The following is a 194,314-nucleotide window of genomic DNA, read 5'->3' as shown; positions in this document are numbered from 1 at the left end:
CCTTTACTATGTCTATACCCGCATCGAATCTATTAGAACTGCCAACGAATAAAAAGCTAGACATAAACGGGAATTGAGCATGGATAACGAAAAAGACGCCCGAAGGCGTCCGATAATCGATAAAAGCTTCAAAAATGCTAGTATAACTCCCTGCGACCTTCCAATGCCTTGGAGATCGTCACTTCGTCCGCGTATTCCAAGTCTCCGCCGACCGGCAATCCGTGGGCGATACGGGTCACCTTAATGCCAAAAGGCTTTACCAATCGCGACAGATACATCGCCGTAGCTTCGCCTTCAATATTCGGATTAGTAGCCAGAATCAGCTCTTGAACCGTATCGTCGCCGAGACGCCGCACCAGTTCGGCGATTCGGATGTCATCCGGTCCCAAGCCGTCCATCGGGGAGATCGCGCCGTTCAACACGTGGTAATGCCCGTGGAATTCGCGGGTTCTCTCCATCGCGACGAGATCCTTCGGCTCTTGAACTACGCAAATCACGGATACGTCCCTCGACTTATCGGAACAAATCCGGCAAGGGTCGGTATCGGTGATGTTGCAGCATACGGAACAATAGGTCAAGTTACGCTTGACGTTCACGAGCGCCTTGGCGAAATCAATCACGTCTTCTTCCTTCATTCGCAAGACGTAAAAGGCCAATCTGGCAGCCGTCTTAGGCCCAATGCCGGGAAGGCGGGAGAAGGAGTCGATCAGCTTGGCAATCGGTTCTGGATAAAACAAAGGCTCCCGTCTCCTCTAATCATCGTTTCTCGGATTAGAACAATCCGGGGATTTTCATGCCTCCGGTATACTTGCCCATATCTTGGTTCGCCAACTCGTCGGCTTTCGTTAAAGCGTCGTTAACCGCAGTCAGAACGAGATCTTGCAGCATTTCGACGTCTTCCGGATCAACCGCTTCCGGCTTGATCTTAATGTCGAGCAATTTTTTGTGGCCGTTCACGGAAACCGTGACTACGCCGCCGCCCGCCGTTCCTTCGATCGTCTTGGTTCCCAATTCTTCTTGCGCCTTCATCATTTGCTCCTGCATCTTCTTAACTTGCTTCATCATTTGATTCATGTTGTTCATTGTTATTGCCTCCCTTTATCCTAATCGTCTTTAATCGTTACTAACTGCTCCCCGAACAAACGAACGGCCTCGTCAACCCAAGGTTCATTCTTTGCCCCGGCTTCATCCTCGGGAACGAGAAGCAACTCCTCGCCCAATTCGGATCCCTTCGGCTTGCCCGTGCTTTCGGCTACGGCATCCTGCCATTCCTTCTGCATAACGGTAACCAGCTGAGTCGGACTGCCGAGAATAGAGCTTAGAACCCCTTCGATGACGCCCCTGTTAGCGGGCCTCTCCGTCGTTTCGCGGTGAATCGTGTTTCGGAATGCGACCAAGAACGCGTCTCCTTCGAAAGAGACGGGTTCCCCATCGACCAGCCAAGCATGAACGGTCACCCGCTCCTCCTTGACTCTCTGGAGAATTTGCGGCCACTTAGCCAAGGATTGCCCCGCCGACTCCCGGGCTTCCACGAACGCATTCAGCTTGGCGCGAGGAACGGCGGAAGGTCTAGGCGAACTTGGCGCCGATCCGCCGCCCGAGCCTCCTCGGGAATTAGCGTTGCCGCCGCCTGACGGAGAAGTCCCCGTCGGAGAGGCCGCTAAACCGCTGCTTGCTAATGCTCCCAGCTTCTTCTCCAAAGCGGCGACTTGCTGCTTCAGTTGCGCCAACTCTCCTCGGCCGACTCCCGCTTCCGCTGAACCCTTATTCGCATTAGATGCCGATTCGGCCGCGAACGATACGCCCCGATCTTCCGAGCAAAGCTTTAGCAGAGCAATCTCGAACATCGTTTGCGGGTGAGCCGCATATTTCATTTCGCTCTGATAGCGGTTTAACAAATCAATGATAGCAAATAACCGCTCTCGAGAAAATCCGCCCGACATTTCTTTAAGCTCGGTCGGATTGGCTATGCGCCCGGAGGAGTCTCCCGCATCCGGCGCCAACTGCGCAAGCAACAAATCTCTGAAGTAGTGCATCAGTTGCTCCAAACATTTGTCGGCGCTCTTACCCGATCTCATCATCTCGTCGATTTCAAGCAAAACTTTAGTCGCGTCGTTCTCCCGAATGGCGATCGCAAGTCTCGCGAATTGCTCCGAAGGCAGCCCCCCGGTCGCTTCGACCGCATGCTCCAGGCTAACTTGACCGCCCGTGAACGACGAAATCTGATCCAGCAGACTTAACGCGTCGCGCATCCCGCCATCGGATAACCTCGCGATATATCTCAGAGCCTCGTCTTCAGCGGTGATCCGCTCTTCCGTGCAAATCTCTCGAAGGCGACCCGCTTGTTCCTCTAAGGAAACACGGCGAAAATCAAAACGCTGACACCGCGAGATGATCGTGGGGGGAAGCTTATGAGGCTCGGTCGTCGCCAATATGAACATGACATGCCCGGGCGGTTCCTCCAACGTCTTCAGCAAAGCATTAAACGCTTCTGTTGTCAGCATGTGCACTTCATCGATAATATACACTTTACGCCGCACTTCCGTCGGCGAATATTTTACTTTGTCGCGAATATCGCGAATCTCCTCAACCCCGCGGTTGGATGCCGCATCGATCTCGACCACGTCCATTACGGAGCCGCTTGTAATCCGCTCGCACTGCGAGCATTCATTACAAGGCTCGGGTGCAGGGCCGTGCTCGCAGTTAACGGCTTTCGCCAATATTTTCGCCGCGCTTGTTTTCCCGGTTCCTCTCGGACCGCTGAACAAATACGCGTGGGATAGGCGATTCTCGCGAATTGCGTTCTGCAGGGTCTGTACGATATGTTGCTGCCCGACCATGTCCTTGAACGTCTGGGGACGCCAGGCCCGGTACAAAGCAAGGTGTGCCATTGCTTGTCGCTCCCGTCAGCTTGCCGTTTCACCCATTATACATCATCGGAAGATCGCGCTCCACCGCCTACAACTTTTTCCTTAAGAAGCAGTTCAAAAAGTCATCCTTTGATCACGGAGTAAACAGGTGACTTTTTGAACCCGCTAAACTTACTGACCCGCGGCATAAGGCATCCATACGGTGAATTGACTTCCCGCTTCATCGGAAACGACCTCGATCCTGCCCCCCAAATCATGAACGATTCTCTGGCAAACGGACAGCCCCAGCCCCGTCCCCTGAGGTTTCGTCGTGAAGAACGGATCAAACACCTTCTCGAGAACGTCTGCGGCGATCCCAGGTCCTGTATCCGATATTTCCACGGCGATTTTGTCGGATTCATGGGGATAAATGCACTCGCGAATTATTAATGTCCCTCCCCCGTCCATAGCCTCAATCGCATTTTTCCCCAAATTCAGGAATACTTGCTTCAATAGTTCCTTATCCGCCAAGATTGGAGGAAGCTCCGGTTTCGGATAGTAAAGAACGGTCACCTTGTGAAGAAGCGCTTCGTTTCGGATCATTGGAAGAATTTCTTGCAACACCCTCCCTATCCTCATCGGTACCTGCTTGATTTCCTTCGGCTTGCTAAGTAAAAGAAATTCGCTGACGAGCTCGTTGACTCTATCTATCTCAGACAACACGATGCCGACGAACTCCTGTTCCTTGCTCATGCTTCGCTCCAAAAGGGTTTTGTTCAGCAGTTGCATGAACCCTTTGATCGCCGTTAACGGATTACGGATTTCATGCGCCGTACCCGCCGCAATCTGACCGATCGTCTTCAGCCGATCCGAGCGCCTGATCTGCTCTTCAAGCGCCAAAAGATGGGATACGTCCCTGAAGAGAATAAAGGCTCCAGTCACCGCCCCGTTATCTTGAAGTACTTCCCCGTCCAACATGAGCTTAAAGCTAATCTTGTCCCGCTTCCAATTTAATTCACGATTGCGAAACACTTCCCCTTCAAGCAAGCTCCGATCGAACGGCCTGGGGTGTAACGGAAGCATTTCAAAACACTCCTCGATGGTTTTATCTATGATGTCGTCGCGATTACACCCGAACAGGGTGCAAATCATCTCACTGATCTCCACAACGCGAAATTCCCGATCCAGAAGAAGAACGCCAATGCCCTCGAAGTTCAGAAAACGTTGCGCAAACTTCTGAAAGAAGCGTTCTCGCTTCAATTGATTCGAAGCAGCGGAATCGTCTTCCGCAAGCATTGCCGGTTCGTCCATCATTTGTATTCACCTCCGGTCAACGAGCCAGCCCAATTGTAAATATTCGGTATATTTTATAATTTCCCTCCTTCGGACCTACGCCAGAAGAAGTATTTTCTGACGGAATGGACTGCAAGGACGCAACAAAAGAAGCGCCGCGGCACCCTAACGGGCCGAAGCGCTTCTTAATTGGAATTTCATATGCGATTAGAGTTAGAACCGTGCACCTGATTTCGATAATTGTGATCCAGCCGAATAAGAGTGAGTCGCTCAGGCCGAGCTACCCTCCAACACAAGAACTAAACCACTTATGGCTGCTTCCTTCCGGACCTGACCGGGTTCATGGCCGTCCCTCGCGGAGGACCCTGCCGTCAACACGGCACGAAACCTACCGGAACCTGCATCACAAAACCTAAAACAGGAATTCAACCTCGCTGGAGCGGATTGCGAGTTACAGGGCACCGCTACCTCCCCGTCTAGCACGGCAAAACTAAGTATAGCGAATTGAAGCGGGAAGTGCAACCAAAGGAAACAGTTCCCTCGCATTTACTTTTAATATTACTTCATTGATTTGACATGTATGGTATACCTAGGATAATTAAACCTCAGAACCGTAGCCGCCTGCTGTTCGACGGTGGGAATTTCACGCGCTTTAAGACCGGGGGCAAGCTTAATGGTTACGTATGCGTCTGCACCGGTAAATGTAATATTCGAGTCGGCAACGCCAGGCACTTTGCGGATAGCGTCCCTCATCGAGCGATTATCGCGATCGTAATTGGTCACGATATGGTGACCGGGAAGACTCGGATTGCTGTTTGCCCTGCCTAAGTAGCCATCGTTGGCGTAGCTCTTAGCCTTCATCCCGTTCGAATTCGTTTTGGCATTGTTTCCGCACCCGGATAAAATCAGCAATGCGCATACCGTAACTACCATCCATTTCATCGTTTTCCGTTGCGTTTGCATGAAAAAAACCTCCCTTGTTATCCCGTAGGATTTCAAAGGAGGCTTATCTCTATACGGAAAATTTTTTATGACAACCGAGCATGCCGAACGACATTGGCTATCGGTTGCATAATTAAATACCGTATTTCTTCTTGAATTTGTCTACGCGACCGCCTGCATCGATAAACTTCTGTTTACCTGTGTAGAACGGGTGGCACGCCGAACAGATCTCTACTTTAAGATTCGATTTGATCGAACCTGTTTCGAAAGTGTTTCCGCATGCGCAAGATGCCGTAATCACATTGTATTGCGGATGAATGGATGGTTTCAAAGGGTTCACCTTCTTTCTGCCCTGGATCAACATGCGGATCCAGAGTAATAGACACATGATGGGATTATAGCACGTTGTCCCCCGTCATGACAACAGTCGGCTTCAAGCACAATTTTCCTTGTCGCCATAATGCGCCGTTTAGAGCTGCACGACCGGAGGAACGTGAGTATAAGACCCAATCACGACATCCGGCAGTTCCTGCTTGTAGATCTCGAGCAGAGCCTTCATCCCGTAAATCTCGCCTTGAGCGGGAGGAATGAGGGATAAATACGCGTCCGGGTCGATATTCAGGTTGCGCATTTGGATCAATTTCAATCCGGTCCGACGGGCGAATCCGATCATCGCTTCGATCTCTTCCTCGCGGTCGGTGACTCCCGGGAAAATCAAGTAATTGATGGACGTATACACGCCTTTGTCCGTTGCGTACTTCAAGGACTTCTCTACGTTCTTCAGCGTATAACCGCGCGGTTTGTAGTACGCGTTGTAATGTTCGTCGATCGCGCTAATCGTGCTGACCCGCATAAGGTCGAGCCCTGCATCGGTGATCGCCCTCATATGGTCGGATAAGCCCGCGTTCGTATTGATGTTAATGTAACCGAGAGAAGTCTTCTCGCGAACGCGTTTGATCGCCTCGATAATCGTCTTCGCCTGCGTTGAAGGCTCACCTTCGCAACCTTGCCCGAAGCTAATGATGGAGTGCGGCTCACGCAGATGCTCGAGCATAATATCCACGACTTCATCGATCTCCGGCTTGAACTTCAAACGAGTTTGCGGAGCGACGAATCCGCTATCGTCGGGTTGTTCCGAGATGCAGCCGTAACACCCCGCGTTGCAAGAGAAGGACACCGGAACCGCGCCTTCCAGACGCTGCAGGAACGTATTAGATGCCGTTAGGCATTCGTATTCCAATGCGCAATGAGACAGATGCTTGTACAGCTTGTTGTCCGGGTAGGCGGAGAGCAGTCGGTCGACCTCGATCTTCAACTCGTCGCGATCGCAATTCTCGGGATTCCAAGGCTCCGGATCGTCGCTCTGTCCGGCGGCTACGTAGAAACCGCCGTCCTTCCATACGACGGCCGTATAGCCGAAGAGAGGAAACTTCTGCGTCTTGTCCGTCTTGGAGTAGCCCGGGACATAATACCGGGTGAAGCCTTGCGGCAATAGAGCCCCGACGGCTTGATAAGCACCGGGTAGCAATTGCATCTTCCCGCTGGCCGGATCCATGCCGACCGGGCGGGTATGGGGAAGCCCTACTAACGTGGCCCCCGCAGGCAGCGGAATGAGCTCGTCTTCCAGAAGCTCGACGAGATCGTTGCCGCTACGGGCGATGCCATATAGTTCAGGGTGGTCAAATACGTTGCCTTGTTCGTCTGCGTAAACTAGATGCATGGGCTGCGCCCTCCTCTACACTCTGGAGGGGCTGCTCCTCGTCGGGCGGCGTCCTCCACCGGATCCCGACGATGACGGGCTAGGCGCGCTCGGCCCCCCGCTCGTATCCAGAGAATCCAGAAATTCTTGGTTTGTCTTCGTATTGGCAAGCTTCTTGAGGAAGCCTTCCACGAACTCCATGGAATCGTTCATGCTCTTGCGAATCGCCCACAGCTTGTCGAGCGCTTCCTTGTCGAGCAGTAATTCTTCCCGTCTCGTGCCGGACCTTCTAATATCCAAAGCAGGGAATATGCGACGTTCCGAAAGCTTGCGATCGAGATGCAGCTCCATGTTCCCCGTCCCTTTAAACTCTTCATAAATAATATCGTCCATACGCGAACCCGTTTCCACGAGCGCGGTGGCCAGTATCGTCAGGCTTCCGCCTTCCTCGATGTTACGCGCCGAACCGAAAAACCGCTTCGGACGATGGAACGCCGCCGGATCGATACCCCCGGATAACGTACGTCCGGACGGTGGAACGACTAAGTTATATGCCCTCGCAAGCCTTGTGATGCTGTCTAGCAGAATCACGACGTCCCGCTTGTGCTCGACAAGCCGCAATGCCCGTTCCAACACCAGCTCCGCGACCTTGATATGATTCTCGGGCACCTCATCGAAAGTAGACGCGATAACCTCGCCCTTGACCGAACGCTGCATATCCGTCACTTCTTCCGGACGCTCGTCGATCAGAAGCACGAATAAATCGATTTCGGGGTGATTGATCGATATGCTATTCGCAATCTCTTTAAGCAGTAGCGTTTTACCTGCTTTAGGCTGCGCAACGATCAGTCCACGTTGTCCTAATCCGACGGGAGCTACAAGATCCATAATGCGAGTGGATAGATGGGTGGGAGACGTTTCGAGCTTGATCTTCTTCTGCGGATACAGCGGGGTAAGTGCAGGAAAATGCAGACGTTCTGCAGCGGTTTCGGGAGTGACGCCGTTCACGGCATTAACTTGCAGCAATCCGAAATATCGTTCGCTTTCTTTCGGCGCCCGGCATTTACCGGAGACAAGATCCCCCGTCCGCAAATCGAACTTGCGGATTTGCGAAGCCGAAATATAAATATCTTCGGGACTCGGAAGGTAGTTGATCGGCCGTAGAAACCCGAACCCTTCAGGTAAAACCTCGAGCACGCCTTCCATGAACATCAAACCGCTACGCTCCGCTTGTGCCCGCAAAATCGCGATAATCAGTTCCTTCTTCTTCATCTGGGCGTAATTATTGATTTGGTGCTGTTTCGCGAGCTTATAGAGCTCGGTCAACTTCAGCCCTTCCAAATCGGCCATCATTAAATCCGTCAATAGAATCCCCACTTTTATTCAGAAATCGACTGCTCGTTCGTTACCCTTGCCGCCAAACTTCCGCGCCTAAATTGCTAAGCTGCGTAACTAACTTCTCGTAACCACGGTCAATATATTCAACTCCGCTAATTTCGGTCGTGCCCTCTTCAACGGTAAGCGCGGCAACGACAAGCGCCGCCCCTGCCCGCAGATCGGCAGCTCGTACTTTAGCGGCATTAAGAGGTCCGCCTTCGATAATGGCGGAACGGCCTTCCACCCGAATTTGCGCACCCATTCGCGCTAGTTCCGGGACATGCTTAAAACGATTGTTGTACACGTAATCCGACAGTACGCTCACCCCGCGAGCTTGCGTAAGCAGGCTTGTCATCGGGGATTGAAGATCCGTAGCAAAGCCCGGATAGACGAGCGCCTTCACGTCGACCGCCTCGTAGAGGGATTGTCCTACTACGCGGATGGCTTCGTCCATCTCGTAGACGTGTACGCCCATTTCCTGCAATTTCGCGGTCATGGCTTCCAAATGTTTAGGAATAATATTATCGATAAGGACATCGCCACGGGTCGCCGCAGCGGCTATCATGTATGTTCCTGCTTGTATGCGATCGGGAATGATAGAATGACGGCATCCGTGCATTTCCTGAACGCCTTCGATGCGGATCGTCTCCGTACCGGCACCCTTGATCTTGGCTCCCATTGCATTCAGCAACGTGGCCACGTCAATGATTTCGGGTTCTTTCGCCGCATTCTCGATCAATGTCAATCCTTTGGCTCTCGAAGCCGCCAACATAATGTTAATCGTGGCTCCAACGCTAACGACGTCCAAATAAATTTTGGCGCCTCTTAATTCTTTAGCTCTGATCCGAATGGATCCATGATCATTGGTGACTTCGGCACCCAACGCTTCAAAGCCTTTAATATGTTGGTCGATGGGACGCGGCTCGAAATTGCAGCCTCCGGGTAACCCGATCGTCGCCTCGCCGAATCTCCCTAACAAAGCCCCCATTAAATAATAAGAAGCTCTGAGCAACTTAACTCTTCCATTAGGCATCGGAACGGATCTCATAGCGGAAGGATCGATAGACATCGTGTCATCCTGCCAAGATACTTTGCCTCCAAGCTCTTCTAACAATTCCGCATATACGGCCACATCGCTTAGTTGAGGCAGGTTGTCCAGCCGTACTTCCGATTCTGCCAGTATCGCTGCGGGAATAAGAGCGACCGCGCTATTCTTTGCGCCGCTGATACCGACCGTACCTCTAAGCGGTCGGCCTCCCCGGACCATCAATTTTTCCATGAATGCTGTCTTCCTCCTCGTGTTGTTGTCGGAGGAATTCACCGACACATGAAGGAACGGGAAAACGCCTTAAGACGTTTTCCCGCGTATCATTCGATAATAAATTTGTAATCAGCTTACGCTTTGTTGCTGCTTCCGAACAGACGGATTTTCTCTTGAACGACAGCCTTCATCGCATTGCGAGCAGGCGTCAAGTATTTACGAGGATCGATGACGTCGGCATCTTTGCCAAGAACTTGGCGAATTGCAGCCGTGCACGCGACTTGGTTCTCGGTGTTAACGTTGATTTTGCCCGCTCCGGCAAGAATCGCTTCGCGGATCATATCGTCGGGAACGCCGGAGCCACCGTGAAGAACGATAGGTACCGGAATTTTCGAAACGACTTCTTTAATAATATCGAAGTGAATTTTCACTTCGCCTTTGTACATTCCATGAGCCGTACCTACCGCGATAGCCAAGCAATCTACGCCGGTTTCTTCATAGAAACGGATCGCTTCTTCAGGCTTAGCGAGCGATGCGTCCGCTTCGTCTACGCTCAGATCGTCTTCGACGCCGCCGATTGTTCCGAGCTCACCTTCAACGGATACGCCCATCGCATGAGCGGCTTTAACGACTTCTTTGGTCAAACGGATGTTATCTTCGAAAGAGTGATGCGAACCGTCGAACATAACGGAAGAGAAGCCCGCGCGGATACATTTCATCGCAATATCGAAATTGCTGCCGTGATCTAAGTGCAAGGCGATTGGAAGGCCGGATTTCTCGGCAGCCGCTTTAGCGATCGCAACCGTATATTCCATCCCCATGTACTTAAGAGCGCCTTCGCTGACACCGAAAATGAACGGCGAGTTTTCTTCGATCGCCGCATCCGTGATCGCTTGAGCGAACTCCAGGTTGTTCATATTAAACTGACCGACTGCATATTTGCCTGCTTTGGCTTGCGGTAAAAATTCGGACATCGATACTAATGGCATAGTGTACAATTCCTCCTGCGTTTTCATTCGATTTCTCACGTATCGTACATACTGCGTTATTATAACACAAAATGACTTTACGAAGTAAACCGAACGGATGTTTCCAACTCTCTCCTATTAATGGAGCCGCTGCTAAGAACCGGTTGCGGATCTGGACGACGAGCCTTCGCCCATCTGCATATTGACGGCCAGTCTCATCTCGTCGATGTCGAACGGTTTCGTAAAATGCATCAAAGCTCCCAAATCGGTTGCTTCTTTAATCATATCCAACTCGCCGTATGCGGTCATCATAATCACTTTAATCCCACGGTCGTACTCTTTGATCTGCTTGAGAATCTCCAAGCCGTCCATGCCGGGAATTTTCATATCTAGCAACACTAGGTCGGGACGATGGTTCCTTACGATTTCCAAAGCCGTTCTTCCGTTCGCCGCTTGAAAGGTATCGTAGCCTTCGGTGGCAAAAACTTCGAGTAATAAAATACGGATACCGACTTGATCATCAACAATCAACAGTCTCTTCTTATCCAAGAGCTCATCCCCCCGATCACTATTCTAGCCTTATTCGTGACCAGAAGCGCAAATTCCTCCTCCTTCCATGTAAAAATTATGTAAGCAGCTTTAATTTTATAAGTTTACCCTCGAAAACCCATCCCCTTGCGGATATTCAGGCGAAAAGCAAAAACCGTCGCGGCAAGAAGCTACGACGGTTTGATTCGATCTTTTGGTAGATATGAGTAACCCGGCTTAACGAATTACGCTTCGGAACGGCGAAGCGCCGCCTTAACGAATTCGCGGAACAAAGGCTGCGGACGATTCGGACGGGAGGTAAATTCCGGGTGGAATTGTACCGCCAAGAACCACGGGTGATCCGGAAGCTCGATCATCTCCACTAATCGTCCATCCGGAGAAGTACCGGAAATACGCAAGCCGGCCGATTCGATCCGCTCGCGATACTCATTGTTGAACTCGTACCGGTGGCGATGACGTTCGTATACAAGCTCGTCTCCGTAACATTGGGCGGCCAAGCTTCCCGGAACCAGTTTACAAGGATACAGCCCCAGACGCATCGTTCCGCCGAGATCTTCGATATCCTTCTGCTCCGGCAACAAATCGATAACCGGATACGAAGTCGCAGGGTGAATCTCCGAGCTGTTCGCGCCGTCTAAACCAGCCATGCTGCGGGCATATTCGACAACGGCAACCTGCATCCCTAAGCAAATGCCGAAGAAAGGCGTTCCGCTCTCGCGGGCGTAACGGATCGCGGTGATCTTGCCTTCGATTCCCCGGTCGCCGAATCCTCCGGGAACGAGAATGCCCTGGACGCCGCCCAGAAGCTCGTCCACGTTGCTTGGCGTAATTTCTTCGGCGTTAACCCAACGAATGTTGACTTCGGCATCCGCATCGATTCCCGCATGCGCAAGCGATTCAACGATACTTAGGTAAGCGTCGTGCAGAGCGACGTATTTACCGACAATGGCGATTTCGGTCGTCTTCTTAAGCGACTTCACGCGGTTGACGAGAGCTTCCCATTCCGTCATGTCAGGCGCTCCGACGGTCAGGTTCAAATGCTTGACGACGTAATCGTCGAGACCTTGTTCGCGAAGGTTAAGAGGGACTTCATATAATGTCGACGCATCGCGGCATTCAATGACCGCATTCGCATCGATATCGCAGAATAACGCGATCTTGCGCTTCAAATCGTCAGCCAAAGGATATTCCGTACGGCAAACGATCATATTCGGCTGAATCCCGATGCTGCGCAGTTCCTTAACGCTATGTTGAGTCGGTTTCGTTTTCACTTCGCCGGCAGCTTTAATGTAAGGAATGAGCGTAACATGGATGTACATCACGTTGTCGCGGCCGATATCGCTCTTGATCTGACGAATCGCTTCCAAGAACGGCAAGCTTTCGATATCGCCGACCGTACCGCCGATTTCAGTGATCACGACGTCCGATCCGGCTTCCTTGCCCGCGCGGAACACTCTGTCTTTAATCTCGTTCGTAATGTGCGGGATAACCTGCACCGTACCGCCGAGATACTCTCCGCGGCGTTCTTTGCTAATGACGGTAGAATAGATTTTGCCCGTCGTCACGTTGCTGTTCTTCGACAGGTTAATGTCGATAAACCGTTCGTAATGCCCTAAATCCAAATCCGTTTCCGCTCCATCGTCGGTTACGAATACTTCCCCGTGCTGATAAGGGCTCATCGTCCCCGGATCGACGTTGATATACGGATCGAATTTCTGAATAGTCACCTTAAGTCCGCGATTCTTAAGCAACCTGCCCAACGAAGCGGCGGTAATGCCTTTACCGAGCGATGACACGACGCCGCCCGTTACGAAAATGTATTTGGTCACTCTGTACGAAACCTCCCACCACATGCCCTTCAGGCATCTTCATTATCGTTACCATTTTTACGCTTTACCCCTTACGAAACAGGGGACAAAAAGAAAAAAGTGTCACCCAATAAATGGGGGCACTTTTTAAATTCCTATGCTATGGAAACACTCACTTCTAAAGCCCAAGCATAAGTTTAACGTCTCGAATCGGCGGTGTCAAGCATAAACGAATCCCGCAACCATTAGAGATTGCGGGGAACGTTTATGTCGGAGTCGGTTCGGAAATGGATAGCGAAATGACATCCATTCTGAATCGTCAAGCATAAACGGCAACGCCTTATTTATCGTCTTCGTCCTCGTCTTCGTCCTCGTCATCGGCCAAGTCTTCGTCATCTTCGTCGTCGAAATCGTCCTCATCGTCGTCGTCCTTGGCATCGAGGTCTTCCGCGATTTCAGCGTCGTCATCTTCTTCGATGAGAACCTCTTCGTCGGCTTCGGCCGCTTCTTCGCCTTCTTCGAAGACTTCTTCGCGCTCTTCGTCGAAGAGATCGTAAGTCTCGTCATCCGCGGACGCGTTGTCCTCTTCTTCGCCGTACAAGTCGTCATCGTCCTCGTCGTCGTCATCGTTAATGATGCGAGGACGTTTCGCTCCGCCGTTCATCGGATCATCGGAACGTTCGACCGGATACCAACGCTTAAGTCCCCAGACGTTGCCGCCTACGCAAGCAAAGCGTCCATCGATGTTGATCTCCGTATACAGCTGAGCGATGACGTCCGTCACTTGGCCCTCTGTAAGTCCGCGCATCTTAGCGATTTCCATCATTAGATCGCGATAATAAAAAGGGGTGTTTGCTGTCTTCAGCAATTCATATGCCAGGTCAACCATAGGCATCTCGCGAATTTTCTCGGAGTCGAGTTTTAGCACGTAGTCGGCGCTCACGTGACTTCCATCCTCTCTTTATGTGAACTGGTATAAACCTTCACGTAAATCTGTCAACCTTCAGTAAACCGTATTTTAATCGAAAATGCAAGCGCTGCGGCATCGAAGTTCATCGAAGTGCCGCAGCGCATATGTGTTGATACGAATCTATTCCGAAAAGCCGCCCTGCGGCATCGGTTCGGGACGGGCCTTAAACTCCGACAATACGATGTGCCTGCCCTCGGCGGACGAATCGAGCAGCCCTTGCATCGCTTCCAGCACATGAAGCGCCATATGCCCGCTAGCCCGGTGAGGGCGGCCTTCGGCAATCGCGCGGGCGAGGTCGATAACCCCGACACCCCGCTCGTTCTCGTCGTAGCGGAAAGAAAGGGGAACGCTCTCCCACTCTTTCTTTCCCGCGTACCTCACAGTGACTTCTCCCCCGAAGCCGTTCGGGTCCGGTACCCGCAGCGTCCCTTGGGTTCCATAGATTTCGATGAAAGGCAGTTCCGCCTCTCCCTGAATGTCGAAACTGGTCACCAAAGTCGCCACCGCGCCGGAAGCGAAGTCCAGGACGCCGGCGATATGAGTGGGCGTCTCTACTTCGATCATCGTCCCGGACTTAGGCGCGCTTGTAATTCGACGGCTGGGAATCGGAGTGGCCGCAGACGAAGTGACGCGGGAAATGCCCCCTAAGAGGAAGATCATCGCCGTCAAATAATAAGGCCCCATATCGAATAACGGGCCGGCTCCGGCTTTGTAGAAAAATGCAGGATCGGGATGCCAGGACTCGGGGCCTTCCCCCATCATGAATGCGTTAACGGCGACCGGTCGACCGATCTCCCCGTCATCGATGAGCTTGCGGCAAGTTTGAATCCCTCCGCCAAGGAACGTTTCCGGCGCGCAGGCGACCCGCAGACCCTTAGCCTCCGCGAGCGCAAGAACCCGGGCTCCTTCTTCCGGATGAACGGCGAGAGGTTTTTCGACGTACACGTGTTTTCCCGCTTCCAAGGCGCGCAGGCAAATATCGCCATGGGATTGAGGGATCGTCAAATTCACGATCAGTCCGACGTCGGGATCGGACAACAATTCTTCGACCGAACAGGCTTTCGGTATTCCGAATTCCGCCGCCCGGGATCGGGCTTTATCCAAATCGATATCCGCGCAGCCGATCACTTGCACGTCGCGGGAAGCAGTTAGATTTTTCAAGTAAATCGCGCTAATGTTGCCGCAGCCGATCAAACCAATCTTGCAAATCCCCATCTTTGCAGCACCCCGTCTCGGAATCATAAAGCGACTCGGCCGCTATTCTTTCAAAGCTCCCATCATCATGCCCGTCGTAATTTTCCGTTGAAAGATCATGTATACGACAAGGGTCGGGATAGCCGAAATAACGGCTGCCGTCGCGATCTTAGTGTAATCCATCGTATATTTCGTTTGAAAATAATTCAGTCCGACCGGAAGAGTCCGCAATTCATCCTGTTGGATCAGTATCGTCGGCAGCATGAAATTGTTCCATGTACCGAGCGAATTAAAGACGATAACGGATACGAGCGGCGGATAGAGCATCGGGATTATGATATAAATCAAATTTTTCAGTTCGGTCGAACCATCGATTCGGGCCGATTCCAGCAGCGCTGACGGAATATCTCTCATAAAGCCTCGCAGCAAGAAGACCGAAAACGGAATGCTGAGCGCGATTTGCGGTAAAATAATGGCCCATCGGGTGTTCAACAGCCCGATCGATTTAAGATTGTGGAACAAAGGAATGATGATGAGGTCGAGCGGAACCATCAAGCCTAGCAAAATGACAAGAAACAGAAGCCCTTTGCCTACGAATCTCAAGTACGCGAAAGCATATGCCGCCAGCAAGGACAGCAAGACGACGAAAAGGACCACGACAACCGTTACAATGACGCTATTCTCGAAGTAGCCGATGAAATTGCCGACTTGCCAAATGTCCTTGAAATTTTCCCAATGATAAACTTCCGGGAGCGCCATCGGTCCGCGCTGATGAATATCGTCCATCGTTTTGAGCGACGTAAACAAAACCAGAACGAACGGGCTAATCGTCAAAACCGCGGCGCATACCAACAAGACGTAGACGAGGGATCGGCGACGGAGCAAGGAACGCAGCATCATGTTCATTGATTCCTTTCCCTGAAGTAAATAATCGTTCTGGCCACGATCAGAATAAATATCGTCAGCATGATCGATGCGGCAGCCGCGAATCCTACACGGTTAACGATAAAGCCCTGATTGTATACATAGTAGGAAATCACGTACGAACTGTATCCCGGGCCGCCCTTGGTCGTTGCCATAACGAGGTCGAACACCCCGAAGGAACCGATCGCCATCAGAACGGTGACGGTCGTTATCGTTTGATTGAGGCCGGGGACGGTCACGTGCCGGAATTGCCCCCAAGACCCGCACCCGTCGATCTTGGATGCATCGTACAACTGCGCGTCGACGCTTTGCAGGGCCGCGGTAAAGAGCATCGTCGTATAACCGAAACTGCCCCATAAAAAAATGACGAACAGCGAATACATGACCAGATCGGGATTGCCGAGCCATCCGGCATCCGGCCGGCTTATGCCGAGCGTATCGAGAATCGTGGCAAGCGGCCCGAACAAAGGATCGTAAATCCATTTCCAGATGACCGCGGCGATAACGGCGGAAATGACTTGCGGCATGAAAAATACCATCTGAAACCACTTTGAATAGCGGATCTTGCCTCGAACGAGAATGTTGGCAATTACGATACCTGCCCATACCGGGATGGTCGATCCTCCGATTACCCACATTACGGTATTATTGATGGCTTCCCTGAAAACCGGTTCGTTCGTGAATAGATCGATATAGTTTTTGAACCCCACGAACTTCTTCGGGCTGATTCCGTCCCAGTTCGTGAAACTGATTTGCAACGTCTGGATAGCCGGCCAACAAACAAAATAAAAAATCAAGACGAAAGCCGGAAGCAAAAATAAATAAGCTATCGGATTGTTTTTCTCGGCATACTTCCTTCTTAGCGCCGTCGATTCTGATTTCATATTGATCGCCCCGCTGTAGGAGGATACGACATCCCGCCGAGCCTTTCAGCCCGGCGGGTGTCCGGATTCCCTCCGTTATTATTGGCCATTGGCCGCCTTGACCAGCTTCTGATACTCGGCATTGATGTTATTCCATACTTGTTCCGGACTCGATTGACCGAACTGCATCATTTGCGTTTGCTTAATCATGACGTCGAGCAGACCCGGAACGGCGTTATCGAGGTAAAAGCCCATACTCGTCGTTTTTACCGCTTCATTTAACTCTTTTTGCATATCGGATAAGCTGGCTGTCGAACTATCGAACTTCACCGTCGTCGTAGAGCCGCCTTCGACCCACATCTTCACGACCTCCGGATCCATGAATACGTCGATGAAATCGAGAGCCGCTTGTTTCTTTTCCTCCGACAGCTTCGCGTTCAAAGCCCATCCGCCGTCGACCGAGTTCACGATCGTCTGCGGAAGGCTAGAGTCGATTTGCGGGAATGCGAAAATACCTGTCGGAACGTTCGTCGCTTGGTACCCTCCTAAATCCCAATCGCCGCTTACGACCATTGCCGTTTTGCCGGCGGCATAGTTGACCGAATTCGAGGCGCCGTCTAAAGACGCATCCTCTTTACGGAAATATCCTTTCTGGATCCAATCGTTCGCTTGCTTCAGCGCATCGATGAACGCTTGTTCGAACGCCGGAGTCGCTCCCTCCTGGAAGTAAAACTTTTTGATATCGTCCATAGGAAGTTTCCCGAATACCATGTTAAAGATCGACCAAAGGAGCGGAGAATTTTGCAAGCCGCCGTTTTCCATCGGAACATATCCGGCCGCTTTCGCTTTTTCCAGAATTCCGTTAAACTCATCCATCGTTTTCGGCGGAGTTACTCCCAATTCGGTGAAAATATTTTTGTTATAGTACACGACGACCGGCGCCATAATGAATCCTGCGCTGTAGTATTTGCCGGGCGTGCGAAGATTATTGAAATCTACCGCTCCGGGAAGCTGCTTGTCGACCCAACCTTTGCTATTGACGGCATCGGTAATGTCCATTAAATAATTGTTTTTCTGGAGCATTTGCTGCATGTTGTCGTCAACGTATACGACATCTTGACCCGAATCGCTGCTAAACGCCAATTTCAGCGTTTGCGCGTATTGCGACCATGGGCTGGGGCTGAATTCGATTTCGACGTCCGGGCGTTTCTTATTAAATACTTTGATCGTTTCGTCCATGAGCTTCATGCGAGCCTCATCGGTCATTGACGAGGTGACCGTTAGCTTGATCTTCTCCTTCGAGCTACCTTCGGAACCTTTGGACGGACTACTGTCCGAGTTTCCCGCTCCGCCGCAACCGGCGAGTACAGCAATAGCGAGAATAACAAGCAGCGTTAAATACCTTTTAGCAATGTTCAAGGCAAACCCTCCCCGTAATATAAAGCTGATCTTTGCTATTTATTGAAACGCGGCAAATAGGGGGCATGCACGGAGAGCAGTTCGTCTAGCATCTTCTCCGCTCCTTCCAAGCTGTCTACCACGGGATCGATCAGTAGCGCCTGCAACGCCAGCTTACGATCGCCATGTACGGCCGCTTCCACCGTTAACCGTTGGATGTCCACTTGCTTCTGGCACAGCGAAGCGATGCCGTCCGGCAGTTTCCCCATCGTGAGACCTTGAATGCCATACCCGCTAACTAAAGCCGGCACTTCTACGATCGCGTCCGCCGGTAAATTTGTAATGCTTCCATTATTAGGTACGTTCACGGCGAGCGCGTACGCATTGCGGTTTCCCGCTATCGCCTGAATAATGTCGAAAGCGATTTCACCGGACGGAACGGTGAGCAAATCCCCGAGCGGTTCGGCGCCGTCGGCCATGCCCTTGATTTTTTTCCACGTATCGTCCCGATGGACGTTCGCCTTAGCGAAATCATAGCCGTGATATCCGACTTTCTCCCAGGCATAAGGCAAATACTCTCCGATATGGTCGTCCGTCGGGCAAGGCCAGAAGCCGAAGTGACGGAACATCGCTCTCGTCAGAGGATCATGGCCGTATAAACCTTGATCGTCTTCGCTAAGAGCCGCTTCCCTTTCGCGGAACATCGGAAACAGATTTTCGCCCGTAACGTTGTCGCGAATGTCCATTACCCATACGAGATGATTTACGCCGGCCGCTTTGACGTCGATTTCCGAGCCTTGGCGCCCCAATATTTGCGCGATACGATCGCGTCCCATCGCTACGCCATGGCATAGCCCGACGGTTTTGATGCTCGAGTATTTGCTGACCGCCATGCATATGCGGCTTTCCGGATTACTAAAGTTAATCAAATAAGCGTCGGGGCACAGCTCCTCCATATCCTTGCAAATATCCAGAATGATCGGGATATTGCGAAGGGCATGGGACAACCCTCCAGGTCCGCCGTTCTCGCCCAATACCTGCTTGATATTGTGCTTGCGCGGAATTTCCCAATCCTTCTTCCACAGCTCGTCGCGGTTGATCGCTACGGAAGTAATGACGAAATCCGCTTCGGGAAGCGCGGCCCTCCTATCCGTAGTACTCTCGATCAATAGGCCCGTGCCCGCTTCTTCGTTCATTCGCTTCGCAAGCCGGGTTACGAGGGCCAGGTTGTCCTCGTTTAGGTCGACCAGCACTAACGTAGACCCTTTCATTTCTTTGCTCTGTATGGCATCCCGAAGCGACCCCGGTCCGAAGGATACGCTTCCCGCCCCGATAATAACGACTTTTACTGGTTTCATTCTATTAATCTCCCTTCGCGTTCGTTGTAATTAATTGTTCGGCTGCCGATTGATCCAGGCATAAATGAAAATTCGGGTGCTCACGGAGCAAGCTTGCCGGGATTCTCTCGGTCGGGCTTCCTTGATCATGAAACGCCGATCGAACGATCTCGGCTTTATGCGAGCCGCTAGCAAGCAGAATGACCGTTCGCGCCTCCATGACATGCCGCAATCCTAACGTGATTCCCGACGCGACCGCTTGAGGCGGATCGAAATATTTAACCGATACTTGCTTCGTAATCGGATCGAGCTCCGTTACGTGGGAATATAGATCCGGATTTACGCCCGGTTCATTGAAGCCCAGGTGACCGTTCAAGCCGATTCCGAGCAGCAGCATGTCAATCCGGCCATTCCCTTCTATGAACGAATCCATATCGGCGCACTCCCGAGTCAGATCCTCGCTCTTCCCATCGAAAAATCGAATGTTTTTATCAAGTATGCCAACCAAGCGAAAAAAGTGGTCGTTCATCGTCTGCCTGCAGCTGCCTTGAACCGATCCGTCCAAGCCGACCCATTCATCCAAGCTCGCGAATCGGCATTGATCGAAATCCGCCTTACCCTGCCGAACGGCCTCGACAAGCAGCGAGAATGTCTTCAGCGGCGTCGACCCGGCCGCGAGAGAGAACAACGAATCGGGTTTATTCCGCACCTGTTCGATAATCAATCCCGCCGCTTTGGCGGACGCTTCAAGGTCATTGGGGTAAACGTGAATATTCATATCGGCACATCTCCTTCCAACCGGCCTATTCTTCCCAACGCCATGGCCGCGGCTCCGACCGCCCCCGAATGCTCTCCCAAGGAGGACAGCTCGATCGCGACGGGAACGGGCGTCAGCTTGGAAACCGTCGTTCGCACTTGCTCCAGAAGATCGGATAACGACTGCGATACTCCCCCTCCAATAATGACCTTCTGCGGATTCAGCAGGCTTACGACGTTGGAAATGCCGATAGCCAAATTCGACACGAATTGGCGGACGATCTTCTGCGCCAATGGATCCCCGGCCGCATACTTGACGAACAATTCGTCGGATGCATAACCGTGACTCGATAATGAAGTTCCGGAAATCCGTTTCTCGTAGAGGCCGAATTGGCCGAAAGCGTTCGAGTCGCGATTGAGCACGTCATCGTCAAGGACCATGTACGCGATTTCCCCAGCCATGTAATCGCTGCCGTATACTAAGGAACCATTCGCGAAGATCGCGCTTCCGACCCCGGTTCCTAGAGCCAGAAACACGAAATCCTCCAATTTCCGCGCGGTTCCCAGCCATCGTTCTCCCAATGCCGCGCAATTCACGTCGTTATCGACGAAAACCGGCTTGTTGAAATATTGACTCATCTTCTCTCCGATAGGCATATTCGCCCACTGAAGTGCCGGGGCTTCGATCACGATCCCTTGCCGGGTATCCGTAATGCCAGGGACTCCGAAACCGAAAGCCGCTACCTGCTCGATAGGGATGGAGGCCGATTCCAACGTTTCCCTGATGATGCCGTGTATTTCTTCCGGCTTGCCGGTCGTACACACTTTGCGCTTGTACGCGATTTCCCCGGCGACGTTCGCAATATGAATCATTATCTTGGTGCCGCCTATGTCGACCCCAACCCCGTACTGGGGTTCCGCGGCCGATAAAGATTTCGTTGATTGCAGATTCATTGATTCACCCTCAGTTCACAATCCACTTCAATTTCTAACCGCGCACCTCTCTGACTCGGTTTGTTTGTACGACGTCCGTACTAACTAAGGAAAGTATAGCCTCATCCATCGACGACTGTCAACATGAAAATGCTTTCATTTTGGCGTTCCCGATAACCAACCCAAATCCCCCAATAGGGGGAGGGTGAGTCTTACCTTTAGCTATGATTTCACGCTGCTATACGCAGCTACCCGAGAAATTTTATATTTTATTCTGTTCCTGGTCGAAAGCGTAAGCTATGACCCCTAGAACACCCGCTTCTTCGCCGATACATGCCGCTTCGATATCCGTTTGAATGGGTGTAATACCGGATACTCTCTTCTGAATATCGTCTAAGAAAATCGGGATAAACTCCGAAATCTCCCCGCCGATGATGACTTTCTCGGGATTCAGCAAACTGACCATGTTGGCGATCCCGGCGGACAAGTGGGTGACGAACCGGTTGACGACGAAGACGCTTTGCTCGTTGCCCCGTTCGTAACCGAGAAACACTTCCCCGACCGAGCTTCGGGAAGACGCGAGCGACCGGACCGACGTCTTCTTCTCGAACACGCCGAATTCGCCGATCACGTTTATTTGATGCTGCAACGCATCTTCATCGAATATTAAATAAGCGATTTCTCCCGCCATATAGTCCTTGCCGTGAACCAAGCTCCCATTCGCAATAATCGCGCTGCCTACGCCGGACCCGATATAGATATAAACGAAATCGTCCATATCTTTAGCTCCGCCGACCCACCGTTCTCCCAACGCGGAACAGTTGACATCGTTGTTGATGTAGATCGGCTTATTTAGATAAGGCATCATCTCTGCGACGAAATTTACGTTTTTCCAACCTAGTAAAGGCGCATCCACGATAACTCCTTCTTTGCTGTTCGCTAGCCCAGGCACGCAGAAGCCTACGGCAATGACCTTATCCGCCTCGACCGACGCTTCGCGCAAACTTTCATGGATGCAACTCGCCATCGAGCCGTAATCCTTGTCCGATACGATTTGTTTCTTCAGAACGATATTCCCGTCCAGATCCGTAATGCAGACCAGCAGTCCCTGCTCGAGCAGTTCGACGCCGACTCCGAAGGCAGACCGCGAATTGAAGCTTAGCTCGATTCCCCTTCTCCCGCCTTCTTTGGTCGATGAACCGAACCCGGTTTCGACAACGAACTTCTTGGCGATCAATTCGTCCACGATAAGCGAAACGGTTGAACGACTTAAACCCAGTTTCTTAGCCAACTTAGCGCGGCTGACCGACTTATCGGCGCGAATGGAATCGAGAACGAGATCGCGGTTTATTTTTTTCAGAAACTCCATGCTTCCCTTTTGCATGATCCCGATCTCCTTAGTTTTTGGATAGGCGCTATCGAAGCGGCTAGTCCATTTGTGCGATTTGTTTGTTCCTCATACAAACTATTTTACGATCGGGAAGTCATAGAGGTCAAACGAAAAAGCGAAGGCGCGTCCCCAATGGACGACACCTTCGCTTTTCGACTGTATCCCTTCCCGGCCGCTCCGCGGGCGGAGGAACCGGCATGACCAAGAGTCTCACCGGGAAACTCTCCATTCATCGTATGTCGGAAGCACGGAAATGACACGGAACGCCGCCTATTTCCTCGCAAAAAAGGCCACATTCCCAAGCTTTTATCGTTGACTGCTCATACAGTAGAGGACACGGCAGAACGGCGGGCCAACCTGATCCCCCGCATGGTCTGCACATTCGTCCGGGAGGGAAGCCGCATTGGACGCAAGCGAAATCGTGGAGTGGCTCCGCAGTCCCCCTTGCACCGCTGAGTACCTTGGACGTCGGGGCATCCTCCGTTTCTTCGATTCCGACGATTACGCGCAATTCCTGCTAACGTCGAAGCTGAATGAACGTCGCACGCAAACCGATAAAATTCGCCCTATACGTAACCTAAATCTTATCCAAGCCGTATCCTGCCCTTGGGAAGCTTATAACTCCAATACCTTCCCCAAGTGTCTGACCGGGAAAGTCATCTGGGAGGAAGACGTTCCCGTGAGCGTTGCAGCGCTCCCCAAGGGAGCCCTTGTTACCGATAAGGGCATTCCTTGGGGAGTAAAACATATTCAAGCCCCGCAGGCGTGGGGCCGGACTACGGGATTCCGAGTCAAAGTGGGCGTCATCGATACGGGAGTAGATTTCAGCCATCCGGACTTGCGCCACTCCTTGGAGCGAGGCATAAACTTGCTTTACCGAATGGCGTTGCCTCAAGACGATAACGGTCATGGCACGCATATCTCGGGGACGATCGCCGCCGCCAACGAACTTCAAGGTATGATCGGCGTCGCCCCGCGTTCGACGATCTATCCCGTCAAAGCTTTCGACCATAACGGCACCGCATTCGTATCGGATATTATCCTTGGCATCGAATGGTGCGTTCGCAATCAGATGGACGTCGTCAACATGAGCTTCGGCATGAAAACGAGAAGCAGGTCGCTGCTGAACGCCGTTAACAACGCCTACCGTTCCGGCGTGCTGATCGTTGCTTCCTCGGGCAACGACGGCCGGATAGGAGACATCGATTATCCGGCGCGATACAACCAAACGATCGCCGTGGGCGCGATCAACCAAGCAAACCGCATCGCCAAGTTCACCAACCGCAGCGGGCTTATCGATATTTACGCCCCGGGCGATCGAATCGTCTCCGCCTGGTTGAGAGGCAAGCATCGCGAGATGAGCGGCACCTCGATGGCCACTTCCCACGTTACCGGAGCGATCGCCTTGCTGTTATCCGTAAAACCCGGACTGACGCCGGCGCAGATTAAAGCCGTCATTAAAAATTCCGCCAAGCCGTTGCAACACGGCAAAGCCCCCCGGATGGCCGGGGAGCTTAACGTCATGCGTATGATTAAAGCAGCCGAGTTTCTCTGAAGCGTCCCGGCATAACCTCGCGATCGAATGCTGACAACTACATTTTGTCTGGTGCCGAAACTCCGACTAGGGCAAGCGCGTTAGCTATCGTGATCTTGATAGCCGACAGCAACTGAAGACGAGCTTGGCTCTGTTCGGCATCTTCCGTAATGACGCGCTCCGCTTTGTAATAACTATGGAATTGGGAGGCCAATTCGTACACGTAACGAATCATCGTATGAGGCGCGTAGATCCGGGCCGCTTCGGCGACCGTTTCGGGAAACTCTCCGATTTTCCTAAGCAGATCGAACTCTTGCTCCGTGTTCAGCTTGCCGATCGCGGCTTCCTGCCAAGGCAGGATCGCGATGCCTTGCTCCTCCGCCTGACGGAAAATGCTGCAAATCCTTGCATGGGCGTATTGCACGTAAAAGACGGGATTCTCGTTCGACTTCGACACCGCGAGATCCATGTCGAAATCCAAATGAGAGTCCATGCTGCGCATCGTGAAGAAATAACGAATGGCGTCGACGCCGACTTCGTCCATGAGATCTTCCATCGTAACCGCCTTGCCGGTACGCTTGGACATCTTCACTTTCTCGCCGTTCTGGAACAAGCTGACCATCTGGGCGATCAGTACCGTCAACTTCTCGGGATCGTTGCCCAACGCGGCCATCGCCGCTTTCATCCGAGGAATGTAGCCGTGATGATCGGCTCCCCAAATATTGATCATTTGATCGAACCCGCGTTTGTACTTATCCATATGGTAAGCCGCATCCGGCGTCAAATACGTATAACTGCCGTCGTTCTTAACGAGTACTCTGTTCTTGTCGTCCCCGAACGTAGTCGAGGAGAGCCAGACTGCCCCTTCTTCCTCGTATACGTGACCTTGAGCCCGGAGCGCCGCGAGTACTTCGGTCACTTTGTCGTTCTCGTACAAGGACGTTTCGCTATACCATTCATCGAACAGAACGCCGAAGCGCGCCAGATCCCGTTTGATTTTGGCTAACTCCTTGTCGAGTCCGTACGTACGGAAAAAATCGAAACGTTCTTCGTCGCCGAGGGAGAGCAAACGGTCGCCCTCTTGCTCCGCCAATTCCTTGGCGAATCCGACGATGTCTTCGCCGTGATAACCGTCTTCCGGCATCTCGGCCGCCTGACCCAGCGCTTGGCGATACCGAGCCTCGATAGAGCGAGCCAGATTATTCACCTGATTGCCGGCATCGTTAATATAATACTCTCGCGTCACTTCGTATCCTGCGGCCGATAGTACATTGCATAGCGCATCGCCGACCGCCGCTCCCCGGGCATGGCCCAAGTGGAGGCTGCCCGTCGGATTCGCGCTAACGAACTCGACCTGCACTCTTTTGCCTTGTCCGGCATTCACTTCGCCGTATCGGCTGCCCTGCGTAAGCACTTCGCCTACGATCGGATGCAGGTAACTCTTGTCCAGCCTGAAATTGATGAATCCCGGCCCCGCGATCTCTGCTAGTTGAATAGAAGCGCGGCCGGTGCCCAGCTTCTCGATGATCGCTTCCGCGATCTGCCTAGGATTTTTCTTCGCGATCTTCGTCAGCTGCATGGCCAGGTTCGTCGCCAGGTCGCCATGCGTCTTGTCTTTAGGCACTTCCAACGCGATCGTCGGCAGCTCGTCCTTGGTCGCTACGAGACCCGCTTCCAATACCGCTTCCGCAAGCGCCTCCTTCACGGATACTTGCAATTGTTCCAATACGTTCATCCTACGTGTTCCTCCCGAATATCGAGCCGGATATGAAAGCTTCCGACCGTTTGATCTTGCATAAGCAAATCGTATTTCCACTCGACGCCGCCTCCGGATTCCGTCAGCCCGATGTCTAGTAGAGACGTTAGAGCTTGTACGTCATGAGGTCCGTAAGGGGTTTCCATCTTGCCCGGAAGCGAGACCCCTTCGCGGAAACTCATCTCGAAGAAGATCGATCCTCTTCTTCTGAGCCGCAATTCGTCCGCGTGGACGAACAGCGTATTCGTCGTCTCGTTTCCGTTCTCGTCGGGCGGTTCCCGATAGACGAGCGTCCACCCGGATTGCAGCCGGTACAGCTCCCCATGCAAGGTAAGCTGTCGAACATCGCCGTCTTGCCGGCTGCGGAAATCGACGATTACGCTCCTTTTGTCCGGCATAAGTCCCTCTCCCAGTTCCCTTTACTCTTGTTATTACTATATACAGATCGATTGATCAATTCAAATACAATGATTGAGGTTCGCCCGGAAATCTTTCTATTTCACCCTTGTGCCTGCCCGTTGGAAATGGCTATAATGAAATATAATAAAAAAAGACGATGAACGAGAGAGTATCGCGTCTGTCCCTGTCACGCAGCGAGCCGGGTTGGTGCAAGCCGGCACAGGAGGGCGAGAGAACCGCACTCGGGAGTTGATTTCCTGAAATCGATCGCGTATTAGGGAAATCCGGCTGCATGCCGTTAACCTTATGAGTGGATTCCTTACGGGAATGCCAAAAGAGTGGTACCGCGGAAACGACCTCCGTCTCTTACGAGACGGGGTTTTTTGTATTTTTCGCCGAAATTCGCTCGCCCCCTTGTCCCAGCACGTCCCAATCCAGTCATTTTTCAAGGAGGATTTCAATCATGCTCATGCACATCGCGTCAAGCTTATTGGCACCTTACGTTGCCGTAACTGCCGGAGAGCTGTTCGACAAGCTCGAATATCCGCCGCAGAAGGAACTGGGCGACGTTTCCTTGCCCTGTTTCGCCTTTGCGAAAACGATGCGCCTAGCCCCGCAGAAGATCGCGGAGCAATTCGCCGAACGAATCAACGCCGATCAAAGCGCCGTGCGGGCATTGGCCGTCGGAGGATACTTGAACCTATTCTTCCAAGCCGACCATTGGAAAAGCGACATTGTCGCCAGCGCCTCGGAAACGAGTTACGGACATTCCGATATCGGAAAAGGCAAGCGCGTGCTCATCGACATGTCGTCCCCAAATATCGCGAAGCCGTTCGGTATCGGTCACCTGCGTTCGACGATGATCGGCAACGCTTTGGTCAACCTGTACCGGGCGACGGGCCACGAAGTCATTAACGTGAATCATCTCGGGGATTGGGGAACGCAGTTCGGCAAGCTTATCGTAGCCTATCGCAAATGGGGAAGCCGGGTAGAGCTCGAGCTTGCGCCGATCAAAGAGAGCTTAAGGCTGTACGTGAAGTTTCACGAGGAGGTCGAACGCGAGCCCGCGCTCGAGGATGAAGCAAGGGAAGCGTTCGCGAGGCTGGAACAAGGAGATCCGGAAACCCGCGACCTCTGGCAATATTTCGTCGACGAGAGCATGAAGGAATTTCATAAGGTGTATGACCGTTTGGGCGTGAGCTTCGATCATTTCACCGGCGAAAGCTTCTACAACGACAAGATCGATGCCGTCGTTCGCGAGCTTCGGGAGAAAGCGCTGCTGGAGGAAAGCGAAGGAGCGCAGATCGTTCGCTTGGAGGAGCAAGAGCTGCCTCCATGCCTCATCCTCAAGAAGGACGGCTCGACGATCTATGCCGTACGCGATCTCGCTACCGCAATGTACAGGAAACAAGCTTTAGGAGCGGATTCCATTTTGTACGTCGTCGGAGCCGAGCAAACGTTGCATTTCCAACAAGTGTTTTCCGTTCTGGGCAAAATGGGCTATACGTGGGCGGAACAATGCCGTCATGTGCCGTTCGGGCTCATGACCGTTAACGGCAAGAAGATGTCCACCCGTAAAGGCAAGGTCGTATTCCTCGAAGAGGTTCTCGACGAAGCCGTCCAGCGGGCGCTGGACATTATCGACGAGAAGAATCCGCACCTTCCGGATAAACAGACGGTCGCGGAAGCGGTCGGCGTCGGAGCGGTTATTTTCGGAGACTTGAAGCACCATCGTCAATTGTCGGTCGACTTCAATCTGGAGGAAGCGGTCAGCTTCGATGGGGAGACGGGTCCTTACTTGCAGTACACGCATGCGCGTATATGCGCTTTGCTCAGGAAGGGCGATTATGAAGTGTTGCAAGGCGAGCATTTCGTGAACGGTGCACATCTCTCGTCGGAAACGGCTTGGGAGTGCCTGAAGACGTTGTCCAGATACGATGCCGCATTGCAGGAAGCGTTACGCGATCATGAGCCGTTCGCCGTCGCCAGATTTCTTCTGGACTTGGCCAAAGCCTTCAACCGTTTCTACAATTCCGGTAAAATCATCGCCGACGATGCCGACAAAACCGAGGTTCTATCCAAATTGAGCTTGGCCGCCGCGGTTGCCAACGTGTTGAAGGATGGGCTTGGCTTGCTGGGGATTAAAGCTCCTAGGGAGATGTGATCGACGTATCGGCGGGATTAAACGCGGAAAAGAGGCTGCCGAAGATCAATGGCTTCTCGGACAGCCTTCCGCAATAAATCAATATATTAACATAAAAAAAAGACAGCTCAGGAGGACTTATCGAACCGTTACCCCAAAGAGGTTCGCTTTTTTTCAAAGCGCCCTTCTATGGAGTCACGGTTCATATCCCAGCGCCGTCTTTTCCTTATTTCGATCTGCTTTCTTGTAGAACCAATCCTTTTGCTCGTATCTATTCGAACGAAATCTGTACTTTCATATCTTTCGGCGAACGGTCGCCCTGTAAATACTTCACGGCGCTTTCGAGCGTCAGCTCGCGGGTCACGAGATGTTCCGTGCTTACTCGTCCGGACTCAAGCCAAGCAAGCGCCGGAGCGAAAGTATGGTTAAGCGCCATCGAACCGATAAACGTCCATTCGAGTTGGTAAAGATCGAACGTCCGTAGCTGGACGGAATCGTCCTCCTTCGTTACGCCGAACTGAACATAACGGCCGCATGGTCCGATATACTGGAACGAATTCGCGATAACCCGAGGGACTCCGGTCGTATCGATGACGATATCGAAGCCGTCTTTCCCCGTTCGTCCCTGCAACTGCGTCGCGGCCGAACCCGCCTGCAACACCTGAGTCGCTCCCCACCGCATGGCAAGCTCCAGCTTTTCCTCCGCAAGATCGACGACGACTAACTCCGAAACGCCCGAACGCGCCAAGGCCTGTACCCATTGTTGGCCCATCGCCCCTGCGCCGAATAGAAGCGCGCGGTCTCCCGTCCTGGGACTTAGCCGATTCAAAGCATGTACAACGCAGGCGACGGGCTCGATGAATGCCCCTTGCGCGAACGATAACGAATCCGGCAGCTTCGTTGCAAGCTCCTCGGGCACGGCGACGTATTCCGCCATTGCGCCGGGAAGCGTAACGCCGATCGCCGCCCAGTTGTCGCAATGGTTAGCGCGGCCCGATAGACAGAAGCGACAGCGACCGCACGATAAGTTCGGTTCGGCGCTTACTCGGTCTCCGACTTGAAACCGCTCGGCTCCGTTACCCACCTCGTGGACGACGCCGGAAAACTCATGTCCGGGAATGATCGGATAAGGAGATAAATACTCTCCTTTATAAATATGAAGATCCGTACCGCAAATCCCCGCTCTTTTGACTCGAACGACAATCTCGCCTTTCTTAGCGCGAGGGATGGGCACCTGAAGAACAACGGCATTACCGGGGCTCTCCACGACAAGAGCGCTCATCATGTTCATTTCTATTCCTCCGTTCGCAATGTGGCTGTTCCGTTCGGATAGACGAGCACCTTCAAGGAACCGCTCTTGTTCGTTAACTCCTTCGCGTACGATACGCCGTCGCTCATTAAGCGATACCGGCAGGCAAAACGACATCCTGCGCAAGCAAGGTTTGATGCAACTCGCGGATATTTACGTTACGCGGCTCGATTCCCGAAGCCGACGCTAATGCCGCTCCCGCTCCCGCGGCTTGTCCCAACGCGAATGCGCAAGGCATGACCCGGATCGCTCCGAGCGCTTCATGCGTCGCGGACACGCACCGGCCGGCAACGAGCAGTCCGTTTACTTTCTGCGGAACGAGAATACGATAAGGCATCTGATAAATATTCGCCGTCTTGAATTCTTTGCTGAACTCGGTCGTCACTTCGTTAGGACTGTGAATATCGATCGGATAGCCATAGAGAGCGATGACATCTTCGAAGGAACGTCCGCTGATCAAATCTTCGGAAGTCAGCATATATTCTCCGACAAGTCTTCTCGTCTCGCGGACGCCGATCTGCGTTGCCGTATCGACGAGCACCGCATTCCGGAAGCCCGGAAAGTACTTGCGGAAGAAAGCCAGCAGCTCGAATACTTGACGGCGTCCTTCCAACTCCGCCTTGGACAGATCCTCCGCATTCGTGCCCGCGAGTCCTTGTACCCGGCTCGTATTCACTCGCCATACTCCGGCCTGAGTCGTACGATAAATGCCTAGGTGGTTTTTGTTGACCGTCCATTCTCCCGCTTCCCGCTTCTCCGCGATCAAGCTGCCGAACAACAGATCCCGCTCCTCCGGGTGATCCTCGACGTATTTCAGAATTTCTTCGTCGTTCACTCCGGCCACGCGGAAGAACATCGTCATCGGCTGGGTAAGCCCGTCCGATTTCCTGCCTACTTCGAGCTCCGCTCCGGCACGGAACGCCACGTCTCCGTCGGCGCTGCAGTCTACCGTTACCTTGGCGCGAATAGCCTGCAAGCCCGACTTGTTCACGATGAGAGCGCCGTTCACCCTGCCGTCCTCCACGATGGAATCGACGAAGAAGGTGTGCATGAACATCCGTACTCCCGCTTCCTCCATCATTTCCGCCGCAGCGAGCTTAACGGCCTCGGGATCGAATGGCGTCACATGGTCGTGCCCTTTGCTGAAGAAGCCGGAATAGGCGCTTCCCGTTCTCACTTGCTCGGGGTGAACCGCTCCGCCGAACGATTCCATCCTCCGTACCAATTCATCGAACACGCCTTTAACAAGCTGAGTCTTGCCGTCATCGCTATAAGAGTTCATGAAAGGCCCGACCAAGCCCGCCGTCGCGTTGCCCCCGAGAAATCCGTAACGCTCTACCAAAGCCGTCTTCGCTCCCGCTCTTGCAGCGGCGAGAGCTGCTCCGATTCCCGCCGGGCCGCCGCCGATCACGAGAACGTCGACGTCGCCGATGACCGGAATATTCGTATCGTAAGAAATTTGATTGTTACGCACAGATGTTCATCCCTTCCCGATTTACCGTTTATTTAGAGCTTTTCAGCAATTTGTCCGCACGTTCCTTCATGGATTTCACCGCGTCCGCCGTCGGCTTCTCTCCGATGAGCACGCGTTCGCCTTCTTCTTCGACGATCTTCTGAATTTCCGCAAGATGATCGAATTTGGTGTCGCGAACATAATCCACGTTCGCGAATACGACCCGCTTGAAGGAATCCACGTCGAACAGCTTCTCCGGATTTTCGCCCAGGATGAGAGACGCCACTTTGTCCTTGTCCGCCTTCTTCCAAGCCGGCACGCGACCTCCCGCTATCAAAGGCTCATTGCCTTCGGTTACGTACCATTGCATGAACTTCCATGCCGCGTCTTTGTTCTGGGAACGCGCGTTGATCGTCGTGAAATCCAGATAACCCGTGCCGCCGCCCAAATAAGCGCTATTCTCGGTAAGCTTCGGAGGCGGAGCGAACGCCGTAATGAAATCATGCGGATAATCCGTCGTATTCTTGATGTTGCGCAAGCTTGCCGTGCCGATCCAGTGCATCGCGACTTTGTTAGTCAGGTAGAGTTGAATCCCTTCCATCTTCGTTGCTTTAGCTTCCGCGATCGGCGGCTGCGCTTTGAGCGTTTTCTCGAGGTTATACATAATATCGAAATACTGCTTGAATGCCGGGTTATCGAAATTGCTCGTTCCGTCTTGTTTGTAGAAAGCGTCCGGGCCCAACTCGGTTTTCACCGCTTTATCGAGATATTCGAAGATTTTCGGCTGCAGCAGGTCGGTGTACGAGCCCCAACGCTTGTCCGCGCCGTCTCCCTTCGTCAGCTTAGCCGCGTAATCCATGTATTGATCCCAAGTCCATTGCTCGGGGATGGCCAAGCCCGCTTCGTCCAAGAAGGATTTGTTCAACGTCACGAAATCATTCAAGATAATAGCCGGAATATAATAGGTTTTGTCCTCGAACTTCGTGATCGCGTTCGATCCGAAATTCTCTTCCACGTTAAAAGCGCTTTTCTCGATATAGCTATCAAGAGGCTCGACCATGCCTGCGTCAATCCGCTTGGACAGCTTGTCCATGCGGTAGTTAATGAACAGATCGACTTGATCGCCCGCCAGCAACGCCGTTTCAAGCTTCGTATTGCCGCTTTCGTCGTTCACGAAGCGAACGTATTCGACCTGAATGTCCGGATTGGCTTTGTTCCAGTTCTCCACCGCTTGTTTCGGTCCGTTCTCCTCCGGGACTGCTCCCCAGAACTTCAATTTGATGACGTTATTCGAACCGTTTTCTCCCGCGGAGGCAGAAGGCTTACTATTATTATTATTATTATTGGAGCTACATCCCGTAACGATAAGAGCCAGAATCAACACGAGCATCAAACTAGACGTTTTCACTTTATTCATACGACATCTCCCTTTTCAGTTGTTGTTATCGTACATCGCATGGACCGATCAGCCCTTCACGCCGCTGGACACCACCCCCTCGATGAACCATTTCTGGCAAGCGAGGAACAAGAGGATGACGGGCAGTATCGAGCTGACCGCCGCCGCCATCATCAAGGTGTAGTCCGTTCCGGATTCATCGATGAAGTTGGTGAGCCCGAGCGGAATCGTATACAGCTCCTTAGAGGCCAGGAAAACGAGCGGGTTAACGAATTCATTCCAGTTCCAAGTGAAGCTCAAGATCACTAAAGACACAAGCGAAGGTTTCGATAGCGGAACGATAATGCGTATCCACGTCTGGAAGTGGCCTGCCCCTTCGATTTTGGCAGCCTCGGAGAAATCCTCGGGAATGCCCACGTAAAATTGCCGAAGCAGAAACACGCCGAATGCGGTAAACATCCCCGGCAATATCAATGCCGCATGGGTGTCGTAAATGCCGAGATAATTGAAAATGATAAACCGGGGCACCAACGTGACTTGATCCGGTATCATAAGCGTTGCCAAGAAAATGAAGAATACGGCATCTCTACCCTTAAATTGAATTCGCGCGAATCCATAAGCCGCGGCGGAACAAATGATGACCGTTCCCAACACCGTAATAATCGTTACCTTGACGGAGTTGAAATAATACAAATCGAACGGCTGCGATCCGTTCCAGACGCGCGAGTAGTTGTTCCAATTAAAGTTCTTCGGTATCCATTCGATCGGATAATTAAAGACGTCTATCGGTACTTTGAAAGACGTGGACAGCATCCAGAGAAACGGTAATACCATCGCAACGCCGAATGCGCCCAGTACAACGGTCAGCAGCAATTTTAACATAGCCGGGCGAACGCCCGTAACTTGATCGTTCAACACTTACTCCCCCTTTCCTAAGCGAACCGCTTAGTAGTGCACCCAGCGTTTTTGTCCTTGCCATTGCAGGAAGGTGATCAAGAAGATGATCAAGAACAATATCCACGCCATGGCCGACGAGTAACCCATCTTGTAGAAGTCGAAGCCCGTGCGGTACGAATAATACGTGAGCACCGTCGTCGAAGATCCCGGTCCGCCTTTCGTCATGACGAATACGGCGATGAATACTTGGAACGAATGAATGATGCTGGTAATCATGACGAAAAAAGTCGTTGGCGACAGCATAGGCAGCGTAATCTTGAAAAAACTCCTCATCGGTCCTGCGCCGTCTATTTTCGCCGCCTCGTACAAGTCCTTCGAAATCCCCTGAAGCCCCGCAAGATAAATAATCATGTTATAGCCTACGTTCGCCCAGATCGTCATGATCATAATGGCGGGTAACGCCCATGTACTGCTGGCTAGCCATCCCGGCGGATTATCAATCCCGACGCTCCTGAGAAAAGAGTTGATCGGTCCCATCGTCGGGTTGTACAACGTACCCCATACAATGGAGATGGCAACGATATTCGATACGTACGGCATGAAAATCATGAGACGAATCGGCGATTTCATGTAGACGCCTTTATTCAATCCGATAGCCGCAAGCAAGGAAAGGATGATCGTGGCAGGTACGGTAACCGCCGCGAACACAAGATTGTTCGTCAAGCTGTCCACGAACCACTTGTCCGACCACATCTCGATGAAGTTATCAAGCCCTATGAAGCGCAGCCCCTTCAATCCGTCAAGGAAATTCCAATCGGTAAAACTGATAATTAGCGATAATATAATCGGAATGATCGTAAGAACTCCGAATCCCGCTATGCCCGGTAAAATAAACAGCCATCCGGCCAACGTGTCTGATTGCTTCTGCGTGCGAATGTGTATCGCTCCCCTTTCCGGCTGATATAGCTTTATGGTAGCGCTTTCCCCCATCGCCCGAAAACTCACGATCCCCCTGAAAACGGATACGATTCTCTTTTCATTTCTACCGCCCGCCCGCTCTTAGGCACCGATCTTACGATAAAAAGACACGATTCTTCGAATTCGCCCCGGTTCGTTTACATCCCTGTCCCCAGATCCTATACTGAGTGGATGTAAGCGCTAGCAAGACAAGGAGATGAATTCAATGAAACCGATCGCCGCGTTCGGAGAAGTACTGATCGATCTGCTGTCCGTCGATTCCAAACATTATATAGCGAACCCCGGAGGCGCTCCCGCCAACGTTGCCGCAGCGGCAGCCCTGCTCGGGGTTCCGAGCTTCTTTATAGGCAAAGTCGGAAGAGACGCCTTCGGAGCGTCCATCCGCCGCAAGTTGACGGAAGTCGGAGTAAATACCGACTATTTACTTGAAGCGTCCGATAAGCGCACGACGTTGGCTATCGTGACTTTAGCCGAGGAAGGCCAAAGGGACTTTGCCTTCTATAGGAAGGACACCGCCGACCTATGCATGGCCTCCGAGGAAATTCCCCTCGAATTATTGGACGAGGCGGGCATATTCCATTTCGGCTCCCTTACCTTGACGGCAGAGCCGGCCCGCACGACTACCCTGCTGGCAGCGCGCGAAGCCGGGAGAAGAGGCTGCTTGGTCAGTTACGATCCTAATCTGCGATTAAACCTGTGGGATTCGGAGCAACAAGCGAAGAGTGCCATACTAGAAGCGATGGAACTTGCGGATTTGGTAAAGATTAACGAGGAAGAACTATGCTTTCTAACGGATACGGACTTCAACGGCGCTCCATCCCTTACTCATGAAACCCGGGCGCAGTACCTGAGCTCGCGCTGCGGATTGAAAGCGCTGGTCGTCACTTTGGGTGCCGAAGGCTGTTTCAGCGTCACGGCGCGCGGAGTCGAGAAATTCCAGGGCATGACCGTACAAGCCGTCGATACGACCGGGGCAGGGGATGCTTTCGTTGGAGCGTTGCTCAGCCGCATAGCGCGCGAATTGCCTTCCCCACATGAATGGACGGACTGGCTGGAGGCTCCCGGGAATTGGACGCTTGCAGTGAAAGCCGCCGTACGCTATTCGGCTAGTTCGACTGAATCCTACGGAGCCATCGACTCTTACGTATCGGCGCCGTTCCTATCGATGGAGGAGGATCGCTAAACAACTATGCCTTTCATCAGCCTGCGCACCAAATGGATGATCGCCTTCGTCTTGTTCGTGCTGATTCCCATCTTGGGAGCGAGCGTGTACGCTTATCAAGCGATCGAGAACGTTCTGCGGAAGCAGGTCGAATCGTCCGCCGAAGAAAGATTGCACCAGATCAACTTAAATATTGAACGCAAGCTGCAGACGATGATGCACGCAACCTCATCTCTCGTAATCGACGAGAACGTCAAACGGGTGCTAGTTAATCCCCCCGTTACGGAACGGGATAAGCTTAATAACACCCATACGATGGATAAAAAGTTCCTAGAGATGTCAACGGCGATCGCCAGCGACGACCTCTATTTCTCCGTCTTCGATAACTATGGTACCTTATATACGAACTGGGGAAGGTCTCCCGGGGCCAAAGATGTCCTAACGAACTCCGACTGGTTTCACCGGACGATCGAAGAGAACGGATATATGGTATGGACCTTGAATCATGACAATTATGCCCTTCCCGGGAAACATCCCTTGCTGACCGTCTCCATGGTCGTGAGAGACGAGAGCAATCAAAGCATCGGCCAGTTAGCGATCAGCGAACCTACGCAAGCCTACTTGGACGTACTGCAGTCGGGGGATCCTTCCCTAACCGGCTACGGATTGCTCGTCGGACCGGACGATAGCGTTCTTACCTATTCTCGCGATGAGGCGATGCCCTTATACGCCTCTCTCAAACCGATCATCGACGAATCCGCGGATAACACCTTAAGCACGAGCGTAAACGGGAACAAATACGTGCTCAGTACCTACTCGCTGCCCATGACCGGTTGGCGGGTCATTCAGATCGTGCCTCACGAAGCCGTCTTTCGCGAAATCGATAAAATACGCAACGTAAGCACGATTATTTTCGCGGTGAGCATGGTCGTGTTCATCGGCATGATCGCGTTCTTCTCCAATATGCTAACAAAACCCCTTAGAAAGTTAAGAGTCGTGATGAAACAAGTGGAGAAGGGGCACTTGGACGTTACGGCGGATATTCGAACCCGGGACGAAGCGGGATTGCTCGGACAAACGTTCGACAAGATGCTTGTGCGGCTGCAGAACCATATCAATCGGGAAATCGTCTTAGAACGCCATCGGGAACAAGCCAAATTGGAAGCTCTTCAAGCCCAGATCAACCCGCACTTCCTGCACAATACGCTGAACACCATCCGCTGGATGTCGATCATGGCCGGTACGAAGCCGATCACGGAAATGCTGCTGTCGCTAGGCCACCTTCTGGACATGAGCATCCATCGCGGCCAAGACCGGATCCTTTTGCGGGAAGAGATGAAGAACGTTCGCTATTTCATGACGATTCAGCGGTATCGGTTCGGGGACAACGTGACCGTGATCGAGCAATTGGACGAGACGACCTTGGATGCCCTAGTTCCTAAGCTCTCGCTGCAACCGCTCGTCGAGAACGTCTACCGCCATGCTTCCTTTCAAGAAGGCAAAGGCGAAATGATCATCCGTTCGACGGTAAGTCCGACCGGAGTGTTGACATTGGAAATCGTTGACAACGGATTGGAGATCAACAAGGAAAAAATCAAGGATATTATGGAGAGCATTGAGAAAGAAGAGCTCCATCCTACCTTCTCGAATGTCGGCCTGCAAAACGTTCACAAAAGAATTCGCATGATGTACGGAGACGCTTACGGTTTGCAAATCCAACGTTCGGAAGCCGAGGGCAGAACTTACGTAACGATCAGACTGCCGCTTCAGAGGGAGGAGGACATCGATGAAGATCGTGGTGGTTGAAGACGAAGTACTGGTACGCAGGGGAATCGTCTCCGGCATACCTTGGGCGGAGCACGGAATCGAAGTGGTCGGCGATGCATCGGATGGCCGCACCGGGCTCGAACTGGTCCGCAGCCTTAAGCCGGACATGGTCATTACGGATATCCAAATGCCGATTATGGACGGCTTGGAGATGATTCGCCATATCCGCAAGGAATTTCCGGATATGATCGTTATGATCTTAAGCGTGCGGGAGGATTTCAGATCCGTTCAAGACGCGATTCGCTTGGGCGTTATCGATTACGTGCATAAATTAACGATGAGCCCCGAGGAACTGCTTGAATCCGTGCTGCAAGCGAAGGATTCAAGGAGCGTCCAGGAGAAACCGACGGAAGCGATCGATCATGGAACCCTGTCCGTCTCCTCGAACTCTCTGACGGATTGGCTTGAAGTCGCAACGGCGGACAATGAACCTGCTCCCCGGGAAGAGGAGATCAACGGCGGTCGTCGTTACTCCGTTGGCATTATTCGGACAACCGGGGATAATCGGGAGCACCTGGCTCGCCTGCTTCTCGATTCGACGGCTCACAAGGGCTTGCGCGAGGCGAAAATGCATCAAAACGATCGCGAGGCGGTCTTCATCGCGACGGCCAACGGCGATGGAGACGATGGAAAGCTCATCTTAGAACGGTGGAAGGACGACCTCGCCGACGCCATTCACCGTTTAGGCGACGAGGGACAATGCCTCTCCGTCGCGATCAGTCCGCTGCATCTCGATAAACAAGATAAGCTTCAAGCTTACCATGAGGCGTTAGAAGCTTTGAGCCTTCGGTTTTATACGGGTCCCGGTTACGTTCACGTTTACGCCAACCGCGTCCTTGGTTCCGAGCGAGAACTTAACGATAGCTATGCCTCGTTCGTTTCGCCGATGGCAATCCGCGCTTATTTAGCCGCGCTGGAACAAACGGACGAAGCGTTCGCGCGCCTTCGCTTCGAAGAGCTGTTTCCTCTTCGTCCTCCCGAGGGGATGCCTCCGCACCTCGTCCGCGACCGGATCGTGCAATGGCAATCCTCCGTCACGCTGCTGCTTGGCGAATGGGGACTCCCCTTAACGGGATGTGGCAGGACAGCTCGGCCTTCGACCGATTGAACCGGTTGGAGACTTATCCCGAGCTGCGCGAATGGTGCCTGCGCTTGCATACCGTAGCCAGAGAGCTCTGGGATGACGTTTCCCTCCGAAGCCGGCGAAGCGATATCGAACAAGCCATCCGATGGATCAAAGAAAAATACAATCAGCCTTTGCGTCTACAGGATATCGCCGCCCAGGTCAATTTAAGCGAAAACTATTTCAGCTATCTCTTTTCCAAAAACACGGGTCAAACTTTCGTTCACTATTTGCAGCAATTGCGCGTACAAAAAGCAAAGGAGCTCATGCGAGAGAGCTCCTTGCCTTGGTTCGAAATCGGGGAGCGCGTAGGCTTCGACAATCCGAAATATTTCGCGAAAATCTTTAAGCGCTTTACCCGGCTTACCCCCGCCCAATATCAACGCAACAAGTAACCGAGAACGATTATCCTTCTACCTCTTCCGCGTCTCCGTCAACCGGAATTGGCCGACCAACTGCTGCATGAATCCCGTAATCGCTTCGACGTTGTTGGAGGTGTGCCGAACGTTAACGATATCCGTCAGCAACTCCTGGACCCTGCCTTCTACTTCCGTGGAAACGGTGCGGTTCTCGATGCTTACGTTGGCCACCTTCTCCATCAGGATGACGACCTCGTCGATGACCTGCGTCTTAAGAGAGTCGTCCGCTTTCGCGTCTCCCAACGTTTCCGTCGCCGCGGCAACAAGCTCCGTGCCTTCCAGCACAACTTTCGTGCCTTCGGTAATCGATGCGTATGCTTCCTGCGCGTTCATGGATATTTTCCCAACGAAACCGTGAACCTCTTCCGTCGATTTGCGGGTCAGATCGGCGAGCTTGCGAATTTCGCTGGCTACGACCGCGAAGCCCCTTCCGTGCTCTCCGACTCTCGCAGCTTCGATGGAGGCGTTAAGAGCAAGCAAGTTGGTTTGCGAAGAGATTTCCTCGATCACGTTCAGAACACCGCGAATTTCGTTAGCCGTATCCATGAATACCCGAATCGTCTTGTTCGTATCGGCGACGCGCACGGAAATCTCCGACATCTTATCTCCGATCCGCCCGACCTCGCCCTGCGCGATCGTAATCTGCCGCGACGCTTTCTCTTCGAGCATAAGCAGCGTCTGCCGCATTTCGTCCGCGACATCCTTGGCCACGTCGATATCTTTAAGCTGCCTTCGGATGCTTCGGATCATATCGTTGACTTTCCCGCTTACGCGCTCCGTCGAGGATGCCGTCGTGACCGTCGACTCGTTAAGAATCTGTTGGCTGGCAGACACGTCGCCCGCGGCCAGCTTTACCTTAAGCATGATCCCCTCGAGCGAGTCGATCATATTGTTAATCCATTTCGCCAATTCTCTCGATTCGTCGTTGTCGAACTCTTTCGTATCCAATCGCTGGGTCAGATCGCCCTTTCCTTCCGCGTTAATCCGAATAAATTGGCTGATTTTCCGAACGGGTCTTACGATTCTGCGATCGGTACGGCGATGAACCATGCTCACCACGAATACTCCGAACAGAAGATTTAACGCTAATGCGCTTAAAGCGGTAGCCATCGCAGAAGCCGATCCCGCAATCAAGAACAGCAGAACCGCGGAAACGATGCCGAAGCCGCCAAGCAGAATGGCATGAGGCCAGAGCTGACGGTAAGCGATACCTCGGATCCGGTATACCTCCTCCAGATCGCCCTCGCACATCATCCCCCAGACGTCCGGACAATGCGGCAATTGAAAGGTCGTTCCTTTGCCGATAACCGAAATATGCCGATAATCGGAATACCCGGGAAACTTCACGAACAGATTGCTTCCGTTTTTGATCGTATTCGCCACGCCCGGATGAAGCCGTCCCGTTGCCGGATCGGTGAACATCAGCTCCAGCTCCGTATGCTCCTTAACGGATACGATGCCCCAATCGGTCGTTACCCCGTCTTTAAGATTCTCGCCATGCGTGAACGTGCGATCTTCGAACCGGCTTCGAGACAATGCCGTACCCGGAGCGATTTGTTTGTTCAAAGCGGGTTTGGCCATGAATATATAATTGTCCCCGGAGTCCGGATAGACGTGCCCGGATTCCCGTTGAATCAGATCCCCGATGACATCGTTGGGAACGCGAGCACACAGCGCTCCCGCCCAGGCACCGTCCTTCGCGAGCGGAAGAATGAACAGCAAAGTCATCTTATCGTGGAACGGCGAGGAGCGCGAACCGATCTCGAGCGTCATCGGATCTCCGTATGGCCCGAACAGACACTTGCGACCCTTACTCTCTTCGCCGACGGAGTATTCCAAACCCGCGGACAATAGCGAACCCGAGCCGTACCGATGACCGGCGTGCGGGGAGTGCGTGGAATACTTGACCGTATTATCCGCGTCCAGCAGGAAGATCTCCGTTAAATCCGTAGCCCTGGCGTACGTAGCGGCGAACAATCGATTCCAGCTCTCCGTATAACCATTGCCTCCGTTCGTTTTCCCGCTCTGCGCAATCGCTTCCGCCGACGACATCTGCTCGTGCAGTCTCTCCAGATGCCTCCAGTATTCTCCTGTCCAGTCCTTGAGCACTTGGACGCGAGTTTCGGCAATTCCCTCGAAGATGTCTTCCACGTCTTCGGTCAGCTGCGCGTTCAACCGATAAGACCGCCATAACGGCAAACCTTGTTTCCACCCTAGCCAATCGAACATAGCTCCACCCCATGTCTAAAGTCTTATGTCTATGGCAGATATTGTAACACAAGTTCCCCTATGCGAAAGAGTATATTTACTAATATTTCGATATAATCAGACGTTTCATGACACGGAATGGGTTTATAAAGAGTGATCCCGTTGGCGAGGTACCCATATTTGTTTACATCGCTTATTTATGGAAGATATATTCACTTGGATAATTCAAAAAGCCTCCGACATCGGAACTTTCCCGATACTCGGAGGCTTAGATTATGCTTAGCGTTACTTCACGAAACCAAGCAGCATTTCGCGAATCATCTTGGAGGCGACGATCGGCGTCATCTCCGTCGGATCGTATATCGGGGCAACTTCGACAAGATCGAACCCGACGACGTTCACGCCGGAACGGGCGATCGCGTGAATCGCTTCGAGCAATTCCTTCGTCGTGATTCCTCCCGCTTCCGTCGTTCCGGTTCCCGGAGCCGCGGAAGGATCGAGCACATCGATATCGATCGTTACGTAGACAGGGCGACCTTCCAATGAAGGAAGCTCCCGCTTTAACGGTTCGGCGACTTCGAACGGATGGAAATGGATGCCCGATTCCTGAGCGTAAGTCCAATCCTCCTTGGAGCCGGAACGGATGCCGAACTGATAAATGTTGGACGGCCCCATGAGCTCCGCTGCCTTACGCAACGGCGTAGAGTGGGAAAGCGGCTCCCCCTCGTACTCCTCGCGAAGGTCGGTATGGGCATCGAAATGAATAATCGCGAGATCGGGATATTTCTTGTATACCTCTTGGATGACCGGCCAGCTGACGAGATGCTCCCCGCCGAGCCCTACCGGAATTTTGCCGTCCGCCAGAACGCCGCGAACGAAATCGCCGATAATATCGAGACTCTTCGCCGCGTTGCCGAAAGGAAGCATAAGGTCGCCGGCATCGAAGTAAGCCAAGTCGACGATACTGCGATCCAAATAAGGGCTGTATTCTTCCAATCCGACGGAGGCTTCGCGAATTCTTCCCGGGCCAAATCGGGAACCGGGACGGAAAGATACGGTATAGTCCATCGGCATACCATAGATGACGGCTTTGGAAGCCTCGTAGTTATCGGAACTGCAAATAAACACGTTGCCGGAGTAGGCTTGATTTAAACGCATGGTGAATCTCCTTTAGAGTTAATCGAACTCGTTATCTCGTTATTTTAATCGCTTTATTTCGTTAAATCTTCCACGAACTTAGGAAGCACGAACGCCGCCTTATGCAAGCGAGGCGTGTAGTATTTGGTATCGATTTCCGGAATCGCGCTCTCGTCGACGGCAAGCGGATCGTATTTCTTGCTTCCCATCGTGAACGTCCACAAGCCGCTTGGATAAGTCGGAATGTTGGCCATATATACGCGGACGATGCCGAATACTTCCTTCACGTCGCGATTAACGCTCTGGATCAGATCCGCCTTGAACCAAGGGTTATCCGTTTGGGCCACGAAAATCCCGTCTTCTTTTAAAGCGTCATAGATGCCTTGGTAGAAACCTTTAGTGAAGAGGTTGACCGCGGGTCCGACCGGCTCCGTAGAGTCGACCATGATGACGTCGTATGCGTTCTTATGGTCGTGGATGTGCATGTAACCGTCGTTGACGATGACTTCGACGCGAGGATCTTCCAACTTGCCGGCGATCGAAGGCAGGAACCGCTTCGAATACTCGATGACTTTGCCATCGATATCGACAAGAACCGCTTTCTTCACTTGCGGATGCTTCAGTACCTCGCGAATAACGCCGCCGTCGCCGCCCCCTACTACGAGCACGTTCTCCGGATTCGGATGAGTAAACAGCGCGGGATGAGCCACCATCTCATGATAGACGAATTCATCCTTCTCGGTAGTCATGACCATTCCGTCCAGCACGAGCATATTGCCGTACTCCTCGGTTTCGATCATCGCCAGTTCTTGAAAGTCCGTTTGCTCGTGGACCATCGTCTGTTTAATTTTCATCGTTATACCGAAATTTTCGGTTTGCTTTTCCGTGTACCACAGTTCCATGGAAGACATGCCATCCCTACTTTCTATGAACTGAAATGCTACCGTTATATTGTACCAAACAAGAAGTATTATATAAAATCATCGCGGTTTTGCAACCTATTCGCGTAAACGGTTCGTTAATGATTTTTTAAACCGTCCTCCGCTCCGTTGAAAAATCGGTTTCCGACGGATAGCCAATGGCGTCCTTTTCCATACTAAGGAAGTTAGGAGCGATCACGGCGATCGGAAGGAGCGGAGCACGATATGGAAAATAACGCTGAAAAAGCGAAGGAACGAGCGGAGCCCGCGACGCGCTGGGAGAAGCTTCGGCGCCGGATAGGTTGGATGACGTTGCTAGCGATGCTAACGTTAGCCGGAGGCGCGGTTCTGTTCTTCCGCTTCGGCGACTTACCCGCGGGAGCGACGATGCAGACGACGCAGATCGTCGACGCGAACGGACAATTGCTCGCTTCCTTGCAAGGCGGCGTAAATAGACAAATCGTGAAACTTTCCGATATTTCCCCATGGCTCGTCAAAGCCACGTTAGCCGTCGAAGACCGTCGCTTCTACGAACACGCGGGAGTCGATCTGCGCGGGCTCGCTAGAGCGGCATGGGTCGATATGCGGCATATGTCCAAACAGCAGGGAGCCAGCACGCTTACGCAGCAGTTGGCGCGCAATCTCTACTTGTCCCATGAAAGGACATGGTCGCGCAAGCTGAAGGAAGCCTGGTATGCCGCCAAGCTTGAACAAACCTATACGAAGAACGAAATCTTGGAGCTGTACTTGAATCAAATCTATTACGGCCACGGAGCATACGGCGCGGAAGCCGCGGCCAAGCTCTATTTCAACAAGCCGGCCAAGGAGCTATCGATCGCGGAAAGCGCCATGCTGGCAGGCATCCCGAAGGGACCACGCTACTACTCGCCCCATCTTCATCCTGCGGATTCCCGAGCCAGACAACGCAAAGTGTTGCAGGCAATGCGCAACACGGGCTATATCACGCGAGAACAAACGACCAAAGCAAGCGCCACTACGCTACAAGTCCGCCCATTGCCGGAAGAAGAGGAACGAGCGGCTCCTTACTTCGCGGATTACGTGAAGAAGATCGCCATCGAGCAGATCGGCATCGACGAGCGTCTCATGAACGAAGGCGGTTTAACGATCCGCACGACTTTGGATTTGCAAATGCAGCAGAAGGCCGAAGCCGCCGTTAAGAAAGGCTTGAACGGAGGCAATCTCGAGCTGCAAACCGCGTTGATCGCCATCGATCCCCGCAACGGCTACATTAAAGCCATGGTCGGAGGCCGCAACTATCGCAGCAACCAGTTTAATCGGGTATTCGCCCGCACTCGCCAGCCCGGCTCCTCCTTCAAGCCGATCTTGTACGCATCCGCCCTGGAGCAGAGAACCGTAACTCCGGTTACCCGCTTTCGCAGCGAGCCGACCTTATTTTACTTCGACCATGATCGTCAAATTTACCGTCCGAGCAACTACAATGGCCGCTATTTTAACGAAGAGATCGGCTTACGCCAAGCCATCGCGGCTTCCGACAACATCTATGCCGTCAATACGATCATGCGGGTCGGTCCGGAGGCCGTTGTCTCGATGGCGCGCAAGCTAGGGATCACGTCGCCCCTCAAGGCGGTTCCCTCCTTAGCTCTCGGCACCTTTCCCGTTAGTCCCTTCGAGATGGCATCGGCTTTCTCGGTGTTCGCTAACGAGGGCCGCAGAACCTCGCCGATCGCGATTACGAGCATTCAAGACCACGACGGCAAAATTCTGTACGAGTCCCACCCTCTCGAGGAACAGGTGCTGGATCCGGCATTATCCTACGTGACGACCAACTTAATGGAAAGCGTGTTCGACCGCGGAGGAACCGCACACCGCGTAGCCAACCTATTGAAGAGGCCGGTCGCGGGAAAAACGGGCACGACCAATTCGGACGCCTGGTTCGTAGGTTATACGCCCGAACTAACGACCGCCGTATGGATCGGCTACGACCGCGGAAGGGCAATCACTTCGAGCGAAGCCCATCGCGCCGCCCCTATCTTCGCTCGATTCACGGAAGCCGCTCTTGAGGGTACGCCTCCTCATGTTTTCCCTATGCCCGAAGGCGTCGTCAACGCCTACATCGACCCGGCCACGAATTTATTGGCGGCTTCCGGTTGTTCCGGCCAAGCGGTTATGGAGTCGTTCTTGGCGGGCACGGAGCCGACGGAGTCCTGCGCTCCCGCCGGAGGAGCTTCCGGCGAACACGGCGGCGCCGGCGCAGAGGGCCGCTCCATCTGGTCGAAGTTCCGCCGCTGGGTAGGCGTATAAGCAGAACAGGGAGTAGCGGGAAACTCTTTCCGCTTACTCCCTGTTCTAAAAGGCGACTGGATCAATTAGCAAAAAAGGGATTGACGCCGCCGTGAGTAACGTGCTAAATTGAATTTGCAACTTGTATGACATGTTATAAGTCGGAGGGACATCGGATATGAAAAACGACTTCAAAGCCATCGAGAAAAAAAACGTCGTGGACGATGTCTTCGAGCAGATCCAAAACAAAATCGTAAGCGAAGTCTGGCAGCCCGGACAGAAGATTCCTTCGGATAACGAATTGTGCAGCATGTTCAACGTTAGCAGAGTAAGCGTTCGAAGCGCCGTCCAGAAGCTCCGGGATCTCGGGCTTATCACTACGCGCCATGGCAAAGGCTCCTTCGTATCCGAACGCGCAATGAGCTTCGACATTCAGATGACGGCCCCGATCATGAACTTAAGCGAGAAGGAATTTCTGGACATTATGGAATTCCGGGAACTGATCGAGACCAAGTGCATCGAATTAGCCGTTCTTCGCGCAGACGAACAGGATATCGCGGCGATCGAGAAAGCGCTTACGGAAATGAAGGCAAACCAACACGACTATTCGAAGTATTCGTTAGCCGACTATCAATTCCATCTTGCCATCGTCAAAGCTTCCAAAAACCAGTTTTTCATCCATATCATCGATCGCCTCAAAAATGTCTACTATTATCACCTTAAAGAATTGAACAGGGTTTTAGCGGATATGGAAGATAGCCTCTTCGGTCACTCCCAGCAGCTTGAAGCTATCAAATCCCGAGATATGGAAGCCGTTCGCCGCTTAGTTCGCGAAGGCGCCATCAACGTTACTTCGCAGACGATCAAACGCTTGCATGATCAGACGGAGAAAAAGTAAGGCCGTCTTTTTTTGAGATAACATGTATGACATGTGATGTGTTATCTTGAAAGTTCTACGCTAGGGTTGTTCTTGTCCGTTACCGGAGCCATATGCTCCGGCGGACAAACAATATATAAACGCTATTCATCTTAGGAGGTCATCAGAATGAAAGTCCACAAAGTCGGCAGTTGGATTGCCCTGCTCGTCGTAATGACGATGTTGCTCGCAGCCTGCGGCACTAACAAAGATTCAGCTAAAAATGGCGAAAAAGAAAGCGCTGCAAAGACGACGACAATCAAGATCATGTCGGTCTCGCAAACGGAAAACCCGGACGGCCCCGCCGAGAAAGAAATGGCCGAGCGTTACATGAAGCTCCATCCCGAAGTGAAAATCGAGTTCATCGGCGTTCCGATGAACGACCTTTACAAAAAAATAACGGCGATGGCCACTTCCGGAGACTTGCCGGACGCGTTCACCATGACGCCTCAATTCGCCCGAACGGCTAACGGAATGGGCATTACCGCGGATTTGACGCAATTGCTCGGAACGGAATACCTGAAAGAGTTCTATCCGAACATTATCGAGGAATCCAGCGTTGACGGCAAACTGCAATTTCTTCCATGGAACGCGGCTCCAATGGCGCTCGTCTACCGCGGAGACTGGTTCGAGCAAGAAGGCTTGAAAGGACCCGAGAACTGGGACGAGTTCCTCGAAGCCGCCAAGAAGCTGACCAAAGACACGGACGGAGACGGCAAAGCGGATCAATGGGGCTTTGGCATGATCGGAACGCGCAACGGTTCCGGCGCCGATCGCTTTATCGCCATCATGCGTTCTTACGGCGTCGAAGAATTGAGAAAAGACGAGAGCGGCAAATGGGTATCCGATCTTGCCACTCCGGAAGCGAAAGAAGCGTTCCAATTTTTCGTCGATCTGAACAACAAGCACGGCGTCGTTCCTCCGGGAGTGACGGAGACGGGCTTCCCGGAAGCGGCTAGCTTGATGGCTACCGGCAAAGTGGCGATGATGCTTACCGGACCGAATGCGCTCGGCAACATCGTCAGCCAGAATCCCGAACTGAAAGGCAAGCTCTACAGCGTGCCGGTTCCGGCGAAAGTGAAACATACGGCTACCTTCGGCTTGTTGGGCTACTCGATCGCCGAATCCAGCAAAAACAAAGAAGTCGTCGCCGATTATTTGAAATTCATGGTCGAGGACGAGAACGCGTTGAAATGGAACGAACTGAGCGGCCGTCTACCTACGAAAATCGAAGTCGGCAAACAACAGCAATTGACGACGCCGGAATACGCCGGATTCGTTAAAGCGTTGGAATACGCGTTCACCATTCCAGCATTCGATCAATACTCGCAATTCCAAGATATCGTAGCCGAAGCTTACCAATCGATGATCGCCGCCAATCAAAGCGTAGAAGCCGCAACGAAACGGGCTGCGGATCGCGCCGCCGAGGTTATCGGCAACAGCAAATAATCGCTTAGGTCAAAGTCCGACAAGGGAGCCCTTGGCTCCCTTGCGGCTTTCTACATTACGATGGGGGAGAACTTATGCTATCGTCGAAGAGCGGTCTCAAAGGGGTCTGGTTCATTCTTCCGGCCGTTGTTACCTTGCTTGTCTTAATTACTTATCCGCTTATCTACGGAGCCTACATCAGCTTCTTCGATACGAACCTCATTACGAAATGGGACTTCGTAGGGCTGAAATATTACGTCGACATCTTCTCCAACTCGGAGTTTCTGAATCGGATTCTGCTCACGCTCCATTATACGTTCTGGGTCGTCGTGGGCCATTTCATCATCGGGACCGGCTTGGCGCTGATCCTGAACATGAAGCTGAAAGGCATTACCGTATTCCGCGTTATCCTCATTCTCCCCTGGCTATTTCCCGAAGTCGTCGTCGGATTGCTATGGAAATGGCTCTTCAACCCTATGTACGGGCTGTTTAATGCCGTATTGATGAATTGGGGCTGGATCGACGATCCGGTATCGTGGCTAGGCAACGAGCAAACGGCGTTCGCCGCCGTCATTGTCGTATCCATCTGGAAAGGTTTCCCGATGGTCATGATGCTATTGCTCGCAGGCTTGCAAAGTATTCCGGAAGACGTATACGAAGCGGCGAAGATCGACGGTTGCACGCGCAGCACGGCTTTCCGTTACGTCACGTTACCTGCGTTGATGCCCGTCATGGTCGTCACGCTCATCTTAGACACGGTATGGTGGTTCAAGCATTTTACGATGATCTGGATTCTGACCCAGGGAGGACCGGGCAACGCGACCAATGTCGTCAGTATCGACATCTTCAAGCAAGCTTTCGACTTTTTCAACTTCGGCAAAGCTTCCGCGATGGCGATCTTGGTGTTCTTCGTCTGCTGGTTAATGGGATACGGGTATAGGAGGTTGTTCGGCAATGGAGACGACTAAACGCAAGTTTTCCATTTTCAATACGGGAATGTACGCCATCCTGATCGTAGCTTCGTGCTTGGTGCTTATTCCTACGCTTTGGATGGTATCGACGGCACTTAAATCCAACGAAGAAGTGATGATCACTCCTCCGAAATGGATACCAGACAATCCAACGTTCGAAAGCTTCACGCGGATTTGGAAGGACTATCCGTTCCTGGACTACTTCCTGAACAGCGTATTCATCGTCGCCGTTTCGACTTTTATCACGATCGCGTTCGCAGCGCTCGCCGGGTACGGCGCTTCCCGATTTAAATTTCGCGGCAAAGGGACTTTTCTATCTTTTCTGCTCGTAACGCAGATGTTCCCTTCTATTATGCTGTTGATTCCGTTCTACAAAGTGTTGAAAACATTCGGACTGATCGATTCTCACTGGGGATTGATCGTCGTATATATCGCCTTCGCCCTTCCGATGTGCACGTGGATGATGTTGGGCTTCTTCCAAGGCATTCCGAGAGAACTGGACGAAGCGGCGATGATCGACGGTTGCAGCCAAATTCGGACGTTCGTCCAAATCATCTTGCCTTTGTCCTTGCCGGGTATTGCCGCGACGGCGATTTACTCCTTCTTGATGGGGTGGAACGAGTATATGTTCGCCTTTATCCTCGTCACGACGGAGACGATGAAAACCTTACCCGTCGGAATAGGTCAATTAAACGGCTTCTACAAAGTCGTATGGAACGATATGATGGCCGCGTCCATTATCTCCAGCTTACCGTTGATCGTTTTGTTCCTGTTCATGCAAAAATACTTCATCAGCAGCCTAACGGCAGGCGCAGTTAAACAGTAAATATAGAGAGATAAGGAAGAGTGGATATGGAGAACCTGAAGATTCGCAATATCAAAACGATCCTCACCGCGCCCGAGGGCATTAACTTGGTCGTCGTCAAAGTCGAAACAACGGATCCCGAAATTTACGGCGTGGGCTGCGCCACGTTTACCCAACGTTACTTAACGGTGCAGAACGCGATCGAACAATATATCAAGCCGATGTTGATCGGCAAAGACGTGAACAACATCAACGATATTTGGCATTCCACGATCGTCAGCAGCTATTGGCGCAACGGCCCCGTCCTGAACAACGCGCTGTCCGGCGTCGACATGGCGTTATGGGACATCAAGGGGAAAATGGCCGGCATGCCGCTGTATGAGCTGTTCGGAGGCAAAGTTCGCGAAGGCGCCGCAGTGTACCGTCACGCGGACGGCAGCGACGTGAAAGAAGTCGAAGAAAACGTTCGCGCGTACATGGAACAAGGTTATCGCTATATTCGCTGCCAAATGGGGACGTACGGCGGAGTCGGTCAGACCATCGTCACGCCGGACGGCGCTCAAGCTGGCGCTTACTACGACCCGAAAGCTTATATGAAGAGCATCGTCGGCCTGTTCGAGCATCTGCGGGCACAAGTCGGCTGGGACATCGAATTGCTGCACGATATTCATGAACGCCTGACCCCGATCGATGCGGTGAATTTTGCTAAGAAACTGGAGCCTTTCGAGCTGTTCTTCTTGGAAGACGCTTTGCCTCCCGAACAACTGGAGTGGTTCCGCATGATTCGCCAACACTCCTCCATTCCACTGGCGATGGGCGAGTTGTTCAACAACCCGAACGAATGGATGCCGCTCATCACGAACCGGTTGATCGATTATATCCGCGTGCACGTCAGCCAGATCGGCGGCATTACGCCAACCCGGAAACTGACGGCGCTCTGCGACTCCTTCGGCGTCAGAACCGCTTGGCACGGACCCGGCGACACTTCGCCGGTCGGTCATGCCGCTCACGTCCATCTGGACGTAAGCAGCATCAACTTCGGCATCCAAGAATGGAATGGCTTTAACGATGCCATCCACGAAGTATTCCCCGGATGTCCCGAAGTCCGTAACGGGTACGTGTACCCCAACAACAAGCCGGGGCTGGGCATCGACATCGACGAGAAGCTTGCGGCGAAATTCCCATGCGAGAACGTTCTACCGACTTGGACGAACGCAAGATTGCCGGACGGCTCCCCGACGACTCCGTAAAAGGAAAAGCTTTGCGTCTGAACATACCGTAAGCGTTCACTGAGAAAATCCCGTCAGGATACACGATCCTGACGGGATTTTCTCAGTGAGGAACTTTATTTTCCCCTAGTTGATGCGGCATGCATGCCTTCGCTGTTACGTCCTTCATGACTGCTACAGCTTCAATCAAGGATTATTTTTTAACGGCTGCCGCGAAGCTGTCTATTAACTGGGGATAACCTGATTCACACTCCGCGTCAAATCGATTTTTGTTTGAGGTCAGCCGTCTCTTAATAAGAAAATCGCTATCAATTGTTCTGGCAGCCACTTTTATATAGACAACAATATAGAATCCGTCACCTTCTATAGCAAGACAGGCTCAAAATCGAACTTGTCCATCATTGTTAAGTACCTTATCTTCATCGGATGGTGGGTATTGGAGAGTTGGTGCACAGGATAGCGTGCTCTGATGGGTCAAAATGGTCGGATACCGAGGGAGAGTGAGCTGTAAGTCGCTGAATTTCTGGCACTATAGCCCCATCCGTGCCCGGAGTCAGCGCTATAGCGTTACTCTTTGGCACTATAGCCCCATCCGTGCTCGGAGTCAGTGCTATATCGTTACTTTTTGGCACTATAGCCCCATCCGTGCCCGGAGTCAGCGCTATAGCGTTACTTTTTGGCACTATAGCCCCATCCGTGCTCGAAGTCAGTGCTATAGCGTTACTTTTTGGCACTATAGGCCCATCCGTGCTTGAGAGCGTACTCAGAGCAATGTAATGGATTGATTTTTGCCATCTATATAGGATAGATCCTTGATCCAAAATGAGTTATAAACATTAAATCGACAGCCTCGCCACCGCCGCTATTTCGTCGAAAACAAGCTTTTATAGATTCTAAACGGAGCTACGCGCCTTTATTTATCCCCATATGGCCTGTTTTCATGGAAAACACTAAAATAAGAGCGCTGATTTCCGTTAGATTTTGAAAAGTATCTTTTTGTGCAGAATAACGGCTGTCGCTTCCGTTAAAGGAATCTTTAATAAGGATGCGATTCCCCATCGACCTCCCTTGTTCTCATCTTTCCGACTGCCTCATAATGAGTTAAGATGACTATGGATTCATTTCCCGGTACATCAAACCAGGAGGCTCATTCCTATGACGATAAAAGTACTGATCGCGGACGACAACTCCTTCATTCGGGAAGGAATGAAAATTATATTAACGACTTTTCCGGACTTTGAAGTCGTCGGTACGGCCGCGGACGGCGCGGAAGCGGTCGCCTTCTGCCGCTCTCATGAAGTCGATGTCGTGCTGCTGGACGTGCAGATGCCGAACATGAACGGCGTCGAGGCCACCCGCATTCTAACCGCGGAAACGAATGTCAAACCTCTTATCCTTACTACTTTCGACGACGATGAGAACATTATCGATGCCGTACACGCCGGAGCTAAAGGATATTTACTCAAGAACAACGACCCGGAAAGCATCCGGGATGCCATCAAAAGCGTACACAACGATCATCACGTTCTTCAGGACGTCGTATTGAATAAAATCAAGAACAGTCTGTTCTCCGGCACCGCGAAAGCTCCAACCGACCCGGCCGATCCGCCGCCCTCCCCAACTCCCCCTTCTATATCTCGAAGCCACGAGAGTCATAGTTCCATGAATCGAAGCCTATTCACCGAACGCGAACTCGCTGTCATGGCGCAAATCGCGAATGGCTTATCCAATAAGGAAATCGCCAAGAAATTGTTCATCTCCGAGGGGACGATCGCCAATTACATCACTTCCGTTCTCAACAAAACCGGCCTAGAGCATCGCACGCAAATCGCGATCTACTACTTAACGGGCGAAGTAAGAATGTCGGACGGATAGGAGAGTTCTTTTTCATGGATAATTGGATCATCGGCAATAAAGCCGGTTTGCTTGCATACATCATCGCCGTCTCCTTGTTCTCGGCTTCTAAGTTCGATGCCTGGCATGTGCTTATCGCATTAATCTATATTTGCATCAATGTCCCGATTCCGATCCTTAAACGTACGGAGCCGAGACTGTTGCTTATCGCCCTGTCGGCTGCTTTTACGATCGTTTGCTCTTATTGGCTTATTCCGGCATTCATCCTCTTGTTGCCGATTAATCTCTATGAGCTTGCGTGGATGGTCAATAAGAAGAAAATCGCGTTCGCACTCGCTTTACTTGCGCCGATTCCTCTCGTCCCTTCCTCGCTGATTGCCGTTTACTTGCTGGCCGCATTTCTCAGCCTGCTAGTTCATGCCGGAGGGCACGCCTCGATCGAGAAAATGCTGCGCCTTCAGAACGAACGGGAAACGATGCGCGCGGACATACAGAAGCTCAGCCGATCCCTTAACGAGAACAAGGAGTATATGCGCCAGTCCGAGTATACGATCAAACTGGAGGAACGCAACCGCGTCTCCCAGCAAATTCACGACGACATCGGCCATTCGATGGCCGGCGCTCTTATTCAAATGGAAGCATCCAAGCGGCTGCTCGGCACGGATCCGGACAAGGCCGCTACGTTACTTCGGAACGCGATCTCCATCTCCAAGGAAGGGCTGGAGCGAATCCGGCTGACGCTTAGAGACATAAAGCCGAAATCCCAAGAGCTCGGAATTAACCGTCTGCGGCTGATCGTGGACGATCTGTCGGTCAAGACCGCCCTTCGCGCGACGTTATCCCACGAAGGGAATATGGACGCCATCACGCCCATTCAGTGGAAAATCATTCAAGAGAACGCGATGGAATCGATCACGAATTCGCTCAAATACGGCCAGGCGACTGGAATTCATATCGAAGTCCATGTTCTCAACAAATTCATTAAAGCGGTCGTAACGGATAACGGAATCGGTACGGATAAAGTGATTAAGGGACTTGGCATCGCCGGCATGGAGGAAAGAGCGGCAGCCGCGGGAGGAACCGTCATCGTCGATGGAACGAAAGGTTTCAGCGTGACGACTCTCCTCCCTGTCGGGAGAGGGTGACCTTAGTCATGTCGCGAATATGAAGATTGTCATATGAAAGGGTGAACTTATGCACTGACATAAGGGCACCCTATTTCATTACAATTCTCTTATAAAGGTAGTTCAAAAAGTCATCTTTTGATCACGGAGCGAAGCAAGAAGCGGATACGACATCGAATCTTGAATTCAGCCGGGCCTTCCGGTGCTCACGTAGGCTTTTCCTACGCTCCGCTCCTCAGTTCCTAGCTTCATCCAACCTTCTCGGTGCTGAAAACCTGACTTTTTGAACACTAACTTAACCCAAACGGAGTGATTCGGATGAACGTATTAGAGATTCGTAACTTGACCAAGAAATTCGGCGATTTCATCGCCGTGGATAATATGTCGCTCAGCATTCGCGAAGGAGAAATTTTCGGGTTCCTCGGCGCGAACGGAGCGGGCAAGAGCACGACGATCAACATGATCTCCTCCTTGCTGCGCAGCACCAAAGGCGAAATCGATATTCTCGGCCGCAGCCTTGCAGCTAACGGCAAGTTCGCCAAGATGAACATCGGCATCGTCCCTCAGGACATTTCCATTTACGAGAACATGACCTCCTACGAGAATGTGAGCTTTTTCGCCGGATTATACGGATTGAGAGGAAATCTGCTGAAGGAACGAACCGAGGAGGCGCTCGATTTCGTCGGTCTCGGCGACAAGGCGAAGAGTTTTCCGAAAAATTTCTCCGGAGGCATGAAGCGCAGACTTAACATCGCTTGCGCCATAGCGCACAGACCGAAGCTCATCATCATGGATGAACCGACGGTCGGAATCGACCCCCAATCCCGCAACTACATCTTGAACTCGGTCCGCAAGCTGAATCAGATGGGATGCACGATTATCTATACGAGCCATTACATGGAAGAAGTCGAGGAAATCTGCACTCGCATCGCCATCGTCGATCATGGCAAGATCATCGCCGACGGCACGAAGGAACAGCTGAAAGCGATCATTACCGATACGAAGAACATCTGGATCGAGATCAAAGCTACCGACTCGGTAAATATCGATTCACTGAAACAAATTCAAGGCGTCATCTCCGCGCAACTCGAAGATAACACGATCAAGATCAACTCCAAAGGCGAAATCAACAATCTCAACCTCGTCATCCAGAAGTTGATCAAAGACGGAATCGAAATCCGTTCGGTCGAAGAGCAAGCACCGAATCTGGAGACCGTATTCCTTACCTTGACCGGGCGGAATCTAAGAGACTAAGGAGGCGAGTCGTTATGAATATTCTGAATGTCGCGATTAAAGAGATCAAATCCGCAACGAGAGAGCGGCGAACGTTGCTATTCATGCTCGCCTTCCCAATCGTATTAATGCTCATTCTCGGTACCGCGTTATCGAATGCGTTCTCTAGCAACGCCTTTGTCGGAGAGATGCAACTCCTCTATAAGATCAACGCCAACCAGCCGCAATTGACGCAAGCTTGGCAAAGCTTCTCCCACGAAATCGAAAAGCAAGGCGTCCGGATCGATCCTGCGGAAGCCGGAATGAACGGCCGGGATCTCATTAAAGACGGACAATACACGGCATACGTCGAGATCGACGCCGAAGGGTTGAAATTCTACGGAAACAGCAAGCAATCGCTCGAAAGCAATATTCTCCAAGGAATGCTTACCGCATTCGCCGATCGTTACAACTTGGCCGCTTCGGCGCTCAAATCGACTCCTTCGGAAGCGAAGGCGGTCATGGCAAGCATTCAATCGAACGATAAATTCGTCAATGAAACTTCGTTAGATCCCGACAAAACTCCCGACGCCATGGATTATTACGCCGTTTCCATGACGACGATGATCGCTCTTTACTCCGCATTGTCGGGCTCCTTCTTATTCCGCAGCGAGAGAACCCGCCAAACGGCCACTCGCTTAATGGCTGCACCCATTAGCAAGGGGGAACTGTTCGCGGGCAAAGTCATCGGATGCACGGTCATTAACCTGATGTGCGTATCGATTATTATTCTGGTCAGCAAATTCGCGTTCCACGCTAACTGGGGCGACCATATGGGCTTGGTATTCCTTATCCTGACTGCCGAAGTGCTCTTGGCCGTAAGTCTTGGCCTTGGAGTTAGTTATCTCGTCCAAGGAGAGAAATCCCGCTCGGTTATTATGATCTTTACCCAGATCGCTTCATTCGTAGGAGGAGCTTATTTCCCTTTTGACGATTCGCACAGCATTATGGGAATCGTTATGAACCTATCGCCGCTCCATTGGGCGAACGATGCGCTAATGAACATTATTTATTCGGATAACGTATCGGCGGCTTGGCCGACAATCGGAATCAACGTAGCTATCGCCGCGGCTTTCCTTCTCATCTCCGCCCTAATTATGCGTAAACGGGAGGCATTATAAATGAAAGACATAATATGGCTCATTCGCAAAACATTGCGAAATACGTTCCGCAGCAAGTCTAGCTGGCTCGTGTATCTCGGTTTGCCGATTGTCGGCATTATGGTGTCGACGCTCCTATACGGCAGCACCAACGTAAACACGCTCCGCATCGGTATCGTTAATAACGACGGCAATCAAGTCATTACCCAAGATGCGATCAAATTCATCGAGGGCTTGAATCAAATTAAGATCACGATGACGGATGAGAAATCTCTGCGCGGCGACATCGCCGCGAGTAAGCTCGACAGCGGTTTGATCTTTAATCAAGGGTTCGCGGATAGCTTGCGGAAGGGAAGCCCCGGTGAAGCGCAAGTGGATATCGTATCCGTGAAAGGCGCTCAGGTTACGGCTTACGTCAAATCCATGTTGCAGAATTATATCGGAAACGTAGCCGCCATCGGCAAAGGCACGCGGGGCAATCCGGCAACGTTCGACAAGCTCTATGCCGAATACGGCGCGCAAAACTTCAAGCTCGACGCCGAGACGATCGAGGACACGTCGAACCAGAAGGATATGACTTATCAAACGATCGGATTTCTGGCGACGTTCATGTTATTCTCCGCCGTTAACCTGTCCGAGCTCATTCTGAAGGAGAAGGAGTCCCGCACTTTCCTTCGTCTGATGTCGTCGCCCATATCGGCCAGAACTTACGTCCTCTCCAACGTAATCGTTAACGTGCTCATCATGACGCTGCAGATCGTATTCACCTTGATCATGATGAAGAACGTCTTCCATATCGATTCCGGCGTTCCGTACGCTCAATTATTTCCGGTTCTTCTCCTGTTCGCGTTGGCGGCCGTCGGGCTTTCCCTGCTCATGGTAGCCTTCGCCAAGAGTACGGCGGGAGCCGGAGCGGTACAGAACTTGATCATCATACCGACTTGCATGCTCTCGGGCTGTTTCTTCCCGATGAACATTATGCCGGATTCGATCCAGAAAATATCGAACTTTCTGCCGCAGCACTGGTTGCTGGATGCCATCAACAAGCTGCAGAGCGGCGAAACCTTTGGCAACCTCGGCTTGCACTTCGCCATCCTTTTCGGATTCGCGGCCGCTTTCGCTCTCATTGCCATCTATAGGTTCAGTCGCAACAACGATACTCGCATGTTCGTCTAGAAGATAAAAGAAGCCCCCAACCGATCGGCGTGATCAGGTTGGGGGCTTCTCTATCGTCTTGCGGCCGTTAAGCCAACAAATCTTTCAAAGCTTGGGGAGAATTGTCCCACCACTCCGCGTTATGCTCCGTAAGCAGCTTGCTAAGCGCCGCTTTCTCCGCGGGACCGATATTATCCAGCATATATTTGCGCTTGAGCGAAGCATCCAAACGGTTAACGTGATCGGGCAACAGCTTCCAGCCTCTTCTCGCTTCCGTATCGATCAGCATTTCGCACGATGTCGCTCCGGCATAATAAGACCCGGTCTCGTTGCGGTCGACGGCTACCCAGACGATCCAAGCCGGACGTCCGTTAGGCACGTTCGCCTTGTCGGGGGAAAATTTGATCCCCTTCTCTATCTTGCTCTTCGCGTGCATGGCGCCGACATCGATATAGGCTACCCCTTCGTCGATAATCACGCAGGCGACCTGGCTCAAATCGATCGATCCCGCGCCGAATCCTTTGTGCTCCTTGTTGCTGACCACGTTAAGCGACAGCTTCTTCTTCTCAACCGGTTTGTCCTGATTTTCCATCGTTATCCTCCATCTTTTGTCGCTAGATATGAAAAAACCGGGCTCTAGACCCCTTAATCCAAGGTCTTACCCGCTTCCTTTTTCTTACATTTAGATGAGAACGTTTGTTCTACCTATTTTAGGCAATCCTGTACTCAACATCATAACAAAACGGAAAACATAAGTCTATTGTTTTTCTCGAAAATGCGCCACAATAGGTAAAGTCAGTAGTTCACGCAAGGAGGATCAACCCCAATGGAAACGCAGCACCCCCTTCACCAAGAGGAATATCGCAGACTTCGGGAAACGTTCGAGGAGATCGACCAGCAGCGCGCCGGAATCGGTCCCGTATACCGAGGGCAGGATTTCACCGAACAATTGCTCGAGGAAAAACGCGAAGAAAAACGCCAACGACTCGAACTGCTTGCCAAAGAACCTTATTTCGGACGGCTGGATTTCCGGGAGGAAGGCAAAGCCGAGCCGCTGCCGATGTACATCGGCAAAAGAGGCATGGACCGCGGCGAAACCGACGAGCCGTACGTTATCGATTGGAGGGCGCCGGTTGCGAGCCTATTCTACTCCTTCACCGGAGGCGATGCTCCCGTTAACTACGAAGCACCGGACGGAATCATTCACGGAGACATCCACCGCAAACGCAATTTATCTATCCGCGATCGGAAACTCGGCCGCATCGTAGACAGCTACGAACGCGGAGGAGACAACATCGGCTTGAACGACGAGTTTCTACTATATAAGCTCGGGGATAAGAAGGATAATCGCCTGCGCGATATCGTCTCCACCATTCAAGCCGAGCAGGATCAGATCATCAGGGCGCCGAGATACAAGGCATTGATTATCCAAGGGGCGGCAGGATCCGGTAAGACGACGGTCGCCTTGCATCGTCTTGCCTTCCTGCTCTATCAATACCAGCAGCAGATTCGCGCGGAACGGATGATTATTTTCGCGCCGAATACGATGTTCCTGGATTACATCTCCGGCGTTCTGCCGGAGCTCGGAGTCGGTCACGTCAAGCAAACGACCTTCGTGGAGTGGGCTTTGGAGAGATTAAACGCTAATGTACGGCTTTCGAAGGACTCATCGGAAGGGAATATCTGGTTCTCCCTGGATGGCGTCAGGCCTCGGATCGACGATGAAACGCCCGGACGATTCAAAGGCTCTCTAGCCTTTAAGAAGATGCTGGACGATAAGCTTCAACGTCTCGAAGAGCATTTTATTCAGGCTCAGCCATTCGAAGCTTGGGAAGGCCGGGTTCTATCCGCGGAGATGATTCGCGAGTGGTTCGAAGTCGAGTATCGCCACTACCCGTTGGCCCCCCGCCTGGACAGGTTAAACGCAAGAATCAACCGATGGCTGGAGATGCAGCTAAACACGATCGGCGATCCGAAAATCCGCAAGGAGAAAACCAAGACGGGCAAACAGCGGCTTCGCGCTTATTCGAACAAGCTTCCGAAAGCCGACGCTCTAACCTTCTATCAGGACGTGTTCGCTTCAGGAACATCTGACGAGATTCCGAAGAAGGTACTCGAGGGAACGCGAAGCTATCTGAAAAAAGGCTTCGTCCAACCCGAAGATTTGACCGCCCTCGCGTGGATTCATTACGTGCTCAACGGCGCGGAGAAACTTGTTTTCGACCACGTCGTCGTGGATGAGGCGCAGGACGTTTCGCCGTTCCAGATCGCGCTCTTGAACACGTTCATGAACGAACCCTCCTTCACGATTCTCGGAGATTTAGCGCAAGGCATTCATGCTTACCGCGGCGTCCAACGTTGGGAAGAGATATCCGCGGTATTCGCGGAAGAGTATCCTTCCTATCATGTATTAAAGCAGAGCTACCGTTCCACGCTGGAAATTATCGAGTTCGCCAATCGGATTCTCCCTCATACGGACACCGGGCTGCCGCCTGCCGTACCCGTATTCCGAAGCGGGGATCCCGTCGACGTCGTACGGCTGAACGCCGCGGGCGATAAAATTCCTTTTATCGATACTTTCATTCGGGATAATCGAGATCGCGGCATGCAGACGATCGCGATCATCGGACGAACGGACGAGGAATGCTCGAGCTTGCATGAAGCGATGACGAAAGCCGGAATCGAAGCGAATCTGATCAGCGAAGGGCAAACCCAATATCGCGGCGGCGTGACGATCGTCCCCGTCTATTTGGCCAAAGGCCTCGAGTTCGATGCCGTGCTCATCGCCAACGCCAATGACAGCCAATACGCGCTGACGCCGCAAGATGCCAAGCTGCTGTACGTCGGCTGTACCCGCGCGCTTCACCGGTTAACGCTTATCTTCAATGGCGAAGCGACCCCATTGCTTGCGTAACGATCGCATGATTTCGATCGCGAACGGATAACGAAAGAGGCGGAGCGGATAAATCCCGCGCCGCCTCTTTCCCGTACCCGACGCGAAACGGCGTCTGACGCTTCAGCAATATTCTTACGGCTTATCCCACTTTCCTTGCGATACGAAGATATAATCCGCGGACAACCCACATATATATCTCGTAGATGCTTGTCAACGGGAGGGTTATCCGTATGCCTAAGCGCCGTTCGCTGCGAATGTTACTTTTCGTCGCTGCCGCTGCTGTACTTATTATGTCTGTTCGATTCGGGTTTGCCGACGCTTGGGTAGACCAATATGCTTTGCCCGCTTCCTCGTCGTCCGAGCTCCCGGTAACGGCTACGCCTTCTTCGGCGCAGCCTAAGGCCGATCCGGGACCCGACGCTCCCCAACAACCGAAAGCCGTTGTCCTCAGCGATCGAATAACGGAGTATCACATCTCCGTTTCTCTCGATGACCAGAACGGAAGTCTGTCCGGCGAACAAATCGTGACCTGGAAAAATCCCGGCCGCAAACCCGTGTCGGACTTCTATTTACATCTCTATCCGAACGCATTTTCACCCGGCAGCACCTTCATCAAAGAATCCAAGGGGCAACTGCGCGGCGACAAAATGAAAGAAGGAAGCTATGGAAGCATGGCGCTTACTGCTTTGACGACGGAGCAAGGAGAAACGCTTCTCCCCCGCCTCCATTACGTTCAGCCGGACGATGGCAACAAGAGCGACCGGACGTTGGTTTCCTTCCGACTGCCGGAGCCGCTTAATCCCGGATCCAGCATCACGTTGCGAATGAACTTCACCGTTAAGCTTCCGGATGTATTCGCGAGAATGGGCAAAGCCGGCGATTTCGTCATGGCGGGACAATGGTTCCCGAAAGTCGCCGTGTACGAGACGGTCGGCATGCGGGGGCGAACGACCGAAGGCTGGAATTTGCATCAATACCACGGCAATTCGGAATTCTACTCGGACTTCGGTATCTACAGCGTCCGCATCGATGTTCCCGAAACCTATAAGATTGCGGCGACGGGTTTCCAAACGAAGGCGCCCGTCCTATCCGGCGGACGCAAAAGCTTCCAATTTTACGCCGACGACGTCCATGACTTCGCTTGGTCCGCCTCTCCCGTATTCGAGTACGTGGAAGACTCCTTCTCTTCCCCCGGGGTTCCCGGCGTGCGGATCAAGCTATTCCTTGACCCGCTCCACAAGGACTTGAAGGATCGTTACATGCATGCGGCGAAATCCGCCCTAGCCAAGCTTGGACAATGGTATGGAGAATATCCATACTCCACGTTATCCATCGTCGTTCCTCCGAAGGACGGCAATGGAGCCGGAGGCATGGAGTATCCGACGCTCGTTACCGCCGCGGCCGCGCGGGACGACAATCCCGGATACGATCTGGAGCGCACGCTAGTCCACGAGATCGCCCATCAGTACTGGTACGGGCTGGTTGCCTCCAATGAATTCGAAGAAGCTTGGCTCGACGAAGGCTTTACTTCGTATACCGAAGATAAATTGATGGCCAGCATCTATGGCGTCGTTCCCAATCTGCCGATCGAAGCCAGCTATATGACCCATCCGGAGCCGCTTCATCAGTCCTCTTGGCGCTATAGTTCCTCGGATAGGTACGCCGAGAACGTCTACTTGCGCGGCAAGCTCGTACTTTCTTCCTTGGAGCGTCAAGTCGGCGACAAAACGATGAGCAAGATTTTGCGGACTTATTTTCAGAATTACAAATTCAAGCACCCTTCTTCCTCGGACTTCCAGAAGGTCGTGGAATCCGTAACGAAGACGAAGTGGACCGACTTCTTCCAAGCCTACGTCCAGCATGGAGAGATGACCGATTACGCGATCGATAACATCAACACGCGCAAGACTAGCGAAGGTTACGAAAGCCTCGTGCTTCTGAAGCGATACGGCGGCAGCCCGCAGCCGGTCTCGATCTGGCTCAAGTTCCAAGACGGGCAATCCATTCGCAAAAAATGGGACGGCGTGCAGACCCACGTCCAGTTACAGCTCTTTTCCGCTACGCCGTTAACTTACGCGGCCATCGATCCTAGCATGAACGTCGTTCTCGATAACCGCAGATATAACAACTATCTCAAGGCCGAAGTCCCCCAACAGGAACGCTCGCGAATAGCGACCGGCATAACTCAAATCATCGAAGGACTGTTCGGAACAATGGTGTGGTGAGGTGACTAAGGGATGCGTCGATTATTAAAAATGGGATGGGACATGACCGTTCGGCATAAGTATGTATTGGTTCTCCTATTTCTCTATCGCTTGTTGTGGGGATTTTTCCTTTACCGGTTCGTCGATTCGGTCGTAACGCCGGTGTTAGCCCGTTACCCCGCGGATCATCCAAACTCCGACGCGACCCATCTGTTCCTCATCGAAGCTCAATTCCGCCTGCTCAAGACCGATCTCGTGAACGAGGTTCTCTGGATGTTAGGCGGGCTGCTGCTCATGCGGATGGTTCTCACGCCCCTGCTCAACGCCGGCGTTTATTACTCCTTCCACCACGCCCTGGAAGGAGAAGGAACCCGCGTATTGTCCGGAATGCGAAGGACTTGGAAGCCGGTAACGCTGCTCTACTGGATAGAGAACGGGCTCATTCTGCTACCCGCCGCATGGCTGCTGCCGTTAGCCGAAGATCGGTTTCTCTCGGAGCCCTCCTTATCCGCTTGGCTTCAGGAAATGCTACCCTATGCCGCCGCGTGGCTGGCGTTCGGATTTATTGTTCATCTGCTGTTTCAATTCATGCAGTTCGGGGCGGTTTCGCGGGAAGGAATCTTTAAGGGCCTGAGTTTGGCGCTTCGCCGGGCGTTCCCTCTTCTGGGAATTACCTTCATCTTGCTCGGCATCGGATTGGCAGTGTCCGCGACGGCATGGGCCGTATCCTTCCTCTGGTCAGGCTTTCTCGCCGTAGCGCTGCACCAAGCTTTCCACTTCGTTCGCGCCTTGCTTAAGCTGTGGACTTCCGCTTCGCAGTATCAAGTATGGTGCAATACGAAGTCGTAAGCCCCTCTTGTCCCCTTCGACAATAGATGACACGGGACATTCCCCGGTTGCGCCTTTCGAGGCCGCGGCCGGGGTTTGGCGTTATTATCGGCGGGATAAATTGAGACTAAAGGAGGAGATCAATCCCGAGTTTTTCACTCCAGATTAAGGAATTCTCATTTAGCAGATGCAGGAAATTCGTCACGAAACCCGAATATATAAGTCTAAGTAATCAAAAATTGCCGAGTTCCCGCACAACGGGGAACGGGGGAACCATCAACACGGGTGAATTGGCTTTGCTTCATACGAGCCATAGGGGAACCTTCTACCGAACCCTCCAGCTAACCTCGTAGGCATTGGAAGGAGTCACCGGTTTTGCGCAAAGTGTCTATGTTCATGTTTTCCTTAGCAGTACTCCTAGCTTTCCAGGTAGGCAGCGCATTCGCAGACTCCAAGCTAGACAAATCGGTTGCACCGCTCATCGGAACTGACTACAAGTACGGCGGAACGACAACGAGCGGATTCGACTGCTCCGGCTTTACGGGGTACGTCTTCAACGAACTCGGCATCGATTTGCCCCGTTCTTCGCGGGATATGTTCAGCTGGGAAAAGGCAACCAAAATTGCCGACGATGAACTTCGCGCAGGCGATCTCGTATTCTTCAATACGAGCGGCAGCGGCGTCTCTCATGTCGGGATTTACGTTGGCAACAACAAATTTGCCCATGCGGCATCCAAAGGCGTTACGATTACATCCTTGGATGAATCTTACTACGCCAAGCGTTATCTCGGCGCCCGTCGCGTCATGAGCGATGGAACGTACGAGAAAGTGGCTACCGAGCAAGTCGCAGAGGTAGCTGCAGCGCAGTAACATTCGCATTATAGTAAGAGGCTGACTCGGCAGGTCTTCATTGACCGTTGAGACAGCCTCTTTGTTTTATACCTATATCCAAATCATCCATGTTCTTCTCATCGGCATCCCCTCCCTCACGCCATAAGCTCCTGCGATTTCAACTGCTTGCGCCATTCGGCGGGACTTTGACCGTAATGACTCTTGAACAGCCTCGTAAAATGATGAACGCTGTTAAATCCCGTCTCCTGAACGATGGAGCTGATCGGCATATCGCTTCCGGACAAATAACTGGCCGCGGCTCTAAGGCGAAGATCCCTGAGATATTCGAACGGCGTCATGTTCATATGTTTCTTGAACAGCCTCACGAGATAAGAGGGATCCAGGGCGACGATTTCCGCAAGCGTCTCCAACGTAACGTTCTCTTTGTACCGCCAATCCAAATAATCGATCAGCAAGTCGACCGCGGCGCGGGATTTGTGCTTGATCTTGCGATCGACCGCGACGTTTCCGCCCCCTGACGCCCCCAGAATATGGGCGATCAGCTTATACGTCTTCCGAATTTCAAGCAAGCATACTTCTCCGAGATTCGAGTCTTGTTCGGCAAGACCCGTCGATTGGAGATGATAGACGAAGTCTAGCGACTGAATGACCGAAGACGCGAGCACGATTTTAGAATAGATATCCTTGCGGGCTTGCATGAAATTCCAATCATCCACTTGCTCGTTGGAGAACGGGAACTCTTCCGGATCCTCGAGTTCCAGAAATCGGAATTTGGCTTCGGCTGCCAAGCTCTCCAGCTCATGCGGGGTAGAGTTGGGTAGAATGAACACGGCCGGCGCTTCCGCCTCGCAGACGTTTCCTCGCCACTTGAACTTGACCTTTCCTCCGGTAATATAAAGAATTTCATAACACGATGGATGCATGCCTCCTCCCGGCGCTTCGGCCGACTGCGATATCGTCCCTGCTCCGCAGTATCTGATTTCCATCTTCGACCTCCCGATAATAATGTCAATTACGTTCAAACGATATCATGATTTATTTTAAAATAACGTTATAAAACAAGAAAAATTAAATATTAATAAGGACGATACTGTGCAAATACTTACCTCCTTCCCTATTGTACACTTAAACCAATGAAACACACTACTCGAAAATGAAAGAAGGCGAATTTTCATAAAAGCCCTGCAGATCATCGGCAAGAATACATTCGAGATTATAGAAACTCCGTTGACGGATCCGCAAGAAGACCAAGTCACCGTACGTATCGAAATCGTAACTACTTGCCCGCGTTGGGACATGAACATGATGGGCGGCAAAGATATGTTCGACGCATCCAAACAGCCCGACTATCCGCTTCTTCCGGGATGGCCGGGTCATGAGATGGCAGGTACGGTCGTCGCGGTTGGAGGGAAGGTCACCTCGCTGAAAGTCGGCGATCGCGTAGCGTCTTTGGAACACCTGCTCGGCAACGGCGCATATGCCGAATATTTGAATTATCGAACGCATGAGCTCATTAAACTTCCCGACTCCGTGGAATGGAAGCAAGCCGTATCCTTTGAATTGTTCAAATGCGTGTTGATCGGCCTGTTGCAATTCGGAGACCTCTCCGGCAAATCGATGCTCGTATCCGGACTCGGACCGGCAGGAATGCTCGCTATGCAGGCAGCTAGCCTGATGGGCGCTTCGCGAGTCGTTGCAGTGGACATCAATCGCGAACGAATTGCCTACGTGAATGGCTTGGGTATCGGGCTCGCAAAGCATTCCGACGATCTGGGAGACGAGCGCTTCGACCTTGGTTACGATTGCGTCGGGGCGGCCGCTTCCGTGCAAAATCTGCTGGAACGAATCGATTCGCACTTGGTCATCTTTGGCGTGCTGAAGGGCGAGGTTCGTTACGGGGACCATCTCTGGTCAAAGGGGATTAAGCTCGAGTCCTACAAGTACCGGAGCTTCGAGGAAAGCGATCGGGAGCTCCTTCTCGACCTCGTGGTCAACAAAGGCTTGAATACGGAATGCCTTCAGACTCACCATGTCCCTCTATATCGCTACCATGAGACGGTTCAGCTGTTGAATACGCAAGAGGCAATCAAAGTGTATGCCTACCCCCGACCGATTTCGTTGCAGCTGCGGAGGAGGTTTGACATGAAAGCGAAAGCCGTCGTATTTACAGGAGTGAGACAAGTACGTTATATGCAAGTCGAGGTTCCGGAGCCGGGTCCCGAGGACGTAGTGATCGATCTCGAGTATTCGTGGATCAGCAACGGTACGGAATCCTCGTTCTTATATGGGGAAAGAATCTCCGGTGAACAGGTGACTCGGCCAGGAGATGCGTTACCGTTTCCTCAAGTGGCCGGATATCAAAAGGTCGGTATCGTTAGAAGCGTCGGCGACAGGGTGACCGACTTCGCGCCGGGAGACCGGGTATTCGCTTCGGTCAGCAAAGTAAGCGGCATGATGTTCGATACGGGCGGACATATCAATCCTTCCGTTACGCACGAGAGCCAGGTCTGGAAGCTTCCCGAAGGAGCCGATCCGATCGCGTACAGCGGGATGGTTCTGACTCAGGTCGGCTACAACTGCGGCATTCGTCCTGCGGTAACGCCGGGAGACGTTGCGGTCGTCATCGGAGACGGCCTGGTCGGCCAATGGGCCGCGCAGACTCTTGCACATAGGGGAGCGGACGTTACGGTATTGGGCAGGCACGACGGGAGATTGGATTTGCTACCGCCGGCGATTCGCTCCTATAACCTGAAGCGGAACGCTTTGGCGGATTGGATCGGCGATCGTTCGGACATCGCCGTCGTCGTAGACACGGTCGGCGCCATGGATACGTTCCGGGAGCTGAAAACGGCAATGAAGCTGAACAGTCATCTTGTATCGGCGGGTTTCCTCGGTACGACGGGCATGGTCGATATTCAGGAGCTGCGCGCGCAAGAGATTACGCTGCATAGCCCGTCAGGCTGGACGGAACATCGGATGGACGATACGCTTGCGGGCATAGGCGAAGGTTGGTTGCGGACGACTCCGCTGATCACTCACAGAATTCGGGCCGAGATGGCCGAGGAGGCTTGGCGCATCATCATGAACAAAACCGTGTTTTTCCTCGGAATCGTGCTAGAATGGTAGGTGTAGAGTGCCGCTTTGGGAGTAACGAACACATGGAGAGTGATTACGTTCAATGGCGAACAAACAGCTTGCGGAAGCATTCGTATTCATGGGAGAAGAAGCTTTAACCCTGAGGTACCCGCCGATTAACGGAGAACCGGTAGCCGTGCGTAACCGATCGAAATCGGAACATCCGGATCGAACCGATTACGAAGAAGGCACGGACTATCTCGTCGATTACGCCCGGGGAACGATTCGGCGCACGAGAGACAGTCGGATTCCCGATGGAACTCATCATCCCATGTACGGAGTGATCGGATTCGATCACAATCTCTATCCCGATTTCAGCAATGCGTCGTACACCGTTTATGTCGATTATTCTACGAGGTCCGCGACGGATGGCGAGCCCCTGACGGTCTCCGATGTCGAACGGTCCGGATTACTTAAGCGCTTAGTAGGCAAGCTCGCGGCGGGCGAAGAAGCCCTCTACGTCGTCTATGGGGACAGCATCAGTACCGGCGGGGAAGCCAGCGAGGAAAGCTTAGCTTATTTCGGTAGATTCGCGGACACCCTTCGCGACTTGTATCCTCAGGGGCGCATTCGTATCGTGAACAAGTCGATCGGAGGCGAGAATACCAACGGAGGCGCGGGCCGCGTCGACAATGACGTCGTACCTCTCCAACCGGACCTCGTATCGATCGGCTACGGCATGAACGACCAGAACATACATGAAGATGGCAGCAACACGACTTCGCTAGAACAATTCGATCGCAATCTTAGATATATGATCGAGGCAATCCGCGCGGCTGGCGATACCGACCTCATTCTCGTAACGCCTTGCGAACCGAACCCGAATTGGCAGCATACGAGCGGCATGACTTCCCGATATGCCGACGTCATCCGACGCCTCGGCCAAGAGCACGGAATCGGCGTAGCCGACGGGCACGCCGAATGGGTCTCGGAGCTTGCGGCAGGCAAGACCCCGGAAAGCCTGCTGCTTAACAATATTAATCACCCGAACGATTACGGACATTGGATCTATAGCAAAGCTTTTGCCCCGATGTTGAAGAAGTAGCGCATAAACAAATTCGCCCTTCCGGGTGACTGCCTGCTAGCCAACGGAGGGCGCAACACGAGATCTATCATTTAGCGGATTGGATATGTGTACTTCACTCAGGAGCTAGATTCGTAGAATCAAGCAAAAAAAGTTTAATCACCCTACCGTCACAAGCCATGAATCCCCGTCGCCGGAGGTTCATGGCTTGTGACATCTCACTGCAGTAATGACATTTAGAATCGGTACCCATCCCACTTCCATCCTATGCCTATGCGGTTACGCGATCGAAATCCAAGCTGTCCCGTTCCATATGAGCAGCTTCTTCAAGTCCGTGTCATAATACGTCGTTACGTTAGCGATCATGCGGTTCACGGGACGCTTGGCAGTCGGGCCCGATAGAGGAAGCGCGCCCAGCTTCATGAACGAGATTTTACCGTTCGGATCGACGGGGAACTGCTCATATACATTCCGATCATTCTGGTACGAATACCAGACGTAATTGTCCAATTGTACCGAATAATCGCCCAAAGCGTTGGCAGGCCGGTCGAAGAAAACGAAGCCCGAGGCATCGGCTCTCGTTAGCCCCCCTACCTTCGCCCCGTGAGTCTCTGAGGTCGGATCGTTCTCGTTTAAACCTTTGGCGTGCAGAGTCCCGATTCGCAGATAACCGACGGTATCCGGCTGAAACGACGTCATACCCGTAGCATAGCGATTGTTTCCGATCCGCACGATACTGACGCCGTTCTTCTCGATAGGAGCATAGTACACCGTTAGACTGCCGATCGAACCCGAGCTGTTGTTGACCGTCACATAACCGGAGTCAGCATTCCGAAGCGTAACGCCTTCAATATGAACCGTGGATGCGGACAAGGCGTATACCCCATCAAGTAAAACTGCGGTATTCACCTTCATGTGCTCGACGTTTAACTGGTTAATGACCGTCTCGCTCTCCTCGCCAGTCAACGCGAACGCCACATCGATGTTCGGACGATTCGAATTCATGTAAATATTGTTGAATACGTTGCCCGTTCGGTTTCTCGCACGGAAGTCGATCCCCCGGTAAGAGAAATTCTCGATCTCCAGCGTATCGTACGTAACGGAGAAGGATTCGGCGCCCAAGCCTTCCGGGCTGTACAGGGCCGTTCCTACATTCTGGATTCGCACGTTACGGACCGACGAGCCTCGCTGCAACGACCATTGCGCTCCCGTGTATATGCCGACTCGGTCGCCTTCCGCCTCCTGATTGGTAACGAGGCCGTTATCGAACCCAAGATTGAGATCGGCTACGACCGAAGATCGTCCCGCTTTCAGAATAGGAGCCTTCGGATCGGCAATCCGCGCGACGATGGTACTGACGAACATACCCGAACCGATCAAATTTTGATTTTGGAATTGAAGCGTTTCGTTGACATGGTACGTTCCGGCCGGAACGAAGATGCTCTTCCCGGCAGCAATCGCCTGCTTGAACGCCGCGGTGTCGTCCATGTCGTCGTCAGGGATGGCGCCGTAATCGGCGACGTTCGCGTAACCGACCCGGTATTGCTCGGACGAATGGATCGGAACGCTGCCCTTCGCAACCGATACGTCGTCGATCGCGATTCCGCCGCCTTTGCGAATGCCCCAGGTCAGGGCATAATCCGCGGCGGCGCCTGTCTTAAAGGTTAGTCGGGCCATCTTATAACCATCGCGATCTACGATCTGCACTCCGCTTTCAGGGACGTCGGCGCTACGCCATAACACGTCTTGGCCGCTGCTGAAATTAAAGCCCGACATCCCCCCGGTCGAAGGGGATTTCGCGTACAAATAGAAGAAACCGTCCGCTGGTTCCGCCAAGAAAACTTTGTACTTGAACGTAACCGTATACTCGGTCCCTGCCGCCAGCTTCAGCTTAGCGGGATCGGATGTCAGAAACTCCCTCCATTCTTCCGCCGCTCCCGCCGTCGCCTTCACGGTATACTGCCCGTTGATTCGTTTGTCCGCGTCGTTCGAGACCGCTCCCGCATTCAAGGTCTTCCATACGGTGCCGACAGTTTGCCCCCTTTCGAAGCCTTCCGTAGCCGCGGTATCGGCAGGCTGCGCCGGCGGCGCCTCAAGCCCGCCTTCCTTGACGGCGATATCGTCGATCAGAAGGGTTCCGCCGTTATGAATGCCGAATACCCAGGCGTAATTCCCGCTTCCGTTCGCCGTGAAGCTCATCTGCGCAAGGCGTTCGTCGCCCTGACCGGAGAGGCGGACATGATCGGCGGCAAGCTGTTCGGTCCGCCAGACGACTTGACCCGCGCTATTGTAATTAAAGCCGACCGTCTCTCCCGTACCGTCAATCTTGCCATAAAGGTAGAAAAACTCGCCGGCAGGTTCCGGATTCACGACCCGGTACTTGAAGCTGATCGTATACACCTTGCTTGGCGTCAACGCGAGCTTGCCGGCATCCAGCTTAAGAAACTCCGCCCACTGCTGACCGGATGCGCTCGAGCCTTTGACGGAATACGCGCCTGCCAGCTTTTCCCCCGCCGAGGACGTAAGGCTGCCATAAGGAGCACCCAGCTTGAACGCTGAACCGGTCCCGCTCTCGAATCCCTCCGACAGAACGGTAACCGCGGCAGAAGCCGAAGCTGAGCGCATTTCAATCGCCGATAACAACATAGCCAATACCGTAAACCAAACCGCGAATTTTTTCATCCGTTTCCCCTCTATTCTTATAGATGATTAGCCTTTTACGCTTCCAAGAACGATCCCTTTCACGAAAAACCTTTGCAAGAACGGATAGACGAATAAAATCGGAAGCGTGGCGATCAGAATTTGCGCGGATTTGATCGTGCGATCCGAGACGACCGCGAGCTCCGCACGGCTTAGATGCTGAATGAACGTCATGTCCCGCTGCATGATGACCGTCTGCAAATAGCTCTGCAGCGGGTAATGTTCCGGCCGATTCATCAGGATCAGTCCGTCGAACCAACTGTTCCAGTGCCAGACCACCGCGAACAACGACACGGTAGCCAAGGCCGGTAAAGAGGCTGGCAAATAAATTTTCCACAACGTGGTCCAGTGACCGGCACCGTCCATGAACGCCGCTTCTTCAAGCTCCTTCGGCAATTGTCGAAAGAAGTTCAGAAGCAGCACGATGTTGAAGACGGGAACGCCCGCCGGAAGCACCAACGCCCATACGCTATCCAGCAATTCCAACTGGCGAATGATCATATACCATGGAATCAGCCCACCCGAGAACAGCATCGTAAAGAAGAAAAACCAAGCATACCCGGTTCTTGCCCGGAAAACGGCCGACTCCTTCGACAACGGGTAAGCGATCAGAATCGTCATCAGCAGATTAAGACCCCCGCCCAGAACGACCCTCTTCAAGGTCACGATCATAGGACTCCAGATCTCCCCGCGCGACAGGACGAATCGATAAGAATCCCATGTGAAGTCGACCGGCCATAATATAACCCATCCCGCCGTGACGGCAGAACTCGAACTGAGCGACACCGCCGCGATATGAACGAGCGGAGCCACGCACAGTAACGACAAGACGATAAGAAAAACAGTGTTGAACGCGGAGAAACCCCTTGCGCCCGCCGATTTTCCAAGCACGATAGATTCCTCCTAGAAAATGCGGTAATCCGCCAATTTGTAAGCCGCGTAATACGCGACCGAGATGAACAAGAAAGAGACGACCGATTTGAACAATCCGACGGCCGTTGCCACGCCGTACTGCGCTTGCTGCAAGCCTAACCGATAAACCAAAGTATCGATAACGTCGCCGCTTGCGTACACTTGGGCGCTATACAGGTTCACGATCTGGTCGAAGCCCGCGTTCAGAACGTTGCCGAGGCTAAGCACCGCCATAAGTACGATGATCATCCGCATTCCCGGCAACGTGACGTACCAAGTCTGCTTCCAGCGGTTAGCCCCGTCAATGATCGACGCTTCGTACTGCTGTGGATCTATGCCGGTCAAAGCGGCCAAATACACGATCGTCGCGAAGCCGAACTCCTTCCACACGTCCGAGATCACCATCGTATAAGGAAACCAGTCGTTGCTGCCCAGAAAAAAGATCGGTTTGATCCCGAACGCGCCCAGCGCTTGATTGACGATTCCCGAAGAAGGGGACAAAATATCGATCATGACGCCCCCCAGAATGATCCACGACAAAAAATGAGGCAAATAAATCAGCGTCTGCACGCTCCGTTTAATCGCTTGGTTCCGAAGTTCGTTCAACATCAGAGCGACCGTAAGGGGAACGACGATGCCCGCAGCCATTTTCATGACGGCGATGAAGACGGTGTTCCATAATACCTGATAAATGTCGGGCAATTCCAGCAAATAACGAAAATTGTCCCATCCGATCCACCGTTGGTCGCCGAAAAAACCCTTGGCGGGAATAAATTTCTGGAATGCGATGTAAGTACCCGCCATCGGAATATAAGAAAAAACGAGCACGAGCAGCAATCCGGGTAAAATCATCAAATGCAGCGGCATGTTGCGCGATCGCGCTCTCGATTTATACATTCGTAAAGCCTCCATTCCTTCAAACGCAACAACGGGGAAGGATCAAGGCTTTCCCCTTTCCCATCCCCGTCGGTTCGACTTCGCCCGCTATTGCTTGCTCGCCTTGTACCACTCGTTTACTTCCGTCGTGATTTGATCGCCGCCAAGCTTTTTCCAATCCTGAACGAACGTATCGAACGCGTCGATCGGAAGATCGCCCAGAATGATTCGGGTGAACGTCTCGTTCGTCAGCTTGCCCAAGGTCGAGCTCTTCTCCGCCATCGTTTCGGTCGGCGCTCCGACGAACTTGTTCATCATGAACCGGTCGGTATCCTTGTACTGCTTCATAACGCTATACACGCCGTCGACATCGTATCCTGCCGCCCACGACCACTGCTTCTGGTCCCCGTTCTTATAGGCCGCGATTTTGTCGTAGACGACTTTGGCATCGCCGGTCAACTCGGAAGTCTTGTTGTTCTGAACTCCATCCACGATCGCTAAATATTGATCCAAGTTCTTATTGGCCGGTTCGGGCGTGACCGGGGAGAGCTTCCATGCCCCTTCCGCGTCTCCGGGCAAGTAATATTTGCCGAACTCGGCCGTCTTGCCCCAGTTTTTCTCGATATACGCGTTGAACATCTTGATCAGCGCTTCCGGATGCTTCGCATCCTTGCGAACGGCCCAATACTGGTAAGTGCCGAGACTGATTTCCGTATTGGCCGGCTTGTCGTCGATGGACATCAACGGGTAGCCCTTCCATACCGCGTTCGGATCGTTGTCGTGATTGGACTGGAACGGCCATGCGCTCAACCACTGCTGGCCGTAAGCCAGACCAACTTTGCCCGCGGAAGCGGTCTCGGCCGCTTTCCCCCAGTCCTTGACTCCGAACTCTTTGTCCAAAAGCCCTTTTTTGAACATCGATTGCAACTCCGCCAATGCCGCTTTCGTTTCCGGCCGCGTGCTTCCGTGCACCAGGTTGCCGGACTCATCCTCTATCCATATGGTCGGGTAAGCATGGAAACCATTGAAGAAACCTTCCAACGAGGCAAAACCGCCGAACAGATCCTTCTGAAGCAGCAGCCCTACGGTATCCGCCTTATCGTTGCCGTCCGGGTCTTGAGTGCTGAACGCCTCGGCAATCGCGACTACGTCCTGCATCGTCTTAGGCTCGGGAAGCTTCAGCTTCTGAAGCCAATCCGTTCTTACCCATACGAACTGGGCCATATCGATCGATGAACGGGTATCCGGAATTCCCATTAGCTTGCCGTCGATCGTCGCCGCGTCGAATGAAGCGCTGCCGCCTTGCATCATCACTTCTTTGGTGAAAGGAGCGGCGTTCCGTTCGTACACGTCCCGCAAATCCATGATCAAGTCCGCTTCCTGAAGCTGCTTCAATTCCCTCGCGCCGACCTGAATGAATTCCGGCACGTCTCCCGACGCGATCGACACGTTCATCTTTTGCACGAATTGATCCGGTCCTTTGGCGATCCAATTGTACTTGAATTTAACGCCCAGCTGATCTTCGTACAGCTTCGACCACCGGTTGTTCTCGAACGTCTCTCCGGGAAGCTTGGCGAGAACCCCTTCGAGCGTATCGTCCGTTACGCCGACGAGAGCAATCTCGATCGGCGGATCGTACCTGTCCCCGGCGCTTGCCGTCGGTTGCGCGCTTGAAGCGCCTTCGCTCTGCGAAGCCGCCGGCGTATTCGACGGGCTCGCGTTATTGCCGTTGTTCTCTCCGCCCCCGCAAGCGCTGACCGCCAGCGTCGCCGCGCATACGAATGCGATAAATGTTGCTCTTGTTCCTCTTCTCATGTTCTCACTCCAAGTTCGTATTATGGGCCCTGATGTCATCGTAACGAATACCCCATACCCGGCGTAACGGGACTCTCTTTACTTTCTTGACCTTTCATGACCTGTTGCCGATGATGAGCTCTTCCCGGTATTCTTGAGGCGTTCGCCCGGTCATTTTCTTAAAGAACCTTGAGAAGTATGCCGGCGACTCGATGCCTACGGCAGCCGCGATATCGCCGATCTTGCGGTTTTCTTGCAGCATCGCGACGGCTCTCTCCAATCTGAGGTCCGCCAAATAAGCCGTGATGCTTAAACCCGTCACTTCCTTGAACAGTCGGGACAGATAAGAGGGATTAAAATAGACCGCCTCCGCTAACTCGACCAACGAAATGCCCTCATGCAGATGTTTCGACATATACTCCCGGACATATTGAATGACATCGAATTCGCCGTTCTCCTGCTTCTTGTCCAGCAGATCGAAGATCGCATTCGCCGTCTCCCGGAAAAAGCCGATAGCCGCTTGCCAATTAACATGACGTTCCGGGCTCGTCAATTTCTCCATGAAGCCGAGATCGCCAGCGAGCTCCCGCATCTCCCAGCGATTACTGGCCGACAGCAGCAGAAGCGAGAGATTGTAAAACGCCTCCATGCCGCTGCTATCGCGCAGAGATCCGTCTTGTTCGGCAATGATCCGACCGATTTCCTCCAGTCCCTGCTCGAACCGTTCCCGCTGCCCTTTCTCCAAATGGGTTCTTAACGCTTCCCATTTATTTCGATCTATTCGGACGCCGATAGGCGAACCCGTCTGCCGCAAGCTAGCGATCCCGCTCTCGGACAGGATGAATCCGCTTCCATAAATCATATGGCGAACAAGGCCTTGCCGAAGAAGCTCGTATTTATCGGCTAACTCCGCCCACGAAACGGTCCCCTCCGTCAGGACGGAGGATAGCGATTGGCCTAAATGATCTCGACAGAAAACCTGAACCTGATCCAAAGTTTCCATTAGAAACGCGGAAGGAACCGCTCCTTCCCCGCCGAAGCCGGAATCGGATTGTACAAGCCAACACAAGTTACCGTCGATCGTAAGGTGAACGCAACTCGCGTTTCGTTCCGTAAACGCTTCTGTGACGCTTGCGACGACCGCCGGCAGTGCGGGAATGCCCGCAAACGGGCTAGCGTTGACCGGCTCCCGAAGTTGCCGTTCATCCATGCGCGCAACGATCAGCCCTACGGATTCCTCCGGATTTAAGTCAATAGCCAGCTCGCGGAATTGACGCCGTCTGACCGTCGGCAGAGTTCTCTCCCCGCGAAGCAACCCAGACAAACATTCGTTGCGAAGCAGCGGAATCGCGGCGTTCATCTTTTCCTCCGCTTGCCGCATCAACCGTTCTCTTCGCGCGTTCTCCTCGATCTGGCGTACCGCCTTAAGGACGGTCTCGACAATGACGTCGTCGTCCTCCGTCTTCAGAATATAGCCGACCGCCTCGTTCTTCACCGCTTGATAGGCAAATTCGAAATCCGTATATCCCGTTAGGAAAATCACTTTGCATTCCGGCCATTTCTCTCTGATCTTCCCGTGAAGCTCAATGCCGTTCATGCCCGGCATCGAGATATCCGAAACGACGATATCCATCCGGCTGCGATCCAACCAGGCGAGCGCTTCGGTAACGGTTCCCGCCTTATACACGTCGAGCTCCGGCTCCTTCAGATCTGCCAGCAACTCGTATATCCAATCCAGCACGTGCCGCTCGTCGTCAACGATCAATATCCGATACACGTTCTCCACCTCCAACGGCTATTTTGACTTGTATCGCAAGTCCTCCGCTTTCGCTGGTCGAGAGCGTAAGGCCGCTATCCGCCCCGAACTTGATTCGGAGACGCCGGTGAATGTTGATCAGCGCCGTAATCTCCATATCCTGCTCGGACGATTCTTCGAATTGGTGGGCGAGACGCCTTCTTCCCGCTTCATCCAATCCCTCCCCGTTATCCTCGACCACGATGATCACAACTTCCGGATACACCTTGTAACTCACGCCGATTTGCCCGTCTTTCTCCTTATTCCTCAGTCCATGCTCGATCGCGTTCTCGATCAAGGGCTGCAAGATCATTCGCGGCACGTAATAATGCTGAATAGAGGGCGGAAGCGGTTCGAAGTCGATCCTCAGCCGGCTAACGAAACGCATAGCTTGGATATCCGCGTATATTCGAGCATGATCCGTTTCCTTGGCAAGCAGCACTTCATCGGCTCCGTTGCGCGTTACGAATTGAAAGAATTCCCCGAGCTTCTTCGAGAAAACAACCGCCCTGGCGTTGTCTTCCATCTTGACCATCCGATGAAGCATGAAGAAACTATTGTACAGAAAATGGGGGTTGATCTGGGCTTGAAGCTGCTTCAGTTCGGCTCTTTGCGCTAGAATCTTCTGCCGGTACGCCTGATCTATCAACACGTTCAAGTGCTTTACCGTCCTATTAAAGTGAGAATACAGGTAATTGAAATCGTCCTTGTTCCTCCGATGAATGCGAACCTTCAAGTCCCCTTCCTGCAGCTTGCCAAATGCGCGGATAACGGTTACGAGCGGCTTGTGAACGGACCGGTAAAAAGAAACGGAAAAGAACAGGATAATGAGGAATGCGGACGCCGAGAAAAACCAGAACCATTTCTGGTACTTTCGAACGGGTCCGAACACGGTATCCACGGTTACGGATTTAATCAATGTCATATTAAGCTTCGAAGAAGAGTGGTAGACGGCGAAGACGCTTCGGCCCCCGACATCCGCAAAGGACTTGCCCTCTCCGTTCGTTGGCAAAGGGGGAACTGCCGTTTGCATCGTCTGTACCTGCTTCGATACGTTCGCGCCGGCGATGATTCCGTCCTCGGCAGGTCGGAACAAGGCCGCAGTCTCGCCTAGCCCGGGTTGGGCGAGATAGGAGAGCGAAGCGTTCAATTGCGCGACGGATATGGTGACTTCGACGATAAATACCGGCTTCCGGTTCCTCGAATTCGGAAAGGGCGCGCGAAGCTTGAGATATTGTCCGTCCAATTCTGGCGCGGCCGTAAATCTCTGGCCTGTCCGTCCGAGACGCTCCGCGTCTTCCGTCCCGATGTTATCGTAACCGGAAACCCCCGAGACAAGCATGTCCGTTCCTGGTATGTAAGCCACGACGTCCTCTATCAGCTCGCTGCTGCTCTTGATCGCAAACAGACGCTGCTGCAATCTCGTAATGGCGCTGCGGCGCTCGGAAATTTTCATGATCGGGGATATCGTCGCCAGATTGTTGAGATTGTCGTCGTTAAGGCTGTCGAGCATCAAGATTTTCATTTGTTCGACCTTCGTTTCCAGATCGTTCAAGTAATACGCCGTCTGGGAGTCCATCGATTGATACACCTGTTCCTTGACCGCTTGAATGCCCCAGTTGTAAATCAGAAGTCCAATGACGTAGACGGGGGATAAAATGACGATAAATAGCAACAACATTCTTATGTATACGGAGTTTTTCCAGGGAATTCTAAATTTGTTCATCGAGGGGTCGCTCCTGCCTGATGCGATTCGTATAACTTCATATTATAATCGGTAATCGGCATTAGCGGATTAGAACAATGATGATTTTCTTGACTTCTGGTGCTCTATTGGACCGGATAATCTTCGTAACTCGATGGGTGCATGCCCCCGCCCGGCGCCTCGGCCGACTTTGACAAGGTTCCTGCGGCGAAAAAAAAGCGATCTCCGAAGGTTAGAAAAAAAACCCGAGATCGCCCTTATTGATACAATTACTTCTCCGTTTCGACAGTTGGTTCAGCAGGCTCGACAGATGACGAGCGATGATCCGTCGGCGTCCACCAGTTGCCCGAGACGACGATCATGCTGAGCAACCGCAAGTTGTTACCGAAGTAGAAATCGTCCTTCGTGGAAACCGCGGCATTGTAGTCCCATAATTTGTTGAGCCACTTCTGATTGGACGAATCGATCATCGCGCTTACCATTAACGGAGCGGAGAACGTAATATCCTCGTACGTAGCCAATGCTTTCGCGCCGTTCAGCTTGTAGCCCGCTCTGATTTTGCTTGGATTTTCTTTCGTTATTTTCCGAAACCAAGCATTAAGCGTGCTTAACTGATCCTTAGCGCGAGTGTCTCCCGTCAACAAATAATCCGTGCCGATGCGCCATGGCGTGCGGGAGGAGTTATAGTTGTAATCCCCATCGAATTCCGACTCTAGGAAATTCGGCTCCGCCGGAACGAATTTATCTCCCTTCTTCATCGCGAAGTCGGGCAATAGACCGGTTTTACGGCTATACTTGCCGTAAATGTCATTCACGACTTTATAAGTCTGATCGATAACGCGATCCCAATTCTTATCTCCCGTTACGTTGCGGAAATCTTTCATATGCTGCAACATGAAATCGGATGGACGCGTTGCGATGCCGTACTTCGGATCTTTATCATCAGCCCAGTCCGCCAGCTTCAACGTCCAGTCCGTTTGGTGAACGTCGCTTTTCATAACGGCTTCAATCGCTTTCTTGGCTTCGGCTAAATAATTGATCTCTCCCGCGCTACCCCACTGACGATCCGCTAGAAGCAAAGAGTATGCGATGTCGAGGTCTCCGTCGGTCGCCGAGTCCACTCCGCTTACGTCGACGATCGCCTTCCCTGTATCCCCTTGTTTCCAAGCCATTAAATCGGGATTAATTTCGCTGCGATGCGACTTGAAGTACCGGAACATGCCGTCGAAGACTTTCTTCGCGTCGCGGTCGTGCCCGGCCATAAGAGCGGTAATCAGCATACCGTAGCCATGCGCTTCGGAAACGGTCGTCGCCATGTAATCGACCTTCAGCTTCTCGTCATGCTCTTTTTCGAACCAGTTCCCGTCTGAATACCACACATAATATTGGACTGGCTCCGTTTTCTTCAAGTATGGATGCTTCTTGACGTATTTAGCTTTCCATTCGTCGTACAATCTCGCTACCGTTGCGTCCATTTGAGCTTGGCTAATGTGATTCGGTTTAATCGTCCCTTCGGTATATTCGACATGCTGCGGAAACGCTTTCAAAGCACCGTTAACCGCGCCGGTCGATTGCGTCTTTAAGTTGTCTTCTGCTATACTCTCCTTAACGACGGATTTGGAATCTTCATTGGCGGAGACGAGGCTTGCGAGATTCAACGGAATGATCAGCATAAATGCCAGTAAGAGTAATAGCGTCCTGCGGATCATGATTAAGCCTTTCATATGTATTTCCTCCTCTTTTTTTATATTTAAGTTAAAGCGCTTTAACTTTTGACCGACGAAAAGCCCTCATCGGAGCAAATTGCCTCCCTTCCTTCTTTTTTACGATGCATTGATGTTAATATATCACGGTCTACTCGTTCGTTCTCTACAAATCTCTTTAATCCGCAGCTCTTTTCTACGTATTTTGATCTGAATGATGTAATGCTGCCTATTCCTTGCTGAGGGGGACTCTATTTGGATCATCTATGCTACAAGTCCAATCCAATTCATATCAGCCGAGAGAAGACAACACAATGCGGACGATCCGAATTTCATCGACACGATGCCTACGAAATTCAATATACCGTATCCGGCAATCTTTATTCTTCCATTGAAGATAAAACCTATCAAACGGTCGGCGGAGTGCTATTGCTCATTAATCGGAACGACAAGCATCGATCGATGAACGCGAACGGTTCGGAATACGAGAAGGTGACCCTTCTGTTTCAGAAAGAAGTTCTCCGGTCGCTCCTGCAGGAGAATGAAGATTTCGATCCGTTGTCATGCTTCCGCTCCGGCTCTAGCGCGATTAAGCTTGGAGGGCGAGAACAAGATTTTATCGAGGAGCTCTTCCGCAAAATGATAGCCGAGCATCAGAAAAATTTACCCGGAAGCCATTATTATCGAAAAATCATGCTAGCCGAACTTCTCCTATTCATCAAACGCAAACTCGACAGCAGCCAGCGCTATGACCTGATTGAGTCCAATCTGGCGCACAAGGCCATCTCCCAAGCCGTAAATTTCATCAATCAAAACTTTTACCAAAGGCTTACTTTAGACGATGTTTCCAAAAAATTTTTTCTAAGCGCTTCTTACTTGAGCAGGACCTTCAAACCGGCTACAGGTTATACATTTATTGAATACATAAATACCATTAGGGTTAAGGAGGCGCGTTCTTTATTATCTAATTCTGAATTATCCATCTCCGAGATCGCCGATCGCGTCGGATATGCGAATTTGACCCATTTCGGAAGAGTATTCAAAAGCATCACCGGCTTCTCGCCTATGAAATACCGGCAAAAAAATCGCCTTTTTCTGAAAGACGGTCTTTTCCCATAGGTTAACGAACGCTCATGGCACAAGAGGCCGGAACAGCTCTTTCTCGGAGCGTTCCGGCCTTTTGTACGCATAGCAGCGCAATCACTTGGTGTGTCTATGCCCTCCACCCGACACCCGATCCTTCAAATCCGCGGCTTCTTGCTCGGTAACTTCATGAGGGCTGTATTTCGCTTTTTCGTACAATTCAAGTAAGTGCGCGCGTATATTCAATAGCCGTTTCCAGTAGGACGCATTCTTATCGTTGTCCGGCTTTGCCTCGTCGGCTTGCCATCTCTCGATGCCCTCCAGCGTTTCGGCCGGCGTAAGACTTGCGTTAAAAGCATACCCCTGCCCGATTCCGGTTACGACCGCTTCCTCGTACAGTCGGCGCACCTTCTCCGGGTTGCTTAACTGCTCCCAAGCCGGTTGCTTCCGTTGCCGACGAAACAAGGAATCGATAAGACCCGCACCCTTTTTCTTTCCTTCCCGGATACTCCTTCTTTCTTCCACGTACGGAAGCTTCTCGGCTTTCTTCTCCCGCAGCAACCATTCCCGAATGGATTGGAGAATCTTTTGCAACGTCCACGTCCGGTCTTTCCACAGTAACCGAATAAACCAAATGGCCCCGAAAGCGGCGACCGCGGTCATGATCCAGAAGAAAATGTCCCATAGAACGGACTTCTTCCCTTTTTCCTTGGTCAGCTCCTCCATTCCCGGCGGATTCTCCATCGTCTGCGGCGGAGGAATGAACCGATCCGGATCGATCCAGCTATTGTTCGGATTAATGACCTGCTTCGGCGTGAGCCATTGCTGTCCGTAACTCGCGGTTAACGCAATAACGACCAGCCCGACCGCAAGGAAGATCATCAGATATTTGCGGCTAGCCATCCTTACGGGTCTCGTCACGATCCCATCGTGAATGCCGGCTTCATTGATCAGGCTCCTGTTAAGCGCATAGAACCATACGATAACCCAGCCGACGGCCAATACAATAAATACGAGCCGGTCATCCGCCCAAGCTTCGTTCCGGGAAGTAAGAATGTGCGCGACGCAACAGACGCCGAACGCAAGCCCGTAGTTCCAATGCCGAAGCGTTAGAAATCTCCCTCTCCAGATCAGGACGCACATCCCTATGAAGACCGGAAGGTCGTTCGTATATCGTCCGATCCCGACCGAGAGCAGGACAACGAAAATCGCGATCATCGCTAACCTGCGCCATAACGGCGGGAACCGGTAAAGAAATAGACCCACAATAAAGAAACCGAGAATACCGGCGAAAGTGGCTAGCTTACCCGATATTCCTAAATTAACCGAATAGACTAGCCACAGGGGTAACCAGATCAATCCTTCAACGATAACGCGCAAGCTTAGCTTCCCAAGTCCTGGCGACCTTAATAGCGGCTGATCCATCACGCAGCCCCCTCCTTGCCCATAAGCAGCAATTGCACGGAGTTCCCTTGGCCCCGCAATTGACGAATCAATTGTTCCTGCTTCCGATCGACGAAAGCCGACAGGAGCATATAATTCATCCCGCGCGTCCGCTCGCCGATCAATTGTTCCAGCAAATACGACAAGCCCAGCGTCGTTTCCGGCAGGAAGCCAGCCATTGCCTCCAGCAGCGTATTCATGTGCGCCGCTCCGGACTTCGTCGGTGCCCGAAATACCGTTCCGGCGTTGCCTTCGACCATACCGTTGTAGATGAGGCCTGCTTTGCCGCCTCCGCTGATCATATACTGAGCCGCGGAAGCGGCATAACTAAGCGCTTCCTCGAAGCTATCCCGCGAAATGCGGACATTATGGGCGGAATCAAGCAGTTCCGCGTTCAAGATGATCGTCAAGTCATTGTCTTGCATGCTTTCCCGCTTATGTACAAGCAGTTCTCCCGACTTAGCCGTCGCGTTCCAGTTCACCATGCGGAAAGAATCGCCCTGTCTGTACGGACGGATTCCCGCGACGTAATAGTGATCCTCCATGATCGGACTGATCATGCTTCTCACGCTCTGCAAAAACTTCCTGGCATCCAAGGGAAAATCGCTTAACTCTTTTAATCTAGGATACACGACAATCTCGCAGTCCGCCGCCTGCGTAACCGATTTACCCGACACCCCTACGACGTCTCCTAGGGCCAACGTGAAGCTTGCGATGCGATACCGTCCGCGCTGCGGACATACGATCTCGTGTTTCCTTACGATTTCCGTATAAGAGGGAATGCTGAATACGCTCGCATGGTTCTGCAGTTGATCCCCGCGATTGATCGCCATATGCGCTTCCCGGTTCTTGAATACAAGCTGCGCGGGAAGCAAAGACTCTACCCGCAGCCATGGGAGCGGGAGACGCTTGCGATTCGCAATCGTCTCTTGCATCACGACCGTTTGACCCGCATAGATTCGCGACGAGCTGAACGTTCGGTCATAGGTGACGGCTTTAAGCCCGAACATAGAATAAACGAACCGTTGGATCAAATAAAGCAAAGTCATTATGATCACGACCCAGACGATGACCGCCATCTCTACCTCGACTCCAATACCGCTTCGGTCGGAACGGGGATTCCCGCAACCACGGCGTCCAGCAACCGGTCGGCAAGATTCGTTTCTCCGCGGAAGGTGTCTTTAAGAATGATCCGGTGAGCGAGAACCGGCTTAATTAACGCCTTCACGTCGTCGGGAAGCACATAGTCTCTCCCTCGAAGCAAAGCGCGCGCTTGGGTTGCTTTTACGAGCTGCAAGCTTCCTCTCGGGCTTACCCGAACGAAATATCCGGATGATTGCGCGTAGCCGTCACGATCGCGATGATGTAACCGTAAACCTCATCGCTTATATATACCGTAGGCACGAGGCTCTGCAACTCCATAATTTCTTGTTGGCTTATGGCTGGTTCCAACGTATCTAACGGATTGCGACCCGTAAACCTCCGCAAGATCGCCAATTCCTCATCCGCCGTGGGGTAACCCATGGAGACGCACATCATGAATCGATCCAATTGCGCTTCGGGAAGAGGAAACGTACCGTGATTATCGATTGGGTTCTGAGTTGCGATAACCATAAAGGGAGTTTCCAACGGGTACGTCACTCCGTCGATCGTAACCTGCCTCTCCTCCATGCACTCCAGCAAGCTGGATTGCGTGCGCGGCGTTGCGCGGTTCAATTCGTCCGCTAACAACAAGTTCGTAAATACGGGACCTTGACGCAGTTCGAAGCGACCGGCTTGTTGGTTATAGAAATTAATGCCCGTTACATCCGACGGAAGCAGATCCGCCGTAAATTGGATACGGCGCATCTCGCAGGCCAATGATCTGGCCAGGGTTTTCGCGAGGAGCGTCTTCCCCGTTCCCGGAACGTCTTGCAAAATCAAATGTCCTGAAGATAATAGTCCGATTAGCAGTTGCTCTAGCACTTGGTCTTTCCCGATTACGACGGAACCTACGTTGCTGGCAACAGCCGAAAGCTTCTGCTGCAGGATCTGTTTATCCACGACAAAAAACACCCTCCTCCGTTTCCTACATTTTAACAATAACGGAGGGGGGTGTGAATGGCGAGAATTACTTATTCGATAGGGGCAGATCCCTTATATTCGTTGAAAGCGTTTATGTCGAGCTACCGGTCACGCCAAGGCTTGAACTCTTTGCTCCTGCGGCTCGACGGATCGGGCGCCGCTTGTCGGCGAGAGAACGGGGGTTTCTTCCGAAGGCTCCTCCGCCAATCCGTAAGGCAAACAAAGCGGAGCCCCCGTACGCGGATCCGGAATAATATCGGCATCGATATTGAACACCTCGCGCAGCATCTGCGAAGTCATGACCACTTCCGGATGTCCTTCGTATAATACCGTTCCGTCCTTCAACGCGACGAGATGCTGGGCGTATCTCGCGGCATGGTTCAGGTCATGCACGACCATGATAATCGTACGTTTCTGTTCCTTGTTAAGCTTCTCCAGCAAAGTCATGACTTCCATCTGGTGAGCCATATCCAGGAACGTCGTCGGCTCGTCGAGCAGCAACACTTCCGTTCCTTGCGCCAAAGCCATGGCGATCCACGCGCGTTGACGTTGACCGCCGGACAAGTGGTCTACGGGTCTGCCGCTGAACGTCGTCATTCCCGTTGCATGCAATGCCCAATCGATCATGCGGTTGTCTTCCGCGGACAGATTTCCGAATCCCTTCTGATGCGGGTAACGCCCGAATGAAACGAGTTCCCGCACGGTCAAGCCCTCCGGAGAAGACGGATTCTGCGGCAAAATAGCCAGGTTCTTGGCTACTTCCTTCGTCGGTTGACGGTGAATGAGCTTGCCGTCCAAATATACGCCGCCCTGCACGGGGGTAAGTATGCGGGCCATGGACTTCAGAATCGTCGATTTGCCCGATCCGTTCGCTCCCACCAGCGCCGTAATCCGGCCGTCCGGCACGCTTAAATTCAATTCTTGCACGATTTGCCGACTGCCGTATGAAAGGGATAACTGATTTGTATTTAACCGTGACATCGTTGCAATCATCCTCCGTTATGAACCGATCTCGATATACTTCCTCGCTTTGAATGATAATGGTTCTCATTATCATTGTCAATGATAAATCTTCGAGCTTTACGTGTAACGTTAATATTTCCCTAATAAAAAACCGACTCTCCAATAACACTTCCCTTTAATAATAAAGACATTCGAAGTAAAAGGTGGCGGAAGGCGAATGCAGTTGCTTCATAAGATCGGAGGAAATCCCATCATAGCGGCCGTTCGGAAAACTGAGGATTTAACGACTGCCTTGAACAGCCCCGTTACGAACCTATTCTTCATGGGCGGCACGTTAAAGGAAATCGAAAGAAGCGTCAAACTCGCTCGGGATGCAGGCAAGGGAGCATTTATTCATATTGATCTCATCCGCGGGTTATCGAGCACCGATCGGGAAAGCGTGGAGTGGGTTGCCGAATACGCGGGGGCGGATGGAATCGTTACTCCTAAGGGACACCTAATCAAAGAAGCGAAACGACTCGGCTTATTCGGAATATTGCACTTGTTCGCGATTGATTCCGGCGCTTACGAGAACGGATTAAAGCTCTGCAAGCAAATCGAGCCCGATGGCGTCGAACTCATGCCCGGAGTCATCGACAAGGTCATCCGCGGGTTTGCTCATGAGCTGGAGAACACGCCGATCGTGGCCAGCGGGTTGATTCAAACGCCCGACGAGGTCGCCGCCGCTTTATCCGCAGGCGCAACTTCCTTATCCGTCAGCGATCAGACGCTATGGCATTTGAGCTTCGATCAAATCCCGGATTAGATTTGATATAAAGCGACGATTCTTTTAACACGAAGATAACAAACACGAGATAACATAAGAAATGTAGTCGGACAATCGTCCGCAGCATTCCACTAACTTCATATCATAACGATTTTTGTTTAGAGTGACGACCAAGAGAAAGCTCTGAACGACAATCATACGGGCGCAGTGTCTGTATGTATTGTTGTTCGGAGCTTTTTATCATATCCGAGGAGGAAACTTCAATGATTAAGTTATTTACAGGATCGCGCTGGAAGGCTATTGGTTTGCCTTTCGTCTTCCTTGCCCCCGCGCTCGCGCTTTACGCGATTTTCTTCATTTACCCGTTTGCGTTCACCTTTATCTTAAGCTTCCAACATTGGGACATGATCGGTCCGGATAAGCCGTTCGTCGGCTGGGACAATTACGTATCGCTGAATCGGGACGAAGTGTTCTGGAAGTCGCTTAAGAATACGTTCCTCTACATGTTCATGACTATGCCTTTATCGTTGATAATAGGCTTCCTGCTGGCATTGATTCTGGAAAGCTTGATGCGGGGACGAGCTTTCTATCGATTCGTGTTCTACCTTCCCGTTGTTTCGTCGATTGTCGTTATCTCTATTCTATGGAGCATGATGTACGACCAGCAGCACGGCATCGTTAATGAACTGCTAAGCGTGTTCGGTATCGAAGGCCCTAATTGGTTGTCCCAAAGTTCGACCTCCTTGTGGGCGGTCGCAATCGTCGGAATATGGAAAAGCTTCGGTTACGAGATGCTCCTGTATATTTCAGGTTTGAAGGCGATTGACAAAGGGCTATACGAAGCGGCTTCCATCGACGGAGCGGGGCGGTTACGGAAACTTGTCCATCTCACTCTGCCTCTCTTGTCTCCTATCACCTTGTTCATCGTCATCATGGGTATGATTTCTTCGTTTCAGAACTTCGCGCTGATCAAGATCATGACGGGCGGCGGTCCCAACAACTCGTCGAACGTACTGGTCTATCAACTATACCAGGAAGCCTTTCAATTTTTCAGTATAGGCAAGGCTGCCGCTATTTCCATTCTACTGTTCTTGATCGTATTGGCCATAACCGTCGTACAGCTAAAAATTTCCCGTAAACTCGTACATTATTAATTCGACGCAAGGAGGCTCGCGCTATGATTCGATACCGCAAACTGACCGAGGAAACGGTTAAGCAACTGCTGCTTCTCGGCCTGGTAGGCTTGGTTCTGCTTCCGATCTTCTGGATGATCTCGATCTCCTTGCGTTCGGAGGAATACGTCTTCTCTGGTCACTTGCTCTGGACGGGCCCGATCCATTGGGATGGGTACAAAAAGGCGCTATGGGACATCCCGTTCTTCGATTGGCTGGCGAACAGCTTGAGAATCGGCGTATTGCAGACGCTTGGACAATTATTTATCGGGGCGTGCGCCGCATTCGCTTTCGCCTATTACCGTTTTCCGGGGCGCGACATTCTGTTCCTGTTCGTGCTCATGACGATGATGATCCCGATGCAAGTCACGCTAGTCCCGACTTATCTCATCGTGAACCAGATGAACGCGCTGAATACTTTTTCCGGAGTCATCGTGCCGCATCTGGCTAGCGGTTTCGTGATCTTCCTGCTTCGTCAATCGTTCCTGACCCTGCCGAAGGAGTTGGCGGAAGCGGCTACGATAGATGGATGCGGCCCCCTTCGGGTCATGTGGAACGTGTATGTTAGGCTGTCCGGAACGATTCTGTGGACTTTGGGAGTTCTTTCGTTCTTAAGCAACTTCAACGAATTCAACTGGCCTCTGCTCGTTCTGACGGACTCGGAGAAAATGCCTTTGCCGCTCGCCTTTCAATATTTCCGAAGCGAAACCCAGATGGAATGGGGGGCCACCATGGCGCTCGCTACCTTATCTATGATCCCGGTGCTGATCCTCTACCTGATCGCCCAGCGTTACATTGTTGACGGATTCGCTCAAAGCGGCGTTAAAGGTTAGCTAGCTGCTTTGAATAATATATAAATCCAAAGAAAGAGGAGAAATCAAAATGAACAAAGCTTGGATGAAATCAGGGTTATTGCTTATCTTGTGTATCGCTTTGACGGCGTGCGGAGCAAAGGCGGACAATGCCGGCGGTGGTTCTGCCCCGTCAACGTCAGCTTCATCAGAGGCAACCGAACCGACCAACGGCGGACCGGTCGAGATCGAATTCTGGAATATTCTTAACGCGGACTTATCGAAATCGCTCGTCGACGCCTACAACAGTTCGCAGAACAAAGTCAGGGTCAAAAGCGTCTTCGTTCAGAACAGTTACGAAGGAATCGTCGAGAAACTTCAAGTTCAGGCGGCGGCCAAAAAATTGCCGGATGTCGTCACGAACGGGTTACTGTATACCCGGTTCGCATCGGAAACGATTCACGCCGTCCCGCTGGATACTTTCATCAAGCAAGAGAAATACGATACTTCCGACTTCTATCCGAGCATGCTGAATCTGGGTAAGAATGGGCATGGGCAACAGATCGGGTTTCCTTTCGGGATCAGCACCCCTGTGCTCTATTACAATGCGGATCAATTCCGCGATGCGGGTTTGAATCCCGATTCGCCTCCGCAAACTTGGGAAGAGCTCCCCGAAATCGCGAAGAAGCTGACTCGGAATGGACATTTCGGCGTCAATATGGCGATCGATTTCGGCTGGCTGTACCAAGCGTTAATGGAGACTTACGGCGGAAGGATGATGTCCGCGGACGGCAAGTCGGTTGGACTAGACTCCGAAGCCAGCATTAAAGCGGTTCAAACGATCGTCGATATGGTAACGAAGGACAAGTCCATGCCGTTGCTGCAAGGAACCCAGCCTTTCGAGTCGATGGCTAAAGGCGACATCGGGATGCTCGTGCATACGACCGCCGGTCTTGGAATGATTGCGCCAACCGCCAAATACGATCTGAGAACCGCACCCTTCCCTACCTACCAAGGTAAGCAAGTCGTTCCGGCCGGCGGCTCTAATCTCATGATTTTCACGATAGATAAGGCAAAACAAGAAGCGGCTTGGGACTTTATCAAGTATTTAACGGACGCGAAGCGTTCGGTTCAAATTTCGACCTCCACCGGTTATATGGTCAGCCGCGTCAGCGCGTACGAAGATCCCGACTTGCAGAAATTCCTGGAGGAGAAACCGTACTACAAAGCGACATACGGACAGTTGGAGACCATGGTACCTTGGTTTAACTTTCCGGGCACAGGCGGTACCCGCGTGCAGAAGATCATCGCCGATCAGATTCAAGCGGCATTGCAAGGCCAGAAATCGCCCGAAGAAGCGATGAAGGAAGCTGCCAAACAAGCGAATTCGCTAGTTCAATCTTAATAAAAATCGGAGGCTGTACCCATGATGACGCATAAAATGATAATCGACGAAGAGAAGCTCAACACAAGCAAAAGACCATGGTTCGGCGAGCTTCCAGCTCCGACCGGAGACGACTACGACTTTGCGATCCTTAGCGACAGAACGGGCGGAGCGGTCTACAACATGTTCGAGAAAGGACTTGAAGCAGCCAAAAAGCTGAAACCCGAGTTTATCGTCTCCATCGGCGATCTAGTCGAAGGATATTGGACCGACGAGCAAGAAGCGCACGAGGAATGGGACAAGATCGACGGATTGCTGTCGGAGCTCGGGATTCCGGTATTTCAAACGGTAGGCAATCATGATTACGGAACGGAAACGATGATCAAAGTATGGCACGAACGCAAAGGCTTGGACTATTATGCGTTCCGTTACCATAACTCGCTATTCCTTATCGCCAATACGGAAACCGAGTTATTGCCAGTATCGGAGCAGATGGTCGAGCGAATACAAACGTTAAACCGGCATCTGATCCGGAATCCGCAATCGTCGTACGGAGACGCTCTGCAAGGAACCGACCAAGAAAGCGCGTATGCCGGATTCGAAATGACCGAAGACAACTTGATCCATCCTCATCTCAGTCACGAACAAATCGATTTTTTCGAACGAGTATTAGCGGACAACGAAGACGCGGAGTGGACATTCGTCTGCTTGCACCAACCGGCTTGGAAAAAAGCCGATCCTATCTTCGAACGACTTGAAAGCCTGCTGGTCAATCGCCCATATACCGTCGTATCCGGTCATGTACATTACCTTGAGGTAACCGAAAAGCAAGGGCGGCAATATATTCAAATGGGCAAAACGGGCGGGATTCATTGTTTCGAAGGCAAAGGAGACGTTCATCATATTTTATCCGTGAAGGTGCGCGACGGCGTTCCCCGGATCGAAGTCGTGTTATTGGAAGGAGAAGGAGGGGTCGATTCGCTCGATAACTACATGAAGGAGAAAGCAGGACAACGATAGAATGGAGTTTGCCGATGAATCGCGTAATCGAGAAAAATACGAAGGCGTTGTTTTTCGACCTGGACGGCTGTATCTATTATGGCCGGAAGCTAGCCGAACGCGCGAACGAATTACTGGAATTGCTTCGATCCGGCGGCATCCGAATCGGGTTCATCACGAACAATTCCAGAGAAGACGCCGCCGAAATAGGCCGAAAGCTATCCGGAATGGGCCTGCGCTTGAACGACGAACAAATCGTTAACGCAACCGAAGCCGTGGCTAGCTATTTGACCGAACGATATGGACGCGTAAACGTTAAAGTCGCGGGGAGCGAGAGCTTGCGAAGAGCGATTGCCGGCCAAGGACATCGGCTTCTTGAATGGGAAGCGCGGGAAATCGCGGATACCATCGTCATTGGAAGGGATACCGAATTCGATTACCGACGGCTTCAGCGGATCGTGGACGAATCTTTCCGCGGCGCCCGGCTTCTCAGTACGAACGCGGATCGTTCGCATCCCGGCGAAGACGGAAGAGTGATCCCGGAGACCGGTTCCCTAATGGCTGCTATCGAGTCGATTGTGGGCTCCTCCGTTAAGAGTATCGGCAAACCCGACAATTGCTTGTACGAATTAGCCATGAGAGCCTATAAGCTTACCCCTTCGGAATGCGTCATGGTCGGAGATAATCTCGCTACGGATATCGCGGGCGCTGATCGGATCGGGATGAAATCGGTATGGATTCGTCAATCCGGTTCGGACTTACAAGACCGCCTGCCGATTAAACCTACCTTTACCGTCGGCAAGCTATCGGAATTGTACGAGTTATTGTTATCCGAACGGGAATACTCCGATTATCGAGTATAGCAGCGTTCTTGCGGATTGCAAAATAAAAACCGCCTCCCGCGAATTGCGGAGGCAGTTTTTATTTATTCACGAAATCAATCGCCAAACAAGTCGCCGAAAACATCCATCATGCTTTTCTTTTTCTTATATTTCGGATATTGGGAATGGCCGTGATGACCATGCTGCGAGTATTGCTGTTGCGGTGGGTAACCCTGTTGAGGCTGCTGATAATTCTGTTGTTGAGGCGGGTAATTCTGCTGAGGCTGCTGGTAGTTCTGCTGAGGCGGTTGCGCGGCTCTCGGCGCTTCCTGTTTAGTAGAGTCCCCGTAGTACCATTCGTTATAGTCTTGGCGGACTTCCTTGACCTCTTCCATCAACTTGTCCAATTCTCCCCGATCGAGCCATACCCCCTTGCAGCTAGGGCAGATATCGATCAGAATTCCGTTCTTCTCTACTTCTCTCATACGAGTTCCTTCGCATACCGGACAGTTCATTACGCGTTCCTCCCTCATTCAATAGCTTACCCTATTCTATTACGGAAGAAACGCGGTTCAGGTTCCTTGCATTTCATGAACCTATCCGCGCTTGGCTTTATTACATGTCAACCGATAGGTTCGCCCGTAGCCGCGGGCGAATCTCACGATATTCCGAATCATCGATGGATCGTCAAGTTTCGTGAACGGACAAGGATCGGGTCTCGTATTCACTTCGAGAATCCACGCTCGATGCTTGCGATCCACGGCGATATCCAACCCCAGCTCTCTCATTCCGGGATAAGCCAGCGTGAACCGGCGTGCCGTTGAGTACGCCAAGCGGTTAAACTTCTTGAGCAAGCGCAAGGTCGTCTTCGGACCGACCGTCCGCCGCAGCAACGATCGCGCGCCGTGAATGCTTCCTCCTTGACTCCCGTTCGTCACCGCCTTGCCGGGATGCGCTACTCGAGCTGCCGTCCCCGTAACTTTCCATCCGACCTTTCGCCCCTTTTGGATCATGACTCGGAAATCGATCGGTCTGCCGTTATGCCTCAAGACGTGAATACCTCTCTGTACGAGATACTCCTTCCTGCCCATCCGAGGAAACAGCCAACGGTACATGGCGCCGAAGGTGGCGAACGAACGCCGACTCATCCCCGCCTGAACGGTCCAGCCTGCGCCGGTTCGATCGATGCGCATAACCCCGATTCCAAGGGACCCCGACACCGGCTTGACGTAAACCATTCGATAGCGGTTCAACGATGCCATCAGCGTTCCTTGCGTCAGACGCCGGGTAGCGGGAATATGGGCGGCTAACGCGGGATCCCCGGCTAACACCTTGGTCTTAATCCACTTGCTGGACACCGCGGTCTCATTACTCATTCGTATCACCCGTTCCTCTCTTGGCAGAATTGGTATGGCTCATAGCATACTGTATGGCTATCCGCACAATAAGGAAGGGCTGTTGTCTACCCGCAAAAGAAGAACCTGCTTGGATCCCGTACATATAAATGAATAACATCCTTAGACGGCTAGAATGGAGGGAGATCGCGTGCGCGAAGATCGGCTTACGCGGAAAATTCGGCAAGTTCTCGACGTCTTCCCTTGGTACGCCCGGATGCTCGCGGCGGAAGGCGCGGATATCCGGACGGCGCAATCGCTGCAACTGCTACCTTTAATGACGTCCGAGATGCTGGAACGTTATTATTATCAATCCGGGCCGCCCTTCGAGCCCCGGGACAACATGACGTGTTACCGTACCTCCGGAACGAGCTCAAGGCGCCGGAAAACCATTTACTACTCCGCGGAGGACGAACGCCGGTATATTCGGATCAAAAGCGGGCTTTTTAACCGGATTATCGCGCCGTTCGGCATAACTACCGCGTTATCCGATATGGGTACGGGCCACGCGGCCAGCACCGCCCCGGAAACCTTCGATCGCATCGGCATCAAAGTAGATACGATCGCTTTCCAGCAACCGATCGAAGAGCATCTAGAACGGCTGAGAACGCTACGTCCCCAACTCCTATATACGATGCCATCCATCCTCGATCGTATTTTGGCCGCCTCCGCGGAGGATCCCTCCTCCTACGGCATTCGACAGGTGGTGCTCGTCGGAGAGATCGCATCCCCGGCGTGGCTTCGAAGCGTTGCCGAACGCCTGTGGCTAGCGCCGGAGAGCATTACCGACACTTACGGCTCGATCGAGATCGGCACGATCGCGTACTATTCGCATGAACACGGAAGGTATCTCTTCGCCGAAGGCATTGAGGCGGAAGGAATCCCGGCTCAGGCTTTGTACGACGATATCGAGCCCCTTCCAGAGAACGAATCCGTGCTCGTATTAACTTCTTGGGCTCGCGATCTATTTCCCGCGATCCGCTACGTGACGTACGACATCGTGCGGGATTTACGTCCGATCGTCGTGAAGGGGCAAAGCCGGATGAGCTTCCAAGCCATCGTCAGGCGAATCGGCACGGAACTGAAGCACGGAGAGAAAATAAGCGTCTACGATATCGAGGACGTCGTGTACCGCCACTTGAAGGAGGCGACCGTGCGCGTCCATGTTCAGTCCAACGCCCTAACGGTGCATATCGATAGCAAGGACAAGACTCCGGAAATCTATGAGCGTATCGAATTGGAATTGCAGGATCGTATACCGGAGATCGGCATTATGATCAGAGGCGGGCTGCTTCACGCTATACGCGTCGTTCCGTCGGAGATTTCCTACGACGCTCGCGTCCTGAAACACAAGAGAATTTTCTACGACTGAGGGGAGAACTCTGACTTATGGCCACGGATATGGGCATTATGGACGGGATGTGCCGGACAATCGGCCGCACGCCTCTCGTTCCTCTTCGTCGCTTGTTTCAAGATGAGCCCTACCAGGTGTACGGCAAGCTCGAGATGATGAATCCCGGCGGAAGCGCGAAGGATCGCCCGGCCTTGTTCATCGTCCGCGAAGCGATCCGATCGGGGGAAATCCTTCGCGACACGACCGTCATCGAATCCAGCTCCGGCAATATGGCGTTAAGCTTGGCTCAAATCTGCAACTATTTGGGCTTGCGCTTCATCTGCGTCGTCGACCCTAGGACAACGGAGGCTCATCTGAGATTGATTCGATGTTTGAACGGAGAAATCGAGAGAGTCGAACATCCGGATCCGGTCAGCGGAGATTATTTGCCGGCCCGTATTCAACGTGTTCAAGAACTTCGGCAGCAAATCGGAAACTGTTATTGGACGAACCAGTACGGCAACCCGAACAACTATAGGGCGCATTACGAGACGACGATGCCGGAAATTCTGGAGCAGCTGTCTCAGGTCGATTATTTGTTCTGCGGAGTCAGCTCGTGCGGAACGATAAGGGGCTGCGCGGAGAGACTTAAGGATAGCGGGCTGCCCACGCGGATTATCGCCGTCGACGCTCAGGGGAGCGTCATATTCGGCGGGATGAAGGGGCCTCGACAGTTCCCGGGTTTAGGCGCGGCGCTTCCTCCTTCCATCAATCGCAAAGAATTGATCGACCGCGTCATCTACGTGTCGGAACGGGAGTGTATCGAAGGCTGCTTGGATCTCGTTCGGCAAGAGTCGATCATGGCCGGCGCTTCTTCGGGCGGCGTTATTGCCGCTATTCGGGCCATGCGCGATGACATTCCGGATGGCGCCGTATGCGCGGCTATCCTTCCTGACCGCGGTGATCGTTACATGGATACGGTATATGACGAGGAATGGGTGCAGCGGCATGTCACTGGCGCATGATGAAGGGCGGGCCGAAAATGATTTACTTAAATAACGGGCATATCCTCCGGATCGGGATTGATTGGTCTCTGTTGACCAACCGAATAGAGTCGACCTTGCGAATGTTGGATACGCCGGAGGTCGTCCAGCCGCTAAAGCCCTATTTGCGGTTCAGAAACCCCGCCAACCGAATCATCGCCATGCCCTCCTTCGTCGGCGGGGATACGGAGATCAGCGGCATCAAGTGGATCGCCAGCTTTCCGGGTAACGTAGCGCTCGGCAAACCCCGCGCGCACAGCACGATCGTCCTTAACGATCCCGCCGACGGAGTGCCCATCGCGATTCTGGTCGGCGGCGTGCTCAGCGAGCTTCGGACGGCAGCGGTCAGCGCGGTCATGCTTCGGCATTATTTCGCGTTAGAACGCCGGAGGAGCTACAAAGTCGGAATCATCGGCTGGGGCCCGATCGGGCGCCGGCATATGAAGATGCTGTTAGCGTTGTATGGCGACCGGCTGGACGGCGTGCGATTATTCGATCTTAAGGGCATTGATTCGTCGTCTCTAGATTCACGAATGCAAGCTATGACGCGCATTGCCTCCGATTGGCAAGAAGTTTACCGGAATAGCGACATCGTCTTCACCTGTACTTCCTCGGCAACCCGCTTTATCGACGAACTCCCTCCTCCGGGCTCCTTGCTCATGAACATCTCTTTGCGCGAGTATTTGCCGGAAAGCCTTCACGCCCTCAAGACTATCGTCGTCGATAACTGGCAAGAGGTTTGCCGCGAAAATACCGATATCGAGCTGCTTCATACGCAGACGGGATTAACCGAGGCCGATACCGTTACTTTGCGGGATGTCGTATACGGAGGGGCTTTGAAGGGCGTCGCGGCCTCCGAGCCTATTTTCTTCAGCCCGATGGGCATGGCCGCTTTCGACATGACCCTCGCCGCCTATTATTGGCGGGAAGCGGAGCGGCTCGGCATCGGAGTTAGATTGGAAGGATAAAGTTAATCTAGCATCGTTGGATCGTCGTTGGATAAGAGCAACTTTTTGATCCTCGTTGGATAAGGGTATCTAGTGATCGTCAGTTGGATCGTCTCCTTCATTTCGGATTCCGCCCGAGTTTTGATACACTAGTAGAGGAAGAATCATTGAAGGAGGAATATCTATGATAGTCGCGATCAATACGATAAAAATCAAATCCGGTCACGTTGGAGAAGTCGTCGAAAGATTCAAAAACCCGAAGGGCGTGCAGCATGCGCCCGGTTTTGTCCGTATGGAGCTGCTGATCGAAGCCGGCGAGGAACATGACGAGCTCAAGGTTTGCACCACTTGGGAAAGCCGCGAGGCATTCGACGGATGGGTGAACAGCGACGCGTTTAAGCAGGCTCACGCCCACTCGCGTCCGAAACCGCCCGAAGGAGCCGCTGCCGGCGAACAGCCTAGCCACGGCGGTCAGCCTGCCCATGGCGAACAGCCGAAACCGGGCTCGGGCATCATGCTCGGCGCCAAACTCAGCGTTCATGAAGTCGCGTTCTCCTTCCCGGGGGAATAAGGATAGCACACGCACCGAGCGAATCTGTCGGCACCCTCTCGTCACCTGTGCCGCATTGGGGGCGGGATAACGTTATCCAGTAACGTTATTGGTCGTTGTCGGGGTCGGATGAGCTGCAATAGAGTGATCCCATAACGTTAACTCTGAGCAGCTGACTCGAATCGCTCCTCACCGAGGCAAATAGCGTTATGCCGTAACGTTATTGCCCTTGTCGGAGCCGGTTGAGCTGGAATAAAGTGATCCTGTAACGTTATTTGCTTGAGGGTCGGTGCAATAACGGACGCACTCAAGCAGCCGCCTTACCCGCCCGATCCATACCCTCCAAAACCAAAACAGGCGAGATCCATCGAATGAGATGGAATCTCGCCTGTTTTATTTACGCCAGCCTTCTCACTTCGCGTTCTTGTTCGCGGCGATCTGCTCGGCAAGCTCGTTGAGCTCCGTCCAACGCTCGAGCAAGCCGTCCAGCTTGGTTCCGAGGCGTTGCTGCTCCTCCGCAAGCTCCTGAAGACGAACGGAGTCGCTGCTAGAAGCCTCCATTTGCGCGGCGACGGACGATATCGCTTCTTCCGTTTCCGCGATCCAATCGTCGATCTGCTCGAAGTCCTTCTGATCTTTATAGGACATCTTGAGCACCGGCCGTTCCTTACTCTCCGGCTTCGCGGACACCGCTGCGGAAACGGACGCATTACCCTTCGCGGGAGCGGCCGCAGCCGCTTTCGCCGCTTCTTGCCGTTCCGCGAACGCCTGATAATCGGAGTAGTTGCCCACGTGGTGCGACACGATGCCGTCGCCCTCGAACGCAAGAATGCGATCGACGGTGCGATCAAGGAAATAGCGATCATGGGAAACGGTAACGACGACTCCCGGGAAATCGTCCAAGTAATCTTCCAGGACCGTCAGCGTAGCGATGTCGAGATCATTGGTGGGCTCGTCCAGGAGCAGTACGTTGGGTGCATTCAACAGCACTCTGAGCAATTGCAGCCGGCGTTTCTCCCCGCCCGACAGCTTGGAAATGACCGACCACTGCATCGAAGGGGAGAACAGGAACCTCTCCAGCATCTGTCCCGCGGATATCGTGGAGCCGTCCGAAGTTTTGACCTGGTCCGCCCCTTCACGAATATACTCCATGACCCGAAGCGATTCGTCCATCTCTTCGTGCTCTTGGCTGAACCAGCCGAGCCTCACCGTCGTGCCGAGCTCCACGGTTCCTCCGTCGGGCACAAGTTGGCCCGCGATTAGCTTGAGCAGCGTCGACTTGCCGCTCCCGTTGCGTCCTACGATTCCGACTCTATCCTCCGGTACCGCAATATAGCTCAGATCTTTGATCAGCGTCCGATCGCCGAATCTTTTCACGAGATGCTCGATCTCGATAATCTTCTTCCCGAGCCTCGAAGAAGCGATCGACACGTCCATCTTGCCCGCGGCCGCTTTCGGCCCTTGCTCCTTCAGCGCCTCGAACCGATCGATCCGCGCCTTCTGCTTCGTCGACCTGGCTTGCGCTCCGCGGCGAATCCATGCGAGCTCGTTGCGCAGCAAGTTCTGGCGTTTGGCTTCGCTGGCCGCTTCCCGCTCGTCCCTCTCCAGCTTTAGCTCCAGAAACCGGCTATAGTTCGCTTCGTAGAAGTAAGCGCGGCCTTGATCGAGCTCGATGACCCGGTTGCTGACCCGGTCAAGAAAATAACGATCATGCGTGATCATAAGCAAAGCGCCTTTACGCTTCTGAAGCATGCTTTCGAGCCAAGCAACCGAATCGTTATCGATATGGTTCGTCGGCTCGTCGAGAATAAGCACGTCGGAAGGCTGAAGAAGCGCCGCCGCCATCGCGACCCGCTTCCGTTGTCCTCCCGAGAACGTCGATACTTTGTCGTCGTAGTTCAGGATGCCAAGCTTCGTGAGCGCGGTCTTGGCTTCGCTTTCCAATTGCCAAGCCTCCAACTCGTCCATCCGCTGATTCGCGGCAACCATGCGCGCTTGCAACCGCGCGTCCTCCGGACTCCGAGCCAACGCCTCCAAAATCTCGGCATAGTCGCGAACGGCTTTTAACTGCGGAGATTCCCCGCCGAGCACATGCTCCAGAGCCGTCTCGTCGGGAGCGAACGCCGGATCCTGCGCGAGCATTCGAAGCACGACCGACCGGCCGATCGACACCTTACCGGAGTCGGCGGGCTCCAGTCCCGCGATCACCTTCAGCAACGTCGATTTTCCGGTGCCGTTTACGCCGATGATTCCGACTTTATCTCCGGTTTCGATACCGAACGTTACGTCCTCGAACAACATTTTATCGCTATAGCTTTTCGATATATTTTCAACGGATAACAAATGCATATCTCATCTACCTACTTTATCGCTAGAATACGGAACTACTCCCCGTATCATATCATAAAAATCCAACCCGCTTATTTCATTCTAAACGCGCGTACGAAATAGATGGCTAACGTTCCGAAGAGGACACCCAAAATAATCGGCAAAGACCATAACCCTAACCCATCCCCGTAACCTTTGCCTACTTTTACGGATATCCATGTGATGTAGCCGAATAACGCAACGACTTCAAGGTTTATCCAGCCTAGCAGTTTCCTTGCCAATAAATATTGCGCTGCCGCGTTCTGTTCCGTAATCGGAAGGGGATAATTATAAACATGCGGGAATTTGGACAAAACGGTTAATCCGCTATACAAAAGCAAAGAAACGATCGGAAGGATAATCAGCGTCCACTTGCTCCCCCACCCGTCGACTTGCCCTTTGCCGTTGAAATGAATAGGAATTCTGTCCGGCATATCCGTCCATTGCACACAAACGTAAACAATCGACCAAATCATCGCGATAAGCGTCGCCGCACTGAGCATTTTCTCGAGTCCCGTAACCGGAACGTTAAGCTTGGGTTGTTGCTTCTCCACATTCATCATGCTGCTAACCTCCGGAAAATAAATGCCATGTACTAACTATATCCTTTTTTCGGGGAAAAGGGCTACTCGCTTGAGTGAAATTGTGTAAATCGTGGAAAACTAACCATCCATCGTTCCTATTCCAGCCTGTTTAAGTTGGCCACCTATGTGGTTAATATTGATTACTATGACTATCGGAGGGTTCAGCATGATATTCAAACATATTCTAGTCCCCTATGACGGCTCTAAATCATCCGCGAGAGCGTTGGATAAAGCCATCGAACTTGTTAAGGGAAACGCCGCCACACAGCTCACCGTTGCGCATGTCATCAATCTTCAGCCGGTTGTCCTTGCGGACATGACCTTCGCCCAGCCCGATGCCTACCAAGATCAAGTGAGGGAGCAAGGTAACGCGATTATCGACAAGGTTAAGGAAATTACGGGGGATTTGCCATTGTCGGACGTGGTCGTACTCGCGGGTTCTCCAGCTCAAGCGATCATCGATTATGCCGAGAACAGCGACTGCGATCTCATTGTCATGGGCAGCAGGGGACTAAGCTCCTTCAAGGAATTGATGGTCGGCAGCGTCAGCCACAACGTCATCCTTCATGCGCATATTCCGGTTATGATCATGAAGTAAATTCTGATCAAGAAAGCGTCACAAATATAGCGAAACTGCGCACGGAGAAGTTCATCTTCTAACGCTTGCGCTGTTTCGCTTTTTCTTTTTCTTTTTCTTTTGTTGTAGCCAAAAATCCGGTTGTATGGACTTGACTTGTAAATCCGCAAATTCTCGTTTACACTAATACATAGATTTACGATGCATAGATAAACGACAATATGAGATCGAGGGAAAAAGTTATGAAAATCAATAAGGAACTCATGAAGGGCAGTACCGTCATCCTCATCATGACGCTACTCGGGCAAAAAGATATGTACGGGTACGAGATAACCAAAGAAATCGAACGCAAATCGGACGGCGTATTTACGCTAAAAGAAGGAACGCTGTATCCGATCTTGCATACGCTTGAAGTCGAACGGTTCGTGGAGGCGTACTGGAACGAGGAAGGCGGCCGGAAGCGCAAATATTATCGGATTACGGAAGAAGGACGCAAGCAGCTTGGCGAGAAACAACGGGAATGGTCTTTGTTTCGGACGACTGTCGAGCGCGTCATCGGGGAGGGGCACGCATGAGCCACAGCCTAGAACGTCACCCGGAGGTCAACGCCTATCTCCATAAAATATGCGCGCAAGTAAAGGCCAAAGAAGTGCACGAGGAGATTAGACACGAGTTGCTCAGCCATCTGGAGGAACTGACCGCGGAGAGGGTTGCGCAGAGCGGTATGCCGGAAGAAAAGGCGATGATCGAGGCGCTGCGGCACATGGGCGATCCCGAGCAGGTGGGCAAGCAACTACATACCGCGCATAAGCCTAAGCCCGAATGGGGCGTCATCGCTTTGGTTGCCGGAATGTTTCTAATCGGACTCGTATCGATGTTTACGTTGCGCCTTTCCGTAGACGGCATGATCGACCGCAAACTTGTTTACGGCTTCGTAGGTGTCGCGGTTATGATCGGGCTCTATTTTGTCGATTATCGCAAACTGATTCGCTACTCCTGGGTCTTGTACGGAGCGACATTGCTGCTCATGGCGGCGGTTCATTGGCAAAGCGTTCAGGTAAACGGCGTTACTCAGTGGCTTCTCTTAGGTCCGTTCAACTTCAATGTGTATGCGGCTTCGCCTTATTTGCTCCTTATCGCCATTGCCGGCATGCTGCAGAGAAAGAAACCCGCAGCGCAAGGCTTGCGCGAGGAAGCCGTAGAGCTTGGGAAAGACGCCGTCTTATTCATGCTAATTCCCGCGTTATTATACGTACCGGCGCCCGCTTTCGCCTATTTATTAATTTATGGCTTTGGTTTAGCCGTTCTTCTGCTGGTATCCGGGAAAATGAAGCTATTGATTACTGGATTGAGCGCGCTTGTTCTTATGACGGTTCCGGTACTTCTTAACGGGTCGTTCGATTATGAATGGAGCAGATTGAGTGCGTTTTTGAATCCGGATACGCATGCGCAGACAGAAGGCTACTTGGTATTACGCTCCGTGGAAGCTATTCAATCGGGCGGCATGTGGGGGCAAGGCTTCGGCATCGTTAATGATAAGTTGCCCTTAGCGTCGAGCGAACTGTTCTATTCCTACTTGGTTTACAACTTCGGTTGGGTGTTCGGTATTGCCGTCGCCTTGCTTGCGTTCTTGTTCGTCGTAAGGATAGCTCGTATGGGAGCCAAGCTTCAAGACTCTTATGCCAAAAACCTGGTGGTCGGTTTGATAGCGGTACTGGGCATTCAATTGGCATGGAATTTGCTGATGTGCGCGGGATTGCTGCCAATACTCGGGCTGAGGCTGCCGATTATGAATTGGAGCTCCGGCATGGTGATCGAATTGGCGGCAGTCGGTCTTATTCTTAGTGCATATCGACGCAAAGATATGTTCGGAAGCTCTTATCGGCCTCAACCGACCAAGGTCTGATGGAGCTTCTCGCAAAAAGTCCATTATTGAAAATTTTGTATTTCGTTGCTATGATTAAGTCACAAATCAACTATGTGTCACTGGCGGAACATGGGTAACCATGAGGGAGCGCATAGATATCTAGCCGTACGCCTGGGCAGAGGTAAGGGGAGAGTCTTCCCTTGCCTCTTTATGTTTTGATCCGAATAGAGAGGGATGATGAAATGTTGCCGGAAACATTGATTTTGGATGGGAATCGGGTCGCGACAGACATCAAAGAAAGCTTGTCGGGGGCAATCCAGAGTTTAGCGAAAAGAGGAATCGTTCCTTGCCTAGCGACTATTTTAGTCGGTGACGATCCTTCATCGGCTACCTATGTAAGGATGAAGGGAAACGCATGCAAGCGACTCGGTATCCAATCAATTCGATTAGATCTTCCTAAGGATACATCAACGGGTGAATTAATCTTAGCTATTCGTAAACTCAATGCCGACCCCAACGTTCACGGAATATTGTTGCAGCATCCCGTTCCCCATCAAATAGACGAAAGGGCCGCATTTGAAGCTATAAGCATTGAAAAGGACGTAGATGGAGTGACCACTCTGGGATTCGCTCAAAACGCCTTCGGTTTCGCCGACTTCCCTTCCTGCACTCCGGCAGCGATCATTGCGATACTAGACTATTACAATATCTCAATAGAAGGAAAGCATGCTGTCGTGATCGGGAGAAGCCCGATCCTTGGAAAACCCGTATCCATCATGCTCTTAAACCAAAACGCGACCGTGACGACATGCCATTCCAAAACAACGAACTTAGAAGATATTGTCCGTTTAGGCGATATTGTAGTAGCAGCGGTCGGTAAGCCCAGATTTGTTAAAGGCGATTGGATAAAATCGGGAGCAATTGTACTGGATGCCGGTTACAATGAGGGGAACATAGGGGATGTCGACTATGATGGTTGTTTGCTTAAAGCTTCTGCGATTACTCCCGTCCCCGCAGGGGTCGGGCCGGTAACGATAGCCGCATTGCTCAAGCACACCGTTGCAGCCGCTGAAAAATTAGCTAAATAGCAAACATCAACAATAAAAGAGGGTTGGCCATGTCCAACGGAAAGCATGGCCAACCCTAAAACGATAAACTCACTTGCTCATATTGCTGCGATACTCGCTCGGAGTAATGCCCTCTTTCCCCTTGAACGCGCGGATGAACGTATTCCGGTTGTTAAAGCCGACGGCCTCCCAGATGTCGCCGATCTTCCGCTCGGATTGGGCCAGCAGTTCTTTCGCTTTGCGGATTCTAAGATCGAGCAGGTATTCCTGAAAGCCTACCCCGAGCTCTCTCTTAAGCAACCGGGACATATATTGCGCGGAGGTGTTATATTTCTCGGCCAACATCTCAAGATGGATATCCTCGTGATAGTGCTGGCTAATGAACGCTTTGAACGACCCGACGTCGAACTTGTCCTGGCTCTCGCCGCAGACGGTCGCGACATTCTCGAAGTAAGCGAAGATCGATTCCGTAATCTCGTCGACGGAAGGAGACTCGTTGGACAAGATGAAGCCCGTATACGATTTGCCGATTTCTCCGTCCAGCTCCCTGTCCCGCTGCTTCAGAACCTGAAGCCCTATCATGTAGAACCTCATATACAATTCGCGAAGTAACGGGGCGGTGATCCCGGCGGACAAATTGTGGCCGATAATCTGCTTCAACAGACCGTGCAGTTCCTCTTTCTTGCCGGACAGAAGAAGATTGAACAATCGGTTCTCGTCCTCCTTGCTTAACAAGTATCTCGTTACGTCGTGCTCATTGTCCGCTTCGGTGAAAGTATAGACCCGTTTCCCGTCGAACGGCGAGATGCGCCAGAGCGCCTTCATCGCTTCGATGTACGATTGCCGCATGCCCTTATATCCTCTGCGCACGCTTCCGATGCCCGCATGAACCCTCAGGAAGTCCTCGTCCTTGCGGAACAGTTCCACGATATCCTCGCAATACTTTTGATATAACACTTGATCGGCCCCTTCGGGAACGTTCACCAACAAGCAGAACAAATGCGAATCCATCTCCAGCAAGTAACAAGGATAGTCCATCGGCAGCAAGGACGTCAGCAATTTCGTTAGCATTCTCGACGAATCGTTCTGAAACGATTCGTTGAAGGAATCATAGAACGGCTTGCGAAAGTTGAACTGGAACAAGGCGATCATGAAATGATCGTTCTCGAACGAGAAGCTGCCGTTCTTCTGGTAGGCCTCCACGCTGACGTCGTCGTATAGGTAATTGTATTTCAGCATTTTCACCAAAAATTGCTCGTTCGCGAGCGGGAGCGCATAGGAAAGCTGCTGATTCAGCGTTTGCACGTTGTTCATGATTCGTCCGATTTCGTCGTTCAAATATTCGAATTCGTTCATGGAGCGTTTGCCTTTCGTCTGAGGTCCGTTCAGGCGATCGACGAGCGACTTAATCGGCGCGTACAGGTTTTTGCTGAAGGCAACGGACAGAATCAAGCTGAGCAGCAGCGTGAAGATCGCCGAAACCCATCTTAGTTTCTCCATATTGCTCAGACTGCTGCGGATGTCGTTCTCGGGTACCCCGGCAATCATGACGACGTCGTTATAGAAGAAATTCGTATTGAGGGTGACGACCCTCATTTTTTGTTTTTTATAAACCGCTTGCGATTTGGAATCGGGAGCTTCGAGAAGGCTGCCCATGAAAGCCTGCAACTCCGGATTGCGAACGAAATCCGGCTCCGACGAAGCGAGCATGGTCCCGTTCTTGTCGGCGATGAACAACACGCTGCCCGGCGTGAGCTTGTAATCTTGCAGCAGTCGGACGATGTATTGGGCATTCAGATTGATCACGTACAGATTGTTGGACCAGTACTCGGCGATCTTCGATTGAACGATAGGAATAATGACCTTGCCTTCATTACGTTCCGATCCGCTGGTCTGCGATGGAGGCAATATGGAGAACAGCTTGTAACCCGAGCTATGCGTTTTCCAGAATTCGGCCGGGTACTCCTCGAAACGATACACTTTGTCATAGAAGTAGGATGCCGAGTAAGTCCCCTCGTTGCTGATGATCAAATCGTCTTTGCGTTTAAAGATATAGGCGCTGTCGATAGAGGAGTCGATGTATTTAATCCGCGCCAAAGAGCGAACGCTTTGGCTAATATCTGCGTACTTGGCCGTTCCCTCGGCATCCCCTTCCCCGGAGAAAACGCTTAGAACGCTCGGATCGAGCGAAAGCAAAAAGTTGGATTGGTAAATACCCTCGAACAGATGGTTAAGCGAAGCGGCCACGTTGGAAAGCGAACTGTCGTAATTTCTTTCGATTCGGGTTTGAACGTATTGGAGATACACGTTATAGGTCACGAAATTAATGATTTGAATGAGCACGGAAATCGAAACGAACAAAATAATGAAACGGAAGAAAATGCTCCGGAAGCTTACTCTCCACATATTCGCCAACCGCCCCATGCACATTTCCCCCCTTTCAATAAACAGAGCCTAGAAACAAAGGGTATTATGTACGCCGCGCGCCGTCAATAACCTCATCCGCCGCTAATCCAAATAGGTAGAAAAGTGTTACATTGTCCGTTTTTGTGACTTCCGGGAAGTAGAATCGTGTGACATCGGAGCGAGATTGGCCGTAGGAAGCCGCTTTCGGATGTGTTTGGATAAGGGAAGACAAAACCGAAGGAGGTTGGTTATGCGGGTGAGTCCCTACTTCAAACGCTACAATCACTACTATCTCATGCTCGTGCTGCCGATCGCGTATTTCCTTATTTTCAGATACGGACCGATCGTAGGCAACGTGCTCGCCTTTCGTAAATACGTACCCGGCGGCTCGATGTACGGGGAGGAATGGGCCGGGCTTCGATACTTCAAGATGTTCTGGAACGACCCGACCTTCTGGGCGGCTTTCCAGAATTCGATCCTGCTCAGCGTCCTGAATCTGGCCATCACGTTCACGCTTCCTATTCTGTTCGCTCTGCTACTGAACGAAATTCTGAATAAGAAGCTCAAGACGATCATCCAGACGATCTCTTATTTCCCTAACTTCGTCGCGGTCGTCGTCGTCGTGGGAATACTGAAGGAAATTCTCTCGCCGACGAATGGAATCGTGAATTCCTTCCTTGGACAGTTCGGAATCGATCCGATCTTCTTCGTGAACGAACCGGGCTGGTTCCGCGCGATCTACATTTCGTCGGACATTTGGCAGTTCATGGGCTGGAACGCGATCATCTATACCGCGGCGTTAGCATCGGTCGACACCCAACTGTACGAAGCCGCCGAAATGGACGGCGCGGGAAGATGGCGTCAAACGTTCAGCGTGACGATTCCGCAAATTCTGCCGACGATATCCGTCGTGCTCATCATCTCGCTCGGCTCCATGCTTACGCTCGGTTTCGAGAAAGTATTGCTGCTCTATACGCCGAGCAATTCCACGACAAGCGACATTATCGATACTTTCGTCTTCCGGATGGGCTTGCAGAACAACAATTACAGCTATGCGACGGCCGTCGGCTTATTCGGCGGATTGATCGGGCTCATGCTCGTATCGGCGGGCAACTATATCTCTAGAAAAATATCCGGCTTTTCTTTGTACTAATCAAAAAATGAGAGTTCAAAAAGTCAGCTTTTTCAGCACCGAGGCTGGTCGTTCGCCTGACGGAACTGCTCGACCATGTTTCCGGGAAGGTTGGATTCAAGATTCGATGTCGAATCCGCTCCTTGCATAACTTCGGATCAAAAGACGACTTTATGAACTCCCTCTAGAAGGAGGAAAATAAATGCTGTACCGCCGTTCTAGCGGCTTCAAATGGTTCATGGCTTTCAATTCGGTCGTAATGCTCCTCCTTGCGGCCTCTATCCTTGTCCCGTTCTTGCATCTACTGTCGGTGTCATTGAGCGAATCAAATGCCGTAGTGGGAGGCAAAGTCGGCTTATGGCCCCAAGGCTTTAACTTGGACTCTTACTTTCGCGTCTTTCAACATCCTAGCATTCTGGCCGGCTTTAAGAACTCCGTTATTCAGACGGCTCTCGGAACCGCGATCGGCCTATTCATGCTAACGATCTGCGCTTATCCGTTATCCAAGAGAGCGTTGAAAGGCCGGAAGCTGCTCATTCTGTTCATCATGTTCACGATGTTCTTCAGCGGCGGACTTATCCCGACTTACATGCTTGTCAAAAGCTTGGGTCTGATCGACACTATCTGGGCCATCGTTCTCCCCTTCAGCATCACGCCTTATTACTTGCTGCTGATGATGACCTACTTCCAAGGGATTCCCGAGGAAATCGAAGAATCCGCCATGCTGGACGGCTTGAATCCGTTTCGCATTCTCGCGCAGATCATCCTTCCGCTCTCCAAACCGATTCTGGCGGCCATTACGTTGTTCCTCGTCGTGTATTACTGGAACAACTGGTTTAACTCCATGATCTACTTGAACAGCACGGATAAACATCCGGTCATGATGATCGTTCGCAATATCATTGCCGGATCCGATCTGGCGGGCAACGTCGGCCAAGTCGGCGACACCGGGAATAACATCTCTTCGGCTTCTCTCAAGGCGGCGGCCATTATGTCGACCACGTTGCCTATTATGCTCATTTTCCCGTTTACCCAGAAGTATTTTGCCAAGGGAGTCATGCTCGGTTCCGTGAAGGGCTGATTTCCGTTACTCTCGCAGGCCCAGCCTGAACAGCTTTTATGATAGATTTATACCAACACAAGGGAGGCAGTTGCACTATGAAAGAGGTACAAGGCGTAAAGAAAAGCAAGTGGCTGGCCGGAGGACTCGCGTTAACGCTGGCGATGACCGCCATCTTATCGGCATGCTCAGACTCGAATTCAGGATCGAACGCGAAGGAAACCGGCGGTGCGGCATCCGCGGGCAAAGGCGGCGACGAGCCGATTACCATCTCCATGATGTACGACGACAATCCTTCTTACCCCTACAATGCGGCTTGGCCGGTGCTCGAGCAGTTCCAGAAACTCGCGAACGTGAAGCTGGACATCCAGCCTACTCCGGACGCGGATTACCAGAACAAACTTAAGATCGTGCTCAGCTCCGGCTCCGCCCCGGATCTCGTCAGTTACGTGGAGCATCCCGTCTATATGGAATTCGCCCAAACGGGAGTATTCCTGCCGATCAGCGATTATATGGACAAACTGCCGAACCTGAAGGAAAAGCTCGAAAAATATAAAATATCCGAGGAAATCGACAACTGGACGTTGAAGGACGGCAAGCTGTACGGTCTACCGTTCATGTTCGAATCGGCGATGTACAATACCGCTCCCGTCATCCGCGTCGATCTGCTCAAGAAACACAATCTGCAAGCCCCGACAACGATGGACGAGCTCTATAACGTGTTGAAGAAATTGAAAGAAGCCGACCCGAAAGGTTATCCGATGGCTAACCTGAACGGAGCGCTCGGACTCATCAATCTGTCGGGAGCGGCTTGGGGAATCGGGCCCGCATACAACGGATTCCTGTATAACTCCGACAAACAAGCGTTCGAATATGCCTATACGAGCGATAACTACAAACAGTATGTCGCCTTCTTAAGCCGCCTGATGAAGGAAGGATTGGCCGATCCGGAAATCTTCACCTCCAGCACGGACCAATGGAAACAGAAGATGGCCACGGGACAAAGCGTGTTTACCTATACTTGGATCAGCGAGCTCGGCCAGATTAACGCCGACGGCAAGAAGAACGTATCGCCCGACTTCGAGCTTGCCCCGCTCCCTCCGATCGCCGGACCCGGAGGCGTCAAAGGACCGTCCGCTCAACGCATCAACTTCGCTTACGTCATTCCGGCAAGCGCGGCTAAGAAACCGAACTTCGACAAATTGCTCGAATACGTAAACTGGCTGTACAGCGACGAAGCGATCAATCTCGGTACTTGGGGCATCCAAGACGAAACGTTCGTCGAGAAAGACGGCAACCGCGAATTCACCGAAGCGGTGAAAAGCAGCGGCATGATCCAGAAAGCGTTATGGAACGTCGGCGCGTCCAACAACAACTTCACGACCGTATTTACGTACGATTGGTTCTCCAAGGTGTTGAACAACCCGTTAGTCGATTCATTGACCGCGGAAGCCAACGCTAAGAATTGGTTCCCTTCCGTTGCGAAGGTGCCTAAGCTGACCCCGGCCGACAAGGAAGAAGAAACGATGAGAAGCACGACCGTACACGACTTCTTCATGAGATCCCAAGAGCAATTTATCTATGGTAAGTCTACCGTGGAGAAGGATTGGGACGGTTACGTGAAGGAAATCAACGACAAAGGCGTTACTAAGCTTCTCGAGATTTATAACAATACTTTGAAATAATAATCGATCGTTCATTCGGATGGGAATACGCCGGGAAAGCCTTGCTTCAACGCGAGACAAGGCTTTCCCGGTGTTTTTCTGACGGAAAACGGCGCATGGCAAACCAAGGAGGTTACGGTAATGAAAGTAGGCATAGAGCTGCATCACGGATATTTGAAAGACGAACATATGCCGGTCGAACAAGTGCTCGAGAAGGCGAAGGCGGACGGCTATGAGGGAGTTTATTACAAATCCCCGATCTACGTATCCGTGAGCTTGGACGTCGGCGTGCTGCGGGAAGCCGCTTCTTGCGCCAAGAGGCTGGGAATGTTCCTTGATTTCGGAGTCGGCAGAGTGAATCCCTACAACGCGACGGAATCGCCGGAAATCTGGCAGCTCGGCGGAGGGGATTATATGCTGGCTATGGAGAAGCAAATTCACGCCGCCGCGGAGATGGGCGCCCACGAGCTGATCGGCGTCACGGCCGGTTGGCGAGGAGGCCACTCCGGTTACTTCGTGAACGATCGCTTCCGCACGGACGTCGCTTGGGAGGAGCAGTTGCAGGCGACCACCCGATTCTTGAAGACGCTGGCGCCTGCGCTAAGAGATTCCGGTTCGCGCATTAATCTCGAAACGCACGAGGAGATCACCTCCTACGAGGTTCTAAGAATGATCGAGGAAGTCGGAGAAGACGTTCTCGGCGTCGCGTTCGATACGGCCAACGTCTTGTCCCGGGCCGAAGATCCCGTCGCGGTCGCCAAGCGGGCCGCTCCCTATATCCACCAGATGCATGCCAAGGACGGCATCCTTTATTTTTCCGACAACGGACTTGTGCGCCAGTTGAAGGCTTCGGGACAAGGCATCGTCGACTACCCGGCGATCTTCGCGGAGATAGGCAAGGTAAACCCGAATTTGCACGTTCAGGTCGAGGATCACAAAGGACTCATGCATATGGACATCTACGTGGAGCAATGGAGGGATGTTCATCCCGACCTTAGCCTGGCGGAAGTTGCCGAGCTCGTCCGTTTGGCCGCGATATGCGAGAAGCGGATTGCTTCCGGAGAGTGGATGAGTCCGGAAGTCTACGAGGCGATTAGCTATTGGGATGAAATGGACGAACGCTTGGACGCTTCTCGCAAGTACCTTCAGCAAGTATTGAAGGACTTAGGACTGAACGGTTAAAACCCTACGAAGGTTTGGAGGTCATTGGAATGAATAAAGAAATCAGAGTGATCGTCATCGGAGCTCATCCCGATGAACCGGACATCTACGCCGGCGGGACCGCCGCGTTGTTCGCGGAGATGGGACACCGGGTGAAGTTTCTGTCGCTAACGAACGGGAGCTGCGGACACTATGCGATTAGCGGCACGGAGTTGGTGGAACGGAGAAAAACCGAAGCCGTTAATGCAGCGAGCAAACTAGGAATCGACGAGTACGAAGTGCTCGATACGCCGGACGGGGAGCTGCTTCCGACGATTGCGGTACGCAACGAAGTGGTCCGGCAAATTCGCCGATGGAGAGCGGACGTCGTCATTACCTTCCATCCGGAAGGAGGCGCCCATTCCGATAACCGGTATGCCGGCAAGGTCGTTAGCGATGCGGCCTCCTTCGTCGCCAAGACCCCGAACGCGGTACCAGACGTCCCCGCACTAAGCCAAGGGCCCGTCGTGCTTCTGATGCCGGACTATTCGATGAAACGCCTTTATTCGGCGGATATCGTCTTGGACATTGAATCCGTTCTGGAGAAAAAACTTCTAGCGTGCGATGCCCATGCGACTCAATTCTATGAATTCACCCCTTGGCAAGCCGGATTCCTTGACCAGGTTCCCGAGAGCTGGGAAGACAAACGAGGGTTCCTGCTGAAACATTGGGCCGAATTCATGGTCGTCTCCGAAGAGATGAAGCCCGCTCTGAACAAATGGTACGGCGCGGAACAGGCGGAGAGCATCCGATACGCCGAGCCTTTCGAGATCGCCCATTACGGCCGTCGTCCTAACGACGATGAGATGAAAGCCCTCTTCCCGATGCTCGTTCGATCGGCAGAGCGTTGAACCGGCAGGAATCATGCTGTTAGCCGCAGTTGCCGCTCTCATGTTCGTCCTCCAGACTTTATGCTTGAAAAGACTGCCGGAGTTGAGGTCCAACCGATCTCTGTTCGGATTAATCTCCTCGTACAGTACTTTGATCGCCATCGGTTCGCTTCTAGGGTGGGCAATCGGCGGTTCGCCCACGATCAGTTCGGGAACATGGCTATTCGGAAGCCTGTACGGGGCGGTCTTTACTTTAACCATGTTCTTCTACACTCGCGCCATGAATACCGGTCCGTTGTCGTATTCGTCCTTCTATTTTTCCGTCAGCCTGATGGTTCCCGTAATCGCCAGCATGACGCTGTGGCAGGAAGGCGCGGGCCCGACGAAGCTGGCGGGGTTGGCCTTGTTCCTGCTCTCGTTCTACTTCATTCAAATCTACGGAGGGCAGTCGGGACAAGAGCAACGGGCGCAGAGAAGTTGGATCTTCTACTGCCTGCTCGCTTTCCTGTTTAACGGGCTCATTCCCGTGCTCGCTAAGGCGCATCAATCGATGCTCGACGGACGCGAGGCGATGGAATTGATGCTGGTCGGCTTCTTGGCCGCAAGCCTCTGCTCCGCGCTCGGCTGGATCGTAGCCGGCCTGAAACGGAAGTCGGTCGACTCAACCGTTCGCATTACTAGGAGCACCCTCCTCATCGTCGTCGGAGTAGGCTTAACGACCGGAATCGGGAACGCGTTAATGACTTATCTGTCCGGCCGGTTACCGGGAGCTTACCTGTATCCTTTCGTCAACGGCAGCATGATCGTGCTGCTTACGCTCGCCTCCGCCGTCGTCTTCAAAGAAAAGCTGACCAAGGGCGGCGCGCTCGGCATTCTGACGGGAATCCTGGCGATCGTCGCCGTAAATCTATAGCCGTGAAAGTCCGTAAATCGGAGGTATCGCAATGCCTAATATCGCTATGCTCAGTTGTTGGAACCACTATCATGTCAAGAGCTTCGTCAGAGATCTGGCCGAATTTCCCGAAGCGACGATCATCGCCGTCTGGGATGACGACTTAGCGCGGGGACAAGCCTACGCCGATGAATTCGGAGTCTTGTTCGAGCCGAATCTCGCGGCGCTCCTGGCACGTTCCGATTTGGACGGCGTCATCGTCGACAGCTCGACGGAACAGGCCGCATCCCTGATCGAAATCGCGGCCAAAGCCGGCAAGCATGTGCTCGCCGATCAAGTCATGGCACTATCGCTGCAAGAAGCAAACCGGGTTGCGGATTGGATTCGCCGCTCCCGCATCCACTTCGCGATCGATATGTCGCTAAGACGTTGGCCCGTCAATCTGGCGGCCAAGAAGGTTGCCGATACGGGAGCGATCGGCGAGATCACAAGCGTGCGGATTCGAAATGCCCACGACGGCGCTAGCGGCGCCGTCCCTCTCGCATCCCGATTTCTGGATTCGGGCTATGGCGTATTTACCGATCTTGGCGCTCATTGCCTATACCTGATGCGGTGGATACTGGGTCAACCGCTTGCCGTCACCGCCGTTACCGCTAGCTATACGGGCCATGCGGCCGAAGATAACGCGGTCAGTATTTTCGAATATGCCAATGGAACTCTCGCCATATGCGATACCAGTTATGCCGCGGACCAATCGCCCTTCTCCATCGAGCTCTACGGAACGTCGGGAAGTTTCTTGGGCAGCGGGTCAACGGGCGTGCATCGCAAGCTACTGCGATCTTCGGATAGCGTAGTTCGCGCTTTCTCACGGGATTCCCACTCGGACGCGCTGCGGAAGGCGGCCACGATGCCCGAAGCCGGCGAGTCTACTCTTTCCTTATGGCTAAAGGCGATTCAAGGTGAAGAGAGCGGGTTATCCACGGGCATCGAGGAAGGAATCGCGCTTGCCGAAACCCTCGAAGCGCTCTATCTCTCCGCGCAATCTGGCAGAAAAGTATACTTGAAGGACCTGCAGCGATAAGAAAATCCGTCAAAGCACGAACTACGGCGATGTGAAGAGGCTTCGATTATGGTAAAATGGCGAAAAATGGGATTAAGGCAAGGAGGAAGGCCGATGGAACACTTTTTATTCAAGCAGTTGGCTTTCGTAAGAGGTCAAACCTTCAAAGCGATGGAAGGAGTCTCGGAGGAAATCGCGGACCGGATTCCCGAAGGATTTCGAAACTCGATTCGATGGAATCTGGGACACATTTACGTCGTCCTGGAACGGTTCGCCTTTCTTCACGCGAATCTTCCCCTACTTCTGCCCGAAGGGTTCAAGGAACGGTTCGAATCCGGCACTTCGCCGTTAACGAGCCAAGTATCCTTTCCCGCGCCGAGTCTGCAACAATTGGAAACCCTGTTGAAGGACCAACAAGAGCGGATTCGCGAAGCTCTCGCTCCCCGTATTCATGAACAAATCAGTCCGCCGTATACGACGTCCGCCGGAATGACTCTGGGGTCGATCGATCAATTTCTCAGCTTTAATCTGTACCATGAAGGCATGCACCTCAACGCCATCAAAAATTATAAAAGGCTGCTGTAACGCCAAGAAACCCTGACAGGCTATTGTCAGGGTTTCTTGTTTATAATGGGAATATCACCAGCAACGGAGGTACGGAATCATGTCGGCTAACCCTTTCCAAGTTGAGCCTGGCCCCGTCCTCAGCAAGCGCTCCCTTAACCGGGCATTGCTCGAACGGCAGATGTTGATCCAGCGCAAGCAGATGTCTGCTCTGGAAGCGATAGAGCATCTGGTGGGGCTGCAAGCGCAAGCTCCTAACCCTCCTTATATCGGATTATGGGCTCGCCTTGCCGACTTTCAACAGGCGGAATTGTCTAAGCTGATCCAGTCCCGACAAGCGGTAAGGATCGCGCTCATGCGCTCGACGATCCACCTCGTCTCGTCCCGTGACTGCCTAGCGCTCCGCCCTCTTCTGCAGCCCGTTCTCGAACGCGGCTTGCGAGGAAGCTACGGCAAACACCTTACGGCCATAGACCAAGAGGCACTCTCCGCGGCGGGACGGGCGCTCGTCGAGGAGCGTCCCCGTACTTTTCAAGAGATCAGCGCCCTTCTAGCCGAGGACGAGCGGTGGCGCGACCTTGATCCTTCCGCCATCGCCAATATCGTGCGCACGCATATCCCGCTTGTTCAAGTGCCGCCGCGCGGGCTTTGGGGAGAAAGCGGCCAAGCCGCCCATACTTCCGCGGAGACTTGGCTTGGAACCGGTCTTTCCGTCGATTGCTCTGTCGATAGCTCAATAGAAACGATAATCGAAAGATATTTGGCCGCATTCGGCCCGGCTACCGTTCAGGACATGCAAGCTTGGTCCGGCTTGACGAAGCTTAACGGCGTGATCAGCCTTATGCGGCCGCGTCTGCGAATCTTCCGCGACGAGCACGGCAAGGAGGTGTTCGATCTCCCCGATGCTCCGTTACCCGATCCGGACGCGCCGATATCCGCGAAATTCATGGCGGAGTTCGATAACGCTCTTCTCTCCCATGCCGACCGAAGCCGCATCATCTCAGAAGACGACCGGAAGCGCGTGTTCACGATTAACGGAATTATTCGCTCTACATTCCTGATTGACGGCTTCGTCCAAGGAATGTGGAAGATTACCAAGGAGCGCGATACCGCCACTCTCGTCATCGATCCCTTCCGGCCGCTCAGCAAGAAAGATAAGACGGAGTTAGCCGCGGAAGGAGTCAATCTGCTTACGTTCGCGGCAGGGGAGTTCGCCGTCCATAACATCCGTATTAACGAACCATTATCTTAAGCTATCCGGCTTGGCACTGGGGATTGATCGCATATATTCGTCCGGCGTTTTACCCAAATATGCTTTGAAATCCTTAATGAAATGCGCTTGGTCGAAATATCCCATATCGAGCGACAGCTTGGGCCAATCGACGGCTTCGCCTTGCTCGATCCGCTCGGCCGCTTCATGAAGCCGGAATCGCTGAATAACCCCTTTCGGGTTTACGCCCACGTAACGATCGAATAGCCTTTGCAACGTCCGAACGCTTAGGTCGAATCGATCGGCCAACTGCTCGACTTTCAGAATATCGAGATCCGTGACGAGCGCTGCTACGATTCCGTTGACCAACTCTACATTCTCGTCTTCGTCAGGTAAGCGAGCAAGGAAAAAACGGTTAATTCGTTCGACCTGCGCGGCAGCATCTCCGGCAGCGGCAAGAATATCGGCCTCCAACAAACCGGCTTCCGCCCCGAATACGTCCGACAACGCGATCGACCGGCGGGTTAGCGCCGAAAGCGGCTGCCGCCAGAACGGATAGAACCCGCCGGGATTAAATTTGACGGCGAATACGCTGCCCTGGCCTTCCAATAATTGCGTCGATGTTTTCTCCCAAATGCCATAAATCCGTGTGCGCTCCGGCTCGAACACCAGATTCACGTTGGGATGGGAAAGTACGGTTTGGCGATAGGGCTCTTGACCCCGAAGGTCCCATTCGACTGCCCAATAATGTTGAATATAAATCCGAAGCGCATCCGCGGGTTCATAACGGGACAGCTTATACTTCAGCCTCCCCGCATCGGCATGCAATATCCCTTTGGTAGAATGATCGGCAACAGGATCCAAGTATCGAGGTCCCCTTCCGTTTACGCTTGTCGTTTTTTTACAATACTCTTGTTTATCCCTATTCTATCATAAGAGCTATCACGTTCTGAAAGGGGAACTGCTCATGGAATTGAAATACGTGTTATACGTCGGGGCTACGCCGGACAAGGTCTGGCAGGCGCTCGTCTCTCCCGAAGGGACCAAAGCGATATTCTTCGGTTCCACCTTGCTCTCGACCTTCGAAGTTGGCAGCTCTTACGAATACGTAGGCCCGGGCAACGACGGCGACGAAACGGTACATGTCTACGGTACGATCCTTGTCTTCGAACCGAATAAAGTATTCAGCACTACCGAACATCCCGGGCCTTCCTACAACCCCGACCACGCGCGATTGCAAACCCGCGTCACGATCACGCTCGAGCCGGTCGGCGGAACCACGAGACTAACGCTCGTTAACGATCAATGGTCCGACAACCATCCTTCGTTTGAAAGAACTTCCGAAAACTGGCCCTACATCCTGAGCAACATTAAGACCTACGCGGAGTCGGGCAAAGCACTTGATTACGGTTGGTAATAAACGCAATTCGCGCGCCGTTCATGGAGCTAATCTTATCGGTCTAATATGACCCTAAGATTAGCTCTTATTTATTGTCGCCTATTTACGCGATAGGGATTATGTTAAGATCTTGGAGATTTGCTTCTCGTTCGCCTTCATAATCGAAGGCGGGATGAGAGACGCTATGGGTACGAATGACAATCGCTAACGGAGGAAATTCATGACGCGCTGGTTAAGAAGATCGCTCAATCGAAAGTTATCCTTTTTCCTATTGATCTCCATCCTTCTCCCTCTCCTGTCTCTCGGTTTTTTCTCGTACACGACGGCTTCCAAATTAACCGAGGAAAAGACGAAGCAATCGGGGCTAAGCAGCTTAAGGCAAATCGAGACGAACCTTGAATTCATCGTCAAAGACATCGAGAACATGTCCATCTTCCTGATCGGCAACAAGGAAGTACAGCAGTATCTGAGCAACAAAGGCGACAATGCGCTCAAGCAAACGTTGATGATCGAGTTTTTGTCCAACCTGGTCTATTCCAAGTCCTACATATCCGACATCACTATCTATCCGAAGTACCAGTCGCACCCGGTATCCAACACGACGATCCTGCAATCCGGTCTATCCGACATTACCGAGAAGTTTCCCGACTATTTCGATACGAACCCTAGATGGTGGAGCTCCGTGTACGAGAACCGTACGATCTCTGGCATTACGCGCGTGATCTCGCTCGTCCGCCCCGTACGCAACATGTTTACGTTCGAGCAAATCGGCATGCTCGTCATGAGCCTGAACGAACAATCCGTCCTGCGAATTCTGAAGCAATCCGGTAGCGGAGGCGAAGATTATACGATGCTCGTCGACTCGCAGGGACGCATTCTGTCTAGCGGAGCCCCTGAGCCGATGAACGGTTATATTCAGGACTTCTTGCCCGACCTCGATCCTTTTACGGAAACGACCGGATCCTTCAATTACGATAAAGCTGCTTCGAAAAAAACGATCCTCTATCTCACGATACCGGACGTGAATTGGACGCTGGTCCGAGTCATTCCGTATGCCGAGTATAGTTCTCAGAACCGTTACGTCCTCGCATTAACGGCTGTGTCCGTCGGAATATCGGGCGTGCTGATCGCTTTCCTCGTCGTATTCTTCGTTAAGCAGGTAACCCGGCCGTTGCTGATGTTGACGTATTTTCTGAAGGATGCCCATCCGGAGGAGCCGATACGGCCGTACCCCGTGGAAAGCATGGACGAGGTCGGACAGCTGGTTCGCAGCTATAACAAGTTAGGCGGCCGCATCGATAGGCTAACCGAGCAAGTCAAGCACAACGAGTCGTTGAAGAAGGAAGCCGACATGCTGGCTTTGCAAGCTCAGATCAACCCTCACTTCTTGTACAATACGTTATCCTCCATTCATTGGATGGCCTTAATGAATCAAGACATGAAGACGGCCGACATGGTCGGAAGCCTAAGCGATTTCCTGCGCTTCAGCCTCAACAAAGGGGCTCCCTACTGCCCCGTGTCGCAAGAGATCACCCATGCCCGGCATTACGCGAATATTCAATCCATCCGTTACCCGGACAAATTCGAGATCCATTTCTTCGTCGATCCCGCCATGAACGACAACCTGATGCTTAAGCTGCTGCTTCAGCCGCTGATCGAAAATTCGCTTATCCACGGAATCCTCAAGAAAGACGGCAAAGGCATCATCCATATTCATGCCGTTAGGAACAAAACGACGATGACGTTCGTGGTCGACGATACCGGGATCGGCATGCCCCCGGACAAGCTCCGCGAAATCATCGGCCTGCTTAACCCGTCCAATCCCGATGACCGCGATGCCATTGCTCATGGAAGCTACGGGTTGCGAAACGTGCATCAAAGGCTTCTTCTCCACTACGGGAACGAGGCAGGCCTTAAAATCGAAAGCACGGAAAACTTCGGAACGCGAATCACGTTCACGCTGCCCCTATTGGAGGAAGACCAATCATGAAAGTTCTTATCGTAGACGACGAAGTCATTATCCGTACCGGACTCAGCACCGTAATCAATTGGCGGGAGCTCGGCTTCGAATTGCTTAATCCTGCGGTTTCCGCAGAGGAAGCGCTGGCGCGTATTCCGCATGAACGTCCGCACATCTTGCTGACGGACATTCGCATGACCGGCAAGAGCGGCTTGGAGCTGGCCGCCGAGGTCAAGCTGCTTCTCCCGGATACGGAAATCATCATCTTGACCGGCTATGACGACTTCAGCTACACGCAGCAGGCCATCCGCGAGGGAGTCGGCGACTATTTGCTCAAGACGAGCCCGCCGCAGGAAATCATCAAAGCCGCCATGAAAGCCAAACAACGGCTGTTGGACCGTTGGGCAACGCTGAAGCAAGGCCACATCCAACAGACGGCTTTCCGCGACAGCCTGTTGGAACAGCTTGTGATGGAGGGGCGCTTAAACGCGCAATCCGTAGAGCAAATTCCGCAACTCTTACCTAAGCTTCGGGCGAATAACGCGTCGTTCCAAGTGTTCATCATCGCCGCTACCGGTTGGGACGAAGCTACGATTTACGCGAACTCTCTCCATTTTGCGGTCGAGAACATGGTCGGAGAATTGTTTAACGGAGAAACTCTGTTGCGCAAAGACTATGTTCTACTCGTTCTAAGTCAAGAACGGGAAGCCATCGACCTTCAGAAGGTAAAGCTGGAATTCGACCGGATAGGCCGGAAGCTGAAATGCCGATTATTCATTGCCGCTGGCTGCAGCGTGCCGAATATACGGGATTTAAAAAAGTCGTACGATGAAGCTTCATTCGTCTATTCGTTCAAATGGTTCGCCAACCGGGAAGGGTTAGTCACCTACGAGGACGTCAAGGGAATCCCCGGCGGAAGAACCCTTTCCTCTCAAGAAGAGGAGGAGCAGCTCATCTCGATCATGAAATCCGGCAACCCCGTCGAGTTGCGCTATTGGGTTAACGAAACGATAAGCGCCCATCTTGCGGATCCCTCGGTTACGCCGGGTTCGTTCCGGGCGTATTTGAATTCGCTCCTGATTTCGGGACACCGCTGGCTTGAACGGTTGCGAGCGATCCAGGCGCCGGGAGGAGAGGAGGCGCTTCCCGCGCGGCTGCTGCAACAATCGGACGACGTGGCGGAGCGGCCGGACGAAACGCTGTACAAGCATCTGCAATCGTTAATGGACAAGTACCGGGAGTTGGCGGCAGGCGAGCGGGTCAATTATATTAAACGCGCGATGATATACATCGGCGAGCATTTGGACAACAATCTGACTTTGCAACAGGTCGCCAAGCATGTCCATTTGAACCCGAACCATTTTAGCGAAGTGTTCAAACGGGAAACGGGCCTGACCTATATCGAGTTCGTCACGCGAGAGCGCATGAGACGCGCAATGGAACTCCTAAGCCAATCGCCGATGAAGATCAGCGAGATCGCGCGGCATGTCGGGTACGAGGACGTGAAGTATTTCAGCCAGCTATTCAAGAAGACTTCGGGGAAGACGCCTTCGGAGTATAGGGAGAACAACTGATTTTTACCCACCCTAAACCCGATTTCTGTCCCCTGCCTATTCGAAAAAGGACGCCCTATACTGAGAGTGCAGTTAAAACAGGGAGGTCATAAACATGAAAAAATCACTTTCCGCTATTATGGCGCTTACGGTATCGGCATCGGTCCTCTTGGCCGGATGCGGCAATAAAGACTCCGGCAACGGAGCGAAAACGGAAGATGGCAAAGAAAAGGTAAAAATTTCGCTCTGGCACAACTACACCGGCGACGATCAACGCGCCACGACAATGCGTGCGATCATCGATGAATTCCAGAAAGAGCATACGAACATCGAGCTTGATATTCAGGCGATTCCGCCGGACGGCTATAGAACGCGTCTCAAAACGGTTGCGGCCGCTAACGAAATGCCGGATCTGTTCGTCATGTGGCCGGGCATTATGACGAAGGAATTCCAAGCAGGCGGGATGATTCAGCCGATTAACGAATTGCTCGACAAAGAGACGGAATGGAAAAACGGCTTCTTGCCGGGATCGTTCGACGGCTTCACGATCGATAACAACATTTACAGCGCTCCGATTGCCCTAAGTCCGACTTCGATCTTGTTCTATAACCAATCGATTCTAGACGCGAACGGAGTACAGGTTCCTAAAACGTGGGACGAATTACTGAAAACCGTCGAAGTGTTCAAAGGGAAGAACATCACGCCGATCGCATTGGGCAACAAAGCCTCCTGGCTAGCGCAATCGAGCATTCTCAGCTCGCTGGCCGACCGCGTGACCGGCACGGAATGGTTCTTGAAAGCAGCCGCCCAAGACGGCGCGAGCTTCACCGACCCGCAATTCGTACAATCGCTTCAATACTTGCAGGATCTCGAAAAAGCAGGCGCGTTCCAACCCGGATTCAACGCGATCGACAATACGCAAATGGAGCAAATGTTCGCGCAAGGCAAATCCGCTTTCATGATCGACGGCGGCTGGGCGTTGACGAACTTCGCGGCTAACGCGACCGATGAAGCCAAAGCTCAAATGGGCGCTACCGTACTTCCTTCCATCCCTGGAGGCAAAGGCGATCCGAACACGCTGTCCGGCGTAGTCGGAACAGGTCTTGGTCTCGGCAAAAACGCGACGGGCGCCAAGAAAGAAGCCGCATTCGAGCTCATGCTCGCCATGGCAGGCCCCGAAGCGCAGAAGCGCGTACTGGAAAGCAACCAGTTGGTCAGCTATAAAGTCGAACTCGATAAGAGCAAAGTCACTCCGATCTTCTCGAAAGTATACGAGCTTCTGAATACCGTGAAGATGACTCCCGTATATGACGGCGTTATGACTTCCGCAGGCGCGGAAGCCGTGAATAACGGACTTCAAGAGCTGCTAATGGGCGGCAAAGCGGAAGATATCGCGAAGAAAATTCAAGAGGCGCAAGCCAAGTCGCTTGGCAAGTAACGTAACCGGAGAGACCGAAAGCAGAGGCACTCATTAAACAGCAGCCTGTCGCGGTTTCAGTTCTCCTCTAAGCGGGAGGGCTGGAACCGTCCTACCTTCTGGATAAGCATAAACAGCTATCGCCGTCCTTAGGGATGGCGGTGAATGTTTATGTCGGAAATGATTCAGATACGTATTGCGTGAAACATATAAAGTCTGAATCATTAAGAAAGGAGCTCAGTATGACTTCATCTGCCCGCATGAGAAGTTTTATCGCGTTAGCGCTTACTCCCGCATTACTTCTATTCGTCATTTTCGTTATTATCCCGATCTGTTGGTCGGCATACTACGGTCTCTTTGATTGGAAAGGCATTGGCGCGGCGAAATTCATTGGCTTCGGAAATTACCTGGAAGCGATCCAGGATCCTATATTCTGGCTTTCCTTTAAGAACAACATGCTCGTAGTGGCGGCGTCCGTCTTCGGTCAGGTGCCGATTGCTTTGATTTTGGCTTTGCTGCTGCTCAAAAACAGTTGGTTCCACAAGTTCATCCGTTCCGCGGTGTTCATGCCGATGGTGCTTTCCTCGGTCGTCGTGGGGATCATCTGGGGTTACATTTATCATCCGGAAATCGGAATTCTGAACTTCCTATTGGATGCACTGGGCCTATCCTCGTGGAAGCAGCTGTGGCTGGCCGATCCGGATATCTCTATGTTCTCGATCATGGTGCCGATTATCTGGAACTATATCGGTCCGTATTTGATTATTTTTATCGCCGCGTTGCAAAATATTCCGAGCGAAATCGACGATGCGGCCAAGATCGACGGCGTAGACGGGTCGCGCAAGCTGTTCTCCATTACGCTTCCGATGATCTGGGATACAATCAAAGTCGTTATCGTGCTCTGTATTTCCGGTAGCTTAAAAGCCTTCGACCTCATCTATATCATGACCGGAGGCGGACCCGCTCATTCGACCGAGGTGCTCGCGTCCTATATGTACAACAATACGTTCGCCATTTACCGCTTCGGGTACGGTAGCGCGGTATCCACGACCATTATTATTTTGAGCCTCATCTTGATCGCGGGCAGTCAGTACTTGATGAAAAAAGAATATCGTTAAGGGGAGGAACTGATCATGAAAGCAACAAGCTATTCAAGCAGCGCATCCTCCTCCGGTAAGGGTGTGCGCAAATGGCGGGTCGGGGGCGTAAACCTGCTGATGTTGATTTACGCTCTCGTCACGCTTTATCCTTTGTTTTGGTTGTTCATGAGCGCGTTTAAGACGAACGATGAATTTTTTAGCCGTCCGTTCCAGTTGCCGGCCGACTGGCAATGGGACAACTTCGCCCGCGCGTGGGAAGTATCCGACATGGGACTCGCGATGGTCAACTCCGTCATCGTCACGGTCGTTGCGCTTGTCGTAACGCTCATAGTCGGAGCTCTGGCGGCTTACGTTCTGTCGCGTTTTAAATTTAAGCTTAAACTTGTCGTGATGGGCTTGTTCCTGCTCGGGATGCTGATTCCGATTCACAGCACGCTCGTTCCGCTCTTCATCTTGATGAACAAGGTTCATCTTCTCAACACTTACTGGGCGCTTATTCTGCCTTATGTCGCGTTCGAGCTGCCTATCGCGATTTTTATCGTGCAAGCGTACATGAACACCTTCCCGAAGGATATCGAGGAAGCCGCTATGATCGACGGCACCGGCTACTGGGGCATCTTCCGCAAAATCATGCTCCCGCTGTCCCTTCCGGCATTGTCCACCGTTGCGATACTCGCTTTCCTACGTTACTGGAACGAGTTCTCGTTCGCGCTCGTCTTCATCAGCAAGCCTGCCCTGAAGACGCTGCCGCTCAGTCTATCCATGTTCTCCACCGGTTACATGACCGACTACAAATTGACGATGGCCGCGCTCGCCATCTCGGTTGTTCCGACCATCATCGTCTACTTGATCTTCCAGAAACACATCATGCAGGGTATGGTTGCTGGCGCCGTTAAGGGTTGATTTACTTGAAAAACGAGTACCGCCGTCTTGTGACAGCAGTACTCGTTTTTTCTTATCCAATTATAATGGCAATGACCTTCTGCTCGACTGCCCTATAGAACGGATGAGTCCGATCGATCTTCCCAATAACCGTCGCATCGCGTGCCCCCAGATCAATGGCTTTTTCCTGAAATGGAAGTGCAACACCGGTAAGTTGTATAAGATTTGGTTTCCCAATGAGAGCCCCGTTGATTGGAATTCCTGCAGGAACGGGAGTCTCAAACGGTAACCCCTTAGCTTGATTAGTAATCGGCACAACGACGGCGACAGGAGCGACAGTGGGATGAATGAGTCCGTCAGAAAGTATGAGTGCTGCACGCCATAAGGATTGCTCGTGACCGGCTTGCGGTTCAAAATTCATCCAGACGATGCTTCCACGTTCTACGGTTCCTGTTATCGACATGCGCTAATAGTCTCCTCCATCGTCAAACCGTTCAGCGCCGACGAGCGCCGTGCCGAATTCTTCATGTGCCTGCATGTCAGGAGTCACACTCGCTCGCATTTTGTTCAACAGGCTCGTATAAAATTCGCGGTCGATTCCGCCAACTAAGTCGTCTTCGGTTTTCTTTAACCGCATGACGACGTCGCCATCCGTGGAAAGAAAGAAGTCTAGTTCCGCACCTTCTTTGATCTTCGCCAGTTTCATGACCTCTGAGGGAATTCGAATGCCTAGGCTGTTTCCCCACTTGCCGACTTTCCCACCGCCGAGAACTGAATCGAGTAACGTCATAGGCTTTAACCCCTCGTTCATTTTATGCTCCAATCATACCACACCTCCCTACACCTAGATATACATATGTTTATCCATTCTATTCATGTATTAACCGTCCGTCCCGGAAAATGTCCTGGAATATCGTACCCCGTAGATATCGCTCCTTTTATTAAGATTAATAGCAGGAACAAAGCGTAGGCAATCGCATTCGGTGACTTTCTTTTCTTTTATTGACTTGTTTCCTTGCGGATGTGGAAGTCGACGGGGGTATGAGGTCATGCGCGGGTAGAAAGAGCGTGGCTGTTGCGAGCGTCGATGAAGTAGTCGGTGAGAAAATCCCGAAAGTACTGGAGTTGAAGCCGTTTTCATTCCCTTCGCCTTCTACTTATAACCTAAAGGTTATTAATCTAATACTTCAATATATATTATTTATTATGTTATTAATCGTATAAAATGCAATTAATCCAACACACCCTTGAAAGGATGAGTAACATGAACCACGATCCCCTTACCATGAAAGCGGCGGCCTTCGCCGCCTACGGACCGCCAGAGGTACTGCGTACAGTCGAGATGGCAATGCCCGTCCCCGGACCCAAAGAAGTCCGCATACGCGTTAAGGCCGCTGGCGTACAGCCGTTTGACTTGGCCGTGCGGGAAGGCTTAACTCTGCCCGGAGTTCCGAATTCCCTGCCGAAAATTCCCGGCAACGAATTCGCCGGCGTCGTCGATTTGGTCGGCGACGGCGTAACCGACTTTTCCGTTGGCGACGAAGTACTTGGCTACCGCATATTGAACAGCTATGCGGAATACGTCGTCGTTCCCGCAGATCAACTCGTCGCCAAGCCGGGCGGTATGCCATGGGAAGTCGCCGGCGCGTTCTCCGCTTCAGGGCAAACCGCCCATACCGCCCTAAGCGAGCTCGGTATCCGCCAAGGCGAGACGCTGCTCATTCACGCGGCCGCAGGCGGCGTCGGTACCTTCGCCGTACAGCTCGCCCTTGCTCTCGGCGCCACCGTCATTGGCACAGCCAGCGAGCGCAATCACGAGTACCTTCGCTCGCTCGGAGCAATTCCCGTAGCCTACGGCGAAGGCCTCGCCGACCGGGTGCGGGCCCTTGCTCCGCAAGGGATCGACGCTGCGCTTGACGCGGCAGGAGGCGACGCTCTTCGCGTATCCGTCGAGCTCGTCCACGACAAACAGCGCATCGGCACCCTCGTTGCTTTCGACTTGGCGCCCGAGTTCGGCGTTCGCACCATTCGCAGCCAGCGTTCCGCAGCTCGGCTAGCCGAGCTCGTCGAGCTTTACGAGCAAGGCCATCTGCGCATTCCGATCCGCAAAACCTTCCCTCTGGATCGCGCCGCGGATGCGCATCGGGAGATCGAAACCGGACACGGGCACGGTAAAGTCGTGCTTACTTTCACCGCTCAGTTGAATATCGGTATTATTCTTGGCAGCACGCGCCCAGGAAGAGTAAGCCCGCAAGTCGGGAAATGGATCAAAGAGATTGCGGACAAACGGGGTGACGCCTCCTACGAAATCGTGGATCTTGCGGACTACGACTTGCTGTTTCTCGGAGACCCCTCGGGAGAACAGCAGGTTGCGGCTTGGGCTAAGAAAATATCCGACTTGGACGGATTCGTATTCGTAACCGCGGAATATAATCACAGCATAACCGGGGTATTGAAAAACGCCCTAGATTCCGCTCACGCGGAATGGTACAACAAGGCAGCCGGCATTGTCAGTTACGGTTCTTCCGGCGGGACGCGGGCTGCCGAACATTTGCGCGGAATTCTAGCGGAGCTGCAGGTGGCAGACGTTCGTGCACACCCCGCGCTTAATCTATTTACCGACTTTGAGAACTACACGACTTTTAAGCCTTCCGAGAAACACATTTCACATGTGAATGGCATGTTGAATCAGATGTTAAGTTGGTCTGCCGCATTAAAATCGGTTCGAACTTGACAAAGTCCCATCCATTACAAGAGTGTCCAAGCGAGCTCGATCGCTTTATCGATCGCAACGAGCATCGCCGTCTTCCCTGTCTCTTCCAGATGAGACATCGTTCCATAAGCATCTCCTCCTTGGGTAAAACAACGGGCTCCAGTCAAACGCCTAGCTCGGCTCTGGAACCCGGTAATTGTTTTACATGGCAGCCGTGTTGCTAGCTTTCCCCTGCTTGGGTGAGCGGATAAACAAGAAGGCTAACGCCGCACCTGCTAAAGCTACGATACCGGACCACAAGAACGCTTGTTGAAATCCTTCATTCAGCGCAACGGCCGGATCAACACCCGTTTGGGAAGCGGTTGTTGCCCCCGCGATCGCCACCATAATGGCCAGACTGATGGCCGAGCCGATCTGGTAACTCGTATTGGCAAGACCAGACGCAAGACCTGCTTCTTCAGGTTTGGCACCAGACATGGCGGACATGGTAGCCGGAATATAGGCAAGCGACATCCCCAGGGCACCGAGCAAGGAAGCTGGAAGAACGTTAACGATAAAGCTTCCATCCACGGGCGTATTTCCGGCGAACAGCAGCATCGAGCCTCCAAGCGCAATCAATCCAATGACCAAGTTGGCCTTCATACCGAACTTCCCGATTAATTTTCCGGTAATTAAAATCATGAAGACGGCTATAAGAATCGTCATCGGCAACAAGCCGACCCCGCCTGCGAAGGCAGAAAACTTCAAAACTTGCTGCATGTAGAGATTTAGGAAATACCATAGCGGAATCCATCCGGCGGATAACATAATAAGAGCGACATTACCGGCGGCCAGATTCGGCGCCTTAAAAATCTTAAGCGGAACAAGCGGCTCCTTTTTAACGGCTTGGATGATCAGGAACAGGATAAACAACGCTGCACCCGAGATTAGCGTCCACACCGTGGACGATGCCCCCCACCCGTTATGTTCCGCGGTCACGATTCCATATACCACCAACACCAATGCCGCAGTGACGAAGATGGAGCCTACCACGTCGATGCTGCCCTTCCTCCGCATTCCCTTGGCCAATAATCCCGGCGCTAAGAGCAATGCGACAATGCCGACCGGAACATTAATGAGAAAAGTCCACTGCCAACTGAGCCACTCGGTAATAACGCCGCCCAGAAACACGCCTGCTGATCCTCCTGCAGCTGCCGATGCTCCCCAGAAACCCAGCGCTTTCCCCAATTCTTTAGGATTACCGCTGAAAAGCATCATAACAATCGTTAACGCGGAAGGCGCAATTAATGCGGAACCGAGTCCTTGCAGAGCGCGGCCAACATTGAGCGATTCCTCATTCCAAGCCAGCCCCGCCAGTAAAGAAGCTAATGTAAGAATGGCAAATCCCCACATGAATATTCGCCGCTGACCAAATAAATCGGACAATCGTCCCCCTAATAACAACAAACCGCCAAAGAAAATAACATACGCGTTAAAAACCCACTGCAAACTTGCTTGCGTATAGCCGAGTGCCTCTTTGATCGCCGGCAAAGCAACACCGATAATGGAAGTGTCCATAATGACCATAAAATTAGCTAAGCATAATAACGCAAGAGCCATCCAACGCTTCGGATCTGCCTGTGGAACTGACTGGGGTTGAACCCCTTGATTCTTCATGACTGTTTTCTCCTTTGTCATACCACAAATTATTGTTGACGATTCAGAGCCCTAAGATTTGGACTTATTGACGGCCGTCATGAAAGAAGTCCATTTTGTTTCCGAGTTCATCTTTGAGCTTTCGTCAATATAGTATACCCCCCTATAGTATATTGTCAAGGAAAATTTACACATAATTACTGATGAAGTTATCGCTGGTTTTCATGGCAAATTGGGTATATTTACCTTAAGCAGAAGGTCTATGGCCGTTCCGCTGATCAAACATGGTATACCGATTTATTCGAGGACCTGAAAGAGCAAGCTGTTTGTTATTCCCCTCTATTCGATAGATCACTGCCACAACGCAAACAGGCTGCCCCTCAGGTCGTATAAGACCTTGCGGGACAGCCCTATTATCCAGCTTAAAATGGATTCAAAACATGAAAGAACACATTCGGAGACGCCATTCTGTAATAATAGCTGCACCAGCCGGCACCCTTGTCGTTGAATCGGTTCGTCGTGCTGTACACGAGACGCTCCTGCTCCAACTCCTCGATTCGCTCGATCCGGCCCTCGACATAATCGAGGAGCCTCGTCGCAGCCGTATCGAGCCGGTTCACGACGCCGCCGTAGCGGATGTCGAGCACTTCCCAGCCGAACGGCTTAAACAAGCGAAGCCATTGCGAGCGATGGGCCGCGCGCAGTTCGCGCACCGCTTCCGCGATCGCGGGCAACACATCCGTCGCCACGCGCTGCAATGTCGCGTTGTCCTTCGCATCATACGCCCGCTTAAGCTCGATGCCGATCTCGCTCTTCCGCTTCAACACACCGCATAACTTCTCCGGAACCTCGAATACGTAATCCAACTCGGCCGTCTCATCGCGTCGATTGCGAATATTTTGCTCCAAGCGGGCATAGTGTTCGGCCATCTCCAAACCTTCGATCTGTTTGTCGAACAACCCGAGCAGAACGTCTTGGTACAACAGAAACTTCGAAGGATTGCTCTGCTTCCGGTTGTCGGGCTCGGCACCCGGCGTCTCGTCCAAATCCTTCAACTGCATGAACGTCTCCGCTTCAATGCCGGTGCAGAACTTCACCCGTTCGGCCAACCAAGCCCGATCCGGCTTCTCCTCCGAATAAGCATGTTCCGCGTAGAGCTGCAGACCCAACAATGCCGCGAACGGATTTCCTTCATTCCCGTCATCGCCCCACATCGTCGCATACGCCTCGCGAATGCCCTCTTTCTTGCATACTTGCAGCGCCGTATCAGAAGCGTTCAACGACAAGCCGTAATTGACTCCGAAAGTGTTGAATATCCACACGGCCCCCGCAAATACTAAATTGCAGCCGAGCGGACGGTGATTGGCGATCACGCTTTCGTATTCTTCCGGCTTCAAGTGAACGTAATCCCAGTAGACCATGTCGACGTCTTTCGGAATACGGCGAACCATGTCCTCCGGTATCGACGTATTTTTATCGTAATAATTGCTTTCGGTTCCGGCGTTCCCGACGGCCAGCTTCAAGAACATATCGCTCCACATCATCGGCTTTAAGCCACGGTCGCGAGCGCAATCGAGCACCTTCTCCAGATGCTCCGTCATGATGTCGAAACGGTTTCGATAGCCGTTCCGGTCCAAGTATTTGCCCCGGCCGAGCTCCTCCGCCTCGTCCATGCCGATATGGATTTTGCGGCTGCGGAACGGAGCGCTGGCGGCTTCGATCATCTTCTCGATCAAGCGGTCCGTCCGCTCTTCCCCAACGAGGAGCGCGCCTTTCGTATCCTTGTAATCCCATACCGGCTGCCACTTTAGGAACTCTTCCAGATGCGCCAGCGTCTGAATGCTCGGAAATGCTTCGATACCGAAACGGTCGGCGTAATCGTCGATCTCTTTCAATTCCGCCTGCGTATAGCGACCCCTCATATAACCGAAATAAGGCTCGCCTTCGATCGCGTACGTATCCTCCATGTACAACATGACGGTGTTCAGGCCCATTAATGCCATCTTGTTCAGCATCGTTTTGAAACTATCCACCGTCATTACCGCGTTCCGGGACAGATCGAACATCGGGCCGATCGTATCGAACTGCTGCTTCTCCCGATGCTCGAAATCCGTCTCCCCGCCGGCGATCTTCTGCATAAGAAGTCCCAATCCGCGGAAAAACTGATGTTTTCGGCCATAGTGGATATAAGCCTCGCCTTGCTTCAAGCCGACAGCTAAGTCATTCTCGCCGGAAGAAGATCCGACTTGTACGATGAGCCCGTCCTCCGCCTCAGTAAATCCAACCTCTTGAGACAATGCCTGTATTCCAGATCTTATTGCGCTCAAATCTCCCGTAAAACGTAGTTTCATCCGATTCCCTCCTGTAGCATCCGAGTGTTTTCCAGCTTTTATCTCACTAAACATTATAACGTTATATTGTATTCCGTGATTTATATGCTATCCTAACCTTATAGGGAAAGCAATACGAATTTCGCTCATCGAATCTCGCGAATCCCTCTCTGCTCAAACCCGCTAAGAAAGAAGGTGATCGACATGCAAGATCGTTTCGTTCTGCGAAACTTAAAGCGCGTCAATGGAGACGCTATCGATATCGTAATAGATAACGGCAAAATTACCGAAGTAACGGAGGCCGGCCATGGAATGGGGAGCCGAATACTCGATTGCTCCGGCGCTTATGTATCTAGCGGATGGATAGATATGCATGTTCATGCCTTCCCGGCTTTCGATCCCTACGGCGATGAGATCGACGAAATCGGCATTAAGCAAGGCGTAACCACGATCGTCGATGCCGGAAGCTGCGGAGCCGACCGAATCAGCGATCTGGCTGCTAGCCGGGCTCATGCGCGCACGAACGTATTCGCCTTCCTGAATATTTCAAGATTAGGGTTAGCCAGGATCGACGAATTATCCAATCTCGAATGGATCGATGCCGCCAAGGCTATTCAAGCCGCGAAGCATTTCAACGATTTTATCGTGGGTTTAAAAGCCCGCATTAGCAAAAGCGTAGTCCGCGATAGCGGACTTGAGCCCTTGCGGCGCGCACGCGAGCTATCCGCTCAAACTTCGCTGCCTCTAATGGTGCACATCGGCTCTGGACCGCCGAACATCGAGGAAGTGATCCCGCTGCTCGAGAAGAAGGATATCATCACGCATTATCTCAACGGAAAGAGCAACAATCTGTTCGACGCCGAAGGCAGTCCGCTCCAGGTGCTGCAAAATGCGATCGCTCGCGGCGTACATCTCGACGTCGGACACGGAACGGCCAGCTTTTCCTTCAAAGTCGCCGAAGCCGCGAAGCGGCATCACATTGAACCGAATACGATCAGCACCGACATCTACCGCGGGAACCGATTGAACGGACCGGTCTACAGCATGGCCCACGTGCTCTCCAAATTCCTTTACTTAGGTTATCCGTTGGAGCAGGTCATCGCTGCCGTCACCTCCCAAGCGGCCGAATGGCTCGGCAAGCCGGAGCTTGGCCGCATTCAAGCGGGAGACGCCGCGAACCTAACCTTGTTTACCTTGCGTAATGAACCGACCGTGCTGCTGGATTCCGAAGGGGATCAGCGTACGGCGCAGATGAGAATCGAACCTAAAGGAGTCGTTGCGAATGGCGAATTCATTGAATGCGAGATACGGACTTAAACGCGTAATTAACGCAAGCGGACGAATGAGTATATTAGGCGTATCCGCTCCTACGGATACCGTCATGGACGCCATGAAACACGGTGGGCAAAACTACGTGGAGATCGCGGATTTAGTGGATAAGTCCGGCGACTATATCGCGCGCATTCTGGGTTCCGAGGCAGCCGTCGTCGTGAATTCCGCTTCCAGCGGCATCGCGCTCTCGGTAGCCGCGATCGTGACGCAAGGAAACCGGCGCAAGAGCGTTCGCCTGCATCAAGAAGCTATCGCCAAGAACGAGATCATTATTCTGAAAGGCCATAACGTGCAATATGGAGCACCCGTAGAAACGATGGTATTCTTAGGGGGCGGCAAGCTCCTCGAAGTGGGCTATGCGAATGAGGGAAAAGCGGAGCATATCGAAGATGCGATCTCAGAACATACGGCAGCCATTCTATACGTCAAGTCGCATCACGCGGTACAGAAAAACATGATTTCCGTAGAGGAAGCATGGGAGATTGCCCAACGCAACGGCATTCCGCTTATCGTGGACGCAGCCGCCGAAGAAGACATTCAGAAGTACGTCAAATGCTCCGACTTAGCTATCTACAGCGGATCCAAGGCGATCGAAGGCCCGACATCGGGCATCGTAGGCGGCAAAAGAACGTACATCGAGTGGGTTAAGGTACAATTGCACGGCATCGGACGCAGCATGAAAGTCGGCAAAGAAACGACGTTCGGACTCCTACAAGCGCTCGACGAGTATATCGTCAAGGCGGACAAGAGCGAACAAGAAAAAGAAGCGTTGCAAGCGTTGATGCCTTTGAACGATATAGATGGAATACGGGTAAGCATCGTTCAGGACGAAGCCGGCCGCGCAATCTTCCGGGCGCGGATTCAGATCGATCCGGCGAAGTCCGGCACGTCCGCCAAACAAGTCGTCACGGAGCTGCAAAACGGAGAAATTGCGATCTACACCCGTGACTACGGCGTCAAGCAAGGTTATTTCGACATCGACCCTCGTCCGCTGTTGGGCGACGACATGCAAGTTATCGCATCAAGAATACATGAATTAGCAGGAGGAAAATAAAATGACCAATCCATCGAACATATCCAAACGCTTCTACAAAAACCGGGTCGCGCTTAACGTATTGGCCAATGGCATCGAGAATGCCAAGGAAGTATTCGAAGCCGCGGAAGGTTACGTGCTTGTCGGCGTTCTGTCGAAGGATTACCCGACAGTCGAAGAGGCCGTGGCCGCCATGAAAGCCTATGGCAAAGAAATCGACGACGCGGTATCGATCGGATTGGGCGCGGGCGATAATCGCCAAGCCTCCGTCGTCGCCGAGATCGCGAAGTACTATCCCGGCAGCCATATCAATCAAGTGTTCCCGGCGGTCGGAGCGACTCGCGCGAACCTCAACGGCCAACAAAGCTGGATTAACAGCTTAGTGTCTCCGACCGGCCAAGTCGGATACGTGAATATCTCGACAGGCCCCATAAGCGCAGCACAGAGCGAGCAAGCGATCGTTCCCGTCAAGGCGGCGATTGCGTTAGTGCGCGATATGGGCGGCCAAGCGTTAAAATACTTCCCGATGAACGGATTAAGCCGTGAAGACGAATTGCGCGCTGTCGCGCAGGCGTGCGGCGAAGAAGGTTTCGCCTTGGAACCGACGGGCGGAATCGATATGGACAATTTCGAAGCGATTCTGCGCATTGCTCTCGAAGCGAACGTGCCGCAAATCATTCCCCATCTTTACTCCTCGATTATCGACAAGACAACGGGGAAAACGAAAGTCGAAGACGTTCGCAAGCTGCTGGATGTCGTGAAAAGATTGGTTGATCTTCATGGCTAAAAGGATCGCGGTCTTCGGAGAAGTGATGATGCGGCTTCAGGTGCCGGGTTACGAGTTGCTCTCTCAGGCAAGCAGCCTGAACTTCTCCTTCTCCGGGACGGGAGTTAACGTCGCTTCCGCCTTGGCGCGCTTCGGTCATACGGGATATCTCGTGACGACTTTGCCGGCCAATGCCGTGGGGGATGCCGCGGCGGCTTACTTGCGCAAGTTAGGTTTGTCCCAGGAGTTTATCCAGCGAGGCGGCAACTATCTGGGCATGTATTTCCTGGAGAACGGCTTCGGAGCAAGACCGAGCCGCGTGACGTATTCCAATCGGTTGGAGAGCAGTTTCAATACCGCTCCCGGTGACGCATATGATTACGACGCTATCGCGGCGCAATCCGATGTCGTTCACTTCTGCGGCATTACGTTAGCCATGAACGATTCGGTCCGGCTTCATATGAAGAGCCTGGCGAAAGCCGTCAAGGCGCGCGGAGGAACCGTCGTCTTCGACTGCAACTACCGCCCGTCCCTCTGGGGGCCTGACGGCTACGAGAAAGCAAAGCCTCATTACGAGGATATGCTCGGACTGGCGGACATCGTTATGATGAACGAGAAAGACGCCATGTTCATCCTAGGCATGCGCACCGACAAGGAAAATCGTCTCGACCAGCTGCGCGAGCTGCTTCCAGTCGTCGCGGCCCAATATGGAATCCAAGTTGCGGCCGGTACTCACCGCTCCGTTAACGGCGACAATACCCATTCATTGTTAGGATTTATTTATAAGAAGGATACCTTTACCTTTTCCAAGAAACTGACCTTCTCCGTCTATGATAGAATAGGTGCAGGAGATGCCTATACGAGCGGAATCGTACACGGGGAGATTAGCGGATTCTCGCCCGCGAAGACCGTCGATTTCGCCGCCGCGGCCGGAATGCTGGCGCATACGATCGTGGGCGACACGCCGATGTCATCCGAAAGCGAGATTCTCCGGGCGATGACGGAAGCGGTAGGCGACGTGGAAAGGTAGGGTATGCCGCATGGGCTTAAGCCGTAAAAAGAGACCCTTATATTTGCAAATCAAAAGTATATTAAAGGATCGAATCCTTCACGGCGCGTATCCTATCGAGACTAATATCCCTTCGGAGCCCCAATTGGAGACGGAATTCGGAGTCAGCAAAATAACGGTGCGCAACGCGATCAAAGAACTCGTTCAAGAAGGTTATCTGGAAACGAGCAGCGGCAAAGGAACGAAAGTCGTTCGCAACACCTCTTCCTCCAAGCTGTCGACTTCGCAACGGTTCACGGAAATCTTAGTCGAGGAAGGCCACCGGATTCAGAAAAGATTGTTGAGTTCGGAAGTCGTCCATCACGAAGAAGGCTCGGAATTATACTCCATGTTCGGGAAGAAATGTCTTCGCATAGAGCGTCTATACCTGCTTAATGACGCGCCGTATATCCATTACACGCATTATTTAACGATGCGAAGGGGCGAACTCCAGCTTGTCGATTCGGATGCCCAGTCGTTGTACGGCATGTTGGATGAACAACAAATCTCCTTGGCCAAGTTTCGGGATCAGTTCGCCGTCACTCTGGCCCCTCCTGCGGTAGAGAGTTTGTTACTTGTCAATGAACGTACACCTCTTCTCAAGCGCACCAGGCATTCCTATGACGACACCGGCGAGCTGATCGAATTAAGCGTAGGACATTACAACACGGAAATTCAAGAGTATATCGTTAACTATGACGTATGACGCACAATGGCGGCACAGGAGCTCTCAATCCTGTGCCGCCATTTTTTCGCATAACTAAATCAGCCTAAGGCCGCCCTTTTTGCCAGAACCTTTTTCCCCCGAAACAGCTTAGACTTCACCGTACTTACCTGCATGGACAAGTGATCCGCGATTTCCGCAATGGAACACTCTCCGAAAAATCGCAATACGAAAACGTCCCGGTAAGAATCGGGCATCGCTTTCACCAGATGAACAACCCGGGTCTGCTCCTCTCGCTTAACGACGATTTGATCCGGAGTCGGCCCTTCATCCCTAATATGCTCGTCCAGATGATTGCAGGGCTTAGATTTTCTGCGGCGTAGCATGTCGATGCACAGATTCTTAACGATATGCTTGGTCCACGTGCTTAACTTACATGAATAATTGAATTTATGGAGGTTAAGGAAAATCCGGGAGTAGGCTTCTTGCACGGCATCTTCCGCGTCTTCGTGATTCCTCAAGTACTTGAACGCCTGCCAGTACAGTAAATCCCGGTATTCGTTATAAAATAATGTAAACATCTCATGGTCTCCGGCGAGCAGTTTGCGCACTTGATCGGGCGTAAGAGTCGTATTCATGGTTCCTCCTTGCGATTACGGCTTCTTTGTTACATGAACTACTATAACGGCTATTTGTGTCCGCAATATGGCACGATTATTTTCTCAGGCGATTGCGCAATGCAAATAAACCGCCCCTGGCTTCGGTAAGCCGGGCGGTTCCTAGTCGCAGGTCGGAGAAATTCGGAGATTTTCGGACCAACTCGCATCAACTCGATATTTTGCGAGCTACGTTTGCTTTTCTGAATGGCTGAACCTTTACTTTTAGCTGTTGAGACAATTCCGCCAGAAGCGCGGCCGATGCCGCGACTTGCTGCATGGACGCATTCTGCTGCTCCGCCGCGGCCGCGATCGTACCCGAATCGTTCGCGTTCTTGGATGCCAACAGCAGCATATCTTTCACGGAAGAAGTCATGCTCCCCGCGCTTTGTTCGATCTCCCGAATGGAATCGTAGACGCTCGCGGCTTGCTGCGCGACCTTGTCGATGCTGCTCCCGATAGCTCCGAACGACTTCTCCGCCTCGTGCACCAGTTCCATTCCCGTTTCCGTTGCGCCCGTTCCTTGTTCCATGCTATTCGCGGCTTGAGAGATAGAGCTCTGAATTTCCGCCAACAGCGAGCCGATCTCCCCCGCTGCCCGGGCAGACTGATCGGCCAGCTTGCGAATTTCCGCCGATACGACCGAGAACCCCCTGCCGGCTTCGCCCGCTTTCGCCGCCTCGATCGCCGCATTCAAGGAAAGGAGGCTCGTCTGCGAAGCAATCGAGGTGATGAACGCCACGATCTCGTCAATCGCGTTCGAATGCTGCTTCAGCTTTAAGACATCGTCCGATGAGGCTTGCACGGATTGATAGATGGCTTGCATCTGAAGGTTGACGTGCGATAACGACTTAAGGCCGCCATCCGAAGCTTTGCGGGCTTTCGCCGCCACCTCCGTCATTTTCCCCGTGCTCGCGTTGATTTCTTTAACCTGACCAAGGACATCCTGAGCCGCTTCCTTGAAGCCTAATACGATTCGTGCCTCGTGCTCCGCGCCTGCGGACACGTTCTGGATGGAGCTCGCGATCTCTTCGGCCGCCCGGGTGGTCTCCTCCGCCCCGCTCTTCATCTGACTGGCCTGCGACGAAATGTCGATCGAGAACCGGGAGATGCTGTCCATCGTATCGCAAAGCCCGTCCAACGTCTGATTAAAGCGATCTCCCAGACTTTGCAATTCGTTCCCCGAGCGCATTTGCGTGCGTTTCGTAAAGTCTCCCTCCGCCATCGCGATCGCCAGACGATTAATGTCCTTGATATTCTTAAGCACATAACGGCTATAGAGATGAGCGGACAAAGCGACGATAAAGCAGGCGGCCAGGATGATCAGAATCATCGGTTCGAATAGCTTAAATAGAGGCCCGTACAGCTCGCTCTCCGGAATCGTAAGCGCAAGAACCCAGCCCGCATTCGGAATCGTAGCGTAGTATACGCGCATCGTTCGGCCGGTTTTCTCGTAGGTGCCGCTTCCTTCGTTCATGACTACCGGAGAAACCGCGCCGGCATCGGGGACGGGAACATTCTCGGTGACGGCAGCTTCGTCCGAATCCACGTCCGAATCCATATCGATCTCCAACCCGAGATCATCAAGCTCGACCGCGCTATCGCTATCATCGTTCGCTACGGCGTCCTCCGACCCTAGGTCGATCTCCAATCCGAGATCATCAAGCTCGCTCTCGGTGTCCGTATCGCCGACAGCTTCATCCGCCTCGGTTTCCACTACTCCGGCTTCCTCCGCGCTCTCGCTCGGGAGGTTCTCTTCCGCAGTTCCCCCGCTCGCTTCCGTCTCAACCGAAGATGAACCGCTAAGCATGACCCCGGCTAGCGCCGCCAAGGATTCGTTAGCATCCTCCGTCAGCTTTACCTTCATGATCTTGACGTAATCCTTGTCCCCTAGAACGAGCCCGTTCTTATCGATCAGGATGGCGGAGCCGTTCCTACCGACCGATAGGCTACCGACCAGCTGTTGTATGCTATCCAAGCCAATGCTCTGCGTCGCGACGTTAATAAAAGTCTGGTTCTCGTCATAATAAGGAACGGAGACATCTACCTGCGCCGTTCCCGTCGCCTCATCCAAATAGGGGTCACCGAACGAGATGTTGCTGCCCAACGTGCCATTTGCCTCTACAACCGGAGCTAACGTCCGAGGGGTCAGTATCGCGGATAACAGCTCGCCTTCGATCTCGTTCACGTATTGATGGGTTTGGCTTTTCAGCCTCTCCTCCACGCCATCCGTTATTAACTGTCTGGAGAAAGAATAGCTTACCGCCACCATCGCGATCAGGATCGCCGCGACCGTGGTCGTAAAAATGAGCAAAAATTGATTCTGTATCGTACGTAATCCGGACAATCTCGACTTCCAATTCCAGTTTATTTTTCCGACCACACGTATTCCTCCTATAGAGTCAAGCGCACTTAGTTTCACTCTAATAGGAAATATTTAACTCCAAATAATCCTTGGGCGCACATTATGTAAAATTTCATGGAATGTCCAAGCATATACGCAAAAAACACCCTCGACGGGAGGGCGTTTCGCATGGCTTCGTAAACATTAAGCTCTACTTTTTCTTGCTGTTCCTCATGGCGGCGAGCACCTTCATTCCTTCTTCTCTCCCGTTGGCCAGCCGGTCGTATTCGGCAGATTCCCTAGCGACAAGAGCGATCTTACCCTCTTTGTTAAAATGAAGTCCCCAGCCGTATTTCTTCGGCAGCATCGAGGCTCTCAAGCAAGCCATCGGTTTGGCGAAAAAGCCGCTGCGGATTTCTTCTCCCCGGGTCGACAACTCTTCCTCGGAAATCTCCTTATGCCGAATATGAGTTTCATAAAGGAGCTCTTCTTGGGTGTAGCCATACGGATGATTAAAGATCAAATCATACTCGATCCCGGGCTTGGACTTTCCGTTCTTCTTCTCCGGAGGAATCAATCCCCTCTCGACGGGACAGTCTTTAGAGACCGTGATGAAAGTATCGTAGTAGTTCCATTCCATCCGCCACGCCTCCTCCTATCGTCAATTTATTTCCATTATATTCGAATTTCATGGCAAACGCGGTCATATCCTTAATGGATGCCTGCAAAAGAATGACGATCGGGAGGCGTTATGGATGTCCGCTAATAAGGGGATTCTGCATACCTACTCGGAGCTCAATAAGCAACAGCCGCTGCTGTTCGTTCCGAACCACGGCCAAGCGGAAACGAATGTCTCTTTCGTTGCGGAGAAATTAGGTTATTACGTGGGCATATCCGCCCGGGAAGTCAGCCTGACTCTCTGCAAGCCGAATGAAAATTGGATCGGATTGCATCTCTCGCGGAGATTCATCGACGCCGCTCCGAACGCAACCGTAGAAGGTTTAGAGAAGGAATCCGGCTCCTTCCATTATTTCATGGGTACCCGGGCCGCCTCGCGATTCATGAACCTTCCTCCTTATCGGAAAGTCATTTGCCGCGAGCTCTGGCCGGGAATCGACGTCGTGATCCATGAAGGCGCTCAGTCGCTTAAATATGATTGGATCGTTCGTCCGAATGGACGAACCGAGGCCATACGAATGTCCTGCGAGGGTTGTATCGATATGGGATTAGACGAGAACGGCAGCTTGATCATCGACACGGAGTTTGGTTTGCTCGCGGAATCTAAGCCGACGGCTTGCCAGATCAAGAGCTCGGAATCCATTCCCGTCTCCTGTCATTATCGAATATGCCAAGAGCCCGACGGGCGAAAGTCGATCGGCTTTCAATTCCCGGAAGGGTATGACAAGGAACTCGAACTCGTTATTCGATCGTCATAGAATCATCCGATAGTCCTTGCCACGAGTTGTTCGCAATCTCAAGCAACTCGCTCCAGTTCACGATTCGCGGGAGGTCTAGATGCGTATTATACGGGTTGTCCTTAGCATATACGCGCATGTCCAATTCGGATAACGTTTCGAGCACGGCGGGTTTATCGTCGAAGTAATAATCCAAATCCAGCTTCCTTAAAATATGAACCTTCTCGGCATCGGCCATTCCGCAGTAAAATCGCTCTTCGTGCACGGGAAAGCCGGCGATGACAAGCGCATCCTTCGTTCTTGCGCAGTGCACGGCAGTTCTCGCGGTGACGTAATAAATTTCGTGCCCTTGCCGGTCGAGCTCTTGCAACACTTCGACCGCTTGATCGAACGGAGGCGCGGAATAGTAAATTTCATCGCGATGAAGATTCCACAACTCTTTTCCCTCTTCCGCGGATAATCCGAACGCGTCGTGAATCGGAATCGTCTTCAACGCTTGAAAAACCTCTATCCCCACTTGTCTATTCAGCTTGACGTTATATACCCGAAAAGCATGTTCCCGCAGATTAAGCAAAGTATCATCGATGTCGAACCCGAATTTCATAGCTGTGATTCTCCCTTGTTTTTGTCCGCGGCTTCATACTGCCTATTCGAATTATAACATTGCGCTCACACTTCGCCCCAATACACTTCCGTTTCGTAGTCGAAGTTAACCGTTCCGCCGCTTTCGTTCCGATCGAATAGCTCGCGCAACGCCGCTATCATCGGTTCGTAGTTCGGATCCCCGGCTTGCGGACTGTATGACGAAGAGAGTAAACGCCCTCTCAGCCCGTCAAAGTCAAACACTTGGCGAATAGCGAAGCGATCTTCCCGCAATCCGCCGGATTTGAAGAAGGCGAGCAGCATCTCGCGCGAAATATTGCGATGATTCACTTTCCCGTAATCCGTGCCCAAGTCATTAAGCAATCGTTCATACCCTTCGAGAAAAGGCGTGCCGCTCGTCAAGCGGGTGTTCCAGACGAGAATAGCTTTACCGCCGGGCTTCAGCACCCTTCCGAATTCTTTCTTGGCCGCAATCCGATCGAACCAATGGAAGGCTTGGGCGCAGACTATAAAATCATACGAATGGTCCGGCAATCCCGTCTCCTCCGCGGAGCCCGGAATCGCATGAAAGTTCGGATTATCTCCGGACGCCAATATCGCGGCTTCCCGCATCGCTTCGTTCGGCTCGATCGCCGTGACGGACGTGCCTCTCTCGAGCAGCAAGCGCGAGAAAATCCCCGTACCCGCGCCAACGTCCAACACCTTCGACTTCGCGCTTACGCCGACCGTCTCGTACAAATAATCAATCGCTTCCCGCGGATAGCTCGGCCGGTATTTCGTATACGTATCCACTCGGGTTGAAAATCTTTCTTTGCCGTTCATCGTTCGTTACTCCCCCATTCTAGAAACTCCAGACGGTTACCGAAAGGATCATAAGCATAGAATCTCCGGACATTCTCGTCTTCTCTCGCATCATCGTCGACCGCTTGCACATTTCGCTCCTTTAAATGACGCCGGAGATCGTCCAGATTCCGCACTTCAAACGCAGGATGCGCTTTCGTTGCCGGTACGAAGTCCTTCTGTACGCCGATGTGCACTTGATGCGCGCCGCATTGAAACCATAAGCCGCCGCGATGCCTCAAGTTGTCCGGTTTCGGAATTTCCACCCATCCCAGCAGCTCCCCGAAGAACAGACGCGCCTCCGGCTCGCAGCCCTCGTATGCAGCCAACTGAATGTGGTCTACTCCCACGAAATCAAATGACATTTGCCATCGCCTCCACTTAGTTTCACTATATGAAACTTAGTTTCATTTTATTGATTTTATCATAATTTATTTATTCCTTTAAATCCAGTATGTATTTCAACTCTCAGATCGGACTTCTCATCTTGTTGCCGGACACGGCAAGGGCAAGCGCGAAGGCCGGCTTTTTGGTAGAATGGAAAGCACGAGCCATAGAGCGGAGGTCACGAAGTTGGACTATATTATTCTCGACATCGAATTCAACGGCCGCAAGTTTGCCAGCGATCTGCCGATGGAGGTCATTGAGATCGGAGCGGTGAGGTTGGATTCTTCCTTAAAGTATAAGGATGAGTTTTCTTCGCTGATCAAACCTGTGTATTTTTCGAAGCTTAACGCCTTCATTAAGAAAAAAACCGGAATTCCGCAGGAGGACATCGACGTTGCCGCAGGGTTCCGGAAGGTTATAGCCGATTTCATCGCGTGGCTGAATCTAAGCGAGTCCTACATGCTCGTCACTTGGGGCGGAGAAGACCTCAAACGAATCGTATTCGATACCCGAATGCATAAGCTCGATGACTCGCACTGGATGGCCGCCCACTATTTCGACTTATTGAAGGGCTTTCTCCGGTACAAAAAAGTAACGAACGACGTCAGCGTCGAAGCGGCTCTCCTCGATCTCGGTATCGAAGCGACGGGCGCGGCGCATCGGGCGTTAGATGACGCGCGAATGACTTCGGAGGTGTTCCGCCGGTTGTTCGACGAGTTAGATTTCGAACTGAAGCAACAGTATAAAGATCAGTTCTCTAACTCGAAAGAACGGAGGATGATCAAGAACGCGATTCGATCGATGATCACCCAGAAGAAGATTCAGGACTGGGACTCGTTCGTCTCCGGCTTCTTGGCCGCCAAAATCGATCTTACCGATGAGAGAAAACTCGCGGAGCTGAAGGAACACTTCTCCTCCGAGTTGGAGAAGGCAAAGCAGCAGCCTAAGCCGGGGAATTAAGCTCCGCTTATTTGTCCCGGCATAACAAGCAGAAAAGGACCTTCCGCTATCGCTAAGGAGGGTCCTTTCTTATGCGCTCCAGGCTCATTGAAGCTCCCTTGCGAAAGCATCCGGCTCATCAAGCGCAAGATAGATCGTCGTAACCTTCCTTGGAAGGAACAGCAGTCCGTTAACGTTGACGGGCTGCTTTAGCGCTATTTTAACGTTAGGGATACCCAGAATCGGAAGGGCGCTATTTCGCTGCTCCTGAACGTCCGGATGAAATTCCCGCGCGCTTGCGATTTCGGCAATCGCATCGAGCGGAATATCCGCCTGTATCCGTAATCCGTACCTTAACCGCAAAGTTCCGTTTACGACTTTGACGGGTTGAAGCGCGGATGCGCGACAATCGCCCCAGATCAGCGCCAGAAGCCAAAGGTCCGCGATCGTAAGAATCCATGCCGCCCAGTGTGACCATTGTTGAACCAGAAGATGAACGACAACGCCTTCGATAAGGATGATTTTAGTAATAATGGCGGAGTACAATACTTGATTCGTCTTCTTGTGGTATGAGAATAAGGCCGCGTCCCCGGTAACCGTCTGCCGCTTCCTCTTCCATGAGAATAACAAGTAATAGATCAGGCTTGCGTCATGAAGGATTACCGATGCCAGTTTACCGCGCCCCAGCCCGTCGTGAACCGCCATGCGTAGAGCCTCCGCCGTATCCGGCTCATGGCGGGCAGCCTCCCGAAATCCTTTGATAACGCGATAGGCGATCCTAATCTCGTAAACAATAAAGGCAACCTCCGCCGCGATAATGAGAGCTTCGACCGGCCAGATCGCATTCCAAACCATACTCCTTTGCGCCGAAGGAACAATAAGCCACGCCGCCAATGCTCCCAACAAAGGGAACGCCATAATCTTTGCGATGGATTTACCTTTTCTGCGCAACACCAACAACCAGTATAGGAATGGAATAACGAGCATGAAATCGAATAGAACGGCGTACACCAGCAACGGTTCTTCTTCGGCGAGCAAGAGCACTCTTACGCTGAACATATCCGCTATCGCAATCAGCATTGCTATAGCAAGAAACCACAAAGTCGATTTTTGGAGTTTAGGTACGGTCATGTTATCTCCTCCTCGATAAATATGAAAACGGAAACCCGCAAGAGGCTTCCGTTCGGTTAAAAATTGTAGCTGTTGAAAGACGAGAATCCCGCATCGAAAAACGCAAAGAACGCGATGACCACAAACAGCAAAATGACCGCATAAACGGCCGTTCCCACAATGCCGCAAACAAGGCCGGCTATGGCCAATCCGCGTCCTTGTTCTTGCGTTCTCTTGATTTCTTTGAGCGACAGCGACGCGAAAATGATCGCGATGATTCCGACGATAAATCCGATATAGGGCAGTACGATGGCTAAGATGCCAAGGACCAATGCGGCAATGGATTTGCCGTTCGTCTTCTGCGGCGTAAACGGAGGCGGGGGAGAAAACCCGTATTGCGGCTCTTTGTAATTATGATCCAAGGAAGATCCTCCTGAGTAATATGTTTATCCTTATTATACTCCACGGAATATAACAAGATAATCCTTATTTATTAGGAGGATGGTCTCCAGCCTCGTTGCAGTTCGCCGATCGAGTAGCCGAAATCCATCTGCAAATGGGGATAGTCGGGAAACCCCTTCCAGTCGCCGCCCCAAGCGAATCCCAACTTCTTGGCGATGCCTACAACTTCCATCCAATCCGATTTCCCGTTGCCGTTACCGTCGTATTCCAGATCCCAAATGACTTTGCCTCCGGCAACGCCTAAGGCGAAATCGATGGCAAGACCGTAATTATGATAGGATTGACCGCCCTTAACTTGGGTCACGATCGATCCGCCGTCGCTTCTCCCCTTACGATACAAGGCATCCTGTTCTCCCGAGCTGCGGAAATCATCCGTGATGACCACACGAATCCCGATTTTCTCGCTCTGGGCCACAAGCTTATCCTTATTTTCCGCTACGATGGGATGCAATCGCGTAATTACCGGAGCCTCGCGAAACCACCCTATCGGAAACCAACGGCCGATCGCATCGACATTCATAATAAGATACACGGCCAATATTGCCATAGCGATGAAACTTAGCCGCCTTCCGCGTCGTTTACCCATGGGTCCTGCTTGGCTTCGTGCCGCCGTCGTAACCTCGTGATTCGTATTCATTCCTCGTCCCGTCCCTTGCCTCTCCTCTCGCAAAAAGCGAGATCTCTAGTAAATCTATTCATAGAATACCCCACTTCGCGGCTTCATATCCATCTCGTCCAATAACTCCCTCTACAAGTATACGAAGTGGACAGAAGAACGGAATGCGGGGGCTTCATCCGTCGGAGTTTCCGTTTCGTCGAAAAATCGTTAAAATAGAAAGCAGCACTCGAACTCAGAAGGGAATCAACGTACAATGATTATCAAACCTAGAACACGCGGCTTTATCTGCACGACGGCACACCCGCAAGGTTGCGCTCTTCAAGTACAAGAACAATTGGACTATGTGAAAGCCAAACCCGCACTGCAAGGTCCCCGTAACGTCCTCGTTATCGGAGCCTCCGCCGGATACGGTCTTGCCTCGAGAATCGTAGCGGCATTCGGCGCGGGCGCCAATACCGTCGGCATATACCGTCAAGGTCAACGTTCCGCGGATCGTCCCGCTTCCGCAGGCTGGTACAATTCCGCCGCTTTCGAGAACGCCGCGCAGGCAGCCGGGCTGAAATCTTATAGCGTAACCGGAGATGCTTTCACCGACGAGACGAAAGCGAAAGCGGTCGAGCTGATCCGCAGAGAACTCGGACAAGTGGACTTGGTCGTATATAGCGTGGCCTCGCCTCGCCGAACGAATCCGCGGACGGGAGAAACGTCCAATTCGGTGCTCAAACCGATCGGACAAACTTATACGAACAAAACCGTCAACTTTCATAACGGGGAGGTCAGCTCGATCACGATCGATCCGGCAACGGAATCCGAAATCCGCGAAACGGTCGACGTCATGGGCGGCGAAGATTGGCAATTGTGGATCGACGCTCTTCGACAAGGCGGAGCGTTGGCCGATCATGCAACGACGATCGCTTATTCCTATATCGGTTCGAAAATTACGCAAGACATTTACCGCGAAGGAACGATCGGTCAAGCGAAAGACCACTTGGAGTCTACCGCGAAACTACTGAACGAACAACTCGGCGCAAGCGGCGGTCGTGCGTTCGTAACCGTAAGCAAGGCTCTTGTGACGCAATCGAGTTCGGCGATTCCGGTCGTACCGCTGTACATCTCCGCCCTGTATAAAGTCATGAAGGAAAAAGGCATTCACGAGGGCTGCATCGAGCAAACCTACCGACTGTTCTCGGAGCGCCTCTATTCGCAGAACGGCGTCCCCGTCGACGAGGAAGGCCGTATCCGCATCGACGATTGGGAAATGCGGGAAGACGTTCAACGGGAAGTCGCGAGCATCTGGAACGAGCTGACGACGGACAACATCATGCAGTTGACGGATCTTGAAGGCTACCGACGCGAGTTTTTCCAACTGTTCGGCTTCGAGACGAATGGCGTCGATTACGAAGCGGACGTGGATCCGAACGTGAACATTCCGAATTTAAGCTAAACGATAATGGCCGGGCTCCCTCCGAAGGGAGGAACCCGGCCATTCGATTTTATCTGAGTATAATGCCTTCGCCGACCTTAAAATTTACGCAAGGCAGCCTGTCCGAAGTCACCGTATCATCCTTGCTAAATAGCTCCAGCAATTCATACGGGGCCCCTTCGCTTGACTGAACATATTGTTCGATCGTGACATTCAAGGGATCGACGATCCAGTATTCAGGTACTCCGAAATGGGCGTAACTTCTAAGCTTCATCACTCTATCGCGTTTAATGGTGGACGGAGATAATATTTCAATGACCAGATCAGGCGGTCCGACGACCGCATGCTCTTGAATGATGTCGGAACGGGACCGGTGAACCATCAGAATATCCGGCTGTCTGGTTTCCCTATCCGATAAAATCACGTCGATCGGCGAATCCATAATAATATATTCATTCTCGCATGAATCCGTAAGTATACTCTCTATCTGGTGGCTAATTCGTTGATGAGTGGTTGTCGGCGAAGGCTTTAACTCCAATATGCCCGCAACGATCTCATACTGGTTTCCGTCCTCGGGCAATTTCATGTAATCCTCTACGGTCCATCCCGACTCTTTAATCAAATGCGGCTTATCCGGCTTCTTCTCGTAGTTCAATCCAAGTCCCTCCCTAGTTTTCCTTATTCTTTCAGTATAATGGACAGCCTAAGTCATGCCAATGCCATCTGACATTTGACTCCCGCCTCCTTGCAGGAGTATCGTAAATTCGATAGGAGTCGGAATTGATCGCACGCAACTGGAGGCATCTCATGCGGAAAGCTATCCCATTAATAACCGGTAAAAGTATGCCCTTCGTTCTGACCCTGATCATCGCGCTCGTGTCCGGCTATCTTTTCACGCTAATTCGCATGCCTATTCCTTGGCTCCTCGGACCTATGATCGGAGTGTGGCTAGCCGGTCGAGTAATGAAATCCGTTCAGCTCTATTGGCCGGGCTCCTTGCGCAATGCGGGACTGATCACCGTAGGCTATGCGATCGGCCTTTCCTTTACGACCGCAACGCTGAGAGAAATCATTCGTCAATTTCCTTCTATGATCTTGTTGACGTTACTGCTACTGCTTCTCTGCGCGCTGATCGCTTACGGCATGACCAGGCTGACCGGAATCCCTTTCCCGACAACGTTGACGGGCAGTATCCCGGGCGGGCTTTCCCAAATGATCGCGCTCGCGGAGGAAACCAAAGGAATCGACATCACCGTCGTCACCTTCTTGCAGGCTTCCAGACTGATGATGATCGTCGTAGCCGTCCCGCTTCTTATTTTCAGTCCGTTGATGGGCGGCGTTCACTCCGAACTTCAGATCGTTCCCGTTACGGAGATCTCTGCCGGTTGGGCGGCTCTGTTTCCCGATATCCTTCCGTTCGCCATCGCTTGCACCGCCTTCGCGCTACTAGGCAACAGAGTCAATTTCCCGACGGCATTCTTGCTGGCCCCGATGCTCGTCACAAGCGTCTTGCATCTGTCCGGACTCCCCGGCCCGGGATTACCTTCATCGCTTGTTAACGTGGCGCAATTGATGATCGGCTGTTACATCGGACTGCTGCTGAAGCCCGAGACTCTTCCGAACAAGCTGCGAATTGTGTCCCTCTCCGTCGTCAGCGGAGCCGTTCTCATTGCGGGCGCGTGCTTGCTAAGCTATCTCATGACCCGAATCCATGACGTATCCGCCGCAACCGCGTTATTGAGCCTCTCCCCCGGAGGGATGGATCAGATGGGCATTATCGCCCACGAGATCGAAGCCGATGTCTCGATTGTGACCAGTTATCAAGTGTTCAGAACTTTTTTCATTTTCTTTGCCGTCCCGCCCCTGCTCAAACTGCTCTTCTCCAAACTTGCGAAAACAAAGAAGCGCTCATCCGAACCTTAACCGCCAATACCAAGCTTATAAACGGCACCGATATCTATCTAAGTAAGCCGGTCGCCCTCGAACGAGAGGCTGCTGGCTTTTGTTTTGTCCGCCGGATGTGAGGAATGTCATAGATAAATTCTGGAATCGGCGGTATAGATAGGTATATCCACTCCGATCAAGGGAGGCTCGTACATGTGCTATGAAATCAGCAGCGATATCAATGAGCGAATTATAGTCGTCCTCACCGGAGCAATCGGAGTAAGGGAAGCCACCTCGGTTCGCCAGCAGCTTTTTCCCCGTCTCCATAACCGAATGACCGGCATCGCATTTCAGCTCGAGGCGGTAACGGAGATGGATAGCTCGGCGCTCGGGCTGTTGCTTGCCGTGCAGAAAATCGCCGAAGATTTCAATGTAAAGGTTACTATATTAAACGCGCATGAACAGCTCAGGGAACGATTAATTATGGCAGGCATCGCGCTCTGATCTGGGTATCGAGTCAAGCAACGAGAGGGGTTCTTTCATGAATCGACATACATATTCCCTTGACGATCATACGTCGCAAGATGATTTGATATTGCCTTATGCTAGAATCTTTCACAACTCGCAGGAAGCGATTATGGTCACGGACCGTTACTCTAAGATCATTAGCATTAATCCGGCATTTATTGCGATAACCGGATATGCCGAATCAGAAGTCATCGGAAGGACGCCAAGCCTGCTGAAATCGGATGTTCAGGATGCGGACTTTTACGTAAGCATGTGGGCTTCGATCCATAGGGACGGCAAATGGCAGGGGGAGATTTGGAATAAGCGAAAGAACGGAGAAATCTATCCGGAATGGCTGTCTATCAACTCCGTTAAGGACGAGAACGGGGTCCCGATTAATTATGTCGGGATGTTCTCCGATATGACTAACCGCAAGAATACGATCTCCAAACTCCGGCTTCATGCGCAAGTATTCAGCAATGCCAGCGAAGGGATAATGATTACGGATAAACAACTGCGGATTCTAGCCGTGAACCAAGCGTTTACGACGATGACCGGGTTTACCGAGCAAGAAGCGAGCGGACATACTCCCGCCTTATTGCATTCCGGAATTCAAAATCAATATTTCTATATTAAAATGTGGGAAAGAATCCACTCGACAGGCTTCTGGCAAGGCGAAATTTGGAATAAACGAAAAAACGGAGAAATCTATCCCGAATGGTTATCCATATCAACGTTACGCGATGACAATGGTCTCATTACGAACTATATCGGCATGTTCACCGACATTACGGAACGCAAGCGATCCGAGGAGCATCTGAAATATTTGGCTCATTACGACACCTTGACGGGACTTCCGAATCGCACCTTGCTTAATGAACTGTTAAACGAGGCAACGACGCAAGCCGCCCGGACCAATCGCCAGTTTGCCGTTTATTTTATCGATCTGGACCGCTTCAAGATGGTCAACGATTCTCTGGGACACAACATCGGGGACAAGTTGCTGCAACAGGTCGCAAGCCGCTTGAGCTCCGTCGTCGCTAAGAACGATACGGTCGCGCGGCTGGGCGGCGACGAATTCGTTATCGTCCTGCGGGATCTGCAAGCATCTACTCAAGCGACGGATATCGCAAAGCAGATCATCGACCGCATTAAGCAACCCTTCTTAATGGAAGATAACGAACTCTATTTAGACGCTAGCATCGGCATTTGCATGTATCCCGCGCACGGTAACGATTTCGATACTTTAATCAAGCATGCCGATCTGGCCATGTATGAAGCTAAACTGCAAAACAGCGGCTACCAACTATTCAACTCGGATATTATCGATACCTTCAACCGCAAACTGGACTTGGAGAACGAACTGAGATGGGCAATCGCCAGAAATCAAATGTTTCTCCATTATCAGCCGCAGGTTAACGCGGAAAGCTGCCGCATGGAAGGCATGGAGGCGCTCGTTCGTTGGAATCATCCAACGTTAGGGCAGGTTCCGCCGGGAGAATTCATTCCCATCGCGGAAGAATCGGGTATTATCATGGACATCGGAAAATGGGTGTTAAAAGAAGTATGCGTTCAATTAAGCCGTTGGCTAGCCGATTCCTTCGACGTTCCCTCCATCGCGGTTAATCTTTCCGCAAGGCAATTTATGGCCCCGGATCTGGTCTCTTCGATTCGCGACATCGTGCGCGGGACATCATGCAGTCCGCAACAGATCGTAATCGAAATTACGGAGAGCAGCAGCATGAACGATATCGAATCGGTACTGCCTATCCTGCATGAATTCAAATCGCTCGGCTTTCAAATCGCGATAGACGATTTCGGCAAGGGTTACTCTGCGCTAGGCTATATGAAACAGTTTCCCATCGATATTCTGAAGATCGACAAGAGCTTCGTTCAAGAGCTGATAAGCGATTCGAAGAGCGTCGTCATTACGAAAACCATCATCGATATGGCGCATGGCTTGAACCTGAAAGTCATTGCGGAAGGGGTCGAGACGACCGATCAGCTCGATTGCCTTCGGAAGATGGCCTGCGACATCGTGCAAGGTTATCTGATCGATCCGCCCATGTCCCCGGACAGACTGGAATCCCGATACTGGATAGGAGTGTAACCTGCATGACCATTGAGATGGGGAACGATAAGCTCTCGGCACAGCTAAAGATGATCGATCTGACGAAGGAAGATATACGGATGATCCAATCCATCCAACCGGTCATTATCGAACGGATTAACGAAATCATCGATGTTTTCTATGCGACGATCCTTAAGGTGACGACGCTGAGGCAAATCATCACCGACCACAGCACGATCGAACGGCTGAGAACGACGCTTACGCAGCATATCATCGAACTCTTCAGCGGTCATATCGACAATGAATACGTACTGAAGCGACTAAGGATCGCCGTAGTTCATCAACGGATCGGTCTTGAGCCCAAATGGTATATCGGCAGCTTTCAGAATCTGCAGAATACTTTCCTGGACATCATCCACGGCTCCGTGTCCGACAGTCGGACAAGCCTGATCTACGGCAAAGCCGTCACCAAACTTCTGAATTTCGAGCAGCAGCTCGTTCTCGAGGCGTACGATAAAATCAACGCGGAGGAAAGAGAAAAAGTCCATGAGCAGGTTCGCCGCGAGGTGAAGCATAAGATCGGACTCGTCAGCCAGGAGCTAGCCGCGTTAACCGAGCAAACCAGCGCTTCTACAGAGCAGCTAATCGCCAGCAGCAACCAGGTGAACGATCTGTTCCTCCATAGCGCCGACCTGGCTCACGATTCAAGAATGTTGGCGATTGACGGCTCCGATAAGATGAACGAGCTTACGCTGCGGATGGAATCCATCCAAGAGCGTTCCCTGCGTATGGAAGCTTCTCTCTCCGAGCTGGCGCGCTCTTCCAATCAAATGCAGACGATCGTTCGCATCGTACAGCAAATCTCCTCCCACACCAAGCTCCTATCGCTCAACGCATCCATAGAAGCCGCAAGGGCCGGCCAACACGGCGCCGGATTCGCGGTCGTAGCTAGCGAAGTTAAGAAGCTGTCAGAGGAAACCGCTAACGCGGTCAAACAAATCGGAGAGCTCATCCAACAATCCAATTCCCATACGCAAGAGGTCGTGGAATCGGTTCTCGACGTGAAGCAGCACGTCAAATCCGGGCAAACGCAGTCGGAACGAACCGGCGAAACGTTTAATCAAATCATGCAAGCCCTAGAAAACAACCTTAGCGAAATATCCAAAGTGGAATCGGAACTGCGGGCGCTGGTGAAGACGATCGAGGAGGTCGGCATCGCAACGACGAAGGTTGCAAGCTCGGCCGAATACTTGAACACGGTTACGCAAAACTTCTGAATCGGGTTCGGGCTTGGGCTAGATTTAAGCTAAATCAGAATAGATTCGGACTAGGTTCGGATTAAGTTCAGGTTTGGTTCAAGCTCAAACTTCTAAGTGTAAAAATGACATTTAGATGGGGTGTTTTTCTTCCAATAAAAATCTAAGTGTAGAAGTTACATCTATTTCGGGTACTTTGAGCAATTAAGGAAGATCATCCGTTATCTAATTGCACATTTTACACTTAGACTAGAAAGCTCCCGAGTTTCGGGCAATCTAAGTGTACTTTTTACACGTGGTGATTAAAGAGGATAGTCATTCCCCTTTTTTCCATAACAATAAGCTGCTGAAAACCGTCCAGAAGACTCCTTCTGACGGTTTTTCTTACGTGAAAATAATCCTTACGTATTTATTTGACGTCTTAGATTTCGTCTGATATTATATCCATATCAGATATATCCATTATTGATATATTCATTACGGATATAATCGATAAATGCCGGAGGTGAGGGTTTGTCCCGCAATAATTCGCTTGAGATGGATCAGTTAACGGATGCAGCCTATTACATCCTCCTCTCCCTGCTCGTTCCGAGACATGGCTACGGGATCATGAATTATATCGAGAAATTAACGCAAGGAGAAGTCGTGATCGGACCCGCAACAGCTTATACGTTAATTAAAAAGCTACAAGACAATGAATGCATCCTCCTAGCGGGGGAGGACAACAACGATCGGCGCAAAACCTACGCCATAACGGACAAAGGCAAACAACTGGTCTCTAACGAGATCGAACGAAGAAAAAGAATGTCGGAGCATGGAAATCAAGCCTGGTTATCCGCGAAGGAGGAGCATGACAATGGCTAAGAACAAACGCTACACGATGTCGGGAGGACTTGCCTTTACCGAGCAAGGCGATATGAACAAACTAAGCCGTCTTGCCGCCAAGGGCTGGCTGCTGGATTCTTTCGCTTTCGCGGGCTACACGCTTCGCAGGGGCGAACCGCGGCAGCTCACCTATTGCGTGGACTACAACGATGTAAGCCCAAGCGAACTCGACGACTACATCGAATTATTCGAGGCCAGCGGTTGGACTCGGGTTTGCTCCTCCGGGAACATTCACGTCTTCTCCGCGGTGCCCGGCACGAAACCGATCTATACGGACAATGAAACGAGACACGAGAAATACAGACGATCCGTAAGAAAGTTCCAAACGTTCCTTATTGTCCCTTTCTTGACGGTAATCGCGTTTATTCTCATGCAACTGTCTCCATCCTCCGGAGGAGAAGCAACGGTTCTAGAAAATATATGCAAGACGGCATGGCTAATCGGGGTTACCTTAAGCGTTCCGATCCTCATGACTTATGTCGCTTTCAGAATCCGATTAAGTCGGGTAAAGCCATAGATTCCGATGGATGCAAGAAGGCCGCGAAAGCTCCAATGAAGGAGCATCGCGGCCTTTCGAGTTATAAGTTATTCTCGCGGAGGAGATTTAACGCGGTTTGCATTTTATCGATATAAGCCTGTTCTCCGCCCGTGCACATGAATTTGACCTTTCCGCTCCCCCTGCCCGTCGCCACGCCGTAACGGCTTAGCAATGCGGACAGCCTTCGGATCGTACCGGCATTGCCGTCTACGATCTGAATGTGCGAAGGCAGTATCTCTTTCAGAATGCCCGTGTAAAACGGATAGTGCGTGCAGCCCAACACGACGATTCCGTAATCGTTCAAGTCGTATCCGGACAACTTCTCGCGGAAATACTCGCCTATGATACGCCTATCGAACTGCAATGCCTCGCAGTATTCCACGAGTTCCGGCAAAGGCAGCGAATCCACGATTCCCCCGTCATCCACGCGGGAAACAAGAGCATAGTACTTCGGCAATTGCAGCGTGAGCTGCGTAGCGAACACCAGCACTCTTTTCCCGGTTGCGCGATTCATCTCCACGGCAGGCTTTACGGCCGGCTCCATCCCGACGATCGGGAGGGAATACAGCTCTCTAAGCTCGTTAACCGCGATGCTGGTCGCCGTATTGCAGGCCACGACCAAAGCTTCCAAGCCTTCGGCCATCATCGTCTCGACGGCGCTTAATATATATTTTTTAACGTCATCATGCGATTTCGTTCCATAGGGAACATGAAGCGTATCCGCCATATAGAGATAATCCTGCGCCGGAAGCCTCCGGAGCGACTCCTCTAGCACCGTAATGCCGCCCAAGCCCGAGTCGAAAAATCCGATTGTCATCTGTCATCTATTCCTATTAAATGTAGTTTAGAAAGAAGGTTATTGGCCCTCTTTAAGGATAGCAGGTTTCGGGCAAAAAACAATCCGCCGAAAGGGAACTATGATACACTGGTAACAGAAAATTGCGCGATCACGGGGGGAAATAACGATGAAACTGGTGTCATGGAACGTAAACGGCCTACGGGCATGCGTCAACAAAGGATTTAACGATTATTTCAAACAGATGAATGCCGATATATTCTGCTTACAGGAGACTAAGCTGCAAGAGGGGCAAATCTGTCTGGAATACGGCGAGGAATATTTGCAGTATTGGAACTATGCGGAGAAGAAAGGGTACTCCGGCACGGCCATTATTACAAGGATAAAACCGCTGTCGGTTAGATACGGCATGGAAGAAGATCAAGAGCCGGAAGGTAGAATCCTCACGCTGGAGTTCGACGATTTCTACCTCGTAACCGTCTATACGCCGAACGCCAAACGCGACTTGTCCCGGTTGGACTATCGGGTGGAGTGGGAGGATCGGTTCCGCGGGTACCTTCAGGAGCTGGACAAGCTTAAGCCCGTCATCGTATGCGGCGACTTGAACGTGGCCCACCAAGAGATCGATATCAAAAACGCGAAAGCCAACCGCGGCAACTCCGGCTTCACCGACGAAGAACGCGGGAAACTGACCGAGCTGCTGGAAGCCGGGTTCATCGATACTTTCCGGCATCTCTATCCCGAGCGGGGAGATATCTTCTCTTGGTGGTCGAACATGCCGGGCGTCCGGGAAAGGAACGTCGGATGGAGAATCGACTATTTCCTCGCTTCCGAGAGACTGGCCCCTTCGATCGTGGACGCGCAGATCGATTGGGAGATCAAAGGCAGCGATCATTGTCCGGTCGTCCTCGAGATCGAGATCGCGTAAAGCGTCAGCCGATTCTATTCGCCTCTAACAGTTTTCGTACCTCGTCCCCGAGAGTGAGCAAAGGATACCCGACCAACCTCGCTAAATCGGGCGAAACGGTTCTCGTATCCGACAGGGGTAACATCTTGTACAACGGACCGTCCATAACGGGGTCCGCCCGGTGCACGACCCTGCGTCCGGACGCTTCCGATAAGGCGCGGGCGAGATCCTCTAGATCCCACGCCCGCGCGGCCGTCAACTCGTAGGTCCGGTTCTCACGCCCCTCCTCCGCGAGAACGATTGCCGCCGCAGTCGCCAGATCCTCCCTTGACGCCGCGTTAAACGTCCATTTTCCCGGCGGGCTGAGCAATATTCCGCTGGTTATCGCTTCACGAATTCCTAGAAATTTAAGAATATCCATGTAGGTCGCATTTCGAAGAATCGTATAAGGGATGGCGGAATCGCGAATGGCTTGCTCCGTTTGCAAGTGCATCGAGTGGAGCGGCAATCGGCCTTTATCGGCATACGCGAAGCTGGTATAGACGATCCGTTCTATCCCCGCCTGTCGGGCCGCTCCAATCGCTGCTTTGTGCTGCCTCAATCTAATGGAATCATCCCGGTGGGATGAAGAGATCAAGAGTAGTGTGGATGCTCCGTGAAAAGCATGCGCTAGAGAATCGGGTGCGTCATAATCTCCGAATCTGACCTCTACGCCTCGTTTTCTGTAAAGATCGGCCTCTGCCGTAGCTGTCCTCCTCACGCTGAAGATTAGATTCTCTGGTTGTACCCTGTTCAGCAGTTCTTTCGCGACAAGTTTTCCAAGTTTACCCGTAACGCCCGTCATGGCGATCTTCCTCATGTGTAACATCCTTTCTCGTCCCTTTATTGGTTAAGCACTTAACTATATGTCTAAAAACAAAGGAACTACTGATTCGCAGTCCCCTTCTGAAGCTTGCCAAGCAGCGCTAACAATTGCATCTTTTCCTCATCGTTCAGGCTTTCCATCTGAGTAGCGATAACCGATCTGTTCCCCGGCAGTACTTCCCAGAGTAAGCTCTCCCCTTCAGGCGAAAGCACGATCGTTTTTTTTCGCCCATCCTCCGGGTCGCTTGCGATCGTAATATATCCCAGTTGTTCCAAGGGACCCATTAATAGGCTTATGTTCGCTTTCGTCACGCCGATCCGACTAGCTAGAACGGATGGCAGGATCTTGCCGCCGGATTTGGCGATCTCCACGAGCAAACGGATCCTTGCCCCGTTCAAGTCCTGAGAAGCCCAATATTTCTCCGACTGTCCAATCAAGCGAGCCGTAGCTTCAACCAGAGTGAAGAACGTTCGGGCTTCGAGCGGAAGCTCCGTCACGTATTGTTGAATGTTTTTCATACCGTAATCGCCCTTAACTAGTTAAGTATTTAACTATATCGTAATCATGGAGTCGACTCCTGTCAATCCGGGCAAAAATGAAACCTAACAAAACTTCGTCCGCAACATGCGAGAAACCTAACAAAATAACAGTAACCAAGCACAATAAAAGCAAATTCAACCCTCTATATTTTTCCAATTATTGCGCTATACTCTTGTAAAAGCGCTTACAATATATACCGTTGTAGCGTTTTGATTCGGTGTTCTAATCAAGAAACAAAGGGGGAAGATCGTTCGCTCACCGCATTTCTGTTAGGTGCATAACAACCATTAAATTCTTAAAGGAGAGTCGAAATGAAAAAGAAGCAAAGATTAGGCATTGCGCTCGCAATTATCCTTACACTGGGTGTATCCCTATTCTCTTCGGCGGTTATGGCGAAAACGGAACCTGCATCATCTGCCAAAAATGCCGGGCAATCCGGCAGCCGACACGGGAGCATCGATGGTCACGGGAACGGCGGAGGCGGGAATGGAGGAGGAGGAGGCAACAATAACGGGAACGGGGGCAATAACCATGGCGGAGGGCATGGCAATGGGAATGGGCATGGCAACGGAGGAGGCAACGGTAACGGAAATGGGCATGGCAACGGAGGAGGCAACGCTCCCGTCATTAATCTGGTCGACCCGAATGCCACGGACAACACTCGGTCTTTGTTCGTCTATTTGAACCAAACCCGCGGCAAGCAATTGCTGTTCGGCCACCAGCACGCAACGGATGAAGGCCTCACGTTGTCGAGCACCGCCACCGGTCTCCAATCCGAAGTAAAAAATTCAGTCGGCGATTTCCCCGCGGTATTCGGCTGGGACACGCTTAGCTTGGAAGGAAAGGAAAAGCCGGGCGTGGCAGGCAACCTTGAACAAAGCCGCGCCAACCTCATCCAGTCGGTGAAAGCCGTCCATAAGATCGGCGGGATCGTAACCCTAAGCGCGCATATGCCCAACTTCGTCACGGGAGGCAGCTTTAACGATACGGCCGGCTCCGTCGTGGCCCATATTTTGCCGGGCGGGGACAAAAACGCGGCTTATAATGAATTTCTCGATAACATCGCTCTGTTCGCCAATAATGCTAAAGACGACAAGGGCAAATTGATCCCTATCCTCTTCCGGCCATTTCACGAACAGAACGGCGGCTGGTTCTGGTGGGGCGCGAAAACAACGACGTCCAGCCAGTACGTAGAAATTTTCAGATACACGGTCGAGTATTTGCGGGATAAGAAAGGCGTTCATAACTTCCTGTACGCATTCTCCCCTAACGGAACGTTCGGAGGGGCCGAGAGCTCCTACCTGGCAACCTATCCCGGAGACGATTACGTCGATGTTCTGGGCATGGATCAATACGACAATCAGCAGACGCCCGGAACTCCCGGTTTTCTTAACGGCCTCGTTGCCGACCTCAAGATGATATCCAAACTGGCGGACGGCAAAGGAAAGATCGCCACTTTCTCCGAGTTCGGCTACAGCCCGGCGGGAATGCTGACGACTGGCAACGCCGACCTGCAGTGGTTCACCCGTTTGTTGCAAGCGATCAAGTCCGATCCCGACGCGAAGCGGATCGCCTATATGCAAACCTGGGCCAACTTCGGGCTCGGCAACAACCTCTATGTTCCCTATCGCAATGCGCCGAACGGCTTAGGCGACCACGAGTTGCTTCCTGACTTCATCGCTTATTACAAAGATCCTTATACCGCGTTTCTCAAGGAAGTGAAAGGCGTATATGACGGCAAGAAGGTACGAACCGCAGCGAAAAACCCGCTCATGCACATCGTCTCTCCGACGGATAACGGCACGGTGAGCGAAGCTACGACCACGATCCGGGTTCGCGCTCTCAACGTCAATCCGACCAAGGTCGTCTACTCGATCCAAGGGTCGAGCGAGGAAATTCCGATGACGCTTGATGCAGACCGTTTCTTCTATACGGCGAATTGGTCGCCGGCAGCGAGCTTTAACGGCAAGACGGCTACCCTGACGGTTAAAGTATACAAGCCGAATCATACCATCCTGCAGCAGACGGTAACCGTATTCGTTAAGGTAAACGAAATCTTAATGAAAACCTTCGATTTCGATACGGACATCAACGGAATTCAGAATAATGGAACTTACCCCGAGACCCTTGGCTTAACGCTCTCGCACGGTAACCTCGGAGGTAACCATGTCCTTCAACTGAACGTCGGCAATGCCATCCATACGGATACCTGGCAGGAGTTAAAGCTTGAGCTGTCCAATCTGGCCGCAAGCGTGACGATCGCCGATGTGAGAAGAGTTAAGCTTAACGCTTGGATTCCCTTATCCGCAGGCAATATGAGCGCAAATGCCAGCGTTCGCGCCATCGTCATGCTGCCGGGCGATTGGGATACGAAATACGGCATGACGACGGAGATGAAGCTGACCGATCTACCGACGGAGACGATTAACGGCGTCGTGTACGCCAAATACTCCCCGGTCATCGATCTGAATGACCCCGCAAAATCTGCCACGGCAACCGGTATGGCGATTTCTCTCGTCGGAAACTCCTTAGAACACAACGGTCCTATCTATATCGATAACATCGGATTGTACAGCGCGTATGCCGAAGCGCCGCAAGATCCGGCTCTCGTGGACGACTTCGAATCTTACCAAGGCAGCGATGCCGCGCTCGCAGCGAAAGTCATCCATGCAGGGGGCGATGCGACGACCGTCACGTTGGATGGAGCTCACAAGAGCGGCGGAAACTATGCGATGAAGCTCGACTACACGCTAGCCGGCTCGGGGTATGCAGGCGTAACCAAATCGCTTGGCAGCGTCGACTGGTCAACCTTCAATCGCTTGAGATTCTGGTTGGTGCCGGACGGATCGAACCAGAAACTCGTTATCCAACTGAAGGTCGACGGCGTCTCCTTCGAAGCCTATCCATCGCTTGCGGCTACGACGCCCGGTTGGGTTAATCTTCACTTCAATGAATTCGCGGTTGCCCCTTGGGATACGGGTAACGCGGGCAAGAAGATAAATAAAGTCAGCCTTAAAAAAGTTCAGGAGATGTCGATCTACGTGAATGCCGTTGACGGCGCGACGCTTGCCAGCTCCCTGTATTTCGACGATATCAAAGCGATTAACGACGGCACCGGCGGCGTACCTAACGGAGGAGACGGACCCGGAGGGAATCCTGCTCCTGCCGGAACGCTCTACGGCTTCGAAACGGATACGGCCGGATGGAACATTGAAGTGAACGAAGCGAGCGCAACCTCGCCTACGATTACGACGGATGCCGCATCGGAAGGTACGCATGCCATGGCATCGACATTTTCCCTAGCGGGCACAGGCTTTGAATTCACGAAGGTTGCGGCCCTTGACTTATCGACGGCAAGCGCGATCAGCGTCCAAGTCAAGCTATCCTCCGGTCAAGCGAACGCCCGGCTATACATCAAGGTCGGCTCGGCTTGGGAATGGCACGATAGCGGAACGCCTGCCTTAGTCGACTCCAGCGGATTTACGACGTTAACGATTCCGCTAAGCGGAATTGCCAATCTCGATGCCATCCAATCGATCGGCGTGAAGATCGAGCCCGCTGCCGGAGGCACGGGAACGGCGGTCGCCTATGTCGACGATGTTTATATTTCGATAGCGCAACCGACGGGGATCAGTTTCGATTTCGAGACCGCCGCCGACAATTGGGCAATCAATAACGACGGCGACGGAGCTTACAACACCGCACAAGCTACCGGATTGGAGATTTCAACGGCGGAGGCGGCGAAAGGCGCTCATTCTCTGAAAGCGGACTTCAACCTCGGGGGCGGACAATTCCAGCTTCGCCACGCGAACGCTCTGGATCTAAGCGCCGCGGCCTCCGTGACGGCGAAGGTCAAAATCGTGCCCGGAGCCGCGGGAAGCTTGGGAAGCGGAGTAAAGCTCAAGCTGTTCCTGCAATCCGGCGACGGCTGGAGTTGGTTCGACTCAGGCGAGATCGCATACGCAGGGACTGGTTTCAATACGGTAACGTTCGATCTCTCTAGCGTGACGAACAAGAACCAAATCAAGGCCCTCGGCATCCAAGTGCTGACGCCAGCCGACTCGACCGGAACCGCCGCCGTATATCTCGATGACGTAACACAGCAATAACGCGAAGGCCGTGAGCCCTCCCCCAAGGAGACTCACGGCCTTTTTTTACCTCTTTCGTTACTACTCCTAAACATTCCTGTAGGGCCTAGGATTTGGACTTAGACAAAAACAGGAGCGCCTCGTATGATGGGGGTGTCACGGGTCAATGCCCTAAAACCCATCATGGAGGCGCTTAAAATGAAGTCTACTCGAAACGACGCTACAAATCAACGTATTGAACGAATTACCAGTCATCATGCAATCGTAGGGATCGATATCGCTAAAGATGTACATGCCGCACAGGTTACGGATTTTCGCGGGCGGACGCTAACGCCGCGCCACGTTTCCTTTACGAACACAGAAGCCGGATTCCAGAAGCTGCTCCATTGGATGCAGGAGGCGGGGGCCAAACATGGCAAAACTTCTTTCCTTGTCGGCATGGAGCCCACAGGCCACTACTGGCATAATCTCGCTGACTGGCTGCTAAAGCAAGGCATCGAGGTCGTGCTGGTGAACCCGGTAACGACGCATCGCAATAAGGAAAACCGCGACAACAGTCCATCTAAGAACGACCCGAAGGACGCGCTCGTCATCGCCGATGTCGTCAGCCGAGGCTACTACACAAACTACGCGCCGCAAGAGCCTGTATTTGACGGAATCAAGGCCGCGATGAGCGCTCGGGAATACTGGGTGGGGCAGTCCATCGCCTTAGGTAATCGCATCGTGCGTTGGATAGACTTGTACTTTCCTGAGTTCCGAAGCGTATTCCTAGAATGGGACGGTGTCCGGTCGTTAGCAACATTAAAGGCTTTTCCACTGCCTGTCGATCTACAGCAACTGAATGCTGACGAGGTGATGGAGGGATGGCGAAGCCAGGGGATGCGACGCGTAGCTGGAGCCAGTGGCAAAGCAAAGGCTGTAGAACTGCTGAACGCGGCAGCACACAGTGTTGGGAAATCCAATACAAACGATGCCGCGCGGCACGATATCTTTCGCCTTTTGCATGTCTACAAAGAGACGCAACTCATACTCGAAGAGATGCAGCGAGAGATAGAGGCGCTCTTGGAGCAGGTGCCCGTTGTGCAGCAACTCCGCAGCTTACACGGTCTAGGCACGATCACCATTGCCTCTTTGCTTGGCTGCGCAGGCGGTCTGCATCACTACGCCCATGGAAGGCAACTGCTGCGCCGAGCCGGTCTCAATCTGGCGGAACGAACATCGGGAAAACACAAGGGCCAGATTAAGCTCTCCAAGCGGGGCGACAGCATGCTGCGCAAGTATTTGTACTTAGGGATGCTGAGCTTAGTGCGGCAGAATTCAGACTTCAAACATTGGCACGCCCGTAACCAGCTTAAAGGCATGTCGAAGATGTATTCCATCTTCAAGCTCATTGGAAAGCTCGCACGCATTTTAATTGGCATGATTCAACGTGGAGAAATGTATAGCAGCGGATCGCAAGATACGTTGGTCGCGTAGTCACAAGCAACACCCAGCACACCGAACAACTTACGAATACTGACCCATTCGTGGGACTTCAATGACAAAGAACGCACAGAGAACCGAGTATCAGTTCCGTCAGGGCAATTGACCCGTCTTCTAAACGTAATCGGTCTCCACGCCTTGGACAGGTACAACGAAGGAATGTAAGGGCAAAGACCCGTTGAGTCATGGGAGGGTGAACCTCCAAGGGGACAAGTGGAGCGTGCAGCAGAGCGTTAATGCGAAGTGCGATATAACGCGACTTCTGTTCCCGCATACCCGAACGTGTCATCGACGGCCGTCAGCCCTACGCCCCTATCGACCCACCTGACATCTAAGTCATTGAAATCCTGCGAATGAGTGAGCATTCGTGAGAAAAACCCTTAAATACGAGGGAGGTACAATACGATTCGCGAGGTTTCTCTAGCTGCTCTCATCGCCATGCCATAGCTTTCGGAAGGAGTCATTCTCGGCTAGCAAGCGTTCCGCCGTACCTTCCGCTTCGATCCTGCCGTCCTTCATGACGATAATATGGTCAGCTCGCGATAAGGCCGCCTTCCGATGAGACACGACAAGACACGTCGCATCGTTGCGGTCGCCGAACAGCCGAGTCCAGAGCTTCTGCTCCGTATCCACGTCGAGCGCGCTGGACAGATCGTCGAACACGTACAGCTCCGCATCGCGAACGAGCATGCGGGCCGCGGCAGTCCGTTGCGCTTGGCCGCCCGACAGCTTCACCCCGCGAGGGCCGATAACGGTATCGAGGCCAAGCTGCAGATGTTCGATGTCCTCTTCCAGCACGGCGGTATGCAGAGCTCTCTCGAGCTGCTCGGAGTTATCCGGCTGCCCTAACAATATATTTTCGCGCAGCGTAGCGCTGTACAATCTCGGAACCTGAGCCGTGTACGCGCTTCGCGGAGGGATGAAGAACGTCCCCGCGTCGCCGATTGCCTCTCCGTTCCAACGGACCGTTCCGCGATCTTGGGGCAACAACCCGAGCAATGTCCGTACGAGCGTCGTTTTGCCGGAGCCGATCGGTCCCGTCACGACCGTGAACGTCCCTCTCTTCAGACGAAGATTTACGCCTTCGATCCCTCTGCCGGTTTCCGGATACTTATAAGTCAGACTCTCCGCTTCAAGCCGTTCCAATCGTTCGACTGAGGGATGAGCGTTACCCTTCTCTGATTGTCCCTCATTCCTCTTACTGAGGTTCAGAGAATTCGGCTCGGTCAGAACTTGAGCGGGAGCCCCTTGCAATATTCCCGTCAACCGCAGCAAAGCCACGGACATCTGCTTGAAGTAGGTCAGGAACTTGCCGAAGTTGGATATAAACTGCGTTACGAATGTCAAATAATAGACGAACAGCGAGAAGTCGCCTACCGTAAAATCCCCTCCGCGCATTTTCTGCCCTGCAAGCAGCAAGATCAGCCCCGTCCCAAGGTTAACCGTATTCGAGAACACGGAATCGAGCACTTCGGTCATGAGCTTATCTTTCAGCATGCTCTTCCGGCGATTGTCGTTCAGCTCCCTGAATCGCGCCGTCACCCGTTGCTCGGCACCCGCGACTTGAATCGCCTGCACGTTACCGAACATCTCGCTGATCGCACCGGTGACCTTCGCCGTCGATTCCCGGCTGGCGGAACGGTATTTCTGCAGCCGGGTCGTCGCAAGCTGGGCCGCCACGATAACGACCACGAGCGGCAAGAAAACGAGCATCGTCATCTGGGCATCGATACGCAGCAAGATAAAGCAAGCGACGACGGCGAAACACGTCATTCCGAATACGTCGACGGACCAGCTTACCGCTTCCTCCGATTGATCGACGTCGTCCCGGAAATGGCTGATCGCCTCTCCCGGCGAGCAGGGAATCGCCCGAGCGCCGGGCTCCTTCAGAATGTGCTCGAGCAAATTCCGGCGAAGCAGCATTCCCATGCGGAACCGGTAGTTGACGTCGGTAATAAAACCAAGGTAGACGATGGCGCTTCGAGCCAATGCGAAGCTTACCAATAAAGCGATCAATCCCCATATTCCGACTCCCATCGTCGAGTCGCCGGACAGGGAATCGAAGAACTCTTTCGTGATCAGTCCGGGAACGATCGGCATCAGATAAATCCCCGTCCAGACGAGCGCGTTCAGAATGTACCAACCTTTGCGGTACTTGATCAATCGCCACATGTAAGTAAACGTGCTCACGCCAGCACCTCCTCGAGCCCGGCGGCCAGCATGCCGCTGAACCGCGAATTCGGATCGGAGGCCAGTTTAGTCCGTATCCCGGCTTCCACGATTCTGCCTTGCTCCAGAATAACGATCTTGTCCGCCCGCTCCACCGTAGACAGGCGATGCGCGATAATGACACACGTTCTATCCGTCAGCAGCTTATCGATCGCCTGTTCCATGCGGTATTCCGTCAGCGGATCAAGGCGCGAAGAGGCTTCGTCTAGAATAACCAGGCCGGGGTCGGTTAGGAACACCCGAGCGAAAGCCAGCAGTTGCGCTTCTCCGGCGGATAAGCTGCCCCCTCCCGAAGCGAGCAAGGTATCGAGCCCCTCGGGTAAAGAGGCGTACCACCCTTTAAGTCCGAGCTCGCCCAGCACCCGGACGATATCCGAATCCGATATCGTCTCGTCGTACAGGGTCAAATTGTCCCTTACGCTGCCCTGCAGAATTTCGATATTTTGCGTGACTAGCGCGACTTTCGTCCGGAGTTCGCTAAGCTTGCATTGCTTGATGTCCGTTCCGCCCAGCGCGATGATTCCCCGTTGCGGGTCATAGAACCGAAGCAACATGCGGGCTAACGTTGTTTTCCCGCTCCCGGTTCGGCCTAGCAGCCCTAACACTTCTCCCGGTTCAAGCTGTAACGCGATGTCGTCCAACGTAGGCTGGTCGTCGTCATAACTAAACGTCACGTCTCTGAATTCCACCGATAGCGGCCCGGATGACAGCTTCGCGCCCGGACCGTCCTCGATCTTCGATCGGGTGCCTAGCAGCTCGCGGATCCGAACCAGACTGGCGTCCGCTTTCTGCAGATCCTCGATCTGGGTGCGGATTTTCTCGATAGGTTTGGCGAGCAGCTCCGTGTAATAGAAGATCAAGTAGACCGTACCGATCGTAATGCTGCCTTGTTTCCATAGATAGGCGCTTACGGCGAATGCCATGGCATTGCCTAGAGCGAAAATAATAATCGTAGTGATCCACATCGAAGCGAATCCCAAGAACGCTTTCGTACGAATAGGCAGCATTCTGCGCAGCAACGAGTAGAACCGGTTCATGACGAAACCGGTCGCTCCGTTAGCCCGCGTATCCTCGGTTCCTTCCAGATGCTCGCCGATAAAGCCGTAGAATTCGGCATTGATCTGCCGCCATTTGGTCCAGATGGGTAGCGCGAATTTGCGAATCCATTGAATGATATAGACAGCGAACAGGACGAATAAGAGCATCGCCGATCCTATCAAAATATTTTCACGGAAGAGGAGAATGATAATGCCTAGCATTAATAGTAAGTTTCCCGCCAAATGAATAATGAAGCTGGAGAAAAAATTGGCGAGCGCGTTCACGTCCCCATCCACGCGTTCGATGATCGACCCCGTCGTATTCGACTTATGGAAGGACATATCCAGCTTGAGCCCATGCTCAGCCAAGTCTCCGCGCAGCTGATTCGTCGTCCGCCATGCTAGATTCTCGCTCACGTAAGTCGCGATGACCGATACAATCTGCTGGAATAGAGAGAAGCCAATGAACAGCAATGCTGCGTAATACAGAGGCGTCAGCGATTTGTCCGACTGCGCGGTATCGATAAAATATCGGATTATCTGCGGATTAACCAATTGCAACCCGATCGATGCGAAGAGCAGTGCGGCTAGGCCGATCAGCGTCGTTCGCTGCGGTAGCAGGTACCGGCTTAGCATGGAATAATAGTGACCTAAAGAATTTCTGGCCTGCGTTTGCTTCTGGCTCACGAGACGCCCCCTACTGCGGCAAAATAAATAAACAAAAGCGACAACCGGCCCTGAACAGGGGTTATCGCCGTTTACACGTACTGTATCCGAATCGTCGGAAACCGTCAATCCATTTTCATACCTTTACACTAGGCTCAATTTCTCCGGTTCAATGGAAGACCGCTTTTCTCTGCCGAACTGGCGATAATAAAACAACAGGATGACGAATTGCAACGCGGCTAGAACGAAAAACAAATTGCTGTACACGAACCCGTCGGCTGCCTTATTCGCGGGGTTCCATCGAACGGCCGAGCCCAGGTCCACGATTTTGCTGAATATTCCGGTGGCCATGCCTTGCGCGATGAAATTGAGCATAAAGAACAGTCCCATGCCTACGCCGACTTGTTCCTTCGGTAACGTTCGCGAGATGGAATTGGACAACGCGATCAGAATGAAAGATTGTCCAACGTTTCCGAAGATCAAGAATACGGCAATGAATAGCGGAGAGCTCCCCGTGAAGGTGGACAACAGCGCAAAACAAGCCAATAGCAAACCAGATGAAACATAGAACAAATACGGATTTCCTTTCGAGTCGGCCAGCTTGCCGCCCTTCCTCCCCAGAATGGCCGATGCTACCGCTGCGGGAACCATAGCAAAACCGATCCAACTAGAGGGCAAACGATGCACCTCCGACAGGAGCAACGGACTAAGGAAGTAAAGCGAAAGTCCCATCCCGTTTACGAGAAAAGTAATCGGCAGCACGAGCACGTACCCTTTGTTCTTGAAGAGCTTCGATTGAATAAACGGATCGGCAACGGAACGAATTCGCACGATGAACATCGCCAGTGCCGCCAAACCGCCGGCAACGAGCCACCAGGCTCCGCTTGTAATGCCCATTAACAACGCTCCCGCCGTACCCGCTAACAACCCTCCGCCGATCCAATCGAATTTTCCGACGCCCGATGGCTGTTCATCGCCCAAATATTTGCGGTAGAAGGGGATCGTGATCAAAATCAACAGCGGTACGGCGAACAACCAACGCCAGTGGGCAATGCTAACGATGAACACGGACAGGATAGGCCCAAGCGCGCTGCCGATCGCAAGTCCCATGGCCGTCATGCCCAATGCCGAGCCTCGGCGCTCCGGTGCAAAATAACGGACCGGAATCAGCATAGACATCGCCGGAATGGATGAGGCTCCTACGGATTGCAAACACCTTCCGGCAAGCACCAACCAGAAGGATTCGGAAACCAACCCGACTAGCATCCAAGCGCAAAAACCAACAGTCCGAACGTAAGCAGGTTCTTTAACTTGAATCTGTCGGCCAGCTTCCCGTAAGTCACCGTTCCAACGGCGTAGATCAAAGCTTAAGCGGAAGAAAACCAACTTGCCTGCGCAATGCTGAGATCGAACTCTTCGCTAATGTCGGGCAGTACGATATTGAACATTAGCGCGCTCATCATCGAGATCGTAAGCGTGAAGACGAGAATGCGCATGATTTTTTCTCCGGTTTGTTGCAGTGTCTTCGTATCCATCTTTCTCTATCTCCTTTAGCTTGCCGTGACTGTCAGTACTTACTGTCAATGCATTTATAAAAAAACTAGGGAGTAAAAGCCCTAGTGAATATACGGACGCTCTCTTCAATAAACGGTTCAAGCGAGATGCTTGGATAAAGAAACGCGGATTCGAGATCGTTAACGAAAGCCCCGAAATTCGCCATCATGAAAGTGAACGCCTGTAGCTCCGGCTTCGATACTTTCATTTTTCCTTTCTCGGCCATCGTTCTGAAATAGTCGGTCAGGAAGTCGAGCAGTTGCTTCGGATGCATCTGGGTTCGTTCCCGAAATCCGGGTAAATTGGACACTTCCTTCATACTGATCATAACCATTTTCCGATTACGGTTCATGATGCTATGGTACGTTCGGCTAATCAGAAGCAAATCCGTATGCAAATCCCATACGAGCTTCTCGCTAAACAGCTTCTTCATCTCTTCGGCATAATGATATCGGTCGAAAGCGGATTCCAGGAGATTCTGCTTACTGTTAAAACGGCGAAACAGCGTCTTCTCGCTTAAGCCGGCCAATGCGGCTATTTCCACGGTGGTTGCCCCGTTGTAGCCCTTCTCCGAGATAAGATCGATCGCCGCCAACATCAGCTTCTCGTCGTTGCTCAGTGCTTTTTCGATGCTCGCTCTCTCCTTTTTCGCCGATATGACTGTCAGTACTTACTGACTATACCGAAAATAATATTCCGATTTGTGGGAATTGTCAACCGGACCTAAGAATTCGGTTATTGATATATCTGTCCAACCCGAAAGAAACCGCGACTCCAATGCTATATCTGATTAGATCCGCTGCCAAGAATCCTTTTCCCAGAACTAAAGCGCCTAAGGTAGTCGCTCTGATCGCGTTGATCCATTCCGCTTGATACAGTTGACTGATTTCGATGGCGAAGCAGAACGTTAAAGCGATTCCGAATGCCCGGGAACAACTCTTCTGAGCGAATAGCATACGTACGCCGAAATAAATCATCCCAGCCCACAATACGTCGCCGGAATGTTCGGCAACAGGCTCAGGCAACGAATCTCCATACCTCCTGGAGACTATCCCTAAGAACATGACGATAATGGCAACAATCAAATAGGACATTCTAGCCCTCAATAGGATCAGCTCGCTTTTCGCATAAAAGGTCATACAACCAAGGCTACCATAGAATCGGCGCCCAGCCCAGTATGCAAAGAAAACACAAAAAAAGCCGAAATCCTTCCCGCCGGAAGCGATCAGCCTGATACGAATCTATTCGTCTCTTATCGTTCCGAATTCTACAGCCGACGATACGATGTAAGCTTCAGGGAAAGTTCGAACAGAAGCTCGTTTAGTTCCGCCCGCAGTCCCTTGAGTTCGGTCCAACATTGAGATTCAAGGACGTTCAGTTCGTCGCCCTGCACCCGACCGTATTTGATAGAAGATGCCACCCCATCGCAAACCAGCGGATTCCGTAGATCAACTTGAACATTTACTGTCGGCTTATCCAACAAATTCAGCATCTTACCCTCTCCTCTGCGGCTTTGATGATCTCATTGTACGAACCATACGTCAGCGGCGCATATCGGGTCGGTAAAGTAATTGTTAAATTTTATCAGAAGCCGTAGAAAAAACCGAGCATGCCGCAGAGAAGTTCCCCACGATGCTCGGTCGTTAATCATCTATCGGCTTTATTTAGTGCCCCATCATGGCTGCAGGATCCGGCTTATCAATACCGCTTCCGGTTCCTGCCGCGGTTGGCGTAACCTTCGGCTTACGAAGGAAAAATGCGAGCGCGAAGCCGACGAACGCCAAGCTCATGGACAACAGGAACGTATCGTCGAACGCGGATACCATCGCTTCCAGCGGGTTCTCGCCTTGCCCGAGCAGCTTCATATGATCTCCGGTCCGAGTCGTTAGGAATCCGGTCAGACCGGCTACCGCAAACGATGACACGACTTGTTGCGCCGCCGTCGTAAGCGGCGTGACTCGGCTCACGAGCTCGCGAGGGGCAGCGTTCAGAACGTGCGTATTCAGCGACATCATGGACAGACCCATTCCGGACCCTACCATGAAGAGAGGAATTAGAATTTGAATCAACGGAGTATCCAATTGTACGCCGGAGAGAAGATACAACGCGCAGGAGACCGACAGCAACCCCACGATCGCCAGAGGGCGCGCTCCGATCTTGTCGAACAACCTGCCGCCGATCGGCATGAAGATCATGGACCCGATCGCTTGGGGCAGCATGATCAACCCTGTCTCGAATGCCGAGTATTGCATCACGTTCTGAAGGTATACCGGCACGAGAATCATGGCCCCGAACAGGGCGATCTGAACCGTCCATGTGAGCAGGACTCCCCTGGTGAAGTCGGAAGAACGGAATACCCGCAGCTCCAGAAGCGGCTGCCGATGGCGAAGCTCCACTAACACGAATAACAGCAGCGCCAAACCGCCGACCGCCAGGGCAATGACCGTCTGGTCCGCGGACCAACTGTTGCGGCCTCCTTCGCTTACGCCGTAAGCGATGCTAGAGAAAGCGATCGGAGCGAGGATCATCCCGATCATATCCAGAGCAGGAGGTTTGCCTTGCGGAAACTTCGGCAAGTACTTCGCGCCCACGAACAAAGCGACGATCCCGATCGGTACGTTAATTAAGAAAATCCAGTGCCAGGTCGCATTCTCGATCAACCACCCCGACAGCACGGGTCCGAGCGCCGGCGCCATCAGCATCGGTATTCCCAGCATTCCCATTACGGATCCCCGTCGCTCAGGAGGCGCAAGACGGAAAATCATCGCGATCCCGATCGGCATGACCATGCCTCCGCCAAGGCCTTGGATAACGCGGAATATTATCAACTGGTCGATCGTCTGAGCCGCTGCGCACAGCGCCGAACCTAACGTAAACAAGGCGATCGTAATCATGAATATCCGCTTGGGGCCGAATTTATCGGTCATCCAGCCCGCTAACGGGATCACCGCGGATAATGCCAACGTGTATCCGGTGAAAGTCCATTGAATCGTATTGAGGCTGCTGCCGAACTCTTCTTCGAATTTAGATAAGGCAACGTTAACGACCGTGCTGTCGAGGATAACCATGATCATACCGACGATTACAGCCATGAGCGGCGCTATGATAGCCCTCATCGAAAACGGCTGCTCCGCTGAGGATGGGGGAGCGTTGTGCGCTGACATAAAATAAAACCTTCTCTCCATGATTTTCTCAAGCAAATGGTTTACAATTCTAAGCATAAGGAGTAGGATGAAATCGACCTCGTGACCAAGCGTTTCTACAGAAAACTCACCAGTCACTCGACCTCCCTCATTTTATCCAATTTCTCCGGAAAGTCAATTGCTTTTTTGAGGAGCGTACAAAATGAGCTTGTTACGACAGCGGATCATGGATTCGGCCATGCGTTTTTTCACCGAGAAAGGGTATTATGCAACGTCTATTCAGGACATCGCCAACGACTGCGCGATTGCCAAAGGCTCGTTATACAAAATTTTTCCTTCTAAGGACGATCTGCTCATCGAGGTTCTCGGAGAGAGGCTTCTGCTCTTGCGAGAGCAGACGGAGCGGATTATTAACGATACCCAATATTCGCCCAAGGACAGGTTCGTCAAAGAAACCTTGCTTCAACTGGAATTCATTGCGGAGTATAAGCTGAATTTCCGATCGGAACATGACTTGCCCACGCTAGAAAACGGAGGCAAATTAAACGCGTTCGCCGCCGGCCTTAAGACGAGGTTGACGAAATATTATGCGGATTGCATAGTTCGGGCATACGGCCCGGAAGCGGAACCTTATAAATGGGATTTCGTCGTCATTCTCGTGGGGACAATGAAACAGTATATGACTTTCGGATATTTCGTGAATAGCCACTTTGATTTGGACAAAATCTCGAATTATATCGCCGATAGAATGGACGAGGTTGCGGCAGGCGTCCTTGCGAAGAAGCCGGAGCCCTTATTCGACTCGTCCGCTATCGAACATTTCTTTGGAATCTCCGAAGATGAACCGGAGAGTTCCCCCGAGAAGTTAAGGATCGATCTTGTTCAGCATCTCGAAACCGCTATTCATGAGCTTCCCGTACCTATGACCCGCAAAGCCGAATTGCTTGATGCCGTCGGAATTATTAAGGAGCAATTCGCGTTAGAGGATTTCAAACCCGTGCTCGTTCGAGCTCTATTAGAATTTCTATCCAACCAGCATGAGCTGGCTTCGTATGTCGGGCAATTAGAGAGAGTATTGGCATGCGAGAAAAGGAAAGCGTGAATGAGTATACAATAAAAAAGAGCCTAGGGAGCCTATACATAGGCACCCCAGGTTCAATTAGTTCGCTACTTCGTGCTACGTTTTATCGGAAACCGTATTTTTGGACGCTCTCGGCCACAAGGTATAGCTGAAGCTATAAACGAAATCAATAGCAAGCACGATCGACCATGTTCGAATCACTTGAACGAACACTTCGGTCCGACTTTCCGCGTTTACCATTAAGATCATGCCGTAAAGGATACCGCATCCAATAATCCAAGCAATCGCATGCTTATACCAACCTCGCCGTTCGTTCCTCGCATGCTCTTTGCCGATTTTGATTTTCTTCTGCGGCGCGGGACCTCCGGCGAATCTATGCGCGAACCGAACGTCCGCCCAATTGATCATGGCATGGCCGTAAGCGATCGACGCTCCGATGTAGATAGCCGCCAGACCATGCGCGGTGCTGGCTACCGCGCCCCCTCGCAAGTCGATTACGGTCAAGACGAGCAGGATTAAATCGATTACGGGCGTACAGTAGAGCAGAACGGCCCCGGTCTTCTTCCTCCGAAAGATATAACGGGAGATGAGTCCCGCCAGAACGAATATCCAGAATGCGATTTCGCAGCCGATAATGAATGCGACTATGCTCTTCACTTCCTTTTTTTAATACGACTGTATGATAAAGTTCGGATTTATTATAACACGATTGTATTAAAAAACAATCCTGCTATACTATAAATATGCCGAAAATCGTAGATCACAACGAACGTAAAGAGAAAATCGCCGAAGCCGCATGGCGGGTCATCCGCCGGGATGGGCTCGATAGCGCGTCCGTCCGTCGCGTGGCGGAAGAGATGGGAATATCCCTCGGAGCGCTGCGGCATTATTTCGAATCTCAGGATGAGCTGCTCGCTTACTCGATGCGGTTGATTTCAAGCCGAGCTCATGCACGAATAGAGAAGCTCCCCTTCAATGGGGAGCCGCGTCATGATATGATGCTCGTCATCGCGGAACTCCTGCCGCTTGACGAGGTGCGTATAGCGGAAGCGGAAGTATGGCTGGCCTTTGCAGGGAAGGCGATATCCCATCCCGCCATTCGCGAATTAAGTCGGGAAGTACATCAGGAGTTATATACCGGATTTCGCCGAACGATCGACCATCTCGTCAAGCATAAGCTGACCAAGGCAGACATTGACGCGGAGCTCGAAACGAGAAGGCTCCATGCGCTCATCGACGGACTAGTCGTTCATCACGCGACCTACCCGGAATTATCGAACAGAGAGGATATGCTGCGCACGATCTCTTATCACATAGACTGCCTCTTGCAAGCATAAAGCCGAAAGCCCAAAACAATTAGGGCTTTCGGCTTTTACGCTTTCTATCGGTTTACTTAGCTAAGATCGGGAGGGAACCTGATCTTCGTCGCTTGCTCGAAGCCGTATGCGAGCTTAATCAAGGTCGGCTCGCTGAATGCCGTGCCCGAGAAAGTAACGCCATGCGGCCCGTTCGTGATGTAACCGCCGGGAGCGACGACACCCGTAGCTGCATATCCCGCAGGAACCGTAATGAGCGGATACCCGGCTTTGGCAGCAACGTCCGTTCCATGATTGCCCGCGAACAACAACGCATCTAGACCGTGCTGTTCAATCACGTAATCGATTCCTCTGTTTCGAGCTCGCCCGCGGCTCTTGTCTAATTGCTCCGCATAGACTTCGTCCGTGATGCTATCGCTCGTTTTCTCCAACTGCTCGAGAGTTCCTTTACCGTACTTCAGCGCACGATCCGAATGGAGCTCGTTATACTGAATCACTTCCCGCAAGTTATGAACAGGCATCGTCGCATCCAAGCCGGATAAGTAATCATTAAGAACTCTCTTAAACTCGTATTGCAGTATATTCGAGCTAGCATCCTCGTCCTCGCAAGGAAGCTTTACCGGATCGATGATCGTGGCTCCCCGATCTCTCAACACCGCGATCGCAGCTTCCATAATCGCTAGCCCCGCTTCGTCCAAATCCCGATAATACCCTCGCGGAATTCCGATTCTAGCATCCTTAAGACCATCTGTAATCAAAAAGGACGTATAGTCTTGAAAATACCGATCTCGACTCGCTTCCGTCGCAGAATCGCTCGCGTCCACTCCGGTCATGGCTCCCAAAATGATCGCCGCATCGGACACCGTTCTAGCCATCGGCCCCGCGGTATCTTGACTGACGCTAGCCGGAATGATCCCCGACCGGCTAACAAGCCCCACCGTAGGCTTGATCCCTACGATGCAATTCTGGCTGGACGGACTAATGATCGAGCCCGATGTTTCCGTACCTATCGCCCCGGCAACCAAGTTCGCGGCTACGGCGGAAGCCGAGCCCGAGCTCGAGCCTCCGACGAACAATTTTCCCGGTCCGTAGGGGTTAAGAGTTAGTCCTCCGCGTGAGCTGTACCCCGCCCACATGGTCGGGGACATGAAATTCGCCCACTCCGTCATATTCGTTTTCCCTAACAGCACAGCGCCAGCCTTACGAAGCTTAGAGGCTAAGAAAGAATCCTCGGGCGGCGTCCAGTCCGCTAAAGCAATAGAGCCGGCGCTTGTGTGCGTTCTGTCATGAGTCCCAATGTTATCCTTCAGCAGCAGCGGAATGCCGTGCAATCGGCCTCTCGATCCGCGTTCATTCCGTTCGTAGTCCAAGGCACGGGCAATCGCAACGGCATCCGGATTGATCTCCAGAACCGACTTTAACTCCTTATCGTACTGCTCGATGCGGGCCAAATAGATTAGAACCAATTGCTCCGAAGTCGTTTCGCCGCACTCCATTGCCTTTTGCATGCTCATAATATCCGCTTCTATGATCCATTGTTCGATTTTTTTGTTCAACTTGGGAGCCTCCCTCGTCTTTCTCATATATCAAATCGCATGTATTACAAAAGCCGAAAGCCCTCAATTGAAGGGCTTCCGGCCTTGGAACTACAAGTCAGACAAATTAATCTGCAATAGCTGTCACACTAGCGGAGGTGGCGAAGCTAACGGAACAGGATTCGAAGGGGCTGAGAGCGTACTATTCATCGCGTTTTTACCTACCGATAGGACGAATACCCGATAGGATTTACCATTCTGGATGTCCGCCCCTCTCACATCCTTCATTGCAGAAGATAACGGCAGGTTAAAGTCCGTTCCTGTTGGCATTGCCGTGTAAAGACCAGCAACTACGCCTGTCGCCCAACTTAAATTGAAGCTACGCGCATCGTTTTCTTCAACAACGAAAATCCGATAACTGTCAATTCCGCTTTCGTCACCAGCTTTCGTATACGAAACTTGTAAATCCGATGCTGTATTCGTATCACCTACGTCAAACAATCCAAGACTCGTTACCGGTGGTACCGGCAAAATAGGACTAGTCAACGTAATGGCGGGAGACGCCAAGGACAACACGTTAGTGCCCGCATATGCTCCTCCGCCGACAGACAATACGAAAACCCGATAAGGGGTATTATTCTGAACTTGCATCCCGTCCACGTCGAGTGTAGATGAAGTCAAAGGCATATTAATGTTACTGTTGCGAGGAATAACAGAAGTGTAATTCCCATTAGCAATGGCTTTCGTCAAATCGAAGGTTCCTGCGGTAATATCCTTGACGACGAAAATCCGATATTGGCTAATGTTGCTCTCCACCGCGGCTTTATTGAAACTTACGAACATATCCGACCCATTGTTATTATCGCTAACGTCGCTAGCAGTAACATTCGATACCGCAGTCACCGTACCTGTATTCGTGAGTCTTACTACCGGAGACGGTGCGGACAGTACGTTCGTTCCGTAGGAAACGCCGTAACCGACGGACAAGACGAAGATTCGATAGTCGACGCCATTTACGATCGGTTGCCCATAGATGTCCCGCACTCCTGCCGGAAGCGTAGTGTCGATATCCGCTGCCTTTTTAGGGATGTTCGAATAATTTCTCGAATCTGAGATGGAGTTCGCTGTATTCAAATTAAAGTTGTTAACATGTTCGTTCCGAACAACAAATACCCGATAGTGATCAATATTGCTCTCATTAGAAGCTTTGGTGAAGGTTACTCTTAAATCGCGGCTGTCGTTATAATCGGTTGCATCGTAGGCGTAAAGATTCGTAACCGCAGTCACAACGCCGGTATTAGCTAGCGTAATCGCAGGCGATGCGCTAGATAAAGCATTCGTTCCATAGGAGGTTCCCGCGCCGACCGACAGAACGAAGATCCGGTAGCTCACCCCGGCTTGGATGAGGACCCCGCTTGTGTCGCGCGAAGCGGCAGTCAGCTCTAGGCTAATATCTACACCGGTTTTATTTACTACCGTGTAGTTATTCATCGCAACCGCCGTTGCCAGCGTAAAGTTGCTTGCATTACCCTCTCTAACTACAAAAACCCGATACTGACCAATCTTCGTCTCGTTATACGCCTTCGTGAAAGTCACCCGAAGATCCTGGCCGCTGTTCGTATCCGCGACATCTCTTCCGTACACGTTCGTAACGGCCATCACGCCATTGTCGACCAGGCTGATGCTCCTAGATGGGCTAGAGAGCGTGTTCGGATAGTACGAGCTATTCGAAGATACACCCATAACGAAGACGCGGTATGCAACGCCGCTCTCAATGTATCGTCCTTTAGTGTCTCTCAAGCTCGACGGCAGCGTTACGCTATAATTGCTGTTGCCCGTCCGATATTGATCGGAGTAGCTTGCGGACGATACTTTATTCGCTTCCGTAAGATTAAAGCTGCTATAGTCGGATTCTCTTACGACGAAGATACGGTAAGCGGAGATTCTCGACTCGTCCGCCGCTTTGTTAAAGCTGACTTTAAGGTCGCGGGCATCTCCGTAGTTATCTACGTCCTCTACGTTCGTAATCGTAGCAACCTGAGCGGATGCTCCCAACGTAACCGAAGCCGAGCCTGCGGAAAGACCATGTTTCGTCGTTCCCGTATTGCTGCTAACCGATAGAACGAATGCCGTATAAGCTACGCCATTGCGAAGCGTGTCACCCGACGTATCGCGGGAAGACGAATTAAACGTATAGGTCAACGTATTCGCGTTGGTCTTGGATACGGTGCTGTAGTAAGAGCTGGACATTCCGTTAGCCGTCGTCAAATTAAAAGAGGAGGCTTGGGAGCTCTTCACGATCATAACCCGGTAACCGGTAATGTTGCTCTCGTTAGAAGCTTTCGTGAAGCTAACCTGCAGATCCCGGCCATCGCCGAAATCGCCGACATCGTCGATTTTTACGTTGGTTACCGCACTAACCGAAGGACTGGCGCTCAGGCTAATCGAGACGGAAGAGCTCGATAACGCATAGGTATCTTGGCCTGCGGTCAGGACGAATACTTTGTAAGCTTGATTCGTCCGGAGCAACGCGCCGTCCACGTCTCTGCTCTGCTCGGTCAAGGAAATTTTCGAATACGCGTTGCTCTTCGACACGAACGCATAATTCAGCGAACTGACGGTTTGCGCTTTCGCCAAATTAAAGGCCGAAGCGTTCTCCGCTTTGACGACCAATATCCGGTAACTGTCTACGTTTGATTGATCGGACGGCGGAGTAAAGTTAACTTGCAAATCGCGTCCGTCTCCGTATTGGGGAACCGTCGATACGGCTACCGAAGATACGGCTCCGACTTGCTTCACCGCTTTCGTGGTGATGATTACGCTTTGCGTCGATTTGTCCCATAACACATCGTCCCCTAACGCTTCGCTGACGAAACGAACGGGCACCATCGTTCTGCCGCCTATGGCTCTAGCCGGAGCATCGAGAGTTACGGTTTGATTGTTGATCGTTGCCGTGCTAGCGCCGATTCTGAGCACGATAGTCGTGTCGCGCTTCGTCGCGGTAACCGTTTGCGCTTTCTGATTCCATTGCACTCTAGCGTTAAGCGCCTCGAAAATTCCGCGAAGCGGAACGAAAGTATAACCCGCAATGGCTACGGGGGCTTGATCGGTAGACAGCACTTGCCCATCAATGACGATCTTTATTGCTGAAGCCGCCTTTGCTTCAGGAAGATGGATAACCGAAAATAACATTACAATTGCAGCTAACGTGGATATAAACTTACGCATACGATTGTCTCCCTCCCTATTCCGATATCCCAATGCATGGAATTATCGGATCCTGTTAATAAGACGCAGGGAAGAGGGGAAATGTTTCTCCTTATCGGAGGCAAACTCTAAATATATCTAAGTTCCGTTTGCTTTGCCTATCGTACCCCACATTGGCTTCCGTTTCATGTTCTCGCGAGGCCTAAGAAGTTTTCGGACTGGCGCATACTCTTGCAATCACACGCCCCATACTACAGGGAAAATTAACTTATAACGGATCGGAGGAAATCATATGGCCGAGAGAACGCTGATGGCCTATTTCAAGACGCCCTGGGAGGCAGAACGGGCGGTGGAACGACTGCGGTCGCTTCGTCTCGCCGAGCATGCGATCGACCGTTTTGACGGATACCCCGGCGAAGGAGTCCAACATCGGGACAAAATCGAATACCCGCTGTCCGCGGATTTTCCGGGACTCGGTTACTTGACGCTCGGCGGAAATTTCAATCCCGATTCCGGAGTCCTGGCCGCCGCAAGCGTGAGCGCAAGCGGGTATAGCTCGGGAGGATCGGACAACCGGATGACAGGCCGGGACATTCTGTTGACTGCGATCGTCGATGAGGGAGACTACGACCAAGCTCTTCGAATCGTTCAAGACGCAGGGGCTTTGTAGAGAGCTGGCATCGGCGATCTGGCAGGGGGCTCCTCCGTCTAAATATAAGAGCCCCTTTGCTTATTCTTTTATTGCGGGGACGGCCCCGTTCGCGTTCTGACGGTACTCCGAAGGGGTGTTTCCGTTTTTTTTCCGGAAGATTTGGGAGAAATGGCGAACGTCCGGATAACCGACGCGTTCGGAGATATCCGAGATTTTCAGCTCGGAATCCCGGAGCAACTCCATCGCCCGATCGAGCCGGAGATGAGTGACGTAATCTTTGAATCCTTGACCGGTCTTCTGTTTGAATAACTGGCTGAAGTAGACTGGGTTTAAGTAAACGATTGAAGCCACTCTCTCCAAGCCCAGTTCAGTAGCATAGTGCGTCTTGATATACTGCAACGCGACTTCGATCGCCTGGTCCCCGCCGCTGGCATAATGATCGTACACTTGGCTGGCAGCGGCTTTCCGCATACTCTGAACCTCCACCGGCACCTTGGAAATATCTCTGATGAGTTCCGTAGCCAGAACCTGAAACGGAACTTTGACGTATCGTTTCAGATGAGCGCGCAGTTGCTCCATGAGCCCGTTTAGTCCGTTCTCCTCATTAAGCGTAACTAATCCGAGCAAGCTATTCGCGTCTATGCTAGCGACGTAACCTTTCCCGACCGAATCGATCAATTCGCCAAGCACGTTCTCTACGATAAAATGCTCCAGCTTGACGTCGCGATCGCTCTCCATGCGAACCATTAGAATGTGGAAATACGGATGGTTTTCCGTGAAAGACTTCATGTCGATGCTTCCCAAATCAAGGCCGGATGCCCAACGGGAGAACACGGCTTCGCGGAGAAACCGCAAGTTATCCTTTAAGAGGTGCGTTTCCTTGGACCATTCGTTCTCTTTGGAAATTTCCAAGCCTATTTTTCCGATCTTGTCGATTAGAATGTCTTTGCCGATCGGTTTTAACAAGTAGTCCTTGGCTCCCAAGCGTACCGCTTCTTGAGCGTATGCGAATTCGGAATACGCGGAGATCACGACCCACTTCACGTGGGCATGGCTATTGCGCGATATTTCCATCAATTCGAGGCCGGTCATCCCGGGCATAAGCACGTCCGTGAGAACAAGGTCGATAGATTCGTGCTTAAGGAGGCGAATGGCTTCCTCCGGATTGGCCGCAAGGAAGACGCGATATTCCGGAAAATGATTTCTTATCGTCCGTTCAATACCGCTTCGAATAACGCTTTCGTCATCAACGACAAGAATATTCATGTTACTACCCCCTTACGGGTGGGATCGGGATCGTAACGACAACGGTTGTTCCGAGGTTCTTGCGGCTTTCGATCCGGACGCCGAAGCCTTCGCCGAACATCAGGCGAATGCGTTGATGCACGTTCTGCAGACCGATCCCTCTTCTACCGGCCGTTTCGTTCGCATGGCTTTGTTCATAATCCGCGGAGAAGGATTCGTTGAGAGAGCCCGAGAGTCTGAGAAGGGTTTCCTCATCTATTCCGATGCCATTGTCTTCAACGATGATTTCCAATCTTCCTTCGACTTCATTAGAAGAGATACGCAGCAGCCCTGCACGGTTCATTGGCTCGATTCCGTATTTAACGGCGTTCTCGATAATCGGCTGCAAGGTCATCTTAGGCACTTCGATGTTCAACCACCGCTCTTCGACTTCGAACCGGGTCTGAATCCGTCCTTCGAGCCGAGTTTCGATAATGGTCAAATAATGGCGCAACTGTTCGAACTCTCGACGGAGCGTTGCTCGCGAAGCTTCTTCCCAATCGCTGCTATAGCGGAAGATCTGAGATAAGGACAGAATCACTTTACCGAGCCGATCGTTCTCCCGTTCTTCGAGCATCCAGTAAATCATATCCAACGTATTGAACAAAAAATGCGGGTTTACCTGCGATTGCAGCGCTTGAAGCTGCGCGTTCTTCTCGCTTATGGAAGCGAGCTTAATCCGTTCTATTAATTCGTCCATTTGGTTAACCATACGATTAAAGGAACCTACGAGCACGTTAAGTTCCTGATAAGATTGCACATGAACTTGGCTCTTGAAGTTCCCGAGCTCCACTTGCTTCATCTGCTGGATCAGCCGCTTAAACGGCGAAGAGAAGGAACGGGACACGAATGTCGCCAGCACCGTAGCCACGAAGACGAGCACGATAATAACGGTCAGAAGAAACCTTTGCGTCTCCCTAAGCTCAAGCTGCAGATCCCGTTTCGGCGTAATCCCGATAACCGTCCAATCGGCCATGCGGATCCGTGCCGCGGTGATCATCGAATTTTCCCGTTCGGTATGAATCAATTCATCGTTCTTCAGAGGCCCCGGCCAACCATAGGGGATAATATCCGTTTCATTCTCCGCCGGCCTTGTGCGGATGATCTCCTTGCCTTCGGGGCCTTGAATAATAACCGTGCTTCCCGGGCCGAGACTCGCGTTCGTAAGCGCGGACACGATGGCGTCGGCTTCCGTCTCGATCAGGACGATGCCGATCGGCTTTAATTCGCTAAGCTCGAACAATTGCCGTCCATATGCAAAAACGGACCGGTCGATCCCCCCGCTCATGAGCGATTGGGGGTACACGCCGAGCCAGACCATTTTACCGTTCGATTGTTGCAATTGAGTGTACCATTCCTTCTCGGTATGATCGCGAACGCCAGCGCCCACCGAACGGTCGAAGCTGAATACTTTGCCTTGATTGGTCACGATGTGAATCCCGATGATATCGTTACGGGAATAGAATATAGCACCGAGAATGTCGGTAATTCGCCGTTCCAGGCCTACTCCTTCGGCGGATTGACCGGAAGAAGGATCCTGAAGCAGCCTCATCAATTCATTGTTGCTATTCAACGATTTCGTGACGCTGTCATAGCCCTTAAGCATAAGGTCAAATAGGCCAGACGTTTGCGAGATGTTTTTCTCGGCAATAACGCTCACCTTTTCTCGTATGAGATCGGTTGCCCGTTGGTAATAAACCAAACTGACGCTGAGCAGCAACCCTAACATACAGAACAAGAAAATCAAAAATAGACGGCCGCGAATCGATCGGAGACTCTTCATGAATCCCATATTACCCTTTTATGGCACCTGCTACCATGCCTTTTGTAATTTTCTCGGCCAATAGGAAATAGATAATGACGACCGGCAGAGCACCGAGCACCAGGAAAGCGCCGATCGCGCCGTAGTTAACCGAATATTGGCTGACGAAGCTGTACACGCCGAACGGCAATGTCTTCAATTTTTCGGAGGAGATGAAGGTCGCCGCCAAAATATACTCGTTCCAGATGTTGATAAAAGCAAGGATAAGCACCGTCATGATCGGCGGGATGGATATCGGAAGTACGATGGAACCGAAAATTCGGAATACGCCCGCCCCGTCTACGATGGCCGATTCTTCAATCTCTTGCGGGACCGTCCTCATGAATCCGCTCAGAATGAATACGGCAATCGGCGTCTGGAAGGCGACATAAGGCAAGATCAGCGATAAATGCGTGTTCAGAATATCGATATTTTTGAAAATAAGCATGAGCGGAAGCAGCGTGGCTTGCAAAGGAATCATCATGCCGAGCAAGAACAACACAAGTACGAATTGGCCGTATTTCCAGCGAAACCTCGAAATCGCGAAAGCGGCCAACGACGCTAGAAAAATAACGGACACCATCGTAATCGAGGTGACAAAAGCGCTGTTGGATAGGTATTTCCAGTAATTCCCGCCCTCAACGGCAGCCTTATAGTTACTCCATTGCCAGATCTCGGGTAGAGCAAAGAAGTTGCCTGAGAGGATCTCTTCATTCGTCTTCAGTGAATAAATGAGCAGCCAGAGGAGCGGATAAAGCTGCGTAACGAGCAGTAGGCCGAAGAAGGCGAATACGATGATCTTGCCGATCGTGAAACGGCGGCGGCTCCGGGCATGGACGGTAGGTTTGACGGTGGTCAGGCTTGCGGTTTGGCTCATGCGAAGCGCCTCCTTTCTACGAGAATCGTTTGTCTAGCCGGTTGAACAGCAGATTGATCACTACGGTAGCCGCTAGGCAGACGACAACCAAGAATGAAGCAATGGCGCTTCCGTAACCGTACTTCATGGATAGGAACGACATATTGTACATGTAGCTTGCGAGAACATCGGTTGCATGGGCCGGTCCCCCGCCCGTCATAACCATAATCAGGTCGAAAGATTGAAGCGAACCGATGAACGAAAGCACGACGGAAATTTTGAAAATCGGGACGATCAACGGCAGCGTAATGTAGCGATCCGCCTTGAAACCCGAAGCCCCGTCGATCTTAGCCGCTTCGTAAATATCGGCCGGAATATTCTGAATCCCGGTAAACTGAATCAGAATGTGATATCCGAGATATTGCCACAGCGCAACGAGAATGATGGAGTACAAGGCAATCTTAGGCTCGGTCAGCCAAGAATGCGTCCATGAATCCAAACCGAGCTTGATTAGGATCTGATTGATCATTCCGCCCATGGAAGCCGGGTTGTAGATGGTTTTCCACAATTGCCCGATAACGGCAACCGAAAGAATGACGGGCAGAAAATAGCTGGAAATGAGAAACCCCGTCCTGCGAACGAAACGGCTGATCAGGATCGCCACGAACAAGGCGATCGGCAACTGCACCAGCATCGAGAATCCCGCCAGGAGGAACGTCCGGCGTACCGCCGGCCAGAATAAGGAATCGTCCGTGAACATCTTCTCGAAATTCGCCAATCCGACGAACTTCGAAACGCCGATTCCGTTCCAATCGAGCATTCCGTTATAGACGGAGACGATGATCGGAGCGAACACTAGACTTACATACAGGAGCAAGCACGGCAGCACGAAAGCCGCGATCGTCCAACTGGATACTCTGATTACCTTCAAGGCTCCCGCCCCTTTCAAGCTCTCTCGTCATGATGAGACTCGCCGATTTAAACTTCTTGATAGCCCAAAGGGGGACGCGTCGCGCCCCCTTCGTACCAAATCGCGGATATTATTTTTTGTTCTCTTCGTAGCCTTTTTGGTGCTCTTTGGCTACTTCAGCCGAATCTTTCTTAGCGACGAACAGGTTTTGGATGCTGGACAAGTGAACTTGAGCCGTTCCCGGATTCATCGTGTTATCGAACGCGAGGTCTCCGCCTTTAACTTCTTTGAACAAGCCCAGTACTTCCATCGCCATGTCGGAGTAACCCGCGGCTTTGAAGTCTCCGTCGACTTTCTGCGCTACGCCTACCGCGCCTTTAACGGCGAATGCTTCTTTCGGATAGTTCAGCATGAAGTAATTCAGGAAATCGAGCGTTTCTTCCAGGTGTTTGCTATCTTTGGATACCGCGAACGCGCTGCCCGGCGCGAGCATGAATTCATTCGGATTGCCTTTACCGCCGACCGTCGGGAATTTGAATACGCCGATCTCGCCGTTCTGTCCGACCGTCGAAGTCTCGATACCGCCGGTTGCCCAGCTTCCCATGAAGTACATGGCCGACTTACCGGTTTTGAACAAGTTCTCGCCGGCATTGTAGTCGAAGGAAGTCGCGCCTTCTTGGAATGCTCCTGCTTGAACGAGCGATTGGAACGCATCTACGGCTTCGATGAATGCCGGATCTTCGAACGTTTTCTTGCCGTCTACGACGTCTTGCAGGAAGCCGGGGCCGCCGTTCGTGCGGAGCACGATGTTCATGAACAGGAACGAACCGGTCCAAGAATCTTTCTCGCCGATCGCGATCGGCGTCATGCCTTTGGCTTTCAGCGTTTTAACGGTTTCGACCATTTCTTCGAACGTTGTCGGCACTTTCGCGCCCGCTTCTTCGAACATTTTCTTATTGTAGTAAACAAGCGCGATATTGTTGCCGTCCGGTAGGGCATACAGGTTGCCGTTGAAGGTGTACGGCTCCAGAATGCCATCTTGGAAAGTCTCTTTCAGTCCGTTCTTCTCGACCATTTCGTTGAGCGGAGCGAACAAGTCGGCATCTACGAACGGTTGCATTTGAGCGGCCGGGTTCACGATCGTAATATCCGGAACTTCTCTGGAAGCAGCTTGCGTCTTCAATTTCAGCTTCTGTTGGTCGGTATTCAGGGAATCGAGCTCGATCTTCACGTTCGGGTGCTCGGATTCGTATTGCGCGACGATCTTGCGCAGCATGCCGTATTTCGGATCCGTTTGATCCGGGTAAATGTTCTGGAACGTAATCGTGACGTTTTCTTTGCTGCCGGTGTCTTCGCTTGCGGCCGCGCTGCTTGCAGGCGCGCTGCTCGCCGGAGCACTGCTTGCCGGTGCGCTTGCCTCGTTGCCGTTACCGTTGTTGCTGGATCCGCAGGCGGACAAGCTAACCGCGAGCAATGCCGCCAATGACGTACCGATCATTTTTCTGCTTATCTTTTTCATTTTCGTTACCCCCTTGATTGGTGATAGCCCCATTATCTATGGAAATGAAAACGCAAACAATGAATATTATTAGGAGGTAATGTTTGTTTTTTAAAGGTGGACTCCTTTAGATTTTTGACATCTCGTTGACATTTTCCGAACAATAGGATAACTCTCGGTCTTTATACTAAGAAGAAATGGAGGTGGAAGTTAAGGTGTATTACGAGGAAGATAAAGTGCCTTACGATGAGCCCGACGAGAAGGAGTAAGTACAAGTACCCAAGTCCAGTTTCGCATAGTTCCAAACCCCGAAGCAATTGTCATTATGGCAGTGCTTTTTTATTTTCAGCTCATTTTCTTCTTTGTCGGCGCATTAAGCTATTCGTCTTCTCGACTTTACATAACTAGTCCATTGCCTTTACACGCATTTAACGTTCATATCGGATACTGAAGATATTCTATTCTTGGAGGAATGTAGATTCATGAGAAAATCACTCGTAACGGCTTTATCGGTCTCGCTTGTCGCTTCAACCCTGTTCGCAACGGGAAGCTTCGCGGCTACTAAAACCAAGCAAGTCGACTCCTTCCGTCCGCTTGCCATTTTCTCGGTACCCGGAGGCGGAATCGCGGAAATCATTGCCGCTACTCCCGATGGCAACAGATTGTTCTATACGAGCGCGGGTCTCGGCAGCATCGGGGTCATGGATCTGACCGTTCCGTCCAAGCCCAAGCAGATTAGCTCGATTGAAGTAGGCGGCGAACCTACTAGCGTTACGATTACTCCCGACGGCAAAACGGCTTTGGCCGTCGTCATTACGTCTAAGCGAGAGATTGGTGAAGCAGTCGATATCAAACCGGGCAAGCTGATTGCCATCGATACGAAAACGTTGAAAATCAAAGGCGAACTAGCGATCGGCAATCATCCCGATTCCATCGCGTTGACTACGTTAAAAGGTCAATACGTCGCGGTCATCGCCATCGAGAACGAGCCGATGTATTTGGACGATAAAGGCATTAGAACGGATGAAGAAGCACCGGGCTTCGAAGGTGACATTAGCGGTCCCGGTTACGTTCAGATCGTGAATATCGATAAAACCGATCTTTCTAAATCCAAGATCAAAGATATTAAATTCGATGCTGCGCAATTGAAAGCCAAAGGTCTTCTGTTCCCGGAAGATCCGCAGCCGGAATTCGTCGATATTCGCAACGGGAAAGCCGCCGTTACGCTTCAGGAGAATAACGGAGTCGCGATCATCGATGTGCAATCCTCCAAGATAACTAGCTTATTCTCTTCCGGAAAACCCGTTAAACAAAAGGCCGATCTCACCGAAGACGGCAAAATCTCCTTCACCGGCTCCTATCCGGAAGACGTGAGCAAGGAAGAATACGCAGGCGCTAGAATGTCCGATGCCATCGCGTGGAACGCTGCGGGTACGACGTTGTATACGGCTGACGAAGGCGAATTGGATTATACGGGCGGTCGCGGTTGGAGCGTATGGAGCCCTGCGGGTAAGCTGTTGTGGACGGACAAAGGAGCGCTTGAGCAGAAAGCCTCCGAATACGGCTATTACGCGGATTCCCGTTCGGAAGCCAAGGGAATTGAAGTAGAAGGCGTTGAAACGGCTATATTCGGTAAAAAAGAATTCGCCTTCGTCGGTTCGGAGCGCGGTTCGTTCGTAGCGCTGTACGATATCACGAAGCCGTCGGCTCCGTCATTCATTCAACTGTTGCCGACAGGCACTCGCCCCGAAGGTCTGCTGGCCCTGCCGCAGAAGAACCTGTTCCTGACTTCCGACGAAACGACGGGCACGATTTCGATTTTCGAAGGCGTATCCGGTATCTACCAAGCTCCCGCTAAGAACCCTACGATTTCCGCCAAGCCTGGCGTCTCTTGGGCGGCAATTTCCGGTTTAGCGGCAGATGCGAAGAATAGCAACGTGCTGTACGCCGTTCCGGATATCGCGATGCAGTCTTACATTTATAAGCTTGATCTGAAGGGCGGAGAAGCCAAGCTCTCCCATCATGTAGCCATTAAAGAAAACGGCAAGCTGGCATCGCTAGACATGGAAGGCATCGCCTTGGACACTTCGATCGTCAAAGGCAAACAGCCCGGCTTCTGGGTCGCCAGCGAAGGCAACGCTTTGTTCAAGGATAAGGAATACATGGCTAACCTGCTCGTTCAAGTCGATAGCAAAGGCACCGTGTTGCGTAAAGTCGCTTTGCCTGCGGAGATCGATTCGGCCGAAGGCGGAGTGATTCGCAATAACGGCTTCGAAGGCGTTACGATTTCATCAGACGGCCGCTACCTTCTGGCTCCGATCCAACGCGAGTACGCCAAGGATGCCAGCGTTAACGGAGTAAGTTACGCGCGCATCGCACGATACGATCTGAAGACCGATGCTTGGGAATTTTTCCTCTATCCGCTTGAAAAAACGGACACGAAAGGCGACTGGATCGGCCTATCCGAGATCGTCAACCTTGGCAAAGACAAATATGCCGTCATCGAACGGGATAAACTCATCGGCGGAGCGGCTAAGCTTAAAGCGGTATACACGTTCTCGTTGAATGGCGTTAAACCTTTTGCCGGGCTGACGGAGGAAACTTCGGCGATCGCCGGTTCGGTGATCAAGAAAACCAAAGCGCTTGAGCTTAAATCGACTATCGCCCCATTCGAGAAACTCGAAGGATTAACGGTAACTCCGGACGGAAAAGTATGGGCCGCAGTCGATAATGACGGCGGGGTTCATCTATCGGGTTTATATCAAGTCGCTAACTTGAAAGATATTAGCAAATAAGAATAAACTTCAAGCAATGCCCCGGAACAAGAGCCCTTATTAATGGGGGCTCTTGTTTTATTCTAGGACATTTTTTTAATTCCTACTTAATCTATCGGAAAAAGGATTGACTACTTTCCGAAATCCATGTAGTATACATTTTACTGGCCTAAGTCAGACATCCTAAACGGAATAGAGAGAGGGGTTCTTTATATGAAAAGAAAAAGTTTATTGACAGTGCTACTTACGTTAAGCGTGGTTTTGGCAGCTTGCGGGAATAAAGAGGAAAAACCTGCGAATTCCGCGTCGCCATCCGCTCCCGCCGAGAATACGGAATCTTCGAGCCCGGTTGCCCAAAGCTCGCTCGATGATATTAAAGCCAGCGGCAAACTCAAAATCGGCACCGAAGGCACTTATGCTCCGTTCACGTATCATGACGAAAGCGGAAAATTGACCGGATTCGACGTTGAAATCGCGGAAGAGGTCAGCAAGCGTCTTGGCGTAGAGCCCGAGTTTCTGGAAACGCCTTGGGATGGGATCATTGCCGGTCTGGATGCCAAGCGATTCGACGTCATCTTCAATCAAGTGTCCATAACGGATGAACGGAAAGAAAAATACGATTTCTCCGATCCTTATATCGTTTCCAAAGCGGTGCTGCTCGTTCATGAGGATAATACCGAAATTACGAAGCTAGCCGATCTTAAAGGCAAATCCGCCGCGCAATCGTTAACGAGTAATCTGACGAAAATCGCGGAAGAGAACGGAGCCAAGATCGTTGGCACCGACGGCTTTAACCAAGCGATCGATTTGTTGCTTACCAAACGCGTAGATGCTACTATTAATGACGGCTTGTCTTACCTCGATCTGAAAAAACAAAAGCCGGACGTGAAAATTAAAGTGGTGGACGAGACTTCGGAAGCTTCCCATAGCGCGGCGCTTATCCGCAAAGGTAACGAAGAATTGGTCGCGGCGATTAACGAAGCTCTAGCCGCGATGCAAAGCGATGGAACTTATCTTAAGATTTCCGAGAAATATTTCGGTACGGACGTTTCCAAATAATAAATCACGTAGTTCAAAGGATGTCTGAACGATGAACGAGCGTCAATTAGAGGTTTTTCTCGACTCCTTGTGGCCCCTGCTTAAAGCAGGGGTTCTTTATACCATTCCTCTCACATTAATCACGTTCGCTTTAGGGTTAACGCTTGCTGTCGTGACGGCGCTCGTCCGATTATCCTCATTGAAGATTCTCAAGTGGATAGCAGACTTTTACGTATGGGTCATTCGGGGAACTCCGCTATTGGTACAGCTTTTTATCATTTTTTACGGCTTGCCTAGCGTCGGGATTACGCTAAACGTATATACGTCGGCCGTCATCGGACTCTCGTTAAGCGTGGGTGCATACTGCTCGGAAATCGTGCGAGCGGCGATTATATCCGTGCATAAGGGGCAATGGGAAGCCGCATTTTCGCTCGGAATGTCCCGAATGCAAACTTTACGTCGCGTGATTTTGCCCCAAGCCGCTCGAGTATCCGTTCCTCCGCTAGGTAATGCCTTTATCAGTCTAGTTAAAGACACGTCGCTCGTAGCCATCATCACCTATGTCGAGATGTTCAGAAGAGCTCAGCAGATTTCCGCAACTACCTACGAACCGATGGCTGTCTATTGCGCCGTAGCCGTTATTTATTTAGCCTTCAGTACCGTGCTATCCGTCCTGCAAACTCGCGTGGAAAAGCGTTTCGAACGCTTCTCCGCCCACTAAAGGAGACCGAGCAGATGATCGAAATTCGCGAATTGCATAAATCTTTCGGTTCTCTCGAAGTGTTGAAGGGCGTCGATCTCACGTTGGAGAAAGGCAAAGTCCTAGTCATTATTGGCCCTTCCGGCTCAGGCAAAACAACGCTACTCCGTTGCCTTAATCTATTGGAAGTTCCGGACAAGGGCTCCCTGAGGTTAGGGGATAACGCCTTCGAATTCCACGAACGCGCTAAAATCCCGCAGAAAAACATTATCTCGCTGCGCCAAAGTACGGGAATGGTGTTTCAATCGTTTAATTTGTTCCCGCATATGACCGCTCTCGGCAATGTCATGGAAGGGCAAATTACCGTACAGAAGAAAAGCAAGGACGAGGCTCGTAAACGGGCGGAAGCTCTGCTGGCTAAGGTTGGCCTTGCCGATAAAGCGAATTCTTATCCGCATCAGCTATCCGGAGGACAACAGCAACGGGTCGCCATCGCCCGGGCTATGGCCGTTGATCCGGAAGTATTGCTATTCGATGAGCCTACGTCTGCGCTAGATCCCGAGCTGGTCGGCGAAGTGTTGAAGGTCATGAAACAGCTGGCAACCGAAGGAATGACGATGGCGATCGTCACGCACGAGATGAAGTTCGCGGCGGACGTAGCCGATCGGATTATTCTGATGGACGCGGGACGTATCATCGAGCAGGGACCGCCTCGCGAAGTGCTTAATAACCCTCGGACGGAACGGGCCATTCAATTCTTTAATCACCTGAACGGGCAGAAGGATGCTGAGTAGGGAGATGCCGCACAAGAGGCTGACATAGAAGTGTGGGGAAATAACGCTTTGACATAACGTTAATTCGGTGCTCCAGATGGCTTCGGAGTCAATTAGCGGTATGCCATAACGTTATTTTTTTGGAATCTGTCCAATTTCATAACGGCCTTTGCCGTCCTTGGGAATGATGGGAGAAATGAAACAACCTATTCCTTCTTGCCTTCTCTTTTCACCGGGGTCGCGCGTTGGACCCAGTTATCGCGATTCATTCGTTGCACCGTGTTAATTCTTGCCGGAAGCGATTGCGCGGTCACGCTCGCTCCCTCCTGAGAGTTGCTCGCTCCGATCGTCGTACTTGGATTCGATTCTTTATTTTTACGCGGGGGTAACCCTCGCCCATTGTGCTTTCCTCTGTTCCATACTTTGTCTTTGCTCATGTCACAACTCCGTATATTTATTACCTGTCCGTTAATCCTTAACTCGGTTCCTTCTATTTTAACACAAATCGTTGGAATATCATTCGTTTGCAAGCATAAACGGCCTTCGCCGTCCTTGGGGATGGCGGAAAACCGTCAACGAATCTCATGCATCCCTCCCTCGCGGCGTCTCCCGATCGTCTTAGGTTTCGAGCGGTTCAACAGCCACTGCGCGAAAAACAAGTTAGGCACCCAGCAAAGCCAAGCGATTACGCGGTAAAAGTCATTGAAGGCTTCGAACCCGAACAAAGCTATAGAAATCGGGATATAGATTCTAAGCATAACCGCCGCGAAAGTAAGCGCATAGTTCCTCGTCATCCATTTTTGGTGCTCTAAGCGGTCTTTCCTCGCGGCAATCGCCCTGATCCCTTGAAACAGCGTATATAACCATAACAGCGAAAGCAGAAGAAATCCGGCGCTCGACACCCACCCGCCCGTTGCGTAGAAGGATAAGTAAGCTCCCGAAATGCCTCCCAACAATACGCTATAGCTATAGATTCTGCCGATCGTCCGGTGAACGCGTATGGATTTGGCTCTGATCTGGCCTATGAATTGCGTCCACCCCGTGCAGATTGCCGCTATGGAAGTCGCAATGTGAATATAGAGTATGACGTACCACAAGTCATCGAGATTCATCACTCTGAGCTTTTCTAGAACAAGCCCGGACTTGTTTGCTCCCATAACGAAATACTGGAATGCCGAAAACAGGCTCACGGCGATGGCAAGGAAAGCAACGGTTGTCAGCCATTTATTACCCTTAATTGCTCTAATCACGAATAGTCCCCCTTGAGTGACGCGAATGAACACCCTCGCATCTACCCAACATCTTACAAATAAATCCACCTACAGTCCTCCGACGCAAGCAGAGTCTGTCACTGGCCTTAAGGCGGATCGGGAATGGGACGCAAGGCAAATAAGCGAGCAACCCTGAATGAATCGGGCGCCCGCTTATAGAGACTTGATCTAGGTATTTACGGTTTCCAATGTCTCGCTCCATTCCTTGAATAGCGCAAAGTCTTCCCGAACCTGATGAGCGTAGGATAATGCCCTGTTCGTTACATATTCGCAGAAAGCATCGGTATCCTTGCCGATTGCCCGAACAATCTCGTCCTCGCTATGGTAAGACAGCATGTCGCCCTCTACGTCCGCATCCGCGCGAGCGTGCAGCTTGGCCGTAATCTGGCCCATGCATTCCGCCGTCCTCTGCCAATCTTTCGATCCCTCGAGTTTATGAGGCTTCAGCTTCTTCTTGTAGGGGGACCGTTCCCTTGCGTAAAATTGTCGGCCGTCCATCGTCAGATAACCTAGGAATGGGTCGGCTTCATGATGCATCGCCTGCTGAGTCGTGATAACCCGCTTGCCCTGGTGAGCGAACTTCTCCCAGAACGCTTCATTGTAAGGCATGAAGTAAGCCGGTACCGGCGCTCGCACCTCTTTGATTTCGATGATGATGTCATCGAGTCCTTGGTGGCCGGAGTCTCCCTCCATTAGAACATAGAACCTGTCCAAGCCGATGGAAGCCGTGCCGGAACCGTGTTTCACCGCGATATCCTTCACTTGGTAATAAGAGTCCGGTTGACCGGTTCGGGACGACAGGCTGCTCATGTAATCGGCCCAACCGTTCATCACGAGCTCCCGCTCCTCCGCCGTCGGCTTCAAGATTTCCTCCGACCAGCGGAATACCCGGCGCCCGTCTTCCAGCATCGTAATTCCCTCGACTAAATTGCTGGCCGCGAGCTTCTCGGTTTTCTTCAACAGCTTGCGAACCGGGCCTTCGGTAGATTGCTCGTCGAAAACGAGAGAGCGAGGATCCTCCTTGCGTCCGGCAAACTTTCGGATCTGTTTCACATAGGCGGATAAATACGCGGAAACGGTATCGGTCTGATCTTCAAGAGGCAGTTCCTTCTCGGACATGGCCAGGAAGAGACTCACGGACATTCGAAGAACGTCATACAAATACGAGCCCGTACAGCCTTCGTCGAAATCGTTCACGTCGAAGACGATCCTCCCCTTCTCGCTGCGGAACGCTCCGAAGTTCTCGAAATGAAGATCTCCCTGGATCCAAGTCGGCCGACTCGGATCGCTGTGGTATGGGAACCATTCCCGACCTACGTCGAAGTAGAATAAATACGCGCTCCCTCGAAAGAACAAATAGGGGCTTCCCCTCATTTTGCGATATTTCATCGCGCGTTTCTCCTGATCCAAGCCCATGATTCGACCGTCGAATTCGTCCAACACTTGAGAAATCGTCATCCCCCGCAATTTGAGCTGCGTGTGCTTAACCCGTCCCGTTAACTCATTCTCCATCGCCATTCCGTCCACCTCCGGGGTTCTTGACCAACCGATTATTCGAATTGAGCGTCCGGCGTCAGAGTCACAGGGTAATTATTCGTCTTCATCTGACCGGTGCTTTGCAGATATTCATCGACGAGTTGCGTCGCATCAACGGTTGAAGAGAGCAGCCAGTCCGCATATAACGTCCCGAACTTCTTGGAGAACCAATCATCCGTGTATTGTCCGCTGAATACTTGGAAGAGTTCATATATTTCTCCGACCGTATTCGTTCTCTTCTTGCCGGAGTCGTCTACCCATGACACTTTCTTACTCAAGTTAACGGGGCGAATATCTTCCGTCTTCGTCGAAGTCATCCCGTTCTTGTATATAAAATAAATCTTGAGCGACTTTTCGTAGCGATGCCCCTTAAGGACTTTCCACCCGGCCATATTGCCGGTAGCCGCTACCGCGTACAACTTGCCCGAGCCCGCGGTAGAAGGTGAACTCCCGGCTGTTTGTTGGTTGGCTTTCACGATGAATTGTCCCGCTCCAATCGAAACATGCATCTGCTGCTTCGCGGAGTCCCACTTTAATTTGGCGCCTAGAGCTTGACTGAGCAGGTCCGATGAGAATAGCAGTTCCCCGTTATTCTCCGTAGGAGCACCTTTCATCGTAACCTTCTTTCCGTTTACCGTTGCCTTCGCGCTTCCTTTGGTGATCGTAATCGATGTCGTCCCAACGGCAATGTTGTAAGTTTTCGCGGAGGATTTATAGCTAACCGTACCGCCAAGCGCCTGGAAAACCGATTTGACCGGCAAATATGTAATTCCTTTCACTTGCTTCGCGTTCGTCAGCGGATTCTTCATGCCGGAAACGAGCTTCAACGACTGTTTGATTCCGCCGGCTTCAACGGTAACGGTCGCTTCCCCCACGCCCAGAGACTTAAAGCTGCCATCCTCGAGAGGTTGGAGCAAATACGGTTTGTCAATACTCACTCGAACCGCTCCCCAAGGCACCTTGGCCGTCTCCCCGGTATTGTACACAAGACTTACAGTGCCCTTGATTTGTCCGCCGACGGTCGGACTGAGGCTAGAAACCTCGAACGACAGTCTTTCTACCGCAGGAACGTTCAACGGCGAGAACTTCCCGGATTTAAAAGAAACCCACGATCCGTTCGTTTGCTGGGCATAGAAGTCCGGAACGCCTTGTGCCGGCACGATCCGTTTAAGCTGATCGATCCCTTCGATCGGGTTAAGCTTGAATTTGTTAACGTTTAATCCCGTTCCGTTAATCCACGCCGTACCGTCTTTCTTAACGACCAGCAGCGTCGTATCTTCGCTGAACCCGATATCTACGCCGTCCGTAGCTAAGGTCTCCGGTATGGGTTTCATGTCGTCGCCGAAGTGGAAAACGTCGTACAGGATCACTCTTCCGTCCTCATACAATAGAGCTACTTGATCGTCTCCGACTTTAACTTTGCGAATGGCGGCCGCATCCGAGATCTTGGCAACAAGTGCCGGCTCGGCATACGTACTCTCGTATCTCCTAAGATCTCCCGCTTCCGACAACGCGGCGATAACTCCGTCGGCCTCATCGAACGCTCTTGTTCCCTTAAAGCTCGCCAGCTCTTTCTTCGTTCCCCGGTCCATCGTCCATAACGATCCGTCGGTCAGCAACCAAGAATCGCCGCCGACTTGCTTCACGTTGCTACTATCGGCAACAACCTGAGGTTCCTGTCCCCCAGACCATAGAACAAGCTTGCCAGCCTTGTTAATCCCGTAGCCTGCGCTGCTGGTTCCCGTGGCGGCTACAAGATTTAATTGCTTTTGCAGAGGCGCTCCTTTATTGGTTAACCATATCGAGCCATCTTCCAGCACAGGCGTTCCGTCTGCCAGCACGGAAGCAATACCGGGAGGTTTGCCTGTAGCCTCCTCGCCATATACGGCTCCAGTCGCGCCCGTTAAACACAAACATACCGCAAGGAATACAATCAACAATCTATTGCGCGCTCTCGACATCCCTATTCCTCCATGAATTTCCTTTTGAAATAATAGGGATATCATACCATTTATTCCTGACGCGATTCTACAGAATTCGATAGGATAGAATTCGCGGC

Annotated in this window: 164 protein-coding genes, 1 other RNA gene, 3 pseudogenes, 2 riboswitches and 1 other annotated feature; of the genes and pseudogenes, 79 read left to right on the top strand and 89 right to left on the bottom strand. The window is 52.1% G+C overall.

Features of this window, described 5'->3' with window-relative positions; all coding sequences use genetic code 11:
• Positions 1–137: 137 nt before the first annotated feature.
• From recR to HH215_RS25495, 22 genes are all read right to left on the bottom strand, one after another.
• Entirely contained in the window at positions 138–737 is a 600-nt protein-coding gene (recR, locus tag HH215_RS25600) for a recombination mediator RecR (RefSeq protein WP_169282469.1), read from the bottom strand.
• Positions 738–771: 34 nt separating this feature from the next.
• Positions 772–1,083, bottom strand: a complete 312-nt coding sequence (locus tag HH215_RS25595) for a YbaB/EbfC family nucleoid-associated protein (protein ID WP_169282468.1) — start codon at positions 1,081–1,083, stop codon at positions 772–774.
• Positions 1,084–1,103: 20 nt separating this feature from the next.
• Positions 1,104–2,891 (bottom strand): DNA polymerase III subunit gamma/tau, encoded by a 1,788-nt coding sequence (gene dnaX, locus HH215_RS25590; RefSeq protein ID WP_169282467.1) that lies wholly within the window; start codon positions 2,889–2,891, stop codon positions 1,104–1,106.
• A gap of 150 nt (positions 2,892–3,041) precedes the next feature.
• A complete protein-coding gene (locus tag HH215_RS25585) occupies positions 3,042–4,163 on the bottom strand; it encodes a two-component system sensor histidine kinase NtrB (protein WP_254450226.1) in 1,122 nt (373 codons plus the stop codon).
• A gap of 198 nt (positions 4,164–4,361) precedes the next feature.
• An RNA gene (gene ffs, locus HH215_RS25580) (signal recognition particle sRNA large type) lies at positions 4,362–4,627 on the bottom strand.
• Between the two features lie 73 nt (positions 4,628–4,700).
• A complete protein-coding gene (locus HH215_RS25575; RefSeq protein WP_169282466.1) occupies positions 4,701–5,105 on the bottom strand; it encodes a hypothetical protein in 405 nt (134 codons plus the stop codon).
• A gap of 112 nt (positions 5,106–5,217) precedes the next feature.
• Positions 5,218–5,415: a 50S ribosomal protein L31 gene (rpmE, locus tag HH215_RS25570; RefSeq protein ID WP_120979354.1), complete on the bottom strand. Its 198-nt coding sequence runs from the start codon at positions 5,413–5,415 to the stop codon at positions 5,218–5,220.
• Positions 5,416–5,553: 138 nt separating this feature from the next.
• On the bottom strand, positions 5,554–6,804 hold the full coding sequence (locus tag HH215_RS25565) for a radical SAM family protein (protein WP_169282465.1): 1,251 nt from the start codon (positions 6,802–6,804) through the stop codon (positions 5,554–5,556).
• Between the two features lie 15 nt (positions 6,805–6,819).
• Positions 6,820–8,136, bottom strand: a complete 1,317-nt coding sequence (gene rho / locus HH215_RS25560) for a transcription termination factor Rho (protein WP_169284577.1) — start codon at positions 8,134–8,136, stop codon at positions 6,820–6,822.
• A gap of 52 nt (positions 8,137–8,188) precedes the next feature.
• A complete protein-coding gene (gene murA / locus HH215_RS25555) occupies positions 8,189–9,439 on the bottom strand; it encodes a UDP-N-acetylglucosamine 1-carboxyvinyltransferase (RefSeq protein WP_169282464.1) in 1,251 nt (416 codons plus the stop codon).
• Between the two features lie 116 nt (positions 9,440–9,555).
• Positions 9,556–10,410 (bottom strand): class II fructose-1,6-bisphosphate aldolase, encoded by an 855-nt coding sequence (gene fba, locus HH215_RS25550; RefSeq protein WP_169282463.1) that lies wholly within the window; start codon positions 10,408–10,410, stop codon positions 9,556–9,558.
• Positions 10,411–10,542: 132 nt separating this feature from the next.
• Positions 10,543–10,938, bottom strand: a complete 396-nt coding sequence (locus tag HH215_RS25545; RefSeq protein ID WP_169282462.1) for a response regulator — start codon at positions 10,936–10,938, stop codon at positions 10,543–10,545.
• Between the two features lie 224 nt (positions 10,939–11,162).
• Positions 11,163–12,767 carry a CTP synthase gene (gene pyrG / locus HH215_RS25540; RefSeq protein ID WP_169282461.1) on the bottom strand — a complete coding sequence of 535 codons (1,605 nt, stop codon included), beginning with the start codon at positions 12,765–12,767 and terminating at the stop codon, positions 11,163–11,165.
• A gap of 319 nt (positions 12,768–13,086) precedes the next feature.
• Positions 13,087–13,689: a DNA-directed RNA polymerase subunit delta gene (gene rpoE, locus HH215_RS25535; RefSeq protein ID WP_169282460.1), complete on the bottom strand. Its 603-nt coding sequence runs from the start codon at positions 13,687–13,689 to the stop codon at positions 13,087–13,089.
• A 147-nt stretch (positions 13,690–13,836) separates the two neighbouring features.
• Positions 13,837–14,931 (bottom strand): Gfo/Idh/MocA family protein, encoded by a 1,095-nt coding sequence (locus HH215_RS25530; RefSeq protein WP_169282459.1) that lies wholly within the window; start codon positions 14,929–14,931, stop codon positions 13,837–13,839.
• Positions 14,932–14,973: 42 nt separating this feature from the next.
• Positions 14,974–15,816, bottom strand: coding sequence for a carbohydrate ABC transporter permease (locus HH215_RS25525; RefSeq protein ID WP_169282458.1), 843 nt, complete (start codon positions 15,814–15,816; stop codon positions 14,974–14,976).
• Positions 15,813–16,718 carry a carbohydrate ABC transporter permease gene (locus tag HH215_RS25520; protein ID WP_169282457.1) on the bottom strand — a complete coding sequence of 302 codons (906 nt, stop codon included), beginning with the start codon at positions 16,716–16,718 and terminating at the stop codon, positions 15,813–15,815. The genes HH215_RS25525 and HH215_RS25520 overlap by 4 nt, the downstream gene beginning before the upstream one ends.
• 78 nt (positions 16,719–16,796) lie before the next feature.
• Positions 16,797–18,116 carry an ABC transporter substrate-binding protein gene (locus tag HH215_RS25515; RefSeq protein ID WP_169282456.1) on the bottom strand — a complete coding sequence of 440 codons (1,320 nt, stop codon included), beginning with the start codon at positions 18,114–18,116 and terminating at the stop codon, positions 16,797–16,799.
• Between the two features lie 35 nt (positions 18,117–18,151).
• On the bottom strand, positions 18,152–19,453 hold the full coding sequence (locus tag HH215_RS25510) for a family 4 glycosyl hydrolase (RefSeq protein WP_169282455.1): 1,302 nt from the start codon (positions 19,451–19,453) through the stop codon (positions 18,152–18,154).
• 4 nt (positions 19,454–19,457) lie between these two features.
• Entirely contained in the window at positions 19,458–20,210 is a 753-nt protein-coding gene (locus HH215_RS25505; protein ID WP_169282454.1) for a glucosamine-6-phosphate deaminase, read from the bottom strand.
• On the bottom strand, positions 20,207–21,142 hold the full coding sequence (locus tag HH215_RS25500) for an ROK family protein (protein ID WP_256376630.1): 936 nt from the start codon (positions 21,140–21,142) through the stop codon (positions 20,207–20,209). The genes HH215_RS25505 and HH215_RS25500 overlap by 4 nt, the downstream gene beginning before the upstream one ends.
• A 241-nt stretch (positions 21,143–21,383) precedes the next feature.
• Positions 21,384–22,505, bottom strand: a complete 1,122-nt coding sequence (locus HH215_RS25495; RefSeq protein WP_169282452.1) for an ROK family transcriptional regulator — start codon at positions 22,503–22,505, stop codon at positions 21,384–21,386.
• Positions 22,506–22,914: 409 nt separating this feature from the next.
• Here HH215_RS25495 and HH215_RS25490 point away from each other — a divergent pair, with 409 nt between their 5' ends.
• Positions 22,915–24,066, top strand: a complete 1,152-nt coding sequence (locus tag HH215_RS25490; RefSeq protein ID WP_254450225.1) for a S8 family peptidase — start codon at positions 22,915–22,917, stop codon at positions 24,064–24,066.
• A 37-nt stretch (positions 24,067–24,103) separates the two neighbouring features.
• On the opposite strand, the gene argS (HH215_RS25485) is transcribed toward HH215_RS25490, so the two are convergent.
• Together argS (HH215_RS25485) and HH215_RS25480 are read right to left on the bottom strand one after the other, a co-directional pair.
• Positions 24,104–25,780 (bottom strand): arginine--tRNA ligase, encoded by a 1,677-nt coding sequence (gene argS, locus HH215_RS25485; RefSeq protein WP_169282451.1) that lies wholly within the window; start codon positions 25,778–25,780, stop codon positions 24,104–24,106.
• Entirely contained in the window at positions 25,777–26,199 is a 423-nt protein-coding gene (locus tag HH215_RS25480; protein WP_169282450.1) for a YwiB family protein, read from the bottom strand. The genes argS (HH215_RS25485) and HH215_RS25480 overlap by 4 nt, the downstream gene beginning before the upstream one ends.
• 149 nt (positions 26,200–26,348) lie before the next feature.
• Positions 26,349–26,570, top strand: a binding site (T-box leader).
• Between the two features lie 93 nt (positions 26,571–26,663).
• Between HH215_RS25480 and argS (HH215_RS25475) the strand changes: the two genes are divergently transcribed.
• Positions 26,664–28,364, top strand: a complete 1,701-nt coding sequence (gene argS / locus HH215_RS25475; protein WP_169282449.1) for an arginine--tRNA ligase — start codon at positions 26,664–26,666, stop codon at positions 28,362–28,364.
• Positions 28,365–28,614: 250 nt separating this feature from the next.
• Here argS (HH215_RS25475) and HH215_RS25470 read toward each other — a convergent pair whose 3' ends face one another.
• The 5 genes from HH215_RS25470 to HH215_RS25450 form a co-directional block, all read right to left on the bottom strand.
• Positions 28,615–29,634 (bottom strand): zinc-dependent alcohol dehydrogenase family protein, encoded by a 1,020-nt coding sequence (locus tag HH215_RS25470; protein WP_254450224.1) that lies wholly within the window; start codon positions 29,632–29,634, stop codon positions 28,615–28,617.
• A gap of 106 nt (positions 29,635–29,740) precedes the next feature.
• Complete coding sequence (locus HH215_RS25465) at positions 29,741–31,126, bottom strand: FAD-dependent oxidoreductase (protein WP_169282448.1); 1,386 nt, start codon at positions 31,124–31,126, stop codon at positions 29,741–29,743.
• 28 nt (positions 31,127–31,154) lie between these two features.
• On the bottom strand, positions 31,155–32,522 hold the full coding sequence (locus tag HH215_RS25460) for an extracellular solute-binding protein (protein ID WP_169282447.1): 1,368 nt from the start codon (positions 32,520–32,522) through the stop codon (positions 31,155–31,157).
• Positions 32,523–32,570: 48 nt separating this feature from the next.
• The gene (locus tag HH215_RS25455) at positions 32,571–33,416 is read right to left on the bottom strand and encodes a carbohydrate ABC transporter permease (RefSeq protein ID WP_254450223.1); all 846 of its coding nucleotides are present in this window, start codon (positions 33,414–33,416) and stop codon (positions 32,571–32,573) included.
• A 30-nt stretch (positions 33,417–33,446) separates the two neighbouring features.
• The gene (locus HH215_RS25450; protein ID WP_254450222.1) at positions 33,447–34,403 is read right to left on the bottom strand and encodes a carbohydrate ABC transporter permease; all 957 of its coding nucleotides are present in this window, start codon (positions 34,401–34,403) and stop codon (positions 33,447–33,449) included.
• A 178-nt stretch (positions 34,404–34,581) separates the two neighbouring features.
• Here HH215_RS25450 and HH215_RS25445 point away from each other — a divergent pair, with 178 nt between their 5' ends.
• From HH215_RS25445 to HH215_RS25430, 4 genes are read left to right on the top strand one after another with little or no spacing between them, the layout of a single operon-like run.
• Positions 34,582–35,559: a carbohydrate kinase family protein gene (locus tag HH215_RS25445; protein WP_169282446.1), complete on the top strand. Its 978-nt coding sequence runs from the start codon at positions 34,582–34,584 to the stop codon at positions 35,557–35,559.
• Positions 35,560–35,565: 6 nt separating this feature from the next.
• Positions 35,566–37,344 (top strand): cache domain-containing sensor histidine kinase, encoded by a 1,779-nt coding sequence (locus HH215_RS25440; protein ID WP_169282445.1) that lies wholly within the window; start codon positions 35,566–35,568, stop codon positions 37,342–37,344.
• A complete protein-coding gene (locus HH215_RS25435; protein WP_169282444.1) occupies positions 37,325–38,473 on the top strand; it encodes a response regulator in 1,149 nt (382 codons plus the stop codon). Before HH215_RS25440 ends, HH215_RS25435 begins: the two co-directional genes overlap by 20 nt.
• The gene (locus tag HH215_RS25430; protein ID WP_169282443.1) at positions 38,440–38,883 is read left to right on the top strand and encodes a helix-turn-helix domain-containing protein; all 444 of its coding nucleotides are present in this window, start codon (positions 38,440–38,442) and stop codon (positions 38,881–38,883) included. Before HH215_RS25435 ends, HH215_RS25430 begins: the two co-directional genes overlap by 34 nt.
• 18 nt (positions 38,884–38,901) lie before the next feature.
• On the opposite strand, the gene HH215_RS25425 is transcribed toward HH215_RS25430, so the two are convergent.
• From HH215_RS25425 to speE, 3 genes are all read right to left on the bottom strand, one after another.
• Entirely contained in the window at positions 38,902–41,136 is a 2,235-nt protein-coding gene (locus tag HH215_RS25425) for a methyl-accepting chemotaxis protein (RefSeq protein WP_169282442.1), read from the bottom strand.
• A 264-nt stretch (positions 41,137–41,400) separates the two neighbouring features.
• Positions 41,401–42,273 (bottom strand): agmatinase, encoded by an 873-nt coding sequence (speB, locus tag HH215_RS25420; RefSeq protein ID WP_169282441.1) that lies wholly within the window; start codon positions 42,271–42,273, stop codon positions 41,401–41,403.
• Positions 42,274–42,326: 53 nt separating this feature from the next.
• Positions 42,327–43,154, bottom strand: a complete 828-nt coding sequence (speE, locus tag HH215_RS25415; protein WP_169282440.1) for a polyamine aminopropyltransferase — start codon at positions 43,152–43,154, stop codon at positions 42,327–42,329.
• Between the two features lie 243 nt (positions 43,155–43,397).
• On the opposite strand from speE, the gene HH215_RS25410 reads away from it, so the two are divergent.
• The 11 genes from HH215_RS25410 (at position 43,398) to HH215_RS25360 (ending at position 57,309) form a co-directional block, all read left to right on the top strand.
• Positions 43,398–45,455, top strand: coding sequence for a transglycosylase domain-containing protein (locus tag HH215_RS25410; RefSeq protein WP_169282439.1), 2,058 nt, complete (start codon positions 43,398–43,400; stop codon positions 45,453–45,455).
• A gap of 157 nt (positions 45,456–45,612) precedes the next feature.
• A complete protein-coding gene (locus HH215_RS25405) occupies positions 45,613–46,332 on the top strand; it encodes a FadR/GntR family transcriptional regulator (protein ID WP_169282438.1) in 720 nt (239 codons plus the stop codon).
• A 147-nt stretch (positions 46,333–46,479) separates the two neighbouring features.
• Positions 46,480–47,799 (top strand): ABC transporter substrate-binding protein, encoded by a 1,320-nt coding sequence (locus tag HH215_RS25400; protein ID WP_169282437.1) that lies wholly within the window; start codon positions 46,480–46,482, stop codon positions 47,797–47,799.
• Positions 47,800–47,873: 74 nt separating this feature from the next.
• Positions 47,874–48,746 carry a carbohydrate ABC transporter permease gene (locus HH215_RS25395; RefSeq protein WP_169282436.1) on the top strand — a complete coding sequence of 291 codons (873 nt, stop codon included), beginning with the start codon at positions 47,874–47,876 and terminating at the stop codon, positions 48,744–48,746.
• Positions 48,733–49,575, top strand: coding sequence for a carbohydrate ABC transporter permease (locus HH215_RS25390; RefSeq protein WP_169282435.1), 843 nt, complete (start codon positions 48,733–48,735; stop codon positions 49,573–49,575). Before HH215_RS25395 ends, HH215_RS25390 begins: the two co-directional genes overlap by 14 nt.
• 26 nt (positions 49,576–49,601) lie before the next feature.
• Positions 49,602–50,804 (top strand): enolase C-terminal domain-like protein, encoded by a 1,203-nt coding sequence (locus HH215_RS25385; protein WP_169282434.1) that lies wholly within the window; start codon positions 49,602–49,604, stop codon positions 50,802–50,804.
• Positions 50,805–51,938: 1,134 nt separating this feature from the next.
• Entirely contained in the window at positions 51,939–52,658 is a 720-nt protein-coding gene (locus tag HH215_RS25380; protein WP_169282433.1) for a response regulator transcription factor, read from the top strand.
• A 14-nt stretch (positions 52,659–52,672) separates the two neighbouring features.
• Entirely contained in the window at positions 52,673–53,782 is a 1,110-nt protein-coding gene (locus HH215_RS25375) for a sensor histidine kinase (RefSeq protein WP_169282432.1), read from the top strand.
• 297 nt (positions 53,783–54,079) lie between these two features.
• Positions 54,080–55,015, top strand: a complete 936-nt coding sequence (locus HH215_RS25370; RefSeq protein WP_169282431.1) for an ABC transporter ATP-binding protein — start codon at positions 54,080–54,082, stop codon at positions 55,013–55,015.
• A gap of 14 nt (positions 55,016–55,029) precedes the next feature.
• A complete protein-coding gene (locus HH215_RS25365) occupies positions 55,030–56,154 on the top strand; it encodes an ABC transporter permease (protein WP_169282430.1) in 1,125 nt (374 codons plus the stop codon).
• A complete protein-coding gene (locus HH215_RS25360; RefSeq protein WP_169282429.1) occupies positions 56,155–57,309 on the top strand; it encodes an ABC transporter permease in 1,155 nt (384 codons plus the stop codon).
• A 67-nt stretch (positions 57,310–57,376) separates the two neighbouring features.
• Here the strand turns inward: HH215_RS25360 and HH215_RS25355 are convergent, their stop codons facing one another.
• Positions 57,377–57,880 carry a YwhD family protein gene (locus HH215_RS25355; RefSeq protein ID WP_169282428.1) on the bottom strand — a complete coding sequence of 168 codons (504 nt, stop codon included), beginning with the start codon at positions 57,878–57,880 and terminating at the stop codon, positions 57,377–57,379.
• Positions 57,881–58,114: 234 nt separating this feature from the next.
• Between HH215_RS25355 and HH215_RS25350 the strand changes: the two genes are divergently transcribed.
• The 4 genes from HH215_RS25350 (at position 58,115) to HH215_RS25335 (ending at position 64,086) form a co-directional block, all read left to right on the top strand.
• Complete coding sequence (locus HH215_RS25350; protein WP_169282427.1) at positions 58,115–60,202, top strand: HelD family protein; 2,088 nt, start codon at positions 58,115–58,117, stop codon at positions 60,200–60,202.
• A gap of 212 nt (positions 60,203–60,414) precedes the next feature.
• Entirely contained in the window at positions 60,415–62,409 is a 1,995-nt protein-coding gene (locus tag HH215_RS25345; RefSeq protein ID WP_169282426.1) for a M1 family metallopeptidase, read from the top strand.
• A 12-nt stretch (positions 62,410–62,421) separates the two neighbouring features.
• A complete protein-coding gene (locus HH215_RS25340; RefSeq protein ID WP_169282425.1) occupies positions 62,422–63,237 on the top strand; it encodes a hypothetical protein in 816 nt (271 codons plus the stop codon).
• A gap of 209 nt (positions 63,238–63,446) precedes the next feature.
• Positions 63,447–63,587, top strand: a riboswitch (cyclic di-AMP (ydaO/yuaA leader).
• A 4-nt stretch (positions 63,588–63,591) separates the two neighbouring features.
• On the top strand, positions 63,592–64,086 hold the full coding sequence (locus HH215_RS25335; RefSeq protein WP_375140465.1) for a C40 family peptidase: 495 nt from the start codon (positions 63,592–63,594) through the stop codon (positions 64,084–64,086).
• A 116-nt stretch (positions 64,087–64,202) separates the two neighbouring features.
• Here the strand turns inward: HH215_RS25335 and HH215_RS25330 are convergent, their stop codons facing one another.
• Positions 64,203–65,054: a helix-turn-helix domain-containing protein gene (locus HH215_RS25330; RefSeq protein WP_169282424.1), complete on the bottom strand. Its 852-nt coding sequence runs from the start codon at positions 65,052–65,054 to the stop codon at positions 64,203–64,205.
• Positions 65,055–65,295: 241 nt separating this feature from the next.
• Here HH215_RS25330 and HH215_RS25325 point away from each other — a divergent pair, with 241 nt between their 5' ends.
• Both HH215_RS25325 and HH215_RS25320 read left to right on the top strand, forming a co-directional pair.
• Positions 65,296–67,194: an alcohol dehydrogenase catalytic domain-containing protein gene (locus tag HH215_RS25325; protein ID WP_169282423.1), complete on the top strand. Its 1,899-nt coding sequence runs from the start codon at positions 65,296–65,298 to the stop codon at positions 67,192–67,194.
• A gap of 52 nt (positions 67,195–67,246) precedes the next feature.
• Positions 67,247–68,248 (top strand): SGNH/GDSL hydrolase family protein, encoded by a 1,002-nt coding sequence (locus HH215_RS25320; protein WP_169282422.1) that lies wholly within the window; start codon positions 67,247–67,249, stop codon positions 68,246–68,248.
• A 258-nt stretch (positions 68,249–68,506) separates the two neighbouring features.
• Here the strand turns inward: HH215_RS25320 and HH215_RS25315 are convergent, their stop codons facing one another.
• The 7 genes from HH215_RS25315 to HH215_RS25285 form a co-directional block, all read right to left on the bottom strand.
• Positions 68,507–70,909: a glycosyl hydrolase family 28-related protein gene (locus HH215_RS25315; RefSeq protein ID WP_169282421.1), complete on the bottom strand. Its 2,403-nt coding sequence runs from the start codon at positions 70,907–70,909 to the stop codon at positions 68,507–68,509.
• 27 nt (positions 70,910–70,936) lie between these two features.
• Entirely contained in the window at positions 70,937–71,818 is an 882-nt protein-coding gene (locus HH215_RS25310) for a carbohydrate ABC transporter permease (RefSeq protein ID WP_375140464.1), read from the bottom strand.
• A 12-nt stretch (positions 71,819–71,830) separates the two neighbouring features.
• Positions 71,831–72,736, bottom strand: coding sequence for an ABC transporter permease (locus HH215_RS25305; protein WP_254450221.1), 906 nt, complete (start codon positions 72,734–72,736; stop codon positions 71,831–71,833).
• A gap of 87 nt (positions 72,737–72,823) precedes the next feature.
• Positions 72,824–74,530, bottom strand: a complete 1,707-nt coding sequence (locus HH215_RS25300; RefSeq protein ID WP_169282419.1) for an extracellular solute-binding protein — start codon at positions 74,528–74,530, stop codon at positions 72,824–72,826.
• Between the two features lie 94 nt (positions 74,531–74,624).
• Positions 74,625–76,286, bottom strand: coding sequence for a response regulator transcription factor (locus HH215_RS25295; RefSeq protein WP_169282418.1), 1,662 nt, complete (start codon positions 76,284–76,286; stop codon positions 74,625–74,627).
• Entirely contained in the window at positions 76,264–78,030 is a 1,767-nt protein-coding gene (locus HH215_RS25290; protein ID WP_169282417.1) for a sensor histidine kinase, read from the bottom strand. Before HH215_RS25290 ends, HH215_RS25295 begins: the two co-directional genes overlap by 23 nt.
• 248 nt (positions 78,031–78,278) lie before the next feature.
• Positions 78,279–79,733, bottom strand: a complete 1,455-nt coding sequence (locus HH215_RS25285) for a family 8 glycosyl hydrolase (RefSeq protein WP_169282416.1) — start codon at positions 79,731–79,733, stop codon at positions 78,279–78,281.
• 234 nt (positions 79,734–79,967) lie between these two features.
• Between HH215_RS25285 and HH215_RS25280 the strand changes: the two genes are divergently transcribed.
• Positions 79,968–80,831, top strand: a complete 864-nt coding sequence (locus HH215_RS25280; protein ID WP_169282415.1) for an AraC family transcriptional regulator — start codon at positions 79,968–79,970, stop codon at positions 80,829–80,831.
• A gap of 81 nt (positions 80,832–80,912) precedes the next feature.
• On the opposite strand, the gene HH215_RS25275 is transcribed toward HH215_RS25280, so the two are convergent.
• From HH215_RS25275 to HH215_RS25260, 4 genes and pseudogenes are all read right to left on the bottom strand, one after another.
• On the bottom strand, positions 80,913–82,220 hold the full coding sequence (locus tag HH215_RS25275; protein ID WP_169282414.1) for a hypothetical protein: 1,308 nt from the start codon (positions 82,218–82,220) through the stop codon (positions 80,913–80,915).
• Complete coding sequence (locus HH215_RS25270) at positions 82,220–83,317, bottom strand: DUF58 domain-containing protein (RefSeq protein ID WP_169282413.1); 1,098 nt, start codon at positions 83,315–83,317, stop codon at positions 82,220–82,222. The genes HH215_RS25275 and HH215_RS25270 overlap by 1 nt, the downstream gene beginning before the upstream one ends.
• Before the next feature lie 2 nt (positions 83,318–83,319).
• Positions 83,320–84,281: pseudogene (locus HH215_RS25265) on the bottom strand (AAA family ATPase).
• A gap of 129 nt (positions 84,282–84,410) precedes the next feature.
• Positions 84,411–85,283 carry an ABC transporter ATP-binding protein gene (locus HH215_RS25260; protein ID WP_169282412.1) on the bottom strand — a complete coding sequence of 291 codons (873 nt, stop codon included), beginning with the start codon at positions 85,281–85,283 and terminating at the stop codon, positions 84,411–84,413.
• A gap of 199 nt (positions 85,284–85,482) precedes the next feature.
• Between HH215_RS25260 and HH215_RS25255 the strand changes: the two genes are divergently transcribed.
• The 6 genes from HH215_RS25255 to HH215_RS25230 all read left to right on the top strand — a co-directional run bounded on the left by HH215_RS25255 (position 85,483) and on the right by HH215_RS25230 (position 91,240).
• Positions 85,483–86,070: a glycerol-3-phosphate responsive antiterminator gene (locus HH215_RS25255; RefSeq protein ID WP_169282411.1), complete on the top strand. Its 588-nt coding sequence runs from the start codon at positions 85,483–85,485 to the stop codon at positions 86,068–86,070.
• Between the two features lie 224 nt (positions 86,071–86,294).
• Positions 86,295–87,185, top strand: coding sequence for a carbohydrate ABC transporter permease (locus HH215_RS25250; RefSeq protein ID WP_169282410.1), 891 nt, complete (start codon positions 86,295–86,297; stop codon positions 87,183–87,185).
• 23 nt (positions 87,186–87,208) lie between these two features.
• Positions 87,209–88,036, top strand: a complete 828-nt coding sequence (locus HH215_RS25245; RefSeq protein WP_169282409.1) for a carbohydrate ABC transporter permease — start codon at positions 87,209–87,211, stop codon at positions 88,034–88,036.
• A gap of 49 nt (positions 88,037–88,085) precedes the next feature.
• Entirely contained in the window at positions 88,086–89,399 is a 1,314-nt protein-coding gene (locus HH215_RS25240; RefSeq protein WP_169282408.1) for an ABC transporter substrate-binding protein, read from the top strand.
• 21 nt (positions 89,400–89,420) lie between these two features.
• Positions 89,421–90,398, top strand: coding sequence for a metallophosphoesterase family protein (locus HH215_RS25235; protein ID WP_169282407.1), 978 nt, complete (start codon positions 89,421–89,423; stop codon positions 90,396–90,398).
• A 14-nt stretch (positions 90,399–90,412) separates the two neighbouring features.
• Positions 90,413–91,240 (top strand): HAD-IIA family hydrolase, encoded by an 828-nt coding sequence (locus HH215_RS25230; RefSeq protein ID WP_169282406.1) that lies wholly within the window; start codon positions 90,413–90,415, stop codon positions 91,238–91,240.
• Between the two features lie 74 nt (positions 91,241–91,314).
• On the opposite strand, the gene HH215_RS25225 is transcribed toward HH215_RS25230, so the two are convergent.
• Both HH215_RS25225 and HH215_RS25220 read right to left on the bottom strand, forming a co-directional pair.
• On the bottom strand, positions 91,315–91,713 hold the full coding sequence (locus HH215_RS25225; protein WP_169282405.1) for a TFIIB-type zinc ribbon-containing protein: 399 nt from the start codon (positions 91,711–91,713) through the stop codon (positions 91,315–91,317).
• An 81-nt stretch (positions 91,714–91,794) separates the two neighbouring features.
• The gene (locus tag HH215_RS25220; RefSeq protein WP_169282404.1) at positions 91,795–92,574 is read right to left on the bottom strand and encodes a YheC/YheD family protein; all 780 of its coding nucleotides are present in this window, start codon (positions 92,572–92,574) and stop codon (positions 91,795–91,797) included.
• A gap of 169 nt (positions 92,575–92,743) precedes the next feature.
• Here HH215_RS25220 and HH215_RS25215 point away from each other — a divergent pair, with 169 nt between their 5' ends.
• The 4 genes from HH215_RS25215 to HH215_RS25200 all read left to right on the top strand — a co-directional run bounded on the left by HH215_RS25215 (position 92,744) and on the right by HH215_RS25200 (position 96,486).
• Positions 92,744–93,964, top strand: a complete 1,221-nt coding sequence (locus tag HH215_RS25215; RefSeq protein ID WP_254450220.1) for a phenylacetate--CoA ligase family protein — start codon at positions 92,744–92,746, stop codon at positions 93,962–93,964.
• 17 nt (positions 93,965–93,981) lie between these two features.
• The gene (gene sbnA / locus HH215_RS25210; RefSeq protein WP_254450219.1) at positions 93,982–94,950 is read left to right on the top strand and encodes a 2,3-diaminopropionate biosynthesis protein SbnA; all 969 of its coding nucleotides are present in this window, start codon (positions 93,982–93,984) and stop codon (positions 94,948–94,950) included.
• A 17-nt stretch (positions 94,951–94,967) separates the two neighbouring features.
• The gene (locus tag HH215_RS25205) at positions 94,968–95,936 is read left to right on the top strand and encodes a 2,3-diaminopropionate biosynthesis protein SbnB (RefSeq protein WP_169282402.1); all 969 of its coding nucleotides are present in this window, start codon (positions 94,968–94,970) and stop codon (positions 95,934–95,936) included.
• A 163-nt stretch (positions 95,937–96,099) separates the two neighbouring features.
• Positions 96,100–96,486, top strand: a complete 387-nt coding sequence (locus tag HH215_RS25200) for an antibiotic biosynthesis monooxygenase (RefSeq protein WP_169282401.1) — start codon at positions 96,100–96,102, stop codon at positions 96,484–96,486.
• A gap of 390 nt (positions 96,487–96,876) precedes the next feature.
• Here HH215_RS25200 and HH215_RS25195 read toward each other — a convergent pair whose 3' ends face one another.
• A complete protein-coding gene (locus HH215_RS25195) occupies positions 96,877–98,814 on the bottom strand; it encodes an ABC-F family ATP-binding cassette domain-containing protein (protein WP_169282400.1) in 1,938 nt (645 codons plus the stop codon).
• Positions 98,815–98,885: 71 nt separating this feature from the next.
• Positions 98,886–99,395: a DUF1648 domain-containing protein gene (locus HH215_RS25190; protein WP_169282399.1), complete on the bottom strand. Its 510-nt coding sequence runs from the start codon at positions 99,393–99,395 to the stop codon at positions 98,886–98,888.
• Positions 99,396–99,582: 187 nt separating this feature from the next.
• Here HH215_RS25190 and HH215_RS25185 point away from each other — a divergent pair, with 187 nt between their 5' ends.
• From HH215_RS25185 to HH215_RS25170, 4 genes are all read left to right on the top strand, one after another.
• A complete protein-coding gene (locus HH215_RS25185; protein ID WP_169282398.1) occupies positions 99,583–100,014 on the top strand; it encodes a universal stress protein in 432 nt (143 codons plus the stop codon).
• Between the two features lie 221 nt (positions 100,015–100,235).
• Positions 100,236–100,568, top strand: coding sequence for a PadR family transcriptional regulator (locus HH215_RS25180; RefSeq protein ID WP_169282397.1), 333 nt, complete (start codon positions 100,236–100,238; stop codon positions 100,566–100,568).
• On the top strand, positions 100,565–101,899 hold the full coding sequence (locus HH215_RS25175) for an FtsW/RodA/SpoVE family cell cycle protein (protein WP_169282396.1): 1,335 nt from the start codon (positions 100,565–100,567) through the stop codon (positions 101,897–101,899). The genes HH215_RS25180 and HH215_RS25175 overlap by 4 nt, the downstream gene beginning before the upstream one ends.
• Positions 101,900–101,965: 66 nt before the next feature.
• Positions 101,966–102,044: riboswitch (ZMP/ZTP riboswitch) on the top strand.
• A 58-nt stretch (positions 102,045–102,102) separates the two neighbouring features.
• Positions 102,103–102,948, top strand: a complete 846-nt coding sequence (locus tag HH215_RS25170; RefSeq protein WP_310735624.1) for a bifunctional 5,10-methylenetetrahydrofolate dehydrogenase/5,10-methenyltetrahydrofolate cyclohydrolase — start codon at positions 102,103–102,105, stop codon at positions 102,946–102,948.
• A gap of 69 nt (positions 102,949–103,017) precedes the next feature.
• On the opposite strand, the gene HH215_RS25165 is transcribed toward HH215_RS25170, so the two are convergent.
• The gene (locus HH215_RS25165; RefSeq protein WP_169282395.1) at positions 103,018–105,351 is read right to left on the bottom strand and encodes a helix-turn-helix domain-containing protein; all 2,334 of its coding nucleotides are present in this window, start codon (positions 105,349–105,351) and stop codon (positions 103,018–103,020) included.
• Positions 105,352–105,583: 232 nt separating this feature from the next.
• Here HH215_RS25165 and HH215_RS25160 point away from each other — a divergent pair, with 232 nt between their 5' ends.
• From HH215_RS25160 to HH215_RS25120, 9 genes are all read left to right on the top strand, one after another.
• A complete protein-coding gene (locus HH215_RS25160; protein WP_169282394.1) occupies positions 105,584–106,486 on the top strand; it encodes an ABC transporter permease in 903 nt (300 codons plus the stop codon).
• A gap of 181 nt (positions 106,487–106,667) precedes the next feature.
• Positions 106,668–107,546 (top strand): carbohydrate ABC transporter permease, encoded by an 879-nt coding sequence (locus HH215_RS25155; RefSeq protein WP_169282393.1) that lies wholly within the window; start codon positions 106,668–106,670, stop codon positions 107,544–107,546.
• A gap of 77 nt (positions 107,547–107,623) precedes the next feature.
• A complete protein-coding gene (locus HH215_RS25150) occupies positions 107,624–109,210 on the top strand; it encodes an extracellular solute-binding protein (protein ID WP_169282392.1) in 1,587 nt (528 codons plus the stop codon).
• A gap of 120 nt (positions 109,211–109,330) precedes the next feature.
• The gene (locus HH215_RS25145; protein WP_169282391.1) at positions 109,331–110,371 is read left to right on the top strand and encodes a sugar phosphate isomerase/epimerase family protein; all 1,041 of its coding nucleotides are present in this window, start codon (positions 109,331–109,333) and stop codon (positions 110,369–110,371) included.
• Between the two features lie 29 nt (positions 110,372–110,400).
• Positions 110,401–111,240, top strand: coding sequence for a PIG-L deacetylase family protein (locus HH215_RS25140; protein ID WP_169282390.1), 840 nt, complete (start codon positions 110,401–110,403; stop codon positions 111,238–111,240).
• A 13-nt stretch (positions 111,241–111,253) separates the two neighbouring features.
• The gene (locus HH215_RS25135; RefSeq protein WP_169282389.1) at positions 111,254–112,132 is read left to right on the top strand and encodes a DMT family transporter; all 879 of its coding nucleotides are present in this window, start codon (positions 111,254–111,256) and stop codon (positions 112,130–112,132) included.
• Positions 112,133–112,163: 31 nt separating this feature from the next.
• Positions 112,164–113,192, top strand: a complete 1,029-nt coding sequence (locus HH215_RS25130) for a Gfo/Idh/MocA family protein (protein WP_169282388.1) — start codon at positions 112,164–112,166, stop codon at positions 113,190–113,192.
• Between the two features lie 93 nt (positions 113,193–113,285).
• Positions 113,286–113,756 carry a DinB family protein gene (locus HH215_RS25125; protein ID WP_169282387.1) on the top strand — a complete coding sequence of 157 codons (471 nt, stop codon included), beginning with the start codon at positions 113,286–113,288 and terminating at the stop codon, positions 113,754–113,756.
• Between the two features lie 79 nt (positions 113,757–113,835).
• Positions 113,836–114,987: a winged helix DNA-binding domain-containing protein gene (locus tag HH215_RS25120; RefSeq protein ID WP_169282386.1), complete on the top strand. Its 1,152-nt coding sequence runs from the start codon at positions 113,836–113,838 to the stop codon at positions 114,985–114,987.
• On the opposite strand, the gene HH215_RS25115 is transcribed toward HH215_RS25120, so the two are convergent.
• Positions 114,979–115,809, bottom strand: a complete 831-nt coding sequence (locus HH215_RS25115) for a helix-turn-helix transcriptional regulator (protein ID WP_169282385.1) — start codon at positions 115,807–115,809, stop codon at positions 114,979–114,981. The genes HH215_RS25120 and HH215_RS25115 overlap by 9 nt on opposite strands.
• 103 nt (positions 115,810–115,912) lie before the next feature.
• Here HH215_RS25115 and HH215_RS25110 point away from each other — a divergent pair, with 103 nt between their 5' ends.
• From HH215_RS25110 to HH215_RS25085, 6 genes are all read left to right on the top strand, one after another.
• Entirely contained in the window at positions 115,913–116,362 is a 450-nt protein-coding gene (locus HH215_RS25110; RefSeq protein ID WP_169282384.1) for an SRPBCC family protein, read from the top strand.
• 202 nt (positions 116,363–116,564) lie between these two features.
• Positions 116,565–118,334, top strand: a complete 1,770-nt coding sequence (locus HH215_RS25105; RefSeq protein ID WP_169282383.1) for a sensor histidine kinase — start codon at positions 116,565–116,567, stop codon at positions 118,332–118,334.
• Positions 118,331–119,878, top strand: coding sequence for a helix-turn-helix domain-containing protein (locus HH215_RS25100; protein WP_169282382.1), 1,548 nt, complete (start codon positions 118,331–118,333; stop codon positions 119,876–119,878). Before HH215_RS25105 ends, HH215_RS25100 begins: the two co-directional genes overlap by 4 nt.
• A 94-nt stretch (positions 119,879–119,972) precedes the next feature.
• The gene (locus HH215_RS25095; RefSeq protein WP_169282381.1) at positions 119,973–121,295 is read left to right on the top strand and encodes an extracellular solute-binding protein; all 1,323 of its coding nucleotides are present in this window, start codon (positions 119,973–119,975) and stop codon (positions 121,293–121,295) included.
• Between the two features lie 221 nt (positions 121,296–121,516).
• Positions 121,517–122,392, top strand: coding sequence for a carbohydrate ABC transporter permease (locus tag HH215_RS25090; RefSeq protein WP_169282380.1), 876 nt, complete (start codon positions 121,517–121,519; stop codon positions 122,390–122,392).
• Between the two features lie 15 nt (positions 122,393–122,407).
• Complete coding sequence (locus tag HH215_RS25085) at positions 122,408–123,277, top strand: carbohydrate ABC transporter permease (RefSeq protein WP_169282379.1); 870 nt, start codon at positions 122,408–122,410, stop codon at positions 123,275–123,277.
• 52 nt (positions 123,278–123,329) lie between these two features.
• Here the strand turns inward: HH215_RS25085 and HH215_RS25080 are convergent, their stop codons facing one another.
• Positions 123,330–123,719 (bottom strand): type II toxin-antitoxin system PemK/MazF family toxin, encoded by a 390-nt coding sequence (locus HH215_RS25080; RefSeq protein ID WP_169282378.1) that lies wholly within the window; start codon positions 123,717–123,719, stop codon positions 123,330–123,332.
• A 3-nt stretch (positions 123,720–123,722) separates the two neighbouring features.
• The gene (locus HH215_RS25075) at positions 123,723–124,079 is read right to left on the bottom strand and encodes an AbrB/MazE/SpoVT family DNA-binding domain-containing protein (RefSeq protein WP_169282377.1); all 357 of its coding nucleotides are present in this window, start codon (positions 124,077–124,079) and stop codon (positions 123,723–123,725) included.
• A 462-nt stretch (positions 124,080–124,541) separates the two neighbouring features.
• Between HH215_RS25075 and HH215_RS35965 the strand changes: the two are divergent.
• Positions 124,542–125,444 (top strand): annotated as a pseudogene (locus HH215_RS35965) (NADP-dependent oxidoreductase); the annotation flags it as partial.
• A 12-nt stretch (positions 125,445–125,456) separates the two neighbouring features.
• A complete protein-coding gene (locus HH215_RS35960) occupies positions 125,457–125,990 on the top strand; it encodes an NADPH-dependent FMN reductase (protein ID WP_174887702.1) in 534 nt (177 codons plus the stop codon).
• A 14-nt stretch (positions 125,991–126,004) separates the two neighbouring features.
• Here the strand turns inward: HH215_RS35960 and HH215_RS36755 are convergent, their stop codons facing one another.
• The 3 genes from HH215_RS36755 to HH215_RS25060 all read right to left on the bottom strand — a co-directional run bounded on the left by HH215_RS36755 (position 126,005) and on the right by HH215_RS25060 (position 129,955).
• Positions 126,005–126,136 carry a hypothetical protein gene (locus tag HH215_RS36755; RefSeq protein ID WP_256376627.1) on the bottom strand — a complete coding sequence of 44 codons (132 nt, stop codon included), beginning with the start codon at positions 126,134–126,136 and terminating at the stop codon, positions 126,005–126,007.
• 34 nt (positions 126,137–126,170) lie between these two features.
• Complete coding sequence (locus tag HH215_RS25065) at positions 126,171–127,625, bottom strand: MFS transporter (RefSeq protein WP_169282376.1); 1,455 nt, start codon at positions 127,623–127,625, stop codon at positions 126,171–126,173.
• A 401-nt stretch (positions 127,626–128,026) separates the two neighbouring features.
• A complete protein-coding gene (locus HH215_RS25060) occupies positions 128,027–129,955 on the bottom strand; it encodes a beta-N-acetylhexosaminidase (RefSeq protein ID WP_169282375.1) in 1,929 nt (642 codons plus the stop codon).
• Positions 129,956–130,138: 183 nt separating this feature from the next.
• On the opposite strand from HH215_RS25060, the gene HH215_RS25055 reads away from it, so the two are divergent.
• From HH215_RS25055 to HH215_RS25035, 5 genes are read left to right on the top strand one after another with little or no spacing between them, the layout of a single operon-like run.
• Positions 130,139–131,251, top strand: a complete 1,113-nt coding sequence (locus HH215_RS25055; RefSeq protein WP_169282374.1) for an amidohydrolase/deacetylase family metallohydrolase — start codon at positions 130,139–130,141, stop codon at positions 131,249–131,251.
• Positions 131,217–132,320, top strand: a complete 1,104-nt coding sequence (locus tag HH215_RS25050) for a DgaE family pyridoxal phosphate-dependent ammonia lyase (RefSeq protein ID WP_169282373.1) — start codon at positions 131,217–131,219, stop codon at positions 132,318–132,320. The genes HH215_RS25055 and HH215_RS25050 overlap by 35 nt, the downstream gene beginning before the upstream one ends.
• 1 nt (position 132,321) lies before the next feature.
• A complete protein-coding gene (gene dagF / locus HH215_RS25045; protein ID WP_169282372.1) occupies positions 132,322–133,086 on the top strand; it encodes a 2-dehydro-3-deoxy-phosphogluconate aldolase in 765 nt (254 codons plus the stop codon).
• Positions 133,079–134,095, top strand: coding sequence for a sugar kinase (locus HH215_RS25040; protein WP_169282371.1), 1,017 nt, complete (start codon positions 133,079–133,081; stop codon positions 134,093–134,095). Before dagF ends, HH215_RS25040 begins: the two co-directional genes overlap by 8 nt.
• 10 nt (positions 134,096–134,105) lie before the next feature.
• The gene (locus HH215_RS25035) at positions 134,106–134,819 is read left to right on the top strand and encodes a GntR family transcriptional regulator (protein WP_169282370.1); all 714 of its coding nucleotides are present in this window, start codon (positions 134,106–134,108) and stop codon (positions 134,817–134,819) included.
• A gap of 59 nt (positions 134,820–134,878) precedes the next feature.
• Here HH215_RS25035 and HH215_RS25030 read toward each other — a convergent pair whose 3' ends face one another.
• The 3 genes from HH215_RS25030 to HH215_RS25020 form a co-directional block, all read right to left on the bottom strand.
• Positions 134,879–135,415, bottom strand: a complete 537-nt coding sequence (locus HH215_RS25030) for an RNA polymerase sigma factor (protein ID WP_169282369.1) — start codon at positions 135,413–135,415, stop codon at positions 134,879–134,881.
• Positions 135,416–135,602: 187 nt separating this feature from the next.
• Positions 135,603–137,816 carry a methyl-accepting chemotaxis protein gene (locus HH215_RS25025; protein ID WP_169282368.1) on the bottom strand — a complete coding sequence of 738 codons (2,214 nt, stop codon included), beginning with the start codon at positions 137,814–137,816 and terminating at the stop codon, positions 135,603–135,605.
• A gap of 172 nt (positions 137,817–137,988) precedes the next feature.
• Positions 137,989–138,417: a DUF6157 family protein gene (locus HH215_RS25020; RefSeq protein WP_169282367.1), complete on the bottom strand. Its 429-nt coding sequence runs from the start codon at positions 138,415–138,417 to the stop codon at positions 137,989–137,991.
• A gap of 115 nt (positions 138,418–138,532) precedes the next feature.
• Between HH215_RS25020 and HH215_RS25015 the strand changes: the two genes are divergently transcribed.
• Positions 138,533–139,213: a DUF7948 domain-containing protein gene (locus HH215_RS25015; protein WP_169282366.1), complete on the top strand. Its 681-nt coding sequence runs from the start codon at positions 138,533–138,535 to the stop codon at positions 139,211–139,213.
• On the opposite strand, the gene HH215_RS25010 is transcribed toward HH215_RS25015, so the two are convergent.
• The 3 genes from HH215_RS25010 to HH215_RS25000 all read right to left on the bottom strand — a co-directional run bounded on the left by HH215_RS25010 (position 139,197) and on the right by HH215_RS25000 (position 141,000).
• Positions 139,197–139,796, bottom strand: coding sequence for a 5' nucleotidase, NT5C type (locus HH215_RS25010; protein ID WP_169282365.1), 600 nt, complete (start codon positions 139,794–139,796; stop codon positions 139,197–139,199). The two genes, HH215_RS25015 and HH215_RS25010, sit on opposite strands and share 17 nt — an antisense overlap.
• A 65-nt stretch (positions 139,797–139,861) precedes the next feature.
• Positions 139,862–140,617, bottom strand: coding sequence for a class I SAM-dependent methyltransferase (locus HH215_RS25005; RefSeq protein ID WP_169282364.1), 756 nt, complete (start codon positions 140,615–140,617; stop codon positions 139,862–139,864).
• Complete coding sequence (locus HH215_RS25000) at positions 140,614–141,000, bottom strand: VOC family protein (protein ID WP_169282363.1); 387 nt, start codon at positions 140,998–141,000, stop codon at positions 140,614–140,616. Before HH215_RS25000 ends, HH215_RS25005 begins: the two co-directional genes overlap by 4 nt.
• Positions 141,001–141,208: 208 nt before the next feature.
• On the opposite strand from HH215_RS25000, the gene HH215_RS24995 reads away from it, so the two are divergent.
• Positions 141,209–141,982 (top strand): 3'-5' exonuclease, encoded by a 774-nt coding sequence (locus HH215_RS24995; protein WP_169282362.1) that lies wholly within the window; start codon positions 141,209–141,211, stop codon positions 141,980–141,982.
• Positions 141,983–142,066: 84 nt separating this feature from the next.
• Here HH215_RS24995 and HH215_RS24990 read toward each other — a convergent pair whose 3' ends face one another.
• The 3 genes from HH215_RS24990 to HH215_RS24980 form a co-directional block, all read right to left on the bottom strand.
• Positions 142,067–143,092 (bottom strand): hypothetical protein, encoded by a 1,026-nt coding sequence (locus HH215_RS24990; RefSeq protein WP_169282361.1) that lies wholly within the window; start codon positions 143,090–143,092, stop codon positions 142,067–142,069.
• Between the two features lie 56 nt (positions 143,093–143,148).
• Complete coding sequence (locus HH215_RS24985) at positions 143,149–143,493, bottom strand: DUF4190 domain-containing protein (protein WP_169282360.1); 345 nt, start codon at positions 143,491–143,493, stop codon at positions 143,149–143,151.
• A gap of 71 nt (positions 143,494–143,564) precedes the next feature.
• A complete protein-coding gene (locus HH215_RS24980) occupies positions 143,565–144,170 on the bottom strand; it encodes a M15 family metallopeptidase (RefSeq protein WP_375140463.1) in 606 nt (201 codons plus the stop codon).
• Positions 144,171–144,405: 235 nt separating this feature from the next.
• On the opposite strand from HH215_RS24980, the gene fabV reads away from it, so the two are divergent.
• Positions 144,406–145,596, top strand: a complete 1,191-nt coding sequence (gene fabV, locus HH215_RS24975) for an enoyl-ACP reductase FabV (RefSeq protein ID WP_169282359.1) — start codon at positions 144,406–144,408, stop codon at positions 145,594–145,596.
• Between the two features lie 49 nt (positions 145,597–145,645).
• Here fabV and HH215_RS24970 read toward each other — a convergent pair whose 3' ends face one another.
• Positions 145,646–146,230, bottom strand: a complete 585-nt coding sequence (locus tag HH215_RS24970) for a Uma2 family endonuclease (protein ID WP_169282358.1) — start codon at positions 146,228–146,230, stop codon at positions 145,646–145,648.
• A gap of 152 nt (positions 146,231–146,382) precedes the next feature.
• Between HH215_RS24970 and HH215_RS24965 the strand changes: the two genes are divergently transcribed.
• From HH215_RS24965 to HH215_RS24940, 6 genes are all read left to right on the top strand, one after another.
• A complete protein-coding gene (locus HH215_RS24965) occupies positions 146,383–147,498 on the top strand; it encodes an AbrB family protein (RefSeq protein WP_169282357.1) in 1,116 nt (371 codons plus the stop codon).
• Positions 147,499–147,672: 174 nt separating this feature from the next.
• Positions 147,673–147,963, top strand: coding sequence for an STAS domain-containing protein (locus tag HH215_RS24960; protein ID WP_169282356.1), 291 nt, complete (start codon positions 147,673–147,675; stop codon positions 147,961–147,963).
• Positions 147,964–148,000: 37 nt separating this feature from the next.
• Positions 148,001–150,076 carry an EAL domain-containing protein gene (locus HH215_RS24955; RefSeq protein WP_169282355.1) on the top strand — a complete coding sequence of 692 codons (2,076 nt, stop codon included), beginning with the start codon at positions 148,001–148,003 and terminating at the stop codon, positions 150,074–150,076.
• A 5-nt stretch (positions 150,077–150,081) separates the two neighbouring features.
• Entirely contained in the window at positions 150,082–151,314 is a 1,233-nt protein-coding gene (locus HH215_RS24950; protein WP_169282354.1) for a globin-coupled sensor protein, read from the top strand.
• A gap of 492 nt (positions 151,315–151,806) precedes the next feature.
• Positions 151,807–152,157, top strand: a complete 351-nt coding sequence (locus HH215_RS24945; RefSeq protein WP_169282353.1) for a PadR family transcriptional regulator — start codon at positions 151,807–151,809, stop codon at positions 152,155–152,157.
• Positions 152,150–152,695, top strand: a complete 546-nt coding sequence (locus HH215_RS24940; protein ID WP_169282352.1) for a DUF2812 domain-containing protein — start codon at positions 152,150–152,152, stop codon at positions 152,693–152,695. The genes HH215_RS24945 and HH215_RS24940 overlap by 8 nt, the downstream gene beginning before the upstream one ends.
• A 61-nt stretch (positions 152,696–152,756) precedes the next feature.
• Here the strand turns inward: HH215_RS24940 and murI are convergent, their stop codons facing one another.
• Complete coding sequence (gene murI / locus HH215_RS24935) at positions 152,757–153,533, bottom strand: glutamate racemase (RefSeq protein WP_169282351.1); 777 nt, start codon at positions 153,531–153,533, stop codon at positions 152,757–152,759.
• Positions 153,534–153,681: 148 nt separating this feature from the next.
• On the opposite strand from murI, the gene HH215_RS24930 reads away from it, so the two are divergent.
• Positions 153,682–154,440, top strand: coding sequence for an exodeoxyribonuclease III (locus HH215_RS24930; RefSeq protein ID WP_169282350.1), 759 nt, complete (start codon positions 153,682–153,684; stop codon positions 154,438–154,440).
• A 4-nt stretch (positions 154,441–154,444) separates the two neighbouring features.
• Here the strand turns inward: HH215_RS24930 and HH215_RS24925 are convergent, their stop codons facing one another.
• Entirely contained in the window at positions 154,445–155,278 is an 834-nt protein-coding gene (locus HH215_RS24925; protein WP_169282349.1) for an NmrA family NAD(P)-binding protein, read from the bottom strand.
• A 65-nt stretch (positions 155,279–155,343) separates the two neighbouring features.
• Positions 155,344–155,802 (bottom strand): MarR family winged helix-turn-helix transcriptional regulator, encoded by a 459-nt coding sequence (locus HH215_RS24920; RefSeq protein WP_169282348.1) that lies wholly within the window; start codon positions 155,800–155,802, stop codon positions 155,344–155,346.
• Between the two features lie 333 nt (positions 155,803–156,135).
• Here HH215_RS24920 and HH215_RS24915 point away from each other — a divergent pair, with 333 nt between their 5' ends.
• Together HH215_RS24915 and HH215_RS24910 are read left to right on the top strand one after the other, a co-directional pair.
• A complete protein-coding gene (locus tag HH215_RS24915; RefSeq protein ID WP_169282347.1) occupies positions 156,136–159,933 on the top strand; it encodes a glycosyl hydrolase in 3,798 nt (1,265 codons plus the stop codon).
• A 177-nt stretch (positions 159,934–160,110) separates the two neighbouring features.
• The gene (locus HH215_RS24910; RefSeq protein WP_169284195.1) at positions 160,111–161,388 is read left to right on the top strand and encodes an IS110 family RNA-guided transposase; all 1,278 of its coding nucleotides are present in this window, start codon (positions 160,111–160,113) and stop codon (positions 161,386–161,388) included.
• 239 nt (positions 161,389–161,627) lie between these two features.
• On the opposite strand, the gene HH215_RS36750 is transcribed toward HH215_RS24910, so the two are convergent.
• The 8 genes and pseudogenes from HH215_RS36750 to HH215_RS24875 form a co-directional block, all read right to left on the bottom strand.
• Positions 161,628–161,759 carry a hypothetical protein gene (locus HH215_RS36750; RefSeq protein ID WP_256376626.1) on the bottom strand — a complete coding sequence of 44 codons (132 nt, stop codon included), beginning with the start codon at positions 161,757–161,759 and terminating at the stop codon, positions 161,628–161,630.
• Positions 161,760–161,814: 55 nt separating this feature from the next.
• Positions 161,815–163,584 carry an ABC transporter ATP-binding protein gene (locus tag HH215_RS24905; RefSeq protein WP_169282346.1) on the bottom strand — a complete coding sequence of 590 codons (1,770 nt, stop codon included), beginning with the start codon at positions 163,582–163,584 and terminating at the stop codon, positions 161,815–161,817.
• The gene (locus HH215_RS24900; protein ID WP_169284566.1) at positions 163,581–165,296 is read right to left on the bottom strand and encodes an ABC transporter ATP-binding protein; all 1,716 of its coding nucleotides are present in this window, start codon (positions 165,294–165,296) and stop codon (positions 163,581–163,583) included. The genes HH215_RS24905 and HH215_RS24900 overlap by 4 nt, the downstream gene beginning before the upstream one ends.
• Before the next feature lie 174 nt (positions 165,297–165,470).
• Positions 165,471–166,861: pseudogene (locus HH215_RS24895) on the bottom strand (MFS transporter).
• A 65-nt stretch (positions 166,862–166,926) separates the two neighbouring features.
• A complete protein-coding gene (locus tag HH215_RS24890; RefSeq protein WP_169282345.1) occupies positions 166,927–167,478 on the bottom strand; it encodes a TetR/AcrR family transcriptional regulator in 552 nt (183 codons plus the stop codon).
• Positions 167,479–167,593: 115 nt separating this feature from the next.
• Positions 167,594–167,974 carry a ribosomal maturation YjgA family protein gene (locus tag HH215_RS24885; protein WP_254450218.1) on the bottom strand — a complete coding sequence of 127 codons (381 nt, stop codon included), beginning with the start codon at positions 167,972–167,974 and terminating at the stop codon, positions 167,594–167,596.
• A gap of 173 nt (positions 167,975–168,147) precedes the next feature.
• Positions 168,148–168,372: a hypothetical protein gene (locus HH215_RS24880; RefSeq protein ID WP_169282343.1), complete on the bottom strand. Its 225-nt coding sequence runs from the start codon at positions 168,370–168,372 to the stop codon at positions 168,148–168,150.
• 172 nt (positions 168,373–168,544) lie between these two features.
• On the bottom strand, positions 168,545–169,996 hold the full coding sequence (locus HH215_RS24875) for a DHA2 family efflux MFS transporter permease subunit (protein WP_254450217.1): 1,452 nt from the start codon (positions 169,994–169,996) through the stop codon (positions 168,545–168,547).
• 229 nt (positions 169,997–170,225) lie between these two features.
• On the opposite strand from HH215_RS24875, the gene HH215_RS24870 reads away from it, so the two are divergent.
• Complete coding sequence (locus HH215_RS24870; RefSeq protein ID WP_169282341.1) at positions 170,226–171,125, top strand: TetR/AcrR family transcriptional regulator; 900 nt, start codon at positions 170,226–170,228, stop codon at positions 171,123–171,125.
• A gap of 75 nt (positions 171,126–171,200) precedes the next feature.
• Here the strand turns inward: HH215_RS24870 and HH215_RS24865 are convergent, their stop codons facing one another.
• Positions 171,201–171,761, bottom strand: coding sequence for a hypothetical protein (locus HH215_RS24865; RefSeq protein WP_254450216.1), 561 nt, complete (start codon positions 171,759–171,761; stop codon positions 171,201–171,203).
• 86 nt (positions 171,762–171,847) lie between these two features.
• Between HH215_RS24865 and HH215_RS24860 the strand changes: the two genes are divergently transcribed.
• Entirely contained in the window at positions 171,848–172,441 is a 594-nt protein-coding gene (locus HH215_RS24860) for a TetR/AcrR family transcriptional regulator (RefSeq protein WP_169282340.1), read from the top strand.
• 56 nt (positions 172,442–172,497) lie between these two features.
• On the opposite strand, the gene HH215_RS24855 is transcribed toward HH215_RS24860, so the two are convergent.
• Both HH215_RS24855 and HH215_RS24850 read right to left on the bottom strand, forming a co-directional pair.
• Positions 172,498–174,003: an amidase family protein gene (locus HH215_RS24855; protein WP_169282339.1), complete on the bottom strand. Its 1,506-nt coding sequence runs from the start codon at positions 174,001–174,003 to the stop codon at positions 172,498–172,500.
• A gap of 96 nt (positions 174,004–174,099) precedes the next feature.
• Positions 174,100–177,183, bottom strand: coding sequence for a copper amine oxidase N-terminal domain-containing protein (locus tag HH215_RS24850; protein WP_169282338.1), 3,084 nt, complete (start codon positions 177,181–177,183; stop codon positions 174,100–174,102).
• A 271-nt stretch (positions 177,184–177,454) separates the two neighbouring features.
• Between HH215_RS24850 and HH215_RS24845 the strand changes: the two genes are divergently transcribed.
• Positions 177,455–177,832, top strand: a complete 378-nt coding sequence (locus HH215_RS24845) for a hypothetical protein (RefSeq protein ID WP_169282337.1) — start codon at positions 177,455–177,457, stop codon at positions 177,830–177,832.
• A gap of 60 nt (positions 177,833–177,892) precedes the next feature.
• On the opposite strand, the gene HH215_RS24840 is transcribed toward HH215_RS24845, so the two are convergent.
• The 5 genes from HH215_RS24840 to HH215_RS24820 form a co-directional block, all read right to left on the bottom strand.
• Positions 177,893–179,080 (bottom strand): response regulator, encoded by a 1,188-nt coding sequence (locus tag HH215_RS24840; protein ID WP_169282336.1) that lies wholly within the window; start codon positions 179,078–179,080, stop codon positions 177,893–177,895.
• 4 nt (positions 179,081–179,084) lie between these two features.
• Positions 179,085–180,881 carry a sensor histidine kinase gene (locus tag HH215_RS24835; RefSeq protein ID WP_169282335.1) on the bottom strand — a complete coding sequence of 599 codons (1,797 nt, stop codon included), beginning with the start codon at positions 180,879–180,881 and terminating at the stop codon, positions 179,085–179,087.
• Positions 180,882–180,891: 10 nt separating this feature from the next.
• Positions 180,892–181,776, bottom strand: coding sequence for a carbohydrate ABC transporter permease (locus HH215_RS24830; RefSeq protein ID WP_169282334.1), 885 nt, complete (start codon positions 181,774–181,776; stop codon positions 180,892–180,894).
• Between the two features lie 16 nt (positions 181,777–181,792).
• Positions 181,793–182,686, bottom strand: coding sequence for a carbohydrate ABC transporter permease (locus HH215_RS24825; protein ID WP_169282333.1), 894 nt, complete (start codon positions 182,684–182,686; stop codon positions 181,793–181,795).
• A 109-nt stretch (positions 182,687–182,795) separates the two neighbouring features.
• On the bottom strand, positions 182,796–184,184 hold the full coding sequence (locus HH215_RS24820) for an extracellular solute-binding protein (protein WP_169282332.1): 1,389 nt from the start codon (positions 184,182–184,184) through the stop codon (positions 182,796–182,798).
• Between the two features lie 461 nt (positions 184,185–184,645).
• On the opposite strand from HH215_RS24820, the gene HH215_RS24815 reads away from it, so the two are divergent.
• From HH215_RS24815 to HH215_RS24800, 4 genes are all read left to right on the top strand, one after another.
• Positions 184,646–186,958, top strand: a complete 2,313-nt coding sequence (locus HH215_RS24815) for an esterase-like activity of phytase family protein (RefSeq protein WP_169282331.1) — start codon at positions 184,646–184,648, stop codon at positions 186,956–186,958.
• A gap of 192 nt (positions 186,959–187,150) precedes the next feature.
• Positions 187,151–187,996, top strand: coding sequence for an amino acid ABC transporter substrate-binding protein (locus tag HH215_RS24810; protein WP_169282330.1), 846 nt, complete (start codon positions 187,151–187,153; stop codon positions 187,994–187,996).
• A 31-nt stretch (positions 187,997–188,027) separates the two neighbouring features.
• The gene (locus tag HH215_RS24805; protein WP_169282329.1) at positions 188,028–188,696 is read left to right on the top strand and encodes an amino acid ABC transporter permease; all 669 of its coding nucleotides are present in this window, start codon (positions 188,028–188,030) and stop codon (positions 188,694–188,696) included.
• A 14-nt stretch (positions 188,697–188,710) separates the two neighbouring features.
• Complete coding sequence (locus HH215_RS24800) at positions 188,711–189,469, top strand: amino acid ABC transporter ATP-binding protein (RefSeq protein ID WP_169282328.1); 759 nt, start codon at positions 188,711–188,713, stop codon at positions 189,467–189,469.
• A 185-nt stretch (positions 189,470–189,654) separates the two neighbouring features.
• Here the strand turns inward: HH215_RS24800 and HH215_RS24795 are convergent, their stop codons facing one another.
• The 4 genes from HH215_RS24795 to HH215_RS24780 form a co-directional block, all read right to left on the bottom strand.
• Positions 189,655–189,885 (bottom strand): hypothetical protein, encoded by a 231-nt coding sequence (locus HH215_RS24795; RefSeq protein ID WP_169282327.1) that lies wholly within the window; start codon positions 189,883–189,885, stop codon positions 189,655–189,657.
• A gap of 135 nt (positions 189,886–190,020) precedes the next feature.
• Entirely contained in the window at positions 190,021–190,698 is a 678-nt protein-coding gene (locus HH215_RS24790) for a DUF2306 domain-containing protein (RefSeq protein ID WP_169282326.1), read from the bottom strand.
• A gap of 189 nt (positions 190,699–190,887) precedes the next feature.
• The gene (locus tag HH215_RS24785) at positions 190,888–192,237 is read right to left on the bottom strand and encodes a DUF2252 domain-containing protein (RefSeq protein WP_310735502.1); all 1,350 of its coding nucleotides are present in this window, start codon (positions 192,235–192,237) and stop codon (positions 190,888–190,890) included.
• Positions 192,238–192,269: 32 nt separating this feature from the next.
• Entirely contained in the window at positions 192,270–194,216 is a 1,947-nt protein-coding gene (locus HH215_RS24780) for a copper amine oxidase N-terminal domain-containing protein (protein ID WP_169282325.1), read from the bottom strand.
• Between the last annotated feature and the right edge of the window lie 98 nt (positions 194,217–194,314).

Source organism: Cohnella herbarum, from assembly GCF_012849095.1.
GTDB classification, from domain to species: Bacteria; Bacillota; Bacilli; order Paenibacillales; family Paenibacillaceae; genus Cohnella; species Cohnella herbarum.
Note: the sequence above shows the minus strand (reverse complement) of the source record. Positions and strands in the feature narration are given on the sequence as shown.

Coding starts and splice junctions, on each gene's coding strand:
- HH215_RS25470 (WP_254450224.1), bottom strand. CDS start 29,634: ATGAACATGATGAGCGCTCTTGTCGTGGAGAGCCCCGGTAATGCCGTT.
- speE (WP_169282440.1), bottom strand. CDS start 43,154: ATGGAACTGTGGTACACGGAAAAGCAAACCGAAAATTTCGGTATAACG.
- rho (WP_169284577.1), bottom strand. CDS start 8,136: ATGATGGCCGATTTGGAAGGGCTGAAGTTGACCGAGCTCTATAAGCTC.
- HH215_RS24815 (WP_169282331.1), top strand. CDS start 184,646: ATGAGAAAATCACTCGTAACGGCTTTATCGGTCTCGCTTGTCGCTTCA.
- HH215_RS24845 (WP_169282337.1), top strand. CDS start 177,455: ATGGCCGAGAGAACGCTGATGGCCTATTTCAAGACGCCCTGGGAGGCA.
- HH215_RS25375 (WP_169282432.1), top strand. CDS start 52,673: ATGGATAATTGGATCATCGGCAATAAAGCCGGTTTGCTTGCATACATC.
- HH215_RS25230 (WP_169282406.1), top strand. CDS start 90,413: ATGAATCGCGTAATCGAGAAAAATACGAAGGCGTTGTTTTTCGACCTG.
- HH215_RS25240 (WP_169282408.1), top strand. CDS start 88,086: ATGAACAAAGCTTGGATGAAATCAGGGTTATTGCTTATCTTGTGTATC.
- HH215_RS24990 (WP_169282361.1), bottom strand. CDS start 143,092: ATGACCGTACCTAAACTCCAAAAATCGACTTTGTGGTTTCTTGCTATA.
- HH215_RS24965 (WP_169282357.1), top strand. CDS start 146,383: ATGCGGAAAGCTATCCCATTAATAACCGGTAAAAGTATGCCCTTCGTT.
- HH215_RS25180 (WP_169282397.1), top strand. CDS start 100,236: ATGAAAATCAATAAGGAACTCATGAAGGGCAGTACCGTCATCCTCATC.
- HH215_RS25530 (WP_169282459.1), bottom strand. CDS start 14,931: ATGGGGATTTGCAAGATTGGTTTGATCGGCTGCGGCAACATTAGCGCG.
- HH215_RS24820 (WP_169282332.1), bottom strand. CDS start 184,184: ATGAAAAAGATAAGCAGAAAAATGATCGGTACGTCATTGGCGGCATTG.
- HH215_RS25430 (WP_169282443.1), top strand. CDS start 38,440: ATGTGGCAGGACAGCTCGGCCTTCGACCGATTGAACCGGTTGGAGACT.
- HH215_RS25085 (WP_169282379.1), top strand. CDS start 122,408: ATGAAAGCAACAAGCTATTCAAGCAGCGCATCCTCCTCCGGTAAGGGT.
- HH215_RS25100 (WP_169282382.1), top strand. CDS start 118,331: ATGAAAGTTCTTATCGTAGACGACGAAGTCATTATCCGTACCGGACTC.
- HH215_RS25060 (WP_169282375.1), bottom strand. CDS start 129,955: ATGAAACTACGTTTTACGGGAGATTTGAGCGCAATAAGATCTGGAATA.
- HH215_RS25355 (WP_169282428.1), bottom strand. CDS start 57,880: ATGGAAAATCAGGACAAACCGGTTGAGAAGAAGAAGCTGTCGCTTAAC.
- HH215_RS25110 (WP_169282384.1), top strand. CDS start 115,913: ATGGAATTGAAATACGTGTTATACGTCGGGGCTACGCCGGACAAGGTC.
- HH215_RS25155 (WP_169282393.1), top strand. CDS start 106,668: ATGCTGTACCGCCGTTCTAGCGGCTTCAAATGGTTCATGGCTTTCAAT.
- HH215_RS25480 (WP_169282450.1), bottom strand. CDS start 26,199: ATGCCGGACAAAAGGAGCGTAATCGTCGATTTCCGCAGCCGGCAAGAC.
- HH215_RS25350 (WP_169282427.1), top strand. CDS start 58,115: ATGGAAACGCAGCACCCCCTTCACCAAGAGGAATATCGCAGACTTCGG.
- HH215_RS24810 (WP_169282330.1), top strand. CDS start 187,151: ATGAAAAGAAAAAGTTTATTGACAGTGCTACTTACGTTAAGCGTGGTT.
- HH215_RS25365 (WP_169282430.1), top strand. CDS start 55,030: ATGAATATTCTGAATGTCGCGATTAAAGAGATCAAATCCGCAACGAGA.
- argS (WP_169282449.1), top strand. CDS start 26,664: ATGCTCATGCACATCGCGTCAAGCTTATTGGCACCTTACGTTGCCGTA.
- HH215_RS24870 (WP_169282341.1), top strand. CDS start 170,226: ATGAGCTTGTTACGACAGCGGATCATGGATTCGGCCATGCGTTTTTTC.
- HH215_RS25410 (WP_169282439.1), top strand. CDS start 43,398: ATGGAAAATAACGCTGAAAAAGCGAAGGAACGAGCGGAGCCCGCGACG.
- HH215_RS24875 (WP_254450217.1), bottom strand. CDS start 169,996: ATGAGGGCTATCATAGCGCCGCTCATGGCTGTAATCGTCGGTATGATC.
- HH215_RS24890 (WP_169282345.1), bottom strand. CDS start 167,478: ATGTTGGCGGCGATCGATCTTATCTCGGAGAAGGGCTACAACGGGGCA.
- HH215_RS25220 (WP_169282404.1), bottom strand. CDS start 92,574: ATGAGTAATGAGACCGCGGTGTCCAGCAAGTGGATTAAGACCAAGGTG.
- HH215_RS25255 (WP_169282411.1), top strand. CDS start 85,483: ATGCAGTTGCTTCATAAGATCGGAGGAAATCCCATCATAGCGGCCGTT.
- HH215_RS25250 (WP_169282410.1), top strand. CDS start 86,295: ATGATTAAGTTATTTACAGGATCGCGCTGGAAGGCTATTGGTTTGCCT.
- HH215_RS24915 (WP_169282347.1), top strand. CDS start 156,136: ATGAAAAAGAAGCAAAGATTAGGCATTGCGCTCGCAATTATCCTTACA.
- HH215_RS24920 (WP_169282348.1), bottom strand. CDS start 155,802: ATGAAAAACATTCAACAATACGTGACGGAGCTTCCGCTCGAAGCCCGA.
- HH215_RS25080 (WP_169282378.1), bottom strand. CDS start 123,719: ATGTCGATAACAGGAACCGTAGAACGTGGAAGCATCGTCTGGATGAAT.
- HH215_RS25360 (WP_169282429.1), top strand. CDS start 56,155: ATGAAAGACATAATATGGCTCATTCGCAAAACATTGCGAAATACGTTC.
- HH215_RS25440 (WP_169282445.1), top strand. CDS start 35,566: ATGCCTTTCATCAGCCTGCGCACCAAATGGATGATCGCCTTCGTCTTG.
- HH215_RS24980 (WP_375140463.1), bottom strand. CDS start 144,170: ATGAATACGAATCACGAGGTTACGACGGCGGCACGAAGCCAAGCAGGA.
- HH215_RS25275 (WP_169282414.1), bottom strand. CDS start 82,220: ATGGATCAGCCGCTATTAAGGTCGCCAGGACTTGGGAAGCTAAGCTTG.
- HH215_RS25140 (WP_169282390.1), top strand. CDS start 110,401: ATGAATAAAGAAATCAGAGTGATCGTCATCGGAGCTCATCCCGATGAA.
- HH215_RS24830 (WP_169282334.1), bottom strand. CDS start 181,776: ATGAGCCAAACCGCAAGCCTGACCACCGTCAAACCTACCGTCCATGCC.
- HH215_RS25575 (WP_169282466.1), bottom strand. CDS start 5,105: ATGCAAACGCAACGGAAAACGATGAAATGGATGGTAGTTACGGTATGC.
- HH215_RS24805 (WP_169282329.1), top strand. CDS start 188,028: ATGAACGAGCGTCAATTAGAGGTTTTTCTCGACTCCTTGTGGCCCCTG.
- HH215_RS24940 (WP_169282352.1), top strand. CDS start 152,150: ATGGCTAAGAACAAACGCTACACGATGTCGGGAGGACTTGCCTTTACC.
- HH215_RS24950 (WP_169282354.1), top strand. CDS start 150,082: ATGACCATTGAGATGGGGAACGATAAGCTCTCGGCACAGCTAAAGATG.
- HH215_RS25235 (WP_169282407.1), top strand. CDS start 89,421: ATGATGACGCATAAAATGATAATCGACGAAGAGAAGCTCAACACAAGC.
- HH215_RS24925 (WP_169282349.1), bottom strand. CDS start 155,278: ATGAGGAAGATCGCCATGACGGGCGTTACGGGTAAACTTGGAAAACTT.
- HH215_RS25190 (WP_169282399.1), bottom strand. CDS start 99,395: ATGATGAATGTGGAGAAGCAACAACCCAAGCTTAACGTTCCGGTTACG.
- HH215_RS25315 (WP_169282421.1), bottom strand. CDS start 70,909: ATGAAAAAATTCGCGGTTTGGTTTACGGTATTGGCTATGTTGTTATCG.
- HH215_RS25395 (WP_169282436.1), top strand. CDS start 47,874: ATGCTATCGTCGAAGAGCGGTCTCAAAGGGGTCTGGTTCATTCTTCCG.
- HH215_RS25300 (WP_169282419.1), bottom strand. CDS start 74,530: ATGAGAAGAGGAACAAGAGCAACATTTATCGCATTCGTATGCGCGGCG.
- HH215_RS25320 (WP_169282422.1), top strand. CDS start 67,247: ATGGCGAACAAACAGCTTGCGGAAGCATTCGTATTCATGGGAGAAGAA.
- HH215_RS25270 (WP_169282413.1), bottom strand. CDS start 83,317: ATGGCGGTCATCGTCTGGGTCGTGATCATAATGACTTTGCTTTATTTG.
- HH215_RS25525 (WP_169282458.1), bottom strand. CDS start 15,816: ATGAACATGATGCTGCGTTCCTTGCTCCGTCGCCGATCCCTCGTCTAC.
- HH215_RS25585 (WP_254450226.1), bottom strand. CDS start 4,163: ATGATGGACGAACCGGCAATGCTTGCGGAAGACGATTCCGCTGCTTCG.
- HH215_RS25445 (WP_169282446.1), top strand. CDS start 34,582: ATGAAACCGATCGCCGCGTTCGGAGAAGTACTGATCGATCTGCTGTCC.
- dagF (WP_169282372.1), top strand. CDS start 132,322: ATGACCAATCCATCGAACATATCCAAACGCTTCTACAAAAACCGGGTC.
- HH215_RS25385 (WP_169282434.1), top strand. CDS start 49,602: ATGGAGAACCTGAAGATTCGCAATATCAAAACGATCCTCACCGCGCCC.
- HH215_RS25050 (WP_169282373.1), top strand. CDS start 131,217: ATGGCGAATTCATTGAATGCGAGATACGGACTTAAACGCGTAATTAAC.
- murI (WP_169282351.1), bottom strand. CDS start 153,533: ATGACAATCGGATTTTTCGACTCGGGCTTGGGCGGCATTACGGTGCTA.
- HH215_RS25130 (WP_169282388.1), top strand. CDS start 112,164: ATGCCTAATATCGCTATGCTCAGTTGTTGGAACCACTATCATGTCAAG.
- HH215_RS24960 (WP_169282356.1), top strand. CDS start 147,673: ATGTGCTATGAAATCAGCAGCGATATCAATGAGCGAATTATAGTCGTC.
- HH215_RS25305 (WP_254450221.1), bottom strand. CDS start 72,736: ATGTATAAATCGAGAGCGCGATCGCGCAACATGCCGCTGCATTTGATG.
- HH215_RS25285 (WP_169282416.1), bottom strand. CDS start 79,733: ATGAAAGGCTTAATCATGATCCGCAGGACGCTATTACTCTTACTGGCA.
- HH215_RS24930 (WP_169282350.1), top strand. CDS start 153,682: ATGAAACTGGTGTCATGGAACGTAAACGGCCTACGGGCATGCGTCAAC.
- HH215_RS24785 (WP_310735502.1), bottom strand. CDS start 192,237: ATGGCGATGGAGAATGAGTTAACGGGACGGGTTAAGCACACGCAGCTC.
- fba (WP_169282463.1), bottom strand. CDS start 10,410: ATGCCATTAGTATCGATGTCCGAATTTTTACCGCAAGCCAAAGCAGGC.
- HH215_RS25120 (WP_169282386.1), top strand. CDS start 113,836: ATGTCGGCTAACCCTTTCCAAGTTGAGCCTGGCCCCGTCCTCAGCAAG.
- HH215_RS25185 (WP_169282398.1), top strand. CDS start 99,583: ATGATATTCAAACATATTCTAGTCCCCTATGACGGCTCTAAATCATCC.
- HH215_RS36750 (WP_256376626.1), bottom strand. CDS start 161,759: ATGCTCACTCATTCGCAGGATTTCAATGACTTAGATGTCAGGTGGGTC.
- HH215_RS24900 (WP_169284566.1), bottom strand. CDS start 165,296: ATGCTAAGCCGGTACCTGCTACCGCAGCGAACGACGCTGATCGGCCTA.
- HH215_RS25245 (WP_169282409.1), top strand. CDS start 87,209: ATGATTCGATACCGCAAACTGACCGAGGAAACGGTTAAGCAACTGCTG.
- HH215_RS24850 (WP_169282338.1), bottom strand. CDS start 177,183: ATGCGTAAGTTTATATCCACGTTAGCTGCAATTGTAATGTTATTTTCG.
- HH215_RS25370 (WP_169282431.1), top strand. CDS start 54,080: ATGAACGTATTAGAGATTCGTAACTTGACCAAGAAATTCGGCGATTTC.
- HH215_RS25055 (WP_169282374.1), top strand. CDS start 130,139: ATGCAAGATCGTTTCGTTCTGCGAAACTTAAAGCGCGTCAATGGAGAC.
- HH215_RS25105 (WP_169282383.1), top strand. CDS start 116,565: ATGACGCGCTGGTTAAGAAGATCGCTCAATCGAAAGTTATCCTTTTTC.
- HH215_RS25390 (WP_169282435.1), top strand. CDS start 48,733: ATGGAGACGACTAAACGCAAGTTTTCCATTTTCAATACGGGAATGTAC.
- HH215_RS24885 (WP_254450218.1), bottom strand. CDS start 167,974: ATGTCCTATTTGATTGTTGCCATTATCGTCATGTTCTTAGGGATAGTC.
- HH215_RS24795 (WP_169282327.1), bottom strand. CDS start 189,885: ATGAGCAAAGACAAAGTATGGAACAGAGGAAAGCACAATGGGCGAGGG.
- HH215_RS25000 (WP_169282363.1), bottom strand. CDS start 141,000: ATGTCATTTGATTTCGTGGGAGTAGACCACATTCAGTTGGCTGCATAC.
- HH215_RS25030 (WP_169282369.1), bottom strand. CDS start 135,415: ATGAATACGACTCTTACGCCCGATCAAGTGCGCAAACTGCTCGCCGGA.
- HH215_RS24860 (WP_169282340.1), top strand. CDS start 171,848: ATGCCGAAAATCGTAGATCACAACGAACGTAAAGAGAAAATCGCCGAA.
- HH215_RS25010 (WP_169282365.1), bottom strand. CDS start 139,796: ATGAAATTCGGGTTCGACATCGATGATACTTTGCTTAATCTGCGGGAA.
- HH215_RS25095 (WP_169282381.1), top strand. CDS start 119,973: ATGAAAAAATCACTTTCCGCTATTATGGCGCTTACGGTATCGGCATCG.
- HH215_RS25460 (WP_169282447.1), bottom strand. CDS start 32,522: ATGAATAAAGTGAAAACGTCTAGTTTGATGCTCGTGTTGATTCTGGCT.
- HH215_RS25125 (WP_169282387.1), top strand. CDS start 113,286: ATGGAACACTTTTTATTCAAGCAGTTGGCTTTCGTAAGAGGTCAAACC.
- HH215_RS25330 (WP_169282424.1), bottom strand. CDS start 65,054: ATGGAAATCAGATACTGCGGAGCAGGGACGATATCGCAGTCGGCCGAA.
- HH215_RS25090 (WP_169282380.1), top strand. CDS start 121,517: ATGACTTCATCTGCCCGCATGAGAAGTTTTATCGCGTTAGCGCTTACT.
- HH215_RS25435 (WP_169282444.1), top strand. CDS start 37,325: ATGAAGATCGTGGTGGTTGAAGACGAAGTACTGGTACGCAGGGGAATC.
- HH215_RS25145 (WP_169282391.1), top strand. CDS start 109,331: ATGAAAGTAGGCATAGAGCTGCATCACGGATATTTGAAAGACGAACAT.
- HH215_RS24910 (WP_169284195.1), top strand. CDS start 160,111: ATGAAGTCTACTCGAAACGACGCTACAAATCAACGTATTGAACGAATT.
- HH215_RS24855 (WP_169282339.1), bottom strand. CDS start 174,003: ATGAGAAAGACGAGGGAGGCTCCCAAGTTGAACAAAAAAATCGAACAA.
- HH215_RS25505 (WP_169282454.1), bottom strand. CDS start 20,210: ATGAATATTCACGTTTACCCCAATGACCTTGAAGCGTCCGCCAAAGCG.
- dnaX (WP_169282467.1), bottom strand. CDS start 2,891: ATGGCACACCTTGCTTTGTACCGGGCCTGGCGTCCCCAGACGTTCAAG.
- HH215_RS25495 (WP_169282452.1), bottom strand. CDS start 22,505: ATGCAAAAGGGAAGCATGGAGTTTCTGAAAAAAATAAACCGCGATCTC.
- HH215_RS25340 (WP_169282425.1), top strand. CDS start 62,422: ATGCGTCGATTATTAAAAATGGGATGGGACATGACCGTTCGGCATAAG.
- HH215_RS25035 (WP_169282370.1), top strand. CDS start 134,106: ATGGGCTTAAGCCGTAAAAAGAGACCCTTATATTTGCAAATCAAAAGT.
- HH215_RS25380 (WP_169282433.1), top strand. CDS start 51,939: ATGACGATAAAAGTACTGATCGCGGACGACAACTCCTTCATTCGGGAA.
- HH215_RS25260 (WP_169282412.1), bottom strand. CDS start 85,283: ATGTCACGGTTAAATACAAATCAGTTATCCCTTTCATACGGCAGTCGG.
- speB (WP_169282441.1), bottom strand. CDS start 42,273: ATGCGTTTAAATCAAGCCTACTCCGGCAACGTGTTTATTTGCAGTTCC.
- HH215_RS25195 (WP_169282400.1), bottom strand. CDS start 98,814: ATGCATTTGTTATCCGTTGAAAATATATCGAAAAGCTATAGCGATAAA.
- HH215_RS25500 (WP_256376630.1), bottom strand. CDS start 21,142: ATGAATCTGCAATCAACGAAATCTTTATCGGCCGCGGAACCCCAGTAC.
- argS (WP_169282451.1), bottom strand. CDS start 25,780: ATGAACGTATTGGAACAATTGCAAGTATCCGTGAAGGAGGCGCTTGCG.
- HH215_RS25405 (WP_169282438.1), top strand. CDS start 45,613: ATGAAAAACGACTTCAAAGCCATCGAGAAAAAAAACGTCGTGGACGAT.
- HH215_RS25005 (WP_169282364.1), bottom strand. CDS start 140,617: ATGAACGGCAAAGAAAGATTTTCAACCCGAGTGGATACGTATACGAAA.
- HH215_RS25345 (WP_169282426.1), top strand. CDS start 60,415: ATGCCTAAGCGCCGTTCGCTGCGAATGTTACTTTTCGTCGCTGCCGCT.
- HH215_RS25520 (WP_169282457.1), bottom strand. CDS start 16,718: ATGAAATCAGAATCGACGGCGCTAAGAAGGAAGTATGCCGAGAAAAAC.
- HH215_RS24840 (WP_169282336.1), bottom strand. CDS start 179,080: ATGAATATTCTTGTCGTTGATGACGAAAGCGTTATTCGAAGCGGTATT.
- fabV (WP_169282359.1), top strand. CDS start 144,406: ATGATTATCAAACCTAGAACACGCGGCTTTATCTGCACGACGGCACAC.
- HH215_RS24880 (WP_169282343.1), bottom strand. CDS start 168,372: ATGCTGAATTTGTTGGATAAGCCGACAGTAAATGTTCAAGTTGATCTA.
- HH215_RS25175 (WP_169282396.1), top strand. CDS start 100,565: ATGAGCCACAGCCTAGAACGTCACCCGGAGGTCAACGCCTATCTCCAT.
- HH215_RS25225 (WP_169282405.1), bottom strand. CDS start 91,713: ATGAACTGTCCGGTATGCGAAGGAACTCGTATGAGAGAAGTAGAGAAG.
- HH215_RS25165 (WP_169282395.1), bottom strand. CDS start 105,351: ATGGGGCGGTTGGCGAATATGTGGAGAGTAAGCTTCCGGAGCATTTTC.
- HH215_RS25015 (WP_169282366.1), top strand. CDS start 138,533: ATGTCCGCTAATAAGGGGATTCTGCATACCTACTCGGAGCTCAATAAG.
- HH215_RS25565 (WP_169282465.1), bottom strand. CDS start 6,804: ATGCATCTAGTTTACGCAGACGAACAAGGCAACGTATTTGACCACCCT.
- HH215_RS24835 (WP_169282335.1), bottom strand. CDS start 180,881: ATGAAGAGTCTCCGATCGATTCGCGGCCGTCTATTTTTGATTTTCTTG.
- HH215_RS25205 (WP_169282402.1), top strand. CDS start 94,968: ATGATTTACTTAAATAACGGGCATATCCTCCGGATCGGGATTGATTGG.
- HH215_RS24800 (WP_169282328.1), top strand. CDS start 188,711: ATGATCGAAATTCGCGAATTGCATAAATCTTTCGGTTCTCTCGAAGTG.
- HH215_RS25065 (WP_169282376.1), bottom strand. CDS start 127,625: ATGAAGAATCAAGGGGTTCAACCCCAGTCAGTTCCACAGGCAGATCCG.
- HH215_RS25170 (WP_310735624.1), top strand. CDS start 102,103: ATGTTGCCGGAAACATTGATTTTGGATGGGAATCGGGTCGCGACAGAC.
- HH215_RS24780 (WP_169282325.1), bottom strand. CDS start 194,216: ATGTCGAGAGCGCGCAATAGATTGTTGATTGTATTCCTTGCGGTATGT.
- HH215_RS25595 (WP_169282468.1), bottom strand. CDS start 1,083: ATGAACAACATGAATCAAATGATGAAGCAAGTTAAGAAGATGCAGGAG.
- HH215_RS24955 (WP_169282355.1), top strand. CDS start 148,001: ATGAATCGACATACATATTCCCTTGACGATCATACGTCGCAAGATGAT.
- murA (WP_169282464.1), bottom strand. CDS start 9,439: ATGGAAAAATTGATGGTCCGGGGAGGCCGACCGCTTAGAGGTACGGTC.
- HH215_RS25135 (WP_169282389.1), top strand. CDS start 111,254: ATGCTGTTAGCCGCAGTTGCCGCTCTCATGTTCGTCCTCCAGACTTTA.
- HH215_RS25040 (WP_169282371.1), top strand. CDS start 133,079: ATGGCTAAAAGGATCGCGGTCTTCGGAGAAGTGATGATGCGGCTTCAG.
- HH215_RS25020 (WP_169282367.1), bottom strand. CDS start 138,417: ATGGAATGGAACTACTACGATACTTTCATCACGGTCTCTAAAGACTGT.
- sbnA (WP_254450219.1), top strand. CDS start 93,982: ATGGCCACGGATATGGGCATTATGGACGGGATGTGCCGGACAATCGGC.
- HH215_RS25400 (WP_169282437.1), top strand. CDS start 46,480: ATGAAAGTCCACAAAGTCGGCAGTTGGATTGCCCTGCTCGTCGTAATG.
- HH215_RS25510 (WP_169282455.1), bottom strand. CDS start 19,453: ATGAAACCAGTAAAAGTCGTTATTATCGGGGCGGGAAGCGTATCCTTC.
- HH215_RS25425 (WP_169282442.1), bottom strand. CDS start 41,136: ATGTTCGATTGGCTAGGGTGGAAACAAGGTTTGCCGTTATGGCGGTCT.
- HH215_RS25200 (WP_169282401.1), top strand. CDS start 96,100: ATGATAGTCGCGATCAATACGATAAAAATCAAATCCGGTCACGTTGGA.
- HH215_RS25150 (WP_169282392.1), top strand. CDS start 107,624: ATGAAAGAGGTACAAGGCGTAAAGAAAAGCAAGTGGCTGGCCGGAGGA.
- HH215_RS25160 (WP_169282394.1), top strand. CDS start 105,584: ATGCGGGTGAGTCCCTACTTCAAACGCTACAATCACTACTATCTCATG.
- HH215_RS25290 (WP_169282417.1), bottom strand. CDS start 78,030: ATGAACAAATTTAGAATTCCCTGGAAAAACTCCGTATACATAAGAATG.